The organism is Thermomicrobiales bacterium (assembly GCA_037045155.1).
Taxonomy (GTDB): domain Bacteria; phylum Chloroflexota; class Chloroflexia; order Thermomicrobiales; family CFX8; genus JAMLIA01.
The window spans coordinates 57,672-288,357 of the sequence record JBAOIG010000003.1; the positions used below are offsets into that span (position 1 = coordinate 57,672).

Genomic DNA, 230,686 nt, shown 5'->3' on the forward strand with positions numbered 1-230,686 from the left:
GCCGAAGTTGCGGGCGATATTCTCCTTGGTGTTTTCGCCCTTCTGGTGACCGATCACCATCACGCTGCGCCCGCGGAACTGGGCCAACCCGCCGATCAGCGCCTGGTCGTCGCCAGCCAATCGGTCGCCGTGGAACTCGATGAACTCGTCACAGAGCTGATTGACATAGTGCATCGTGTGAGGCCGGCCCGCATGGCGCGCAAGCTGGACCCGATCCCAGGCGGTCATCGTCGTCAGCTCAGGCATCGGCCACCTCGCTGGCAAGGATCGCGGGCGGCACGAGGCAGCCGGCAGCCTGCTGGTAGATCCGCATCAGCGAGCCGATCATCGGCTTCAGCGCGGAACGCGGAACCACTCGGTCGATCAGGCCATGCTCCAGCAGGAACTCGGCAGTCTGGAACCCCTCCGGCAGCTTCTGACGGATTGTCTGCTCGATCACTCGTGGACCTGCGAAGCCGATCAGCGCGCCAGGCTCGGCGACGATCATGTCGGCCACCGTCGCGTACGATGCCGTTACCCCGCCGTAGCACGGGTCGGTCAGCAGCGCGATGTGCGGCAATCGCTGTTCGGTCAGCCGCGTCAGCGCCGCTGTCGTCTTGGCCATCTGCATGAGCGAGAACAGCCCCTCCTGCATCCTCGCGCCGCCAGAGGCGGAGATCGTCAGCAGCGGGGTGCAGCCGGCGACCGCGCGTTCGGCCGCGCGCGCCAGCTTCTCGCCGTAGACCGCGCCCATGCTCGCTCCCATGAAGGAGAAGTCGGTGACGACGATCGCCAGTAGTTGGCCATCGACGGCAATCTCGCCAGAAATGACCGCCTCGGCCATCCCGGACTTCGCCGCCGTCTTGCGCGCCTTGTCAGCGTAGCTCTCGCCATCGACGCTGAACCCGAGTGGGTCGTCGGTTGTGAGATCCGTATCCCACTCGACGAAGCTGCCTTCATCGGCGAGCAGGTCAATCCGCTCGCGAGCGGCCAGCCGGAAGTGGTAACCGCAGCGCTGACAGACCCGGTGGGTCTGAAGGTGCTCCTTGGTGTAGGCCAGCTCGCCACACTTCGGGCATTTGACCCACAGGTCTTCCGGCACCTTCGAGCGCGCGTCCTCGTCGTCGGACGTGGTAAATCTCGGTTGTCGTCGGAAGAGCTCTCTCATCGTGGTCCTGGGATATCCTTGCCGGAACCTGAGACCAGCGAATGCTGCCCCCTGCCACCCCGCCTTCGGCGTGCGGCAGTATAGCACAGGAATTGCGATGGGCCGTCACAGCGGTCGCGGTCCTGCTGACGATCGGCTATCCTCGGAGTGGGGCAACTCGATACACGAACGGTAATTGAGGAGTGAGCATGGCGGCGATCGAACGGGAGAAAACCGTGGCAATGATCCTCGCCGGCGGCCAGGGCGAGCGGCTGAGTGTCCTCTCGCGCCAGCGCGCCAAACCGGCGGTCATGTTCGCCGGCAAGTACCGGATCATCGACTTCGCCCTGTCCAACTGTGTCAATTCCGGCATCTACGATGTTGCTGTTCTGACTCAGTATCGCCCGCATTCGCTCAACGACCACATCGGCCACGGCCGGCCCTGGGATCTCGACCGCGCGACCGGCGGGGTCCACGTCCTCCAGCCATATCTCGGTCGGGCCAGATCTGACTGGTACCGCGGCACCGCCGACGCGATCTACCACAACCTGTTCTACGTCCAGGAGGCCCGCGCGACCGATGTCCTCATTCTCTCCGGCGACCACGTCTATGCGATGGACTACCGCCCGATGCTCGCGCGCCATCGTGAGCTCAAGGCGGACGTCACCGTCGCCGTTCAGCCGGTGCCGTGGGACGACGCGAATCGCTTCGGCGTAATGACCACCGACGACGAGGACCGCGTTATCGACTTCGACGAGAAGCCAGCGCAGCCGCGCTCCAATCTCGCGTCGATGGGCGTCTACATCTTCCGCGCCGAAGTGCTGCTCGATGTCTTCCGCCGGCCAGAAAGCGATCGCTCGATGATCGACTTTGGCCACGAGGTCATCCCGTTTCTGATCAGCGACGGAAATGTCTTCGCCCACCGCTTCGGCGCATACTGGCGCGACGTTGGCACGCTCCAGTCCTACTGGGAGGCGAATATGGAGCAGCTCGCCGACGTGCCGGGCCTCAACCTGTACGATCCCGACTGGCGCATCCACACCCGCAGCGAGGAACGCCCCCCGACCAAGATCATGGACGGCTCGCGAGTTTCTCGATCGCTGCTCTCCAACGGTTGCATCATCATCCGTGGGTCCGTCGAGCATTCGGTGCTCTCGCCGGGTGTCGTTGTCCACGAAGGGGCTGTCGTGCGTGATTCGATCATCATGACCGACACCGTGATCGGGCCCGGCGCTGTCATCGAGCGCTGCATCGTCGACAAGATCGCCCGGATCGGCGCGGGCGTGCGGTTGGGGGTCGGCGACGACTTTTCGCCGAACTGGCTGGAGCCGTCGCGGCTCAACACTGGCCTGACGCTTGTCGGCCGTGGCGCAAGCGTGCCGGCCAACGTCCGAGCCGGCCGCAACGTGCTCATCGCGCCAGACGTGCGCGAGACCGATTTCGAATCGCTGGAGATCATCAGTGGCGAGACGATCGATCCGAACGTGCCGGTCTGGTCCTGAGATCGCGTGCCAGGAAGTAGCCGCGAAACCATGCGCCGGCTTGCTCGTTCAGCAATCAGGGCTCGGGCCGGTATCGGTGTGACAGTAAGGCTCGGACGTGGCACAGTTGTCGTGGCGGGTTGGGGACCGCCGTCAACACGCGCCGCCCGACACGTAACATCATTTCGATTTAGACGGCTCGGCCCGGGCCGCGGCTATGCGTGGCTACTGCTCGGCATGGCGTCTGCTTTGTGCGTTGCGCCTGCGGGGCCGCCGTGTTCTGGATCAGTCAAGAGGGGATCTGGTTGGTGATCGACTCCGTGCGTCTTTCCAGTGCTGAGCTCCGGCAACGGCAGATCGTCGACCTCGAGCATGTGCTCGCCGCGTTGTCCGAGGCAGACCGCGAACGATTCGCGCGCCTCTACGAGGTCAGCTCCGCGGTCGGCCGGCTCGTGCCGCCCGACCACATGCGCCGCTGGATCGTGAAGTATTTCGGCAGCGTCGAGGCTGTCAGCGAGCAGAAGGTCGTCCGCGTCACGAATCGCTGGACACTGGAGGGCTCGCTGTTCAACGAGCTTCGCGCCCGCCGCCCGCTCGAGGCGCGCATCCCGGCCGATCTGGCCAACGAGATCGCTCGCACCGCGCCGGATCCGTTTTGCGAGCCGGAGCTGAACACGCCGGAGGATGTCTTCGGGCGCATCGAGGGCAAGCACGCGGTTACTGCGAGCAACATCGCCAAGTACGATGGCTATCACGGTGTCGTCATCTTCCGTGAGCATGATCCGCTGGCCTTCACCGAGGCGTCGGTCAAGGACGCGATCGATGTCGCAGTCCGCTGGCAGGCGAAAAGCAGCAGCCTGGATTCCGAGGCGATCTATCCGCTGATCATGTGGAATTGCCTCTGGAAGAGCGGGGCGTCGATCCCCCATGGCCACCTGCAGGTGAGCCTGACCAAGGGCATGCACTACGGCCATATCGAGAGCCAGCGCCGGGCCGGCGTCGCCTACACCGAGCGCACGGGCGGCAATTACTATGATGACCTCTACCAGGCCCACGAGTCGCTTGGCCTTGGCCGTGTCTACAACGGTGTCCGCGTCATGGCGCACGTCACCCCGCTGAAGGAGAAGGAGTGCCTGATCGTCGGCTCGGCGCTTGACGAGGCGTTCACAGGGACCGTCTACTCCGTGCTCAACTGCCTGACCGATTACCTGAACGTCGTTTCGTTCAACCTGGTTATCTGGCGGCCACCACTGCGTGAGACTGGCGAGAATTGGGCCGATTTCCCGGTCATCGCCCGCATCGTCGATCGTGGCGACCCGCTCAACCGCACCTCCGATTTCGGCGCCATGGAGCTCTACGCTGCCAGCGTCGTCTCAAGCGATCCCTTCAAGGTCGCTGGCGCCCTCTGGGAGCGGCTCGGCGGCTGACCTGTCCGCCGACAACTCTGGGCGAGCCTCGTATCATGGGGGCTGGCGTGTGGGGATGGCGGCGAGGAGGCGGGTATGAACGTGTCGACGGGTGGCCTGCGGGTCGGGATCGACATCGGCGGGACGTTCACCGATCTGTTGGTCTTCGACGCAGATGCCGGCCGCTTCCATATCGGCAAGATCCTGACGACGCCAGATGAGCCGAGCCGCGCGGTGATCGATGGCCTTGTCGCCACACTCTCCGCGGCCGGCCTCAGCTCCACCGCAGTCCGCGGCATCGTCCACGGCACAACACTGGTGACCAATGCCATCATCGAGCGCAAGGGCGCGAAGACCGCGCTCCTGACGACCCGCGGCTTCCGCGACGCCGTTCAGATCGGTCGGGAGCACCGCTACGATCTCTACGACCTGTTCCTGGAGATGCCGAAGCCCCTCGTGCCGCGTGACCTGCGGCTGGAGCTGGACGAGCGCGTGCTGGCCGACGGCGCCGAGCTCGTCGCAGTCTCGCCCGGACAGGTCCGTGAGCTAGCCGATCAGCTCGTCGCCGCAGGGGTCGAGGCGGTTGGCATCGCTCTGATCCATGCCTGGCGTGACCCGGCTCACGAGCGGCAGGTTGAGGCGCTCCTGGCCGAGTACGCTCCCGATCTGGTCGTCTCAACCTCGTCCAGCGTTGTCCCTGAGATCCGCGAATACGAGCGCGCATCGACGACGATCGCAAATGTCTACGTCCGCCCGGTCGTCTCGCGCTATCTCCACCGCCTTGAGGAGTCGCTCGCGGCGCTTGGCGTGCGCGGCAGCCTGTTGATCATGCTCTCCTCTGGCGGAACATGCACCGTCGAGACGGCGCGAACCTTCCCGATCCGTCTGATCGAGTCCGGCCCGGCTGCCGGCGCGTTGGCGGCCGCCGAATATGGGCGGCTTTCGGGCATGTCGGATGTGCTCTCGTTTGACATGGGCGGCACAACCGCCAAGGCCTGCCTGATCGATGCTGGCCGGCCGTTGACCACGTCCGATTTCGAGGTCAGCCGTGTCTACCGGTTCAAGAAGGGCTCGGGCCTGCCGATCAAGGTTCCAGTCATCGAGATGATCGAGATCGGCGCAGGAGGCGGGTCGATCGCGCGAATCGACGCGCTTGGCCTGCTCAAGGTTGGGCCAGACTCGGCCGGTTCCGATCCCGGGCCGGCCTGCTATGGACGCGGCGGAACCGCGCCGACCGTCACCGATGCCGACCTCGTGCTCGGCTATCTCGACCCCGCGTTCTTCCTCGGCGGGCGGATGACGCTCGACGTGAACGAAGCAAGCGCCGCGATCGAGCGTGACATCGCAGATCCCCTGGGGATCGACGTCCTGCAGGCCGCCTGGGGTATCCACCAGGTTGTCAACGAGAACATGGCCAACGCCGCCCGTATCCACGCCATCGAGCGTGGGAAAGATCCGCGCGCCTATCCCATCTTCGCCTTTGGAGGCGCCGGACCAGTCCATGCCTGGCGCGTCAGTCGCATCCTCCAGTCACCACGCCTGATCGTGCCGCTTGGCGCCGGGGTTACCTCAACCGTTGGCTTTCTCGTCGCGCCCCTGGCGTTCGACTTCGTTCGCTCCTGGTATGGCCGGCTCGATGCGCTCGACTGGCCGCGCGTCAATGATCTGCTGGCGGAGATGGAAGAGGAGGGGCGGCGCATTCTTGGCGAGGCCGATGTCGCTGCCGCTGACATCACCGTCACGCGCGTCGCTGACCTGCGCTACGCCGGCCAGGGCCACGAGATCTCCGTGCCGCTGCCGCCGGGCACGTTGACCAACGAGTCAGTCGCCGGTCTACAGGACGGATTCGAGGCTGTGTACCGCTCGCTCTTCGAGCGTATCGCTCCCGGCAACCCGGTCGAAGCGCTCTCCTGGCGGGTCTCGGTTGCCGGCCCTCGCCCGGATCTTCCGCTGGATCGACTTGCCGGCTCGGTCGACTCTACGTCCGACCCCACCGTTGCGATCAAGGGCGAGCGTCCGATCTATCTCCCTGAGCAGCAGTCGCTCGTCTCTGCCCCCGTCTACGACCGGTACAGGCTCGCCCCCGGCGCTGCCATCTCGGGGCCGGCCGTCGTCGAAGAACGCGAATCGACCCTCATCGTTGGCCCCCACGCGCGAGCGCGCGTGGACGCGCTATTGAGCCTCGTGGTGGAGGACGCCGAATGATCGACGCTATTACGCTCGAGGTCATGTGGAACCGGCTGATTGCCGTCGTCAACGAACAGGCAGCGGCGCTGATGCGGACATCGTTCACCACGATCGTTCGCGAATCGGGCGATCTGTCGGCCGGCGTCTTCGATACCCGAGGCAACATGATCGCGCAGGCCGTCACCGGCACACCCGGCCATATCAACGCGATGGCTACCTGCATCCATCACTTCCTGGCGGTGTACCCGGCCGATACCCTCCGGCCAGGTGATGTCCTGATTACCAACGATCCCCAGAAGACGTCGGGCCACCTCCACGACTTCACGGTGATCACGCCGGTGTTCAGTGCGCCTGACGTTGGGCGGGAGGCACGGCTGGTCGGATTCTTCGGAAACACCTGCCATGTGCTGGATATCGGCGGGCGCGGGCTGGGGACCGATGCACGCTCGGTTTACGAAGAGGGGCTGTTCGTCCCGATCACCAAGCTCTACGACGCCGGGGTCGAGAACCGGGAGTTGCTGAAGCTGCTGGCGGCGAATGTCCGCACGCCCGAACCGGTGCTTGGCGACATCCACGCCCAGGTTGCCGGGAACGATGTCGGCGGCCGGCGATTGATCGAGTTCATGGATGAGTTTGCTCTTGAATCGCTTGAGCCGTTGGCTGACGCAATTATCGATCGGTCTGAACGAGCCATGCGCGCCGCCATCGCCGCGCTACCCGACGGCGAATGGCGCAACATTGTCTACTCCGATGGCTACGAAGAGCCTGTCCGGCTGGAGGTGACGCTGACCAAGCTCGGCGACGAAATCTGGGTCGACTGGGCCGGCTCCAGCCCGGAGAGCACCCGTGGCATCAACGTCGTCCTCAATTACACCCACGCCTACACGACGTATGCCCTGAAGTGTGCGCTAGCGCCGGAGGTGCCGAACAACGAGGGGTCGTTCCGGCCAGTCCATGTCTCCGCCCCGCCAGGGTCGATCCTCAACGCCCAGCCCCCGGCCGCGGTTGGCGCGCGTCATATCATCGGCCACTTCCTGCCCGGCGCGATCTTCGGCGCGCTGGCGCAGATCATCCCCGAGCGGGTGATGGCCGAGGGCGCGGCCAACATCTGGAACATCCAGCTCACTGGCAAGGATGACGACGGCCGACTCTGGACCTACGTCTGGTTCTCGACTGGCGGCACCGGCGCCCGGCCAACCAGCGATGGCATCAGCGCTGCCGCATTCCCCAGCGGCATCTCCGGCGTCCCGTCCGAGGTTATCGAAAGCCTTGCGCCGGTCATCATCCACCGTCGCGAGCTGCGCCAGGATTCCGGCGGTGCCGGAAAATATCGCGGCGGGCTCGGCCAGACGCTTGAGTTCTCGGTCCGGACCAGACACCCGTACACGTTTTCGCCCCTCTTCGACCGCGTCCATTTCGCTGCCCAGGGCGCCGATGGCGGGCATCCCGGTGCGCTGGCGAGGATCACGACCTCGTCTGGCGAGGAGCTGGACCGCAAGGGCGCTCGCGAGCTGCCGGCCGGCGCGCACGTCACGCTCGAACTCCCCGGCGGCGGCGGCTACGGGAACCCGCGCGACCGCGACCCGGCCGCCGTCCACGACGATATCCGTGAGGGACTTGTCTCGGCGAGCGAGGCCCGGTCGGCATATGGCATCGATCCGGAACCCGGCGATTGATTCCAGTATTGAATCCAGCCGCGCTTCAATGCATCCATTCTTTCATCACCCGACGTTAACTGGGTATGAGGGGAAGCGGGCATCTCGGAGTCGCTGACGCCAGAGTTGTCAGGTAGCAGCGACGCGGGCTGGAGGAGACGATCCCACGGTTCAGGAAACGGACGTTGGCGCGACGACTGCGGCTCTCGGGCAACCGGCGGCCCGGCTCGTCGTTGCGTGCGTGCTTCGCGGCCATCGATCGATCCGACCAGCCTTCCTCTCGAGACGACTCGGCGTCTGGCCAATGGTGGCCGGCGTGATGGTCCGGATGAAGGAGGAGACAGCGTGAGTCAACCCGAACACGGATTCGACGCGCTCCGCGAGGAGGTTCTCGCGGGTAAGTTGGATCGACGGCAGGTTCTCAAGCGTGGCGCGATGCTCGGCCTGAGCGCGCCGGTGATCGCCGGCTTGCTGGCCGCCTGCGGCGGCAGCGAGAAGGCGACATCAACTCCAGCAGCGGCGGCGACGACCGCGCCGGGCGGCGAGGCGACCAAGCCGGCCGAGAGCAGCCCAACGGCTGCCAGCGGCGCCACTGAACCCGCAGGCGCCAGTCCGACGGCAGCCGAAGCCAAGCCGACCGAAGCGCCCGTCGGCGAGCGTGGTGGCGGCGGGAATCTGCGCCTCCTTTACTGGCAGGCGCCGGTCATCCTCAACGTCCACCTGGCGAATGGCACCAAGGACTACCACGCGTGCCGAGTCTGCATGGAGCCTCTGGCCGACTGGGATATCGAGGAGAAGCCGGTTCTCTTCCTGGCAGCCGAGTTCCCCTCGGTCGAAAACAAGACCCTCGCCCCTGACGGCACCTGGTGCATCTGGAAGCTCCGCGAGGGTGTCAAGTGGCACGATGGCGAAGACTTCGATGCCGACGACGTCGTCTTCACCTACGAGTACGTCACCAACACGGAAAACGCGACAACGACGATCGGCCGCTATCAGACGATCAAGACCGTCGAGAAGGTCGACAACTACACGATCAAGGTGACGTTCAAGGAGCCAACACCGGCCTGGTATGACCCGTTCACGACAACTGAGGGCTGCATCCTGCCGGAGCATATCTTCAAGGACTACCAGGGCTCGGAATCACGCAACGCCCCGGCGAACCTGAAGATCACCGGCACCGGCCCATTCAAGGTGCGGGAGTTCCGACCTGGCGACGTCTGCCTCTACGATCTGTTCGAGGACTACTGGGACCCGGGCAAGCCACACCTCGACTCGGTCGAGATGAAGGGTGGCGGCGACTCGGCCGGCGCTGCGCGGGCGGTGCTGCAGACCGGCGAGGGCGACTGGGCCTGGAACATCCAGGTCGAGCCGTCGGTGCTCGCTCCGATGGAAAAAGCCGGGTTCGGCAAGCTCGACGCGCTGCCGGGTGGCGGCACCGAGCGGCTGATGATCAACTTCTCGGACCCGAACACCGAGGTCGATGGCCAGAAATCGCACTTCGGCACGCCACACCCGATCTGGAGCGACGTGCGGGCGCGTCAGGCGCTCGCCTACCTCTGCGACCGAGGGACGATCGCCGAGCAGCTGTACGGCAAGGGCGGCGTGGCGGCGACGAACCAGTTCGACGTGCCGGCCAAGTTCACCAACAAGGAGCTGACGGCCGAGTTCAACATCGACAAGGCGAAGGCATTGCTCGATGAGATGGGCTTCAAGGGCGGCGACATCCTGTATCAAACGACGATCAACACGGTGCGTCAGAAGACACAGGAGATCATCAAGCAGGCGATGGAGTCGGTCGGGTTCAAGGTCCAGCTGAAGAGCATCGACTCGGCCGTCTACTTCTCGACGGATCAGGGCAGCCCGGACACGTCGGGCAAGTTCAACGCCGACCTTGAGATGCACACCAACGGCTCCGATCTCTATCCCGCAACCTGGTTCGAGCGTTATCGCACTGACCAGATCGCCCAGAAGGAGAACGGCTGGGCCGGATCCAACTACTTCCGCTACTCGAACCCCGAGTACGACAAGATGCACGACCAGTGCCGAGTCGAGATGGATCCGGACAAGCAGATCACGCTGTTCCAGGCCATGATGAAGCTGGTCACCGAGACCGATGCCGTCGAGGTGCCGCTGGTCAACCGGACCGGCCTGTCGGCGATGAGCAACAAGATCGAGGGTCGCGTCGGCTCGCCATGGGCCGCAGACCCGCCGTGGGAGCTCAGAGACTGGACCCTCAAGGGCTAAGTCTCAGGGAAGACAATCAGTTCGGCATAACGAGAGGCGGGCATTCTGCTCGCCTCTCGTTGCGTCTCTCGCTCGATGCATCCAGTCACTGCCGGCCGGCGTATACCACGTAACGGGCGCACGGCTTTGCGAGTATGTTGTCGCAAGGATCGTGACTCCGTACAATTCCGCAACTCCCATATCCGGATAGCCCCGGCTCGGTCATTTCGTCGCTCTGCGATGCGAAGGATCAGCCGGCGCGAGGTGGCTCGTTGACCGTTTCGGCAGGCGTGGCGTGAACCTGTTCGCGGCGATCGGCAGTACCCGCATATCCGTATTGGGAGCTTCTGGGACCGGTGCGATGTGCGCCGGTTGTCTGGCCGGGTTTCGTGGAGGGCGACCGACTGATGAGCGATTCATCGAATGGGTTCGATCGGCTAGAGGCCGACGTGCTGGCCGGCCGTCTGGATCGGCGGCAGGTCCTCAAGCGTGGGGCGATGCTCGGCTTGAGCGCGCCGGTGATTGCGGGACTGCTGGCTGCCTGTGGAGGCAGCAGCGAGAAGGCGACGTCGACGCCAGCGGCGGTGGCGACGAAGCCGGCCGGTGGTGAGGCGACGAAGCCGGCGGAAGCGACCAAGCCGGCCGCGAGCAGCCCGACGGCGGCCGCAGCCAGCCCGACGGTAGCCGAAGCCAAGCCGACCGAAGCGCCCGTCGGCGAGCGTGGTGGCGGCGGGAATCTGCGCCTCCTTTACTGGCAGGCGCCGGTCATCCTCAACGTCCACCTGGCGAATGGCACCAAGGACTACCACGCCTGCCGCATCTGCATGGAGCCTCTGGCCGACTTCGATAGCGAGCTGGAGCCGGTTCTGTTTCTGGCGAGCGAATACCCCTCGGTTGCGAACAAGACGCTGGACCCGGATGGCAAGTGGTGCATCTGGAAGCTCCGCGAAGATGTCAAGTGGCACGATGGCGAAGCTTTCGACGCCGATGACGTCGTCTTCACCTTCCAGTACATCACCAACGGGGAGAATGCCGCGACCACGATCGGCCGCTACAAGACAGTCGATACTGTCGAAAAAGTCGACAACTACACGATCAAGGTGAACTTCAAGGAGTCAACGCCCGCGTGGTACGACCCGTTTACCACCACCGAGGGTTGTATCCTGCCGGAACATATCTACAAGGACTTCCAGGGCTCGGAATCGCGCAACGCCCCGGCGAACCTGAAGATCACCGGCACCGGCCCATTCAAGGTGCGGGAGTTCCGACCCGGCGACGTCTGCCTCTACGATATCTTCGAAGACTATTGGGACCCGGGCAAGCCGCACCTTGACTCGGTCGAGATGAAGGGCGGCGGCGATTCAGTCGGCGCTGCGCGGGCTGTGCTCCAGTCGGGTGAGGCGGACTGGGCCTGGAACCTGCAGGTCGAGCCGTCCGTGCTCAACCCGATGGAGGCGGCCGGCATTGGCACGGTCTCAGCACTGCCGGGCGGCGGCACCGAGCGGTTGATGATGAACTTCTCCGATCCGCGTACCGAGGTCGATGGACAGTTCTCGCACTTCGGCACGCCGCACCCGGCCTGGAGTGACGTGCGGGCGCGTCAGGCGCTCGCCTATCTCTGCGATCGCGCGACGATCGCAGAGCAGCTCTATGGCAAAGGCGGCCTCGCCGCGACGAACCAGTACGACGAGCCGGCCAAGTTCACCAACAAGGAGCTGACGGCCGAGTTCAACATCGACAAGGCCAAAGCGCTCCTCGGTGAGATGGGCTTCACCGGCGCTGAGATCCTCTACCAGACATCGATCAACTCCGTACGCCAGAAGACACAGGAGATCATCAAGCAGGCGATGGAGTCGGTCGGATTCAAGGTCCAGCTGAAGAGCGTTGACGCGGCGGTCTATTTCTCGACCGATGCCGGAAACCCGGACACGGCCGGTAAGTTCTACGCCGACCTGGAGATGCACACCAACGGGTCTGGAATCTACCCAGCCCAGTGGTTCGAGCGTTATCGCGGCGACCGGATCTCCCAGAAGGAAAATGGCTGGACGGGCAGCAATGCGTTCCGCTACTCGAACCCCGAATTCGACAAGATGCACGATCAGTGCCGGATCGAGATGGACCCCGACAAGCAGGTGACGCTGTTCCAGGCCATGATGAAGCTGGTCACCGAGACCGATGTCGTCGAGGTGCCGCTGGTCAATCGAACCGGTCTGTCGGCGAAGGGCAACAAGATCGAAGGCTACATCGGGTCGCCGTGGGCAGCGACTCCGCCCTGGGAGCTCAAGCACTGGACGCTTAAGGGCTAGCCGTCAGCGAGGCTCTATGACGCGCGGAGGGGGATGGGTGTATTGCCCAGCCCCCGCTGCGCGCGTATCCAGGATGCATCCGGCCCCGGCCGGATGACGTATATCGGCTATCGAGCCTGACCTTGCCGGACGTCGATGGGATGCATAGAATTCCGCGACTCCCGCATCTGGAAACGCGCGGGTCGATGCTTCTGCCCAGGGGTGGACATCGCCCGGCGCGAGGAGACGATCGACCGCGCTGGTGGTTGCGATAGCAGTCTGTCGTTGTCTGCCGTGGTGGAGCGTACCCGGTTTCGGGTGCTCGGTAGAGGAAGCAGCCGCATGATGCGGCGGCTATTGTGTGGCGCAGGGCTTAGAAAGGGCGACCGACTGATGAGCGATTCATCGAATGGGTTCGATCGGCTAGAGGCCGACGTGCTGGCCGGCCGTCTGGATCGGCGGCAGGTCCTCAAGCGTGGGGCGATGCTCGGTCTGAGCGCGCCGGTGATTGCGGGACTGCTGGCTGCCTGTGGAGGCAGCAGCGAGAAGGCGACGTCGACGCCAGCGGCGGTGGCGACGAAGCCGGCCGGTGGTGAGGCGACGAAGCCGGCGGAAGCGACCAAGCCGCCCGCGAGCAGCCCGACGGCGGCCGCAGCCAGCCCGACGGCAGCCGAAGCCAAGCCGACCGAGACCCAGCAAGCGGTTGGTCCAGCCGGCGGCGGCGGCCAACTTCGACTGCTCTGGTGGCAAGCGCCGACGATCATGAATCCCCACCTCTCGACTGGCACCAAAGACTTCGACGCCTCGCGCGTCGTCTACGAGCCGCTGGCCGACTTTGACTCCGATGGCAATGGCCTGCCCTCACTGGCCGTCGAAATGCCCACGCTTGAAAATGGCGGCGTCTCGAAAGACGGCCTTTCCGTGACCTGGAAGTTGCGCAAAGGCGTCAAATGGCACGACGGTACGCCATTCACCGCCGATGACGTCGTCTTCACCTGGCAGTACGCCTCGGACAAGGCAACCGCTGCTGTCACGATCGGCAACTTTGCCAACGTCGACAAAGTCGAATCCGTCGACGAGACGACTGTCAAGATTATCTTCAAGCAGCAGAATCCGGCCTGGTTCGATGTCTTCACCGGCCCGAACGGCATGATCCTGCCGAAGCATGTCTTCGGTGACTACGTTGGCGAGAAATCACGCGACGCCGCGGCGAATCTCAAGCCGATCGGCACTGGCCCGTTCAAGATCCGCGAGTTCCGACCGGGCGATGTCGCAATGTACGACATCTTCGAAGACTACTGGGACGCAGGCAAGCCGTTCTTCGATAGCGTCGAGCTCAAGGGTGGCGGCGACGCGCAAGGCGCGGCTCGAGCCGTTCTACAGTCGAACGAAGGGGACTGGGCCTGGAATGTCCAGGCGGAGCCATCCATCCTGAACCAGATGGCGCAGGGCGGTGTTGGCATTATTGTCTCCAACCCTGGCTCCAGCGCCGAGCGGATCATGATCAACTTCGCCGACCCGAACACAGAGGTCGATGGCGCGCGATCCGAGCCGAGCACTCAACACCCGATCTTCAAGAGCAAGGATGCGCGTAACGCGATCGCGCTCTCGATTCAGCGCGACGTGATCGCCAAGCAGCTCTATGGCGAGGGCTCGAGCGCCGAGCTGGGCAAGGCGTCCTCGAACAACCTCAACGCGCCAGGCCGTCTCGTCTCTCCCAACACGACCTGGGAGTACAACATTGACAAGGCCAAGCAGTTGCTGGCGAATGTGCCGGAGGCTGCCGGCTATAAGCTGCTCTACCAGACCTCGATCAACTCGGTGCGCCAGAAGACGCAGGAGATCGTCAAGCAGTCGCTCGAGCAGGTCGGCTTCGTCGTCGAGCTGAAGAGCGTCGATTCCGCGGTCTACTTCGCGTCCGACGCCGGCAATCCGGACACCTACCCGCACTTCTACGCCGATCTCGAGATGTACACCAACGGTCCGTCCAGCCCGTACCCGATCAGTTGGGCTGAGCGGTTCCGATCCGACGAGATCGCGGCAAAGGCCAACAGTTGGGCGGGCACCAACATCACGCGCTACAACAACCCGGAGTTCGACAAGCTCCACGACCAGGCGCGCGTCGAGATGGATCCGGCCAAGCAGGTCGATCTCTTCGTGGCGATGAACGACATGTCGGTCAACGACTTTGTCGAGGTGCCAATCGTCCACCGGGCCGGCGTCGCTTGCGCGTCGAAGACCCTGGCCGGATACAAGGGGACGATGTGGTCCAGCGACCTCTATGATCTCAAGAACTGGAAGCGCCAGTCCTGACCGGGTCGTCGGGTTTCCCTGGCCGGGGTGTCGAAGGTCACCCCGGCCAGCCTGTCTTCAGCAACAGCCTCGACAGGTCCGGCGATCTCGGTCGGCAATTCCGCGCAGAGGGCTATCGAATCGGTCGTCCGCGTGCTAGGATTGGCCACACTCTCAGTGGCACGGCGTTTCGACCGAACAACAGAGGTTCCGCGAAACCGTCGCGATGACGGACATATCGTCATATCGGGCGGCGCGGTCGGGAAGTAGGGTTGGGGAGCTATGGGTCGTTATATTATTCGTCGTGTCATCACGGCGGTTCCGACGCTGATCGCGATCAGCATGGTCATCTTCGCGATCCTTGCGCTCGCGCCCGGCGACCCACTGTCAGATCTGGCGCTCAACCCGTCGGTGCCACCTGAGGTGCGCCAACGAATCCGCGAGAGCATGGGGCTCGAAGATCCGATCCCGGTCCGCTATGCGAAGTGGGCCAGCTCTCTCTTCCGGTTTGATTTCGGCTACTCGTTCCGCACACGCGGCCCTGTCATCGACCTGATCAAGCAGCGGCTACCGACGACGCTGTACATCAGTGGCTCGGCATTCCTGCTCTCGATTCTTATAGCCATACCAATCGGAGTGCTATCGGCGGTCAAACAGTACTCCGTCTTTGACAACGTCGCGACGACGCTTGCCTTCATCGGCTTCTCGTTACCGACGTTCGCAACCGGCCTCTTCTTTATCCTGCTCTTTACGATCAAGTTAGGCTGGTTACCATCGATCTATAGATCGACGCTCGACACGCAAGGGTTAGCCGGGGTCTGGGAACGGATCAGGCAGGCGATCATGCCTGTCACTGTGCTTGCCCTGTTCCAGGCGGCGATCTTGCTCCGCTTCGTGCGCGCGTCGATGCTGGAGAATATCCACCAGGACTATGTTCGCACCGCCCGAGCCAAGGGGCTGACGGAGCGCAACGTCATCGGCAAGCATGCGCTGCGCAATGCCCTGATCCCGGTGATCACGATCATCGCGCTCTCGCTGCCGGGCGTCATCACCGGCGCAGTTGTTACCGAGCAGATCTTCAAGGTTCCGGGCATGGGCGCGCTGCTGATTACGGCGATCCAGAACAACGACACGCCGGTAGTCATGGCGATTACGTTCATGTTCTCGATTCTAGTGGTGTTCTTTAATCTGGTGGCGGATGTCATCTATGGCGTCCTTGACCCACGGATCAAGTACTCGTAGGCGCGACAGACGAGCACACGAGGAGAGAGGACGATCTGATGGCTGAAGCCCCTGACGCTCAAATTCAGGGTAGCCCCGCGGCTGCGATATTGGACGCGGGACGGCTCGGCTCTCGCAAGCCGCGCTCGCTCTGGTCCGACGCGGCCCGACAGTTTCGCAAGCACAAGCTGGCGGTTGCCGGTGTCTTCGTTCTGATATTCCTGATCGTCATAACGCTCATCGGGCCAGTCGTCTGGCCTCAGAACATGAAGACGATCGACTTCTCGAAAGCGACAATCGGTCCGGCGCTCGCCCACCCGATGGGAACCGACGACCTCGGCAGAGACCTGTTTGCCCGGGTTCTCTGGGGCGGGCGCATCTCGCTCGCCGTCGGTGTGACGGCGATGTTGGTGGCGATCCTCTTCGGCACCTTTATCGGCGCGATGTCGGGCTTCTTCGGTGGCTTCACCGATTCCGCGCTGATGCGGTTCACCGATATGTTCATCTCGCTGCCGACGCTGCCCTTGCTGCTGCTTGCGATGTATCTCTTCCGCGACTCGCTGATCCACAAGTTCGGGCAGACGCTTGGCCCGTTCCTGCTGCTGGTCTTCCTGATCGGTATCACGAACTGGATGCCGGTTGCCCGCCTCGTCCGCGCCTCCTTCCTCTCGCTGAAGGAGAAAGAGTTCATCGAGGCGGCCCACTGCATCGGCGCCAATCGTTCGTCAATCATCTTCAAGCACATCCTGCCGAACTCAATGGGGCCGGTGATTGTCGCAGCGACGCTGGCTGTTGGCTCGGCAATCATCAGCGAATCGACGCTGTCCTTCCTGGGCCTCGGCTTTCCGCCGGACGTGCCGACCTGGGGACAGTTGCTGAACACGTCGGTGAACTTCATGGAGATCGCGCCGCACATGGTCATCTTCCCGGCGATGTCGATCTTCCTCGCGGTTCTCTCGATCAACTACGTTGGTGATGGCTTGCGCGACGCACTCGACCCGCGCAAGACCACCGGCTAACCACCGCCAGGCGTGTGACACGATGCCGGACTGCCACCAGGCAGTCCGGCTCGTTACTTGTTTTCAGGGAACCAGCAACGCCGCCCGCGCACGTCTGCGGGCCGGCCGAACGGACGAGGGATATCGATTCATGGTTCGCGACTCACTTCATCCGTCGACGCCCCCCGCCGATTCCGCCGAGCGTCTCTCCGATCTCGGTGCATTGCGCGCGAAGCAGGCGCGTTCGCTCTGGTCGGACGCAGCGCGTCAGTTCCGTCGCCACCGACTGGCGATGGCCGGCGCGTTTACGTTGCTGTTCCTGACGCTTGCTTCGATCTTCGGCCCGATGATCTGGCACGGTAGCACCTGGATCAACTTCGAGTACTCGACACTTGGTGTCTCGTCCACCCACCCGATGGGCACGGATGACCTCGGTCGCGATGTGATGGCGCGCGTCCTCTGGGGCGGGCGGGTGTCGCTGTCGGTCGGGGTTGTCGCGATGCTGTTGTCGGTCATGATGGGCACGATGGTCGGCGCGCTGGCCGGCTACTTCGGCGGCTTCGCCGATTCCGCGTTGATGCGGCTGACCGATATGTTCATCTCGCTCCCGGATCTGCCGTTGCTATTGCTGACGATCTATCTCTTCCGCGATCCGCTCGCCCAACGCTTTGGCACGACCGTCGGCCCGTTCATGCTGATCGTCTCGCTCATCGGGATCACCAGCTGGATGTCGGTTGCTCGCCTGGTGCGCGCCTCGTTCCTCTCACTGAAGCAGAAGGAGTTCATCGAGGCGGCTCACTGCATCGGCGCGAACCAGACGACCGTGATCTTCAAGCACATCCTGCCGAATGCTATGGGTCCAGTGATCGTCGCTGCGACGCTGGCTGTCGGCTCGTCGATCATCACCGAGTCGACACTCTCGTTCCTCGGCCTCGGCTTTCCACCCGATGTGCCAACCTGGGGTCGTTTGCTCAACGACTCGATCAACTTCATGGAGATCGCGCCGCACATGGTCATCTTCCCGGCGATGATGATCTTTCTGGCCGTGCTCTCCATCAACTACGTTGGCGACGGGCTCCGCGACGCGCTCGACCCGCGCAAATCGCTCTGACGCTGGCGCGAGACCGCCTTGCCGGAGCATGATTGCCGGTCGGGGCCGCGATCGGGTAACGTGCAGGTGTGGGGGGTAGCGTGAAGCTGCGATGTATCGAATGTGGGCGGGAGTACCCGCCGGAAGATACGCGGACGGGCTGTGACTGTGGCGGGCTGCTCGAAGTCGAGCTGGAGATCCCGCCCGTCTCTCGTGAGATGTTCGATGCGCGACTTGGGATGCTCGATCACCCACTGCGATCCGGCGTCTGGCGCTATCGCGAGCTGATGCCCGCCTTCCCGGACGACGCGATTGTCTCCAAGCCCGAGGGTAACACCAATCTCTATCACGACCAGCGCCTGAGCGATTTTGCCGGGACCGAGGTCTGGTTCAAGCACGAAGGTGAGAACCCGACCGGCTCATTCAAAGATCGCGGTATGACAGTCGGCGTCAGCCATGCCCGCTGGACTGGCGCGACGATGGTTGCTTGCGCCTCGACCGGCAATACCAGTGCATCGGTTGCTGCATACGCCGCGACGGCCGGCATTCCCTCGGTCGTCTTCATCCCCGAGGGCAAGATCTCGGCCGCAAAGCTCGGCCAGACCATCGCCTACGGCACGACGATCATCCAGGTGCGCGGAGATTTCGATGCGGCCATGCGGATGGTTCGTGAGGCGACGAGCAGGTACGGTATCTACTTGCTGAACTCACTGAATCCATTTCGGCTGGAGGGCCAGAAGTCGATCGTGCTGGAGTCGCTCCAGCAGCTTCGCTGGCAGGTTCCCGACTGGATCGTCATCCCTGGCGGCAATCTCGGCAATACCAGCGCGCTTGGCAAGGCGTTGCGCGAGGCAGTCGCGGCCGGCCTCATCGACGAGATGCCGCGTATCGCCGTCTCTCAGGCGGCCGGCGCCGCGCCGTTCTACCGCGCCTGGCAGACCGGCTTCGAGACCTACGAGCCAGTGGCCGCCGAAACGATCGCGAGCGCGATTCGGATCGGCGACCCAGTCAACTACACCAAGGCGCGGCGTGCCATCCTCGACACCGAGGGAACGGTGACTGCCGTTGACGATGACGCGATTATGGCGGCCAAGGCCATGGTCGATCGTGTCGGCATTGGCTGCGAGCCGGCCTCGGCGGCCGGCCTGGCCGGTATTCGTCGCCTCGTGACCGAGGGCGTTATCCAGCCGGGTGAGCGAGTCCTGACCTATCTGACAGGCCATCTGCTGAAGGACACCGAAGCGAGCGCCGACTACTACATCACCCGTGGTGGCGCGTATCCGACGGTCATTGATCCGACACTGGAGGCGCTGGACCGTGCTATTGCCGACCTCCTGTAACATCCGCGTCCCCGCGTCCAGCGCCAACCTCGGCCCCGGCTTTGACTCGCTGGGTCTAGCGCTCGATCTCTGGATGCAGGTGGATGTAACCCGTCTCAACGGCCCGGGCGACGTTCGTGTCGTTGCCTGCGACGATCTGCTGGGCGGCGGCAACCTCGTCGTCGAGGCGATGCAGGTGACGGCGGATCGGCTCGGGATGTCGCTCCCATCCTGTGAGATCGCGGTCTTGAGCGATATTCCAGTCGCGCGCGGACTGGGCTCATCTGCCTCGGCAATCGTCGCCGGTATTCACGCGGCCGGCTTCGTCCTCGATGTGCCGCTTTCCCCGGCGCTCGTCGTTGACATCGGCGGCGAGATGGAGGGCCATGCCGACAATATCTCGGCGTCGGAGCTGGGCGGGGCAACCGTCTCGATCCGCGCCGAACGCGGCTGGGTTGCAGAGGTCGTCGCCCCCGCATTGCCCTGGGAGGTCGTTGCTCTTGTCCCGGACGCCCCGGCGTTCACGCATGAAGCGCGCGGCATCCTTCCTCCAGCCGTCTCGATCCCGGACGCGGCGGCCAATATCGGTCGTGCCGCCATGCTGGCGCTGGCGCTTCGTGATGGCCGCGGCGATCTGCTGCGCGAGGCGATGAAGGACCGATTGCACCAACCCTACCGCGCCGCGATCTTCCCCCATCTCGAGCCGGTCATTGACGCAGCGCTAGCGGCCGGCGCCCTCGGCGCCAGCCTGTCGGGGGCCGGCCCGACGATCCTTGCCTTCGCTGACACCGCTGTTGCCGCAGCTGTGGCTATCGCAATGGAGGCCGCGGCCTCCTCACATCGATTCGCGGGACGAGCGAGCAGGTTGGCGATTGCAGGTGGCGCAATTGTCGATGTGCGCGCGCCTGTCCGATAGCGGCTCGTCTGCAGCCATTGCGCTCGCTACGTCAGATTGCCCCGCGAGACAGTGGATGATCTGGTAGACTTCGCGGTTGTCGCGGCGTGGGCCGTGATGGAGACAGATGGATAGTCGCCTTTCTGCGCCGCCGGCCGGGTGGGTCGCGCAACCACCGCCCGAGCCCTGAGCGTCGCAACTACCGGGAGGAAGGAGCACGCGTTGCGCAAGCACGCCGCTGATCCCCAAGTTCGCGATTACGAGATGATGCTCGTCGTCGCGCCGACCGTGACCGAAGAAGGCCTCCAGCAGGTCGTCGATCGGATCTCGGGGTACATCACCGCCCAGAACGGGACCGTCGACTCGACCAACAGCCAGAATCCCTGGGGTCGCCGTCGATTGGCATATCCGATCCGGGACTTCAACGACGCGTTTTACGCCCTCTACCGCTTCCATGCGACATCGGACGCGATCGACGAGCTCGAACGCGACCTGCGGCTGGACGAACAGGTGATCCGACACCTGATCGTGCGGTACGATGTTCTCACTGAACACGAGGAACGGCCGCGCGGCGAGGGATTTCGCCGTGGCGAGCCGGTTTCGACCCGCACTGCCGAGCCGATAGCTGACGCTCCGGCTGCACCAGACGCGACCGTCGAGAGTGCCGAGGCTGTCGAGAGTGTCGAGGCTGTCGAGAGTGCCGAGGCCGTCGAAAGTGTCGAGGCCGTCGAGAGTGTCGAGGCCGTCGAGAGTGTTACTGAGTCGGACGAGGGCGGCGAAGACGTGTCGAAGCCGGACGAGGCATAGACGCCCTCGCGCGTCCGCGCCAGTAGCCGTTGGCTCGGCTGGCCCGCCGCGCAGCATTCAGGAAGTGGAAGAGGAGAGCGTCATGTCGCGAGGCTTCAGTCATGTGGTTCTGGTCGGGAATCTCGGCCGTGACCCGGAGATGCGCTATAGCCAGAACGGGACGCCGATCACGAATTTCTCGATGGCGGTCAGTCGTCGCCGTCGCGACCAGGAGGGCCAGTTCCAGGATGAAACGAGCTGGTTCCGCGTGACGCTCTTCCGCTCAATGGCCGAAAACGCGAATGACTGGTTGCGTAAAGGCAACCGAGTCCTGGTCGAAGGCCAGCTGCAGATCCGACAATATACCGATAGCAACGGGGTCGAAAAGACCAGTGTCGAGGTGGTGGCGAACAGCTTCCAGAACCTGACCGCGCGCGAAGACCAGGGTGGCGATGCCACCGGCGCGTACAGTGGCGGCTACAACCGGGACAATCGCAGCCAGAGCGGTAGCGCGCCGCGAGGCGGCGAACGCCCGACACAGCCGCCGAGCCAACCGAGCCAGCAAAGTCAGCAGAACGACCCGTTTGGTGATTACGACGACGATATTAACGATGTCCCGTTCTAGCACATCCGCCCCGCTGGGACTGTAGGGAAGACGAGGAAGAAGCCGATGGATGAGCGACAGTCGTCGCATGGGGACCAGTCTGGTGCGGGCCGGCCGCGCCGCTTCGTGAGCAGCGGCCCGGGCCGCTCCTTTTCTCGCCGCAAGGTCTGCGGATTCTGCGTCGATGGCATCAATCACGTCGATTACAAGGACGTCCCGCGCCTGCGGCGCTACGTCTCTGATCGAGGCATGATCGAGCCGCGCCGCAAGAGCGGAACCTGCGCCAAGCACCAACGCTCGTTGGCAGTCGCGATCAAGCGCGCCCGGCATCTGTCGCTGCTCTCCTTCACCGAGGGCTCGCGCGAGGGTCGAGATCGCGGCGGTCGGGGCGAGCGCGGTGGTCGTGGCCGAGACCGTGGTCCTCGAGACTTCGGCGACCGCGGGCCACGCGAATTTGGTGACCGCGGGCCGCGTGACTTCGGCGACCGTGGGCCTCGAGACTTTGGTGACCGCGGGCCGCGCAGCTTCAGCGATCGTGGGCCGCGTGAGGACTTCCGCGACGCAGGGTCGCGACCGCAGACCGAGAGCAACGATTAGGCGCGTGGGCGCTTGTGTCGCCAGTTTCAGCTGGCGCGAGTGTTCCGCAGGAACCCGGTGGTTGCCGGGTTCCTGCCACGTGACCTTGCCTGCGTCCGGCTTCAGCGAAGCGAGATTCGCCGCATGCTAGATGGAATTCGTGAACGCGCCCGGAACGTTTTCTCTCGCTCCGGGGCGCAGCCGCAGCGGCGGGTCACCCGCCGTGAACGCGAAGACCGCCAGAAACGTCTGCTGTATATCGCCACGGGCATCGCCGGGGCGGTGGTTATCATCGCGCTCGTGGTTGGCGCTTCATATCAGTATTACTTCTACCCGCGCAGCGCCGTTGCAACGGTCAATGGCACGAAGATCGAACGACGCGATTACTGGATGGTCCGTGGGCTGCAGTTGCGCCAGAACCTCGCGCAGCTGAATCAGCAATATCAGATGACCCAGCCGGATCAACGCCCTCAGCTCGAGCAGCAGGCACAAACCATCACCGACGAGCTGAAGGACGTGCGCGGCGCTGCCCTGGCTGAGGACACGATCTCGGCGATGGTCGATAACGTGATCGTTCTCCAGCACATGGGCGAGTTCGGGATTCAGATCACACAGGCCGAGATGGACGAGTTCACCGCCGCGCAGTTCGCGCCCGGGCCGTTGAGCTCGCCGACCCCGACTCCGCCGGTTGACGCGACCGCCGCGGCCTGGGCGACCGGCACCAGTGAAGCCAAGGCTGCCGAGGCAACTCAGACAATGCAGGCGATGGAGACTGCCGCCGCTGCCGCCTCGCCAACCGGCGAGATCACCGGCACCCCGGAGGCCACCGGAACCGTCGCTACGTCGCCAACGTCGGAGGCGACCACCACTGCCCCGGCAGTAGTCGAGACGGGCACACCGGCCACCGATGGCACGCCATCTGGCTCGCCAGTGATTCCACCCTCGCCGACCCCGTCTCCGACGATCGCGGCCGACGCCGCGCGGGCGACGGCGGTGTCGCGGATCGACCAGTACACGACCAACTTCCTCAAGCCGTCCGGAATGACACGTGCGGATTATGACCGTTTGATCGTCAGGCCGGAGCTGGCGAAGTCGAAGGTGCGAGAGCAGCTCGAGGGCAAGGTGCCGCAACGCGCCGATCAGATCCACGCGGCCCATATCCTTGTCGCCACCGAAGATGCGGCGAAAGCTGTCGAAGACAGGCTCGCCAAGGGTGAGGACTTCGCCGCAGTCGCGAAAGAAGTCAGCACCGACACGCAAACTGCCGGCAACGGTGGCGATCTGGGGTGGTTCCCGCGGGGCGTGATGGTCGCGCCATTCGAGGCCGCTGCCTTCGCGCTAAAGCCCGACGAGGTATCCGCGCCGGTGCAATCAACGTTCGGCTGGCACGTCATCAAGGTGTTCGAGGTCGAGCAGGATCGACCGCTGACGCTGGATATGGTGCAGTCGCTGAAAGTGCGGGCGTACAACGACTGGGTCCAGAAGCAACGTGATGCTAGCGAGATCACGTCGGCTGTGCCGTTGACGACGCTTCAGCGCCAGCAGAACCAGTCCAGCAATTCGACATTCCAGGCGCCGGCGGACGCGCCACAGCCACCGCCGCCAACCTTGGCGCCGGCCTCACCGGCGCCGTAATGACCCCCCTCCGGCGCGGGCATTGGCTGCCCGTGCCGGAGGACAGCGGCGCTGGCCACCTTGGCGCGAGTGGATCGACCCTGCCGGCATCGCGAAAGTTGCGGGGGGTGGTTGAAACGCGATGAGTGACCCGGAACTCCAGGACTGGGCGCGCAGTGAGCAAGGCCCGGGTCAGTCTGTGCCGAGCATCTGGCCGGCCGCGCACGGCGCCGGTCGCGGCGTCGGCATTGCCCTTCTGGTCATCGAGCTGCTGGCCGTAGCCGTTGGCTTCTGGCGCACACAGTCCGCATCGGGGCTGGTTCTCTGGCTCCTCTGGCTGCTGATTCTGGGGATGATTGTCCTTGGCGCGATCACTGCCAAGCTCGTGCGTGGCGTCGGGACGATGTCCTACGTCATCGACGACCATCGGTTGACGGTCTTCTGGACCGGCCACAAGCACGTAATCGCGCTTGCCGAGATCATCGAGGTCGAATACGACCCGTACCTGCCGGTCCCATCGTCAGGCTGGGAGCCGCTGTGGCCCGGCCTCGTTGTCTGGACACGCAGGCGGGGTGACGGCATCTGGCGTGCCTGGGCAACGCTCCCTCCGCGCGGTCGGGTTCGTATTCGGACAATGACCGGTGGCGTCGAGATCTCTCCAAGCCGCCCGATCCGCTTTCTCGTCGATATCGACCGACGTCGCGCCGGTGGCCCTGCGCCTGCTGTCGAGATGCGCTCCCAGTCAAAAGCAGGACACTGGAGCGAGCCAGCCGAGCCGTGGCGCGAGCCAGACTCCCCGACGGCGCATGACCGGCCGGCCGGTGCCGAGCCCGCGATCGAGACGGACCGTGCGACGCGAACGGAGCTCGGCCTGCTTCGATATGCCTACCGGCAACTCTTCCACAAAGAAATCCTTGGCGACCGGCTGTCGTCGAACCTGATCGCAGTCGGAGTAATCATCCCTCTGCTCATGGTTGTCTATCTGTTCAGCCAGCTCGCGGGAGTGGCGGATCCGGTCGCGCTGCATTGGGACGCGCTCGGCGAAGTCGATCGCCTCGGCCCTCCGTCGGCGCTCTGGCAGCTGCCGATGCTGGCCGCATTCGTACTGGTTGGCAATACTGTGCTGGCGACGGCGCTGGTCACTGTCGATCGCTTCCTGTCCCGGTTGATGCTCGCGGCGATACCGATCGTGCAGCTCGTTGCGACGGTCGCGCTGGTGCGCGCTGTCGGCTGATCAGTTCGCGTCGCGTCGCAGTGCGCGGTCGTTGCTATACTGGCCTCGCAAGGCATGGTCTCGGTCGCTCGCAGTGACGGTTGGGGTGACATGGCTAATCTCATCACCGTCGGGCGCGTTGTGCTGCTCTTCGGCGCGATTGCGACACTCTACAGCAGTAGCTATATCGCGATCTTTCTTGCCGGACTTGTCATCGCCCTCGTGTTCGCTGGAGATGGGTTCGATGGCTGGGTAGCGCGTAAACGCGGTTCGACATCACAGCTCGGCGCTGTGCTCGATATCGCGGGTGACCGGGTGGTCGAGAATGCCCTCTGGGTTGTCTTCGCTCACCTTGGGCTGGTCGGGGTCTGGGCCCCGTTGGTTATCCTGACGCGCTCGTTCACCGTAGATGTCATGCGCTCGGTCGCGCTGGCCGAGGGCAAGACGCCGTTCGGAGACCAGACGATGATGCGCTCGCGCCTGACCTGGTTTCTGACCGCGTCACGCTTCAGCCGCGCCGCCTATGGCTGGTCCAAGGCGCTCGGATTCGTCTTTCTTGCCTGGTTCGTCGCCTGGCAGCTGCCCGATGCCGACGGGCGGTTCCTCGATATCCTGTACAACCATCAGGTGTTTCGCGCCGTTGGCTGGGTCCTCGTCTACGCCTCGGTCACGCTGTGCGTGGTTCGTGGTCTGCCAGTGATCTACGATGCGATGTATTACCTCAAGGAACCTGCCGATCGGGTCGAGCAGAGTGAGCGAACGTAGCCCGCGCCTGCTCGATAAGCCGAGCATCCCCCCACGCAAGCCAGAGAATCGCAAGCAACGCTGGGGAATTGTTGTGGCGTGGCTGTTTGCGAACTTCACCCGGGTTACGCCGATCCGCGTGGGATATCTGCTCTCCGATCGTGTCGGAGATCTCCTCTACTGGCGCACCCGCGTCTATCGGCTGAGCGTGATCGACAACCTGCGCCACGTCTACCGTGGACAGATCAGCGAGATGGCGCTTCGTCGTCAGGCGCGACGTGTATTCCGAACATCGGCCCGCAACTTCTGGGATCTGGGCCGGCTGCCGCACATGGCGCCCGAAGAGTTCAGTCGGATTGTCCGGCTACCGGAACACGACTGGTCTCTGATCGAGTCGATCAGAGATGAGCGCACGGGTGGAATCATCCTCACCGGCCATTTCGGCGCGTTCGATTTCGCCAGCCAGACGCTCTTTACGCGTGGCTACAATCCCTACGTGCTGACCGCTCCGACTGTCGGAGAGTTTGTGTACGCTGCCGTCTCGTGGTTGCGCAGGGGCCAGGATGCGCCGCTCGAGGACGTCTCGCCAGCGGCGATCCGGCGGATGATGCGCGTGCTGCGAGGGGGCGGCTTCGTCGGCCTCGTTGCCGATCGCGACTTCGCGGACTCTGGTCAACTGGTCGAGCTGTTCGATGAACTCACGACACTACCAGTCGGCGCGGTGCGGCTGTCACGCGCTACCGGCGCGCCGATCATCCCGGTCTTCGCCGTCCGCGACGACGCGACCGGCCGCGCGCAACGCTATGCGTTCTTCATCTCGGATCCGTTTACCATCGAGCGCACCGCCGATGAGGAGGCTGATGTCGCGGTCGGCCTGCGGAAGATGGCGGCCGTCCTTGAGCGCTACATCGCCATGTTTCCCGAGCAATGGGTGATGTTCCACCGCGTCTGGCCTGAGGGGGCCAGAAGACGACGCCTCATCGACACAATCCGCGAGGCAACGGCGGAGCGGCTGGCGAGCGCTACTGGGCCAGACGACCAACCCGTGTCAGTGGCTGGCCCAGCCGAAGATCAGCGATAGTTCACAAACTGCAGCGGCGTCTCAAATTCCTCCTGCTTGAGTGACTGAATCACCGTCTGCAGATCGTCGCGGTTCTTGCTGGAGACGCGGACGAGATCGCCCTGAATCTGCGGCGTCACCTTCTTGAACTCGGTGCGGATGCGTTTGCTCAGCTCCTTGGCAAACTCGTCGCTCAATCCTTCACGCAGCTTGACAACCTGGCGCAGCCGGCCGCCGGCCGCGTCCTCCTCCTTCTGATAGTCGAGGATCTTGAGCGACAGGCTCCGGCGTAATAGCTTGCTCTCCAGGATGTCCCGCACAGCGCGGAGCGACATTTCGGAGTCGGTCGAGACGACGAGCTGGCTTGCTTCCTGCTCGATCGTCGTCTTCGTGTCCTTCAGGTCATAACGGGTGCCAATCTCCCGCGTCGCCTGGTCTACTGCGTTGCGCAACTCCTGATGGTCGAACTTCGAGACAATATCGAAGGAACTCTGTGCTGCCATCGTTGCCGTTCACCTCTCTTTTCGCCTCCTAAGCATGTCCTAACCCATCGTTCCCTGACAACCACGCGGTGTGACGGGAATACGAGGGGCGCCGCTGATGCTGTATCGTGTGTTGCACCACGAATCGTGCGGTGAATCGGCCGCGCTAGCGAAGGGGTTGGGATATGGACGATCGTAAGGTCATGTCGATCGAGTACTGCCGCTCGTGAGGGTATCTCACACGTGCCGCCGGTCTGGCGGAGAAGGTGCTCGACAAGAACTCGGACAAGGTCAGCCAGTTGACGATGATCCCAAGCAGCGGCGGGGTCTTCGAGGTGATGCTCGGTGACGAGCTGATTTACTCGAAGAAGGAGACGGGTGATTTCCCCGATCCGGACAAGCTTGCCGAGCAGGTCGCAGCCGGCTGATTCTCCCCCAATTCACCTGAATTGAAACAGCGCCGGGCATCGCCCCGGCGCTGTTTGTCGTTGTTACTGGTTGCCGAGCGGCTCCCATCGGCAGATACTGAGCGTACCGTGGTCCGGACGCGGCATGACGAAGGGAAGATGAGCAATGGCACGACCGTTGAAGATCGGGTTCATCCTGCCGCAGATAGAAGGCCGGCGCGAGGGGACGACCCCTGGTTGGACCGATATCCTCGCCGCGGCACAGGTCGCCGAGGATATCGGGTTCGATTCCCTCTGGCTCGTCGATCATCTGCTCTACCAGTTTGGACCGGACGATCCGCCTCGCGGTATCTGGGAGTGCTGGACGCTGCTTTCGGCGCTCGCGGCAACGACGACCCGCGCCGAGCTCGGCACGCTGGTCACCTGCACCGGCTTTCGCAACCCGGCACTACTCGCAAAGATGGCCGACACGGTCGATGAGATCAGCGGCGGGCGCGTCATCCTCGGGCTTGGCGCAGGATATTACGAGCACGAGTACGCATCGTTCGGTTATCCATACGACCATCGTGTCTCGCGGTTCGAGGAGGCGCTCCACATCATTGCGCCGCTGCTGCGTGACGGGCGGGCGACCTTTCGTGGCCAGTATTCCTCCGCCGAGGATTGTGAATTACGCCCGCGCGGTCCACGCCCGAAGGGGCTGCCGATCATGATCGGCACCGGCGGCGAGCGAATGCTACGGTTGACCGCCGAACATGCCGACGCATGGAACGGTTGGCTTGTCCGTGGGCAGAACCATCCGGATGCGATCCCGCCACTGCGTGAGCGGATCGACGCCGCCTGCCGTCAGATTGGCCGTGACCCGGCCACGCTGACCCGGACGGCGACCGTCATGGTTGATCCGCGCCCGTCGGCAGTGCCGTCAAGAACCGGCCCGCTGGCCGGCACGCCCGAGGAGATCGCCGACGCGTTCCGTAGTTTTGCTCGCGAAGGCATCTCACACATCCAGATCGCCTCCCGGGTCACCAACGCAGAAGGTATCGAGCAGTTTCGCCCGATCCTGGCGGCGCTCGATCGAGACTGAACGGAATATGCCGGACAAGACGAAAGCCGGCGGATAACTCGCACCGGCTTTCGTCAGGTGGTGGGGATGGTGGGATATTCGATTCTGAGGGCCGGTGGAAGCATCGCTTCTCCGACCATGACGGAGGATATCCCGATCCCGAATATGTCACACCGTCATAACGGACATATCGTCACCTGTCCAAATGGTCAGGTAGCGAGAAGCACAGAGGGGCCGAAACTCGACCCCGCTGAACAACTTCGGAGGCGATCAGACAGTTGGGGTGGCTTCTGGCGTGGTGTCGTTCGGGTTTCCGTGGTGGTTGCCGTCGAACGGCATGTTCTTGCCCGAGAAGCCATTCTGGATCATCTCTGTCAATCGACTCGGCAACTCGTTGAGGATCTTATCCGCCTGCTCCTGGGTCAGCTTGCCATTGGTGACGGCCTGGGTCAGGTTGGTCTTTGTCTGGGCGACCAGCGCATCAACCACGGTCTGGACAGTGCTGCCATGCGCGGTGATGACCTGCTCCAGCGTCGAGCCGGACTTCAGCTCGGCCTTGAGATCGTCGGTTGAGATCCCGAGCGTGCTCGCGATTGTCGCCATCCCGTCGCCGTGGCCGAACATCCCGCGACCGAACCGCCCGTGATGCCGGCCGAAAGAGAAGAAGTCACCGTTTGCGATGCGCTTCTTCATCGCGTCGCCCTGCTGCTGGGTCAGCTTGCCGCTGGTGACAGCGTCGTCAACCGTCTGGTCGCCGGCCGAGATCATCGCCTGATCCAGCTTGTCGCGGCCGATGCCGAGGTTATCGGCGAGGTGCGTCAGGAACGTGCCCTTCAGCCCGCCGCTCCCGGTCGTCGACGAACCGGACTCTGCTGCAACCGTCCCACCGATGACCAGCGCGCCGATCACGAGGGCGAGGGTGATGATCGCGGCCCAGCGGCGCTTGCCGCGTCGCCAGGAACTACCGCCGGTCGTTCGGGAAGGCGTATCAGGAAACTGCTCGCTCATGCGCGTGCTCCTTCGTTACTTCGTTTCTGCGCTGCGGGCTACGTGGCCCACACAATAGCGGGGTGGCACGCCCGTCGCGACCACCGTGTCTATGATTGTGAGGGGCGATCCTTGGAGTTGGCTGGGAAACCGATGGGGATTCCGCGTCAGCCTCTTTCGGCGAGATTCACAGGAAGCTCTCAGCAATCGGTGTTCTAATGAGACCGAGGACTGGAGAGGATGCGCAACGATGAGCATGCAGGGATGGGCCGAGCGAGCGCCGGATGATGTGGCGGCGGCCGGCGCGAATCGCATTCTCGTCGTCGATGATGAGCCAGCCATCACCGAGCTGATCTCGACCGCATTGCGCTTCGTCGGTTACGATGTCCGGACGGCGTCGACGGGCCGCGCCGCGCTGCTGGAGTCCTCCGCCTGGGATCCGACGCTGATTGTTCTCGATATCATGTTGCCGGATCTTGACGGGTTCGAGGTTGCCCGGCGGCTTCGCGACGGCGGAGATCGGGTTCCGCTTATCTTCCTGACTGCCCGCGATGAGCATGAGAGCAAGATGCGCGGGTTCACCGTCGGTGGAGACGACTACCTGACGAAGCCCTTCAGCCTGGAGGAGCTCGTTGCCCGCATTCGGGCCATTATCCGGCGTTTCGATACCCGCGAGACGCCGCCAGCCCGGTACCACCGCTACGCCGATCTTGAGCTCGATGAAGACGGTCACCGCGTCTGGCGCGCCGGCCAGCTCGTGCGGCTCTCGCCGACCGAGTTTCGTCTGCTGCGCTACCTGCTGATCAACGCCGGCCGCGTGCTGTCGAAAGACCAGATTCTCGCCAACGTCTGGCAATATGACTTCTATGGCGACGCCAACGTCGTCGAGACCTACATCAGCTATCTCCGCAAGAAGGTCGACGACTGCGAGCCCAAGCTGATACAGACAGTTCGTGGTTTCGGCTATTCGCTTCGGCTTGAGCCGGATTGATCACCTGTGTCGATCAAGACGCGGCTCCTCCTTGCGATCTCTGCTCTGGTGTTGGTTGGGTTCCTTGCCAGCGGCTTCCTGACGGTGAATCGCACGCGGGCCGGCATGATCCGACGAATCGACCAGTCGCTCGTCAGCAGTCCGGTTCGGCCGCTCCGCCCACGTGTGGGAGCGCTCGACCGCGAAGGGGGTCGCCAGGCGACCGCGATGCTGCTCGTCGATGTGAATGGGACAGTCCTCAACAGCTGGCCGAGTGGCTACCCGGACCACCCCGATCCGCTCCCCGATCTCGGCGGAATGACCCCGGCCCAACTTACGCGGCGGACCGGAAGGATCTTCACTACACGAGCGGTCGATGACTCGTCGTTGCGCTATCGCGTTCTGCTGCGAAGCGCCCCCGGCACGGGCTTCCTCGCGGTCGCCGCGCCAATGGATGATGTCGATGCAACGACGCGAAGCCTGCTCGTCGGGATCACAGTCCGCAGCCTGGTGATCCTCGCTCTGTTGCTCATTGTTGTCTGGCTCGTCATTCGACGCGGTTTGCAGCCGATCGACGACATGATTGCCAGCGCCGGCCAGATCGCGGCCGGCGATCTGGCGCATCGGATCGAGCATGAGGACGATGCGACCGAGGTAGGGCAGCTCGGACTGGCGCTGAATCGGATGCTCGCGCAGATCGAGTCGTCGTTTGCCGCGAAGGAGGCTTCCGAGCAGCAGCTCCGCCAGTTCGTCGCAGACGCCTCGCACGAGCTGAAAACGCCACTAACCTCGATCCTCGGGTATGCCGAACTGTATCGGAGCGGCGCCGCGACGACGCCAGCCGGAATCGAACGTGTGATGTCGCGGATCGAGTCCGAGGGTGTCCGGATGGGCACGCTGGTCGATGACCTGCTACTGCTGGCCCGACTGGATCAGGGTCGCGAGCCAGATCGGGCGGAGCTCGATCTCGGCCTCCTCGCAGCCGAAGCGGTCGCCGCCGCGCGGGCCGTCGAGCCGGATCGCTCGATCTCATTCGACCGGGAGGCGAGTGTCTGGGTCCTGGGCGATGCCGATCAACTGCGTCAGGTAATCGATAACTTGCTATCGAACGCGCGCCAACACATCGGCCCCGGACTTGCCGTCCGCGTCAGCGTCGCCAGCACGGGCGATGATGTTGTCCTGTCAGTAGCTGACGATGGGCCGGGGATGACGTCCGACGCGGCCGCTCGCGCCTTCGATCGCTTCTACCGCGCCGATAGTTCGCGGGCGCGATCGAGCGGCGGCAGCGGGCTGGGCCTGTCGATCGTCGCCTCGATCATCGCCGCCCATGGCGGGACTGTGACGCTGGATACCGCGCCCGGCAAGGGCGCGACATTCCGCGTGTCCCTTGCCCGCTGCGCGCCTCCGGCCGGCCTAGACGTGTAGAAAGTCCGCGCCCCCTTGACAGCAAGTCATAGTCACAGGGTAGGATATGTACGTACAGCCTTGTGAAACTGGATCTGCGCGGGGTCGACCCGGAAAACGAACCTGAGACGAGGGGGCGGAGTCGATGACAGCACGACGAAGATTGATAGCGACGTTCGCCGTAGCACTGGCGTTGGGCGGAGGGCTACCGATGGCGCTCCCCGCCGCCGCCGATCTCTGGCTATCCGGCGGTGATTCCGCTGTCGTCTCCGGAACCGATGGAGAGGGGCTCAACCTCCGGGCCGCGCCGGGTCTGGACGGCGAGATCATCCTGTCGATCCCCGACGCGGCCGAACTGGACGTTGTCGATGGGCCGATGACGCTCGATGACGGCACGTCGTGGTACGACGTGCTTGTCGAGGTCGATGGCGACTGGTTGGCGGGCTGGGTCTCCGCGGACTACGTCGAGCCGGCCGGCCTGGCTGCGCATGTCTATCGGTATGTCGCGAGCGAGGGTTTCGCCTTTGCAGACAACACCATTACTCCGGGCGATTCCTCTGAGGCAGCGAGTGATGTGCCAATTGCAGTCTCGACTGACGGCCGGGGAGTGGTCATACGGAGTGAGCCGTCATCGGCAGCCGAGCAGCTCGCTGCCGTGTCAGATGGCGCCCTTGTGGATATCCTCTCGCCGAATTACATCGATGACGAGGGCGTCGCCTGGTCGTATGTTCGATACGGAGGGGTTACCGGCTATACGCTGACCTCTGGATACGAGACGGGCGACTGGCCGACGACGCCGTCCAGCGAAGCTGGCCAGGCCATCATCGACGCAGCGTTCACGCACCTAGGCATCCCCTATGTCTGGGGTGGCTCCGACCCAGATGGCTTTGACTGCTCGGGTTTCACCTGGTGGGTGTTGAGCGAGGACCTGGGCTATGGCGTCCCGCGCGAAATGGAAGGACAGATGTCGACCGGCATGCCTGTCTCGCGCGCTGACCTGGAGCCGGGCGATGTTGTCTACTTTCAGAACACCTACCAGCGGGGCGTCTCCCACGTGGGCTTCTATCTGGGCGACGGCCTGTTTGTCAGCGCCACCGGGCAGCACGATGCCGTCGGCGTCAGTAGTCTGTACGACCCATACTGGGCATCGCGTTACCTGACAGCCCGTCGCGTCAACTGACCCTGACGCCGCGATGCATCGTGCCGGGATCACTCTGGCCTGCGCACACACGGACGTGGGAGGGTTCTGGTCGCTCGATCGACCAGGGTTCAGCTCTCCCGTGCCGGCGCGCAGATTCTCATCAACTCTCAGCGAATACACAGGATGAACACGTATTCTCTCACCACTGCGTTGCTGACGTTCATACGCGGGAGCATCGCCTGCCCGGGGTGAAGTCAGCCTGGCCTTGCTGCCAGCCGATCGTGGTTCACAGGGGGATGATCTGATGAAGTCGATTCGCGCCAGGCTCGCGGTTGTGATCGTGATCGCGATAGTCGCTGGCGCGGCCGGCGTCTGGTATCAATTCTTCCGGGACAATGCCCCGCCACCTGCCTCGTTGGAATCTGCCGTGTCCGCGCTCGCCGCCACAGCGACGACAGTCCGCGGCGTCGCGACGATCGCAGAGCCGACTACCACCGCAGGCGCGGAAGCGACGAGCGGATCGGGGCAGGGGCTGGCCGGCGTGTGGTCGGTTGTCCCGGACGACAGGGCATTTGTCGGCTATCGAATCGGCGAGGAGCTGTCCCGCGTTGGCACGACCGAGGCAGTTGGCCGGACCGCAAACGTCACCGGGTCGCTGACGATTGACGACATAAGCCTGACTGCTGCGACGCTCTCCGTCGACATGACGACGCTGACCAGCGACGAATCGCGTCGGGATCGCGCGTTGGGCGACCAGGCGCTGGAGACGCGGCGCTTTCCCACCGCGACGTTCACGCTGACAGAGCCAATTGCGCTCCCCGTGACTCTTGCCGCCGGCGAATCAACGTCGGTGACGGCGAAGGGCAAGCTGACGCTGCACGGCGTTGAGCGCGAGGTTGAGATCCCGCTCGACGTTCAGCTCAGCGGAGACACACTGGTCACAGCCGGAACACTCGACATCGCGCTGTCGGACTTTGAGATCGAGAAGCCTCGAGCGCCGGCCGTCATTTCGGTCAAGGATCATGGCACGCTCGAGCTCCAGCTGTACTTCCAGCGCGCCAGGTGATCGCCGGGGATCAGGCCGACCCGAGCTTGACCGACTGGTCCGGCTCGTAGTCGTTCCGGCTGGTCGCCGACACGGTGTTGACAACGATGTCGCCATTCGCCGTGACCGAGATCGGGAACGTCGAGAGTGGGCGTGGCGCTGGGCCGCTGGTGACGACGCCGTGTCGGTCGAATGTCGAGTTGTGGCATGGGCAGTGGAATTGCCCCTGCCCTTCCTGCCACGGCACCTTGCACCCCTGGTGCGTGCACGCCCAGTAGAGGGCGAGCGCGCCGTCCTCATTGTTGATCAGGTGGAAGTGACCGCTGTCGCTGGACGCCGGGTCAGCGCCACTCTTCGGAATATCCGCCTTCGGGACGGTCAGCTCGCCCTTATATCGCTCGTTGCCCGACTTTCGTGTCAGCAGGATCAGCCCGCCGGTCGCGGCCACGACGAGCCCCGCGCCGCCGATGATGGCATTGCGGACGAACTCGCGTCGATTCATGTTCTCCATTAGCGAAGAGGACTCCTTGTCAGGGCCGCCATTACCGTGTTGACGACGCTTACCTGTCGTCGAGTGAATGGTGGGCGGCCGGTGCGCGCGTGCTTGTTGGATACGTAGGCGATGACAATGTCATCGACAGGGTCGATCTGGAGGGTGCAGCCGGTGGCCCCGCCGTGGCCGAAGCTGGCGGTAGAGAGCAGATCTCCGGACATGCCAGTGTTGCCCTTGACCGAGAAGCCAGCGCCCCAGGGCGTGTGCTGTGCGGGAAGGTCTGGCAGCAGTGAGCCGGGCGTGTTGCCGCCGGTCTGGTCGGTCGTCATCACCCGGACGCCCGCTTCGGAGAGCACCCGCGTCTTCCCGCCGGGGGCAAAGAGCAAGCCAAAGCGCAACAGATCGCTGACCGTTGCGCTGACGCCGAAAGCTGGATGCGCCATGCCGAGCCCGTAGTCGCCGTTGTACATGTCTCCAGGCGTTCCCTCGCCCAACGGGCCGGCCACCTTCGCCAGCCGGCCGAAGATCTCGTCGCTGGGCGGGAACCAGGTGTCGCGAAGACCGGCAGGGTCCAGTACCAGCTCGCGGACAAGCTCGGGAAATGGCCGGCCGGCCGCAACAGCGGCGGCGCGCCCGGCAATTGCGTAGTTATAGTCGCTATAGGCATGCTGGCTGCCGGGCGAAAACTGGAGCGAGTAGGTGAGCGCCTCGTCGACCAGCTCGTCGAGCGGGGTCTGCGTCAGCAGCCGCTGCTCCATCTCGGGCGACTCGTAGATCAACCCCGATGTGTGGGTCAGCAGGTGTCGGAGTGTGATCGTCTCGCGGCCGTCGCCGGTGACTTCCGGCAGGATCATTCGCACCGGCATCGACAATGTCAGAACGCCACGCTCAACGAGCGCGACGACTGCCGCTGCGGTATAGACCTTCGAGATCGATGCCAGCGGCCAGACCGTCGTGCTCGTGGCCGCGACGCCCGGCCGGGCGTTTCCGGCGTGATGCTCGCCAATGGGCTCTCCGCGCCAGGCGACAGCCACTGCCGCGCCGTCCAGCTCGCCTCGCTCGATGAAGCTGTCTATCAGGTCGTATGTTTGCTGGAGCCTGCTGGTTGCGTTGTTCGTGGTCACGTCCCGCTCACTTTCCGTCAGAGTGTATCAATCCACCGCGAGACTATCGCCGCTTGGGAGCCCTCCCCGCAAGTGCCCTAGACGATCGCGGAGAGCAGCCAGAAGACGCCCATGCCGGCCAGGAGCGCCGCCCAGTATGGGCCGGCACGGCTGACAACAACCGTTGTCGCCAGCGCTCCAAGAAGCCGGCTGGAGGTTGCTCCGGGGCCATCGATCAGCCCCGGAGCGGCCAATGCCGCGAATGCCGCGACCGGAACCCAGGACAGAAACCGGTCAATGATCGGCGGAAAGCTGCGGCGCGCGAAGTAGAACCCGCCAGCGCGGGCGAGCCACGTTGCTGCGCCGATGGTAAGGATCATCAGCAAATTGTTCAACGGTCGGCTCTGGTTTCGAGTATTGTCCCGAGCAGCGCTGCCGCGCAGATTGCGACCGGGAGCGCGATCCCGCTGCTCACGAAGCTGGACAGCGCCAGCATGAGCAACGCCGCAGCGGCGGCGGTCACGAACGCTATCCGCCCACGCATGAGCGGCCGGAGCAACGCGATGAACGTCAGCGGGAAGATGAACGCAAGCCCGATTCGCTCGGGATCGGGGAGCATGGCGCCGAACATGAGCCCGGTGAGCGTGCTGAGGTTCCACACCACGTACAGGCTCAGGCCACTGCCGAGCATGAATCCGGAGATGCCACGACCCTCGCGTGCGTGACGAATGGTGAGGCCAAAGCCCTCGTCGGTGAGCATGCTGCCGGAGATCTCCGGCCGGGGACGCTCGTCGGGGACCATCATCCGCCGGAGCACCATGCCATAGAGAAGGTGACGCAGGTTGAGCAGGATGGCAGTGAAGGTTATCGACAACGCAGCCGCACCCGATGCGGCCATGCTGACGACCGTGATCTGCGCCGCGCCCGCAAAGACCGTGAGGGAAAGGAGCTGCGTCTCGACCGCGCTGAATCCGGTCGCCCGGGCGGCGATCGTGAAGGCGACGGCGAACGGGATGACCCCGGGCCAGAGCGGGAGCGCGGCGACGAATCCGCGTGTCACGCTGCCCGCGCTCTGCTCGCCCGCCAGTCGCGGGCTCGCGCGGTGTTCGTCCGTCGTCACGATACCTCGTCTCGAAATCGTCGGCCTGTCCCAACCAGGGATGATGCCACACTGATATCGTTGATTCTGGGCGGTCCGGCGGCTATGTTGCCGCCTGCCGATAGCGCGCTCGCGCGTACAATCAACGCCTGAACCGCGTGAGATCTGGAGCGCGGCGCGTCGAAACCAGACAGGTGATCCGCATCGGAACGCTCGATCTCCCGACTTTGAGACGGCCACGGTCATCATTCGTGGCGGCGCTGGCGTGCGTCGCGCTCATATGGCTGGCGTCGGCAATCAGCCCACCACCAGTGGCCGCCCATGCTGCGCTCTTGCGTAGCGATCCTGAGGCCGGCGCAAGCCTTGCCGAACCGCCCACCTCGATTGTTCTCTGGTTCAGCGAGCCTGTTGAGCTGCGCTACAGCACGCTGACAGTCCTGCGGCAGGATGGCTCTGTCGTCCCGACCGGTAGCCTGGCGTCGGTCGGCACGCCAGATGAGCCGGGGCTGACCGCGGAGCTGCGCGGCAACCTTGCGCGCGGAAGCTATACGGTCGTCTACTCCGTCCTCTCGGCAGTCGACGGACACGTCTCGGGCGGATTCTTCAGCTTCACCATCGGCGACGCGTTGATGCCTAGCCTCGAGCAAGAGACGGCGCTCGCCAGCCTGGCTTCGTCGAGCGCGGTGGCGCCAGTGGCGCTATCCAGCGGAGTCCGGTGGATGAACCTCCTGGCTCAGGGTGTGCTGGCCGGGATGCTCTTCTTCCTCGTCGTGGTCCTCCTGCCGGTGGCCGGCCGGTCAGACGCTTCCGGTGTCCCCGCGCGCCATTTCCGTCGGCTGGCGCTGATCGCGGTGATCCTGCTACTTGTTGGCCATCTGGCGTCGGCTGTTATCCAGGCGATGAACGCGTCACGCTCGACATCTCCGCGCGATGTCATCGATGTGCTGCCGTCGATCCTTGGGAAGACACGGTTCGGTGGCGTGTGGCTGGCGCGCGGAGTACTGCTGGAAGCGTGGGCGGTCGTTGCCTGGGCGCTGTTGCGCGGCGCGCGATTGCCCGCCTGGCATGGCAGAGGACGCCTGCTCTGGAGCATCGGTCTGTTGGTCTCGGCGCTCGTGCTGTTGACTACCTCGCTCGGTAGCCACGCGGCGACCCGTGGCAGCGCCACCAGCTGGCCGGTGCTGACCGATTGGCTGCATCTGATCGTCACCAGTATCTGGATCGGCGGGCTCGCGGGCTTGCTCCTTGCGCTCGAAATTGCGCCGACCAGCGATGCTCGGCGTGGCCTCATTGCGCGGTTTTCCAGACTGGCGCTGGTTGCGGTCCTCGGGATCATCGCGACCGGTATTGTCTCGGCCTGGGTCGAGGCATATAGCTGGGACGGGCTGGTGTCGACGGATTACGGCGCCTGGCTGATAGTCAAGCTCGTTCTGGTGGCTGGAGCCCTTGGCTTCGGGGGGCACCACTTGCTCAACGTCCGTCCGCGCCTCGACGTGGCTTCGCCTGACGGTGAGATCGGCGTCCCAGCACGATTCCGGCGCACTCTCCGGCTCGAGCTCCTTCTTCTGACCGGTGTCGTGCTGGTGACTGGCGTTCTGACTGGCACGCCCCCGGCGCGTGACTTGCTTCAGCGTGTTGACATCCTTGGCTCGACCCGACTGACTGGCGGAGCATCGATCACGCTCCGAGTCTCCCCGCCTGATATTGGCGCGAACCAGTACTCCGTCATCGTCGCGCCGAGCGATCCCGACACGTTTGGTGAGGTCCAGCGAGTGTATCTGCGTTTCACGCCGCTCGCGGTCGATCCGCCGGCCGGCGCTGAAGAGCTGGCCGGAAGCCAGCGTATCCAGCTTCGCCAGGCCGGCCCGGGTGACGTATCGACGTTCATCGGAAGCGGCTCCTTCATCACGCTCGATGGGGACTGGGATGCGACGGTCGTGATCCGACGAGCTGGCGTTGCCCAGGATCTCGAGGCGTCATTCGGGATCACGGCTCGTGATGGCAAGCTCCTCTGGACCGGCATCCCGGAGCCCGTCGCGAGCCGCAGCAACGCGGCGATGGCGCTCGGGGGAGTGTGGTTGGCGGCGGCGGCGATTCTGGTCGTTGGCGCCTGGCGGTTTCGACGCCAGCGGCTCTCGCTCAGTTACGGCTTGATCGGGCTTGCCGCCGTGGCAATTGTGCTTGGCTCCTTCTTGATTGCGCTCGGGAGTGGGCTGATCGCGACCTGACGTTCGCCGCGCCGGGCTGGAGTTGTGGCAGTCCCGCGTGCTACATTGTTGTCACCGGGTGGAGCATCGACTCTGGCTCACCGTCGGCGCTGGCTGTGAAGAGGTGGATAATGCGGCGGCTGCTCGCCTGGGTGGAGGGTCAGTCGACGGAACGGGTGCTCATTGCCTGCGTGGTCGCCGTCGTCCTCATCGGTATCGCCGATGCCTCGACGGACCCCGATTATCTCCTCACGATCGTCTATATCATTCCCATCTCGCTGTCGGCCTGGCGAGCCGGGTGGCAACGAGCCTGGGGCATCACGGCTCTTGCGGTTGTGACATTGCTGATCGTGGATACCCTGAATCCTCAGGACGGCGCACTGACGCCAGCAGTGCTCTGGAATCAGCTTAGCCGGTTGGCGGTCGTTGTCTTCATCGTGATTCTGATCAACGGCCTGCGCGAGGCGCGGCAGCGCGCCGAGCTGATGGCGAGGACGGATATCCTGACCGGAATCTCGAATCTGTTTGCCTTTCGGGAGGTCAGCGCGCGCCACCTCGAGCACGCGCAACGCAATGGCCAGCCACTAACGCTGCTCTTCCTGGACATCGACGACTTCAAGATCGTTAACGACTTCGGCGGCCATTCAGCCGGCGACGAGGTGTTGCGCCGAATCGCGAGGGAGCTCAGCTTCGCCGCCCGGCAGGATGATTTCGTTGCCCGAGTTGGCGGCGATGAGTTCGTCGTGCTACTGCCGCGGACAGATGCTGCCCAGGCAGCCGACGTGATCAACCGGATCACCAGCCGGCTAGCCACGATCAGCCGCCCCGATGGATCGCAACTGACCTGCAGCCTGGGAATGGCCACGCATGCGCCGGCCCTGGCAACGATCGATAAGATCATGCAGGAGGCCGATAACGCGATGTACTTCATGAAGGCGCATCGACTCCCACTGGAGGAGCAGCGCGTCGATCCGCATGGCAGGTCGTTGCGACTGCTTGCCTCGGCGGAAGACAACCCAGTCGATGCGTCCGCATTCGGGACGGACTCCTGAAGCCCAACGAACGGCGCGATCTGCGGGCGAGTCTGCCCATCTGCATCGACGAGTAACACCGGGGCTTCAATCTTGCGACACGTTGCGAACATGCCATCCAGTGGCGTCGGGATCGGCGCGCGGGATTCCTGCAGGCATTTCCGGATTGTTGAAAGGGGGCTCCGTGGTTACTCCCTCCCGGATCTGGTGCTATCTGCTGGTCGTCCTCGGGATGTTGATCGGCGGGTTCTTGTTGACGGGTTGCGGCTGGCGCTCGGAGCTTGTTGAAGAGACCCCGACTGCTGGCAACGCCCTGAAAATCGAGATGTCGGATACCAGAATAACGCCAGACCATCTCTCGGCGCAAAAGGGCGATGTGACCTTCGAGGTCACGAATAACGGCGCCAAACCCCACAATCTGACGGTGAAGATGGGCCCGGACGAGCATCAGTCGCCGGAGATCGCGCCCGGTGCGACGGCGACCTGGACGCTGCATTTTCCGCGCACCGGCCAGTTCGCGATCTACTCAAGCCTGGGCAACGATCACGAAGCCGGAATGGAAGCCGTTGTTCTGATCGAGACCGACTGAGCACAATCTGATACGGCAATGGCATGTTCTACTCCCTCCTGTTGCGCTTCCGAGACACTGGTCGGGCGATGATGCGCGCAGGAGGGAGGCACGACAGTGAACGACAAATCCCGACTTCCCAAAGACGGACCCAGTCAGCGCTTATCGGTTGCTTATGGGTTGATCTTCGGCGCCGCGCTCGGTCTCCTCGTGGGCATCGTCTTCGAGCTTAATCTGGCGCTGGGCATCGCGTTTGGCGCTGGACTCGGCCTCGTGGTGGGTATTGTCGCGGACGGGCTCCGGCGTCAGTAGCCGGGTGGGCGGCGAAAGGCAACCTCCGGATTTGTCGCCGCCATCGACTGCGCAATACCCAGCAGGCGTGACTCGCTCCAGCGCGCGCCGACGAGCTGGACGCCGATCGGGAGCCCTTCGGGGCTTGAGCCGGCCGGTAGCGTCACGACCGGATGTCCAGTGAGGTTGAACGGTCGACAATAGCCGGCCAGCAGGTCGTAGCTCGCGGATTCGCCATCCAGCGGCACATCGCCGCCGCGCGCCCGATGCTCGAATGCCGGGATCATCATCACCGGGCAGATCAGCGCGTCGACCGTCGCGAAGTATCGCTCCCACGTCGCGATGATCTCGTCGCGGCGCTGGAGTATGCGGAAGTAGTCCTCTGCGCTTGGCGGGCCGCCGGCCGGCGGCTCGATGAGCATCCGCACGATCGAACGCAGCGCTGCTCGTGTTGTGAGCAGCTCTTCGAAGTCGATTTCCGGCAGTCGCGCCTCGACGCGTGCGCCGTGACGTTCCAATGACGCTGCCAGGCGTTCGATCGTCGCGCGAGTCGCCGCGTCGGCCGGCAGGCCGGGGAACGTCGACGCGACCGCGATGCGCAGTCCGGCCAGCGGCGGAGGCGAGATGGCCGGCAGCGGCGCCGGCGGCACGTCCGGGTCGCTGGCGTCTGGCCCAGCAATCACGCGCAACGCCAACTCGAGGTCGTCGAGTGACCGCGCCAGAGGGCCGATGCAGTTCATCACGCGTGTCGTCCGGACATAACCCGGCAGATCGGGAATATGGCCGGCGTTGGGGACGCGCAACTCGGTGGGCTTGAGCCCGAACACGCCGCAGCAGTGCGCCGGGACGCGGATCGAGCCGCCGATGTCGCTGCCGATATCGAGCGGCGCCAGCCCGGCGGCAACCGCCGCGGCCGCGCCACCGCTCGACCCGCCCGGTGTCCGGTCAAGATTCCACGGGTTGTTCGTCCGACCGAAGATCGGATTGGTCGTCTGCAGATCGGTCAGCAGCTCGGAGACGTTCGTCTTGCCGAGAATAATCGCGCCGGCCTCGCGTAGTCTCCGAGCAACGACGCCATCGTGGGCCGGCACATAGTTGCGCAGCAATGGTGATCCGGCCGTCGTGCGCATACCGGCGGTCTCGTGGCAATCCTTGAGCAGCGCTGGCACACCCGCAAGTGGGCCGGCATATTCTCCTGCCGCCAGCCTCAGGTCGCAGTCGCGCGCCCGGGCGAGGGCGCGCTCGGCGTCGAGCGTGACCACTGCGTTCAGCGCCGGATTCACTCGTTCGACCCGCGAAAGACACGCGGCGACGGCCTCGACTGCCGATACGTCGCGGTTGCGGATCGACCGGGCCAGCGTCGTTGCGTCCATCCAGGAAACGTCCACCATCTGCCACTCCCACTCTGATTGCCCGAGATGAGACCCATGATAGGGCATTCATTCGCAGCGAGGATGTGTCTGGTGATGTGGACGGGTCCAATGCCTCTTGACCGTATAGCCATGCCGTGATAACGTATCCGTTTGTGCCCCGCTGTCTGGCGGTGTCTGGCATAGCAAAGAACAGGCGACCGGTAACCGGCCGGCGTCGATGACGGAAACGCCACCGGCGTGTTTCGAAGGGAATAGTCAGCTTCAGATGAGCACCGCAGCAGTTCTGGTCGCCAGGATCCGCAGTCGCGAGCGCGTGATGTCGAACATCGTCGAGCGTAACCCGGAGTCCTACCGCGAGAACCCGTACTACACGCAGCTTCAGGGCGCGGTCGTCGCATACCGTGACGCTCTGACGCAGCTCGAGCGCATCGCTTCCGTCGAGGAACAGGTCGTCCTGGCCTGATCTGAGGCAACTCAACACCAGAAGCGCACTCACCTCCGGGAGGGGTGACGAGACTGGAACCCCCCAGGGATTCATCCCCGGGGGTTCCCGTATACCCGGTGGTATCGTTGCCTTCGAGCGCTGCGTGAGCGACGCGGCGAGTTCTGCTACATCGGAGTGCGTCGATGACAGGTATGCCCCTGCTGCCGTTCCTCCAGCGCGTCGAGACGTGCGAGCGCGACGGCTTCCCCCTTGTCGAGATCCGTGGCGATCTCTACTGTTCGGTCGAGTATGCCGATACCCTGATCGGCGGCGAACGCGTCCTCGGCGTCGCGGAGGGCGAAGATGGCCAGGTCGAGCTGCTGATGACGGGCGACCACATCATCCCGCTGACCTGTCCGTGCTGCGGCGGCGCGATCCATCGGAAACAACGCACGCTTGGTGAGGTTCGCGCATTGCTGCTTGGCCGGACGATCGAAGGATTCCGCCAGGGCGAGTGGGTTGGCACGGGTAGCCCGCCGAAGCGGCACGCGGTCTTCGCCCTGCAGTTCAGTGGATCCGAAGACCGTGGGGAGCGAACAATCGAGGTCTCGCTGGAGTCGGTTCGCGGGATACGGCCCCGTGAACACATCATCACTGAGGCGAGCCAGACCGAAGCGTAAGGAGACATCGATGCGTGTGCTGGTGACCGGCGCTGCCGGGGTGATCGGGTCGGCGGTCCGTCACGATCTGGCCGGCGACTACGAGATCTCGGCGTTGACCCATCGGCCGGCCGATTTCCCAAGCCATGTCGCTGACATCAGCGACCTCGACGCGATCCATCCAGCCTTCGCGGGGATGGACGCTGTCGTCCATCTGGCCGCATCCATCTCGGTCGAGACTCCCTGGCCGGATATCCTGCGCGACAACATCATCGGGACATACAACGTTTTCGAGGCCGCGCATCGGGCCGGGGTCGAGCGTGTCGTCTTCGCCAGCAGCAACCACGCCGTTGGAGGGTACGAGCTCGACAACAAGCCGGATATCTACGCGCCGGCCAACCCACTCGTCGTCGACGATCGCGCCGAGATCCGGCCGGATTCCTACTACGGCGTCTCGAAGGCATATGGCGAGGCGATGGGACGCTACTACTCGGATACCCACGGTCTGCGCGTCTTCTGCCTGCGGATCGGCAGCGTCCGCGCCGACGACGATCCACGGTCGGTTGACGCCGGCCAGTCATCCGGCTGGTTGAACCTCACAACGGAGCAGACCTACGATCGTCTCCGCGCCACCTGGCTCTCGCAGCGCGACTGTGCGCACCTCATCGAGCGCTGCCTGGCGACTCCGGATATCCGCTTCGGCATTTACTATGGGATCTCTAACAACCGACGCCAGTTCTGGGACATCTCAAAAGCCCGCCGCGAGCTGGGCTATAACCCGCAGGACAGCGCCGGGTAGTGTTGAACGCAAGAACAGATTTCGTGCTTTACTAGGTCGTTGTTTGCCATGTTTGGTGAGGGAGTAGCGGGGCCAATTGAAGATCTTCGATACGCATGTGCATTTTCCGTGGGGTGAGGATCGCGATCCGGACGACGCGATCACCGAGTTGCGCGAGCGCGCGGCTGCGGCCGGCGTCGTCCACCTCTGCCTGCTCGGCTCGCGATTCGGCGATTACAACGAGCGGGTCACTCGCGCGATTGAGCGCGCCCCCGAATTGTTTGTCGGCCTGTATGGCATCGACCTCGACCAGGAAGGTCCGACGCAGGTTCACGAGGCGGCCGCGCGCGGCTTTCGCGGTCTGAAGATCATCCTGCCACTCAAGCGCTACGATCATTCCGACTACTTCCCGATTTACGAGGCGGCCGAGGAGCACGGCTTCACCTGCCTGTTCCACACCGGCGTTGTCGGCGGCGGGGCGGACTACCGCACCCAGGACCCGTTCGATCCCGAGCTGATCGAGCGCGTCCGTCCATGGGAGCAGCGCTCGCGCGGCAGCGGCGTCTCGTCGGCCCATATGGAGCCGATCACGCTCGATACGATCGCCTTCACCTTCCCGGAGCTGAGGCTGATCGGGGCGCATCTAGGCATCGGCTACTACGATCTCGCCGCCCACGTCGCTCGCTGGCGGAGGAACGTCTTCTTCGACATCTCCGGCGGCGAGATGGTCCGCCGCCATCTCGTGGAGCGACGTCTCGTGCCGAACGAGATCTCGCACTACAAGCTGCTCTACGGCTCGGACAACAACGAGCGATTCGAGGAAGAGATTCGCGACTGGCAGACGATCTTCGATCTCCTGCGCCTCGGTGACGAGGAGCGCGAGCGGATCTTCTACGGCAACGCCGCGCGCCTGTTCGGCATGATTCCCACCGCGGTTGCCCCTGAGCCGACCCCCGAGCCCGCCGGAGCCGCGACCGGCGACGGCGAGTAGGGGGCAACCCCTCGACTCCAACCCGTCTCCGGCAGGCGCGGCAGCCGCTCGCGCGGATGGCAGACGCGTGCTGTCCGCGCGCTGTTATCAGCGTCTGTCATCGACACCGAAGGAGAACGACACATGAACGCGACCGAACGCGATATCGAGATCTTGCGCGGCAAGCGCATCGCGCTGATCGGCTGCGGCGTGATGGGCGAGGCAATCGCCGCGACGCTGCTGCGCGGCGAGCTCGTCACAACCGACCAGCTCGTTGGCGCTGAGCCATACGAGGAACGTCGCCAGCTGCTGGCCGAGCGCTACGGCATCAGGATGCTGGCCGGTAATGCCGAAGCCGCCGAAGGCGCTGACATCGTGATGCTGACGATCAAGCCACAGTCGCTGGGCAAGGTCGGCGACGACCTGCGTGGCCGGCTGGGTCGCGACCAGGTCGTCGTCTCGATCATGGCCGGCGCGACCGTCGACCGGCTGCATGCGGCCCTCGGCCACGAGCGGCTGGTGCGCTCGATGCCCAACACCCCGGCGCAGATCGGGCAGGGCGTGACCGTCTGGCTGGCGACCCCATCGGTGACCGACGAGCAGGCGCAGGCGGTTGCGGCGCTCCTTGGCGCGATGGGTGAGGCAGTGCGTGTCGAGAGCGAGGAGATGGTCGACATGGCGACCGCTCTCTCCGGCACCGGGCCGGCCTACGTCTTCCTCGTCATGGAGGCGCTGATCGACGCCGGTGTCCATATGGGCTTCCCGCGTCGGATCGCCGAGGAGCTCGTGCTACAGACGATGCAGGGCTCGGTCCAGTTCGCGCGGGAGTCCGGCCTGCACCCGGCGGAGCTCCGCAACATGGTCACCTCGCCGGGCGGCACGACGGCCGCGGCGCTCTACCAGATGGAGAAGGGCAGCCTTCGCACCGTCATCTCCCGCGCCGTCTGGGCCGCCTATCAGCGCACGGTCGAGCTGGGCCAACCCGCCGCCGGCCCCGCGATGCCACAGCAGTAGGGTTTTTCATCGTCACCGTTGTCCGGCGGTGGGAAGGGGCGACCTCACGTCTTTCGCCCCATCCGCGCCTCGGCGTCGCGCCGGGCGTCGGTGCTGTCCGTCATGCGGATCAACTGCCGGGCGGCATCCAGCCGGGCGCTCCCCATGCTGAGCTCGCGGGCGCCAAGACCGATCAGTAGGGGGATTGCGACCGGGTCGCCGGCCATCTCGCCGCAGATGCCGGCGTGCTTGCCGGCCGCGCGGGCCGTCGCCAGCACGTCATGAATGAGCCGCAGGACGGCGACGTCGAACGCGGGATACTGCGCCGCCAGCGCCGGGTTCGTGCGGTCAACGGCGAGCGTGTACTGGACCAGATCGTTGGTGCCGATGCTGACGAAATCGACCTCCCGGATCAGCAGGTCGATCGCGATGGCCGCGCTCGGCACCTCAATCATGATCCCTAGCGGAGTGTCGTCCCGGTGGGGTATGCCCTCGGATGCCAACTCCCCGGCAACATCGTCGACGAAGCGGCGCGCCGCGTGGACATCGCCAACGGTCGCAACCATCGGGAACATGATCCAGATGTTGCCGGCCGTCGCCGCGCGTAGCAGGGCGCGGAGCTGGGTTCGGAATGGGTCGGGATGGGCTAGTGACAGGCGCAGCCCGCGAACGCCAAGGAACGGGTTCATCTCAGCCGGCCCGCCGTTGCTGATGCCGGGCAGTGGCTTGTCGCCTCCGGCGTCGAGCGTGCGGATAATGACCGGGCGTTCGCCCATCACCTCGGCCGCATCTCGGTAGGCGGTGTACTGCGCTTCCTCGTCCGGCAACATCGGCTGGTCGACGAACAGGAACTCGGTGCGGAACAGCCCGATCCCTTCTGCGCCGCGCTCCAGCGCGACCGCCGCCTCGGCTGATGTTCCGATGTTTGCCCGAAGCTCGACACGTTCTCCGTCCAGTGTCACGGCCGGCAGATCGCGGTCGGTGGCAAGGCGCTCACGTTCGGCGCTCGCGAGCGCCATCCGCTCCCCGGCGGCTGCGAGCGCATTGTCGTCTGGCGACAGGATTAGCTGGCCGGCGTCGCCATCGAGGATTGCGACCTGGCCGTCGACCGCACGCCGGAGCAGCCCCGCGACGCCGACGACCGTCGGGATGCCGAGTGCCCGGGCGAGGATCGCGACATGGGCAGTTGTGCTGCCACGTTCGGTCGCGATCCCGGCCAGTCGCGAGACATCCATGCGTGTCGTGTCCGATGGGAACAGCTCATCCGCGACGATGATCGCCTCGGTTGGCAAGTCGATCGCAGTACTTGCCTCTCCGCCGTCCAGCGACTGGAGCAGCTGCGACGCGACGTCTCGCGCATCGTCGGCCCGGGCCCGGAGATAGTCATCGTCGAGCGCGGCGAACATGCTCTCGACCGATGCGGTCACTGTTTCGATTGCGCTCTCGGCGCGCGCGTGCCTCTCGCCGATTGCGCGCTCGATCTCGCCAACGAAGGCCGGATCATCGAGGAACAGGCTCTGGGCGTCGAAGATCGCGGCTTCCCGCTGGCCGGCGCGTTCGGCGGTCGTTGCCCGGGCGGTCGCGATACGACGACGCGTCACCTCGACGGCATCCCGGAACCGGCGAAGCTCTGGCTCGATCTCGCCGGCCTGCAGCGGTGGGCGTTCGGCGCTCGGCGCGCGTCGTCGGTACGTCACGATTCTGCCGATCCCGATCCCATCGGCTGCGGGTGTGCCGGTCAGGATCTCGGTGGTCATGGCGCAACCTCGTCGAGGCCGCGCTCGATAAGAGAGCTCAGCGCGATGATCGCGGCGTCTTCGTCCGGCCCGTCGGCGCGGATGAGAATGATGTGATCATGCTCGACGCCAAGCGTCATCAGGCTGAGGATGCTCTTGGCGTCGGCGTCTCGCAGGGGGTTCCTGGTCAGGTTGGTCAGCCGGATTGCGGCGTCGAACCTGGCCGCGGTCCGGACGAGCAGGGCAGCCGGGCGCGCGTGTAGCCCCGCTGGGTGGGTGATCGTCAGTCGGGCCTCCCGCATCGCCGCCGCATCCTCTCGCGCTTGCGTTTGTCAGTGTGTGATCTTGGTCAGGCTTCTGGCCCCGAGAGCGGCGGCCGCGACCTCGTCGAGCCCGCCGCCAATGGAGGCCTCGACCGCGGCGATGACCGCGCCTTCGACGAGCGGCGCATCGCTGAGGACAACTCGTGAGGTGAGTGTGTCGCCTGCCAGCTCCAACGCCGTCTCGGCGCTCATCACTGCCGAGCCGAGATCCATCAGCACGAGGATGCCATCGCCGGTGTCGGCGGCCGTTAGCGCCTCGCAGATCCCGCCGGGGTCGGTGCCGAGCGAGCCATCCGCAGAGCCACCCACGGCTCGGATCGTGATGAGCCCTCCGGCCATCTGCTCGGCCATTTCCCGGACACCCTCGGCGAGCTTCCGGCTATGACTGACGATGACGATCCCGACCGGCATGCTCTCCCCTGTCGCTGACGTTCGTCAGGCGTCCGCTCGTTCACGGACGAGGTCGGCGATCGCGCGAAGGATGTAGTACGACGACGTCGCTCCCGGGTCCTGATGCCCGATGCTGCGCTCGCCGAGGTAGCTGGCGCGGCCCTTGGTCGCCAGCAGCGGGATGGTCGATTCCATCCCCTGGCGGGCGGCCTCGGCGGCACGGTCGAGCGCGTCGACCGCGCTGGCGCCCGCCTCGACGGCCGCGGTCAACGCATCGACTGCGGGTGAAATCGCGTCGACCATCGTCTTCTCGCCCGTCGTCGCCTTGCCGCGCGCCTGGACTCCCTCCAGCGCCGCCTTCATCGCGGCTGCGAGATCTGTCGTCGTCGTTGCGCCATTGGCGGGAATGACCGCCGATGCGCGCAGGAACGCCGTGCCGTAGAGGGGGCCGGCAGCGCCGCCAACGGTCGAGATCAACGTCATCGCAACCGCCTTGATCACTGCGGCCAGCGACTGGTCCGATTGCTCCTGAACCTTCGCCCATGCGGCGGTGAATCCGCGGTTCATGTTGGTGCCGTGGTCGCCATCGCCGATCGCCGCGTCGAGTTGGGTCAGCTCGACCGAGTGCTCGGCAAGCGTGGCCTGAACCCGCTCGACGATCGCGAGCCCCAATCCGTCCGTGTTACCCATCCAGCCTCCTCAACCCGCTACGTCGTGCGTCGCCGGGATCATACGCCCCAACGCAGCGCGGCCGTGTGGACTGGCGCGTCCCACAGATCGGTCAGCTCGTTGTCCAGCCGCAGCAGTGTGATCGATGTGCCGGCCATCTCCAGCGACGTGATGTAGTTGCCGACGAGCGAACGGACGATCGTAACGCCCTGACCTCGGAGGATCCTGTCGAGGTGGCGATAGACGATGTAAAGCTCCATCAGCGGGGTGCCGCCCATCCCATTGACGAAGGCCAGCACCTGCTCGCCCTGCCGGAGACCGAGATCGTCAACGATCGGTGTCGTCAACATGTCGACGATCTCGTCGGCCGGCGCCAGTGGCAGTCGATGCCGGCCTGGTTCACCATGGATTCCGATGCCGATCTCCATCTCGTTCTCGGCGAGGTCGAATGTCGGCTTGCCGGCGGCTGGCACCGTGCAGGAGGTCAGCGCCATGCCCATGGTGCGGACATTGTTGTTCACCTTCCGGCAGATCGCGGCGACGTCATCGAGGCTGGCCCTGCGCTCCGCCAGCGCGCCGGTGATCTTCTCGGCCAGCACCGTCCCGCCGACGCCGCGCCGGCCGGCGGTGTAGAGACTGTCCTGGACGGCGACATCGTCGTTGATGACGACGCTCCGCACAGTGATCCCCTCAACCTCGGCCAACTCCGCCGCGAGCTCGAAGTTCATGATGTCGCCAGTGTAGTTCTTCACGATATGGATGATCCCAGCGCCGCCGTCGACCGCCTTCGTCGCGGCCAGCATCTGATCCGGGACAGGTGACGTGAATACCTCGCCGGGGCAAGCGGCGTCGAGCATGCCCATGCCGACGAAACCGCCATGCAGCGGCTCGTGACCGCTGCCGCCACCGGAGACGACGCCGACCTTCCCGGCGATCGGCGCGTCGGCGCGCACGATCACCTTGAGCTCGGGATCAACCCGCAGCAACGACGGATGGGCCGCGGCGATACCTTCCAGCGACTCGCGGACGACATCGTCGACCTTATTGATAAGCTTCTTCACGAGTCTCCTCCATCACAAGGCTGTGGTGGTCTTGCCGGTAGTTACGTGTGATCCGCCGCCAGGTCACTCACGGGGAACTGGTTTCTGGATCCACGCGAGTCTCACTCCCTTGTATCTTCGGTCTTCCGGCGCGGTTGCGCGAGCGGTCAACGGTGGAACGTGGCATGCATTGTTCGTGCCATTGGTTTGGCCGCGTGGCGCATTGACAATCGCCCCATGGTGGACTATCTGTAACGGTGTCTTATCGCCCGACGTGATCGCTGCCGATTCTGGAGCGAGGTGGCGTCGAGGCATAAAAGCCGACCCCGAAGATGGCTGTCGGCGCAGCGCATCACAAACGCTTCCCGCCGGCCGACGCCAGAGTCCGTGACTCTAACGCCGGGAGCGCGGGTTTCGCCGTTCGGACTCTCGGACGGCAACGATACGGAAAGGGAGGATGCCCGTCCGCGCAGGGGTCGCGGCGCGCGTTGATCCATGCAGGCCGCGCGCGCGTTCCAGTTACGATCGATATGAATCAAGAATAAAGGGAGCACGTGGATGCGTCGGGATACCCTTTCGGCGAAATTATGGGCCGAGTTCATCGGCACTGCGTTCCTGTTGTTATTGGGTGATGGCGTTGTCGCTAACACGGTCTTCGCCTCACGTCTGGGTGTCGCGCCTGACAACCCGTGGGCAGGCTACGATTGGAATACGATCGCCCTGGGCTGGGCCTTCGCCGTCGTGATGGCGGTCTATGTCGCTGGCGGAATCACCGGCGCGCATATCAACCCTGCCGTTACCGCCGCCGCAATGGCGCGCAGAACGATGGATGTGACAACCGGCATCTTCTACTGGATCGTCCAGGTCGCTGGCGGGTTCGTCGGCGCATTCCTCGTCTGGGTCCTCTACAAGGGGGATTTCGACGGCCAGGGCTGGAAAAATGTCTTCTATACCGGCCCGAGCAAGTACTACGATGGGGCGTGGTTCAACCTGTATTTCGCCGAGTTTGTCGGCACCTTCATGCTGGTGCTGCTGATCTATGCCATCGTCGACAACATCCGCAACATCGGGCCGGGCGCGAATCTCTGGCCGTTCATGGTTGGCATGGCCGTCCTGGCAATCGGTCTCTCGCTCGGCGGCCCGACCGGGTACGCGATCAACCCGGCCCGTGACCTCGGGCCACGCCTGTTCTCCGGCATCTTCCTGTCGGGCGACAATATCGCGTTCAAGGACTCGTACTTCCTCGTGCCGATCATTGCCCCGCTACTCGGCGGCGTGGCCGGCGCGTTCTTCTACGACTTCCTCGTGAAGCCGATGCTGCCGCTGCCCAAGGAGCCCGAGCCACAACCGCGTGGCGCGGACGTTGCGCACGACGGCGATTAGCGTCTGCCCGACCGATGGCGTTCGGGAAGCATCTCAAAGGAGGAACCATATGGCCGACAAGAAGTACGTCGCGGCGATCGACCAGGGGACGACGAGCACGCGCTGCATGATCTTCGACCACTCCGGCAACGTTGTCGCCATTGAGCAGATGGAGCACGAGCAGGTCTACCCACAGCCGGGCTGGGTCGAACACCGCCCGGGCGAGATCTGGCATCACACGCAGGCAGTCGTCCAGGGCGCGCTCTCCAAGAGTCTCGTCCGCAAGGAGGATATCGCCGCGGTCGGCATCACCAACCAGCGTGAGACGACCGTCGTCTGGGACAGGCGCACCGGTGAGCCGCTCTACAACGCCATCGTCTGGCAGGACACTCGCACCGACCATATCGTCAACGAACTCGCCCGGGATGGCGGCCAGGATCGCTTCCGCGACAAGACGGGTCTGCCGCTGGCCACCTACTTCTCCGGCCCGAAGGTGCGCTGGATCCTCGACAACGTCCCCGGCGCGCTGGAGAAAGCCGAGGCCGGCAATGCGCTCTTCGGCAACATCGACTCGTTCGTGACCTGGTGGCTCACCGGCGGGCCGAATGGCGGCATCCACATCACCGACGTGACCAACGCGTCGCGCACGATGCTGATGAACCTCGAGACGCTGGATTGGGACGACGACCTGCTGAAGGCGATCGGTGTGCCGCGTCAGATGCTGCCCGAGATTCGATCGAGCAGCGAGACCTACGGTCACGTCAAGGGTGGCGCGCTGGATGGCGTGCCGGTGGCCGGCATCCTCGGCGATCAGCAGGCGGCCACGATGGGCCAGGTCTGCTTCGGCGTCGGCGAGGCCAAGAATACGTATGGCACCGGCTGCTTCATGATCTACAACACCGGCACGGAGCTGGTGCCCTCGAAGAGCGGCCTGCTGACGACTGTCTGCTACAAGCTCGGCAATCAGCCGGCCGTCTACGCCCTCGAGGGCTCGGTTGCGATCAGCGGCGCGCTCGTCCAGTGGCTCCGCGACAACCTCGGGCTGATCAAGAGCGCGCCCGAGATCGAGGATATGGCGAAGACGGTCAGCGACAATGGCGGCATCTACTTCGTCCCCGCCTTCTCCGGCCTGTTCGCCCCCTACTGGCGCAGCGACGCGCGCGGCGCAATCGTCGGTCTCACTCGCTACGTCAACAAGGGACACCTGGCCCGCGCCACGCTGGAGGCGACTGCCTATCAGACGCGCGAGGTGGCCGAGGCGATGGAGAAGGACTCCGGCTCGGAGCTTGCCGCGCTGAAGGTCGACGGCGGGATGGTCTACAACGACCTGCTGATGCAATTCCAGGCGGACATCCTCGGCGTCACCGTCGTACGGCCGAAGGTCGCCGAGACGACCGCGCTCGGCGCGGCCTACGCGGCCGGCCTGGCAACCGGCTTCTGGGGCAACCTCGAAGATCTGCGTCAGAACTGGAACGAAGACAAGCGCTGGGAACCACGCATGAACGAGGCAGAGCGCGAAAAGTACTACCGTGACTGGAAGCGCGCCGTCGAGCGCACCTTCGACTGGGTCGAAGCATAGGCACGATCCGGACGTGAGATGCGGGACGCGGAGCGCGGATGAGCTGCGTTCCGCGTCCCGCTGTCGTTCTCGCTGCTGTGGCAGCAGCTATGCGACATAACGAGCATGCCGAAGGCAGCGGGTCCGAGCGGTGATGACGGGAGAAGGAGTGAACCATGCGTCGGGACGAACAGCTCGCCAGGCTCAATCACACGTTCGACGTGCTGGTGATCGGCGGCGGGGCGACGGGCCTCGGCGTCGCGCTCGATAGCGCCTCGCGCGGCTACTCGACCCTGCTCGTCGAGGCGCGCGACTTCGCCCAGGGCACCAGCTCGCGCAGCACCAAGCTCGTCCACGGCGGCGTGCGCTACCTCGAACGCGGCGATATCAAGCTGGTCCACGAGGCGCTTCACGAGCGGGGCCGGCTGATCCGCAATGCGCCACACCTCGTCCACGAGCTCCGCTTCCTCATCCCGACCTATCATGCCTGGCAGTTGCCCTACTACGGTATCGGGCTGAAGATGTACGACCTGCTCGCCGGCCGGCTCGGACTGTCGCGTTCGACGATCGTCACCGCCGGTGGCGCAGCCAGGCTCATCCCGACGATCAACACCGACGGGCTCAAGGGCGGCGTGATCTACAGCGACGCCCAGTTCAACGACTCTCGCCTCGCACTGATCCTGGCCCGCACCGCCGTCCAGCAAGGCGCGACCATCCTCAACGATGCCCCCGTCCGCGATCTGCTCAAGGACGGCGGACGTGTCGTCGGCGCGGTCATCGACGATACCGTCAACGGAGAACGCCACGAGGTGTACGCGCATGCCGTCGTCAACGCCACCGGGGTCTTCGCCGACGAGATCCGCCGGATGGACGACCCGGCAGTCAAGCCGATGATGGCGCCCAGCCAGGGCGTGCATCTCGTCCTCGATCGCAGCTTCCTGCCCTCCGATACCGGCATCCTGATCCCCAAGACCGACGATGGCCGCGTCATCTTCATCATTCCCTGGCAGGGACACACGCTCGCCGGAACGACCGACACCGAGCTGGCAGATCCCGAGCTGGAGCCGAAGGCCCACGAGGACGAGATCGACTTCATCCTCGCCCACGTCGACCGCTTCCTCACGCGGAAGCCGAGTCGCTCCGACGTCCGCGCGGTCTTCGCTGGCCTGCGTCCACTGGTCCGCCCGCTTGCCGACGATGAATCGACCGCCGCGCTCTCGCGCGACCACACCCTCATGGAGAGCCCCTCGGGCCTGGTGACGATCGCCGGCGGCAAGTGGACGACCTACCGGCGCATGGCCGAGGACACCGTCAACCACGTCGCCGGAGTCGCCGCGCTGCCCCGGCGCGAGTGCCTCACGGCCGATCTGCCGCTCCTCGGCGCGACATCGCGGATACCACGCTGGATGGAGTTCGGCGCGAGCGCCGACGAAGCAGCCGAGTACGAGGCGAAGTACCCGGGCATCCTCCACCCGCGCCTGCCCTACAGCCTGGCGATGACCGCCTACGTCATCGAGAATGAAATGCCAGTCCAACTCGACGACGTCCTCGCCCGCCGCCTGCGTGCCCTCCTCCTCGACGCCGAAGCCGCCATCGACGCCGCCCCCACCGTCGCCGCCCTCATGGCCAGGCTCCAGAACCACGACGACGCCTGGGTCGCCCGCCAGCTCGAATCCTTCACCGCCCTCGCCCGTGAGCATTACGTCGTCGGGGACGGGGGACGGGGGATGGGGGCTATTTGAGAGTGTTGAGGCGACGGCCGATCGAGGAGCGCAGGGCGCCAATGAGGCGTGCGGTGCCGTCAGCCATTTCAATGTGTTCTTCGAAGGTTGTGTTGTCGATGTACCCGAGATCGATAGCGAGATAGAGTTGCGATCGCACCTCTGCGCATGAACCCTTGGCGATCGACAGGAACCGGAAGTACTCCTGTGTCGTCCCTCGTTCGTATCCCTCAGTGGGCTGTCAACGTCAAAGTGGCACACATGTTGGCGCGGCAGCCACCCCCCGTGGCCTGTCATTCTGAGCGCGCACGCGAAGAATCTCCCCTGCGCCGGGCTGCATCGAATGGGTGAGAGATCTTTCGCTGCGGCTCAAGATGACAAGACAAGCGGGTGGCTATCGATCGGACAGCTAGACGTTGACAACCCACTCAGCGATATTAGACATAACCGACACCGCGGCGCGTCGCATCTGGTCGCACAGGCCGAAATCGCGCCGCATCGCTTCACTGCGGGTTATCTCATATACAGCACCTGCTAACGTCCGCGCATGCTGCCAAGCAACGAGATCCTCAAACCGTGTCACCTTCGGGTACATGACTCGTGCCTACCCCCTCGTCCCTCGTCCCTGACCCCCCATCCCTCACATAAACAGCTTCCACGAATCGGGTGTTGAGCCGGGGAACTGGTAGGCGTAGTCGTCGGCGTGGGAGTGGGGGAGGATCGCGCCGGTGGCGAGGCGGGTGGCGAGGTACTTCACGAGGTAGACGACATCGTCGCGCTGGGCGATGTCGACGAAGGACAGGTAGCGGGCGTCGTCGTTCTCCTGGCCGTCGCCGGCCGGCTCGCCGGAGAGATGCTCCAGCAGCCAGAGAATGTAGGTGTCGGTGTTCGGGCCGTCGTAGCGCGAGCGCAGGCCGACGATCCCCAGTGGGCGGGCCTCGACGCCCGTCTCCTCGCGCACCTCGCGGGCGGCGGCGACATCCAGCGTCTCGCCCGGGTCCAGCAGCCCGCCCGGCAGCATGTAGCGCCCCTGGCTGGGTCCATAGGTCATCCGCACGACCAGCAGCGACGATTCGCGGACGACCAGCGCGCCGACCGACGTGACGTTGCGCGGCGGCCGGCCCGGCTGCTCGGTCATCAGTGGCTCCTCATGGCTGGCTGCCGCTACTGCACCCGCACCCGATAGAGGTATTCCGTCATCTGGTCGCCCTGGTCCTCAACGCCCTTGACCATCGGCCAGGTGACCTTGGCGTAGACAAGGTACTCGCCGGGGTTGACGGTGAGCGCGAAGGTCAGATCTCCCCCGTCGATCGTCTTGCTGATGACCGGGTCTGTCTGGCGGACGAAGGCGGGGGTCTTGTTCGGGATGCCCTGCGCGTTGGTCGGGGTCGCAACGTTGCCCTCGGCCGGGAACACCTCGATCACTGTCGATTGCGGGGTCGGGCTGCCGTCCTGGAAGTAGAGCTGCGCCTGCTCGCCGGCCACCGCGATGGCGAACGACGGGTCGAGCTGAATGAACGGCGCGGTGACCTTGCCGCCGGAGTTTGCGCTCACCGACCACCAGTTATAGGTGCCGACGCCGGCGAAGGCAGTCGACCGGGTGGTCAGCGTCAGCAACGTCGATGTTGGCGGGAAGACGACATTCTCGCCCGGTGGCGGCGTCGGCAGGATCACCTTCTCATTCGGGCCGATCGTCGCTGGCGGCTGGGTCGGGCCGAGCGTCGGCGTCGGCGCGTTTGCGATCGCCGTGGCTGTCCCGGCGACGGCGGTCCGCTGGGCCTCGAGCGTTGGGTTGACAGTCGGGCTCCATCCCGGAGGAACCGGCGTGAACGTCTCCATTGAAATGAGCCCGGTCTTCGGACCCGAGTTGCCCATGCACGCCTGCAGTGTCAGCACAGCCAGCGCCGCCAGCGTGAGCAGGATGCCCAGACGCACCGCGCGCCCCGGGCGTGTTGAGGTCGTCGTGTTGTTGTGGGATGACAAAAGGCATTCCTCATCGTTCGTCTTCCGCCCATTCGGCGGCGTCAGGACCATCGGGAAGTATAACGGGCGACGCGCGCTGAGGTTACAGGCCGGCTAGCTTCCCGGCCGTCGTGCCGGCCCGGCCGGCGAGCTCCTCCCTGCCGCCGACCCCCGCGACTCTCGATATCCCCGCGACCCGCTCCACAGCTCCCGCCCACCATGACATAACCGTCAGAAGCATCAAACACTGCTACAGCGCAGATCAGTGTCGATTCTCAGAGTTGTATTGTGTCTACGATCATGCACAGATATACTCTGCGGAAACACCGTATGAAGATCTGCTCTGCAAGCCGGAAGGAGGCGGGTAGGGGTGGTGCGCGGCGACCTGGACTGCTGATAGCTCGGGACGTCTGAATTGCTGCCGCGTGAATGGAGATGCTTGCCAGCGCGGCAGTCGGGGGAAACGCAAGCAGATGTGTCTCGTTGGAAGGGGAACTGACGAGTGATGAAGAAGCCGTCACGGTTTCTTCGGGTAGTAGCGACATTGGGGATGCTGGCGGGGTTGTTGGCCGTCCTTGGGGGGACGCCAGCCGCTGCGGCCGCTCCGAGTCCTGGTTGGGACCCGGGCGTCGCGCCAGGCAACCTGTTCTTTTCCATTGGTGGGGCCCAGGAGGTCTATTTCCCGTGGGTCTACAACAACGACAGCTTCGGCCTGGGTGAGGCGAACGGATCGGTCACGGTCCAGAACCTGACGCACGTCGATGGCTATGTCTTCTTCTACGTTGGTGATGGCGACGGCTGGACATACACCTCGTATGCCAACCTGGCCGGCGGCGCGTCGAAGACCTTCTCGGCCGCCTCCATCGGAGTCCCGGCCCCGGGCGCTCCGGTCATGGCAGCCATCTATGAGGAGAAGATCTCCTACGATGGCACGAAGTACGTCTGCGAAGGCGACTACGGGCACGACATCAACGCAGACGGCGACTTCAACGACTGCGACTACATCGCGGTGCGGAAGAACGTGCTCGTCCCGCTGTGGGCTGCTGGTCTGGTCAAGTCGGCGGTTGCCGGCGCGAGCCTGCCATACACCACATCGGCGGACAGCTCGGTCTCGGGGTACAACGGCCTGAGCGGCGCAGAGGTCGGGCGGTTCGACGAGCACTACCTGCCGATCGTGCAGACGAATAGCGGTCCGGGCGGCGCGTGGGACACCCGTGTGACGGTGGCGAACCTGCGTGGGGATGCCAATGCGGGGGTAGAGCTGCGCTTCTTCCCGAACAACGGGGATGGTTCCGGCTCGCTGCAGACCGGTTGGCAGCAGAGCGTGCTGGTGAACCCGGGCGCGGTGTACCAGCTGACGTTGTCGGACTGGGTGCCTGAGGGGTGGACCGGCGCGGTGCACATTTACTCAGACACTGCGGTGGGCGTGATCGCCGACCGGTATAAGGCCGGCACGAACATGTGGCTGACGAATACCGGCTCCAACGCCAACTTCGAGTGGGACAATTCGCTCTACGGCATCTTCACCGGCCAGTACGTGCTGTTCGCGCCGCTGGTGTACATGGACTACAACGGCTGGAACACCGGCTTCTCGGTCGCGAACCTGGTTAGCGCCGATAACAACATCAACATCCAGTACGTGCACAACGGCAATGCCATCCAGGTGCTGACGCAGCGGTTGTCGGCGCACGGGATGATCACCGCCTACCGGCCGAGCCAGCCGGACCAGGACCAGAACCAGCAGAACGTGATGTTCGACCAGGTTGCTGGGGCGCTGATCCTGTCGGACGCGCCAGTGGCGGTGGCGGTCGACGCCGTCAAGTACTTCGGGAACGACAACAACGTCGGTCAGGCGATGACGTACAACGCCACTGCTGCGCTGAGCACCGCCCAGGCGATGCCGCTGGTGCAGAAGGGCAACCCGGCGACGGGCATGGGGGCGACCTCGGGTCTGGCGCTCTTGAACCCGTTGCCGCTGCCGAACGCGATGGCGGTGACCTGGCTGAACCAGTCGGGGTACAACGCGGCGAACTTCGGGACATCGACGATCATCGTGCCGGCGCAGTCGATCGGGATTGCGTACACGATGACGCAGCACAACCTGCCGAACGGGTACTACGGGTCGGCGGTGGTGCACGCGAACCTGCCGTTCACGATGGTCTCGGCGAACGTCGATTACCAGGTGCAGGGTGATGGCTCGGTGATCTGGAACGGGTACAACCCGTGCGGATTGTTCCGGGCGTACCAGGAAGACTGTGTCTGGGGTTGGCCGGAACAGCCGGGCCTCGCGACACTGACCAAGATCGTCGTCGACAAGGAAGGCAATCCGATCGCGGGTGTCAAGGTCACCTTCGACGGCCAGGATGTCAACGGCGACCTCCAGAACGGCGAGGGCTACACCGATGCCGATGGCATCGTCAGCTGGAGTAGCCTGGTGGCCGGAACCTACAACATCAACGTCGTCGGCGCGCCGGCCGGCTACATGTTCGGCCCCGATTCGGACCTGAGTGACACGAAGATCCTCCTGATCGAGGGCGCCAGTGTTACTAAGACCAACATCGTCACGCTGATCCGCCTCACTGCGACGATCACCAAGACCGTCGTCAGCCAGCCGGAGAACGGCTACCCGATGGTCGGGATGACGGTCGCGGTCTACGCGGCAGCCGACTGCCCGGCGCTCGGCGATACCGTCGCTGACACCTCCGGCGCGCTGGCGTCCGGCACGACCGACGCGAACGGGCAGGTCGAGCTGACCTTCGACGTTTCCGTAGGCGGCACGGCGGTCTGCGTCGTCGTCATCAATGGGTCCGGCAAGGTCGTCTCGGTCGACAGTGGTCTGACCTATGGGCCGGCCGCGACCGACGAGATCACGAACGTCGTCGCGGCGACAGCGACGATCACGAAGACGGTTGTGCGCCCCGGCCCTGCGGATGGCGCGGATATCCCGATCGAGGGCGTGGCGGTCGCGTTGTACGGCGGCGGGTCGTGCCCTGCGGTGGGCACGACGGCGGTTCTCGCGAACGCGCTGACCAGCGGGACGACTGATGCCAACGGCGAAGTCGCGCTGACGATCGACGTTGCGACGACGGGCGCGTCGGTGTGCCTGGTTGTGCTCGACGCGAACAACAAGGTTGTCAGCCTCGACTCCAGCGTGCCGATGCTCTATCCGGGCGACGACGTCCAGGTCTGGAACAAGATCAGCACCTTCCTGGATGTCTGGCTTGCGAATGGATTCTGGCTGAGTATTGACGGAGTTGCGATCTTCGTGTTCGACCATGCCTGCCCGGCTGGCGGGCCGGGGACATCCGGGGCCTTCTGGAAGGCTACACGCGTACCCGCGATGATGGCTCCAACGCAGTGGTCGATTCCGATTCCTCCCGGTCCGTTCTGTGTCGCCATCGGGATCTACAATGACAAGTCGGTGAATGCTTGGGCGGGCGGCACGATCCTGCTGGGCGATCCGGTCGAGACTGGCTCTACCTCCTCAGACGTGATCATTAAGCCCGTGTCCCCCGGTTTGATCGCCACGATCACGATCCAGCCATAAGCGCGAGCGCTGCTGACACAGCCAGACGCTGAGGGCGACCCCCGGGAAACCGGGGGTCGTTCGTTTCGGGGGGGCGAGGGGCGAGGGATGAGGGACGAGGGAGTCACCACCGCTCGTTGTCATTCCGAGCCGCAGCGAGGAATCTCCCTGTCCATTCGTCACTGACGATGGAGAGAGCGCGGGCGTCTTTATCTCCCCTCTCCTCACAGGGGAGGGGCGGGGGGTGGGGTCCCCAGAAACCCGCCGGCCGAATCGCGCAACCACCGGCGAGCTCGTGCGTTAGTAGAGTGTCAGGGATCAGCGCCGGCCGCGGGCCGGGTGAGCGCTCGATGGGCGCGCCGGTCTCCGACGTTCGCGAAGGCGACCGCGCCAGGTCCGCAAAGAGGCGCGTAAGTACGTGGACGACGGAGGCCCGCGCGTTGACAGCGCCAGCGCCCGTTCCCTATACTCGGGCGGGCCTGACAAGCGTTGTGGCACTGTGTGGGGTAGCGAAAGGGGGCGTATAGCGAGGTGAAATACGCCAGCCGGAGGTGAAAGAGCCATGCCGGCACGACAGCGAAAAAGACCATCATCGGTTCGTGTGCTTGCGATGACGGTTGTGGGGTTCATGAACAAGCACAGTGGGGTTAAGGAGAACCAGAGTTGAAGAAGCCCTCACGGTTTCTTCGGGTGGTAGCCACCCTGGGCATGCTGGCCGGACTGCTCGCCGTTTTCGGCGCGTCGCCTGCCGCTGCTGCCGCGCCGGATCCGGGATGGACGCCTGGCGTTGCGCCGGGCAACATCGTCGATACGGTCGCGAAGCCTGGCGCCCAGGAAGTCTACTTCCCGTGGGTCTACAATGGTGACAAGTTCAATGACACCGACCATCAGGATGATCGCCACGACTTTGGTCCGGCGAACGGATCGGTGTCGATCCAGAACCTGACGAATGTCGACGGCTACGTCTTCTTCTACGTTGGCAACGGCAATGGCTGGACGTACACGACGTACGCCTTCCTGGCCGCTGGCGCGTCGAAGACCTTCTCGGCAGCGTCGATCGGCGTTCCGGCGTCGGGCGCTCCGGTTGTGGCCGGGCTGTACGAAGGTAAGCAATCGTACGATGGCTCGAAGTACGTCTGCGAAGGCGACTACGGGCATGACATCAACGACGACGGCGACTTCAACGACTGCGGGTACATCGCGGTGAAGAAGTCGTTCCTGTATCCGCTGACGGCTGGCGGCGTGGTGAAGTCGGCTGTGGCCGGCGCGAGCCTGCCGTACACGACGTCTGCGGACAGCTCGGTCTCCGGCTACAACGGCATGTCGGGCGCTGAGGTCTACAACTGCTACTTCAACTACGACTGGGAGCTCTATCACACCGATCCTGTCGTCGATCACGACTGGGATTGGCCGATCAACCCGGGCAGCCCGACTCACTGCGAAGGCTGGCCGCGTGACTTCTTCGTTGCGCAGGGTCTCTACATCCCGATCGTCCAGACCAACGTTGGTCCGGGCGGCGCATGGAACACCCGTGTGACGGTTGCGAACCTGGGCGTTGACGCCAACGCGGCGGTGACGCTGCGGTTCTTCCCGAACGACGGCGATGGCTCCGGCTCACTGCAGACCGGCTGGCAGCAGAACGTGCTGATCAGCGTCGGCGCGGTCTACCAGATCACCCTCTCGGACTACGTGCCGGAAGGCTGGACTGGTAACGTCCACATCCTGTCCGACGACCTGATCGGCGCGATCGCCGATCGGTACAAGGTCGGCACGGACATGTGGCTGACGAACATCGGCAGCCTGTCGACCTTCGAGGTCGGCGAGTTCTCCTACGGGCCGGTTCAGGGTGGTAGCGCTGATGGTGGCTTCTACTATCCGTTCGCCGGTCAGTACGCGCTGTTCGCGCCGCTGGTCTACATGGACTACAACGGCTGGAACACCGGCTTCTCGGTGTCGAACCTGGTGGAGACGGACAACAACGTCAACATCCAGTACGTGCACAACGGCAACGCGATTCAGGTCGTGACGCAGCGGCTCGCGCCGCACGGCATGCTGACGGCCTATCGGCCGAGCCAGCCGGACCAGGACCAGAATCAGCAAAATCCGATGTACGACCAGGTTGCTGGCGCGCTGATTCTGTCAGACTACCCGGTTGCCGCGGCGGTTGACGCGGTCAAGTACTTCGGCAACGACAACAACGTTGGCCAGGCGATGACGTACAACGCCACGGCGAACCTGAGCAACGTGCAGTTCTTCCCGCTGGTGCAGAAGGGGAATCCGGCGACGGGCATGGGGGCGACCTCGGGTCTGTCGATGCTGAACCCGCTGCCGATCCAGAACTCGATCCAGGTGATGTGGCTGAACCAGAGTGGCTACAACGCCTCGAACTTCGGGATCAGCACGCTGATCATCCCGGCGCAGTCGATCGGGATTGCGTACACGATGACGCAGCACAACCTGCCGAACGGGTACTACGGCTCGGCGGTCGCGATGTCGTACGTGCTGCCATTCGTGGCGGTGACGGCGAACGTGGACTACCAGGTGCAGGGTGACGGCTCGGTGGTCTGGAACGGGTACAACCCATGCGGTCTGTTCCGTTCGATCGACTACACGGGCGATCAGACCGGCTACTGCGTCTTCGGCATGCAGATGCCGGACGGCGGCGAGCCAGTCAACTAGTTGCCACCGGACACCAAGGGCGGCGCGCAGCCCGATCGCCTGATCTGACTGACGAAGCTCTGGAGGGACCCCCGGGAAACCGGGGGTCTTTTCTTTTTGGGGGACGGGGGATGCGGGATGCGGGACGGGGGCGACGCTGGCCCTTTGTCATCCTGAGTGCTCCGACCAACGTGATGTGTCCTGTATTGTGGTGCGACAGGCATCACCGCTCGTTGTCATTCCGAGCCGCAGCGAGGAATCTCCCCTGGCTGGATACAGTCAGACGCAGGAGAGATCCTTCGGCTGCGCGGGCGCCATCGCCCAGGGGGCACCCGGGCAGAGGATGACAAGGTGCGGGGAGGCTGTGTCCTGTATTGTGGTGCGACAGGCATCACCGCTCGTTGTCATTCCGAGCCGCAGCGAGGAATCTCCCCTGGCTGGGTAGAGTCGAACGCAGGGAGATCCTTCGGTTGCGCGGGCGCCATCGCCCAGGGGGCACCCGGGCAGAGGATGACAAGGGATAGGGAGGCTGCCAACCTGACACTTCATGCTGGTCGGACCACTGAGTAGGCGAGCGCCGTCCCTACGCAGGGATCGACGTCTGCTCTCTCGCCCGGAGGCCACAGCCGAGAGATCTCCCCGCGTCCTTCGCTCCCCTCTCCCCGCGGGGGAGGGGCGGGGGGTGGGGTCCCAGTCGCACGCCGCGCAACTTTCGCGAGCGTCGGTCGTTCTATAAGTGCCCGGAAGATGACGCCGGGGGCGCGAGGGTGAAGGGGTGCGTAGGTACAGGGGTGACGGGGGCCACGCGTTGACAGTGCTGGCCGCAATTCCTATACTCGGGCACAGACCTTACCTGCATCGCGAAGACGTGTGGGGTATCGAAAGGGGGCACGTAACGACGTGATACGCGCCTGCCGCGCTGATTCTTGCGCCGGCAAGTCAACAATGGCCATCATCGGGTTGTGTGCTTGCGATGGGGTTATGGGGTTCATGAACAAGCACAGTGGGGTAAAGGAGCATCAGAGTTGAAGAAGCCCTCTCGGTTTCTTCGGGTGGTAGCCACCCTGGGCATGCTGGCCGGGCTGCTCGCCGTTTTCGGCGCGTCGCCTGCCGCTGCTGCCGCGCCGACACCAGGATGGACGCCGGGTGTTGCGCCGGGCAACCTGACCTGGAGCCTCGACGGCGCCCAGGAAGTCTACTTCCCGTGGGTTTACAACAACGACAACTTCGGCCTCGGCGCTGCCGATGGCTCAGTGTCGATCCAGAACCTGACAAAGAAGGACGGCTACGTCTTCTTCTATGTCGGCAACGGCAATGGTTGGACGTACAGCACCTACGCCTTCCTGGCGGCAGGCGCGTCGAAGACGTTCACCGCCGACTATCTCGGCGTTCCTGCGCCGGGCGCTCCGGTCGTGGCCGGCCTCTATGAGGGCACGGACTCGTATGACGGCTTGAAGTACGTCTGCGAAGGCGACTACGGGCACGACATCAACAACGACGGCGACTTCAACGACTGCGATTACATCGCGGTGAAGAAGACGGACGTTACCCCGCTGTACGCCGCTGGCGTGCTGAAGTCGGCTGTGGCCGGCGCAAGCCTGCCGTACACGACGTCGGCGGACACCGCCGTCTCGGGCTACAACGGCCTGTCCGGCGCTGAGGTCGATTACGACCTGAACGATGATCTGGCCGACGGCGTCTACATCCCGCTGGTCCAGACCAACGGCGGCCCGGGCGGCGCTTGGGACACCCGTGTGACGGTTGCCAACCTCGGTTGGGACGCCAACGCGGCGGTGACGCTGCGGTTCTTCCCGAACGATGGCGACGGCTCCGGCTCGCTGGCGACCGGCTGGCAGCAGAATGTGCTGATCAGCGTCGGCGCTGTCTACCAGATCACCCTCTCGGACTATGTCCCCGAGGGCTGGACTGGCAACGTCCATATCCTGTCGGACGACGCCATTGGCGCGATCGCTGACCGGTACAAGGTCGGCACGAACATGTGGCTGACGAACATCGGCAGCCTGGCGAACTTCGAGGTCCAGGACGATTCGTTCTGCGAGAATCGCTGCGATCCAGACTTCGATGGAGGGTTCTTCTACCCGTTTGCCGGCCAGTACGTTCTGTTCGCCCCGACTGTGTACATGGACTACAACGGCTGGAACACCGGCTTCTCGGTGGCCAACCTTGTTGATATCGACAACAACGTCAACATCCAGTACGTGCACAACGGCAACGCGATTCAGGTCGTGACCCAGCGGCTCGCGCCGCACGGCATGCTCGTGTCGTACCGACCGAGCCAGCCGGATCAGGACCAGAATCAGCAGAACCCGATGTACGACCAGGTTGCTGGCGCGCTGATCCTGTCCGACTACCCGGTTGCCGCGGCGGTTGACGCCGTGAAGTACTTCGGCAACGACAACAACGTCGGCCAGGCGATGACCTACAACGCCACGGCGAACCTGAGCCTCGTTCAGGCGAACCCGCTGGTGCAGAAGGGCAACCCGGCGACGGGCATGGGAGCGACGAGCGGCATCACGATGCTGAACCCGCTGCCGATCCAGAACTCGATCAAGGTGTTCTGGCTGAACCAGAGTGGCTACAACGCCGCGAACTTCGGCGTCAACACCCTGATCATCCCGGCGCAGTCCATCGGGATTGCGTACACGATGACGCAGCACAACCTGCCGAACGGCTACTACGGCTCGGTGATCACCTCGGGCAACCTGCCCTACGTGTCGACGACGAGCAACGTGGACTACCAGGTGCAGGGTGATGGCTCGGTCATCTGGAATAGCTATAACCCGTGCGGCCAGTTCCGCGCATTCCAGGACTGGGACGGCCCGTGCCTCTTCTTCATCAACCCAGGTGTGGGAGTGGTCGCGCCGTAGGCACGCTACCAAGGGCAGCGCGCAGCCCGATCACCCGATCTGACTGACGACGCTCTGGAGGGACCCCCGGGAAACCGGGGGTCTTTCTTTGTGCGTCAGGGACGAGGGACGGTAGCAACTCTCGCGTCCTTGTCATCCTCTGCCCGGGTGCCCCATGGGCGATGGCGCCCGCGCAGCCGAAGGATCTCCCCTCTCGTGCGCGCTCGGTGGGTTGTCAGCGCCAAAGTGGCATAGATGACGGCGTGGCAGCTTACCCCTGTGGTCTGTCATTTTGAGCGCGCACGCGAGGAATCTCTGCTGCATTGGACCCCATCGAACGGGTGGGAGATCTTTCGCTGCGGCTCAAGATGACAAAAAGACGAGGTCAGTTTCCATGCTGGCGTATTCGCCACCTTGGCGTTGACGACCCATTCGGGACGACAAGACGGCGAGATGACTCCTGTCCCGACCGTATCGCCATGACAGACACGGGATCCACTCTAGCCACTCATCCCCCGTCCCTCATCCCTCATCCCCCGTCTCCGACCATATACGCGTAGTCGCCGGTTTCGACGCGGGTGACGGCGCCGCGGGCGAGGATGAGGAGAGTCTCGGGGAAGGGGGCGTGGAAGCGTTCGAGCTCTTCGAACGTCTGCGGATTGTAGGTCGTGCCGAGGAGCGTGCCGCCGGGGATGGCGTCGCCGAGGCGGTCGACGCCGACGGCCGGCACGAGCAGCCCGCCGTGGCGGGGCCGCACGATCGTGAGGCGGTCGAGGACGATCTGGTCGTCGCGCCGTGTTGGCTCGCCGGCGAGCGCGCCGAGGTGGCGCAGCGCGTTGCGCAGGCCCGCGACCGTCCGGGAGATGTACTCCTCGTCGCGCAGCAGCCCGCCGCCCAGCTCGGTGACGACGGTGCGGACGCCGCGCTCGACAGCAACGGCCGAGAGGGTGCCGGGGTAGCCCGGCCCGCGATAGAGGATCTTCGTCCCCAGCGCGCGCGATAGCGGCTCGTCGTTGTCTATGTAGGCGTAGTCGACGGTCGGCAGCGCGCCGCCGGCGTGCAAGTCGATCAACGCGTCGAGTCCCGGCAGGAAGCCGTCGACGAACGCGGCGGCGAGCTGCTCGGTCAGCCAGCCGGCCGGGTCGCCGGGGAAGACGCGATTGAGGTTCTGGCCATCCTGCGGCGTGTGGCGCGTCTGCGCCTGGAAGGCGAGCGGGTTGACGACCGGCGCGATTCGCAGCGTGCCGGCCAGCTCGCGGGGGTCGATCCCGGCGACCAGCCGCCGGAGCGCCTCGACCGGCGCCAGCTCGTCGCCATGCACGCCAGCGGTGAGGCCAACGACGGGACCCGGCCTTGCGCCCACGATCTCGTGGACGGCGATCCGCAGCGGCAGGCCGGTCGACAGGGTACAGATGTCGATGTAGCGCATCAGACGGTGTCCTTTCGGATGTGATCTCCCCACCTCGCACGCGTCCCGTATAGTACCCTCGCGTCCCACGTCCCGCGTCCCGCGTCCCGAAAGGATCCTTGCCGTGCGAACTCTCGTCGTCATCCCACTGCTGCTGATCCTCGCCACCTGTGGCGGGAGCGCGAGTCCGACATCGACGCCGGGGGCGACCGCGCCGACAGCGACGGTGTCGACGCCTGCGCCACTGCCGGCCTCGCCGCCAGTCGGCGCGTTGCCGACGGGGGAAGCCTGGGTGACGCCAAGCGGCGATCTGCCGGGGCCGGTGCGGCTGGCCGTCGGGGCCGCTGCCGAAGCGGCGAGCGTGCCGGTCGAGCAGGTCGTGGTCGTTGCCTGGGCGGCGGTCGACTGGGAGTCGTCGGCGCTCGGCTGCCCGAAGCCGGACATGGTCTATCTGCCGGTGATCACGCCCGGCTATGCCGTCCGGCTCTCGATCGGTGGCAAGGAGGTCGAATACCACACGAACCTGGAGACGACCGTCGTCCGCTGCTCCCCACCTCTGCGCCGCTAGCCGGCCGGCTCACGCCGCTGTTCACAGGTGGCGATCTACGGGGGGCGAACACAAAGGGGCGAACACAAGGTTCGCCCCTACGAGCAGCCGCCCCACCCCCGTCCCCCATCCCTCATCCCCCATCCCCCGTCCCCACCGTGCTACCCTCCCGACGACACAGGGAGGGAGCGGATTTTGGCGGAGATCAGGAATAGCGAGGCGTATTACCATGTCGTGCTGGAGCGCATTCCGCCGCGAGCGGAGCCGCCGTTCGAGGACCGCGCGATGCAGGAGCGCGTCTGGGGCCGGCAGTGGGGGGTCGGCGACGATGTCGGCCGGCTGCGCCTCGTCGCGCTCCACCGGCCGGGCGCGGAGATGGCGACGATCGACCCGGACAAGTACGACGAGTCGATCGAGGCGCTGATCGACGACCGCGAGCAGTGGTACTGACGCGACGAGACGGGGCCGGATGTCGCGCTGATGCAGCGCCAGCACGACGGGCTGCGGGCGGCGCTCGTGGCCGAGGGCGTCGAGATCGTCGATGTCGGGGGCTCGCTGGGCGATGTCAAGGCGGTGTTCACCCGCGATCAGGCGATCGCCGTGGACGGCGGCGCGGTGATCTGCCGGATGGGTCCGGTCGGAGCCGATCCGGGCTATGGCCGGCGGGGCGAGGAGGCGTACATCACGAAGGTGATTGCTAACCTCGGCATGCCGATCCTGCGGACGATCAATGGGACAGGGCTGATCGAGGGCGGCTCGTTCTGCTTCCTGACGCCGAAGGTCGCCGCGCTCGGCATGTCGTTCCGGCAGAACGAGGAGGGCGCGCGCCAGCTGGAGGACGTCCTGCGGGCCAGCGGGACGCGCCTGATCCGCGTGCCGCTCACCGGCCACGCCCTGCACATCGACGGCGCAATCCTGATGGTCGATCATCGGACGGCGCTGGTGAACATGGCGCGGCTGCCGTACTGGTTCCTCGACGAGCTGAAGGCGCTGGGGATCCAGCTGGTGTATGTCTGGCCCAGCGAGGGACACGCGGTGAACTGCCTCGCCGTCCGCCCCGGCCGGGTGATCATCTCCGAGGGCTGCCCGCGCACGCGCGAGCGACTGACGGCGGCCGGCGTCGAGTCAATCGAGATCGACTACAGCGAGATCCGCAAGAACGGCGGCGGCATCCATTGCAGCACGTTGCCGCTCGTCCGAGACAGGGACGGGGGACGGGGGACGGTGTAGGGGCGAACCTCGTGTTCGCCCCCGTGTGTTCGCCCCGCTGGGGTGGCGGTCAGTCGCGTTCGGCGAGGCGGCCGCCGTTGCGGATGAATCGCGGGCGGGCGCTGTCTCCGTCAAAGAAGTCGACACGGCGGCCGGCGCTTGCGCCGGTGGTGACGAGGAACTCCCGCTCGCCGACCGGGGCAAGATGGTCCGCCGGTGGGGTCGTTCGCTTGCCGGAGAGCGCGCTGATGCTGGTTGCCTCCAGCCGCAGCCCGTCGTCCTCGACACTGACGGTGTAGACCGCCTGCGGCTGGCTGTAGTGGCCGGCGATCGCGTCGAGCTGCACGTCCGTCAGCGCGACACGTTCGGGGTCGCGCAGGTCCATGCCGAGGTCGTCGGCCAGCGCCCACTTCTCGACGGCGTTGTAGAGCGCTGCGCCCCGGCCACTGTTGGTGAGCATCGCGATTGCGTAGTCGCGGCCGGGGACGGCCGTCAGTCGCGCCTGGAAGCCGTTGGTCGTGCCGCCGTGGCCGATCAGCTTCTCGCCGTCCACCCACCGGATGTCCCAGCCGAGGCCCCACTCGTCGGCCCAGTTGCCCGCGATCGTCTGCTTCTCCTGCATGGCCGTCGCCGATGCGGCAGAGAGAACCTGCCGGTCTGCGAGCTTGCCGCTGTTCATGTGCATCTGGGCGAACGACAGGAGGTCGTCGACCGTCGAGATGATCCCGCCGGCCGGGTTGACGCAGCGCGGCAGCGGGTAGCTGCGGGCGATTTCCTGCGCGTCGCCTGCCGGGTCGATAAGTGTGTGGCCGACGGCCGCCGAGTGGACGATCGCCTCGTGGGCGAAATAGACACTGTCGTCGAGGCCCAACGGTTCGAAGACGCGCTCGCGCATGGCCTGCTCGAACGTCAGGCCGAGGACCTTCTCGACGACCGCGCCGGCCAGATTGAAGCCCACGTTGCAATATGCCCAGGAGCTCCCCAGTGGCGTCCACTGGCGCAATGTCCGGAATGCCTCGACCGACTTTGCCAGCGCGTCGTCACCCATGCCGAAGTCGTCGAAGAAGTCGCCGTAGATGCCGCTGGTGTGTGTCAGCGTGTGGCGCAGGGTAACGCCGGCCTGGGCAGTTTCGTCGGCCAGCCGGAGGTCCGGCAGGTAGGTCACGATCGGCGCGTCGAGGTCGACCTTGCCCTCGTCGACGAGCAGCATCACGAGTGTCGCGCAGAAGACCTTCGAGATCGACCCGATCTGAAACAGCGTGTCTGGCCGGGCCGGCTGCCCGGTTTCCAGGCTCGTCACTCCCCAGGCGTGGAGACTGCGCTTGCCGTCGCGCAGGATCCCGACAGTGACGCCGGGAACCGTCCAGCGCGCCATCTGCTCGGCGATGATCGCGTCGAGACTCTCGCTCATCAACTCTTACCCTCACCCCCGGCCGCCACGTGACGGCTTACTCCTGCCGGTGGATCCGGCGCATCAATTCCGTCTCTGCCTGCTCTGCCTCGTCAACAAGCGTTTCCTCATCGACGTGGGCGTAGAACGAACGAACTCCCCGCTCGCGCAGCCCGATGCCGGTCTGCCAGACCTGTTCGACCATGCGCCGGCCGGACTGTGGCGCGAGGGCGAAGCCGACGATCAGGCCGACCGCGACGCCGAGCAGGTAGCCGCTCACGAACGAGAGCGACGATGTGTCGCCGCTCGTGTCCTGCAGCGTGCTATCCCAGTCGATCTCGCGCCAGGTCTCCCAGGGGGTCGATCGTTCGCCGTGAGGCATCCGCTCCATTCGATCCTCCTGCCCGGCCACCGCTCAGCGCGGCACGCAGGCGCTAGTCGTCGGGCAGCGTCGAGACACCCTTGCCCTTGCGGTCGCGGCCGGCCGCGGTCTTGACCATCGCGCGAGCCTTGGCGATGTTGCCGTAGAACGAAATCATCGGCGAGGCGACCTCTTCGGTCATGAACGAGGCAGTGCCTTTCACCCGGCTGGCAGTCTCGGTCAGCTGCTCCAGCATCGGGATGATCTTGTCCTTGATCGCGAAGGCGACCCAGACGAGGACGGCCGACACGACGACGAGCAGGATCGTCATCACGACCGAGATCAGGCCGATCAGGACGATCACGATGTCGCGCAGGCGCTCCAGCGCGGACTGGCGCTCGCCGCCGAGGAGGTACAGTCCGACGATCACAATAATGAATGCGACCAGCGCGCCGACGCCGATCAGGATCCCCTTGGTCTTGGTCATTCGTTGCTACCCCCTTGCCTACGCACACGACTACTCGCCCCGTCGTCGCTTCCACGCTGTTCGGGCGCATGCCGCGCATCCATTGTTGCACGATCGTGGGTTGAGGTCATGCCTCGAGCCGCGCTCGTGGCCGGGATGGATCAGCGAGCGGCGCTGGGAACCATGAAATACCAGGCAAGCCCCAGTAGCAGGAAGGCGCCGGTCAGCGAAGAGAACAACGGGATGCTGCCGAGCGGGAGCGCCTCAATGCCGAGCGCCACCCCGCCGATGTACCCGAGGAAGAATCCGGCGACCGCGCTTGCCCAGTAAACGGGCCACTGCCAGAGTCGCCGGCCGAGGATGGCGTGAAACCCGGACCCGAGCGCGGTGGCGATCGTCAGGCTGAGGATGATCGACGGCGACATGATCGCTTGGCTCCGTCCGCGCTAGCTTGCGACCGACAGGCCGGGCGCGTCGGTCGCGCGGATCGTCCCGCCACCCAGCGCTTCATCACCCTGGTAGAACACGATCGCCTGTCCCGGCGCGACAGCGCCCGATAGCCCGGTTGCCCGGACGATCACCGCGCCCGGCAGACCCGGCTCGACGGTTGCCGGATATGCCGTCCCACGGTAGCGGACGACGATCTGGCAGTCGAACGGGGCATCTGGCCAGCGGTCGTCAGTGAACGAGACACCATCGGCGACAATCCGGCTGGTCGCCAGCTCCGAACGGGGCCCAACGATAAGCAGATTCTGCCGGGGGTCGAGGCGGAGCACGAAGAGTGGCTCGCGCGCGGAGACGCCGAGGCCCTTGCGCTGGCCGACAGTGTAGTGAAGCAGGCCCCGGTGCTGGCCGACGACGTTGCCGGCGCCATCGACGATCGGCCCGGGTGTCGTCATCCGCCCCGCCTCCTCGCCCAGTCGTCGGGCGACGAATCCAGCGTGTTCGCCACTGGCGACGAAGCAGAGGTCCTGGCTCTCCGGCTTGTCAGCGACCGGCAGGCCGAAGCCACGGGCCAGCTCGCGAACCTCGGTCTTGCGCAGCCGGCCAAGCGGAAACTGCAAATAGGCGAGCTGCTCCTGGTCGAGGGTATGGAGAACGTACGACTGATCCTTCTGGTCATCTACCGCGCGGAACAGGTGATAGACCCCGGCGTCGTCACGCTCGATCCGCGCGTAGTGGCCCGTTGCGAGGCCGTTCGCGCCGAGCATCCGCGCCTTGCCGATCAGATGGCGAAACTTGACGTGCCGGTTGCACTCCAGGCACGGGTTCGGCGTTCGGCCCGCGGCATACTCGCTGACGAAGCGATCGATGACGCCGGCCTCGAACTCCTTCGCCATGTTCATCGCGTAGAAGGGCACATCGATTCGTTGGCACGTGGCTCTCGCGTCCTCCATTGCATCGATCGAGCAGCATGGGTTGATGAAGCCTTGCTCGTCTGGCGGGTTGTAGAGGCGCATATTGACGCCGACGACACGATAGCCGCGCTCGCGTAGCACCAGCGCCGCGACTGCCGAATCAACGCCACCACTCATCGCGACAACGATCGTCTGGCCGCTGCCGTCGATCGGGCCGGTATCGTAGCGGGAGAGCAGCGCGCGAGCATCCTCTGTGGAAAGCCGCGGTAGCGAGGTTGGCAATTGCCGCGCAGGACAGCTCGCGCCACCCGCGCCCGGGATGACGAGCGGCGACTGCGAGGGTATGAGCGGGATGATCGGATTAGCTCGGGTCGTCGTGGGCATGAGATCCTTCGTGATCGAGTGCGGTCGTGCGGATTCAATTGTACCCCCGACGCCAGACGACGCGCGGCGGGCGGCCGTGGTGCTTATGTTATGATAGCGGCCCGCGCGGGGTGTCTCCCCGGCGGAGAGTCGACTCCACCCTGGATGCCTCAATGCCGAGTGAAACGGTCCATCCGCAGCGCGGCAAGACGCGCGCCGACATCCTCAATGTCCTGAAACGTTCCGACGGGCTCACCGCTGACCAGCTCGCGGGACAGCTTGGCATTACCTCGATGGCCGTTCGCAAGCACATCGCCGCGCTCGAATCCGAGGAGTTGATCGATTCATCGATCTCTCGCCGGCCGATCGGCCGGCCGGCCCGCGTCTATCGCCTCTCCAAACAATCCGACAGCCTCTTCCCGCGTCGATACGATACGATGGCCGTCGACCTGCTGATCGATCTCGCGGCGATGGATGGTCCGGGCAAGCTCGACCTGCTGTTCAACCGGCGCGCCGACCGGACTTTTGAATACCTCGAACAACGCCTCAGCAGCGCGCGGACGCTTGGCGAACGCGTGAAAGCGCTCGCCGAGGGAATGGATGACCTCGGCTATCTGGCCGACTGGAAGCAGGTCGGCCCTGGAACCTATCTCGTCAATCAGTACAACTGCGCGATCCAGCGCGTAGCCTCTGCCTTCCCGCAGGTCTGCTATTACGAGCTCGAAACGTACCGACGACTCCTCGACGCCGATGTCCAGCGCAGTTGCCACCTGGCATCGGGTGATCATCTGTGCTGCTACGTCGTGACAGAACACGCTCCGGGGGATGCCGCCGGGTAGGCGCGCCGCCGGTCTCGTCTTCCTTGTCGTGGCCATCTCGCCGCTGTATTGTGTCAATAGTCTTCCGTGGGCCAGTTATCAGGCGCGACGGGTATCGCGCGAGAATCGCCTTCTGCCGGCCAGAGATGCCGGCCGCGCGGTTCAGCACCCGCCGTTGGTGTTTCGGATCCCCTGCAATTGGCGTCACAATTTCATTATGGGAAATGCAGAAGGGACGATGTAATGGCCCATATCTATGCCGGCGAGCTCAGCATGATCGACCCCGAGGTGCTCAATGCGATCAAGCGGCTCCCCGATTCATTCTGGGCATTCGCCGAGTTCAACATCGGCCGCAACGTTGACTGGTTCATTGTCCGCCCCGACGAACGTTCGACACTCATCCTCACCGAGCTCAAACGAGCTAGCACGCCCTTCCGCGGCGAGGTGAACGGGTTGTGGGACAAACAGTCCCCGACCGGCGAATGGGAGGAGGCGCCAGCGAACAACACTGACACAAATCCCTACTGGCAGGCGGTCAACACGGCGAACGCTCTGGCCGACTGGCTCTGGAACAACCAGCAGCTCTATCGGGAGGTGAACGATATCCGACCGCCTGGCGAGTTTCGCGTCTGGCCTGACCTGCTCCTGCTCAGCCCACCTGGCACCCAGCATCGTCTCCCGCTTTCTCCGCCCAGCCGATATGGCCGTTGGTGGTTCACCGTGGAGGAGTGGCTCCGTCATGTCGATGCCTGGATGCCCAAGACTGGCGTTCAGCTGACCCCCCGCGAGGTCGAGAACCTGGCAACCTCGTTGCGATTGACCGAGATATGGCCGGGCGGCGACGCCGATGATGCCCTTCGCCCAGTGGCAGGACCGATCAAGTCGCCAACCCCGAGTTTCAACGTGAACGCATTCGCGACCTACCTCCAATCGCTGGACGATCGCCTGACCCGGCTGGAGCAGCAGATGGCTGCATTGTCCGCTCCCGACCCGTTGGAGCAAGATGACCCAGACGAGCGGGCATGACGCCGGCCGTCCAGCGCTGGCACGTGTGGGGGCTAGCGCTGGATCACTGATCCCCCTATACTTATATCGTGTTACGATGTATTGTGAGGGCAGATGCGCCGATCACCGATCGACATCGACGACCACCGGGCACTCGCGGAGTTTCGCTATCAGATCCGCCGGTTTCTTGCGTTCAGCGAACGCGCCGCTCGCGAAGCCGGAATCGAGCCGCAGCAACACCAGCTGCTGTTGGCGCTGACTGGATTGCCGGACGGGGTTGCGCCAACCATCGGCGAGCTGGCCGAGCGGCTCCAGATCCGGCACCACAGCACGGTTGAGCTGGTTTCCCGGCTCTCCCAGCGCGATCTGGTGCGCCGCGTGAAGAACCCGGCCGATCGTCGGCAGGTGTTCGTTGAGATGACAGACGACGGTCAGGAGATTATGGCGCGACTGTCGGCGGTCCATCTCGAGGAGCTACACCGGGTGGGACCCGAGCTTGCTCGGGCGCTGAGCGCGATTGTCACCGAGTCGACGCAAGCTGCCCCCGATCGCCGTGCGTAGCGGAGGGGGAGATTCTGACGATGTCGATACCGGACGGGGAGGCGAGCCAATCGAGGGATCGTCGCGCGACGATACAGATTGAAGACCTGCCGCGCGTGAGCCCGGACGACCGGGCGATGGAGCTTGGCGATTTTACGACGACCGCCCGGGTGATCTTCATCACTGCGGTCGCGATTGGCCTCGGCGTCGTCAGCGCCGGCGTCGCCTGGTTTCTCCTGAAGCTGATCGGCTTTTTCACGAACCTGTTCTTCTTCGGCCGGATATCTGTTTCGATGGCCGACCCAGCGGATTCGCATCTTGGGTGGGCGATTGTCGCCGTCCCGGTGGTCGGCGCGTTGATCGTCGGACTCATCGCGCGGTTCGGTTCGGAGCGCATCCGCGGTCATGGCATCCCCGAGGCGATCGAGGCGATCCTGATCAACGGCTCGAAGGTCGAGCCACGGGTCGCGTTCTTCAAGCCAATATCGTCGGCCATCTCGATTGGCTCCGGCGGGCCGTTTGGCGCAGAGGGCCCGATTATCATGACCGGCGGCGCGGTCGGCTCGCTCGTCGCCCAGTTCCTGAGGCTGACTTCGGCGGAGCGCAAGACGCTGCTGGTGGCCGGCGCGGCGGCCGGCATGGCGGCGACGTTTGCCGCGCCCGTCGCGTCGGTCCTGCTGGCGGTCGAGCTACTGTTGTTCGAATGGAAGCCACGCAGCCTGATTCCGGTGGCGCTGGCCAGCGCGACGGCAGCGGTCGCCCGACGGTACATCATCGGCATCGGCCCGATCTTCCCGACTCCTCCGCATCCTGAGTTCATCGGTATCTCCGGCATTCTTGGCTGCGTCGCGATCGGTGTCCTCGCCGGGTTCATCTCGCTGGCGCTGACGGCAGCGGTCTACTTCTTCGAGGATGCGTTTCACAAGCTGCCTATCCACTGGATGTGGTGGCCGGCGATCGGCGGTGTCGTCGTCGGCATCGGCGGTCTCATCTTTCCTGAGGCGCTTGGCGTTGGATACGGAACGATCGGGCGGCTTTTGCAGGGGGATCATGCCTCGAGCCTGATCCTCGGGATCCTGCTGGTGAAGTCGACGATCTGGGCTGTCTCGCTCGGTTCTGGAACGTCGGGTGGCGTTCTGGCGCCATTACTGATGATCGGCGGCGCGGCCGGCGGGCTGGCTGCCTATGTCCTTCCCGACCGCGGCCCCGGCTTCTGGCCGCTGATCGCGATGGGCGCGATCATGGGCGGCACGATGCGCTCTCCGTTTACCGGCGTCGTTTTCGCGTTGGAGCTCACCCACGACATCAATCCGCTCCTGCCGCTGCTGATCGCCGTCACCATTGCCCACGGTGTGACGGTGCTCGTCCTCAAGCGCTCGATCCTGACCGAAAAGATCAGCCGTCGGGGCTACCATGTCAGCCGCGAGTACTCGATCGATCCGCTGGAGATTCTGTTCGTTCGCGAGGTGATGCGGTCGAACGTCGATGTCCTGTCGATGTCCGTCTCATTATCCGAGTTGCGCGAGCTTCGCGATCTGCGTCTCTCCGATGACACACACCTCGGCCAGCGCCTCTACCCGATCGTCGACGACTTCGGCACGTTGGTCGGGGTGGTGCCATCGAATCGGGTTCAGTCGGCGGATGGCGACTGCCACTCGGTCACCGACTTGCTGCTGCCCAACCCGGTCGTTGCCTATCCCGATGAGCCGCTCCGGCTGGTCGTCTATCGGATGGCCGAGACAGGTCTGACTCGCTTCCCGGTGGTCGAGCGGGAGACGCGCCGGGTGGTCGGCATGATCTCATTGAACGATCTGCTGAAGGCGCGTGTGCGGAATCTGGAGGCCGAGCGACGCCGCGAGCGGATTCTGCCGGTGCGGCTTACAAACCCTCTGACCGCCCGCCGGAACAACGTCATCAGCAACTAGCACGCGGGATACTCCGGCTGGTCTCGCCGGCCATCGACAGCGGGCGCAATCGCGCTAGACTGCTGGCATCAATCGTTTCGAGAAGGGCGGGATCCAGATGTCCACAGATCATCGAGCCGGCCGGCCGCAGCCCGACGAGCGGCTGGCAGAGGCGCTCGCCAGTGCCGTCGAGGCCATGATCGACTACGAGCTGGACGCGGAAGCGCGCCAGGTTGTCCATGACACCGTCGGCCGGCACCAGGCACTTGCCCAGAGACTTCGCGCGGTGCCGCTGACCAACGCCGACGAGCCAGATTTCATGTTCGTTCCGTACCGGGCGGAGGGTTGACGTGGCGAGGGAGATCTACAACTCGACCATTGCCGAGCTTGGCGCGCTGCTCCGTAGCCGCGAGACGACACCGACCGAGCTGACACGGCTGTACCTGGAGCGCCTCGACACGGTTGCCCGTCGCTACAACGCGGTCGTCACGATTACCGAGGAGCGGGCTCTTCGCGAGGCTGTCGCTGCTGAGGCCGAGATGCGGGCGGGGTACGATCGCGGCCCTCTTCACGGTATTCCCTGGGGCGCGAAGGATCTGCTGGCGGTTGAGGGATATCCGACAACCTGGGGCGCGCCGCCCTATCGCGATCAGACGTTTGGGTCGGACGCGACAGTTGTCCGTCGGCTGCGAGACGCGGGCGCGGTGCTGGTCGCCAAGCTGGGGATGGTCGAGCTGGCCGGCGGAATGGGGTACAAGCAGCCCAATGCATCGCTGACCGGCCCCGGCATCACCCCGTGGCAGGCGGACACGTCGCCGAGCTGGTCCGGCGGGTCGTCGAGCGGTTCAGGGTCGGCAGTGGCGGCCGGCGCGGTCGGCTTCGCGATCGGGTCGGAGACGTGGGGATCGATCGTGACGCCGGCCGCATTCTGCGGCATCACCGGCCTACGGCCGACATATGGGCGCGTGTCCCGTCACGGCGCGATGGCGCTGTCATGGACGCTGGACAAGCTCGGCCCGATGTGCCGCAGCGCCGAGGATTGTGGCCTTGTCCTGGCGGCGATCGCCGGCGATGACCCGGCTGACGGAACCGCTAGCCGGCGCGAGTATGCGTGGCCGCCGGCTGGCGTCCGCGCGAAAGGCTTCCGCTTTGGCGTACTGTCCGACGCCACGGTTGGTGTCCAGCCCGAGGTGCGGGCGAACTTCGAGGCGTCGCTGTCTGTTCTGGAAGAGATCGGAACGGTCGAAGTTGTTTCGCTGCCCGAGTTCCCCTACAACGATGTCGCCAGCGTCATCATCCAGGGCGAGCTCGCCGCAGCATTCGAGGATCTGATGACCAGCGGCGATGTCCGTGAGCTGACCGCTCCGGAGGATCGGATCAACGGGCTGGCTGCGCTGGCGCTTCCGGCCCATGTCTATATCCGCGCGCTCCGTATCCGCCGGCTGATCTGCCGGGCGCTGGACGAGCTGATGGCGGGCTACGACGCGCTGATCGCCCCGACGCTGCCGACGGTCGCCAGTCCGATCGGCGAAGCCTTCGACCGCTACTTCGATCGCAGCAATCGCTCTGCGATCGGCGCAGCGGCGAACATCGCCGGCCTGCCGGGAGTTGCCGTGCCGAACGGCTTTGGTGAACGCGGATTGCCGACGTCGCTGTCCTTCGTCGGCCGCGCCTGGGGCGAGAACGATGTGCTCGCTGCCGCGCACGTCTACCAGCAACGAACGCACTGGCACCAGCGTCACCCGCTGTAGGCTCGCTACCTCCGTAACGACCGCCCGTCCACACGGCTTGTCGTGGACGGGCGCGCCCATCTGGAGACCTTGACTCACAGTCACTGACATGACACAGTACGTACACATCGCTATGTGTGGCACGCGCCTTGAGAGTACGATCGTCGGCCGGCCCACTGGCGCTGGCTCCATCGCCCGCAGAGATCGATATGCAACGCCGCGCGCGACGACGGCGTGGCGTCGGAAGGTAGCACTGCACCGTGTCTCGCAAGGATTCGCACGATCCGGCTCCGTTCTCGTCGCGACCGCCGCGCGGTGGACCAACGGATTCCAACCGGCATGTTGGCTCGGGCCGTTCGTATCACAGCGGGCGTGGCTCGGATGGCAATTGGACCGGTTCCTCGACGCAGTTCTCGCCGTACGGTCGACGCGACAAGCTCTGGCCCAAGGTGCTGCTGGTCGTCGCTGTTGTCGGCGTGCTCATCTTCGGCTCGTTTCTCGTCGCCCAGCGACTGACCGGACTCAACGCCGGATCGCCAACGAGCGATGTCGGGGCCGCGACGGGGTCGCCGACAGCCTCTCCGGGCGCGGGAATCGGTGTCGCGTCGCCAGAAGGATCGCCGTCCGTCCAGGCTTCACCGACGCTGCCTCCAGAGGCCTCTGCCCGCGACGTCGCGAAGGCGTACCTCGATGCCTGGAGCGGTCTCGACTACAACCGGATGTACGATCTACTCTCCGGCCCTGCCCGGCAGCGTATCAGCCGCGATGACTTTGTGGCCCGCTATCAGGCGATCGCAGTCGAGGCCGGGATTGTCGGCGTCAAGGCCGAGATGATCGGCGGCACCGACAAGGACGAGCTGTTTCCAATTCGAGCGTCGTTCGACTCCGCGCGAGTTGGCCAGTTCAAGGACGACAACCTCCTCCCACTGGTTCGCGAAGGCAGCCGGTATGGGGTGGACTGGACGCCGAACCTGATCTTCTCGCAACTCGGCGATGGCTACGTCCGATGGGAAGGCAGCATCCCGCAGCGGGGTCGCATCCTCGACCGCAAGGGCCGGCCACTCGCGATTATGGGCTCGATCACCCGCGTTGGCGTGATCCCTGGCCAGGTCGTCGATCAGAACGACATGCTGAACCGGCTCTCCCAGGCAATCAACGTGCCGCAAGATGTTGTGCAGAAGCGCATCGCCGGTGGACAGGCGGACTGGTTCATGCCGGTCAAGGACTTGCCGGATGCGATCGACCCGGCGCTCGTGGACACGCTCCGCGCTATTCCCGGCGTGGCGATCCAGAAGTCGCCCGCGCGTGTCTATCCGGCCGGCCCGGTGGCCGCGCATGTTGTCGGGTACATGAGCGAGATTACCGCCGACGAGTTGCCGGAGCTATCCAAGCGCGGCTACCAGGCTGGCGATCACATTGGGCGCACTGGCGTTGAGTCGTGGGGCGAGCAGTGGCTGGCGGGCAAGCGGGGCGGAACGCTCAAGCTCATCCGGCAGGACGGCTCCACGATCCGTGTCCTTGGCGAGGCAGAGTCGCAGCCGGCGAACGACATCGTCCTGACGCTCGATCTAGATATCCAGCAGGCGACCTATGACGCAATCGGCGACCAGGCCGGCGCTGCGGTCGTCCTCAACCCGAACAACGGCGAGGTGCTGGCGATGGTCTCCCGGCCGTCGTTCGATCCGAACTGGTTCGTGCTCGGCATCACCGACGACCAATGGGCGCAACTGAATGACTCGCAGAAGACGCCGCTGGTCAACCGCGCCGCCGCGTTCGGCACGTCGACCGGCTCGATCTTCAAGGTTATTACCGCCGCGGCCGGAATGGCCGACCTGGGCATGACGATCTACAGCCCGGTCGATTGCCCCGGCACATTCCAGCTCCAGGGCGCAGACCAGGTCTGGCGTGACTGGATCCCCGGCGGCCAGGGATCGATGGATCTCCACACCGCCATTGTCCGCTCGTGCAACACCGTCTTCTACAAGATCGGCGCGGATCTGGACGAGAAGGACGAGAACCTGTTGCCGAACATGGCCAAGGCGTTTGGTCTCGGCGCGCCGACCGGCATCCCCGAGCTGTACGAGATTCCCGGCATCGTCCCTAGCCCCGACTGGAAGATGGAGAATGTCGGCGACTTCTGGGCGCGTGGCGACGCGGTGAATCTGGCGATCGGGCAGGGCTATCTTGTTGCGACGCCACTGCAAATGGCGAACGTCTACGCCGCGCTGGCCAATGGTGGCACGCTCTATCAGCCACACCTGACGCTCGATATCGTCCGGCTTGACGGTTCGATCGCGCAGAAGGGCGAGGTAAAGGAGATCGGCAAGCTGCCGCTTTCCTCGGAGCAGGTCCAGGGCATCCGCGAGGCGCTCCACGACGTCGTCAATGCGTCAAACGGCACGGCAGTCGAGCCATTTATCGGTGTGAGCCACCCGGTATCCGGCAAGACCGGAACCGAACAGACCGGGGCTGAGGGCCTGGGCACAAACGCATGGTTCGCTGCCTATACCCCCAGCGATTCGCCGGTAATGTCGACGGTTGTCTTCATCGAAAAAGGTGTTGCTGGCTCGAAGGCAGCCGCGCCAGTCGCCCGCAAGATCATTGACAGGTGGTACGAGGTATATCCGTAGTGGGCGTTGATGTTCCGGTCAGTCGCTCGTGGGCTGTTGCGGAGCTGGCGCGAAATCGGCGGGGCGGCCCACTTTCAGTGGTCCGGGCAGTCGAGCAGCCGCCCCGATCGCCAGGATGGCTGCGATCAGCAACGCGGCGAACAGCAGCCGGAACTCGCCGATCGTCGGGCGCGAGCCGCTGAGGATCGCTGCCATTCCGGCCGACCCCAGAATGCTTCCGAGATAGCGCATCGTCGAGAATAGCCCGGCCGCCTGCCCGGTCTCGCCGTGCGGCGCGGCCTCCAGCGCTGTCGTCTGCACCGGCGCGGACGACAGACCCAGACCGATGCCGACCACGATGAGTGACAACAGAAAGGCGTACCACGGCCAGCCGGCCGCGATCCCGGCGAACGGCGCGACGCCAGCGGCGAGGAGTGTCACTCCCAGGAGAGCTGGCGCTCGGCGACCGAGCCGGTCGGAGAGCGCGCCGCCAACCGGCGAGAAAACGACCATCTGGAGCGAAAGCCCGGCCAGAAGCAGGCCAACCTGGCTGCTGCTCCAGCCGACATCTCGCGCCAGGAAGACGGGAAGCGAGAGCAGCAGCGTGTACATCGCCAGATTGCTGAACAGGACGGTCAGCGTTGCTGGTGTGTATCCGGGTCGTCGGAAAAGGCTAACGTTCAGCACCGGCAGTGCGACCCGCCGGACGTGGCGCAGTAGCAGCCAGCCAGCGGCGATGCCAACGACACCGAACACGATCGTGTCGACGATCGACGTGACCTTCCAGATCGTAAGTCCCAGAGCCAGCGAGATGAGGCTGATCGTCAAGAGCATCGCGCCGCGAAGGTCGAACTGACCCAGGCGGTGTTGTCGGTCGGCCGGCAACCGCAGACCGAGGATCAACGCTGGAGTGATCAACAGAATATTCGCCGCGAAGATCCAGCGCCAGCCGAGGCTGTCAGTGACGATGCCGCCGAGCGGCGGTCCCAGCGCCGCTGCGACGGCGATCCAGGCGCCAACCGAGCCGAATGCCCGCCCCTGGCGGTCGGCCGGCACCAGCGAGCGCACCAGCGCGATTCCGTTTGGGATCGCGATCGCGCCGGTGATCGCCTGGATCGTCCGGGCGACGATCAGCACCTCGATCCGCCATGCCAGTGCCGCGACAACCGTCGCGATGAGAAACCCGACGAGCCCCAGCAGGAACAGCCGACGCCGGCCGTAGCGGTCTCCAAGGCTGCCGCCAAGGGGCTGGACAGATGCCATCGCCACCAGGTACGACAGCACGATCCATGAGCCCCAGGTTAACGACCTGCCAAAGTGGTCGAGGATATCTGGCAACGCGACGACGATCATCGTCGAGTTGAGCGGAGCGAGCATGGAGCCGAGCGCAGCGGTCACGAGGACCGTGCGCTCGGAAACCAGGCGGGTATCCGCGCTGTTCGTGTTAGTCGCTGATGATCCGGACAACGCCACGGCCGCCATCCACTTCGACCATCTGACCGTCGGTGATCTTCGCCGTCGCGAAGCCTGTCCCGACTACGGCGGGAATGCCGTACTCGCGGGCGACGACCGCGCAGTGGCTCAGCACTCCGCCGGTATCAGTAACGACCGCGGCGACGGTGCCAAAGAGTGGTGTCCACGGCGGAGCAGTGGTCTCGGCGATCAACACGTCACCCGGGACGATCTTGTCGGCGTCTGCCAGACTGCGAACGACCTTCGCAGGTCCTCGGACAACCCCGGCGGAACCAGCCGCGCCGAGAAGCACAGACGGGTCGTCGGAGTCCTCTGGCTGCACGCCGAAGAACTTGGTGAGCGTTCGGAGGCCGGGATTGTCCGGCGGCGGTCCCGGTGGCTGTGTTCCGATGGCCGGCGGCAGCTCGACACCGTGATATCGCTCGATCTCGGCGGCGCGCTCCGCGACCGTCAAGCGGAAGTTCAGTGGTGTAGCAGCGCGAAGCGCGTCGCTGATCTCGTCGTGCGTCAGATGGACGACATCGGCCGGGTTGGCAATCGAGCCCGCGGCGGCCAACCGCTGGCCGGCTTCGACGAACACTTGCCGGGCGTCGCTTGCTGCCCGGAAATCGAGCCAGTAGCCGTGATCCTCAGACAGGACGGTTCCAACTCGCGCGGCCCGCAGCAGAAACTCGAACTGGTCTCGCACAGCCTGCGGATACATCTCCAATTGTTCTCGCGCTGCCGCGACGAGCTGCTCGCGTTCGGCGGCGAGCGCCGCCATCTCTAGCTCGGGGTTCTTGTCCGGCTGGGCCAGGTATCCCTTCATCATCTCGATCGGGGCCGACGGATCCTCGAACCACGACGGCCGGCTGACACTCCACCAGTAATCGCTACGCCGACCGTACTCATCGAGATATGCGCGGAAGTCGGTGAGGAAGGCGCGGCTTTCCGGGGAGGCATCCAGCGCGCGAACCACCTGGTCGGCGGGCATTGTCTCCATGATCCGTCGCACAGCGGGTATCGACGAGGCCTTCTGGCTCAGTCTCCACAGCGCGAGATTCGATGCCACTGTCTTGTTGTCGAGGCCCTGCAGCAATCTGTATGGCTCAAGACGGTCGGCCCCGCCGAACAGCTCGCCGTAGAGCTCCTCAAACAGGCTGACCGGAACCATCGATGGCAGCGCAACCTCGAAGTGAATGGCGAAGAGCCGTTTGAGCTTGTCCAGCACTGCGTCGAGATGGTCGGCAAGCTCGAGTGTCGTCGCGCCGGCGAGGTCGAAGCGCTCCCAGGCATCGATGGTCTGCCTGATCTCCGGGAGCCATTCGGTATCCCAATTCTTCTGGAGCTGTCCCATCGATGCGCGAACCGTCTGTTCCGAGCGTTTCTCCATCGCTGCGAGCTCGTCGGGGCTCAACTGGAGCGGCATGAGCATCAGATAGTGGTGGGTCCAGAACCGCCGTGCCGATGCGCGCAGCGGGATGTCGTAGAACGTGAAGCCGTGGTTCATCCCGATGCTGTAGAAGATCCGGATCAGCGAGTCGTCCAGCTGCGGGATCGGATCGGGGAAATGCATCCGATCCTGAGTCCAGAAGCCATCGGCGTCTTCCGGCCGCTCCCATTCGGCGGTCAGATATGGTGGCACTGGGATGCGTGTGGGGGTTGACATCGAGCGATTCTCCTTGCGCTGATGATAAACGGGACGCGGATTTACGCTCCGGCCGCAGGACTCACGATATCCTGCGACGCGTGGAAGCCCTGGTTGGGGATCGTCGTGATCGGCCGACTCTGAAGGAGATAGAGGACGCCGCCGGCGAACGCGCACTCGACATCGACAGGCCAGCCGAGGTGTCGTTCCAACGCAATGCCAAGTTGCGTCGCCTGTTGCACCTGGGCCGGCGCGAGCGATGGAACCTGCCGCAGCATCCGTGGCACATCGATCTCGCGCACTCCGCCGTGCGTTGGGATCGTCATCCGGTTCTTCGTCGCGATCCCTTCGTGGATGACCAGGCGCCCTGGCTTACGGATGGTCCACGTATCCGGCGTCACCGTGCCGCCCGCCAGGCTCTCTCCGAGCCCCCAGCTCGCGGTCAGCATCAGCTCGTCCTGCATGCCGTTTACCGGGTTGGCGGTGAACATAATGGCGGACGTATCGGCCGGGACCAGCTGTTGCACCAGCACGGCCATACGGATCTGGCTGCTGGCGAGGGTGAGATCGTGGTGGCGCCGGTAGGCCAGAGCCTGCTCGGTGTGGGCCGAAGCCCAGCAGCGCTCGACTGCGTCGCAGATCTCGTCGACTCCACGCACGTTGAGGAAGGTTTCGTGCTGGCCGGCGAACGAGGCGGTCTGGCCGTCTTCGTCGATGGCCGACGAACGCACCGCAACAGCGGGCAACGCAACGCCACAGCGTTCGGCGAGGATGTCGTAGGCCGCCGAGATCGCCATGCGGAGCGCCGGTTCGATCCGGTCGTCCGGATGGCACAGCCGGCAAGCAGCGGTCAGGCAGAAGCCGGGCGGGATCCGATGAATCCGGGCGAGGCGGCTGAGGTTGGCGGCCTTCGCGCCGACGTTGCTGGTGTCATTGGCGCGGGGGTCGTCGAGCCAGATGATGTCGGGTGTCGACTCGATTCGTTGTGGCCATGCCGTCGGATGGGTGACGATTCGTGGGGAGAACGAATCCATACACCTGCTCACTTGTGTGTAAGAACGAGCGCGATTGCGACTTACGCAATCGCGTTGACTCAGGATGTGCGAGCCGTCTCTTGGTGTAGCGCCATTACCGCGAAAAGTCAAGAGGGGGCGAAGTCCTAATGTCGTGGTGGGACCCCGAGGGGCCGGCCATTCGGCAGCGCAGCCGGCTTTGACGCCGTTCCCTGGAGCGTGGTAGGATCAGTCGTTCCGGCGACGCCGGAGTTCTTGTTATGTGCAATCAATACTTCGATCGCCTCGGGCAAACCGGGTTGAGGAGGGGACTGGCAGCGTGCTGAAAATGCGACTCCGGCGGATGGGCGCCAAGCATCAGCCAAGCTATCGAATCGTCGTCGCCGAGTCGTCGTCACCGCGTGATGGCCGTTTCGTGGAGATCGTCGGCATTTACAACCCTCGCACGTCTCCGATGACGCTGCGGGTTGATGCCGAGCGGGCAGCGTACTGGCTGAAGGTCGGCGCGCAGCCGACTGACAAGGTTCGCTCGCTGCTGGTCCGCGCGGGCATCACCGAGGGCAAGCTCAGCCGCGAGGGCCTCGAAGAGGGCTACGTCACCGAGACGCCGCGCCGTGGCGTCGAGCCGAACGTCATCCCCGCCGGGACCCGAGCCGATGCCGCCGAGCAGGCAACTGCCTGATATCGGGAGCGCGAAGCCGCGCTGCCCCGGTAATTCTGCGTGATTCGACAGGCTGGCTACCGTCTTCGTGCGGTAGCCAGTATTGTTGTTAGCGGCAGGTCTCCCGGAAGGGGACGGGCATCAGCATGGAGGGCTCCGATATGGATTCGCACGCCGACTCCGAGGGTAGTGGCGCAGATGACAGCGCAATCGACAGCCTGGTCGCGCTAACGGAATACATGGTCGAGAACGTCGTGGAAGACGTCGAAGGCATCCAGATCATCCCGGAACGGCTCGGCTCGAATGTCCACATTAAGATCCGGGTGCCGGAAGAGGACATGGGCCGTGTCATCGGCCGGCAGGGGCGTATCGCCCGTTCGATGCGCACGATCCTGATGATCGCCGCGTCGCGAAAGGGTCTGCGAGCCAGCCTTGACATCGACTCCTGAGCCTCCCCGCCATCGCACCCCCTGGCGTGACGCCGGCACAGCCGCCCGACCTGCATCGCCGACGAACCCGGACCCATCGGCCCCGCCCAGCGAGGTGTTTCTCTCGATCGGGCGGATCGTTGCTGCGCACGGCATCGGCGGAGAGATCAAGATGGACGTCTATTCCGATGCTCCCGAACGCCTCATCAAGCTCCGTCGAGTCTATTTCAACGATGACCCGGCGCCACACGCGTTGACGGGCATCCGGCTGCATGGCCGGCAGGCACTCTTGCGCTTCGCGGATGTCACGACTCGCGATGGGGCAGAAGCGTTGCGCGGGACGATCGTGCGGATTTCCGGATCGCAGCTTCGCTCTCTGGAGCCGGACGAGCTCTTCCACTACCAGCTTATCGGCCTGTCGGTCTACCTCGAATCTGCCGAGAAGATCGGCGCGCTCGTTGAGATCATCGATTCTGGCGAGGTGGATATCTACGTCGTGCGCGACGAGCACGGCCGCGAACACCTCTTCCCGGCTCTCAAGAGCGTCGTGCTGGAGATTGACCCCGAGCACGACCGCGTCGTCGTTCGCCCCCAGGAGTGGGAAGAGGAGTAGCGGCCGCGCTGCTATTCTTCGCCTGCCGCGATTGGCAAGTCCGGCCGGTTGCCCCACTCTGCCCATGAACCGTCGTAGACCCTGATGTTGTCGTAGCCGGCCATCTTGAGCGCAATGGCGGCATGGGCCGCGCGCACCGCGCCCTGGCAATAGGTGATGATCGGCGTGTCGGGAGTCAATCCCACGCTCGCGGCGCGTTCGGCCAGCACCTCCGGCGAGCGGAAGCGCCGGTCGCCATCCCAATCGAGGTTGTCCTGCCAGAACAGCCATGTCGCGCCGGGCACGCGTCCGCCCCGCGCGGCGCGGATTTCTTCGCCGGTATATTCGCTCCAGCGCCGGACATCGAGGATGACGGTCTCGGGGTTCGAGATTGCGGCGTTGACGTCGCTCCAGTCGGCGACGAGGCCGGGCCGGGCCTGGTTCGGATCGATCGTGAACCTGGCGCCGGTTGTATCGATCGATCGAGGCGCGTCGGCGGTCACCGGCTGGCCTTCCTGGATCCAGGCCATCCAGCCGCCGTCGAGGATGCGCATCTGCTCGCCGTGGCCGTAGCGGGCCAGCACGAGCCACAGCCGCGCGGCGAAGTGGCCACCCTCCTGGTCGTAGCCAACGATGCGCGTGTCGTCTCCGATGCCGAGCTTCTCCATCATTGCGGCAACCTGCTGCGGCGGGGCGATCATGTTCTCGACGCGGTGGTCGGGGTCAGACAGGTCGCGCGACCAGTTGAGGTGGACCGCGCCGGGGATGTGGCTATCGCGATACGCCTCTTCCATGTCCTCATCGAACGCGTATCGGCAATCGACGACACGGATATTCGCGTCGTCGAGGTGTTCGACGAGCCACTGGGTCGAGACGAGAAACTCGTGATCCATCGCGGTTACCTCCGAATGTGTGACATCTGGCGAGCCTGACGGTGTCGTGTGGCGGAATGAAGGTCGCGAGACGAACTCGGCGGCGAACCGTGTGTCGCCGCCGCCTTAGTATGGCACTGGTTCTGGCAGTGCGCTGAGCTCTCAGTCGCTAGCGCTTCTTGCGTCGCTTGCCGCCTTGCGGATGGGGCGGCTTGGCGTGCTCGCGAGCTTTCTTCGAAGGCGCGCGCTGGTTGAGCGGCGCAAGCTGGCCGCCGTGTTGCATCATGGCGTCGATATCGCCCGGGCGCATGCCGGGCATCCCGCCGAGCTGGCTGGGGTCGATGCCGGCCGCCTCCATCTGCTTCATCATGTCGCGCATCTGGCCGACCTGCCCGAGCTGACCGGGCATCCGGCTCATCACGCCGCGCTTGCCCTTTTTGCCGCCCGGCATCCCGCCGCCGGCCAGCGCGCCCATCTGCGCCATCATCTTCTGCATCTCGCGGAACTGCTTCAGCAGGTCGTTGACGTCCTCGCTGGTCGTGCCGGAGCCGGCCGCGATCCGCCGCCGGCGGTTGGGCTTGATGATGTCCGGGTGGCGGCGCTCCTGCAGCGTCATCGAGTAGATGATCGCCTCAACCTGCTTATAGGAATCGTCGGAGATCTCGACGTTCTGCTGGCGCACGGCCTGTCCGATGCCGGGAATCATCTCCAGCAGCTGGGTCAGCGGCCCCATCTTCTTCAGCGACTGGAGCTGGCCAAGAAAGTCCTCGAGGTCGAACTGACCGTCGAGCATCTTCTCTTCCAGCGCCTGGCGCTCTTCCTCGGTCACCTGCTCCTGGGCGCGCTCGATCAGCGAGAGCATGTCGCCCATGCCGAGGATGCGCGAGGCGAGGCGGTCGGGATAGAACGGCTCGATGGCGTCCATACGCTCGCCGGTGCCGATGAACTTGATCGGGATGCCGGCCACCGAGCGTATCGACAGCGCCGCGCCGCCGCGGGCGTCGCCGTCCATCTTGGTCAGGATCAGGCCGGTGAGGCCCAGACGGCGGGCGAATTCCTGCGAGACGTTGACCGCTTCCTGGCCGGTCATCGCGTCGACAACCAGCAGGATCTCGGTCGGGCGGATGTCGCGCTCGATCTCCTCCAGCTCCTGCATCATCCGGTCGTCGATCTGGAGCCGGCCGGCGGTGTCGATGATGATCGGGTTCTGGCCGCGGTCGCGAGCGGAGCGCAGCGCGTTCTTCGCGATCGCCAGCGGCTTCTGGTCGGTCCCCTCGCTGTAGACGGGGATCGTCAGCTGGCGGCCGAGCGTCTCCAGCTGATTGACGGCGGCCGGCCGGTAGACGTCGGCAGCGACGAGGACCGGATTGCGCCCCTGCTTGCGCAGGTGGTTGGCCAGCTTGCCGGCGTGGGTCGTCTTGCCGGAGCCCTGCAGGCCGACCAGCATGATGATCGTCGGGCCGGTGTCCGCCTGCTGGAGCGGGACAGGCTCGGCGCCGAGGACCTTGATCAGCTCGTCGTTGACGATCGAGATGACGGTCTGGGTCGGGCTGAGCGCCTGCAGCACCTCCTCGCCGACCGCGCGCTCGCGGACGGCGGCGACGAATTCGCGGACGACCTTGAAGTTGACGTCCGCCTCCAGCAGCGCCCTGCGGACCTCGCGCATTACCTCGTCGACATCCGCCTCGGTCAGCTTGCCCTTGTTGCCCAGCTTGGCGAAGGCGTTGTTCAGCCGGTCGGTCAGTGTCTCAAACATTGTCTGTCTTTCCGGTGCTTCGGGTTCGATGTGGATGTGAGTTCGGTTTCGTGATGGTCAGACGCCATGCGATAAATGGTACATGGCATACGCACATACCGCGTACGTCGATTTGTCCTACGTAACCATAATCTAAACCAATGCTGGCGATCTGCGCTCTGTGGTTAGCGTGAATCGACGCTGATCCGCCCCTCGACGACATGCACCGTACCGACAGGGAGCATATTATCGACCGCGGCGCTGCCATCGGGCAGGTACGCCGGCAGTCGCTCTCCGGTTCCAATGCGCTGCATGCCCACATGGACGGTGTAGGCGCCGTCATTCGGGACGGGAAAAGCCACCGAGTCGGCGATCTTGTCGCCAGCCTGCCAGAGGCGTGGCGCGGACATGCCGCCGAGAGCGTAGCCGACGTGTTGATAAATCAGGTGATTGGCGTCGTCACGGACCTCAATCACCGTTTCGGCGTTCTCATCGAGCGCACCGACGACATTCCAGGTGACAAAGACCGTCAGCAATTCTGGATTCGCTTTCGTGCGCGCCGCGCGGATGGAATCCAGCCAGGTGTTGCCGTCGATGCTACCCGGACTGGTGAGTAATTGCGTCGCTGCGTCTGGCGTCAAGCGGCCGACTTCCCGGACGGTGTAATGGTCACTGGTTGGAGTTACCGTCACCAATCGGTATCCCTCGCGAAGCAGACTGTCCATTTGTCCGGGTGTCGTGTCTACCCCGTGTGGGCCGAACGAGAAGGGACCCCCAGCTACGTCTGGCTGCCACGAGACCGACTGCACGTCAGCATGAGCCATCTGGCTTGAGTTGACGTAAACGACTCCATCCAGGCCGAGGTAGAACGGCACGACCTGAATACCAAAATGGCCGTAGCGATATTCATATCCCCCCAGGGCGAACCACGATGGCATATTGGCGACGACGATCCGCTGACCTCGATACTGTTCGCCGAGCCGGACGATCGAACCGATCGTTGCGCTGCCGCTCTCGAACATATCGAGCCGGACGTTGACGAAGCGCCACGACTGCACGACGACACTGAACAATAGCGCTGTCGAGGCGATACGCCAGACAAGCGTGGCGTGCCGATTGCCGAAATCGAGCGACGGCAGCAAGCCCCAGAATAGCGCCGCCCCGATCATCACGAGATAGAGCAGGCGTGGCCCGTTCTCGACATACCCCCACGACAACCGCAACATTGATGGCAGTGCTGCGACAGTGCCAATCGCCAATCCAGCCAGCGGAAGGACCACGATCCAGCGATTCTCTGTTCGCTTCATAGCAAACCAATACGCGAGCAGCCCGAGCATGATCGCGGCGATGCCAGCCCGCAGGATGCCAACGGAAACACCCAGATGATCTTCAAGCCAGATGAGTTGCGCCGAGACCGGGTAGGTGAAGCCCTGCAGGAAGAACAACGCTTTTGGCCCGGCTTCGGCGAGGTTCGTCTGTTCAGTGGACGGCAGCTTGTCGATCGTTGACCAGACAAGGAAGAATGCACCTGCCGCAGCAATATGGGCGAGCGGCCAGAGCGATGGTCGACGATCGGACTGCCTCAACATGACCACCGCCTCAAGCCCAACGATGAGCGGTGCGACAACGACGCCCGACTCGTGCGACCAGAGCGCGAGGATCGACATCATCAGCGCGCCAGCATGGAGGTAGCGAGCTTGGCCCGAGTCGTCATGTAGCCGCGCAACGGCGTACAGGTTCAGGCTCGCCAGCAGGAACAGACCGGCCAGGACGTGTGCTGTTGGCCCGATGATCGGAAGCACCTGATAGTGAAACGGCGCGGTGAGAAACAGGACCATGGGTACGAGCGCCCAACAACCTGTCCCAAGTCGCCGGAGGAGCAGGTAGATCAGCCAGCCAGATACGGCGTGAGCGATGAGCGGAATCAGATGCAGTGTTGTGTGGTCGAAGTGACCCTGCACTCCGCGCAGCAACTTCCAGATGACGAACGGAATTGGTCGATAGTACTGATAACCTTCGGACGATGACAACAACGCCCAGTAGCTCCGACTCTCGGCGCGTGTCAGATCGATTGGGTCATCAAAGAAGAAGGCCAGGGGGATAACACGACTGTAGATCGCCAGGACAGCGGCGATTGCAATGCTGAGTGGCAGCAGGTATACGCGAACAATCGAACTGCGCACTGCTTGGCCCCCAGTCGAAGTTAGCCGGGCAGGCAATGTATGTGGCAGAACGAACGGGCCCGGTGATGTGTGCGTGAACTGCCAGAAAGGATGACACCTGCGCGGGCGGAGGGCAAGTGCCGGTGCACTTCCCACATCAGTCTGTCGTGTCTTCGACGCGTGCTACCCGACGTTCGGATCGCCTTTGCTCATCGTTTCCATGAGGCCGACCATCGGGTTCCCGAGGTGCCCGGGGACGAACTCAGTGAACCACGGGCCGATCTGCCTAGTCTTGACGTCGGGATGCGTCTGCCCGGGCGGGTAGTCCACGTCAGCACTCACCCGATGCCCCGGGAATCGTCGTCCCACAAAGGTCACGCTTACCAGAATGTCCGAATTTGGGGCGTTTGTGCGTCTACATAGTGGGAGGAAATTCAGGCTCGAACACTTGCCACGGCTACTGGTCGCAGCAGCCGCAAACTGGTTCATGTTGGATTCCTGGACCAACGTGGAACCCAACACTGTGTAGCAGTGTCATCTACGGGCCGAAGCTTTGGCAGTACCGAATCGGCTGCCCGCCCTACGACTACAACATGTCAACGCCAGCCAACGGCGACGATGAGACCTACTACATGCTCTACATCTACTAGCTGTCCGCGACATCAGTGCACTGGGCCTGCGGAGTTCCACGAGAGGTTGCTGGTGATGGATCGATCCCCTGTTAATTTGGACGCAGTGTCCCGGCTGGTCATGGCGCTGCTGCTCGCGCTCCTGGTTGGCGTATTCCCCGATGCTCCTGTGCGCGCGGAGCAGGGTATAGCGCCGCAGGGGATCTTAACGATCTCGCCTTCGCATGGTGGGTGCGGACTTCCAGTCGATCTTGAAGGAAGCGGGTTTTCCCCTGACAGCACAGTGGTGCTGCGTCCACTTTCGCCCGCGACTGGGCGACCTATTGCTGATGCAGTCGTATACGAGACTGTTGCGAACACCGATGGCTATTTCAACGCGCAGGTAAATCCGTGCCCGCCGAGCGTCACCGAACCTGGTGCCACGATCTTTTGGTCCGCCGAGCCGCCGGGGCGTCCGTATTTCGAAGATGGGGCTTTCGCCATCGCTGCCTACACGATCTTCGATATCAATTCGTCTCAATACTTCCCGGAGACCGGGCACACGGTGGCTGGAGAATTTCTCTTTACCTGGCAGCAGTCAGGCGGCTTGCCGGTTTTCGGATACCCGCTGACCGACGCGACGATTGAGACGAACCCTGACACCGGCGAGGACGTGCTCGTCCAGTACTTCGAGCGTCAGCGCTTTGAGCTACACCCGGAATACGCAGGCACGCCCTATATCGTGCTGCTCGGTCGTCTCGGCGACGAGTTGTTACAGACCCAGGGATGCGACTGGCAATCGGAGCCGACTGTGGATCCAACTGATCCACACTACTTCCCTGAGACCGGGCACGCTATCGCGCCGGAATTCTGGCAGTACTGGTCGGGATACGGGCTGGACTTCGGCGACCAACCTGCCTATTCGATTTACAGCTTCCGCGAATCACTGGCGCTCTTCGGCTATCCGCTGACCGAGCCAGCAGTTGAGACGAACGCCGACGGGGATACTGTCCTGACCCAGTATTTCGAACGTGCCGTGTTTGAGTTCTATCCAGAGAATCCACAGCGATGGCAGGTGTTGCTGCGCCGCACAGGGGCCGAGATGATTGCTTTGGAATAGGGAACTTCGTGATCCTCGTGATGGCGCGCTCGAGTTTGCCTTGCTTCGTGAAGACGAAGTAGATCGGTTCTGGAGAGGTCTCAGCATCGAGATGGCGGCAATAGGTTCGATGCGACGGTGCTTGGTGACTGCTTCACGCACAAATGGACTGCCCATGTAAAGAACATCTTTGCGGCGATGGCATCAAACATGCTGTTCTGTTATCACAATTGGCATCGAGCAAGTCGGGAGTAGTGTCACGGTCGAAATCTCGCCAATACAAAGGTTGCAGTTTGCGCGATGTGTCGATGCCATGAGAAGGGTGGTGAAGTCGTCGAATGAAAGCTTCTGAGGAAAGGCCCGTGGCGGCTTTTGGATGCGAACAGAAGGATGGAACTGTCATGTTGCACTCGAGGCTCCGAGTTCATGTGGGTACCTCTATTCGGTGTATCTCCCTCACGATTGCGCTCTTCGTCCTTCTGCTACCAGCGTCGTCGGTAAGCGCTGACGACTCAGAAAGCGAGGTTATCGTCGTTCAGGACGTAACAGTACAGTCAGCCTGCGTCACGACTTGGGAAGTCTATGATAACGAGGATCGAAGAAACCTAATCCGGAAGGACACTGAGCCCTGCCAACTTGGCGCTGTACTGCACAGCACGCGTATGGCGGAAGCAACCGCTCGAGCGTTAGGTTTGGGTTACGTCGTTGTGACCGGAGACACTGTTCGTGACGAACGGGCATTGAGCCAACTCAAGGCTGAGTACCGCGTGGCGCAGAACCAGATGATTGACACAAGCAGCAATCCTAAGGCGTTGTCAAGCTGTGGGATTGCATATCAATACACCCGATACATGAGCTACAGTGCCGAAGGTGGAATTGTGCGGACTGGCGTCCAGTATAAGGACGACCCAAACTGGACGTACGGCTGCAATACGATTGCCATCACTCATGCGTTCGCATACCTCACCGATCCGCTTGATCCCGGAAACGACCTTTACTGGGATCAGGGTTGGTACGCGAGTGGTATTAGTGCTGGTGGGTGGGATATGGGCTGCCAGCAGTTGCAAAACAACGGCACAGTGAATAACACGTACATGAGTACGTGGATCGCGTACGGCGGCGACTGGTATGTTGACGAATCGATCAACGACACGTCGCTAGGCTGCGATTGGTGGGGCGAGGAGTACACAGGATCAGCACTTCTCAGCACCTACTAGAGCGCCTGAGGCGTGGTTGCGAAGAAACCCATGCTGGCTTTCGTCCGCTAGCTAGCATGGGTACCGATCATGTTGATCTGCGCGGGCGGGCCTTGGCTATCCCTGCCGCAACCTCTGTGAATAACGCTCTAGAGTGAAAGGAGCTGCCAACTCTAGAACCACTCGTTCCTGCTTATTGCATCCGCCGAAATCAAACAAGTGGTTCAGGGGAGCCTCATTGAGGACAATGCGATTTTGTCCGAATCTACATACGAGCGCTCGGAGAAAACAAGAGTTTAGAGACGGAATGGAATCAAACGAAGGAGAGACTTGTGCAGGCTAGAGGTATCGTGGCCGTTGTCGTTTTCACCGCCTTTGGGGCTGCCCTACTCCTAGCGCTAGTGCCACTAGTTGCGTCGCCTTCCGGATCGTCGCGGGGTGTGCGGATCGTATTGGTGCTGATGCTTGGAGTGATTCTCATCAGCTCTGTTCTATTGTTATTCCGATCAATGAGAAAACGCCACTGAGATGGGTGGGCAAGGATTCCGCTCGTCCATGTAGTCAGAACGGATTCCTCAGAAGTATCGATTCACGATACCAGTGATACTTACGTAATTTTCCCTATCACAGAACCGCCGATACATGTATCTTCTTCTAGCGATATAGTGGTCGATTCATGATGTTTGATGCCCAAATTGCGGTAGGTGTGACCTGAATAGAGGTGATGTGTACCAGACGGCTGCGTTCAAGTACAAATAGACCTGATGGTTTCGTGCGGAATTTCATCTACGCCTCCCCCTCGTCAAAGAACAGCGCGTCGACGAAGGCTTCGTGGTTGAACTCGGCGAAGTCGGTGACTTTTTCGCCGGTGCCGACGTAGGAGATGGGCGTGCCCAGCTCGCGCGCGATGGCGAAGGCGATGCCGCCGCGGGCGGTGCCGTCGAGCTTGGCGATGGCGATGTCGGATACGTCGGTCGCCTCGGTGAACTTCTGCGCCTGGATGAGGCCGTTCTGGCCGGTCGTCGCGTCGATGACCAGCAGCACCTCCTGCGGGGCGTTCGGCACGTAGCGCTGCATGATCTTGCGGATCTTCGACAGCTCGGCCATCAGGTCATGCTTAGTATGCAGCCGGCCGGCGGTGTCGACGATCAGGATGTCGACGTTGCGGTTGTGCGCTGCCTGCATGCCGTCGAACACCACCGCGCCGGGATCGGCCCCCGGCCCGTGGGCGATCACCGGAACGTTGACGCGCTCGCCCCAGACCTTGAGCTGGTCGATGGCGGCGGCGCGGAAGGTGTCGCCGGCCACCAGCATGACGTTGCGGCCGCGCGACTTGTGGAAGTTGGCCAGCTTGGCGATCGTCGTCGTCTTGCCGGTGCCGTTCACGCCGACGACGAGGATGACAAACGGCACGCCGCGCTGGAAGATCTTGACCTTGCGGTTCTTCGTCGCGTTCTCCAGCAGCTTCACCATCTCGTCGCGCAGATATGTGCGGGCGATGGCCGGGTCGGTGATGCGCTCGCGGCGGATGTCCTCGCGTAGCGCCTCGACGACATCCATCGTCGTGTCGACGCCGAGGTCGGCCTGAATCAGCAGCGCTTCGAGGTCTTCGAACAGCTCCTCGTCGATGTCGGAGCGGTCGAAGAGCGCGGTGATGTCGGCGAAGATGCCGCGCCGCGTTTTTTTGAGGCCCTCCTCTAGCTCCGGCTGGGCCTCGGTCCGTCGTTGGAAGATGCGCCTGAGAATCACGGGAGCTCCTTGGTGTGTCTGGGAATGGCGTTGCCGCAACTATCGAAACGCCGCGCCAGTGGGGCGCGGCGCGTGCATCAGTATACCGTGCTATTCCCGCACGCCCGGGGGATCAGGCACGCGTCGCTGGCTCGGCAATCTGCGACCTGGCCGGCGCCGGGAGATCCGAATACACCCCACGATCGCGCGGCGGCACGAGGTTCGCGATTGCGCGCATGACGGCGTCGGACGCCTCCGCGTCGCAGAGTCCGACGAGCGAGCCGGCCGGCAGCGGTGCGCCGAATCGCACGACAAGGCGGCCGAGGTCCTCGTACACTCCGGTTGGGATGCAGGTGAGATGGCGCGAGTCGAGCATCGACAACAGATGCCCCATGCCGTGGGGAGGCCGGATCAACGTCTCGAACCCGCCACCTTCCGGGTGGAATGCGATGACAGGGCCGGCCGGGTCGCCCAACGCGCGAACGAGCTCGCGGAGGGCAGTCGCGCGCTGGGGGACGTCGCTCACATCTTCGGGCATGATGATGATCCCGTAGAGATGAGAGAACCGTCTGAGCACCCATTCCAGATAGGCGGGAGGGAAACGCCATGGTCCGAGGTAGCAATCCTGCCAGGTGTTTGTCATCACCCAATGAATCGTGCCGCCGCGGCTCCGTCGCCTTGCGATGGCTGCGGAGATGGCGATCGCGCCCCACCCGACCCAGATCGCATCCTTCCGCTCGTAGTGATTCGGCAGCACGACACACACCCCGATCGTTGGCACATTCTCGATGCCGAGGATCAATGGTTGGGGTCGCATGGAATCCGAGAGATGAATCACGTCGTGCCAGACATCGCGCCGCTGGTGGCGCAGCGCCGATCCGACACATCGCGCCATCATGACCGGTGGCAGGTGGTATACCGGTGGTCGCGGACGCGCCGGAACGATCGACCGACCGAGCCGGACAACCCAGGACGGATGCGGGCGATACATGCGGCGCTCCTGCACAACGATCGATCGACGCGTGAATGCGACACAATGGCTCCTGACCCACCCTGCTCGATGATAAAGCCGCGGTTACGGATTGCGCAATCCCGCTCGCTCGGGCTTTCCCTGGGCGGCAGCCGAAAGGCCGGCGGGCGGTCGTTGACCTGTTTCGCCCGGCGCCCTGCGACACGACGCTGACGATGGCGATCGGAGTGCTCGTGATGATCGCCGCAACCGTCGCCTACAACGGCTCGACGGTGCTGCTCGCGATCGGCTCGAGACGAGCGCCCGAGCCTGCCGGAGCCCGGCTGTTCGCGGGTGTCTTTCGCCGCGCCCAGGGGCTCGCGGGGATCGGGCTGACGGTCGTCGGCTGGACGCTCGAGGTGTTGGCTCTGACTCGTATACCGTTGACTGTGTCGCGAGGGATCTACGCCGGCAGCCTGGGTCTGCTGCTCGTCCTCGCGCGCCGGGCGCTGCATGAGCAGGTTACCCGACGCGATATCTTCGGCGCAGTTGCAGTCGCGGTGGGCATGGTCCTCGTCGCGTTGTCTCCGCCCGCCCGGGCGACCGCTGCGCCGAATCCGGGAGTCTGGGTGCTGCTCGCCCTGCTACTCCTCCCCGTTGCGTTTGCGCCGTCCGCGCTGCGGCTGATTCATCATCGGGGCGGGCCGCGGATCAGCGCCGTCGCGTCCGGCGCCGGCTTCGCTGGCAATGGGATGTTCAACCTCGGGATTGCGCTCTATCTCTCGCCATCACTGCACACAGGACCATTGGCGCTGATTCTGGTCGGCGTGGTCAGCTTCGGCCTCCTTGGCTTCAGTAACGAGCTGGACGCATTGAAGTATGGCCGGGCCGGCAATGTCGTCCCGATTATCCTCGGGCTGCAATCGATGCTGCCGGTGATCGCTGCACCGTTCATGTTCGGGGAGCACTGGCCGACTGCCGATCTTCATCGGATCGCGCTCGCTTTCGGGCTTGGTCTGGCGGTGTCCGGTATCGTGGTGCTCAGTCGTGGTTCGGCGAGCCTGCTCTCCTGACGGGCGAACACGCTGATCCGGTGGGCTATCATCGGGCCGACGATGGAGGAGCGACGATGATCTGGCCGTTCGGGCGGCGACAACGCAAGATTCGCGACGCGCGACGTGAGTACCGTGCGGCCGGCCAGCAGTTACGCGCGTCGTCGCAGCGATGGAACCTGTTCGGCCGTCGCAACCGGGCCATCCGCCGCGCGAGCCGGCGCTATGAAGATGCGCAGGTGCGGCTTCGTAGTCTTGGCGTGATCGAGGAGGCAGGAGTTTACCCGCGCAACTGGGCATCGCTGCGCCGGAGTGTCTACGCGCGGGATCGCCATCGCTGCACACGCTGCGGCCGCAAGGGTGGCCGGCGGCTGGCTCTCCATGCCCACCACGTCAAGCCGCTCTCTCGCGGCGGCGCTAACACGCTCGATAACCTGACGACGCTCTGCGGCGCGTGTCATCGCCAGGTGCACGCGCGCCGTTAGCTTGTCTGGATCATTTCGGTTGGATCGCTCCGCTGGCGACGGGCTAGCGCGACCCACTCGGAGTCGCCATCGCCAACGCGCGTGAACCATCGGGCTGCGGCACGCTGGTCGCCCGCGCGACGGTAGAGCTCGCCGATGAGGTACGTATACATCTCGCGGTCGTCATCAGCGATATCGGCCGCGGATAGCATTCGCTCGAACCGGGCAGCGGCATAGCGCCGATACTGGCGCTCACGGTCCGCGAGATCGCCCACCGCCAACGGTTGCGCTTCATTCATCGCGTCGTCTTCCATCGGCGGTTGGGTGTCGGCGACGGTGTCGTGAGACGGGCGCGGCAGGCCGCCGGCCCGCGCGGCCTCATCCATTGCGCGCATGTCCTGACAACACCAGGCGGCGTTGAGGTAGTGCCAGGCGATGTCCTCGTCGGGCGCGCCGCTCCACTCTGTCACCCAGGCCGCCAGCTCCCACCGCCGCGCCGCGTCGATCTTGCCGCGCTGGACGAGCGGGGTGATCGAGGAGCGGATTCGAGCGGTCAACTCCGCGTCGATCCTGACGCTGGGCACGACATGCCCCACCGACAGGAACTGGTCGCTCTCTCCGCTGTATCCGCAGGTTGGGCAGGTGTGGACGATGAACTCCTGGGGTTGGAACCCCGCGGCCAGCGTCCTCAGATCGGTCGTCCGCATCCCCAGTGTGTTGGTGCTCGTGAGCACTTGTGCAGCGAATGTCGTTGCGCAGACGGGGCAGTTCAGCTCGCGTGGCTCGATAGTCGTCATCATTCCAGTCCTCTTCGAGTGCGCAGACGCTCGGGCTGGTGCATGGCGGGATCGATTGCGGCGGTCTGCATCGACGGCATCAAGTGTACTGTCAGGCGGCACTTCCCGCACTCCGTTCGGCGCGAAACAATGTCCGCTATACTGCGCTCATCTTCTGCGGGTGAACGAGAGGTGTGGGCGGGATGACGGAAGTTCCTGCGCGCGCATGGCTGGCGATGAAGGAGCTCCCCGAAGAGGAGCGCCCGCGTGAGAAGTTGCGCTTGCGTGGCCCTGGCGCGCTCTCGAACGCCGAGCTGGTGGCGATTCTGCTGAACACAGGCACGAAGGGCGAGCCGGTGACGACCCTGGCCCAACGAATCATCGCCGAGAGTGGCAGCCTGCGCGGGTTGATGAGGCGCGACCTGGACTCGCTGCTGCAGGTGAGGGGACTGGGGCCGGCCAAGGCGATCAAGCTGCTGGCAACGATCGAGCTCGGCAAACGCATCGCACAGATCACGCCCGAGGAGCGCGCGCAGGTTCGCGGCCCCGAGGATCTCGCGATTCTGTTCCAGCCCGCGATGACGGCGTTGGAGCACGAGGAGCTTCGGGTCGCCGTCCTCGATACGAAACACCGTGTCGAACGCATTACGACCGTCTATCAGGGAAGCGTCAACAGCGCCCAGGTCCGGGTCGCCGAGGTGTTTCGGGAGGCCATCCGAGCGAACTGCCCGGCCATCGCGATCGCTCACAACCACCCCAGTGGCGACCCGACTCCGTCTGCGGCGGATATCAGCCTGACCGCCGAGCTGGCTCGCGCCGCGTCCCTCCTCGATATCGACCTCATCGACCACCTGATCGTCGGGGACGGCCGATGGGTCTCATTGCGGCGTCTCGGGCTGGGGTTTCCGACCGGTGGCTGAGCCAGGAGTCGCCGGCCTCGTGGTGTGATCCTCCTCCGCAGGACATGATGGACGGAGGATTGCGAGGAACAGTAACGGTCGATTCAGGATTATCACCTGGAGAGGTAGATAGTGATGAGTGATTCCAGTCAGATGTGGGTGCTCGCTATTCTGGTCGTGTTCATGGTCGGAGGGCTGCTCTGGTTGCTCCTGGCGCGTATGCGCCAGATTGCGCCGAAGACCACTGCGTCGATGTGGCCAATGCCAGCGATGGACGAAGCTGGCATGGTGCGTCTGGCCGGCCGCGCTCCAGTGCTCTCGGCAGTGGATGTGACGCTGTCGCGTGGGCCCTACGGGCTGGTGCCGCTGGACGGTGATGTGGCGGCCTCCACGCGCGCGGGGATCGATGCGGCGTTGGCCGCTGGTGGGTCGTCGCTCGACGGACTCGTCGACGACGCAGGATCGGCGACGGTTGGTTCCGAGCTGTCTGACACTACCTGGACAACCAGGCCGGCATGAGGTCTCCGTGAGTCAATATTTCCGCCGCGGCTCTGGTAAGGGGCGTTATAGTGGATACGAGATGATCGCGCGGCGATGATGACGCGGGATAGACCCTGAAGGGAGACGCCGATGGACTTCCGGCTCACCGACGAGCAGCAGGCCGCGCGTGATCTGGCGCGCGAGTTCGCGGAACGTGAGATCGTGCCGGTCGCTGCCGAGTACGACCTGCAACACAAGTTCCCCCGCGACATCATCGACAAGGCCCAGCAGGCGGGGTTGACCTCGCTCACCGTGCCGGAGGAATACGGCGGCGCGGGCGCGACGCTCTCCACGCTGGCTATCGCATCCGAGCAATTCGGCTGGGGCTGCGCCGGGATCGCGACATCGCTCGGCATCAACACCCTGACATCAGATCCGATTCTGATTGCGGGGAGTCACGAGCAGAAGCGCGAATATCTCGGGCGAATGGCGAGCGGGACGCTTGGCGCGTATGCGCTGACCGAGCCGGCCGCCGGCTCGGACGTTGCATCGCTGGCAACTCGCGCGCGCCGGGTCGGCGATGACTATGTCCTGAACGGCAGCAAGATCTGGATCTCTAACGCGCCGCATGCCGAGTTCTTCGTCGTCTTCGCCAAGACCGATCCGGATGCCGGCCGCAACGGGATCAGCGCATTCATCGTCGAGCGTGACACGCCCGGGGTCGATGTCGGCAACCCGTTGCCGAAGCTCGGCCAGCGAGCGTCGCATGCTTCAGAGATCTTCTTCAACGATGTCGCGGTGCCAGCCGCGAATCGGCTCGGTAACGAGGGCGACGGCTTTCTGATCGCGATGGGCGTCTTCGATCGTTCCCGACCGATGATCTCGGCCATCGCCGTCGGCGTGATTCAGCGCTGCCTCGATGAGTCACTGACCTGGGCGATGGAGCGGGTGACGATGGGTCAGCCGATCATCAGGCACCAACTGGTTGCTGCCAAAATTGCAGAGATGGGAATGCGGGCCGAAGCGGCGCGTCTGCTGACCTACCAGGCATCGTCGCTCTACGACGCCGGCGAGCGAAATACCCTCGCCGCCTCGTATGCCAAGGCGTTCTCGGCTGACGGCGCGATGTGGGCCGCCACCGAAGCGATCCAGATCTTTGGCGGCAGTGGATATTCCGAGGAGTTCCCGGTCGCCAAGCTGTTCCGCGACGCGAAGCTGCTGCAAATTTACGAGGGCACCAGCGAGATCCAGCGAGTGATCATGGCGCGCGAGCTCGTGCGCGAACGCGGCCGAAGCGCCCCGGGGCGCCGTTAACCGGGGCGCGTATCTCGACTTCCCGGCGTGGCGCGTGCCGTATCGTGCGGGCATCCATCAACGCAACCGGTCGTCGGTGAGAGCAGGTCGAAGCAAGGCAGACACCTACCTGACCCCACCGAACAGTCCCAGATAATCCGGCGTCAGGTCGCGCGTTGGCGCGAGTGGAGAGGAGTCTGGCAATGCGGATCAGGTCCATCGGCGTCGTCGGAGCGGGCACGATGGGCAGCGGGATCGCCGCGCTGGCAGCGTCGGCCGGCATCCCTGTCGTCCTCCTTGATATACCCGGCGAGCGGGATCGCAACGAGCCGGCCAAACGTGGGCTCCAGCGTGCGCTCAAGGCGCGGCCACCCGCGTTCATGGATCCGAAACGCGCCGGGCTGATTGCGGTCGGCAACTTCGAAGATGACCTGGATCTGCTTGCGCGCTGCGACTGGGTGATCGAGGCCGTCATTGAGGAGCTCGGCCCCAAACGCGCGCTATTCGATCGGCTGACGCCAATCCTCGCCCCGGGCACGATCGTCTCGTCGAATACCTCCGGCATACCGATGCGTCTGCTCGTTGAGGGCCGTGACGAGGCGTTCCGGCGGCGCTTCCTGGGCGCGCACTTCTTCAACCCGCCGCGCTACCTGCATCTGCTGGAAGTCATCCCCACCCCGGAGACCGATCCTGACGTCGTCGAGACGATCGAACAGTTCGCTACCCTCGTCCTCGGCAAGGGCGTTGTCCGGGCGAAGGATGTGCCGGGGTTCATCGGTAACCGGCTGGGCATCTACGGGATGATCCAGGCGATCAGATTGATGGAGCGTTTCGGCCTCACCATTGACGAGGTAGACGCGCTGACCGGAGAGCTGATCGGCAGACCGCGTTCGGCCACCTTCCGCACGGCCGATCTCTCGGGTCTGGATATTCTCAAGCACGTCGCGGACGGCCTCTCCGCGGCAACCGGGAACGACTACCGCCTCCCCGTCTGGGTCGAGGATCTGGTCGCGCGGGGCAGCCTCGGCGAGAAGACCGGCGTCGGCTTCTACCGGCGCGAAGGCCGGGACATTCTGACGCTCGATCCGGCCACGATGGAGTATCACCCCCGGGCCGAGACCCGCTCGCCCGAGCTCGGCGCGCTTTCCCGCCGGCCACTCCAGGAACGCCTCCGTCAGTCGCTGGATCTACCTGGGCCGCACGGCGAGTTTCTGCGGACTCTGTTCCTGACGACCGCTCACGAGACACTGACCCTGGCGCCCGATCTGGCGTGGGACATCCCGTCGATAGACCGTGCGCTGGAGTGGGGCTTTGGCTGGGAACTGGGACCGTTTCGGCAGATGGATGCCGTCGGTCTGGCGGTAGTCCGCGCTGGCCTCGGAGATGCTGGATTGGACGAGCCAGACTTGCTGCGCTCGGCGGGAGATGGCTTCTACGCCAGTGAGGGCGGCCGGGAGACCTACCGCGGCTTCGATGGCGCGCCGGCCCCGTTGCCGGAGCGCCCGGGCGTCGTCAGCCTGACACGCCTGAAGGGGGCGGGCGCGGTGTTGCGCGACGGAGACGATGCGTCGCTTGTCGACCTCGGTGACGGCGTCGTGATGCTGGAGCTGCACTCGAAGCTGAACACGCTCGGCGAGGGGACGTTTGCCGTTCTCCGCGACGGGCTCGACCTGATCGAACGCCAGGGCTACGCTGGCCTGGTGATTGGCAGTGATGATGCGCGCGCCTTTTCGGCTGGCGCCAACCTCGTGCCGGTCGCGCATCTGGCCCAACAGGGGGATTGGGCAGCGCTGGAGAATCTCGTTGCCGGGTTCCAGCAGGCGACGATGAGCCTGCGGCGCGCACCGTTCCCGGTCGTCTCGGCGGCATTCGGGCTGACGCTCGGTGGCGGCGCGGAGATCGCAATGCATAGCGACCGTGTGCAGGCTGCCGGAGAGCTGGCGATGGGCCTGGTCGAGTTCGGTGTTGGCCTGATCCCGGCCGGCGGCGGGACCAAGGAATTGCTGGCTCGCTTCACTGAAGATCTGTCCCCGTATCTCGAAGCTGATCCATTCGAGGCCGCCCGCCGAGCGTTCACGTTGATCACGCTGGCGCAGACGAGTTCCAGCGCGCTGGAGGCTCGCTCGATGGGCTTCTTGCGGCCGCAGGACGGGATCACGATGAACAGGGACCGACTGATCGGCGACGCGAAGGCAGTCGTGCTGGCGCTTGCGCCCGGCTACGTCGCTCCGGTCGATCGGCGCTTCCAGGCGCTTGGGCGCGACGCGCTTGGCAACCTGCGGTATGCCATCTACGCCTTTCGCGAGGCGGGGCAGGCGAGCGCGCACGACGCGGTTATCGGCGAGAAGCTGGCCTGGGTGCTATCGGCCGGCGACGGGCCCCCGCGCGAGGTCGGTGAGCAGGACATTCTCGACTTCGAGCGCGAGGCGTTCCTGAGCTTGCTTGGGACCGAGAAGACGCAACAACGAATAGCCCACACACTGCAGACAGGGAAGCCGCTGCGGAACTGAGCCCGCAGCTCGCACAGCAGGGAGAGGCAGATGCGCGAGGCAGTCATCGTCAGCGCGATGCGCAGTCCGACCGGCAGAGGAAGGGCGGATGGAGCGCTTGCCAGCGTCCACCCCATCGACCTTGCCGCGACGGTGATGCGCGCAGCGGTTGATCGGGCCGGGATCGAGCCGGAAGCGATCGAGGATGTTCTCTGGGGATGCGCGTTTCCGGAGGCCGGCCAAGGGCTGAACATCGCCCGGCTTGCGCTTCTGCGGGCCGGCATGCCGGTCGAGACGACCGGCGCGACCATCAATCGGTTCTGCTCCTCGGGCCTGCAGACGATCGCGATGGGCGCGCAGTCGATCATGACCGGCATGGCCGATGTTGTACTGGCCGGCGGGGTCGAGATGATGAGCCAGGTGCCGATGTCTGGCTACCATGCCCGGCTCAACCCCGAGATCACCAAGGACTATATCGGGATGGGCTTTACTGCGGAGCGAGTTGCCGAGCGCTGGGGCATCACGCGGAATCAGCAGGACGAGTATGCCTACCACAGCCAGCGCAAGGCCGCCGAGGCGTGGCAGCGTGATGCCTTCGCCGATGAGCTCGTGATCATTCCGGCGCCACGCTACATCTGGCATGGCGTCGAGCGAGAGATCGAGGATGTGCCGGTGCGCCGCGACGAAACGATGCGGCCGGATACGACACTGGAGGGGTTGGCGAAGCTGCGCCCGGCATTCAAGGCCACCGGCGCGGTGACCGCCGGGAACGCCAGCCCGTTTAGCGACGGCTCAGCAGCGGTCGTGCTGATGAGCCGCGAGGACGCCGAAGCGCGTGGATTGGAGGTGCTGGCGCGGTTCGTCGGTTTCGCCACCGCGGGTGTCGATCCGGACATCATGGGTATCGGGCCATCCAAGGCGGTGCCGAAGCTGCTCGGCCGCCTCGGCATGACGCTCGATGATATCGACCTGATCGAGTTCAACGAGGCGTTTGCCGCCCAGGTACTGGCGGTGACCCATGATCTGGAGCTTCAGCCGGAAAAGATCAACGTCAACGGCGGCGCAATCGCGCTCGGTCACCCGCTGGGCGCGACGGGCGCGAAGCTGACCACCAGCCTGATCCATGAGCTGCGTCGTCGGGGTGGTGGCACTGGCCTGGTCACGATGTGTGTCGGTGGTGGCATGGGCGCGGCTGCCATCCTGGAGGTCTACGGCGCGGGCGCGTAGCATGGCCGGCCAGTCGGAGAGTCATCGGCACTCGCAGTCTCGAGGAGGGTCTCTATGCAGGGTCTCATGATGGACTATCAGCTGACTCTCGATGCGGTGTTACGTCGCGCCGAGACGTTCTTCGGCAGCAAGGAGATCGTAACCCGCCTGCCGGACCGCTCGATCCACCGCTACACCTACACCGACATGGTGCGTCGCACTCGCCAGCTCGCCCTGGCGCTCGCCGATCTCGGAGTCCAGCCGGGTGACCGGGTTGCAACGTTGGCCTGGAACCACCATCAGCATCTGGAAGCCTATTTCGGCATCCCGATCATGGGCGCGGTTCTGCACACGCTCAACCTGCGACTTCCGGCCGAGGACCTGGTCTATATCGTGAATCACGCCAACGACCGCGTGCTGCTGGTGGATCAGGTCCTGCTCCCGCTGGTCGAGCGCATTCGCAGCAACAGCCACATCGAGCACGTTATCGTCATCGGGGCGGACGGCGCTGCGCCCGAGGGGATGCTGAGCTACGAGCAATTCATCGAAGGCTTTGATGCCGACACGTTCGTGCAGCCCGCGCTCGACGAGGAGCAGGCAGCAGCGATGTGCTACAGCTCTGGCACGACCGGCCGGCCCAAGGGCGCGGTCTACTCGCACCGCGCGCTGGTCCTGCACTCGTTCGCGTCGGCGATGGCGGACACGCTGGGTGTCCGAGAGCGCGATACGGTCCTGCCGGTCGTGCCGATGTTCCACGTCAACGCCTGGGGCCTGCCGTTTACTTCGACGATGGTCGGCGCGAAGCAGGTGATGCCCGGTCCGTTCCTCGATCCGGCCAGCCTGCTTGAGCTCTACCAACAGGAGCGAGTGACCATCACCGCCGGGGTGCCGACGATCTGGCTCGGCCTGCTGCAGATGCTGGACAAGGATCCCACCGCCTGGGATCTCTCCAGCCTGCGAGTGCTGCTGGTGGGCGGACAGGCCGCGCCGAAGAGCATGATCCAGGGGTTCCGCGACCGGCACGGGCTGGAGGTCGTCCATGCCTGGGGCATGACCGAGACGTCGCCGCTCGGCTCCGTCGCCGTGCTGTCGTCCGAGATGGACAACCTCTCGGTTGCCGAGCAGGATGTCTACCGGGCGACTCAGGGTCGGCCGGCGGCATTTGTCGAGATTCGCGCCCGGGGCGAGGAGGGACTCCTCCCGTGGGATGGCGCGTCGATGGGCGAGCTGGAGGTGCGCGGGCCGTGGGTCGCCGCGCATTACTACAATAATCCCGATGCCGAGGAGTCGTTCACCGAGGATGGCTGGTTCCGCACCGGCGATATCGTGACGATCAATTCGGCCGGCTACATCCAGATCCAGGACCGCGCGAAGGACGTGGTGAAGTCCGGTGGCGAGTGGATCAGCTCGGTCGCGTTGGAGAACGCACTGATGGGCCATCCGGCGGTTGCCGAGGCGGCCGTCTTTGCCGTGCCAGACCCGCGTTGGCTCGAACGACCGATGGCGGTCGTCGTGCTGCGCGAGGGGGCGTCAGTCGAGCCGGAAGCGCTGCGCGAATATCTCTCGGGGGAGTTCCCGCGCTGGTGGCTGCCGGATCGGATCGAATTCATCGAGGCGATCCCACGCACATCGACGGGCAAGTTCCAGAAGTCGGTGCTCCGCGAACAATATGGCGGCGCGTCCGCGTCCTAAGAAGACCCTGGCGTAGACCTACTCGTCGTCGAGCGGCGCGGCCGGGGCGTAGCCCCAGGTCTTGCCCTCGGCGGCGAGGGCTGCTTTGCGCTCTGCCCAGTAGCGGTTGGTGCGGTAGAGGCTCTGGAAGGTGCCGGCGTCGCTCCAGAAGCCGTCCAGCTCGACCCAGCGTAGCGCGCCAGCGCGCAGGTAGAAGTTGTTGACGTCGGTGATCTCCAGCTCGCCGCGGTTTGATGGCTCCAGCTGGCGGATCAGATCGAACACCTGCTCGTCGAAGATATACAGGCCGGTGACGGCGAAGTCGCTCTGTGGGTTGCTCGGCTTCTCCTCGATCCTCGCGATCCTGCCGGGATCGGCCGGGTCGAAGACGGGGCAGCCGAACCGCTCGGGATCGGGGACGCGCTTGAGAAACAGCATCGCGCCGCCGTCAAACTCCTCGACGACAGGTCGGATATCGGCGTCGGTGGTGTTGTCGCCGAGGATGACGCAGGCCGGCTCGCCATCGGCGAATTCCTCGCAGAGGCTGAGCGCCTCGGCAATGCCGCCCTCGTTCTCCTGGAACGTGTACTCCAGGTGGCGGATGCCGAACTGGCGTCCGGTCCGTAGCACCGGCAGGAAGTGGCCGGCGTGTGGCCCACCGGTGACAACCATAATGTCGTCGATGCCGGCCGAGACCAGCGTTGTGATCGGGTAGTAGATCATCGGCTGATCGTAGACCGGCAGCAGATGCTTGTTGGTCGCGTAGGTCAACGGATAGAGCCGGCTGCCAAGCCCGCCGGCAAGGATGATCCCCTTCACGATGCCCCTCCGTGGCCTACTGGTCGCGCTCGACCCGTCGCACCAGCCGAAAGCCGCCATAGGCGATTGCCGCGCCGATGATCGTCCCGAGGATCTGCTTCCACCCGAAGCCAGTGTCCGGCCGGCCGAGCGCCAGTGGGTCGGCAAACAGCGACGCCAGCATGACGAGGACGCCGATGATGAGCACGGCGTAGGCGGCAAACGCCAACTGGTCTCGCAACGCCTCTCGCTCCCTCAACCATAGATATGCCGGTTCGGTCGCCGGCCGGAGTATAGCAGGGCGTCGGCGGTCGGACTGAGACGACGACGCCCCCGCCTGGCCGGCGGGGGCGTCGCATGCTTCGTGTGGATCGGCTGTTACGGGTTGACCTTGATCACCTGCCCCATCCCCGGCATCACGCCGAAGTTGGAGATGTAGATCGAGTCATCCGGGCCGATTGCGATGCCGGTTGGCGCGATCAGGCCGGTCGTCATGACGGTCGTCTTGTGTCCGTCAGGGGAGACCTTGATCAGCGCGCCGGTTGCGGACGCCGGGTTACTCGGATCGGCAGCAAGCAGCCCGCCCTTGGTCATCTCAAGGACGTACATGTTGCCGTGGCTGTCGAACGCAACGCCGAGGATGTTGGTGAAACCATCCGCGTAGACGGTCTGTTCACCTGGCCCGGCAACACGCCAGACGCGCGCCATACCGAGCGAGAACGGGAAGCCGGTCAGCTCGCCCACGTAGTAGGCGCCATCCGGTCCCTGGACAACACCGGTCGGGACGGCCTGCATCGGGATCTGAACGCCCGGAGGCATGCCGAGGAACGGCGGCGGAGTCACCATCCGATTCGGGAACACGCCGAGCGTTTCGTAGGTCGTGTCCTCCGCGCCTGTGCCCGGGTGGACGGCGATGAGATTGTTCCCGCCCGCGTCGGAGACGACGAAGCCACTTTCCGTCGCGACCAGTGAGAATGGGTTGGAGTCGATGCCGGTGCCGGACGGATCGGTGTTCTGCCACTCGGACGCGTCAGCGATGCTGTGCCACGTGCCGTCGCTATTGACTGCGACGATCGTGCCGAAGCTCTTCGCGAGCTCACCAACCAGCGGGACGCCGACAGTTGTGCGGTTGTCAGGCTTCGACCCGAGGCCGATCACGGCGTAGATCTGGCCATTGTCACCCACGACGACATCGTGTGGGCCCGTCGGGTCCTCGCCGAAATCGACTGAGGGAAGGCCCGTTACAAATTGCGTCTGCACGCCATTGGCGACCTTCGTGATCGCGCCGGTTGCGCCTGCGCAGACGTGGACTGCGTCGTGGCCCTCGCCGATATCAACGCAATTGGGGCCGGCTGTGCCAGCTTCGGCCACATAGACGGTGCCGTCAGCTGTGACGGTCAGTCCGCGTGGGCTGGTCAGACCGGTAGCGATGACCTGGGACTGAACCGGCGGCGTCAGGATTTCCGCGCCAACACGGCGCAGCAGAACCTGCGAGTCGGCCGGATTGTCCGGGTGATACTCGAAGACGGCGCGCTCGAACCACTGGGTCAGCACTGTGTCGCCGTCAGGGTTGAGCTCCATCATCGGCTCGGATAGCGGGTAGCCGAAGAGCATCAGTGATTCGCGGAACGTGATGCTTGAGTCACCCAGGTCGATCCCGTGGCTGGACCAGTAATTCCAGAACATCGGCGCGATCGCGTGTCCGGTGACCGCGAAGTAGTTGTCCGCGCTCGGGTCAGCCTTGGGGAACGACCACCAGTCGCGCCCTTCCTGTGTGAGGATCTGCGCGCCAAGCCGGCCGAAGAGGACGGCGAAGACGGTGCCCTGATTCTCCGGGTGCAGCTCGAAGCGCTGGCGCTCGAAGTACTGGACGAGCAGCGGCTGGCCAGTGTCAGGGTTTGTCTCTTGGTGCGCGTCGGAGAGGGGATAACCGAAGACGGGGATTCCACCGTTAGCATTCCAGAATTGGAGGAATTCGCCGCAGATACTGAAGCCGGTGGTATCGAATTCCTGGCAATCCGCGCCCTGAGCAGATGAAGACTCTGCAGAAGCAGCGAATGGCAGCAGGAACGCGAGCATCGACGCGGCGGCAATCATTGATACGAGCCGGCGTGCCATACGTATTCCTTTCATCCAGGAGAGATGACAGAGCTCGCCCCGTAGACCAGCAACTGGCCCGGCTGTATTCCCCCCCCTTTCACGAGGCGACGATGCGCGTTCGCGCGACCGAATTCAACGCCTCGTAGTGTGGTGTGGATTCATTCGCGTGTCGCTGTACGATTGGGCATCCAACCTGCCCATAAGTACAGGTGTGCCCGGTCGACACTCTCACGCTACGCCCGGATAGCTATTCTGTCAATTACTGGTTGTGCCAATGTTCTGAAGATATTCTCAGATTCCAGCCAGAACGTCATCCGCCGCTTGCATGTGGCCGATGGATACAGGCGTTGGATGCCCGTTCGCTCACCTGCCGTGTTGGTCGGGGTACGTCAGTTCTTGATCACTATCTGCGTAGCCTGCGGGCTGAGTGTCGATGGTCAGCGCAGGGGGGCGTCGGCGGTTCCGGGAACAAACGAGGCTAGCTCGGCCAACTGGGTGACACGCAGATAGCCCGCTGGTCGTGGGTTGACACCGAAGCGATCGATCAGCACTGGCGTCAGCCCGGCGGCCCGGGACCCGACGATGTCATTGTCGAATGAATCACCGACGTAGATCGCGCGGGTCGAGTTGACTCGCATCAGCGCCATCGACTCGGTGAAGATGCGCGGGTCGGGTTTGCCGACGCCGAAGGTGGCCGGTGAGACGATGATCTCGACCCGACTCTCAATGTTCAGCTCCCTGACGCGATCGACGGCCTCGTCGTTGTTCGAGATGATGCCGACGCGCAGGCCGAGGCCGGCAAGCCAGTCGAATGTGGCGATGACATCATCGAACAGGTGAAATGCCTTGATCAGATCGCGATGCCGATAGCGCTCGACAAATTCGGTCTGGCACGACACCGGGATGCCGAGCGCGGCCGGCAGGCGCTCGATGAACGGGCCCCACGCGCCGGCAGCCGAGTCTCCAGCGAGGGCGAATGCGTCGTACACCTCGGCCATGGTCAGGTTCACGCCGAAGTCGGCCGCGGCGTGCTGGGCGAAGGTGTAGCGATGTGGTTCTGCGCCGCAGAGCGTGTCATCCCAGTCGAACAGGATGGCTTCCCAGCTATTGCTCATTCCCCGTTACCCCTCGCATGAGGGCGGCTGACCTGCCGCCGCGCACCTCTCACTCGCCTCGTCGCTGAGTGTACAACCGCTGCCACTGCACGCTACGATAGCCGGGGCGTATGCTTTGCGCATGCAAGAGATACGAACGGGCGTGGACGTCGGCCCCGAGGCGCAGGGCCGAGGCAAACGCGGAGGCTGCCGATGATCGACCGCCAGTACTGCCTGCGCCACCGCCCGGCGCTTCTGAGCCGCTATCCAGTCACGCCCAGAACCGACCTGGCAACGCAGCGTGCGGTTGTCGTGGATCGACGCGATGATTGCGAGCTGCTCTGTGGCGGAGCGCACGAGGGGCCGCATGTCTGGCCGGATGGCTCCGAAGTCGGGCGGCCGGCGCGCCTCGAACCCCCCGAATGATGGCACGCTGTCAGCCTGCGCGGCGCTCCCACCACGGCGAAGCCTGGTCCGGATCGCGCGGTTCCAGACCCTGGCGGAGCTCGGCGCCGGCCATGAATCCCGCCAGTGCGCCGAGCGCGGCCGGCAGCGCCGACCATACAAGGACGAACAATGCCTGCTGGGTGGCGTAGTTCTGGACGCTGACGACGCGGGCGATCGTCCCCTCCCAGGCCGGCGAATAGATCGTCACGCCGAGGAAGGCCGCCCCGACAATACAGAACAACAACGTCAGAATACCAAGCACAACCACCCGACGGGTCGTCAATCCGAGGAGCACTGCACCGACAAAGGCACTGATGAGAAACAGCAGCGTCGATTGGTGCGGCGAGATGTAGCGCTCCAGCGCTCGTGATGACCAGATGACCACGGCGCCATGCATGAGAGTAACCGCCAGCCACTGCAGCGCGATCAGCGACCAGTACAGGGGTGGCGATATCGGTCGTGCCACGCGGTTACTCCCGCACCCGGTCGACGACGCCGATGCGGTCTCCGACGTTGAGCGTCACGGTCCGGTCGAGGTCAAGGTAGGAGACACGTACCCAGCCATTGATCGTGAGGGTTGCCTCACCGCCGCGAGGCTGTTGGCTGCCAGAGGTGACGGTAAACAACAGGTCAACATCCTTTGTCTCTCCGGGCCGTAGCTTCAGCGGCTCCCAGGCGTCATAGCTCGATCCAGCGAATTCGCCATCGAAACGAAGGAACAGCTGCATCGCCTCGACAGTCGCGGCAGATGGCGAGCCGTTGGTGAAGCGGATGGTCGCTGTTCCACTCCCGTAAGTCGGATCGAGCCAGACGAACGAGTCCGGCACGTAGCGGACCTCCATCGATGCGTAGGCACGGAGGGTGCTGTTGTATTGGGAGACGCCCTCGACGATCGCCCAGGCGCCGCTCAGGCCGAGCAACACCGATACACCGATAACGAGCCAGAATCCGCGCATTCGCCTCCCCGCTCGCGAGCGGCCGGCTCGCGTCGCAGGAAGCGTAGCCGAGGTCGTTGGTCTTGGCCAGTGATGCTCAGCAGCCGGGGCCGTCGTTGCCGTTGGCGAAGTCGGTCGTCCAGACGTTCCAGTAGTAGGCGTCCGGATTCGACGCGAAGCCGATGCCGACCTGAGTGAAGAGCGGGTTCAGGATGTTGTCCTTATGGCCCTGTGACGCCATCCAGGCGGACACGACGGCCTGGGCGGTTGCGTGGCCCCATGCGATGTTTTCGCCAGCTGCCCAGCCGCTGGCCGGCAACGAGTAGCCGGCATCGCGCACGCGGTCGACGAAGGACGGGCCGGATTGTCCGGCCGGGAGTGGCGCGAGCGTGTTGTGGTCGAAGTAATCGCGCGTCGTCATATCGAGGCTGTGGCGGTACGAGGCGACGTTCAGCGCCCGGGAATTCGTGAGCGCAGAGAGGCCGGCCTTCTGTCGCTCGACGTTGAGTAGCCGCAACACCTCTGCCTCGGCGGCATTCAGGCAGGCAGCTTCGCCGGAGCCTCCTGGTGTCGCTGTCGCAGGCGGAATCGGGGTTGGTGTCGGGTAGGCGGCGATGAGCGTCCACGTCCCGCAGGTTGTCGAACGGAAGTAGGCGTCACCCGGCTCGATCGTCACCGTCTGGATCTCATGGCTGAGACTCTCGACGATAACCGCGCTGAGGCTGGACAGCCGTTGCCAATGGCAGCCGGCCGAGGAGTCACTGTTTCGCCACGTTCCTGCTGACACATCCTCTCCGACGTTCCAGAGGCCGTCGGTGAACCAGTCGGTGCCATGCTGGGGGCCGGTGGTGGCGGTCGGCGCGAGTGTTGGTGTCTTTGTTGGCGTCGGCGTCTTCGTGGATGTCGGCGTCTTTGTGGGTGTCGATGTTTTTATTGGTGTTGGCGTCTTCGTGGCGGTTGGATTCGGACCGCTGGTGGATAGTGACGTGGCTGTGGCGGTCGTGGTGGCGCCGGTCGGTGTCTGGTGTATGGGAGGATCCTGCTCCGTCTGCCAGGCAAGGTAGTGCAGGCCGACGTTGCCGGCCTCGACTCGCCAATCCGGAGGGTTCTCGGGCGTCCAGGTCAGGCAACGGCGTTCGAAGCATTGCATGAGGACGTCGCGCGGCGTGCCGCCGACGCGGACCGTTGCCCAGTACGCCTCGCTGATCGGCCGGCCGGTCGCATAGTACGGGCTTTCGAATAGCGGCGCGGTGACGACCACCCCTTCTGCGATGATCAGCCCCTTCGCAGTCATGAATGCCCAGAACGGATCGGCGATCGCGTGATGCGTGACCTCGTCGATCGAGCCGGCCGTTGCGCCCCAGCGAGCCAGCGTCGCGTCGTCGGTGACGCTGCCATCGCGGGTCAGCCTCCTGGTAAGGAAACTCCCGGAGGCGGCTGGCTGCGCGTCGAGCAGCGAGCCGAACGAGGCGTAGGTCGGTCCGCTGGTGTCGTCGGGGTCGCCGGCGACGTTGACGTTGGCTGGCGTTCGTAGCTCGGATGCGGCGTCACCGATCTGGCGGCGACCGGATACCAGCTCAACGACGAGTAGTCCGTTGGTCACGTACCAGAGCCCATCGTCTGGCGCGCCGGGCTGGGTGATTTCCATCCGCGACTTGTCGAAGTACTGGACAATGCGTTGTCCGCCGGGAGATTCGACGTATGGCTCGTAGCTGAGACCGGAGACTGCCGCCGGCCCCCACATCCACGTCCTCGCGACCTTGCCCGCCGCGATCGGCTCGTCGGTCCGCGACCAGACGCGCTGAAATGGCGCCAGCTCCGACGCGGCAGCCTGCGCTTCACTCCCACCGCCCGGTATCTGGAGCATGATGATCTGGGCCGTGACCAGCAAGGTAGCAGCCAACGCAGCAACGCGTCGCACAGATGATGACGACATGCGTGCTTTCCCTCTCGGCCCTCGCCGCCGTGACAAGAAACCACGATGATCTGCTGATGAGTTCGTTTCCCCAGCCCACTCTAAGCGGAGAAGATTGCGGTCGTCAAGCGCTGAATGCGCGTCTCATGATGTCTTCAGCACATCGCCGCGGGTGATGATGCCGAGGGGAACCTCGCCAATCGTGCCGTTTTCGGTGATGACGACGGCGGCAACCCGTTCGTCACGCAGGAGATCGATGGCCTCGCTCGCGGCGCTGTGGCGCGAGAGCACGCCGGCCGCGCGGTAGCCGCGCAACGCGATCGCCTCGCCGACCGTCAGCCGCTGGCCGTCCCCGTCGATATCCTCACGCGCCTCGGCGACGACGATGTCGCGATCCGTCAGCAGGTCGACGAGCCTGCCGCGGGAATCGACAACAACGAGTTGGCCGTAGTGGTGGTGAAGCATCCTGTCTCGTGCCTCGGCGAGCGGCTCATCGGCCCGCGTCGTGACGATCGCGCGATGGGAGATCTCGGCGATCCCGATCGCGGCCAGTCGGACGATCTCCTCGACGCCGTCGATGATCCGGGTGGCAGCCTCGGGCCGGAGCATGATGTCCGGGTTGTGGGCCAGCGCATTGCGTGTGTCCCGGTAGCGCTCGGCCCGGGCCGCGATTTCGCGGGCGTCCTGCATCGGGGAACGTTCGAGGTAGCGGATCGAATCGCCGAGGCTGGCGCGTTCGTCGTTCATGCCGAGGTTGCTGGCAAGGCTCGCCAGGAATCGGTCGAGCGCCTTCAGCGCCTGCTCCCCCGCGCCGGCCAGATTGGTCCCCGACTCGTTGCGAATATCGGCCAATTCGTCGAGGTAGGCGGATAGATCGAGGCTATGCCGCAGGGGTTGGTCTGGCTGTCGTTGCCTCCAACGTCCGGAGCGCCGCTGTTGTCGGCTCGATCGACCGTCGCTCATCAGGTTTGCCTTTCGATTCTCCGACTCAGCGAATCCAGATGCGCTGGCCTGCGAAACGTTGGATCGCGCGCTCATCCGGCTCGATTCCGAGTCCCGGCCCTGCTGGCGCCCGCACCATCTCGCCGGCGTAATAGTCGCTCAGTCCGCCGATGTCCTCGGCCAGCATGAGCGGGCCACCCATCTCAACCGTGTGCACGTTTGCCAGCGCGAGGGCGAGATGCAGGCCGGCGGCGGACGCGATCGACGACTCAACCATCGTCCCGACCTGGCATGTATAGCCGGCCGTCTCGGCAATAGCGTTCAGTGTCAGACTGCCAAGCAGCCCGCCCGACTTCATCAGCTTGATGTTGATCAGATCGCACGCGCGGAGCGACACCGCCCGTAGCGCGTCGCGGGCGTCGTGGATTGCCTCGTCGGCCATGATCGGCACGCCGGCCATCCGGCGCACCTCGGCCAGTCCCTCCAGGTCGCGCCAGTCGACAGGTTGCTCGACATAAGCGGGGAGATACGGCGCGACTCCACGCGCGCCCTGAATCGCGATCCCCGGTGTGCGCCAGCCCTGGTTCACGTCGATCTTGATCGCGATGTCCGGCCCGACCGCCTCGCGGACCGCGGCGACGCGCCGGATATCGAGCGCTACGTCGTTGGCGTCGCCGATCTTCAGCTTGACCGTGTTGAAGCCAGCGCCGACGTGGGCGACCGCGTCGGCAGCCATCTCGCTCGGCGTCTTCATGCTGACCACGCGTGAGATCGTCAGGTGTGTCCTGGATCGCCCGCCGAGAAGCGCCCAGACCGGCAGGCCCGTGGCGCGGCCGACGAGGTCGTGCAGCGCGATATCGATTGCCGCCTTCGCGGTCGGGTTGCCGCTGATTCGTCGGTCCAGGTCGGAGATGAGCGCGGTGCGATCCAGCGGGTCGCGGCCGAGCAGGGTCGGCGCAAGCAGCCTCAGCGTCTCCAGCACGCCGCCAAACGTCTCGCCGGTCACATGTGGGTCGGGCGTGCCCTCTCCCCAGCCGGTCGTCCCATCGTCCGTTTCGAGTCGCACCAGCACCGACTCGACGTCGGGAAATGTGCCGTAGGAGATGATGAATGGCTCGACAAGCGGCAGGCGAATCGGGATCAGCTCGACTCCGGTGATGCGCATCAGTTCTCCAGCCTACGGTGGGTCGTTCGGTCGACACGGGTCATGGTACGCGAGACGGGCGTCAGCCTCGGTGCTCCAGGAGGTAGTAGCCGCGTGCGCCGCCACGCGATCCCGCGAACCCGGTGATCGTGCAGCCCTCAGCAAATGCTTCCTCGAGCTGACTCCGCACGGCAAACCGCCAGGCGCGTGCGGCAGCCGGGTCATCTGCCAGCAGTGCGTCGATGTCGGCCGGGATCGCGACGCGGACACGCGCACCGGCAGCGGGATAGTCGGGGAGGTCGGCGAGCGCGGCTGGCTCCAGCGGCTTGTGGCCGGCGAGCAACCGGTGACGAACCCGGTCGCTCTCGAGATTCCAGTTGATGAAGAGCCGATCGCTCGGCAGTCCCCCGTACAATCCCCCGGCGAACTCGTCGCCGTAGACGTTCTCTTCGTAGACATGGCTGGTCGCGCCGAGACGCTCGAAGTTCAGCCGGGCATTTGCCGCGCGAAGCGGATCGACTGTCCAGGCTGCCTCGCGGAATCCGGCGCGCAGAGCGAGCGCGCCCTGGAGCGCCTTGAGGGCGAACCCAAGCCCTCCGCGTGCGTCTGGCTCGACCGCCATGAGGTCAGAAATCAGGAGTGGCCGGCCATCGACGAAGCCGCCGTACCCCTGGATGTAGCCGACCATCCGCGCGCCGTCAAACGCGCCAATGACCTCTCCGCCGGTCTTGGGGATGACGACCATGATGGAGTAGGAGGCCAGGTCGGACTCGCTGACGCCGAACACCTCACGCTGCAGGCGCTCGCATTGCGCGAAATCCTCCGGAGAGCGAATCACCCGGAAGTCGAGCGTCCGTGCGCCGATGCTGCGACGCCATCCACCGGGCGCCGGATCGAACCCGAGCGTCTCGGGCGTGAGAGAGTCGCTCACTGATGGTGCGCTCGTTCGGCAGGGCGCGCGACAGCGAAGCCGTAGACGAGGGCAATGATCGGGAAGATGGCGGTGAGCGCGAACATCATTGAGTAGCCAGTGATGCCGGCGACGGCGCCCATACCGATCGCGCCCATGCCGATGCCGGCCTCGAAAAACGACGTGAATGTCGCCATCCCTGCGCCGCGACGGGCCGGCTCGACGAGGTCGACGGCAAAGGCGTTGAGCGCTGGCTGCCCCGCCCCGAAGGCCAGCCCGAAGAGCACGCCAGTGAGGAGCAGCAAGGCGAGCGAGCTCGTCAACGCCAGCGTCCCCATTGCGAGGATGGTCAGGACGAACGTCGGCAGGACGACTGCCAGACGGCTCAGCCGATCTGCCAGACGACCGCCGAAGACGCGTGAGGCGAGGACAGCGACCGCGAAGACGGTGAAATACAGGCCTGAGTTGGCGATATCACGATCCTCGGCGTAGACGATGATGAAGGCTGCGATGGCGCCGTACACGAGGTTCGACAACAGGATCAGAACCGCGGCCGGCATCACCGATGGCTCGAAGAGGCCGCCACGTGACGCGGAGGAGACGTTCTCGTCGGGACCGGGGTCGGTGACGAACGTCAACAGCACCAGCGCAGCGGCCGCGCCACCCGCCGCGATGGCAAAGAGCGTCGTCATCCCGGTCGCGTCACGGATCAACAGACCCAGGTACGGGCTGATCGCGGTCGCGAACGTCGACATCAGTCCCCAGATTCCCATTGCCTCGCCGCGTCGCGATGGCGGGGAGATCTGCGCGATGAAGGCAAAGGACGCGGTGTGGAAGCAGGCCATGCCGAGACCGTGGACGGCTCGGACGCCGAGGACAAGCGGCACAGTGTTTGCGAACATATAGAGGATGCCAGCGAGCAGGAACAAGCCCGCGCCAACCAGAAGGAAGCGCTTCGCGCCAGTCCGGTCGATCTCGCGACCGATGAAGAGACGCGGAAGTAGCGCGGCGATCGAGAAAACGCCAACGATCAGGCCGACCGCCGTCGTCGAGCCGCCGAGGTCGTCGCGGACATAGAGCGGCAACACCGCGGTCAGGAGCTGAAACGAGGCGAACAGCGTCACGCCGGCCGCGCATGTCAGCAGGAATTGCCTGGTGAGGATCGTCGGTGATGGCGCGGCCATCGCGCTCGACGAGCTCATCCGGCCTGCGCGCTCGTGCCGGGGTCTGCCGGCACGATCACTCCTCGTCAGCCTCGTCTGGCCGGCCGTGATCGTCCTCGTAACGCGCCACGCGGGCGCGAACCTCGGCAGGAGTCAGGGCGTTGACATCGATGCCCAGGAGATCCTTCAGGTGCTGGGCATCCTTGTAGCCGTGTGACTTCGCCCACGCCCAGAAGTGGGTCCACGAGACGTCGGCCGGATCGCCGCGCGCGGCGCTGTCTCTGGCGCGCAGATCCGATCCGCGCATCATCGGCGTTGGGGTCTCGCTACTCGGCGGCTCCTGCTCGGCCGTCTCGTCTCCTTGCTGGACAGAACGAGGACGAGCGGGTTGTTCGGTCTGCCGGACGGGACGCATGCGTGACGGCGCCTGAGGCTGGCTGACGAGCTGCTCGGCAGGAGTGACCGCCGGGACAATCGAAACGGGCGCCGCGCCTCGTGTGCGTGGCTGGTCGGTCTCGATATATTCCGCCCCGTAGCCCAGGGCAGCGAGCGCGCGCCCGATCGCGCGTGTCTCGGCTGTCTCGACAAACGCTGCTGCGCCGGCGCGAGTTGCGCTGGCGTGGCTGGTCGCGCTGCCTCCGCCGGGAATGCTGACGGTCGCCTTGCAGATGGCATGTTCATCGTCCAGCGCCAGCAATTCGGTCTGGATGTCCGCCTCGGGATGCTCGTGCCGTAGCCAGTGCATCCGCCACTTGATATCGAGGTAGTAGGAACCATCGTCCAGTTCGCGGAGATGCTCACGGGGATCAAATCGCGTGCTCATGGCTGGGTTGCGCTCCCTTCCCGGCGGCGGTCTCCTACGATTATAGCCAGCCAGCGCCGTTGCCCGGCCGTACAATCACCCAGCGCCGAACACACCGGGCAGGAGGAGATGACGTGGATACAGTTGGATGGACTGCCGATCGTAACGGCGACGGTTTCGTAGACGATATCGCGCCGAGGCTTGTCATCAATCCACCGCGGGGCATGGTTGATCGCGACTTCTGCGCGCGACTGATCGACCTCGCCGCGCGGCTCGGCCTGGAGACGCACGCGCTGACGCTGCCGTTCGCCGTCGTGGCCGGCATGGCCAGGACGGACGATCGGCCAGACCTGACAGTCGCGACTGCCGGCGATCTCCCCGTCCTTCCGGCGCCAACCGCGTTGGGCGACGAGCGAATCGGGAACCCGGGAGAACCGTCCTCCTGTCTCACTGATCTGTTCACGATCCGTGGCGCGCTTGCCGACACCGATGGCGACCTGCTGCCGGACATGACCCGGCTGACCTTCGACCTGCCGGTCGAGATGCCGGCCCAGCTCGCGGCGTCGCTAGCCAATTTCGCGGCGCGCGTCGGGCTGGAGACCGGCGGCGTCACTCTGCCACTGGCCCGAGAAGGTGGATCGCGATTCGTCGTCCGGCCCGATATCGGCACGTCCCGTGTCACCGCAAAGGACGGCGGCTGGCTGGCAGAAGGTGACGCGATCGAGCTTGCCGATCTGCTCGACCGGGTCGCCGGCGAGTGGCCGCACCTGGCTGCGCCGGAATGCGGCGGAGTCGGCCAGTCCCTGGCCCGGCTTCGGCGCTGGCTGGCCGGGGACGGTCCCGAGCCGAACGATCCCGGCGCGGTGCTCTGGGAGCGCGAATGGGAAGCCGACTGGGAGGTCGACGGCGCTGTGGCGGCGATCGCGGAGTTGCCGAATAACGCGTTGGATGGTCGCCGGCTGGTCGTCTTCGCCAGCGAGCCGCCCGACATCCGGCGTGAGCTGGAAGAACGACTCGTGGCCGATCTGGGCTCGCGGGGGATCGACATCGACATCGTCGTCCTCTCCGCGTTCAAGGCCGGCCTGTCCTGGCTGCGCGAGGTCGTCACGCCGGCGCTCGTCGCGCTCCCTGCGTCGCCTGCCCGCGTGCGGATCGCCTACCGCCGGATGGCCGAGGTGAACACGCTCGACATGCCGATTCGCTGGCTCCAGGAGCTGTTCCCCGGCCCGGAGCTGATGGCTGCTGAGCTGGGCATCGATCCGGGCGCGATCGAGATGGTCGAAGCAGGTGATGACACGCCGGCTACCTTCGTTGCCGACGCGTTCGATGCCGAGGGCGCAAGCCTGGGTCGCTGGACCTGCACTCCGCCGTGGCGCGCACAACCGTTCGTTCCGGCGCTGGGAGACGAGCCGGGGCGCGTCGTTGTCACGACCGGGGGCGTGATGGCCGCCGATGGCGATTCCTGGCGCGAGCTGGCGCGCGTGCCGACCGATCTCGAGACGTTCTGGGAGTTCTGGCAGGGTGTGGTGGTTCCCGATCTCTTGCGGCTGGTTGAGGAGGCCGGCGCGCGAGCCGTGTCGCAGCCATTCTTCGGCGAGCTGTTGGCGGAGGTCTGGGTCAGCGAGCCGAACGAGCGGCTCGGTGTCCGCGAGGAGAACGACTCGGCGGCGGAAGCGTTGGCCGAGGATATCTACTTCACGACGCTCGACGCGATCGAGCTGTTCGGGCAGCGCCAGACCGGTGACACGCTCTCCGCGCCGGGCGCAATCGTCCCGATCGTCCGGGTCAGTCCCGGCGCGGCCCCGTGCGCACGGGTCACCCTCCGCGCGGCCCCGTCGCGTCCGTCGCTTCCGTATCCGGATTTGCGTGTTGCCGAGCTCCGGCTCGACGGCAATCACCTGGCGATGTCGATTGTTGCGACCGTCGACGGCGATCCCGCTGCGACCCTTGCCCGTCTCCAACAACTGGCGACGATGGAGCTTACCGACGGACGCGACTTGATCGCGGCACGTGTCGTCCTCAACGACACAACCGTCGACCTGACGCTCTCCCTTACGTCCCCGCTCGTCTCCGGTCCCTCATCCCCCGGCCCTCGCCCGTCGATGACGGCGAATCTGCACGGCGATGCCATCGTCGAGATGGCGGAGTCGCTGGCTGCTGCGCCGGAGGTGACTGCCTGGATCGAGGACTGGTCGTATCAGAGCCGGCCGATCCCGGCGCTGTCACTGGCTGCGCCGTGCGAGGGGCGGTTGCGTTCGCCACTCAAGGCAGCGATCCTCAAGCCGACCTACCTGATCGTGGCCCGTCACCATGCGAACGAAATCTCCAGCACGAACGCCGCGTTCCAGCTCGCCTGGCTCTGCGCGAATGAGCCACACTGGCGACGCTACCTGGATGCGGTCAACATCGTCATCCTCCCGTACGAGAATCCCGACGGCGCGGCCCTCCACGCCATGTTGGCGAGCTTCCCCGAGTCGCAGACCTGGAAGCACCACCCGGCGCGATACAACGCGCTCGGCTTCGAGTACGGCGCTGACCACCTCAACCCGGACAGCCGCTTCGGCGAGGCCCGGGCACGCGGGTCGCTCTGGCGGCGCTGGTTGCCCGATGTCGTCGTCGACAATCACGGGGTGCCGTCACACGAGTGGGTCCAGCCGTTCGCTGGCTACGGCTCACCGCCGCGCTTCCGTGTCTCCTACTGGATCGTTCAGGCGTTACTCTACGGGATCGCGTCGTACCTCGATGACCCGGATGCGCCAGAGCAGCGCGCATCGGTCGACGCCCTGCGCGACGCCGTCTCGGCGAAGGTCCGGGATAGCGATATCGGCGATTGGAACCGTGTCTACGGCGCGAGCTACCGCGCGTGGGGCCAGTCGCGCGAGCCGGAACGCTTCCCCGGCGCGTTCCACGACGACATGCTCTGGCACGTTGCGGCTCTCGAGCCCGGGTCGCCCTATCGCGGCTTTCACCTGCTCTACCCGCGCACGACGGCCCTCTCCTGGATCACCGAGGTGAACGACGAGACGGCCGAAGGGGAGCATCTGGAGCGAGTGGCCCGCGCCCATCTGCTGGCCAACGAGGCGACGCTCGACCTGCTGGTCGCTGCCGCATCGCCGCCCGAAGCGCGGGCGATCGATCACGGTGACGGAGCGACAACCTGGCGGGTCGGTCGCCGGAGGCCGTTACTGGTGCGTGGCTAACGAGCGGGCGGTTGGTGCATCGCCCCCGACCGCGCAGCGGATACACTAGCGAGATGTTGGCCGGCCCCAGCCGCCGCCGCCTGGCGATCGGATCGAGAGACGGTCGCCTGGCTCGGCCATGAAGCGCACCTTGCCGGGCAGTGGTTCTTCGACGCCATCGCGCAGCAGGACGTTTGCCCCTCGCTCGCCCGGTTCGCCGCCCTGGAGGCCCCACGGCGCGATTCGGCGACGTTCGGTCAGCAGTGTGACTTCAGTCAGCGTCTCGAAGGCGATCTCGCGAACCAGCCCGTCACCGCCGCGCGCTGCGCCAGCCCCGCCGGAGCCATCTCGGAGCCGGTACTCGGTGATCCGCATCGGGTAGGCGAACTCGAACGCCTCGACCGGGGTGTTCAGCGTGTTGCTCATGTGGACATGGACTCCGGAGAGACCGTCCAGCCCCGGCCGAGCGCCCATTCCGCCACCCATCGTCTCGTAGTAGGCGAACGGCTGGCCGGTGCGTGGGTCAGTCCCGCCGGCCGTGACGTTGTTCATCGTCCCCTGGCTGGCGGCGGGGATGATGTCCGGCAGCGCCTGAGCCAGCGCGCCGAAGATGACATCGGTGATGCGCTGGGAGGTCTCGACGTTGCCTCCGGCCACTGGCCGTGGTGGACGGGCGTTCACAACGGTCCCGGCCGGCGCAATCACCGTGACCGGCGCGAAGGTGCCGTGGTTGGACGGCGCATCCTCGGGCATCAGACACCGAACGACATAATACGAGGCCGACTTGGCGACGGCCGCGACGGCGTTGATGCTGCCGCGCGATTCGGGCGCTGTGCCGGTGAAGTCGACGGTCATGTCACCGCCGCGGACAGTGACGGTCGCGCAGATCGCGATCGGCTCCGCAGAGACGCCATCGTCGTCGAGATAGTCAGTGAACGTAAACACGCCATCGGGGATCTGCTCGATCGTTGCGCGAGTGATCCGCTCGCCGTAGTCGATCAGCGCGTCGATATGGGCGTTGAGCGTCGCGAGGCCGGCCCGCTCGACGAGCTCCTGGACGCGGCGGGCGGCGGTGCGGTTGGCGGCGACCTGAGCGGTGAGGTCGCCCCGCCGCTCGTCGGGCGTGCGGACGTTGCGCAACAGCAGCCGCAGCGCCGCCTGGTTCGGCTCACCCGCCTCCCACAGCTTGATCGGCGGGATGATGATCCCCTCCTGATAGATCTCCGTGGCGATCGGCATCGAGCCGGCCGAGATGCCGCCGATGTCGGCGTGGTGGGCGCGGTTTGCGGCGAAACCAGCCAGCACCCGCTCGCCAGACTGCCGGACGAATAGCGGTGAGATCAACGTGATATCCGGCAGATGGGTGCCACCGAGAAACGGGTCGTTCAGCGCGATCACATCGCCGGGCAGGAATCGCTCGAACTCCGCCAGCGCGGCTGCGACGGAATCCGGCATCGACCCGAGGTGAACCGGGATGTGCGCCGCCTGGGCGACCAGCCGGCCGTGTCGATCGAACAGTGCGCATGAGAAGTCGCGCCGCTCCTTGATGTTCGGCGAATAGGAGCTGCGCGTCAGCACCGCCCCCATCTCCTCGGCAATCGCCGTCAGCGCGCTGCGGAAGATCTCCAGACTGACCGGATCGACGACCGGCGCTTCAGGTTGGCTACTCATCCCTCATCCCCTTTGCCTCATCCCTGAATAATCAGATTGCCGACTTCGTCGTTCGTCGCGCGCCAGCCGGGCGGGACGACGAGGGTCGTGTCGTACTGGGTGACAATCGCTGGCCCGTCGATGTAGTGGCCAGGCTCGAGAGTGGCGCGATCGTAGATCGGGGTGTCATGACGTATCGCCGCGCCGTTGACGCCGAAGACGGCCGGGAGCGTGAGCGCGGAAGTCGCCGGACGTGGATCGAGCACAGGCTGGCGCGCGATTCGCGGCGGTGTTGCAACGCCGCGCGCCTTGACCCTGACGTTGACCACCTGGACGCGCTCTGCCGGGTCGCTGTAGCCGAAGCGACGCTCGTGGGCGGCGTGGAAGTCCTTGATCGCTGCGTCGAAGTTACCGGTGTAGGGGATAACCAGCTCGTACGACTGCCCGACATACCGTAGGTCGAGCAGGCGCTCGATCCGGATCAAGTCGGGCGCGATCCCTTCCGCGGCAAGGTCGCTCTCTCCGGTTGCCGCGAGCTCGGCGAAGGCCGGCTCGATGATGCTGATGGCATCGGCTGCGTCGACCATGACGGTGCGGACGTAATCCTTCAGCACGTCCGCGGCGAGCATGCCGAGCGCTGAGAGGACCCCCGGCGTCGCCGGCGCCAGCACCCGCGGGATGCGCAGCGCGGCCGCCAGCTCGCAGGCATGCAGCGGGCCTGCCCCGCCGAAGGCGACCAGGCTGAACCGCCGTGGGTCGTGCCCGCGTTCGACCGAGATCACGCGGATCGCAGCCTCCATGTTCGCGTTGGCAATGCGGATGATGCCGAGCGCTGCTTCTTCGACGCTGCCCCCGAGCCGGTCAGCGATTGTTTCGACGGCAGCGCGGGCCGCGTCGACATCGAGCGTCATCGTGCCGCCGAGGAAATTGTCGGGGATCAGCCGGCCCAGGACGACGTTGGCGTCGGTGACGGTTGGCTCGACCCCTCCGCGCCCATAGGCGGCCGGGCCGGGGTCGGCGCCGGCCGAGCGGGGGCCGACGCGAAGCGCGCCGCCGAGGTCGAACCAGGCGATGCTGCCTCCCCCCGCGCCGACGGTGTGGATATCGATCGTCGGGAGTCGGGTCGGGTGGCCGCCGATCTGACCGTCGGTCGTCTCGCCAACGGCTCCGTCGATCAGCGCGACATCCGTCGAGGTGCCGCCCATGTCGAAGGTGATCGTCTGGCTGAAACCGGATGCCCCGCCGACGAACGCCGCGCCGACGACCCCGGCGGCCGGGCCGGAGAGCAACGTCCGCGCCGCCTCTCGTCGCGCGGTCGCCGCCGATATCGAGCCGCCGTTCGATTGCATGATCCGTAGCGGCAACCCATCCGGCAGCGCTTCCTCAAGCCGGGCGAGGTAGCGGTCCATCAGCGGGCCGACGTAGGCGTTGAGCACGACCGTGCTGGTGCGCTCGTACTCCCGGAACTCTGGCAGCACTTCGAAGGATGCCGAGACGTGCAGGCCGGCCGCGCGGGCGGCAGCGGCCACCGCCTCCTCGTGGGCCGGGTTGGCGAACGAGAACAGCAGGCAGACTGCGACCGACCTGACTCCACTATCGACCATGGCCTGGACGGCCCGCGTCACCGACTCGGCGTCGAGCGGCGTCATGACACCACCCCGCTCGTCGAGTCGCTCGATGACCTCGACCCGACGGTCGCGGGGAACGAGCGGCTCCTCGCGCGTCACACGCAGGTCATACAGCTTCGGACGGGTCTGGCGGCCGATCTCGAGCACGTCGCGGAATCCAGAAGTTGTGATCAGCCCGGCCCGCACCCCCTTGCGCTCGAGCACCGCGTTCGTCGCGACGGTTGAGCCGTGGACAAGCGCGTGCATCCGGTCCAGCACGCCGAGCTCGCGCAACCCCTGGACGATTGCCCGGTCGGGGCTATCGGGAGTCGAGAGCACCTTGTGGACGCGGATATCATCCCCGTCGATGACAACGAAGTCGGTGAACGTTCCGCCGGTGTCGACGCCGACGAGCGCTGAGCGTTCCGTCATCGGGGCTGGCCGTCCATTTCGTTCGAGTGCGTTGCCGGCGCGGAGCCGGTTGCGCTGGCTTTGCCGTCAGCCATCCAGGCTGACCGGTGACAGTGATTGTAGTGCAGCGCGTCACCGGATCTGGCCGATTCCCTGCGGCAAGCAGCGCGGAACCACTACAATGCCCTGTCGTGAGAAGCACACCGCGTGTCTGCTATGCCGGGACCTACGAGCGGGACTATCCGCGTAACCGGATCGTCATCGACGCCCTGCGCGATGCCGGCGCACAGGTGGAGGAAGCGCACGCGCCAGTCTTCGAGCGCAGGCGCGATAAGAGCAGCGTCGGGCTAGCCACGCTGGGCGGCCTGGCCGTGAGACTGGCGCTCGCGTACCTGCGGCTCATCCCGGACGTTGCGCTGCGTCTGCTGCGTTGCGATGCCCTGATGTTGGGGTATGTCGGACAGCTCGACGCGCTCGTCCTCGCCCCACTTGCCCGACTGTTGGGCCGGCCGGTGATCTTCAACCCATTGGTGACACTCACCGACACGGTCGTTGAGGACCGCGGCCAGTTCGCGCCCGACTCAGTGCCGGCCCGCGCCATCGCGCTGCTCGACCGGCTGGCGCTTGGCATCGCCGACCTGGTGCTGGCCGACACCACCGAGAACGCACGCTACATGTCTGAGCGGTTCGGCGTTCTGCCGGAGAAGATCGTCGTCGTGCCGGTCGGGTCCGACGAGGGCGTGTTCTTCCCCTCCGAGCGCGCGACAGATCGTCCGGGTTGCAGCACCGAGGCCGGGCGGACGACGGACGACCCGCTCGACGTGCTGTTCGTCGGCAAGTTCATCCCGCTCCACGGGATCGAGACGGTCGTTCGCGCAGCGGCGTTGCTGGAGCGGCGTAGCGTCCCGGCCCGCTTCGAGCTGGTCGGCACGGGCCAGACCTATCAGGCGGCGCGGACGCTGGCGAACGAGCTTGGCGCACAGTCGATCGCGTGGACGGATTGGATACCCTTTGACCGGCTTGGCGCACGGTTGCGAGCCGCGGACGTCGTGCTGGGGGTGTTTGATGGCGGAGCGAAGGCGGCGCGGGTGATCCCGAACAAGGTCTACCAGTCCACTGCCTGCGGCGTCGCGACCGTCACGCGCCACTGTCCCGCCATCGAGACGTATCTGCACGACGGCGAGAACGCCTTGCTTGTGCCGCCAGATGATGCGGAGGCGTTGGCGCAGGCGATCGAACGGCTCTGCGACACGTTGCTCCGCCGCGAGATCGCCGCCGGGGGCCGGTTGGCGTACGAGCAACGAGGGTCGCAGGAGGCGGTGGCGCGGGCGCTCGCGCCGGTCGTCGCGCTGGCTCGGGACAGGGGGCGCGCGTGGCGCGATCGCGGCTGATCGTGCCGGCGATGTTCTGGATCGGGCTGCTGGGCGCGGTCGTCGCGCTGTGGCTCTCGGGCCAGGCGTCTGGCGCGTGGGCGCAGGTTCGCGCGGCGCGATGGTTGCCGCTCGTTCTCGTTGTGGCCGGCGGTGTGGCGCTGCCGCTCGTCCACGCCGTGCGCTGGCGCTTGCTGATGCTGGCGCTGGAGGTCGATGTGCCGACGGGTCTGGCAGCAGATGTCACCGTTTCCTCGTCGCTGGTCAATTACGCCGGCCCGGGCTTTCTCGGCGCGCCGGCCAAGGCGCTCCTCGCCAATCGCGCCGCCAACGCGCCCTACGGTAAGACGATCGTGACGATGGCGTTCGAGCAGGGGCTGGATTTCCTGGTGCTGCTGACTGGCTCGATCGTGGCGGTGTTGTTGATCGGAACGGGTCCGATCAAGGAGGCGCTGTCCGGTCGTGGCCGGGTGGCGCGTATCGCGCTGGTCGTGGTCGTCGCCGTCGTCGTCGCGGTGATTGCCGCGGTCGGGCGTGCGCGCATCCGACGCGGAGTTGTGCGGATCGTTGAGGCGTTTCGAACGCTGGGTTCGCGGATCGACCGGCCGGCCGTCGCCTGGTGCACCGCCGCGCTCTGGCTGCTGCAGGCGGGCGTGGTCGCGGCGCTGCTCTGGGCTCTCGGGCTGCCGGCAACGCCGACGACGGTCATTTCGCTCGCAACGATCCCGCTGCTGCTGGGCCAGATTGTGCCGCTGCCGGGGGGGATCGGGGTGCGCGAGGCGGCGATCGTTGCGCTCTCCGTCCCGGTCGGGATCAGCAGTGGTGGACTGCTCGGGTTGGCGATCATCCATCGCGTCCTGCTCGTCGTCGCGCTGCCGCTGGCGCTCGTCGTCGTGCGGCTTGCGCGCCGGATCGGAGCGCTGCGATGAGCGCGCGAGCACGGTTCGCAGATCCGACCTCGCGGAGGCTGCTAGCTCTGTTCCTGATCGGCGCGGCAATCCGGCTGGCGGTGATGCCGTTCACCCTCCATTTCGACGCCTACCAGATCTACTCCCGCGCCGCCGAGGCTGCTTACCATAACAAGTGGTTTGGCTTCACCAGCCAATTCCTCATCCAGGAGCTGCACAACGTCTGGCTGCTCCTCATCCGCCCACTCCTGCCGGACAGCGCCGGCATCTGGTCGTCGAGCGCTTCGACGCTCGGCGTCGGCGCGACGCGGGCCGACTACGAGCGCTTCCTCGCCTACGAGCATCTGTACCGGCTCATCTTTCTGATGAAGCTGCCCTATGTCGTGGCCGACCTCGCCTGCGCCTGGGTGCTGACGCGGCTCATCGACCCGCCCCGCCGGGTGGCGGTGGCGGCATTCTGGCTGCTGAACCCGCTCGTGATTTTTTCCTCGGCGATCTACGGTCGCCACGACAGCATCGCCATCCTGCTGGTGCTGCTCTCACTGCTTGTCGTGCGTCCAGGGACGGACACCCGACGGCTGGCGGGGCTGGGGCTGCTGGGCGCAGCGACGTTGATGCGGTTTTTCCCGATCGTCGTCGTGCCGTTCTTCCTGCTGGCGTTTCGACGTTCACGCCGGCAATTGGCGCTCTTTCTCGCGATTCTCTTCGGGATGGCCGCGCTCGTCGAGATCGCCGGGCTGGCGACATCCGGCAAGAGCACGTTCCTGACCGTCATCAACAGTTATGAGCACCTGCAATATTGGTTTGACGCCGGATTCTACTTGCGGTTCGATGACTGGATCTTCCTCTTCCCGGTTGCCTACACGGTCCTGCTGCTCTGGATAATCGAGCGTGGCGTTACCCCGGACGAATACCCGCGCCTGTCGGCGGTCGCCTTCCTGCTGGTGTTTGGCCTGACGTTCTTCCATCCGCACTACGCCATCTGGCTGGTCCCGTTCCTGGCGCTGACGATCGCCTGGCAGCCACGGATGGTCGTTTATCACGCGATACAGGTCGTCTGCGTGCTGGTCTACTCGGCGCAGTGGGGGGCGTGGACGACCTGGAACCTGCTCGAGCCGGTGCTGGGCAGCCGCGTTGCCAGCCTGCCCGACCCGGTCGAGGCGATCTCTGCCCAGATCGAGCCGCGCATCTTCTTCGGACTGTTCCGCTCGTTGCTAACAGCCATCTCGCTCTGGATGGCCTGGCGTCTGCTTCGCGACCTCGGGAGAAAGCCCCTCGAACCACGGGGACCGAAGATCGCTGCCATCACCCCGACGTCTCCCACTGGCAAGGCCGCGCTGGCCGTCGTGTTGTTGCCGGTGCTGCTGCTGACTACTGGCTGCACGGCGCGGGTGACTGGCTACTCCAGCCCGATCACGCACGACTACGCCGGGTTGACGTGGCAGCCGTTGAAGACCACGCTGACCCAGCCGTTCCTTGCCGGAACGGGCATCGCGGCCGCGATTGCCGATAATCCGAAGACGACGCCGGTCGAGCTACAGCAGCGACAGGCGGCGCTGCCGGCCGATGCGCGCTCCGGCGAGCTGGACGAGTTGCGCGTCGCTCTGCGGCTCGACGTCGAGCCGGGTCAGGCCTGGGAGACCGGCGCGCGTCTCCAGCTCCGCTACGACCCGGACCGCGACCCGCGCTTTCCCGAACGCGACTTCCACGCTTGGGATCCCGCCGATTCCTGGTTGCCCGGTGGCGGACTGACGACGACACAGTCGTTCGTCTCCCCCTACGACCGGCTGGCAGGCGTGACCGTGCGCGTCGCGACGTTCGGCGGCGACCTCGCGCCGGGGCTTGCGCTCGTTGGAGATCGACCGGTCGATATGCTGGCGCTGCCGGTGGAAGGCAATCTGCTCGTCACGCTGCCGGCCGGCGCGACGGCCGAGGCGCTCGGCAGCGCCGAGGGCTGGGCGCGGGTACGGCTGGACGATGGACGTGAGGGATTCGTGCCGCTCGATTCGCTGGCTAGCGTAACGCCACCCGCGTCGCGGCCGGCCGGTCCGCTGAACGTCGCGCTATTGGACGCTGACGGAGTCGTGCTGCGCGAAGCCAGCGTGCCGATTGTGGAGCTCCACGACAACAGCCACCTGACGATCCGCTTCGACCCGGTCGAGGACGCGGCCGGCCGGGCGTTTGTGTACCGATTCGATGTTCCGTCTGGCGTCACGCTGCGCGTGTCCGACACCGACACATACCCCGACGGCGCGCGCGACGGCACGGCGGATGATCTCGTCTTCCGGCCGGTTTACGCCGAACAGCCGCTGCTGGCCGATGCGCAGGTGGATGCGCTGCCGCGGTCCGGCGACTGGGTCGCGTGGCGCAATACGCCGGCCGTCAGGTCGGGAACGACGGTCGCAGTCTCGCTCGTGCCGGCAGAAGTCCCGTCACATTCGCTCCCCGCCCGCCCGGATGCGCCGGAACTGCTAGTCGGGACGACGCCGGGTCGGGTGCCGTACGGCGGCTGGCCGGCCGACGGTCTGGCGGAGCCGGGTAGTCTGGGTGTCCAGACGCGTTACGCGCGCAATGTCGACCTCGGCGGAATCGCTCGTTCCGGTGCGTCGGCGCTGCGGGCCGGGGCGCGAGCGGATGTCGGGTTCGCGGCGCTCCTCGTGGTCGCCGTCGCGGGGCTGGTGGGCGCCGCTGCCCTGGCAGGGTCTCGGCTCGTGCGGGAGGGAAGCTAGGCGTGGTCGTCGATCGCTCGCGTCGTCGTTGCCTGCTGTGTGGTCAGACGTTCGAGGGCCGGACGTTTCTGTGCCGCGCCTGTTCTGACCGCTACCGTGGCCGGGAGATCCCGCCGGAGGTGCGCAAGGCGTTCTACGAGGCGCTCGATCGCGAATACCCGACCCGTTCGAACACCTACGGCGCGTACAACGAGCCGACAGCGCTGCTGGCCGACCTGACGACGCTGCCGCGAGACTCGCGCATTCTGGAGCTGGGCGCGGGCGGCGGATTCCTGGCCACAAGGTTGGCCGAGCGCGGCTTCAAGCGCCTGACGCTGAGCGATCTCACGGCCACGTCGCTGGCCGCGCTGCGGGTCAACGCGCCGGATGCCCTGCTGGTCGGCGCGGATGCTGAGCGGCTGCCGTTCGCCGACGCGACCTTCGACGTGGCCGTCTCCAGCGACGTCATCGAGCATCTGCCGGATGTCGAGGCGCACGTCGCCGAAGTGGCACGGGTGCTCGCGCCGGGCGGCCGATACTACCTGAAGACGCCGAACCGCCTGACCGCCGATGTGTACTATCGCTTGCGCGGGCTGCACGATGCCTACTTCTGGCACCCCAGCATGCTGTCACCGGGAGAGCTGCGGGCGACGTTTGGCCGGCACGGCTTTGCCGTTCGCATCCTGGCGCAGCCTCGACTGACTGGCGCGCAGATCGCCAAGCTGCCCGGGCCGAAAGGGCTGCGCCCGCTGGCCGCGCGGCTGCCGCTCGGCTGGCTGCCGGCCCCGCTGCGGCCGCACCTCGAGGCGGTCGCGGTCAAGCGCGACATGACGGGAGGCAGGGCCACCATGGGCATGCGATTCACCGGCGAGCGGGTGATCCCCGAACTGCCCGAGCTGCGCGTCACCTATCTCCAGAGCCTGGCAGCCTACGAACACGCCGCGGGACTGGCTGACGGGAAGCGGGTCGTCGATGCCGGGTGCGGCGAGGGGTATGGCGCGGCGTTGCTGGCCGGGCCGGCCACGCTGGTCGTCGGTCTGGACCGCGACCCCGAGGCTGTCGCCTGGGCGGCCGGCAAGTACGGGGCAACCGATCGGCTCGCGTTCGTCGCCGGCGATGTCGCCGCGCTGCCGATTGCCGACGGCGCGGTCGATCTCGTCTGCTGCTTCCAGGTCCTCGAGCATCTGCCCGATCCGCTTGCGTTTCTCCGCGAGGTGCGCCGGACGCTGGCGCCCGGCGGGGCGCTAGCGCTGACGACGCCGAACCTGCTGGTGGCCGGCGCGCGGCCGAACCCGCACCACGTCCAGGACTTTAGCCCGGCCGCGCTGGGCGTGCTGCTGCGACAAGTGTTCGACGACGTCGAGCTGCTCGGCGTCTTCGGCAGCGATGCCGTCGGGGCATACCGGGCCAAGAACGACGGTGTGGTCCGCATGATCACCCGACTCGACCCGCTCGGGCTGCACAAGCGTATTCCCACGCGGGTGCTCGAACCGATCCACGTCGGACTGACGCGGGTTGTCCGGCGGCTGCTCAACCGCGGCAACCGTGATCTCGTCGCCGAGATCACGACCGCCGACTTCCCGATCCGCGGCGGCGATGTCGATGGCGCGATCGACCTGCTGGCGGTCTGTCGGGTCTAGTCGAGCTTGAGGTACTTGAACCCTTCGGCGAACTCGAACTCCTCGGCGCCCGGGTATGGCTTCGCTCGCGCATCGGCGGCCCCGTCGCGGGCCCAGCGGGTCAGCGCCGGCCGGAAGTCCCAGTCTCCCATCTGGCTACGATGCTCGGTCAACGCGGCGATTTTCGTCTCCAGATGCTCGCCGTCGAAGTTTACGAAGTGGTCGCACTTCTCCCGGGACGCGTTGATGTAGACCTCGGTAACCTTGTGCGGCGCCAGTCCCTCGGCCAGCAGCTCCGGGAAGGTAAGCCGGTCGCGCGCCGAGGGGAAGAGTGCTGCCAGCGTCGCCTCACCCATCGCGATGTGGTCTGGGTGCTGGACGTAGCCCGAGCCCTCCCAACGGGCGGTCGGGTCCTGGCAGATGATCGCGTCCGGCTTGTGCTGGCGGATGACGCGCGTCAGCGTGCGGCGCATGTCGAGATCCGGCACCAGCTCCGCGTCGCGCATGCGCAGGAAGACGACTTCGGAGATGCCGAGAACGGCGCAGGCGGCGCGCTGCTCGGCCTCGCGCGTGGCGACCAGCATCTCGCTGGTCATCTCGAGATCATCGCTGCCCTTGTCGCCGCTCGTTCCGAGGACGAGGATCACTTCCTGTCCCTCGCTGACCCACTTCGCGATGCTGCCGGCGCAGCCGAACTCGGCGTCGTCCGGGTGCGCCATCGCGACCATGACTCGACGGGGAGCAGACTCTTCGTGTGCCGCCTGATCTGACACTGGCAATCCCTTCAGCGTACATAACCTGACTTCCGTGATCGTCGGGAGTCAGCCAATAATCGTTGATCCCTGCGCTATCCGGCAGACGATCGGCGCGCGATCGCCCATCGCGCGCTGGAGCGCTGGCATCGCGTTACGTTCGACCAGCACGAGCGTCGCGCCACCATCCCCGCCGCCCATCATCCTCGCGCCATAGACGCCCGGCACGGCCCGCGCCGTCTCGACGATCGTTTCGACCGCCGGGTGGCTGATCTCATACAGCGTCGCCGACGAATGGCCGGAGGCGTCCATCAGCCGGCCGAGCGCAACGCTATCGCCGGCCTCGATCGCCGTCTCGGCAAGCCTGACGCGCTCGACCTCCCCGACGATGTGCCGGACTCGCCGATCGAGCGGCGCGGGTAAGAGCGCAAGGGCCGGCTCGAGCTCGGTGGCCGGCAGGCTGGCAAGGTTGCCGATCCCGCACCCGGCGCGTTGCAGGATGTCGAGCGCCTCGTGGCACTCCGCGACACGAGCCGGGTAGCGCGACGCTGATAGCGCATGACGAACGCCGGAGTCGATCACGGCAAACACCGTGTCTCCCAGATGTGACGGGAGCCCGCGAACTCTCTCACTCCGATTCGAGAAGCGCAACAGCCCTCCAGTGACAGACGCGATCTGATCGAGCATTCCGACTGGCGCCCCGAGCCGATGTTCCGCCTGTTGCGCGATCGTGGCGACCTCGAAGCGGGTCAGCGTGACCTCGGCCAGCCTCGCGATCGCCGTGACCAGCGCGACGAGCAACGCCGCCGACGAGGCCAGCCCGACGCCGGGTGAGATCGTCCCACGATACGAGAACGCAACGCCGGGCAGACTTATGCCCGCGGCGGCGGTTGCTGCGATCGCTGCCCGCGGAAAGTCGAACCAGCCCGGAGCGATCGGCATCGCGCGACGGTCGAAGTTGGTGACAAGGTCGAGTGGTTCGGCGCGTGTTTCACTGGCCATGTCTAGCGCGGTTGCCTGGAGCAGCCCGTTGGCGCGACGCTGGGCAACGACAGCCACCCAGCGATCGATGGCCGCAGTGATGACCTCGCCGCCGTTGTAGTCGACATGATTCCCGACGATCTCGATTCGGCCCGGCGCAACGACCGTGATGTCTGGCTGGCTCCCCCAGAGGGTGGTGGCGTGGCGCTGAACGGGCAGGTAGAGGGCGGCATCGGGCAGCGCATGGTTGCGCGGACCAGTGCTGTCGATAGTGGACGCGTCAGAGTCGGCTGCAACCATGCGCGCATCATAACAGGGCGCATCGCGCCGGCGTCCCGGCGCACGCACCGGACTCTTGCCTATAATCCCGTGCACGAATAGTGCGACGAAGTCGGACGCGTGGAGGAGGGGCGGGCGATGCGAAACCTGCTGGGCCGCCTGCTGCAACGGTCTTCGGCCGAGCTCGACCGGATCGCCGCGTCGTGGTCGGTGGAGCTTACAGGTCACGACCGACACTCCGACGTGTCGTTCCTCTATCGGACGATGACCGATGTCTGGGCTACCCGCGATGTGTGGGAGCGTGTTTCTCCGACTGGCAAGCGGCTTATTCGCGCGCTCGATGATCACGATGGCGCGGCCTGCCCGCCTGCTGTTCTGGCCGCCGAGGCCGAAGTCCCGTTGGCTGATGCTCGCCCCGAGCTCCGGCATCTCTTCGACCTGGGCATCATCTCTTCAGAGGGAACGGCTGATCCGGATGCTCCCGTCTTCTTGCCACGCGAGATGGGGCTGATGATCGAGCGCGTCGAGGCGGAACAATCGGCCATCGTCCAGTGGGACGCGCCGCTCGCCGAGCTGATGGCCGCCGTGCCATATCCAGAGCTGGAGGAGGCGGCGATTGCCTGGGGAGCGCGCGTGATCCCGGCGATGCACGCGCGCGGCGAGCTGGTCGGGCTGGTTCAAGCGCAGCTCTCACATCCCGACCGTGTCAGCCGCATGATCGCAACACTCTCTCCTCCCGCGCGCAATATCTGGGCGAGGCTCGGCACGGCCGGTGGTAGCCTGGCGCTCGACGAGCTGCTCTCGCCGGCCGATGTTCCACTGCAGGCGCGCCGTCGGATTCTTCGCGAGCTGGCCTCTCCGCTACTGCTCTGGCATGGGTACGACGAGAAGGGAACCCGGCTGGCAGCCGTGCCGGCCGAGATCCTCAATCCCCCGCCGGTCGAGGTCGAGCCGCCACCCGATTTGATCCTGCTGGAGACGGCTGATGTCGTCGAGCCGGAGTGGCTCTTCCCGTATGCGGCCGGCTGGGATGTATTGACGATCCTGCGCGAGGTCCAACTGAGCGGCCCGCGCTGGCGTGTCCTCGCCGAAGCCGATCCCGCGTTGGTTCGACGGCTCTCCCGCAGGCTCTGGTGGGCGGATCGGGAAACACGAGATGTGCCAACCGGCTATCTGTCGTTCGTCGTCCGTGTTGCGGCGCTGGCCGGCATCCTCCGCGACGACGATGGACGCGCGGTCCCCGGCGAGGCCGCCGCGGACTGGCGCGAGCACGGCTTCGCCGCCGCCGGGAAGCGGCTTGTTGCGGCCTGGGCCGGTGTTGAGGAGTGGATCGAGGGTCGCGAGCGGGTGGATGCGACGCTCTATGGCGCGTCCTGGCCGCTGTTTCGCCAGCAGCTCATCGATGCGCTCGGAGATCTGGACGAGGACCAGTGGTACGACCAGGGGCGCTTCATCGAGCGGCTGCTCAAGGCGCGGCCCGACCTGCTGCGCCAGGCGACGGTTGTCTCGGTTGGCTCTGCGCCGCGTCGCGCGCGGATCGATACGCCAGAACAGGTCCAGGACCGCCGGGAGCAGATTCTCTCACTCCTCACCGGCACGACGCTGGAGACTGCCTGCGTCTGGCTGGGCCTGATCGAACGCTCGGCGACGTTGCACGGCCGGCGGGCCGTGTTGCGGGTAACGCCGTTCGGCCGGTGGGTCGCCGGCCGGCGAGTCGAGCCAGGATTGCCATCACTCGGTCAGGCTGCGATCGCGGTTGGGGGTGGATTCCAGGTGTTGCTGTATCGCCCAACCCCCCGCCGTGTCTGGTCGCTCTCGGCGATTGCGGAGCTGCAATCACTCGATCGTATCTCGACATGGGCGCTCACTGCCGAAGCGTTTACCAGGGCGCTGGCCGGCGGCTTGTCACTCTCACAGGTGACGACCTATCTCGAGCGCCAGAGCGGCGTGGCGCTGCCGCAAAACGTCGCCTACACCCTGGCGGAATGGGATCGGGGATATCGGCGGGTCTGGCTGCGGCGCGCCGTCCTCCTCGTTCCCGAGGAGGGCGAGGAGAGCGAGCCGATCGTCGCTGCGTTGAAGGACGCCGGACTCGAGCCCGAGCTATTGAGCGACGGTCGGATCGCGCTGGTCTTTGACGAGCCGGACGCAGGCGAACGACTGTACGGCGCTGCTACCCGAGCTCTACGCGAGCGTGGATTCGCGCCGCTGGCCGATCCTCACTCGCCCGCTCCTCGCCGCCGTCGTTGATCGGCGTCGTCGGATAGCGAGCCGATTATTGCGAGTCCGCGGCGAGCGCGATACAGGCGAAGCCACACTTCGCTGTCGTCGGCACCCCGAACCTGGCAGTATGGCGGGCCGGCAGCCCGTTCGGGAAATGGAGCTTGTATTCGCGGTTGATCTCGTCGTACTCGGCCGAGTTCGTGATGAGAAGCGTCACCTGGACGACGTGGTCCATCGACGAACCGGCCTCCTCCAGCAGCGACTTTATGATTCCGAGCGCTGCCCGCGCCTCCTCGGTTGCGGTGCCGCGGATCCCGCCGGAATGGCCGGAGACGAACACCAGTCCGCCGGCCTTCGTCGCGCGCGAGAACGGTCGCGCTTCATCCTCACCCGGCATCCCAAAGAACTCGATCCCGTGCATCGATATCCCCTCCCGTTTCCTGTGTCCCGATGTTATCGGGCGACGCGGCGCATAATGCCAGCCGGCACAGGGTGAGGCAAGCGCCTTCGGCATAGCTGACCTGCTGATGAACGGAGCGAGGTAGCTGATTCGCTCGACATCCTCGATGGAACGGTGGATGAGCCTGACATGATCATCGAGCCGGAACTGGCCGCCGCAATCGCGGCACATCACCCAGAGGCGTCGATCGAGGCGACGCGGGACGAGTGGGGCAACCTCCGCCTGGTCGTTCGCGATGATCAGGGCAAGGAAACGCGATACGTGGCAGAGGTCGTGCCACCGGACGCGATGGAGTGGCGTCGTCGCGAGCTGCGCGTCGTCCAGAGTGGTCTGCTTCGTGCGCTCCCGGCCGGAATCGAAGCGGGCCTGCGCGACGTCATCACGACCGCTGCCGGGGATCAGCTGGCGCTCTTGCTGGACATCCCGCGCGCCTCTGACGACGCGCTCGACGTGGACATGGTTCGCGCTGTCCTCGTCGCGTTGGCGCGGATGCACTCGGCGTTTGCCGGGTTCCCGGCACGATTGACCAGCGGGCTGAAGCTGTTGCCGATGGGCCAGTGGCTCACGATGAGTAACCCCGCTTCGGACGTCTCGCTATCGATGAAAGACGGATGGAGCGCGTTCGCCAGAGACATGCCGAGTGCCTGGGATATCATCGCGCGCTTCTTCGATAATCCTGCCCCGCTGGTGGATGCCCTTCGTGATTGCCAGCCAACCATCATCCAGGGGTTGTCGACCCCAGCGATGGTGTCGTTTCGCGTTAACGCGGTCGTCTTCCACGACTGGTGGTTGCTGGCTCGCGGCCCCGGCGCGCTCGACCTGGGCGCATTCGTCGTCGCGGGCTGGCCCACCCGTGATCTGGGTGTTGCTGGCTGTGTCGAGATCTACCGGGCGGAACGCGCGCGGCTCGGTCGGCTGCCGGCGGACGGCGAGCGGTGGGAGCGGGAGTTGGCGCTCGGCTTGTTGGCCGGGGTGCTGCGCGGCGGCTACGATCTGTGGGAGGGGCCGCAGTGGTATACGACATGGGAGGATATCGTTATCGCCGGCAAGGCAGCGATCGGCTGATCGTAGCGGTGTGGGCGCGGCTCGGATTCTCCTCTGCCCCCGCGTCAACCCTGACCGCATCGACTGTGCGGTCGTGCCGGTCTGTTTTGTGGCGTCAACGACAGCCAATCCAGCGGAGAATGCTCCACCATGCACTCCACCAAGGAATCCGGTGTCACGCGCGCAGTGATAGTTCTCGACGGTCGCGAGGTTCCGGTGACGATCCGCCCGAGCGATCGCGCGCGTCGGCTGCGGCTGCGGGTGTTGCCGGAGATCGGCCTGGAGATCGTCGTTCCGCGCGGCGCAACTCGCGACGACGCGCTTGTGTTCGCCCGCCGCGAGCGAGATTGGATCCTCCGCCAGCTTGCGATGCTGCCGCGGTCCGCGCCGCTCCTGACGATCGCCGATGGCGTCGCGATTCCCTACCTTGGCGGGCCGCTCCGCATCCGGCTCATCCGCGCAGGACGCACGCGACGAATAGGCGATGAGCTTGTGCTTCCAGTAGCCGCCGGCCTGGATGTGGTCGAACGTTGGTATCGCGCCGAGGCTCGCCGGCTGAGCGGCGAACGCGCTAGCGCGCATGCCGCCACGCTGGGCGTAACGTTCGGCCGGCTTGCGATCAAGGACACGCGGTCACGTTGGGGAAGCTGCTCCTCGAAGGGCAACCTGAATCTATCCTGGCGGTTGGTGATGGCGCCGATGGAGGTGCTCGACTACGTCGTTGCTCACGAAGTTGCCCACCTCCGCGAGATGAATCACTCTCCGCGCTTCTGGGCGACCGTTGAGACGCTCTGTCCACGGTACCGTGAGCATCGACGCTGGCTGCGGGCCAATGGCCCCACGCTCGCTGCCTGGCCGCGCGTCGCCCCCTGATGCGTGAGGAGGACTGCCCTGTCTGCCGGGATCCAGCCGTTGTTGCTCGCCCGACATTAGGGCTCGGTGGCGCCCATCCTCGGTCTGGCCGGCCATCGGTACAATTCCACCGACAACCTGTGATCCGCGTCCGACCGTAGAGGAGTCAGTGTGAACCAGGCCGAAGGCGCTACTATCCAGGCAGAGACCGCCGCTGAGAGGCTCCTCAAGGAGTCGCCGACGCAGGTCGATACGGCGATTGTCATCGACTTCGGCAGCCAGACCGCTCAGGTGATTGTTCGTCGTGTCCGTGAGGCGAATGTCTATTGCGAGCTGGTACCGTACGACGCCGACGCGACAGTGCTCGACAGGCTGAAGCCGAAGGGGATCATCCTCTCCGGCGGGCCGGAGAGTGTCTATGCCGAGGGCGCGCCGCAACTGCCAGACTGGGTCATCGGCAGCGGCCTGCCGATCCTCGGCATTTGCTATGGGATGCAGGCGCTTGCTCACGCGCTGGGCGGACGAGTGGCGCCGAGCGACCACCGCGAGTTCGGCCCCGCCCGCGTCCAGCGCGTCGCCGAGCACGCGCTGTTCCGCGACCTGCCGGCCGAGTTCGATGTCTGGATGAGCCATGGAGACCGGATCGAGCAGGTCCCGGACGGTTGGGAGCCGTTGGCCGTAAGCCCCGCCTCCCCGATGGCGGCGATGGGAGTCGCGACCCGTGTCGGCGTCCAGTTCCATCCCGAGGTTGCCCATACGCCACTCGGTCGGATGATGATCCGGAACTTCCTGTTCGATATTTGTGGCTGCACCGGCAACTGGACTTCTGGGTCGTTTATCGACGCAACCATCGCAGATATTCGCCACCGCGTAGGAGACGATCGAGTGCTGCTGGCGCTTTCAGGCGGTGTCGATTCATCTGTCGCTGCCGCGCTCATCCACCGCGCGATCGGTGACCGACTGACGCCCGTGTTCGTGAACAACGGGCTGCTCCGCGAGGGCGAAGCGGAGATGGTTCAGGAGGTATTCGGCCGGCACTTCGGGATGAACCTGGTCTACGTGGACGCGACCGACCGGTTTCTTGGCCGGCTGAGGAGTGTGACGGACCCGGAGGAGAAGCGCAAGACGATCGGCGATGAGTTCATCCGCGTCTTCGAGCGTGCTGCCGTCGAGCAGAGCGGGACAAAGCCATTCCGCTTTCTCGCCCAGGGCACCCTCTATCCGGATGTCATTGAGTCGGCCACGCCCGATAACAAGGCCGCGCACAAGATCAAGACGCACCACAACGTCGGCGGGCTGCCGGAGGATCTGGCGTTCGACTTGATTGAGCCCCTGCGCTTCCTCTTCAAGGACGAGGTCCGCGAGGTCGGCAGGGCGCTCGGCCTGCCGCGCGACATCGTCGAGCGCCAGCCGTTTCCCGGGCCGGGACTGGCCGTCCGGTTGCTGGGTGAGATCACCGAGGAGGATCTCGCGATCCTGCGGCGCGCCGACGCGATCGTCCGGCAGGAGATCGAAGCGGCTGAACTGGACGACGACGTCTGGCAGTACTTTGCTGTTCTGTTGCCGGTGCAATCTACCGGGGTCATGGGTGACTACCGCACGTACGCGAAGGTCTGCGCCATCCGGGCAGTCACCAGCGAGGACGCGATGACCGCCGACTGGGCGCGGTTGCCCCACGATCTGCTGGCGCGGATGTCCTCGCGGATCATCAACGAGGTTCAGGGCATCAACCGCGTTGTTTACGATATCTCCAGTAAGCCGCCGAGCACGATTGAGTGGGAGTAGCAGTGCAGCGTCCACGATCTCAGATGCGCATCCTGGTCGTCGGGTCGGGCGCGCGCGAACACGCGCTCGTCTGGAAGCTGGCCCAGAGTAGCCGGGTCGGAGAGCTGCTGGTCGCGCCGGGCAACGCCGGCCTGCGGGGGCTGGCAGAGAGCCTCGATATCGCGGTTACCGACATCCCCGGGCTCGTGGCTGCGGTCGAGGAGCGCGACATCGACCTTGTCGTGGTCGGGCCGGAAGCGCCGCTGGCGGCCGGCCTTGCCGACGAGCTACGCGAACGCGGGCGCGCGGTCTTCGGCCCTGGCGCGGCTGGCGCGCGGATCGAGAGCAGTAAAGCCTGGGCGAAGGATCTCATGGTCGAGCACGGCGTGCCGACCGCCCGTGGCGTTGCCTGCGACTCTCTTCCGGCTGCGCTGATTGAGCTGGAGAAAATGCCCGGGCCGGTCGTCGTCAAGGCGGACGGGTTGGCAGCCGGCAAGGGTGTCATCGTTTGCCAGACGCACGCAGAGGCGGCGGCGGCTCTCCGCTCGATGCTGGACGAGCACGCCCTTGGCGACGCCGGGTCACGTGTCCTCATCGAGGAGTGCCTCGTCGGTCCCGAGGTCTCGTTTCTGGCGTTCGTCGATGGCGACACCGTCGTCCCACTCATCCCGGCGTGTGATTACAAGCGAGCGTATGACGGCGACGAGGGACCGAACACTGGCGGCATGGGGGCGTATAGCCCGACAGCGCTGGTCGACGCGGCGATGTCCGAGCGGATCGTCAGTGAGATTATTGGGCCTGTCGTCCGCGGGATGGCGGCGCGTGGGATCGACTACCGGGGTGTCCTCTACGCCGGCCTGATGCTGACCGACGCCGGCCCGAAGGTAATCGAGTTCAACTGTCGCTTCGGTGATCCCGAGACGCAGGTAATTCTCCCGCTGCTGGACGCAGATCTGGCCGAGCTCTGCGCTGCAACCGCCGCCGGCCGGCTGGCCGAGCTAGCGCCTCCCGCCTGGCGCTCCGGCGCATGTGTTGGCATTGTCGTTGCCGCCGGGGGATACCCGGGCGCGTATACGAATGGCCACGCAATCCACGGCCTCGATCGGCTCCCCGAAGGTGGCATCGCCTTCCATGCTGGCACGGCCCGGGCCGGCGACGCGACGGTCACTGCCGGCGGCCGTGTTGTGACCGCTGTCGGCTGCGGCGCGGATATGGCAGACGCCCGCGAACTCGCCTACGCGACGGCAGGCGCGATTGGGTTTGAGGGAGCGTTCTGCCGCCGGGATATTGCGCTCAGAGAGATCTTCACCACCTGACACTCAGGCGGAGAGGAATCCGCCATCGACCGGGATCATCGCGCCGTAGATGTAGCTCGATAGATCTGACGCAAGAAACAACGCGACTCGCGCGACATCTTCCGGCCGGCCCCAGTGACCGGCCGGAAGTCGCGATTGGAAGTCGATGCCGGTTCGAAAGCTCTTGACCCGCGGGCGCAAGATCGCGTCACGCATCAACCGCTCGGTGCCCTGCGTGCGGATCGCGCCGGGGAGGATTCCGTTGACGCGAAACTGGCGGCGTCCATAGTCGCGCGCGAGCGATCGTGTCAACGCAATGACGCCGGCCTTGCTCATGCTGTAGGCGGCGAGGTGCTCGGTGAACGGCAGGAGGGCCTCGATCGACGACACGTTGATGATCACCCCTCCTGCTCGTTGCCGCCGCCGGATGAAGTGCTGGCACATCCAGAGAGCGGATTCCATGTTGACAGCTGAGACTTTCCGCAGGAATTCGGCGTCGATATCGAGGAAATCGCGGAACGGGTAGATGCCGGCGTTGTTCACCAGTGTGTCGGGCAAAGAACCCTCGGTGTCGATTCGTGCCCAGATGGCGTCGATAGCGCTGGCGTCGCCGAGATCGGCAGGGAGAGTATCGACGGAACGCCCGAGCGCCCGAAGCTCGGCGGCGAGTGCCTCGATACCCTGCTCGTCGCGATCGACCAGCAGCAAGTCCGCCCCGGCGCTGGCGAACAGCAGGGCGATAGCCCGACCGATCCCTGCCGCCGCGCCGGTGACAAGAGCGCGGCGTCCGGTCAAATCGAGCAGTGTCGCTGGCGTATCCATGTTGCGTTGCCTCTTCCGCCTCAGCCTCGAAGGTGCGCGAAGATCGCGGTGATTGTCTTGGCGTCGCAAATCTCGCCGGAGGCAATCAGCTCGGGAACATCTTCTACGCTCACCCGGACGATCTCGATCTGCTCATCCATCTCCGGCGCTGCGCCGACTTCGCGCAGCCCGGTCGCCCGATAGGCAATCAGCTCTTCGTTGCACCAGCCGGGGCTGATGAAGAAGCGAACGAGCGGCTCGACTGAGCCAGCCTCAAACCCGACCTCCTCGCGAAGCTCGCGGATCGCGGTCTCGCGCGGATCTTCGCCCGGTTCGCGGGTGCCGGCCGGCGTCTCGAGCAGGCCTCGGCCGGCTGCGTACCGAAATTGCCGGACCAGCACCAGTGTGCCGTCATCCATCACAGGCAGAATCGCGACCGCGCCCGGATGCTCGACTACCTCGCGGACGCCGATCCTGCCGGAGGGAAGCTCGACCCGATCGACCCGGACGCGGAGGAGCTTTCCGGCGAATACAGTTTCCGACGAGATGCGCGCCTCGGTCATGTTTCCTCGATCCCGTTCATCCTTCGATCTCCCCCACATGGTATCGCGCGTCTCGATGCCGGGGCAGCCGCCCGACCGGGTATGGCACACTACACGGGCCGCGTCGCATGGCAGCGTGCCTGCTGTTTATTGCGCGGCGCCCTGCCGTTGTCGTCACCACGAAGCTGCCCGGGCAGTGGATGACGGAGACCGCTAGACGACGAGACGCGAGCTTACTATTGAGTATCGTACGAGATCAGCGGCCGACCACGTTCGGTTGGCCCTTTCGTTTCTCTCCCGACGAGCATGTATCGACCGGACGGGACGCCGGCGGCGCCCAGCGAGCGCGCATCGCGGCGCGGGCGTTGATCCTGCTGGCGATTCCGGCGGCACTGCTGCTCGTCAGCGGAATGATCGCCGGGCTGCCGCCCCGCGGGAGTGAGATCGAACAGGGCGTCCGGGTTGGCGGGGCCGAACTGTCGGGCGGAAGCCAGACACAGGTGACCTCCGAGCTGAATTCGCGATTCGCAGCGTTCCAGCAACGACCGTTGACCTTCCGCCTCGATGGTCGAACCGCCGAGGTCGACCCGGCTGATCTCGGTCTGCGCTTCGATTCGTCCGCGACCTATGCGCGAGCCCTCGGCGTCGGCCGCGGTGGCACGTTCGGCGCGGCCGCCGAGCGGTTGGCTGCGCATACTATCGGCGTCGATATCGCGCCAGTTTACAGTTACGATCCGACCCGGCTTGCACAAGTACTCTCGGCACTCAGCGAGGGGTCGGTTGTTGCGCCGGTTGATGCCAGCTTCTCGTTGCAGGGGAACGCGCTCTCGATCAATCCATCCTCGGCAGGAACCGGCGTGGATTCACGGGATGTCGAGCGCCAGCTCCGCGCGGCGATCAACGGTCTGAAGGTCGTCCCGATTGAGGCGCGCATCATCACCGTGAAGCCAACAACGACGACAGCCGCCCTGCAAGCAATCACCGATCCGGCCATCCAGGCGCTGAGTGAGACTGTCTACCTTTCCGATTCCGGCCAATACTGGACGATCACTCCGGAAGCGCTCGCCACCGCGATCACCGTCCGCGACAAGCGTCTCGCGCTCAACCCGCTGGTCATGGATTCGATGCTGGACACGCTCTCGCCGGCCATTCACCGTGAGATGAAGGACGCGACAATCGTTCTCGGTGACGATGGCAGATTTCGTATCGATCCCGAACTATCGTCTCGCGATCTCGACGTGCGCGCCAGTCGCCTCGCGTTGCAGCAGTCACTGCTCGGCGGTCAGCACCAGGTCGCGCTCGTCGTGAACGAGGCGACGCCAAAGATCACGACAGCAACCCTCGATCCACTGCTCGGTCGCGCTAACGACATCGCCGACCGTGGCATGGTCGTAACCTGGCCAGATGGCGAGCAGACACTGGACGGCGTCGCGTTTGCGGGAACCCTGCGAATGGATCCGACGACGCAGTCCCTGACCGTCGATCAGGAGGCGATGTTCAAGGTCGTCGAGCCGGTCGCGCGCGGTGTTAGCCGACCTGCGACAGGATACCGCTGGAAGGGCGGCGCGATCGTTGCGCCCGAGGGCGCCCTGCCGGGTCGGTCGGTCGATATTGCTGCCAGCGTGCGCGCGATCACGCGCAATACGCTTGGTGGGGAAGGCCGGACGGCGCTTATCGTCGACGAGCAGAAGGACCCCGCCGCGGGGGATTCGGCAATCGTCATCCACGAGGTTCTGGGCAGCGCATCGACATATTACGGAAGCTCCAGCCACAACCGGGCCACGAACGTTGAGGTGGCGGCAGCGGCGGTCAACGGCGCGCTGATCGCGCCGGGTGGCACGTTCAGCTTCAACAACGCCATCGGCGGCACGGCAACCCTCGATGATGGCTATCAGGTGGGCTTCGGAATCGTCGCGGGCGAAAACGGAGTGCCGCGGACGGTGCCGTCGGTTGCTGGGGGTATCTGCCAAGTCTCGACGACCGTTTTCCAGTCAGCGTTCTGGGCTGGAATGCCGATCGGCACTCGCAACTGGCACCTGTACTGGATCCCGAACTACGGCAATGGCCCCGGCGGCATGACGGGCCTCGACGCCACGGTTGACCCGGACTACGGTCTCGACTTCACGTTCTACAATCCGACAAATAGTTGGCTCGCCGTCCGCGCAGTGACCGATGGCGAGTGGTTGACGGTCGAGCTGTGGGGTACAAGCCAGGGCTGGCAGGTGCATGTTGATGATCCGGTCATCTCAAGCGTTGTGAGAGCTGACCCGACGATGGTGTACCAGCCGAGCGATCAGCTCGGACCCGGCGAGCAGATTTTCGTCGAGCACGCCGAGGATGGCTTCAGTGCCGCGATTCATCGTGTTGTCAAGGATAAGGACGGCAACGTCATCGACGAGACGACGTTCAATAGCTACTATCAGCCGTCTCGCAACGTGACGCTGGTGGGTCCGAATGTCACCATCCCGGCGCCGACACCTGTCTATCAGCCGCCTGCTGCCGACGATCCCACGCCGCCGGCCGATGACCCGACGCCGACCGTTCCGGCTGCAGAGCCAACCCCGTCGAGCCCCTGATCAACCAGCACTGTTGAGTGACATAGATAACGACGCGGCGCCATGAGTACAGCGACTAGCGTGATGTGTCCTGTACTGTGGTGCGACAGCCACCCCGGCCGTTTGTCATGCTGAGCCTCAGCGAAGCATCTCCTCATGCTGGATGCATTCAGACGCAGGAGAGATCCTTCGGCTGCGGCCTCAGGATGACAAGGTGCGGGGAGGCTGCCAACCTGACACATCATGCTAGTCACTGTACTGAGTGGCCCGACCAGCGTGACGTGTCCGGTGCTGTGGTGCGACAGGCACCACCGCTCGTTGTCATTCCGAGCCGCAGCGAGGAATCTCCCCTGGCTGGATACAGTCGAACGCAGGGAGATCCTTCGGCTGCGCGGGCGCCCTCTGGACGATACATGACAAGACACGGGACTGGCTGCCGACCTGACACATCACGCTGGTCAGAGCAATGAGCGCCGCGTCGTTATCATCGGTCCGGTCGTTGTTTGCGAGATCAGCCGCGCTGGTCGATCGGCACGAAGTCCTGGTGCGCGGGGCCAACATACTCAGCCTGCGGGCGCATCAGCCGGTTGTCCTGCATCTGCTCCATGATATTTGCGCTCCAGCCGGCGATCCGCGACAGCGCGAAGACGGCTGGCATCAGATCCGGCGGGAACCCGAGATTGTAGAGCAGTGGCGCCGAGTAGAACTCGACATTCGGGTAGAGCTTGCGCTCGGTGAAGTACGGATGATGGTTGGTCAGCTGCTCCATGTTGTGGGCGAGCTGATACCACTGAGTGTCGCCGACCTCGTTGGCGACCTTCTCGGACCACTTCATCAGATGATTCACTCGCGGGTCGCGAGTCTTGTAGATGCGATGGCCGAGGCCCATCAGCCGGCGCTTGATCCGCAGTGACTCATCCACATAGTCCTCGATCTTGGCGGGGTCGTGGATCTCGAGGAGCATGTTCATCGCCATCATGTTCGCGCCGCCGTGGGCAACGCCCTTCAGGCTGCCGAGCGCCGCGGTGACCGCTGAGTAGAGATCGGAGGTCGAGGAAATGGTCGAGCGCGCAGTGAACGTCGAGGCGTTCATCGAGTGTTCGGCCAGCAGACACAGGTACAGGTTGAATGCGTCAGCCTGTGTTTGAGTTGGCTTCTCGCCGCGGACCATGTAGAGGAAATTCGCGGCGGTGCCGAGTTCGGTGTCCGGAGCGATCGGTTCCTGGCCATTGCGGAGGCGCTGGTAGGCAGCAAGGACGGTCGGCATTGCCGCCGCAAGACGGGTCGCCTTCTCGCGCAATCCTTCGTGGCTCAGATCATCCTGGTTGGCATCCTCCATGCCCAGCGCGGTGACGCCGACCTTCAGTGAATCGATTGGCGCGCCAGTCCGTGGCAGCGCTCTGATCGTATTCAACACGTCGCTCGAGAGTTGGCGATGATGGTGGATACTGTTGCTCAGTTCGTCGAGCTGAACGCGAGTCGGCAGCGCGCCATACCAGAGGAGGTACATAACCTCTTCGAAACGCACGTTCCCTGCGAGGTCGTTGATGTTGTAGCCGCGATAGGTCAGGATGCCCTCGGTGCCGTTGACCGAGCTTAGTTGGGTCTGCGCGACAACGAGACCCTCAAGGCCGGCTGCTGCTGCTGTCATACGCCAGTCGTTCCTCTCGTCCCGGACCCGGTCCGTCACACGCACACCCGGGTGTCGTGTTGCCGAGCCGACTCCACTCCGGTATCAACAGGGCGACATCGCCCGTATCCCCACGCTTGCGGCGTTCGGGTTCGACCCGCACGCGGCCAATGGCTATCCTAGCACGATTCAAGCCGCGTAATGGGCGGCGCAGGAGGAGGTGGGCAGGTGAGCGAAATCGAGCGATCGACATCAGAGGGGTTGATCTACGTCTGGCTCGAGCATGATCCCGCGGCGGCTGCGGCGGATGTGACGATCCCCGATATCCCCGGGATCAATGATCTCGATCAGATCGCCGACGCGATTCGCGATGGTCGCGTCGGTCGATATCTGCCAGTGACACTGCATTTTGCCGATCACCCGGCCCCCGGCCCCAAGCGGGTTCGCGCCGTCGATGTCGCTCGGCTGCTGCGTGACCGCAACATCCGCCACCGGCGGCGCTACGAGGTGATGATCGGCGCGTTCGACGACCCGGATACGGGCGACTAGCGCCGTGGGCGGCGACGGGGCGAGAAGCAGGCCGCGCAATAGACTGGCCGGCTCGGATCCGGCTGGAACGGCACCTCCGCGCGCTGGCCGCAGGCGCTGCAGACGATGTCATGGCGTGTCGATGTCGCCGGGCGGACCTGTGGCTCCTCGCGACGCAGAACTGCGGCCGGCTGTGGCGTTCGGCGCGCTGGCAGCTCCTCACGACGGATGGCCGCGGCCGGCCGTGATGTCCGGGGAGCGACAGGTGTTGGGCTGTCGCTCATGGCAGCGATCGCCCCGCGCCACGTTGCGCGGGTGATCTGCCGGCCGAGGCCGCGCTCGAGCTGCCGCCACTTCGGCCCGTCCTCCGGCCCAAGCAGGGTGATCGCCTGGCCCTTGCGCCCCATCCGGCCGGTTCGGCCGACGCGGTGGGTCAGAAGCTCCGGCGACTCGGGCAAGTCCACGTTGATGACCTGGTCGATGCTAGTGATATCGAGACCACGCGCGGCGACGTTCGTCGCCAGCAGGATCTGGACCTTGCCGCTGCGAAAGTCCTCCATCACGCGGTCGCGGGCATTCTGCGAGAGGTTGCCTTGCAGCGCGCCGACCGGGTATCCGTCTTCCTCAAGCTTGCGCGCCAGCTTCTTGACCCCGTGCTTGGTCCGGCCGAAGACGATGATTGAGCCATCGCCGCGGTGGTCGAGCAAATCGCGGAGCGCGGTGAGCTTGTCGCCGTCTGGGATGTCGTAGGCCACGTGATCGATCGGGGCGCTGTCCTCCGGACGCGGGTCGACGGAGACGTGAATCGGATTATCAAGGTAGGTCCGCGATGTCTCATCGACCCAGCCGGGCACGGTTGCCGAGAAGAGCACGGTCTGGCGCTGTCGTGGCGCGCGCTTCAGGATTCGTTCGACGTCCGGCGCGAACCCCTGGTCAAGCATCTCGTCTGCCTCATCGAGGACAACCATCCTCAGGCGCGAGATGTCCATGACGCCCTGATTGAGCAGGTCTACGATGCGTCCCGGTGTGCCGACAACAATCGGAGCACCGCGTCGCAGCGCCGCGATCTGTGGGCCGGCTGCGCGTCCTCCGAAGATCAGAACGGTCGAAAGATTTCGCCGGCGACCGAGGTCGTCGAGCACGCCGCCGACCTGCACCGCCAGCTCGCGCGTTGGAACCAGCACAAGGACCTGGATTTCGCGGGCGCGTGGATCGGCCAGCTCAATCGCCGGGATGCCAAAGGCCAGCGTCTTACCTGAGCCGGTCCTCGCCTGTCCGATCAGGTCACGTCCATCGAGTAGCGGCCGGAGCGCGCGGGATTGGATCGGTGTCGGGGTGGTGATATCCATGGATGTAAGCGCCTGGATCGTCTCCGGGCGCAACCTGAGGTCGCCGAACGAAGCGACGCTCGCTTCGCGAGTCAGCATAGCCGTCATTATGGTGCCTTATTTCTGCGCAGCGCTCGATACGAGTCTGGTGTTTGTCGGGCCGGAACTGACCGCCCGACGACCTCCGCGCTGCGCGATTGAGGAGGAACACAAGCCGTGCACGATGAAGAACGGTGAGCGTGCACACTCACAACCTTCGTAGTGTACCACCGCTGTCCAGTGCCGCTGGCAACCGCCGACAATCCCCGTCGGACGATCCAAAGCTCGTTCGCCAGCTCGGGGCGTCCCTGCAAGGTTCTGTCATTCACGACCCGGACGGAGAATGGCAGAGGACGGGGTGGGCTGCCGAACGGGCGGCATTGGTCGCTCGACCCACGGAGCGCGACGCTACCGGGCTTCGGTCGTCGTGGCGATCGAGAGCTACGGCATGCTGGCCGTCAGGCGCTGCGCGGCGTTCCGCAATTCGGGCAGACCGACATCCCCGGACCGAGGACGGTGTTGCACGTGCTGCAATGATCGTAACCGGCCGGCAACTTGTCGGTGGGCTCGTCGGGCACAGGCTGATTCCCTGGAGTTCCGGTGGCGGCCCGCGCGATCTGGGGTGTGTTGCTGGGGATGACGAGATGTGGATCGGTGTCACTCATCTGGTCGGAGTGATCGACGGGAATCTCCGGCACGCTGGTGTGAACCGGCTCAGTCACGACGAGTGGGCGAGTCGCGCGAGTGGCAGGCCGGACAACTGGAGTTGGCTCGGCCTTATACCCGGGATGCTCCGGGCCGGCCGTCGGGGGGACCCGCGGGGGCAACGACGTATCGCGGGCGGCAGCGTGCGAAGGCTGCGTCGGCACGAACGGCGCCATTGAGGCCGGCGCGACTCGCTGCCCGGCGCTATCAAGCGCATAGGCTCTGTACCCGGTTGCAAGCGCGTAGATGATGATTGGCACCGCGATGATCGCTGCAGCCAGCAGGATCCAGCCGATGTCGTTGAGCAGCACGCGAGTCACGATCGATCGGTTGAGCGACGCTTCGTTGGCGTCGGAGAGAAGAAACAGTCGGATATATTGCAGGGTGAACGACAGAATCAGCGCGCCATTGAGCGCTGCGACCCCGGCGCCCAGAACTCGCGTCGCGGTTGTGTGACGCGCCGGCGCCAGCGTGGCGCCGAGCCCATAGCCGAGAATGAAGGTTGACGTAATCAGGAAGATCATCGCGACGAGGAACGCGCCGCTGCCCGACGTCAGCGTCGTCAGGCCGGCGAGATCATTCCCCCACGGGCGTGCCCAATAGTCGGACATCAGCACGCCGAAGAGGATCCCGAGCGTGACAAACAGCTCCTTCACCGGCCCGCGCCAGAAGCCAATCGGGGTGAGGAGCAGAATCAGCAGAATGAGCAGAATATCGAGGACGAGATAGATCGACATGCGGACTTCCAGCACCTCGTTCGGTTCGGCCGTCGAACCCGGCCGCTCCGCCGGCAGACGGGCCAGCAAGTGGGCGTTCCGAGTCTAACACGAGACTGGCATCCCGCTTGCGATGTCGATCCGTTGCCAACTGGCCGGATTGATACAATGGATGCCAGTGTGGCGGTTATCTTCGCCCACGATCCCGGATGATATTGCCCCGGGATCCTCACGGTGTTGAGAAGGGAAGTCCAACTATTGAGCAGGAGCAGACGCTCCCGCTCCGATGATCGCAGCCAGCGTGATCAGCATGCATTGGCGTGGCGGCGCATCGATCTGCACCTTCATACCCCCGGCTCGATCGACTACCAGGATCCGGATATCACCTATCTGGATATCCTTCGGAAGGCCGAGGCGCGCGGCGCAGACGTAATTGCGTTTACCGACCACAACACGATCCGTGGTTATGCGAACATGTGGCGGGAAATCGAAGACCTTGAACTGCTCGAAGCGCTAGAACGCTTGTCCCCCGTCGAGGAACGACGACTCGGCGATTATCGCCGGATCCTCAGGCACCTCCGTGTGCTGCCGGGCTTTGAGCTGACCGCGACGTTTGGGTTTCATATCACTGCAATCTTTCCGGAAGGGACATCGATCCGCCAGATCGAGCACACGCTTCTGGAGTTGAATGTCCCCGAAGATCGGCTCGACCTGGGCACCAGTGAGGTCGGTGCGACGGTCGATGTGCTCACAGCCTACGAGACGCTCTCGCGCCTCGGCGCGCTCGTCATCCCTGCGCACGTGAATTCGACACACGGCGTGGCGATGCAGAACCTGCCATTTGGTGGCCAGACGAAGATCGCATTCACCCAGAGCCCCTATATCGACGCGCTGGAGGCGACGGATCTGGAGTCGAGCAGTCGACGCAGCACGGCGCACTTCTTCAACGGCTCGAAGCCGGAATACCCGCGCAGGATGCACATTATCCAGGGCTCGGATGCTCACCGGCTCAACCGGGATCCAAACCGGGAAAGCAATCTGGGCGTCTGCGATCGGATGACCGAAGTGCTGTTAACCGACGTGTCGTTCGCGGCGTTGAAGGAGCTCTTTCGCTCGGATAATTTCAACCGTGTTCGTCCATACCGGCCGGCGCATGACCCGTATGACTTCATCCGGGTAGCGCGCGCCGAGGGCGAAACAATCGTCCAGTCGTTTCACGAGATCGCGCCCGCGCGCCGTGGCCGGCTCAGCCCGATCGTCCGCGACGCGGCCGCCTTCGCCAACGGCAATGGTGGAACGATCTATGTCGGCATCTCGGCCGTGTCAAAGGATCCTGTGATGGGCGTCGAAGACGCGCCGGAACAGGCCAGCGCGATCGCCGAAGACCTGGCCCGATACATCACGCCCCAGATCAACGGCACCATCGACATCCAGGAGACCGAGCAGAAGAAGATCATCGTCGTCCAGGTGCCGGCCGGCGATGATATGCCCTACGCGGTGCTCCCGAGCACGATCTATGTCCGCCAGGAGGGCGAGACGAGCATCGCGATGCGCGATGAGATCGTCCAGCTTGTCGTTGACGGGATGAAGATCGAGCGCGGCGAGCTCCCCGAACTCGTTTCGGAGCCACCCGCCGCGGTTGAGGCCCCGCACGAGCCGACCCGGACGCGCAGCTCGCGGCGACGGGGCCGGGGTCGAGGCGGTCAGACACGTCTGCAGCACGAGGAGCTGACTGCCGAGGATGCGGTCATCGATGTTGAGAGCGTCGATCCGACGATGGAGGACGGCGCGCCGTCCCTCGCGGTCGAACCAGAGCCAGCGCATCCGGTCGTCGAACCGACACCCCCGACGCGCGACATCGTTATCTGCGAAGAGGTCCCCTTTCCGAGGACTGGCGTCGAAGTCGTGGATTCGCACGAGAGCGATAACGTCACCTATCACGCGATGCGCGACCTGAGGAATCTCAAGGTCGTCCATAACGTGACCCGTGACTCGGCTCGGCGGCTGTGGCGCTACGCGATCACACAGCTCGAGCTCCATCCTGCGGGCGCGGACGAAGTCACCTGGCATGGCGACCGCGGGTACTGGAAGGCATACAAGCCGCGCGGCGGCGACGTGCGCTATAACCTCGTCTATCGCCACAACGACCACCTTCACATGTTCTATGGCGTGACTGACGAGGGACTCGATGAAGCCTGGCGCGCAGTAGTCCCTCAGCGGTATCTCCAGCCATCGGCCTCCGAGCCGGAACAGCCGGGCGACGAGGCAAATGGGCTCGTGTCGGAACAGCCTGCAGCCGTCGACAACAGCGCGCCGGATCATGACCTGGCCCCAGCGTACACCATCGGCGAGGAGCCTCTGGTGGCAGTCGAGCCAGTGGATGAGCCGGCTGCCCCCGAGCTTTCGGCGCCGCGGGAGTCGATCGTGGAGGAGGAGCCCGCTCCCGATCCGGTTCTGCTGCCCGACCCAGCGCCCGCAGAATCCGTCGTCGCGACACCGAAGCCGACCCGGCGTCGGCGTCAGGCACCGAAGCCCAGCGCGGAACCCCCGGCCGAAGACGCGACGCCAGAGCCAGAGGCGAGCGCCGAACCAACGCCCGAGGCAGCGCCAGACGATGCGCCGAAGCCCGTGCGTCGTCGTCGGAAGCCGACCAAGGTCGCTGAGGATCCGCCGGCCGACGAGGCTATCGAGAGCGCGAGCGTCGTGGGGCACGATGCGCCGGCCGAGCCGGTCGTCGCGCCGGTGGCGGACGTCGAGCCACTCGTTGAAGCGCCGAAGCCCGTGCGTCGTCGCCGGAAGCCGACCAAGGCCGAGGTGGCTGCCGCCGCCGACGAAACTGAGTCGCCGGCCGAGGAGTAGCCCGATGGCAGCCGATCCTCCTCGCGTCCGGGTCGGGACAGCGGCATGGTCCGATCACCAGGACTTCTACCCGAAGGGGCTGAAGCCTGGCGATCGGATCGCGTACTACGCCCAGCAGTTCTCAGTGGTCGAGGTGAACTCCAGCTACTATCACATCATGCCGGAGCGGAATTACCGGCTGTGGGTCGAAAAAACGCCGGACGACTTCATCTTCAACGTCAAAGCGTATGGTGTTCTGACCGGCCACAAACGCGACCAGGAGGCGACTCCCGAGATCTTCGACGCTTTTCGCGCGTCGTACCTGCCGTTGCGCGAGGCGGGCAAGCTGGGCGCGGTGCTCTTCCAGTTCCCTCCCTGGTTCGATGATAGCGAGACAAACCGCGAGCGTATCGCCTGGTGCGCCGAGCAGATGGCTGACGACCCGATCCTGGTGGAGTTCCGTCACCGCAGTTGGCTGACACCGCCGCGACAGGAGAGCACGCTCGACTTCCTGCGAGCTCTCCGCCTCTCCTACGTGACGGTCGATGCGCCGCAGGTCGGCGCGGGCACCGCGCCATTGGTCCCGGCCGTGACAAACGCAAGTCTGGCCTACCTTCGGATGCATGGGCGAAACACCGGGACGTGGTATAAGCGGGTCGAGACGACCGGCGAACGCTTCAATTACCTGTATAACCAGGATGAGATCGACGAATTGGCCGCTGTCGCCCAACAGTTGACTCAGCAGGCTCGTGAAGTGCATGTCATCTTCAACAACAACATGCAGAACTACGCCGTGGTCAACGCGCGAATGATGGTCGATGCGCTCGGGCTTGGCGATTCGTGGCATCCAGGTCCTCGCCAGGGTTCGCTCGGCATCTGATCCGCAGTTCTCTGGAGACGCATGACACAGCGTGATCCATTGTCTGCCGACGCATCCCCGCCCGACGACATGGGGGCGCAACTGCGAGTTGTCTTGCGGCTGGCGTTTGCCGGCAGCGTCGCGGACGAGCTTGCCGGGCGTATTCGTGATGAGGACGACCAGGCCGGCCTGCGCCGGCTGCTCCGGTCGGCACGGTCACGGCTGGTGTTGGATCACATGCTGCGGCGGCTCCCCTGGTGGCGCGATCGTGGCCAATCGACTGCCATCGGCGCTTCCAGCGCAGTCCGGCCTGATGACGCGGTCATGCTGATCGCGCGAGTCGGGCTTGGGCTGGACGTGCTCGACATCTCCCAACTACTCGATACGACGCCCGAGCAGGTCGCCGCCAGCCTGTTCGCCGGTCGCCGGGCGCTGGATCGCCGCATCGGCGAAGCCTGCGACCGATTCGCCGAGGCCATCGGCGAGTACGACGACCCGTCGGCCGACCCGGACGAGCGGGTAGCGCTCGTTACTCATGCGCGCTTCTGTCGCTCCTGCAACCAGGCGATCGAACGGTCGCGGCAGGTCGATACGTTGATTCATAGCGAGATGGATCGGATCTCCGTCGGGCTGGGCAGTATCCCTCCCGCGCGCGATCGTGCGACGAGGTTGCGGCCGGAGCTGCTCCTGCCGGCTGGCCTGGTTGCAGTTGCAGCACTGGTTGTCGTCGTGGGCGTCGTGGTCTTCGATCGCCTGACCGCGCCTTCGCACACCCCGGTTTCTGCCCTGGCCGCGCCACTGCCCGGACAGCCACTTACGGGCTGGCTGGTGACGAGTGGATCGTTGGGCCAGATTCAAGCGCGGAATCTGCGGACTGGTGAGATGCGAAGCGTCGTGCCGTCTGACAACGAGAACAAACGCTGGCCGTTGGTCTCCCCAGATGGTGGCCGGCTGGCACTCGTGCGACAGGCGCCATCTGCGCCGTTCTCAGGAGCATTTCACGTCGATATCTACGATCTCGACGGCGTGCTGATCGCGACACATGAATGGGGCGGCGATGACGCGTATCGCTGGCCGTTCGGCTGGCTGAATAGCACGACCCTGCTGATGGCGGAGTGGCCGTTGAGGGCGACCGATGAGACGATCGAAGCGTATCGATCCCGACTGACACGCGAAACGGTCTTGTTGGCTGTCGATGCCGCGAGCGGCGTTACTCGCGAGCTCCTCCGTGGGGACATCGGTTACGCGGTCGCTGCGCCCGACGGGGCGATGGTCGCGGTTATCGGTGGCAGTAATGTGGCTAATGGGCGGTTGACCGTGACGGTGCGCCCGGTGAGCGCCGATGGTCTGGGTCCGCCGGTATGGAGCTATGACACCAACGATCCCGGGCTGGTGTGGTCGCCGGACAGTGGGACCATCTATGCGTCGGTATTCACCGGAACGCCAGACTCCGGTCAATTTCCGGCGATTGTCGCGATCGATCGTTCCGGGTCGGTCACCACGCTTGTCCGCATGGGCGAGCTGGGCGCAGTGGCGACACCCGTCACGGTTACGCGGGATGGACAGACCGTCATCGTTGCCGCAGGGGACGGGTCGCTGACAGGGGTCACCTACTGGAAGGTCGACCGGACGAGCGGCGAGTCACAACTGCTCGATGGGGCCGAGAGCGACGGCTGGCCAATGATGCCGCTCTGGTCGCCTGATGGCAGGCATCTGCTGCTACCGATCCACGAACCGTTCTATCTGTTGTCAGGCAACGCCAGAACATCCTATCCCGGTGAGAATAGCTCCGTTGCGCTGGTCTCCTACGATGCATCGTGGCAGCGTCGGGTTGTTGGTGGCTGGCTCGACTCGACGCGTAGCCTGCTGGCCTGGCTGCCCGAGGAGCGCTTTGCGACGACGGAGCCCTCGCGCACTGGAGATGCGCCGACGATCACCGCGCCGGAGCCGGTGCGCCTGGTTCGACGGTCGTTGCAGACGAGCCCCGACAGTGCAACCTCCCCCGATGGACGTTTCGTGATTCTCTACGACAGCGACGCGAAGATACCGATCATCTGGGATCGCACGCGGCAGGACGGGCGGCAGGTGGCCGGCGACTCAACGGAGCTGACCTGGCTCCCCGGTGGACGCGCGATCCTCGGCGTCGTCCCATTTGCGGACGTGGCCAACAGGCTGGCTGGCTTTGCTGCGACCGCTGAGGACATTATCTTCACGATTGACTTCCAGCATTTCGATCCGGTCGGTCTGGCGGAAAACACGATGGCCCGGTATGAGCGACCATTGGCGTCGCCGAACGCCGCGATGATGTCGTTCTTCGTCGTCGACGAAGCGCGAGGCGATGTCACGCTCTGGATCGCGGGTTGGGGGCAGGGTTCGCGAGCTGTCGCCCGATGGTCGACTCCGCCCGGCGCGATCCCCAGTGTCCCCCTCACAGCCGCTTGGCTCGACGACCACACGCTGCTATTTGCTCGCCCCGATGACTGGGATCGTGGCATGCCGCGCCAGGCGACGGTCGTCCGCGTCGTTGTTGACGGCGCCGACGCGCAGGTCGATCAGCTGACCGGGCTCGGTGGCCGTGGCGGCGATCGGGGGGTTGTTGTCCGGGAGATGGCGGTGAGTCCGGATGGCAGTCAGCTGGTCTATCGCCTGCGACACTACCGCGCCTTCGCTGCCGATCGCGAGCTGAGAGATTCTGTCAGCGTCGTGGCGTTGACCGATCTGACCCGCCCGATCGAGATCGCCGGCGGGGGCATCGGAGCGGGGCTTTCCTGGTCGTCGGATAGCCGCTGGATCGCGACCGGGGCCGACGGTCGCATTCTCATCGCATCCGGTGACGGGCGCGTCATTCGCGATGTTGCCAGCGAGCTCCCCGGCGCGGCGCACCCGGTTTGGGTTGGCAACGAGGTCTGGTTCACGGCCCCGGATGCTGATAGCGCGCTATGGAGGGTCGTCGTCCGTAACTGACCTGCGCGCGAACGCGGGGACCTCGCAGCCGCCGCCGCTGATTGTTGATCTTTCGTGAGTGATGCTCACCCTGATCTCGCAGCCTCGGGTTGGCCTGATGCGTCACCCGGCCTCAGCGTCAGAACCATCGTCACCGATCGCAAGGTCGGACGCATACCGACGCGCTCGTACAGGCGGTGAGCCCCGGTCGGGCTCTCGGAATCGACAGCCAGGCTGACGCGCCGTCTCCCACGTTGATAGAAGTCGGCGAACGACCAGCCCAGTAGCGCCGACGCGATGCCCTTTCGACGCCACGCGCGACGCACTGCGACATAACGAATCTGGCTGCAGTCGGGATCGCCGGGTCGCTCCATACGGCCGAGGGCATAGCCGATGATCTCGTCGCTCGTGTCGTCGATAGCCAGAAACCAGAGTGACGGGTCGAACCCCGGCTCGGCGGAGACGAAGTAATAGCGAAACTGCTCGTCGCTCAGTCCGACGAAGCCGAACTCGTCCTGCTGGGCATCTTCCCAGGCGGCGTGGATCGCGTCGATCTCGTCCGCACGAGCCGTCCGAAAGCTGACGCCGGCCGGCGGATCGGGACGTTTCGGTGGCGCCTCGAACGTGATCTCCATCCGGTCCCAATAGCGCGTCGTGACGTAGCCACGCCGGAGCAGCCGCTCCAGATGGACGGTATTTTCTGCCCAGACACTCGTCTCTAGCGTTATTGCTGACCCGGTTGGCGCGTTTTCGATCGACTCCTGCGCCCGATTGTCGACCCATCTCAGCAGCGCCTCCTCGATGCCGCGGTCACCCCAGGACGGATCGATCACCAGGTCGTATTCGTTCTGATCGAACGGCTCGTACTCCGAATAGTCGATCCAGGCGAGGACTGCCCCATCGCCATCAGTGACGAGCAGGCTGTCCCGGCTGAGGTCGCGCGTTGGCTCCTGCCACCATGTCAGCGTGCGGTCGACGGACGCGTCGTCGACCCCGACAAGATGACGTGACTGTCGGTTCGCTATCTCGGTGGCCGCCTCGGCGTCCGCCAACACAGGTGGGCGGGCGGAAAGGCCGGCGGGCAGGGACGACCGTAGTTGGGCTACCGAATCCATGCAAAGAACCCCCGAAGTCTCATCTCGCTCATTGTGTCTGGTAGGCGGGCGGCCAGTGTGACACGAACCGTTGTGCGACATCGCATCATGGGTTCGACTGTCCCCCTTCGATCCGCAGCCTCTGCGCCTGCAGCGTCTCTGGAGTGTCGTGGCAGCCGCGTCGAGGCCACTCCAAGACGCCCGAGTCAGGCGTCACCGACGTCAAATTCTGCCGGCTGCCGCGGCTATTCGCGCCGCACAACTGGACAGGTTGTGCCGGTCCGGTGGGACAGTGAGGCGGGGCCGGTGGCGACGTGGCAATTCACCCGCCCGTCAATCGCGGGGTGGTGCCGGCCAGCAGCCTCAAGACCGTGGTGGTCGCAACAGGGCGGGTCTGCGAGCGGGCTACGCTCCGCGGTTGCCGATTCTGTCGTCGCGAGACTTGCCGGCGTGCAGCGTGAGTCCGCGTGAGTGATGGCCGGCAGGCGGGCCACGCCTGCCGGCACTCGGCGGCTAGCCCCAGACCTGCTCGAAGACGCGCAAGTAGTTTTCGCCGAGGATCTTGCGGACATCGTCGTCCGAATAGCCGCGCGCTTGCAGGCGGTCGATGAAGTTCGTGACTTGTGGGTAGTTCCACCAACCGTCGAGCGCGCGCATCGGGGAGCGGACGTTCGCGGTGATCAGGCTGCTGTAGCGGCCGGCGACATCCGCATAGTCGGGCTCGCCCCAGGGATCGTGCCAATGGTCGGGGTAGGTGCCCAGCGACATGTCAGTGCCGACGCCGATGTGATCGGTGTTTCCAATCAGGTTGGCGAGGTAATCGACATGGTCGATGAAGTCATCCACCGTCGGCCAGTGGCTCGTGTCGGGCTTCATTACGAGTGGTCCCCACGGCGCCAGCCCGACGACTCCGCCGGTCGCGACGCAGGCAGTGATCTGATCGTCGTCGATGTTGCGCGGATTTGGCACGACCCCGTTGGGGTTGGAGTGTGAGAAGACGACTGGCTTCGTCGAGCGTTCGAGGATGTCCAGCGAAGCGCGTTTGCCGATGTGGGTGCAATCCAGCAGCACGCCGACGCGGTTGCACTCGTCAACCACGAGCTGGCCGAAGCCGGTCAGCCCGCTGTTGGTCCGATCGAGCGTGCCGTCGCAGATCAGATTGGTCGAGTTGTAGGCCGGGAGCATCATTCGCAGACCGAGCTTCCAGAATGCCTCGACGCGGTGCAGCTTGTTGCCGATGAAGTCGCCGCCCTGGGCAGCGAGGACAAACGCCGCCCGTCCGTCCGCCTTGGCTTGCCGGATGTCGCCGGCCGTCTCGGCGATCGTGATGTTCGGATTGCGCCGGGCGACGAGATGCCAGAACATGGCCTGTTCCATCGCCTGCTCGGCCGACGCATGCGGATCCCAGACGGTCAACATGTACGCGGTGACGCCGTGGAGGTGGGCGTTGGGGAAGTCGGCGTCGGGCCAGACCTGCATGCACGAGTCGATGAAGATGTATGGCTGCTCCTCTTTCAGCAGCGGATGAAAGCCCTTGTTCGCTTGCTCGATCTGTTCGGGTGTCAATACCATTGTCGCGCTACTCCTTCAACTCGCTATAGTCCCACCGGTAGCATGGGAGCTTGTCGCGGCAGAATACCAGAGGATCGAGATACCGTAGCCTCCCGGCTTCACGATGGGGGATGAGTGGATTCGACGCTGCTCCTTGCGATGATCGTCGTGGCATTCTCGGGAGCTATCTTCGGGACGACCGGCTTCGGCTTTGCGCTGGTCAGCGTCCCACCACTGCTGCTGCTGTACGAGCCGAGCACGATCGTCGCGCTGACGTTTGGTATCTCGCTGGCGACGAGCTGGCTGGTTGTCGTCAGTGGCCGGCGCGAGCTTCAGGGTCGTCTTGTTCTCGCGCTGCTTCCCGGCGCGCTAGTGGGGATGGTCGCCGGAGCGCGGATCCTGGCGCTCGTCGATCCCGTCGTGGTGAAGATCGCGGCGGGCGCGATCGTCTGTATCTATTCGGTGAGCCTGCTTGCTGGCTTTCAGCCGTCTGGCGGACGGCGCTGGTGGATCGTGACATTCGCCGGCCTGGCCAGCGGTTCGCTGGCGACTTCGACCGGGCTCTCTGGCCCCCCGATCGTCATGCTCTTCGCGGCCCGTGGCCTGACGAAAGACGCATTTCGCGCGACGATCTCAGCCTACTTCGTGCTGATCTCGGTTGCCGGACTCCCTATTCTGATCGGGAGCGGCGCGCTGAGTCGCGGCGACATGCGGATAGCAGTGTCGCTCGTCCCGGCCGCAATAGTGGGAACAGTGGTCGGCAACCGGATTTCGCGACATCTCACCGCGCATGGATTTCGGCGGTTGACGCTCGCGCTGCTGTTGGCGACCGGGGTGATGGGGGTCGCGACAGCAGTCCTCGCGCTTGTCTGACGGCCTAGTGGCCCGAGAAGATGTCGAGCCAGCGTCGCCAGTTCGGCTCGTCGGTCCTCTTTGTGGGCGCCATTGACTGTTGCACGGCCGGCGGTGGTGGATTCTGCCAGTGAATCAGCAGGACGGTCTCGTCAGGGTTGGCGAGGTTCAGGTCGCGGCGGGCTCGCGCTTCCACATAGGCGGTGTAACTATCGTTCGAATACGAGTCGAGCTCGGCCTGCAGCGACTGGTTGCCGCGCTCAATCTTCGCAATCGCGGTGCTGAGGCTTGATGCCTCGGCCTGAAGCTGGCGCGCCCGCCATGCTTGCTCGCCGAATGCGACCATGAAGTAGACGCCGACGAAGAGGACGAGCAGGATCGCCAGGCGGTTGCGTTGCTGATCGAACAGCTCGCTGAGGGAGTTGGCCCGTGTGGTCATCGCGGGTCGCCGGTAACCGGCGCGATCGAGTCCGGCATCGTTGGCCACTGGGTCGCCTGCTCGTAGGCATACGCCACGCGTAGCGTCTCGGGCTCGCCGAACGCCCGGCCAAGCACCTGCAGCGACACTGGCATCCCGTCGGAGAATCCACAGGGTATGGCAATGCCGGGCAGGCCGGCCATATTCGCCGGGATCGTAAAGATGTCCGACAGATACATCTGAATCGGGTCGTCAGCGCGCTCGCCGATGCGAAAGGCGACGGTCGGTGACGTTGGCGCAAGGATGACATCGACATCCTCGAACGCCCGGTCGTAGTCGCGCTTGATGAGTGTCCTGACCTTCTGCGCCTTGACGTAGTAAGCGTCGTAATAGCCCGACGCAAGCGCGTAGGTGCCGAGCATGATCCGGCGTTTGACCTCTGGCCCGAATCCCTCGCCCCGGGTTCGTAGGTAGGAGTCGATGACGCTCCCACCATCGACCGAAAAGCCGTACTTGATCCCATCGAGTCGAGCCAGGTTGGCGCTGGCCTCGGCCGGCGCGGTGATGTAATACGTGGGCAGGGCGTATTTCGAGAAGGGAAGCGACACCGGCACGAGCTTGGCGCCGAGCCGCTCGAACTCGGCATAGGCCGCCTCGCAGGCCGCGGCTACCCCGGGGTCCATACCGTCGACATCGCTGAATTCCCGGGCGATCCCGATCTTCATTCCGCGGATATCGCCGGTCAACGACGCGCGATAGTCGGGAACCTCGATCTGCGCCGACGTGGAGTCACGTGAGTCGTGGCCGGCAATGGCGCCGAGGACAATGGCCGCGTCCTCGGTAGTCCGGGTGAATGGGCCGATCTGGTCGAGTGACGAGGCGAACGCCATCAGTCCCCAGCGTGAGACGCGGCCGTAGGTTGGCTTCAACCCTACGACACCACAGAAGCCGGCTGGCTGGCGGATACTGCCCCCCGTGTCGGAGCCGAGCGCTGCCATCGCTTCGCCGGCCGCCACCGACGCGGCGGAGCCGCCGCTGGACCCGCCCGGCACACGTTCGGGATCCCACGGATTGTGTGTCGTGAAGAACGCCGAGCTTTCGGTCGACGAGCCCATCGCGAACTCATCGGTGTTCAGCTTGCCGACGAAGACCGCGCCCTGCGCGCGCATGCGCTCGACGACAGTCGCATCGAATGGGGGGCGGTAGCCATCGAGCATCTTCGACGCGGCAGTCGTTGGCGCATCGATTGTGCAGAGGATGTCCTTTAGCCCGATCGGGATGCCGGTCAGTGGCTGTGATTCGCCCCGAGCGATTGCGGCGTCGGCGTTGGCTGCCATCGCGCGCGCCTGTTCGAACATCGGGGTGATGAACGCGCGGATCGTCGGCTCGACCTGCTCGGCGCGCGATATGTGCGCCTCAGCAAGCTCGGTCGCGGTGATCTCGCGCGAATCGAGCATTCGCCGCGCGTCGGCGATCGTCAATCTCGTCAGCTCTGTCATGGCAGGCTCCACTTGCGGCTATCGGGCGAGGCCGCTGTACGGCCGGCCGGCATCAAGATTCAGGACTGATCCAGGACAGCATTGACCTTCAGGTATCCATCCTCGGATCGCGGCGCGTTGGCCAGAACGACGTCGCGTGGCAGTGACGGCTGGACGATGTCGTCGCGCATCACGTTCTGCATCTGGATGACCTGCGCAGTCGGCGGGATATCGTCGGTGTCGACATCTTCCAGAGAGGCAATATGCTCAAGGATGCTGGAGAGCTGCTCGCGCATGCGCTCGATCTCGTCCTCGCTGAGGCCGATTCGAGCGAGAGCGGCGATGTGCTCGACGGTATCGCGGTCAAGTTTCACGCGCTGTCCTCCCGCGCCCGGGTATGCCGGACGCCGTGACCTGGTGTCGTCTGATCCATATCGTGGCGAGTGTAACAACGCTAGCAGATGCCTACCACTCATCGTTAGCCAGAATAGCCCGCTCGACTCTGGGAATGATCTCGACAGCGTCACCAGCAACCCGATGAACGCCGGTGCCCCGAGCGACGGCGCGGGTGTTATACAATGGTTCCTGGGCCATCTGATCCCGCGGACGATGATCCACCACGGCTCCTTCTACCGAACAGCCGATTGTACCCGCCGACTCGATGATCTGGCAGTAGTTTGCACATCCGCTTGCACAACGCGCGCTGGTGGCTCGGCGCTGCCCTTGTGGCCGTATTGATCTTCGCGAGCTGTCGCGGTGACGCCAACCCGACGCCGACGCCGGTCGCGCCGACGTCGACAGCGCCAGCGCCGACTGTGCCGCCAGCGCCGGTCATGACTCCGACGCCGACTGTCACCTCGGCAATGAGCGCGCTCCTTCTTCCCGGCCCAACGATGCCGAATCTCGGCCAGTTCTTCTTTCTGAATCAGAGCGATCTCTGGCAGGCTCAGTCGGGAGGACGCATCGTCCACGTCACCCGCAATCTCGTGCTGGGTCCGTGGGTCATGGCGCCCGACGGCACCCGGGCTATGACGGTGATCTACAGTAAGCGCGGCGAGGTCACGACAGAGGAAGTCCGGATTGTTCGCGGAGATGGCATCCTGAGCGTCCCGCTCTACGGACCCGCCCCGACTGCCGGGCCGGATGCCGCGTCGCCAATCGTCGCGCTCAGCTGGTCGTGGGATCAGACGAAGCTGGCGGTGGCATTCGCCGACGGTTCGATCGGTGTCCTTCAGGTTCCAGCGGACGAGGATCAGTATCCGGTTGCGGTCGAGCGGATTGTTCGCGCCGGGGCCGACCCGGCCGGCCGTGCGATAGCGTGGGCGCCGGGGGGCAGCGGGGTCGCCTTCCTCACTGCCGCGGGTGACGCGCGAGGGATGTTCATCGCGCCGCTGGGGGCGCCCGCGCAGATCATCATTGGCGACATCCCGATACAAACGTTCACATGGCTGCCGGGTCGTGGGCGGATCGCGTTTGTCCAGCAGGCGATCGGCGGCGGGCGCGACGTGCCGGGATCGATCTTCACAGTCGCGGCCGACGGGACCGCGCTTGAGCTCCTCCTCAGCTCCGGGCAATTTGCTCCAGCCGCCGAGGTCCTGTCGCTCAGTGCCTCGCCAGATGGACGTTCCCTTGCCTTCACGGTCTTCGCTCCTGGCAATCGCGGCGACTTGCAGTTTCAGTCGCTCTGGATGCTGACGATCGACGGCGCGGAACTGACGCACATCCCGGTTGCCGTTGGCTACCGAGTTGCCGACATGTGGTGGACGACTCAAGGTTTGACATGGCGGGCGGTCAGCGTTGGCGCTCCCGCAGGCGACGATCCGACCGTCTACACCGGCACGGGCGCGTTCATTCTTCAGCGCTACGATGACGCGACGAAGAAGTCGACCAGCCTCTTCTCGGCTGCGTCTCGCTGACGGTTGACGTTAGCGCAGCGTTGTCAGCTCGTCGGGGTCGATATCCGAGGCGTCGAAGATCGCCCTGGCGCGGTCGACGCGATAGTCGCCAGCGGATTCAGCCATGCCGCCTTCGCTCGGCGTCTCGGCAATCTCCGCCGTGGCTTCGGTTGGCGATGGCGCGGCGGCTGCGCGCGGCGCGGGCGACATCTTCCGCGGTGGCGCGGCGCCCAGCTCTCGCTCGGGGCGTAAGAGCGTGTTGACCTGCAGCAGTATCCCGGTCATCCGGGCGATCGCCGTTTCGACGACCTCGCGCGCGGCCGGGTCGTTGAGCATCTTCGTGTGGAACGAATACGGAGCCATCAGATACAGCGTGCCGTCGGCGATGTGGTCCGGATCGCTCTCGCGAAGGAGCGCCTCGACCTTACCGTTCATTGTCTTGACTTCGGCCCGAACCCGGTCCCAATTCCCACGGATATGCGTGAGCGGGTCATCGCTGCTGGTGGGCTGCCCTCGTTGTGGCTGACTGATCGGCGTGGCCGGCTGCGCGTCGCCGCGAGGCGGCTCGCTCGCGCGGGTTGCGCTACGCGACGGCGCTTCGGCGGGAGGTGTCGTCCAGCTCGACGGTGGGGCAGAAGCCGGAGCGGCGCGTTGCGGGGCGGGTCTTGGAGCGCGGGGCTGCTCCGGCTGCGGGGCGATCTGGACGACCGCGGGCTGCTCGACGAGCGCGCCGACGACAGCAATCTCGATTGGCAGCTGCGCAAGACCGGCCGTGCGGACCTTGAAGTCCAGCTCGCTAAAACGCTCGTTGATGTGAAGGAGCTCGGCCAGCTCGAAGCGGCCGGCCAGCTCGCGCACCCGACCGTCGGCCTCGATGGGATTGGCTCCCGCTCGGACGAGTAACAGGAGTCGCAACACTTCGCCGATCTGCCGGGCGAACGAGCGCATGTCCTGGCCGGCGTCGGAGGCATGACCAATGATCGCCAGCCCGGCTGTCACGTCCCGGTCTGCCAGCGCGGTCGCCAGGTCGAGCGCCCAACCATCGGCCGAGATCCCGAGCATTCGGCGCGTCAGCGTTACATCAATCCGGCCGGTCTCGGTCGACGTAGCGGACGTCGCCAGCAGGTCAACCATGCTGAGCGCATCGCGCAGGCTACCGGTCGCGCGGCGGACGACGATCTCAATGGCCTCATCATCGATCGCCAGCCCCTCTTTCAAGCAGATGGCACGGATGTGCTCGACCATCGGCTCGCGCGGGATGCGCCGGAAATCGAAGCGCTGACAGCGGGAGGCGATGGTGTCGGGCAGCTTATCCGGGTCGGTCGTGGCGAGCACGAAGGTGATGTTGGCCGGCGGCTCCTCGAGTGTCTTCAGGAAGGCATTGAATCCTGCCGGCGTGATCTGGTGCGCCTCGTCGATGATGTAGAACTTGTGCCGCAACTGCGACGGCGCGTAGCGCACCTGCTCGCGGAGCTCGCGTATATCGTCGATGCCGCGGTTCGAGGCGGCGTCGATCTCGACGATGTCGGTCGTCCGGCCCTCATTGACCGCCCGGCAGGCATCGCAGGTATTGCAGGGGCGATTGGCCGGGTCGGGATCGAGGCAGTTGACCGCCTTGGCCAGCAGCCGCGCCGTCGAGGTCTTGCCGGTGCCCCGTGGGCCACAGAACAAATACGCATGTGCGATCCGGTTGTGGGTGATCGCGTTGCGCAATGTGTCGCTGATGTGAGATTGCCCGACGAGCTCGGCGCTATCGAAGCTGGCCGGCCGGTACTTCCGGTAGAGCGATTGAGTCCGACCCCGGCCGGATGAGTCGTCGCCTGATGCGGGGAACATTGCTGGTCCGTCTCCGTTGGGCAGTCGCGGCGGGAGAGTGGCCGACCGCGCAGATGTCCGTACACCTCAGAGTATACGTGACGTGGCGAGCCGAGGCAGACTCGCCACGAGCGTCACATCGACCGAAAGCCGAACTTTCGGTGGTTGATGATAATGCTCTGGATGATCCCGAACGAGGCGAGGGTGAAGAACAGCGAGGTGCCGCCGAGCGAGATGAACGGCAGCGGCAACCCGGTTACCGGCATGATGCCCAGGTTCATTCCGATATTGACGAAGGTCTGGAAAAAGAACATCGTCGTAATCCCGACCGCCATCTGCCGGCCGAACGTATCGCGGGCAATCGAAACCGCGCGAAGCATTCGCCAGAACAGCAGCATGAAGGCGACGAACAACGCGATCCCGCCAACGAAGCCGAACATGCTCATCGCGTGGGCGAAGATAAAGTCGGTCTCGCGAACCTTCAGGAGCTCGAACTCCGCCTGACTGCCTCCGCGCAGGCCGTGGCCGAACCAGCCGGCCGAGCCGATCGTGATCCGGGCCTGGATCATGTTGTACCCCTGCCCAAAGTAATCGCGGGCTGGGTCGAACGAGATCAGCAGTCGGTCCTTCTGATAATCCTGGAGTAGCCTGAACCAGGCGAATACCGCGCCGGGAATCGCCAGCAAGAACAGCGCAACGATGTAGAGCAGCCGCGTCGACGACATCAGAATCATGCCGAGCCAGATCGCGGCAAAGACCCCGGTTGTGCCGAGATCGGGCTGGATGAAGACCAGACCCATCGGGACGGCCGCGATGGCGATCGAGATCAGGAAGTTCGACAGCCGGTCCATCTCGTCATGTCGCTCGCTGATGAACGCGGCGAGCGCGATGATCGTCGCAAGCTTGGCGACTTCGGATGGCTGGAATGACAGTGGCCCGAGGAAGATCCAGCGTGTGGAACCACCGATCGTCGTTCCGATGGCAAACACGGCAACGAGCAGGGCGATCGACGCGAGATAGACCACAGCAGCGAACGATTTCAGGAACTTGTAGTTCACCGATGCCAAGGCGAACATCGCAACCATGCCAGAGACGAAGTAGAACGCTTGGCGGGTCACCTCTGACCGCAGCAGGCTGCTATCCCCGCCGGTCGCGCTCCAGATGGTAACCAGGCCGAAGAGGTTGAGGACGATCACGAGAACGACGATGAACGGGTCGATCTCGGACCAGGCGCCGGTGCGCGCGCGAGCGGCGCGCATCCCTGCGATCGAAGCCATGACGTGACATTCTCTCCACGACGGTCCGCCACCGGAGGCCGGAGCAAGCCGACAGCCGATCGGGCCGGACAGGCAGATCAGGGTCTAGTATAGAGCGGTAGCACCAGCCGGCACAGTCGGCCAGCGTCGTCGCAGTTGACGACACGGTGACGCAAGCAGGGAAGGATGAGATTCATGGCGGGCGACGAGCAGGCAAAAGCAGTTGGCGAGGCGGCCGGGCGTGAGCTGAAAGAGCAGACGCCGGTCCAGACGCGCCATGAGGCGACGATCCGCGGCCAGAAGATCGCGTACGACGTTACGACAGGGTTGATGCCGCTTCGAAATGCGAAAGACGAGATCGAGGCGCAGATCTTCTTCGTCGCCTATACGCTCGAGCGAGAAGACGACGACGCCTTGCGGCCGCTGACGTTTGCCTTCAACGGTGGCCCGGGATCATCGTCGGTGTGGCTGCATATGGGGGCGCTCGGGCCGAAGCGCGCCCACCTCAACGCGGACGGCACGATGCCGCCACCGCCGTTCCGGCTTGTGGATAACGACGAGACGTGGCTCACCGAGACCGACCTCGTCTTCATCGACCCGGTCGGCACTGGCTACAGCCGGGCGGCGACGCCGGAGCTGGCGGAGAAGTACTACGGCTACAAGGGCGACATCGAGTCGGTCGGCGAGTTTATCCGGCTCTACCTGACTCGCTATCGACGTTGGTCGTCGCCGCTGTTCCTGGCTGGCGAGAGTTACGGCACGCTGCGCGCCGCCGGCCTGGCCGGCCACCTGGTCGAGCGTGGCATCGCGCTGAACGGTATCTCGCTCATTTCGGCGGTGCTCTCGTACGCGACGCTCGACATGTGGGCGATTGGGCTCAACGATCTCCCCTATAGCCTGTTCTTGCCGTCGTTCGCGGCGACCGCTTGGTACCACAAGCGGCTTTCCGACGCGCACCAGTCGCGCGACCTGACCGACTTCCTCGCTGAGGTCGAGGAGTACGCGACGGGCGATTACCTGTTGGCGCTAGCCAAAGGTGACGCGATCTCCGCAGAGGAACGATCCGATGTCATCCGACGCGTGTCCGACTACACCGGCCTCGAGCCGCGCTTCGTCGACAACAGCAACCTGCGCATCCAGATCATGCGGTTCTGCAAGGAGCTGTTGCGCGACGAGAAGCGGACGGTGGGCCGGCTCGACAGTCGCTTCACCGGAGTCGATACGCTGGCTGTTACCGAGACGCCGGACGTCGATCCGAGCATGGTCCATCCCGGCGCGCCATTCACCGCGATGGTCAACGACTACCTGCGAGATGCGCTGAAGTACGAGAGTGATCTGAACTACGAGGGAATGTCGCGAACCGTCATCGAGAAGTGGAAGTACGACTCCGTCCGCAACGGCTATCTCGACACCACCGCGCCATTGCGCACTGCGTTCCACCGTAACCCGCATCTGAAGGTGCTCGTCAACTATGGCTATTACGACCTGGCAACGCCGTACTACGCGATGCAGTACACGATGAACCACCTCGGGCTGGAGCCGTCGCGGCACGCGGACATCCACTACGCCCCCTACGAGGCCGGCCACATGATGTACATCGACGACGCCTGCCGGACGCAATTCCGCAAGGATGTCGTCGCGTTTTACAGGGAGGCGCTGCCTGAATAGGGCCGCTTGTGCCGGGCCTCGCCAAGCGCCAGGAGTGCGGGCAGTCGCGCGTCGAGCGGGTTCCACGTGTCGCCAGCGTCCTCGCTGAGCAGGATCTCGCCGTCGCGCATCCCCGCCACGAGCGAGCCGGGGCGGTCGTGGAGCGAGAGCAGCGCGTATGGCATCGACGGCAGTGGGTCGGGCAGGCCGCCGAGCTGTTGCCACGGTGCGTCACCGCGCTTGCGGTAGATGTGCGCGTTCGCCTGACCGTCCGAGCGGTGAGCGTTGCGCGCCGAGAAAGTCGCCGAGACGTACCAGAGGTCGGGGTCGGCTGAATCGACAGCCAGCCCCCAGACGTAGTGGCGATCCATCCCTCCGTCGACCTCGCGCCAGGTCTGGCCTCTGTCCTCCGACAGAGCGACTCCACCGCCGGCCGCCTCGTAGACTCGCCCGGCCGCGCGCGGGTGGGTCGCGACGGCGTGTGAGTCGTGGTAGGAGCCGGGCTTGCGATCCTCCCATGTCCCGCCTCCATCGGTCGAGCGCATGACGCCGCCGAGCTCGATGCCGACGAAGAGCAGGTCGGGATCGTCGTGGTGTGGCGCGATCCAGCGGACGTGGCTGGTCCATGGCCGAGGAGGGAACGACCAGCCTGGCGCGCTCGGCAGCTCTGCCAGGGTCGATAGCTCGTCCCAGCTCTCGCCATCATCGTCGGAGCGATACAGCTGGCTTGGCTCGGTTCCGGCGTAGACTGCCCGCGCTCCGTCCAGGTGGCGGCTCGGTGAAATGGCGATCGAGAGCACGCGCTTGTGGGGGAGATCGTGGCTGACACGCTCCCAGGACCCGCCCGCATCGCGGGTGCGATAGATTCCGGCGTCAAACGTTCCGACAAACACCCGATCCGGATCCACTGGATCGACAGCGATGCACTGTGCGCCGGACCCGTCGAGTGACGTGGCTGTCGTGACGCGTCCATCGTCATGAATATCGAGTCGGACGACGGCGGAGCCGGTGGTGGCAAAGAGGCGGAATGGTCGCATTGGTGGCAGCCCCTTTCGATGAAACCGCGAACGACGGTGTTCTACCTGATCCCTATCGTAACCGCATGCGCGTTGTCTGATACTGGCTCTAGCGTCGCGCTCCGACAGGCGCTATCCTCGCCTGAATCGAGGGAAGGTGGGTCGATGGTCATCGACGGGCTCCCCGGCGGGCGCAGTCCGGCGGAAGAGAAATCCGGCATCCGTGGGCTGTACGAGCGTAACCGCATCCTGATCTGGGTTTGTGTCCTGATCGGGTTCAACCAGCTTGGCTTCGGCAGCATTGTTCCGGTCGTGCCGCTCTACGCCGAGTCGTTCGGCGTGTCGCAGACAGCGATCGGGCTGACGATTGCCATCTACGGACTTGCCCGTTTTTTGCTGAACGTCCCGACCGGGGTCATCGCGGACCGTTTTGGCCGGCGCGAAGCGCTTGCGCTCGGGGGTGTGGTGACTGTCCTCGGCAATGTCATCTGCGGGTTAGCTCCGAGCTATATGATCTTCCTTTCTGGTCGGTTTGTGGCCGGCGCGGGGGCGGCGATGGTTATCACTGGCACGCAAGTGATGATCGCCGACATTTCCCGGCCGGAGAACCGTGGCCGAATGATGTCCGTTTACATGGGCACGTTCATGTTCGCGGTTGGGCTTGGCCCCTTGCCGGGCGGCTTCCTCGCGCAATACGTCTCGCTAGCGGCGCCGTTCTACGTGTACGCGGTGCTGGGCGCGCTTGTGACCGCGCTGGCCTGGTTTCGTGTTCCCGAAACTCGCGATCTGCGTGCCGATGGCGCCCCACAGGTGGGCGGCAAGCCGCTACCGTTCGCAACGCAGTTGCGAGTGCTGACGGCGCAGATCGGCTTTCTGCTGATCTCGATCGTTTCGTTCGCGACCTTCTTCGCCCGCACAGGTGGGCTGTTTACTCTGATCCCGACTCTGGCCCAGAACAAGATCGGGCTGACGGCCGGCCAGATCGGCGTCGGCCTGGCGATGATCTCGATCATGGGTCTTCTTCTGGCCTATCCGAGTGGCGTTCTCGTGGATCGCATCGGGCGCAAAATGGTCATTGTGCCGAGCACGCTGATCAGCGGCGTTGCGCTACTGGCTTTCGCGATGGCAACCAGCTTCTTCACCTTCATCCTCGCCTGCTCAGTCTGGGCGTTCGCCTCGGGGATCGCAGCCGCCGCGCCAACTGCCTACGCGGCTGACATGGCGCCGCCGGGCATGAATGCTCAGGCGATGGGGACATACAGGATGCTGGCCGATTTTGGCTATGTTGCTGGCCCGTTGTCGCTGGGCTTTGCCGCCGATCTCTTCTCGACCGAGGTTGCGCTCTACGGCACTGCGATCCTGGTTGTGGCGGCCGGCCTCGCCTTCGCGGTTCTTGCGCCCGAATCGTACCGACGCACGGCTGCTCCGACCGCCGACCCCGCCATCGCCGTGGCCGGCCGGCAGGATAAGCGGTGACCTCATACCCATTCCCGATCCCGCCAGCCTTCAAGCGGCGCATGCGCGGGGTCTATGGCGCCGCCGCTGCCGATGACTGGCTCTTGCGCCTGCCGGGGATTCTTGAGCGAGTCGCGCAAGAGTGGCGTCTGTCTGTTGGCCCTCCGGTCCCAAACCTGTCACTTGCCTGGGTTGCGCCGGCCGTGCGGCAGGATGGAACCGTCGCGATGCTGAAGGTCGGCTTCCCGGACGACGAGGCTCACTCGGGCATCGCGATGCTGCGTCTCTGTGACGGGCGCGGGATGGTCCGGCTGCTGGACACAGATCGTGACCTCGGCGCGACCCTCCTGGAGAGGCTTGAGCCTGGTGCGACGCTACGGACGATCGCGGACGACGATGCGGCGATGGAAATCGCGGCTGGAGTGATGGCCAGACTCTGGCAGCTACCGCCGGCGGCGCATGGGTTCCGCAACGTCGCTGACTGGGCGCGAGGCCTCGCGGGACTTCGCGAGCGATTTGACGGTGGGGTCGGGCCGCTGCCACGCGCGCTGGTGGAGCGCGCCGAGTCCCTGTTCGCGGAGCTGCTGCCGTCGATGTCGACTCAGGTCGTCCTGCATGGTGATCTGCACCACGAGAATATCCTCTCCGCGACCCGCGAGCCGTGGTTGGCGATCGATCCGAAGGGGATTGTCGGCGAGCCAGCCTATGAGATCGGCGCGCTTCTGCGAAACCCGATCCCCGAGATTGCGACGTGGCCAAACCTGTCGAGCCTGCTCTCGCGCCGCGTCGATCTTCTCTCCGAGCGGCTGGATCTCGACCGCCAGCGAGTGCGCGGCTGGGGCATCGCTCAGGCTGTCCTCTCTGCCTGGTGGGACATCGAGGGCGACACCGAAGACTGGGCGGTCCCGATCGCCTGTGCCGAGGCGCTGGCTGCCGGCCAGGCCGGCAGCCCACTGTCGCCCGGGTCGCCTCAGCCCTCCAGATAGCCCTTCATCCAGTCCCACGTCACCTGACGGCGGACGAGGCGGGTGCGGGGCTTGCCCTGGGCCAGCTGCCCGTGGCTTTCGCCGGGGAAGCGCACCATCTCGGCCGGCACACCCCGGGCGCGCAGCGCCGTGTAGAGCTGCTCACCCTGCTCGATCGGGCAGCGCCAGTCTGTCTCGGCTTGCAGGAAGAGCACCGGCGTCTTCATGTGCTGGACATAATGAAGCGGGGAATGCTCCATGTACCAACCCATGTTTTCCCAGACCGGCTTCTCCATCTCCGGCTCCAGCCAGTACCAGCCGATGTCGGAGGTGGTGAAGAATGAGACGAGGTTGCAGATGCTGTTCTCGCTGACGGCAACTTTGTAGCGATCGGTCTGGCCGACGATCCAGTTGGTCATGAAGCCGCCGTAGGACAGCCCGGTCACTGCCAGCCGATCTGCGTCGACCCCGCCGTTCTCAATCGCCATGTCGAGCGCCTGCTCCTGCTCCTGCCAGTCGGCCCCGCCCCAGTCGCCGATGTTGGCGGTGGCGAATTCGTCGCCGTATCCCTGGCTGGCGCGCGGGTTGACGAACAGGACGTTGCACCCCGCCCCGGCCCACTGCTGCATGTCGAAGAAGAACGTATGGCCGAAGATCGAGTGCGGCCCGCCGTGGATGATCTGGACGAGCGGATAGCGTCTTGCGGGATCGTAGCCGGCCGGGCGAATCAGCCATGCGTCCACTTCGAAGCGATCGTCGAATGACGTGAACGGCCGATACTCTGGCTGCTGGATGGCAATCTGCCGAAGCAGCGCGCCATTCAGCTCGGTAAGCCGCTGTTCCTCGCTTCCGTCTCCAGCGCACGTATGGATGTCGCACGGGTTGGTGAACGTCGCCGCGACGAACGCGAGCCGGCCATCGCGGGCCTGAGAGACGTAGCCGACCGTCCGGTCGCCCTCGATGGCTGTTGTCACCCCGCTGCCATCAACCGCAGACCGAAAGACATTGACCCTCCCCATGTCGCTTGCGGTGAACAGCACGCTGTTGCCGTCTGCGGTCCACAGCAACGGCGTATGGTCGCGGGGGGACCACGTGTCGCTGTATGAGCCGGTCGCCGGGCTGCGGTCGAATCCTTCGGTCAGGCAGCGCAACCGGGCCGTCTCGTCGGGACGCGCAAGGAAGATTCCCGCATTGCCACCCGCGCGCGCTTCCGGCCGGCGGCCAATGAAGGCGATCGACGTTCCGTCGGGCGACCAGGCCGGCCCAGCCGCGATCGCCGATCCCTCGCTGATCGACGTGGCCCCGTCCGTCTCCCCGCTCTTCAGGCTCTGTTCGGCATCGACGACGTAGAGCTGCGATCGGAACATGGTGTTCGCCTCGTCCTGCCGATTGCTGGCGAAGGCGATGCGACTACCGTCTGGCGACCAGGCGGGGATTCCGGCGCTGGCGTCCGCCCCCGTCACTCGCGCGGCGTCGCCCGTTTCGAGGTCAACGACCCAGACCTGGCTGAAGCGATCGTCGATATATCCAGCTTCGTCGAAGCGGTACTGGAGTCGCTTCACATGCCGAATGACGCCACCCGGCGCGTTCAGCTCGCGGTCGATCAGCCCGTGCCCCTCGCTGCTGAGTACGGCAACCCGCCGGCCTAACGGCGAAACGACCGGCGATGAGACGCCCCGCTGAAAGCTCGTCACCTTGCGCGGCTCGCTGCCGCGCAGGTCAAGCAAGTAGAGCTGTGGGGCGCCACCGCGGTCGGAGATGAACGCGAGGCGGTCGCCGTCCGGTAGCCAGCGCGGGCTCGTGTCGCGGTTGTCGCCTGCTGTCAGGTGGCGGGGCGTGCCGCCGGCGGTCTCGACCAGCCAGATGTCGGACGCGTAGCGGTTTTCCGCATCGGTCAGGATCGAGCGTTTGACGACGTAGGCGACCAGACGCCCGTCGGGGCTGATCTGAGCGTCATCGATCGTGCGGATATGGAGGATATCGTCGGGGGTGAGTGGTCTGCGCTGGCTGTTATTCGCGTTCATTCAGTTCCCTTGCTGCTTACGTTTCGGTCGCTGGGTGGATGATAGACGGGTTCGTCGTTCTGGTCACGGGTGTTCGGGTTGGGCCGGCTCGCTGCCTCAGCGCAACACCGGAATGCGACGAGTCCGCAAATTTCGGCGTGCGGAAGAGCTTGCCAGGAGGCGGCTGGTGATAGTTCAGGGCGGGTTGTCGATCTCAATTTGAGATCACCAGTCCCCCGCAGTCGCTGCCGAATTCAGGCTGGCAGGACTGCGACGTCCACGCTATGCTTTCGAGATTCTCATGTGGCCCGATCGGGCCTTGGTGACACGAGTGGTGAGCAGCATGATCGTGCAGGCAAGGGGGGCTAGCACGATGCGCTTCGGCACACCCGGTGCCTTGCTCTCAATTGCGTGTCTGGGTGGAAAAGGGGGATGCGTCTCATGGGGTCGAACGCACGCGGACTCGAGGGTGATGAGCACCACGAAAAGGAGTGGGATATCTCCGGGAAGGAGTCAGGCAGCTTCACCCGGGCAGTAACGATCCTGATGATCGGTGTCGCAGCGCTGGCCTTCACCGCGCCATGGGTGAAGCAAGCGAACTTCGAGCCTGCGACATCCGCGATTCTCCGCGTCGGCATCGCGTTGTTCGTGCTCCTGCCGTTGGCCTGGCGCGAACGACAGAAGCTGGGGTCGCTCAACAAGACCGGCGTGATTCTCGCCGTTGTCGCAGGCCTCTTTCTCGGGATCGACTTCACGGCGTGGAACTACTCGATCTTCTACGTGGGCGCAGGCATCGCATCCGTTCTGCTGAATCTCCAGATTATCATCTTGCCCGCGCTGGCGATGATCTTCGACAAGTACCATGCGCCGAAGAGCTTCTTTGTCCTTGTCCCGATCATGATCCTGGGTGTGGCTCTCACAGGCGGGATCTTCGACGCCGCGCCCAGCGAGGGACCGGCGACCGTCTACGGCATCAACATCGCTGTGCTTGGCACTATTCTGGGCGCTGTATCTGGCGTCTGCTACGGCATCTACCTCTACACGAGTCGTAAGTCGACGACAGTGAACCCCGGCCGGATTCTCCAACCGATGGCCTGGGTGTGCGCTGCCCAGCTCGTCGCGCCGGTGCTCTTCATCCTGCTGTTCTCCGATCGTGGTTTCGACCTGACCCATGGAGTCATGATCAGCGGCAAGTTGCCGATGAATCCTGAGACGACGGTTGGCGATCCGATCACCGCGATGAACTGGTTCTGGATGATCATCCTGGCAACGGCAGGTCAGGCGATGGCTTGGACATTCGTTCAGTACGGCTCCGTTCGTATGGACCCGACGATCGTCGCGGGGCTGCTACTGCTGAGCCCGGTGTCGACAGTGTTCATCGCCGGATTCATGTTCGGCGAGGTGCCGTCGTCCCTGCAGATCCTTGGTGTCGTCGTTGTTCTTGCAGCGGTCGCGTATCAGAACAAGCTTCACGTTGCGCTGAAGAATCGGCTCAGTCCATCGGCGCCAGCGGGGTAACGCTCGCGGGTTTCAGATCGCGCGGCAACGGCGGCGACCAGCGCCGAATGGTATGGTTGATCGCAGTTGCCGCCGTTTCTGACACCAATTTTCCTCTGTGGCTTGCGACTAATGATGGTCAATCGCCCGCCTGCATTGCGCGTCATGCGCTGCTTGAAGGGGATTATTGGTTATCGGACACCGGCGGGCTTGATGCACGCAGGTTCGTGTTAGGGACTAGTCGTCGCGATCACGTGCGGCTGACCACCGATCGGCGCGATCCAGGAAGATCCCCACGGTCGACCGCCTGCACCTTGATTGCGACAAGATGGAGGAGGAATCGTGCGTATCACACCTCGAGAACAAGAGAAATTGATGATCGTGGTGGCGGGGGACCTGGCGAGACGGCGGCGCGAGCGCGGCGTCAAGCTCAACCATCCCGAGGCGATCGCGCTGATCACATGCGAGCTGATCGAGGGCGCTCGTGACGGTCGGTCCGTCGCTGACCTGATGAGCTATGGCGCGACCATCCTGACCGATGATGATGTCATGGAGGGCGTGGCCGGCCTGATCCCGGTTATTCAGGTCGAGGCCACATTCCCGGACGGCACAAAGCTGATTACGGTGCACCAGCCGATTCGTGGCGGGGTGGCTGCCGGCGAATCGTCGGCCTCGACAGCCGATGTCGCCCAGCCCGGCGAGATCATCCTCAACGATGAGCCGATCTGGATCAACCAGGGGCTTCAGACTGTCAGCTTGCAGGTGAAGAACGTTGGCGACCGCCCGATCCAGGTCGGTTCGCATTATCACTTCGCCGAGGTCAACCCATTCCTTCAGTTCGATCGCAGCAAGGCCGTTGGCTTCAGGCTCGACATTCCGGCCGGCACATCTGCTCGATTCGAACCCGGCGACGCGCGGGAAGTCAATCTGGTCGCATACGGTGGCACACGCGATGTCTACGGATTCCGCAACGAATTCAACACGCGCATCACCGGGACGCAACAATCCGGATCTAACGATGCGTCGAATGCGTCCAACTGACCGTGGAGTCAACGAGAGTTAGGAGTGCCACAGTATGACCCTGAAGTTGTCGCGACGCCAGTACACCGAGCTCTACGGCCCCACCACCGGCGACGCTGTGCGCCTGGGGGACACCAACCTCTTTGCCCGGGTCGAGGATGACAAGGCGATTTACGGTGAGGAAGCGGTCTTCGGCGGCGGAAAGACCATTCGTGATGGCATGGGGCAGAACTCGCGTCTGACGCGAGCGCATGGCATCCCGGACACCGTGATCACGAACGTCCTTATCGTTGACTACACGGGTGTGTACAAGGCTGATGTAGCGCTGAGAGATGGACGTATCTTCGCGATCGGCAAGTCCGGTAACCCTGACACCCAGGACGGTGTCGACATCGTCATCGGCGTCGCCACCGAGATCATTGCCGGCGAGGGAAAGATCCTCACCGCTGGCGGCATCGATACCCACATTCACTTCATCGCAACGGATCAGATCGACACGGCGCTCGCCTCGGGGGTGACAACCCTGATCGGCGGCGGCACCGGCCCGGCGGAGGGCACCAAGGCCACGACAGTGACCCCCGGCGAATGGTGGATCCACCGGATGCTCCAGGCGACCGATGATCTCCCGATAAATATCGGCCTGCTTGGCAAGGGACACGGATCTGACACCGCCGTGGTGAGCGAGCAGATCTACGCTGGCGCGATCGGCCTCAAGATCCACGAGGACTGGGGCGCGACCCCGTCATCCATCGACACCGCGCTCAAGGTGGCCGACCAGTTTGATATCCAGATCGCCATTCATACCGACACGCTGAATGAATCCGGGTTTGTTCAGGATTCAATCGATGCGATCGCTGGCCGCGTCATTCACACGTTCCACACTGAGGGCGCCGGCGGCGGACACGCGCCTGACATCATCCGAATCGCCGGCCTGCCGAACGTGCTGCCCGCCTCCACGAACCCGACGCTGCCGTTCACCCGGAACACTATCGCCGAGCACTTGGACATGCTGATGGTGACCCACCATCTGCGTTCCGACATCCCGGAGGACGTTGCGTTCGCCGACTCGCGCATTCGCAAGGAAACGATCGCCGCGGAAGATGTCCTGCACGATATGGGCGTGTTCGCTATCACCTCGTCCGACTCCCAGGCGATGGGCCGGATCGGTGAGGTCGTCACGCGAACGTGGCAGGTTGCCGACTCGATGAAGCATCAGCGGGGCGCCCTCGCCGGCGACTCGACGCACAACGACAACAACCGGATCAAGCGTTACATCGCCAAGTACACGATCAACCCCGCGATCGCGCACGGAATCGCCGACGAGGTCGGGTCCGTCGAAGTCGGCAAGTTCGCCGATCTCGTCCTGTGGGATCCGAAGTTCTTCGGCGTCAAGCCGGACCTGATCATCAAGGGCGGCATGATCGTGATGTCGCTCATGGGCGACCCCAACGCGTCGATCCCGACGCCGCAGCCGCGAACGATGCGCCGGCAATTTGCCGCGCATGGGTTGGCGCGAGGTCATTCCAGCCTGATCTTCGTTTCGAAGGCCGCGCTCGATGCCGGTATTCCGGTGTCGTTGGGGCTGACGAAGCATCCGTACGCCGTGCATGGTGTGCGAACAATCTCCAAGGCAGACCTCAAGCACAACACTGCGACGCCGGACATCCATGTTGATCCGCAGACATTCGAGGTGTCGATCGACGGACAGGTTCTGACCGCGGAGGCGGCCGAGCGACTTCCGCTCGCCCAGCGGTATTTCCTGTTCTAGCTCGCTGCGGGTAGCGAGAACATACGAATTGCCCCGAGCGAGAGGCCGTAACGCCCACGTCGGTGGTCGGGCACGACGTGTTGCTCGCTCGGGGTATCTCCAATCGGGACACCGGGTCTCCGAGAAAGGCACATTGAGGAACGCAATGCTTGTTACGAAGATTTACGGGAACCTCCACGAGTCCCCCTTGCCTGCGGGTGTTCATGTCGAGACGGTCACCCTCCCCAGCGATCAGCTTGTCAAGCGGATACAGCGGGTTCGCACTGACCACGACCGGGAGGTCGGCATCCGTCTCCCGACGGATGCGCCTGATCTGCAGGATGGCGACGTCCTGCACCTGGATGGCGGTAATGCGATCGTCGTGCGGGTCGAATCGACTGATGTGATTGTCGTCCAGCCACGTTCGATCCTGGAGATGGCCGTTGTTGCCCATAGCCTGGGGAACCGCCACTTGCCTGCGCAGTTCTTCGACGCCGAATCGGAGTATCAGGCCGACGTCATGGTCGTTCAGTACGATCACACGGTAGTCCAGTACCTGGAGTCTGTAGGCGTCCCATATGCGCGACAGCAGCGCATCATGCCGATCCCATTCCGCCATGCCGAGCACGCGCATTGAGAGCCCTCGCGCTGCTGCTTCAGTTGAGCGACTCCGCCCTCCCGACCGGCGGGTTCAGTCACTCATTCGGATTCGAGCAGTATCTCTCTCGTGGGGAGGTGCATGATGCGAACACGTTCTCGCAGTGGCTGAGCGTTTTCGTCGCCACCCAGCTGACCTACACCGACGCGCTGCTTATGCGGATGGCCTACGACGGAGTCTGTGAGGATGACCTCGCCGATCGTGCCATTGCCGCGACGTTGCCGGCGCAGATACGGACCGCAGATGTCGCGATCGCCCGGCGGATTCGCAAGATCGGCGAGCAGGCGCTGGGGGCGCCGTCCTCGACGGCCGAGGTGGCGCATCCTGCGCTGGAGTTTGCGCGCATCACACTCCACTTCAATGTTCCCGTTGATGATGCGATCCTGGGCCACCTGACCGGGACGGTGACCACTCTGACGCAGAACGCTGTTCGAGGCATTCCGATCGGGCAGTCCGATGGTCAACAGATCATCACTGCGGCGCATGCCTGGATAGAGCGCGCGCTCGAGGAAGCACACACACTCGACTACAGCGACCTGGGCATGGTTGTCCCCGGACTGGAGATCGCCCAGATGCAGCACGAACGCCTGCGGGCGCGGATATTCATGAGTTAGGGAGCGCAGAGATCATGACTCACGGCGGTGTCATTCGAATCGGAGTCGGCGGCCCTGTTGGCGCCGGCAAGACACAGCTCATCGAGCGCATCACCCGTCGAATGGCCATCGATGTATCGATGGCTGCGATCACGAACGATATCTACACCATCGAAGACGCCAAGATTCTCGCGGCGACCAGTGTGCTGCCTGAGGATCGGATCATCGGGGTTGAGACCGGAGGTTGCCCACACACGGCGATCCGCGAGGATACCTCCATGAATGACGCGGCAGTCGAGGAGATGCTACAACGCCACCCGGATCTGGAGGTTCTCTTTATCGAGTCCGGCGGGGATAACCTCTCGGCAACGTTCAGCCCCGAGCTCGTCGATTTCTCGATCTACGTTATCGACGTTGCCCAGGGAGAGAAGATCCCACGGAAGTCTGGCCAGGGAATGATCAAGTCCGATCTGCTCGTGATCAACAAGATGGATCTTGCTCCCTACGTCGGCGCGAACCTCGACGTCATGCGCCGCGATACGGAAATCGTGCGAACCGACAAGCCGTTTGTGTTCACCAACCTAAAGACCGACGAGGGTCTCGATGAGGTGATTCACTGGCTGCAACACGACGTGCTGATGAGCGATCTTGCGTGACCGAGGCGTCACTGGGATACCGTCGCGCCGCGCCGGATGATCTTGCCGGCTCCATTCGCGTTAAGGTGGCGCGCCACCGCGACCGGACGCGACCGGTGATAACCGAGAGCCACGGGGTCCTCCGGCTGATGCATCCGCTCTACCTGGATGACTCCGGGCAGCTCACCTACATCGTGATGAACCCGGGCGGGGCCTACTTCGGCGAAGCGTATCGATACGATATCGACCTCGGCCCGAATTCCAGCCTGCTTCTTTCATCGCAGGCGGCGACGCGTATCCACAGGACACCCACCAGGCCGGCAGTCCAGGAAACCACGATCGTGTTGGGCTCAGGCTCCCGGCTGGAATATGTCCCGGACCAGCTCATCGCGTATCGAGACGCCGACTATCGGCAGTTCACAACAATCGTCGCCGCGCCGGATGCCCAGGGGTTTTTCGCCGAAGCCGTCACCCCTGGCTGGGACCCGGATGACTCGAAGTTCACGTACTCGGGCATACATCTGCGCCTCGATATCCGTGCGGCCGGCCACGCCGGCCTCGTTTGCACCGACAATGTGCGGCTACGGCCGAGTGAGATCGACCAGACCATCGACGGGCTGGGCTACCTCGAAGGAGCCAGCCACATGGGCAGCATCCTTGTCTTCGGCCCGCACATTGACGATGGCTACGAGGATTGTGTGCGCGGCACGGTCACACAGTCCGGCCTGGCGAAGGCGGGGGTGACCAGGGGTTCGCGGCACGGTGTTGCATGGCTCATGGTGCGCGCGCTGGCGAATTCGACCGACGAGCTGAACAGGCTGACGCTGGCGGTCAACGAGCTCGACCGATCAGTCACCACCGGGCAATCGCGCATGGATCTGAGACGGTACTGAACGTCGTCGGACTTACTCGGGCGTGAGCGCGGCAAGGCGACATCACCAGAAAGCTCACGCTTGCTGAGCGTCGCCTCGCCGCATCCGGCGATCCAGCATCGACGGGTAGAGATGGACACGACCCGCGACCGTCTGCGCTTACGCCGTCCCGCGACCGACAGTCGGGAACGATGGCTGAAAGATCTCCTCGACCGGCGGGTGGAGGTGCGAGCGTTCCGGATACGACGCCATCAGCTTTTCATACTGCTGCTGCGCTTGCGTGTGCATCGCGCGCAGATCGTAACCGTCGACCTGCCGATCGCGGATGACCGTCCGGCCGTTGACGATGACCGTTGTGAAGTCACGCCCTGAGCCGTTCAGCACCATTGTCTGGATCGGATCGACAACCTGGCCCATGTGGAACGCCGACAGATCGAACACCGTGATGTCGGCCTTCGCGCCTGCCGCCAGCCGGCCGAGATCCGGCCGGCCGATCGCGTTCGCGCCGTCGATCGTCGCGGCGGTGTAGTAGTCGGCTGCGCTGACAGTCGGCCCCCCCGTGCGGATGCGCGTCACCATCGTCCCCACATGCATATTCAGAATCATGTCTGGCGGGAACGTGTCGGTGCCGAGGCCGATGTTTACTCCGCGCTCGTGGTAGTAGGGGAAGGAGTTCATCGCGCCACCGCCGCGTGCCATGACCAGTGGACAGTGGACGATTGCCACGCCGGCGTCGGCCAGCCAGCCCAGCTCGGTCTCGATCTTCTCCGGTGTCGGTCGCACCCCGCCGAGCAGCGAGCCGTGTGGCAGCAGCGCACGGTGACTGAGGAACCCGAGGTCGCGCAGGACGCTCAACGATGACTTGCCCCAGCGTTCCTCGACGAGCTTGAGCTCCAGCTCGCCCTGGCAGCAGTGCAGCCGAACCGGGCAGTCGAGTTCCTCGCCGGCTGCCGCTGTGCGGGTGAGCAGCTCCTCGGTGCAGCCTTCGATGCGGTCCGGCTGCAGGAAGCCGCGGATGAGGCCATTGTGAGCGCCGTCGAAGTCGCGGACGAACTGGATTGCGTCATCCAGCCCGCGTAGCCCGCGCTCCTCGTCCCAGTGCATGCCGAACGAGCCGTCCGGGTAGACCACCGGCAGACCGGTGCGGTAGGACGGCCCGAGGTACATCCGGATGCCGATCTTCGCGGCCGCTTCGGCGGCGCGGGCATTCTCCTCGTAGGTCTCGGCCCACTCGCGATACAGGATCGAACGGATCGGCAGCGCGGTGGTGATGCCGTTGAGCAGCAGCTGGATCATCGCGTACTCGTGCTGGAACTGCTCCTCGTCGGGCGTATAGACATCGCGTGGCCCACGGTCGACGTAGGTGCTGGCCCAGACGCGCGCCTTGGCCCACCCGGGGTGGCTGTCGAAACCGAGCACGGTCGAGTCGAGGTCGAACAGCGCGTCGAGGTCGATGAATCCCGGACCGACGATCGCGTTGCCAGCGTCGATCACTTCGTCGACTGGCTCAGCATTGTTGTGGCCGGCGAAGAGGATAGTGTCGCCCTCGTAGACGACCTCGCCGTTCTCGAGGATGTGATGGCTCTGCCCGTCACTGGCGATGACGTAACGGGCGCGGATCAGTGTCTTCATGTTCGTGCTCCTTCCGTGGGGGGCGGGGATGGGCCCTCACCCCCCGACCCCCTCTCCCAACGCTGGGAGAGGGGGAGTGGGGCGGCGGCAGGTGAAACTGCCGATCCATTATTTCGCTCTCCCGATGCTGGGAGAGGGGGAGTGTGACGGTGGCAGGTGGTACTGCCGATCCATTATTTCGCTCTCCCAACGCTGGGAGAGGGGGAGTGCGGCGGCGGCAGATGGTACTGCCGATCCATTATTTCGCTCTCCCAATGCTGGGAGAGGGGGAGTGCGGCGGCGGCAGATGGTACTGCCGATCCATTATTTCGCTCTCCCAACGCTGGGAGAAGGAGCGCGCGACGGCGTCAGCAAACCTACTACCCCCCTCTCCCAACGTTGGGAGAGGGGCAGGGGGTGAGGGCCGTCCCACCCACCCCTCAGACCAGGCACTCGCCATCGCGGGCGACTACCCGGCCGTGCTTGACGACCAGGTGGCGCTTCGGGCGTTCGATGACAGCCTCGACGTGCGTTTCGCCGTCGACCAGGACGAAGTCGGCCCAGCAGCCCGGCTCGAGACCGTACCCTGTGTCACCGAGTACCCTGGCGTCGCCGTAGGTGACGATGTCGAGGACCATCTCGATCTCATCGTCGCGACGCAGGTTGTTGCGATAGGCGATGATGAACGCCCGCAACAGCATGTCCGGCATGTTGAGCGGACCCCAGGAGTCGCGGATGCCGTCGTTGCCGGTGCACATCCGCACGCCGGCCTCGCGCAGCCGCTTGACCGAAGGAACGGGCCGGAGGCCGCTTGGCCCATGGCTCATGATCGTAATGTCGTTCTCCAGCAGCAGCTCGATCAACCGGTCAAGGTAGGCGTCATCGACACCGCCGAGGGAAATCGCGTGGCTGATGACGACGCGGCCCTGCCAGCCGAGCGTCTTCGTGCGCTCGGCGATCAGCTCAATCGAGAACGCGCCAAGCTCTCCGGGTTCGTGAAGGTGGATATCGATATCCTTGTCGTGCTTCTCCGCCATGTTGAAGATGACATCAAGATGCTTCGCCGGGTCGCGATCCACCGACGACGGATCGAGCCCGCCGACAACATCAGCACCCTGCCGCAGCGACTCCTCCATCAGCTCGACCGTGCCGGGGCGCACCAGCATCCCGCTTTGCGGGAAGGCGACGATCTGGACATCAAGCGCGTCCCGAAAGTCCTCGCGCATCCGCAAGACGCCGTCGAAGCCGCCCAGCTTCACCTCGGTGTCGATGTCGACGAAGGTCCGGATATGGCTGGTTCCGTCGGCGATGGCGATCCGCGCATGGCGGCTGGACTGCTGGTGGGAGTCGATGCCAAGCTCGCGCCGCAGGTTGCGCTCGTTCTCGATCTTGTCCATCAAGGTCGGGCCGACCTCGTTGCGATACCAGCCCATGCCGATCAGCGTCTTGTCCATATGCGTGTGGGCGTCGATCAGGCCGGGGAACAGCAGTCGTCCGCCACCGTCGATGACCTCGACTCCGTCGGGAGCCGCGAGGCTTGCGCCGGCCTCGATGATCCTGCCGTCTTGCACCAGCAGGTCGATAGCGTCCGCGTTCATCGGCCGGACGTTCCGGACGAACATGTCACGCGCCATTGGTTTCCCTTCCTTATCTTTGCGGCCGGCCTCCCCGGCCGTCAGGTCATCTCTCCACTACCCGTCGTCAACATGCCATCCTGCGCCACGATTACGCCGTGCCGCATGACGTAGCGGCGAGGCGGACGCGCGACGACGGCTTCGGCAACGTGCCGTGCGTCGAGGACGACGAGGTCTGCCGGGTTGCCGACGGCAAGACCGTAGCCCTCGATCCCCAATGCCCGCGCAGCGGCGTTGGTTCCCAGATCGAACGCGACGTCGAGCTCGGCGTCCGTCGTAAATCCCGAGCGATAGGCGACCAGCATCATCCGCTCGAGCATGTCGGCTTCGCCGAAAGGGGACCACGAGTCGCGGATGTTGTCATTGGCTGCGAATACGTTGACGCCGGCCGCGCGCAATGCGAGCACCGGCGGGAAGGCGTGGCTTCCTGGCGCGGTCGTCATGATCGAGACGCCGGCGCTCGCGAGAGCCTCCGCAACTGGCGCCACGCGTCTCCACGGCTCCGTGCCCAGCGCGTAGGCGTGGCCGACCGTGACGCGACCCTGCATGCCGAGCGCGACGGCGCGCTCGGCGATCTGCTGGAGCTCGGCCAGACCCACGTCGCCGGCGTCGTGGAGGTGGATATCCACCCCGACGCTGTGGCGGTCAGCCAGCCCGAAGATTGCCTCGAGATGCCCGTCGACGTCGTTGTCGAATCCGGCTGGATCGAGCCCGCCGATCAGGTCGGCGCCACAACGCAGAGCCTCATCGAGCAGGTCGTACGTGCCCGGCGCGGCGATGATGCCGCTCTGGGGGAAGGCGACGACCTGAATCGTGATCGCGTCGCGGTAGCGTTCGCGGGCAGCCAGAATTCCGTCCAGATTCGACAGGCCGGAGACCGGGTCGATATCGGCGTGGGTGCGCAGGATGGTTGTGCCGTTCGTGATTGCGCGCTCGATAAGCGCTGAGGCGCGCTGCTCGACTGGCGCGAGCGCATGTCGTTCCTGGCGCTCCGCTGCGACGTGGGCGACGATCGACGTTGACGGCCGGTGACTATGCCAACCGTCACCGAGATACGTCTTGTCGAGGTGGATGTGACCATCGACGAGACCCGGCAGGACGAGCGCGCCGCGGAGATCGAGTTCGGCGCTGCCGGAGACTGGAGAGTGACCGGTTCGATCGATCGCGGCGATGCGCTGGCCGGCAATCGCGATCGTGGCAGTCTCGCCGCCAGGTAGCGTCGCGTTGCGGAGGATGAGGTCGTTCATGCGCTTGCTCCTTCCGTGACGGGCCGCGCGTGCCGCGGGCGGGCGTAATGAGCCCGAACTGGCGAGTTCTCGAGGTTTCGTGCCGCGACCGCCGCGGCAATACTCGCGTCACCAGCGCGGATCGCTGAAAGGAGCTCGTGGTGTTGCGCCACGGACAGGTGATCGATCGGCGTCGCCCGGTCAAAGTAGATGCGCTCGTACCGCCGCATCCGCGCCTTGATCGGTCTGAGCGCGTCTGTCAGGACGACGTTGCTGGCGATATCGAGGATGGAGTCGTGGAATCGGTCGTTCAGCTCGATGAGCTGCCATGCTCGCGTGGAGTCATCTGGTGAATGCGGCTCGTCGAGAAGCGCTTCGAGCCTGGAATTGATCTCCTCGGCGGTCGTCGTATCCGCGTCGGTCTTCTCCGCGGCGAGACGCGCGGCCAGCATTTCGAGCTCGACGATGACGCGGAAGAGATCCTCGATCTGGCTACGATCGAGCGGCTTCACCTGCGTCCAACCCTTCGGCTTCATGATGACCAGCCCCTCGAAGCGCAACTGCAGCAACGCTTCGCGGACCGGGGTGCGGCTGACACCGAAGTGTTCGGCGATCTCACCGTCGCGAATGATCTCGCCGGGCTGAAGCGCGCCATCGACGATCAACTGCCGCAGGTGACGCAAGATGGCCTCGCGCGCGGGTTCGGTCGCCTTGTCGATGACGAGATCTGACGGAATCGGCATCCACGCCTCCATAGAGTGCGGCCACGGGCCAGGAAGGATGCGTCCAACGTCGGCCGGCTCGACGCCGATCGTATCAAGCTCCAGGTAACATATCCATTAGTATATCAGCAATGCCCGAAGAGATTCGCGGCAATCAGGCGCGCAACGACCGCACAGGATCTCGATCCGGTGGTCGCCGGCCGATCGATCGCCAGGTAGGCGCGTGTCCCGCGGGACAACCGCCGTCACCGTCGTAAGAAGCGCAAACGCCGCGACCTCCAGCAGGTCGGCGGGACTCAGGTGAGGCTCGCGCGTTACGCACGCTTGCCTTGCATGTGGCGACGAACGGCCGGCGTTGCGAGCAGCGCTGCTGCTGCGGCTGTCAGCACGACGAGGCCTGTGTATTTCAGTGTCCAGGGCCAGCCGCCGCTGGCAACGAGCACGAAGAGAAACAGCAGGTTCTGCACGAGGGACATGAACCAGGCGAGCCACACCCGACGGATCAGGAGCAGGATCAGGATCGTGGTAACCAGCACCCAACCCACGAACACACCGGTTGTGCTGAAGCGGGGGTCTCCCGGCACCAGCTCTTGATAGAAATAGGCGCCAAGCGATACGAGCGCATAGAAGCGCAACTCGCGCGGAGCGTTCAATATCGCCCATCTTGCCCTGTCGAGCCGGCTAGCCGAACCCATACTGTGTTGTCCGATCCAATTCGATTGCGTTTCCAGCGTCGATGATAGGCGGAAGCTCGGAGCGCGGTCAAACCGATTGTGTCGCCCTGCTGTGACATTTCGCACAGCATGGCACCATCCCCGCGGGCCATCATCACGCTTGGCCCGCCTGGCGGCATTCGCCCTGGCGTGCCCGAGGCGATCGACTCCTGGGGAGGGAGCCTGTAGTGTCCGGCATTGCTGTCCTGCCGCGTCGGCCGATCCTGGCCGAGAGCGACTTCAATCGTCAACCGTTCGTGCTGGCCTGGGAGTTGACCCGCGCCTGCAATCTCGCGTGCGTGCATTGTCGCGCCGAGGCACAGCTCCGCCGCGATCCGCGCGAGCTTAAGACCGCCGAGGCGCTGAAGGTTATTGACGACATCGCCACATTCGATGTCCCACCGGTGTTGATCCTGACCGGCGGCGACCCAATGCGCCGGCCGGATCTGAACGAGCTGATCCGCTACGCGACCGATCGGGGGGTTCGTTGCACGCTGACCCCGGCCGGCACGGCGTTGACGAGCGAGCGCAAGCTGGCGGAGGCACAGGCGGCCGGCCTCTCGCGGATCGCGGTCAGCTTCGACGGCCCCAACGCCGCCGAGCATGACGCCTTCCGGCAGGTCGACGGGGCGTTCGGCTGGGCCATGGACATCGTCGCATCCGCCCATCGGCTGGGCATCCCTGTCCAGATCCACACGACGCTCTGCCGCCGGACGCTGGCCTCGTTCCCGGCTATGGCCGATCTGGCGGAACAGCTCGGCGCGGTAGTCTGGGCCGTCTTCTGTCTCGTGCCGACAGGGCGGGGCGCGAACCTCGACGAGTTGACCGCCGATGAGTACGAAGAAGTCTTCGAGTGGTTGATCGAGCGCAGCAAGACCGCTTCGTGGAACCTCAAGCTGACCGAGGGTTACCACTATCGCAGAGTATTGATGCAGCACCAGCAAGCGCCGGTCGCTGGCCCGGGGTTTCAGTCGAGCGACGGGATCGGTCGCGCGACAAGGGCGGTCAACGCGGGAAATGGCTTCTGTTTCATCTCGCACATCGGCGAGATCTGCCCGAGCGGCTTCTTGCCGGTCGTTGCCGGCAATGTCCGCTCGGAGTCGGTCGTCGACGTGTACCGGAACCATCCGGTCTTCCGGGAGCTGCGCGACCCATCGCTGTTGAAAGGCAAGTGCGGCATCTGCAAGTTCCGGGATATCTGCGGGGGATCGCGCTCACGCGCGTTCGCACGGACCGGCGACTATCTGGAAAGCGATAGCGCCTGCAACTACGAGCCACGAGTCGGCGAGCCATCGGTCGCGGCCGGGTAAAATCGCGGGTGACGACAATCTGCGGTTAGCTGGGAGCGTTCGTGGCATCCATTTCCATTTGGGCAGTTGTGCGCTGGCTGCACCTGCTGTCCATTATTACCTGGTTCGGCGGGATGATCTTCATCCTGCTAGTCGTCATTCCCTTCGTGCGAGCGATGCCGGGCCTGGCGGCGGTGAACCGGACGCTCCTCCTGCTTCAGATCGGCAAACGCTACCAGCCAATCGCCTGGGTGATGATCACGATCGGGGCGATCACTGGTTACTACAACGGCGAGCGCCGGAGCGTCGCCTGGCTGCACCTGACCGAGACGTTCTATGGCCGACGCCTGCACATGAAGCTGGAATATGCCGGGGTCGTCCTCGTGCTGATGCTGATCCACGCTTACTGGGTCAATCGGCGACTGGCCCGGATTGTCGAGCAGGAGTTGGCGGCCGGTGATGCAGACCCGACGCTGAAGCTCCAGCGTCGCAAGTGGGAGCGAATTTCCTTCGGCTTTCTGGTTCTGAATATCCTCCTGACGGCGCTCGTCGTTCTGCTGGCATCATCGCTCGTCGCCTAGCGCGAACATCGACACGCGGCGGACAATTATGATCGTCCCGAGTGATTCCTGTGCCACGATTGGCCGGCCCGTCCTCTCTGCTGTGGCTCGAAACTGGGGATTGAATGAACACCATACCCGCTAGAATGCGCGTGAAGAACACTGAGCTCGAGGAGGATGCGTATCGTGCCTGAGACGATTGGGAATCGGCCTCGCGCGGCGGTCATCGGCGGCGGTGTTGCGGGGTTGAGCGCTGCGTTGGCGCTCCGCGATCGCGGCGTCGAAGTCGTATTGATCGAGCGTGATTCGCGACTTGGCGGGGTTGTCCGGACCGACCACGTGGATGGGTTCCTGCTCGAGAGCGGGCCGGATTCGATCCTGTCATACAAGCCGTCCGGGGTGGCAATGATCGACCGGCTCGGACTGCGCGCCTCGCTCGTCGAGACCCGGCCCGGGGGCGGCGGCACGTTCATCCTGCATAACGGCGAGCTCGTGCCATTGCCGGAGGGGATGACGATGCTCGTCCCGACTCAGTACAAAGCCATCGCGACCACGCCGCTCCTCTCGCCGGTCGGCAAGCTGCGGATGCTGCTCGATGTCGCGGTCCCGGCCCGGCGCGACGAGGCAGATGAATCGGTCGGCTCATTCGTCCGTCGCCGGCTCGGCAGTCAGGTGTTCGATCACCTGGCGGAGCCACTGGTTTCCGGAATCTTCTCCGGCGACGCAGACCAGCTCAGTGTCCTCTCGACGATGCCCCGTCTGCGGCAGGTCGAGCTCGAACAGGGTGGAATCATCCGCGGAGCGATCGCCCAGCGCCGGGCCGCCGCGCCTGGCCCCAGCCCTTCGGCGCGATTGACGCCGTTTGTCAGCCTGGCCGGCGGGCTCGGGCAGTTGATCGACGCGATGAGCGAGGCGCTGGGCGAGACCGACGTGCGGCTGAATGACGCTGTCGTCGGGCTCTCGTCAGTTGATGGCGGATACCGGCTGGACTTGTCGAGCGGCGAGACACTCGCGGTCGATGGTGTTGTCCTGGCGACACCGGCGCCGGCCAGCGCTGATTTGCTGGCGACACTGGCATCGGAACTGGCGGACGAGTTGCGGAAGATTCCGTATGGATCGAGCGTGAGCATCTCACTGGGCTACCCGGCAGGGGCGCTGCCGGTGAACGCTGGAAGAGGATTCGTCGTCCCTCGCGCTGAGGGAAAGGCGATCCGGGCAGTGACCTGGTCGTCCGAGAAGTTCGAGGGCCGTGCGCCGGCCGGGCAGTCGCTTCTGCGCGTCGTCATTGGCCGGCCTGGCGAAAGCTGGTGGCGCGACGCGCCGGACGACTATGTCGTTCTCCGTGTCCGGGCGGAGTTGCGTGAGATCCTGGGAATTGACGCCGAGCCTACGCTCGCGCGAGTCTATCGATGGGTCGATGCGATGCCGCAGTACGTCGTCGGCCACGCCGCGCGGCTGCTCCGGATCGACTGGCTCGCCAAGGCAATACCGGGCGTAGTCGTGACCGGATCAGCGCTTCGCGGTGTCGGGATACCAGATAACATCTCGGCGGGCAAAGCTGCTGCCGAGCAGCTCGCGGATCGAATCATCGCGTCGCACGGCGCGCGGATCTGAGCGCCGGGGCTATCCGAAGATCACGTCGATGGCCCGCCAGAGAAAAGCGGCAGCGAAGCCCAACAGGATGATCCCTGAGGCGAAGCCGGCCGAACGGATCAGGATAGGCGCGCGGCTGGCAGATGCTCCTCCGAGTCCGGAGACTGCGGAGAGAATCGCGAACCAGGTCGCGCTGCCGGTGGCAACCGCAAGCATCGCGGCGATGCCGATCGTAATCGGTTGACCTGCCATGTGCGCTGCTGAGAACGCGCCACCGAGCGAGATCCACGCCGAGATCGCAGCCGGATTGACGATCGTCACGCCGATCCCAAGTAGGACAGCGTCGCGCCAGCGAGCGTCGTGGATTGGCGCGACACCACGCGTCAGCACCATCACATCGTGGATGTCGTGGCGAGACTCGCGGATCGCGTCGATTCCCATCTTCCCGAGCAGGGCTACCCCGAAGATATAGAGTGCCGGAGGTAGCCAGCTGACCCGTTCGATCAGCGGCGTTAGCCCGGCCAGTGTCGCGCCGAAATAGACGAAGTCCGTCAATGCCGCGCCGAGCCCGACGCCGAACCCTGACCACGCGCCCAGTGACAGGCTCCGTCGAACGACCGTCACGCCAGTCGGGCCAAGCGGCGCAGCGACAGTGAAGCCGAGAATCAACGCTCGGATGATGATGCCTGGTTCGTCCATCGTGCGCCCACTAATGCGGCGAGTGGCGGCAAGGGCTGCCGTCCTGTCGGATATCAACCGGGTGCGCTTGCGTGATTCGCAAATCCTACGATAACTACCAGGACTCCGTCGGGGTGGTCGGCGCACGTGGTAGGGTCGGTCTGAGGCAGCAGGCGCGCGACGTTAAGGACGCCTGGTGTGGGATACTCCTCGATTGGTGATTATTCCCCGCTGGCTTCTGCGTTGGTAGACGGTGGGGACAGTCTGGCCGGCCGGTGAAGGACAGAGGGAGCGTTCATGTCGATTGGTCGTCTGGCGCACTGGAGCGCGCGCCGACCATGGCTCGTGATCATCGCCTGGATTGTTGCGATGGGCGTCGCGCTCGCGGCTCAGGCCATACTGCCGAGTAATCTCACCGGTCAGGCGGAGTTCACCAGCGAGCCGGAATCGGTCAAGGGTGTGCGGCTGGTCGAAGAGCGGCTACACGGCGTCGAGCCAGCCCGAGAGACCATCGTCGTTACCTCGCCGACGCTGACAGTGGATGACCCGGCATTCCAGCAGACCGTCGATCAGACAACCCAGCACCTGCTTGGCATGACGAATGTTGTCGCCTCGGCGATGAACTACTACCAGCTGTCGTCTGCCGGTGCTCCTGAGGCGGCCGGGCTGGTGTCCGCCGACCGCCATTCGACGATCATCCCGGTTACCCTCACCGGCCAGGTGAAGGACGCTGAGAAGCACGGCGCTGAATTCCTCGATCTTGTTCGGAGACAGGGGCAGGGTGACATCCGCGTCCTGACCGTTGGCGATCTCAGCGCGTCATACTACGCGAGCGAGATTGCGCAACAGGATCTGGAGCAGGCCGAGCTCTTTGGCCTGCCGATCGCGCTCGTGATTCTGGTTATTGTCTTCGGCGCGCTCGTCGCGGCCGCTGTGCCACTTGTCGTCGCCCTTGTGGCGATCGCCGTCGCGGTGGGGATCACGGCTGTCGTCGGGCAGATGATGCAACTGACGTCGCTGATCCTGAACGTCATCACGATGATCGGTCTCGCCGTCGGGATCGACTACTCGCTCTTCATCATCGAGCGCTTCCGCGAGGAGCGTGCCCGCGGGTTCGATCGACTCGCGGCGATCGAGCGCACCGGAGCGACTGCGACCAAGGCAGTCGTCTTCTCCGGCACAACGGTGATCATCGCGCTGACTGGCATGTTTCTGATGCCGGTGACGATCTTCCGAAGCGTCGGAACCGGCGCGGTCGTCGTCGTCACTGTCTCGATTGCCGTCTCGGTGACCCTCGTTCCTGCCCTGCTTGGGTTGCTCGGCGATCGGATCAATTGGCCGCGACGCCGGTCGTACGACCAGCCGGCGACCACCAGCCCGACAGGGCGCCCGGGGTTCTGGTCGCGGGCGAGCCACCTGGTCATGGCCCGTCCGATCGTCAGCATGATCCTGGCGGGCGGGCTTCTCGTCGCGATGTCGATCCCGTTCCTCGATCTCCGAACCGGCATGGTCGGTGTCGAGAACTACCCGCCGGGGATGATCCGGGACGCGTACCAGATCATCGCTCGTGATTTCTATGCCGGTATCGTCTCTCCGATCGAGGTCGTGATCGACGCACCCGCGAGTGATCCTCGAGTCCGGGAGGGGGTCGACCGCCTCACCGCCGAGCTCGCGCAACAACCGGTGTTCGGGCCTGTCCAGACGGTGACGAATGACGCCGGTGATCTGACATTGCTGACGAGCCCATTAGCGGTGGATGCGACGTCCCCTGAGTCTGCGAACGCCGTCCATCTGCTGCGCGGCGATCTTGTCCCGGCGGCATTTGGCGATCTTGCCGGGAACGTGTATGTCTCCGGCGCGCCGGCGTTCAACGAAGATTTCAACCAGTTTGTCAGTGACCGGACACCGATCGTATTCGCGTTTGTGCTGAGCTTGAGCTTCGTCCTGTTGACGCTGGCATTCCGCTCGATCATCGTGCCCTTCAAGGCGATCATCATGAACCTGCTGTCGGTCGGGGCTTCCTACGGCATTCTCGTGCTGATCTTCCAGAAGGGGTATGGGGCTGGGTTGTTCGGGTTCACCCAGACGCACATCATCACGAACTGGCTGCCGATCTTCCTGTTCTGCATCCTGTTCGGCCTGTCGATGGATTACCACGTCTTCCTGCTGAGCCGAATCCGCGAACATTACGACCAGTCCGGCGACAACCGCGAATCGGTGGCGGTTGGTCTGGAATCCACTGGCCGGATCATCACCGGCGCGGCGCTGATCATGGTGGCGGTGTTCTTCGCCTTCTCGATGGGGAACCTGGTCGAGATGCAACAGCTCGGATTCGGGCTGGCAATTGCCATCTTCCTCGACGCAACGATCGTGCGCTCGATCCTCGTCCCCGCGACGATGGCGTTGCTGGGCAAGTGGAACTGGTATCTGCCGCGCTGGCTGCGCTGGCTGCCGGATCTGCGAATCGAGGGTGAGGCGGCTCCCGCCTCAGCGCCAGAGAGCGTTGCCGCCACTATCACTCCGGTCGGAGATCGCTAGCGGCCGGCGGTCTGTTCGAGAATCGACCCGGCAGGTTGCGCGAGAGTCTGTCTCTCGTGTGGTGGGAAGGGCAACGACGCCCTTCCCACATTGTCGATCTCTACCCGCTGTATCTCTCCAGCCAGTTTGCATGCTCGTCCCATGCGGCCTTGCTCATCGCCGGGTCGAGCAAGACGTCCAGCGCGGTCCAGGCCATCGCGGTTGAGGCTTTGACAAACTGGTCGTAGCCGTACTCTGAGCCAGACGCGTCCAGCACCTGCTGGGAGTGGTGGGGGATCGGCGTCTCACTGATCGCGAAGTAACCAGCGACGGCCGGCGCCCGATGTGACACGTTGCCGAGATCGGTCGACGCCATCATTCGGCCCTTCGGCATCTTGTGTGTGTCCAGTCCGGCAGCTGCCATGTTCTCGTGGAACTTGCGGCCGAGGACGTAGCTGGGACGCTTGTCGGCATAGGGCGCGTCGCGCTCGGTCACCTTCAGCTCACAGCCGGTTACCAGCGCTGCGCCTTCGGCGATGTGGCGCACCTTTGCAGCGAGGTCGGCTGCCGTCTCGCTGAACGAAGCGCGGATGCCGAAACTGCAGGCAGCGTATTTCGGGACGACGTTTGCCGCGTCGCCACCGTGGGTGATGATGCCGTGGATGCGAGCATCCATCGTGATGTGCTGGCGCAGCGCGTCGATGCCTTCGAACGTCTGGATGACGGCGTTGAGCGCATTGACGCCGTTGTACGGGTCGCCCGCAGCGTGGGCCGGCTTGCCGAAGAACTCGAAGCCGAGCCCGTTCGTTGCCAGGCTGGTGCCGTCCGGCCAGTCGACCGCGGAGCCGGTCTCGTCACCCATGTGATGGATCATCAGGACGGCGTCGATGTCATCGAACGCGCCGGCCTCCAGTAACCTGACCTTGCCGCCGCCGCCCTCCTCGGCCGGCGTGCCCATGATGACGACCGTGCCGTTGACCTCATCCAGCACCGCGCCGAGCCCCAACGCGACCGCGAGGCCAGAGGCCCCGATCAGATTGTGACCACAGCCGTGACCGATGCCCTTGAGCGCATCATACTCCGCGAGTATCGCGACGGTCGGTCCGTCGCCGCTTCCCTTTCGCGTCGCGCGGAAGGCTGTCTCCAGGCCCTTGTACGGCTTCTCGACCTCGAAGCCTGCCTCCCGAAGCTGATCGGCCAGTGTTTGCGAGGCAATGAACTCCTGATAACCGAGCTCCGGATTGAGCCGGATCGTTTCGCCGACTTCAACCAGGTGCTCGCGCTCGCTCTCGATCGCCGCGCGAACCCGATCGCGCAGCGTGTCGGCCGTTGTGTTCGCCACGATACCCCCTATCGCTCGTACAGCTCGGACCAACGGGCATGTGCAGCCTTGGCTTCCGCGAGGAGCTCAGGGTTGGAGAGCAAATCGAGCACGGTCAGCGCCATCGCGGTCGAGACCTTGACGTACTGGTCGTAGCCGAACTCCGAGCCGGAGGCATCGACCACCTGCTGCGAGTGGCCGGGGATCGGCGTCTTCGAGATAGCGAATGAACCAGTGACGGACGGAATGAGATAGGAGATGTTGCCGAAGTCGGTCGAGTGCATCCCGCGGCCCTCACGACCCTGGCTGAGGTCGATGCCGGCATCGGCCATGTTGTCCTGGTAGGCCTTGCCGAGAACGTAGCTGGGTCGCATGTCGAAGTGCATCATGCCATCCTCGACGGTGACCTCGCAGCCGGTCATCAGCGCCGCGCCCTGGGCGATGTTCTTGACCTTCACGACAAGCTCATCGACATAATCGCGCGTGTCAGCGCGGACGAGGAATTCACCGGCGGAGTGGTGCGGGACGACGTTCGCCGCGTCCCCGCCGTGGGTAATGATGCCGTGGATGCGGGCTTCCATGCGGATGTGCTGGCGCAACGCATCGATGCCGGTGAACGTCTTGATCAGTGCGTTGAGCGCATTGACGCCGTTATATGGGTCGGCCGCGGCATGGGCAGGCTTGCCGAAAAACTCGACCTTCAGGCCCTGCACAGCCAGGCAGGTACCTTGCGGCCACTCCACCGCCGAGCCGGAGCGATCGCCTGCGTGGTGGATCATCAGCGCCGCATCCACGTCGTCGAACGCGCCGGCCTCTGCCAGCTTGATCTTGCCACCGCCGCCCTCCTCGGCCGGCGTGCCCATGATGACGACTGTTCCGTTGAGCTCGTCGATTACCGCGCCGAGCCCGAGCGCTGCCGCGAGCCCTGATCCACCGATCAGGTTGTGTCCGCAACCGTGGCCGATCCCGGCCAGCGCGTCGTACTCCGCGAGGACTGCGATCGTCGGACCGTCTCCCTTGCCTCGTCGGGTGGCGCGAAAGGCGGTTTCGATTCCCTTGTACGGTTTCTCGACCTCGAAGCCGGCCTCCTTCAGATGGTCGGCCAACAGTTGGGACGCCATCCGTTCCTCGTAGCCTAGCTCCGGGTTGACGCGGATCGTCTCGGCGATCTCAACGACATGGCCGCGCTCGTTCTGGATTGCCTCCTTGACTCGGTCTCGTAGCGTGGCGATGTCGGGCTTCGTGTCAACTGCCATCCTGAATTTCTCCTCCCTGAACCACGATTCGATATCGTGGGCAATCTAGCATGCGACGGGGTGGGCGAGAAGAGGACTGCGTGGTCACGGCGGCCGATTGGCGGAGGGTCGTTCCCTGCCCGTCCATGCAGTGCCCCGACACCGTGAACGATCCAGCCTGTGCGGGAGGTCCAGAGTCTGCATTCGTACGCGCAAAACACGTGATGACTCCCTGTCTCGCCGTCTGATGACGGCCGGAGAAGGGGCCGCTCTGGCTCGACAAGTGACGCCCAGCGATGCGTCTGGCTTGACAGTTCACCGTATCATGGCGAAAACACGGCGGCAGTCGCGCATAGCTGTGACTGGGAGTCCAGAATCGGCGGCACGCCCCGGGCGATGTGTCCGTACACATCGACATTCTGGCCAGCCGCGCCTCCGAACCTGTGACACCGTGGAAAAATTGACCATGCGCATCCATGATGCTATCCTCGTGGTGGGTGTCCGTACACCCTGACGAGTGCAATGACGCCGATGATCCAGCCAGGGTCAGACAGAGTCGTCGAGGTCGTGGACACTGCCGCGATTCGACGCTTTGGGGATGGAGTGGTCGAGTGGACCGACGAGACTTGAGCTCGCGAGATCCGATCGGGGGAGCCGGACGATCGCGCCCGCAGCGGCACGACATCGCGGCGACGCTGACCCCGTTTATCCCACGCTTCGAGTGGTCGCCGGAGAGTCGTGACTTTCCACTGCCGTTCCCGGGCATCGACCGTGCTCCGGCTGCGATGCGGCTCGAAGGCGCGCGTGCCGGCGCGTCGCTCGATGAAGTGCACGCCGGTGCGTCGAGCCGGATGAAGCTGGCGCCGGTCGCGTTGCTATTGCTGGTGGTTGCGGCGTTCGCGGCGTGGCAGCTGTTGAGCGGCACTGGCACGAACCAGCCGGCAACGACCGCCGTTGGAACTGCTGCGCTGTCGACGCCTGGTGGCCTTGGCGCGGCGACCCAACGACCGGGAGCCGGCGGCGCTGCGGCGAGCCCGGCCGGCGCTGACGGCACGACCTCAACCACCGGTGCTGCCGGCGCATCGACAGCGACTGCGTCGAACATCGTTGGCACGGCGGAGCAGGCTCCGGTCGTCTCGGTTGGCGCGGACGATGGCGAGACGTTGGCCGATGTCGCGCGCATCTGGGGGTTGAATGTCTCGACGCTGGTCTGGGCGAATCCGGACATCGAGGATCCAACCGCGCCGCTGGCTGGGGGCACGTCGATCGCGGTTCCGGTCGTCGATGGCGTGACCTACGTTGTCCAGCAGGGGGACACGCTCGCGTCGATTGCCGCGCGATACGATGTCGATACCTCGGCGATCACTGGTGTGACTCAGAATCGGGTCGAGTCTGACTCCGACCTGAAACCTGGCGCGACGATCACAATCTACAATGCGCGGCCGATCAGCCGCGCGACCATCGCCCACTACACGGTGGCGCAAGGTGATGACTTGTGGAAGATCGCCAACCTCTACGGGCTGAACCCGGTGACGATCGCCGTCGCGAATGATCTGCCGGGGGATTACCTGATTTATCCGGGCCAGGTGCTGATCATCCCGCCGGCCGACGGCATTCTGTATACGGTCCAGGCGGGGGACACGGTCGAGTCGATCGCCGAGGCGTACAATGTCGCGCCGGACGTCATCAGAAACTTTCCGTTCAACAATCTCGGCGGTAGCCAGGTCGTCCAGGCAGGTCAGCAGATCCTGATACCGACCGTAGACCTGTCGAACGCTGCGGGCGGCAAGGGCGGCATCGAGGTTGGCCCCGCGCAGGATCCGTTTGCGGGGGCGGCGACGGCATCAGGTCCGGCCGAGGCGACAGGGACGTTCGTCTGGCCAACGGCAGGCAGTATCAGCCAGGCGTTCGGCGGCGGGCATAACGGTCTCGACATCGCCAATGTCGCCTGGACGCCGGTCGTCGCGGCCGATGGAGGCGTCGTCACCTTCGCTGGGTGGAACAACTTCGGGCTGGGCTACGCTGTCGCGATCGACCACGAGAACGGCTATGTCACGTGGTATGGTCACCTGATCGAGCCGCCGGCCGTCAAGGCGGGCGACAGAGTCAGCCAGGGGCAGTGGCTCGGAGGCATGGGCTCGACTGGCAAGTCGACCGGACCTCACCTTCACTTCATCGTGCTGCACAACAGCATCTACGAAAATCCGGTGCAATACCTGCCATAACATACGGGGGATCGGGGAGAGCGCGCACGAGCGGGGTCGGCACGAGCCGCCTCGCTTGTGCCGTTCGTGTCACTTCCTCGCGATTGTGGCGTGATAGACTTCTGCGGCGCCCAACGAGCGGGACGCGTCCAATTTCCGCGATCTGACGCGGTTTTTTGCTGCCGATCCAGCCCACCGTGAGGCGCTGATTCTGAGGTTTCACGCACGATGATCCGGCCCCTGAACTACTTCTTCGGCCTCTTCAGTCGCGATCTGGGGATCGACCTCGGGACTGCCAATACCCTGGTGTACGTCCGTGGTAAGGGCATCGTCATATCCGAGCCTTCGGTGGTCGCCGTCGATACGAAGTCGAAGCGCGCTATCGCGGTCGGCGTCGAGGCCAAGGCGATGGTTGGCAAGACGCCGGAGACGATCGTGGCCGTCCGCCCGTTGAAGGACGGGGTGATTGCGGACTTCGACACGGTCGAGCTAATGCTGCGTTACTTCATCGAGAAGGTGCACGTTCAGCGGATCATGGCGCCTCACCCGCGCGTCGTCATCGGCATCCCATCCGGTGTTACTGAAGTCGAAAAGCGAGCGGCAAAGGATGCCGCGCTGTCGGCTGGCGCGCGCGAGGCATTCACGATCGAGGAGCCAATGGCCGCCGCGATCGGCGCCGGGCTCCCGATCAACGAGCCGGTCGGCAGCATGATTGTCGATATCGGTGGTGGCACAACCGAAGTGGCTGTCATCTCGCTCGGAGGAATCGTCGTCAACCACTCGCTGCGGGTTGCTGGGGATGAGATCGATGAGGCGATTGTGCAGTACGCGCGGCGTGACCACAACCTCGTTATCGGTGAGCGCACAGCAGAGAACGCCAAGATCGCCGCAGGTTCTGCCTACCCACTGGAGGAGGAGCGCCGTGTCATGCTGCGGGGTCGTGACTTGCTCACGGGCTTGCCGAAATCGGTCGAGGTCTCCAGTGTGGAAATCCGCGACGCGATCAGCGGGCCGGTCAACATGATCGTCGATATCGTGAAGACCTGCGTTGAAGAGACGCCGCCGGAGCTGGTCGCCGACATCATGGAGCAGGGCATCATCCTCGCTGGTGGCGGCGCGCTATTGCTCGGGCTCGATCGACGGCTGCAAGCGGAGCTGCGGATGCCGGTGCGGCGCGCCGAAGATCCTCTGACGTGTGTTGCCCGCGGCACCGGCCGTGTCGCCGAGGCGCTTCATCTTTACTCCCGAGCGCTGGCCAGTGGCCAGGAGCTCCGGCGAAGGGTCTGAGTCCTGGTGCCTCCCTTCTCCCCGATTGCTCGTCGCAATCTCCTGATCTTTGGCTCGCTGGTGCTCGTCGCGCTGCTGTTTCTTGTGGCTGACTCCCGAGGGGTGCTCGACGTGCCAAAACGGATCGCCGGCGGAATCCTGGCGCCGGCGGGCCGGCAACTGACCTCGCTGGGCCGGCAGGCCGGCGCCCGCAACCCGGGCGGAGATCCTAACCTGCGCAAACAGTTGGCGGATGTCACCGCTGAACGCGATCGGTTGTTGGCAGATAACGCGCGGTTGCAGGAGCTCTCGATCGAGGTAGAGACCCTCCGGCAGCAGCTGAAGTTCCAGGAATCACGGCCGGACCTCACGTATCTCACTGCCGACGTGATCAGTAGCGATCCACAGAGTCGCGAAAAGTTCGTGGTTATCAATCGGGGCGCCGATGACGGCATTCAGATCGGAATGGCGGTTGTCAGCCCCAATTTCCTGGTGGGACAGGTGGTCGAGGTCGAAGCCAGGCGCGCAAAGGTGTTGCTTGTGATCGACTCCGGATTTCAGACGGGCGCGCGGCTACAGAATGCCCGTGCCGAGGGGATCGTCTATGGTCTCTGGCAGGAGGGCGGTCGCGTCGAGATGCGCCATATTCCCTATGATGTGAACATCGACGACAAAGAGATCGTCGTGACCTCTGGCAAGACCGTCGGGATACCTGAGGGTCTCGTCGTTGGAAAGGTCATGGAGATCAAGAAGAACCAGGCGAAGAACGAGACGATCGTCGAAGTCCTGCCGCTCGTCAACTTCGATAGCCTCGAATCAGTGACAGTGATTACCGGGGTGACGGCCGGACAGCCGGCAGAACAGGCGACGCCGGCCCCATGATACGGACGATCGATCCGCGTCTCATGGCGGCGACCACCACGAGCAAGCTGCTGACTGCCGGGATTCGCCGGCTTGGCCGCGGAGGTGGCACCGCGCTGCCCGGCCTCGTCGCGGGCTATCTTGATCCGCGCATGCTCGACAAGCTGGCTGGCAGGCTGCCGGCCGGCACGATCGTCGTGGCCGGCACGAACGGAAAGACGACGACGAGCAGGATGTTGGCGGGGATGCTGGCCGAATCCGGCCGCATTGTCGCCCACAACCGCTCCGGCTCCAACCTCGTTCGTGGAATCTCAGCGGCATTCGCCGAGCAGATGCCGTTGCTGGGAGATGGTGGCCCTGAGATCGGTGTCATCGAAAGCGACGAGAACGCGCTACCCGACGTCCTCCGACGCGCGAAACCGCGCGTTGTCGTGCTGCTCAATCTCTTTCGCGACCAGCTCGATCGTTATGGGGAGCTGGAGACAATCGCTCGCCACTGGCGAGAGGCGCTGCGAGACCTTGACCCGACAACGCTGCTCGTCGTCAATGCTGACGACCCGAATCTCGCCGCGCTCGCGTCTGATTGCCCCGCGACGGTCGTCTCGTTCGGGTTGGTCGGGTCGACCTCGACCCTCTCCTCGTTGCCACACGCGTCGGACGCGGCGGTTTGTCGCGTCTGCGAAGCGCCGCTGGTCTACGATGCGCTGTTCCTTTCGCACCTCGGCGACTGGCGTTGTCCGTCGTGTGGCAACCGTCGCCCGCCACTCGATCTGAGCGCGTCGGACATTCGGCTAGATGGCATGCGCGGATTGTCGATGCAAGTTCACGATGCGCGTCCGGGTCGTGTGGCCCGGGATCTCGCGTTCGACGTCGCATTGCCAGGACTCTACAACGCCTATAACGCCCTGGCCGCGATAGCCGCCGCGAGGGTTCTCGGCCTGGAGAGTGAGCCGATCGCCCGTGCGTTGTCCGGCTTCGAGGCGGCGTTCGGCCGGCTGGAGCGCGTGTCGTACCGCGGACGGCAGATGACCCTGGCGCTCTCGAAGAACCCGACCGGCTTCAACGAGGTGCTCCGGACGATCACCGTCGATCCGCTGGTTTCCCCGCTAGTGATCGCGATCAATGATCTCGACGCGGACGGGCGGGACGTTTCCTGGCTGTGGGATGTCGATTTCGAGGTGCTCGCTGAGCCGCGCCATCGCGCGACGTTCATTGTTGCCGGCCTGCGCGGGTACGATCTTGCAGTTCGGTTGAAGTACGCTGGCATCGCCGCCGACCGGATCGACGCACAGACGGCCGGGCGTCCGCTCGATGAGACGCTCGATCTCATCGTTGACGCGACCCCGGAGGGCGCAAGCGTCTTCCTGTTGCTGACGTACACCGCGTTGTTACAGCTGCGCCAGGCGCTCGCCGATCGCGGTGTCGTCGAGGAGTTCTGGGCACAGTAGTCGGGGGACGCCACGGATGGATCTGCGGATCGGCTGGCTGTACGGCCAGGAGATGAATATCTACGGCGATCGGGGTAACGTGATGGCGCTCGTTCGCCGGGCCGAATGGCGTGGCATCGATGTGCAGGCCGCGACGGTTGGCCTCGGCGAGCCCCTAGACCCAGACGCCTGGGATCTCCTCTTCTGGGGTGGCGGGCAGGATCGCGAGCAGATCGCCGTCTCGCACGACATGCAGGGCGACAAGGGCGCCGCGCTGAAGCAGGCGATCGAGGACGGCATGCCGGTCCTTGCGGTCTGCGGCGGATATCAGCTGCTGGGGCGCTATTACCGTCCGTTCGATGGCGATGATCTGCCGGGCGTCGGCGCGCTCGATGTGGTCAGCGAGGCCGGCCACGAGCGGTTCATTGGCAATGTCGTTGTCGATACTGACGATCTCGGCACGCTGGTCGGTTTCGAAAATCACTCCGGCAAGACGTTCCTTGGCGAAGGCGTTCGGCCGCTCGGTAGCGTGCGGGTCGGGTGGGGCAACAATGGCCAGGACGGCTTCGAGGGCGCTCGCTACCGCAACACCATCGGCTGCTACCTCCATGGCGCGCTGCTGCCAAAGAATCCGACGCTGGCCGACTGGCTGATCGAGCGTGCGCTGGAGCGCCGTCATGGCCCGGCCAGCCTTGCGGCGCTCGATGATACGTTTGAGCGTCAGGCACACGATGGGGTCATCGAACGGGCGATCGCGCTACGACGATAGCCGGAGATCAGGCGAGATAGCGGAGCCAGATGTAGCCGGTTGCCAGGATCAGGCTGCCGAGCGTTACTGGCAATCCGACCCGCGTAAAGCCCCAGAACGAGATCGTCTCTCCATGTCGCTCAGCGACTCCCGCGGCGACGACGTTGGCCGACGCTCCGATCAGCGTTGCGTTACCCCCGAGACACGCGCCAAGCGCGAGCGCCCACCAGAGCGGGGCTACCTGCGCGTGCTGGGCGAGATCGACATTGCTTAGCCCGGCGAGATCCGGGAAGAGCAATCGAGCGACAGCGAACGTCAATGGAATCAACGTGGTCACCGCGGGAATATTGTCGACGACTGCCGAGAGCGCTGCCGCGAGCCAGATTAACGCCAGGATGGTGAATGTCACATTCCCACCGGTGAGGTCGATCGTATGGGTTGCCAGCCGGTCGAGCAGCCCCATCTCCTTGATCCCGCCGACCAGAACGAACAGGCCGGCGAAGAAGAAGATCGTTGACCACTCGATCTCCAGAAACACGTGGTGAGGCTCGACTCTCGAGATAAGGAGTAGCAGCGCGGCTCCGCCCAGGGCAACCGTTGCTGCCTCGAGATGGAGCATGCCGTGGAGCAGAAAACCGACAAGCGTGATGCCCAGGACGGCAAGACTCTTCCGGAGCAGGACGGGATCCTCGATCGGCTGGGTAGCAGCGCTGGCGATGAGCTCGGCATGCCGCTCGATATCCGTGCGGGCGATATGCCGGTAATGGAACGCGGCGGCGACCGCAGCGACTGCGAGAATGACCAGGACGATCGGGCCGAGATTGACCAGGAAGCTGACGAAGTCAAGACCAGTCGCCGAGCCGATCAGGATGTTTGGCGGGTCGCCGATCAGGGTCGCGGTGCCGCCGATGTTGCTGGCAATTACCTGGGTCATCAGGAAGGGTGTCGCAGGTAGCCCGAGGAGTTCGCAGAGAGCGATAGTGACCGGGACCATCAGAAGCACGGTCGTCACGTTGTCCAGGAATGCCGACGCGACAGCGGTCATCAGCGCCAGCGTCAGGAGCATCGGCATGACGCGCCCGCCAGTCCAGCGGGCGACGGTGAACCCGAGATGCGCGAAGATCCCGGTTCGCTTGAGGATAGAGACGATGATCATCATCCCGATCAACAGGCCGATGGTGTTGAAGTCAATCGCCGCGATCGCCTGTTGCTGATTGATGACGCCTGCAAGCACCATGATCAACGCGCCAGCGACCGCTGCCGTCGTGCGGTCGATGCGTTCGGTGATGATAACCGTGTAGGTAACGACGAAGATGATGGTCGCTAGCGCCAGGTCGCTCAACTGTGGCCCTTCATCTCCCGTAGCACATTACAAGTGGGCCAGCGATGCCGCTGGGCGTCGAAACAGCGGGCGAGTGGGACTGCGATTCGCGCCGCGCATCGCAGTCTAGCCGCTCGAATGGCTGATCGTCCATGTAGACAATGGTACCGGCCCGCCAGCGCGCGTAGTAGAACCGGCTCAGAGGTTAGCGCATACGTGAATGGATTCACGATGTTGTCAGATAGTGCAGAGATCGTTACACTCGGACGACGCGGAGATATGAATCGCGAAGGGGGTTCGTATGTCGGTTACGTCTAGCATCGATCGAGTGCGAGATCATCTCTGCACAAAGGGAATCTTCGGCGACGTCGCTGAGTTGTGTGAAATGCGTGGCGACTGCACCTGGGTCGTCACTTGCCCGGATTGCGGCACGATGTTCACCCTCGATGATGACGAGCACGATGAGCTGCTGAGCTGGAGCCGAGCGGCCGGCCAGAGTTGCGGCATCAGCGCCTAAGCCCGGTCGGAGTTTCCCCAGGACTTCTGCGGTGTTCCAGGGGCGAGGGAGAAGTGCGTGTGAATTGCGCGCCAACCCTCGCCGTTGCTCTTGCGATTGAAGACAACCGTCGCTCGGCCGGGTCGGTCGAACGGCGTCCCATCTTCGGCATAGCCGCAGGATGACCACGGCACGATCGCCCAGGCAGTCGTATTGTCGGTTGAGACGCCGCCCTCGATTTCGTCGGTCAGAAACGTGAATCCGGTGATCGTTGGCCAGACGGCCCGCCACTGGTCACGCTCCAGCGCGTCCAGCCCGTGGACGATGCGCATGTGTGTGCCGAAGCCCATGACCCCCGGCGAAAAGAGCGCTCGCGCTGCGACGAAGTCGCGGGCTCGAACGTAAGCTGCCCAGGTGTCGAACCAATCGCGGAGCTCGCCCAACGGCGTGTCAGTCACGCGTCAGCTAGCTGGTTCGGTCGTATCGAGCGGCCGGCCATGTTGTGCCTTGTCTCGTGCGTCCTGGGCACGCTTGTTCCAGAGCCAGCCGAGCGCCGCGATTGCGGCAACGATTGCCAGAATGATGGCAAGCTCAACCAGCCGGTCGAGATGGATGAACTTGAGGACGTACTTGTCGTTGAAGAACATCTCCAGCGCGGTGTGGACAAGGATCGCCGCGCCGACCAGATTCAACCACGGGTATCGGTCAATCAGTCGCGCGATGGCACTGCTGCCGAACAGGAGAATCGGGATCGAAAGCATCAGGCCGAAGATCAGTAGACCGATGTGGCCGTGGGCTGCCCCGCCGACGGCCAGCATGTTATCGAGACTCATCACGATGTCGGCCATGATGATCGTTCGGATCGCCGCGCCGAGTGTGTCGGCTGCCTGGACGCCGCTGTGATCTGAGCTGGCCGGCTGGATGAGCTTGATGGCGATGTAGATCAGCAGCAAACCGCCGATAGCCTGCAGTAGCGGAACACCGAGCAGCAGCGCTGCGCCGATCGTGAAGAGGATGCGCAGAACGACCGCGCCGCCACCACCATAGATGATCGCCTTCTTGCGCTGCGCGGGTGGCAAGCGCCGCGAGGCCATGGCGATGACGACCGCGTTGTCGCCGCTGAGGACGAGGTCGATCGCGATAATCGACAATAACTTCGAAATGAGATCGAAATCCACGAGATTGATCGCCAATCCTGGAGGGCGTCTAGTGGTTTACGTCCACATGCCGCCGTTCAATAGATACGCGACGCGGCTGGTATTGCTAGCCGCCCGGCTCGAGTCGATGGACAGTCGGGGTATCAGCGATGATCGTAGGGATCCGCGTCGTCGTGCTGCGGGTCGCGCCGTCGATAATCTGCCGCCATCGCAGCCTGTGATTCCCGACTGGATGGGCCGAGGTAGTGCATCGATGCCGCGCCGAGGGTGATCAGATCACCCTCCTTGAGGATGCGATTCGTGACAATGTCTCCGTTGACCCGCGTGCCGTTTCGGCTTCCGTTATCCTGTATCTCGTGTCGTCCATCGGGCCGTTCGATGATCTCGGCGTGGTAGGCGGAGACAGTCGAGTGGTCGAGAACGATCTCGTTGTTCGGGTAGCGGCCGATACGTGTGCGCGGCTGATCCAGCGGAAGCTGCTCACCGTTGATCAGCAATCGGGCTGGAACACGCGGGACGGCGACGGCTTGTGGCCGGCCGCCGAACAGCCGGTCCCAGAAATCAGCCAGCCGCTCGACAAGGCCGGGGCTTCGCATTGCGACCGGCGCCGCTGCGATGAAGAAGATCGCCGCGCCGGAGACGACGCGAAACGGATCAGCGTGCTGTTGTTCGGCGTAGCGGAATAGCCAGACCAGCTGGGCAAGCCAGGCGAGGACAGCGAGTACCAGGATCACCGTCAGGAGCGTCTGTCCGCTCATCCGCTGCTGCCTCCCAAATGCTTGTAATGCCGTCGGCGAGCGCCGCCGGCCGTGGCCCATCCGGTTCCAGTGCGCACAGCAAACCGCCGTCGCTCCCGGGGCCGCTCGATCCGCTCACGTGTGGCTAGTATAACCAAACCTTCCGGCCTGGAGTGTCCATTAGTCACAGAATTGCCAGTGTCTTCAGGATCTCCAGCCCTTGCCCGTCCGGCCCGATCATATGCCAACCAACACGACGTTCTGCGCAGGGGCGTAGGTCGTCGAGAAGTTCTCGGAAACGACGTTGTCCCCCTGAATCACCCGACGTGTGACTGTCACGTCGAAGCCATCCTGCGCATGCTCGATCGCGCGCTGCGATCCGGACGGCAAGGTATCGGTCTCCTGGTAGTGGACCGTCGGGTCCGCGGTGACGACGTTGGTGATAATTGGTGGATCAACTTCGACGCGCCACGGCAACGGCGCTCCGTAGAGATTGACCGTCAGATCCTCGCCGTCGGCATAGACCTCAAGGAGCACTGGGCTTGGTCCATCGTTGGTCCATCGCATGTCGAGCCCGACGGTTGACTCCACCGCCGCGTCGATGCCGACGTTGCCCTGATAGGCGTAGCGGGGGATCCAGTACGAATGGCTCGCCCGCTCGTCGATGCGGAAGCCGCTGAAGAAGACCGGCTGGAAGACGGTGGTGGCGACCTGGCAAATGCCGCCGGCCTCGGCCGGCACAGTCGTGATCTGGCCGTTGCTCTCGGCGATTCCGTAGGCTATCTGCCAACCTGCTTCGACTGTTGTCGGGCCAACTTCGGAATTGAACGAGAACGTCTGGCCCGGTAGAACCAGCGCGCCGTTCAGAAGCGATGCCGCGAGCTCGATGTTGTGGCTGCGTTCCGGTAGCCCGCCTCCGTAGGTTGTGCTGGAGCTGGCGAGAATCGTCGATACATCGATGGCGCCGAAGTCAGCAGGCTGCGTCGGGGGGGCGATCGTTGCGACCGGGAGCTCGACGCGATTGGAGTCGCTCTCGCCGGTCGTCGCGGCCTGAATGAGGGCTGCGGACTTGTCAGCGTCGAGCGTATGCCCGGCCTTCGCATCGCGTGTCTTCACCAGCCGGCCACCGTCGCCCCACCATGCCCGCGCGCTTTGCGGCGTAGCGTCGACCCCGATCGAGATTTCCTGGACCACAGCGTCAACCCACTTCTTGTCGATCTTCAGCTGTGCAGGATTGCCGCCAACTGGTTGCACGATCGTGATGTGCTTGCTGACCTGGTCGGGTGTGAGTGGCCATGTCTGGTCGACAGCGACCAACTCAATCGGCGCATCCCAGACGCGGTGCAGCCGGTCGCGGGCATCGATGTATTGAGCCAGGGAGACCGGCGGCGCATCTTCGTGAATGACGAGGGCGACCTCAGTCTGACCGTTGGCCAGCGCCGACATGATCTCGGCCTTCGTGTTCTGCGTATCGAGCGCGCGCCCGGTCACTGGCGCAACCCAGGTGATACCGGTTGAATCGACTGCGAGCTGTCCATCGACGCGGGTCTGCTGAATCGCCCCGGCCAGCGATGCAAGCTGGCTACTGAGCCGATCCTGGTCGACTGACAGGCGATCTCCGCCAACGACGTATGGTTCGGACTTGAATCGCCAGAGGATGGCGAGTCGGGTGGGGCCGTAGCCTGTATGGCCAGTAGAAAGCGCGTCATCGACGATACCGTCGACATCGATAACGAGCCCCAGGTTCGCGGCAGTGATCGTCCACGCACGGTCGCCATCTGCCAATGTCAACGACTGTGAAGTGTGCGTGTTCGCGGCCAGTGTGAGCGCTTCAGCCGCTTGCTGGCGGTTCATGCCACTGAGATCCACGCCGAGGGCGTGGACTCCCGATCGAACCTCGCCGCGCCCCGCAAGCTGAACCCCGATGATGCTGACGAGAAACAGCAGCAGGATCGTCGCTGCGGCAGCCCACGCAATGCGTTCCAGGCGGATTAGCTGTGCATCGTGCTCGGCTGCTGGCGCGCCATTTGTGCGGCTTCGGCCCGCGCTATCGATGAATCGGCGAATTGGCGATGAAGCAGTTGACATAGGCGATGATCGTCCAAGCTGGTGTGGTGGCGGCCAGCGCCATAGCGCGTTGGTCACAGGCGAGCAGATCGCTTCGACCCCGTCGGGGCCCAGCGAAGTGTACCGAACCTGAGACAGCGTGGGGGCAGAATGCGGCTACTCTAGCGTTCCAATCGCAAGATTGGGCGTGTGAGGCATGTCGGGCCGCCCGTTCGGTTGTGCGAAATCTCGTCGCCCGCGTAGGTAATGACCTCACAACCTGCCGCGCGCAAACGCTCGGCGGTGACAGTGTTCTCACGCAGGATCACGCAGCGGCGCGGCCCGAGAGCCAGGACGTTGCATCCTTGCGTCGGGAACTCCTCGTCGGGAATCTCCACCATCGTAATGCCGCGCTCCTCCAGCAGTTGGACAAGGGCAACCGACATCAGCGGCTTGTAGACGATCGCCAGGTCATCGTCGATCATACTGATCATGGAAAGCAGGTGCAGACACTCGCCGGCCCCATGCCAGTACGGCAGGTCATAACCGATGACCTCAACCCCGGATGACGCCAGGATCTCCCGCATCTGCTGGATGCCAGATTCGTTGGTCCGGTAGCCGCGACCGATCGCGAGTGTGTTCGCGTCGATGAAGAGGCAGTCGCCACCCTCAACGGTGCCTGGCGCGACGATCCGGCCCGCGATCGGGACACCGATCTCCTGCATCGTCCGCTCCGCCAGGTCGACCTCCGCCTCTCGGAGCGGCTTGCCCATCCGGGTCAGGATCGCGCCGGCGTTCGTTGTAAAGACGGGATCGTAGCCGAAGATGCCGTCCTGAAGCTTCGCGTCGTCGATCTCGCCAGTGATGACCTCGATGCCCGCGTCGGTGAGAATCCGACGGAACGCGGTGTGCTCCCGCACTGCGAGATCATGATCGAGCGGGTGGAGATATCCGAACTCCTCCCACGACACCGAGGGGTCGGGCGGCACCGGTGGGTAGACAAGCACGCGCTCCAGCTTGCCCGACATCGTGTTGCCACCCCATGACCGATCGCTCATCAATACCCTCCTGTGCCACGCGCTTTCCAATTCGCGCCGGGACAACGGTATCAACTGCTTGTCAGATTTGGTAGCCGGACTACCCCTCAGCGGGCGATCGCCAGGCGTCCAGTAGCCGTCTGGAACGGCGGCCAGAGTCGATGTTCATCGCAGCGCTCAGGAGGCGCGACTGGTGCGCTGCTTGTCTGACATCAACGTCTGTTGCAAGTGCAGGAATCGAACCAGATCGGCGCGGCGTAACAATCCGACGAGCTGCCTGTCGGCAATCACCGGTAGCTGGTCGAAGCTATGCTCGGACATCGTCCGCAGCGCCACGTCGATTCCGGCATCCGGCGTCACCGACTGGACCTTGTCGCGGGGGGTCATGATGTCCTTCACCAGCGTCTCCTCCCAACGATCGCGCGGGACGTGGCGGACGTCGGAGATCGTGACGATACCCTCGAACCAGTCGTTCGTGACGACAGGCGCTCCGCGAACGTTGCGCGCAAGGAACCAGTCGTGCACCAGTTCTGCGACCGTGAATCCTCCCTGGACGGTCAGCGGAGCGGGATCCATCACCTCCGAGACGACGTGGCCCTTGATCAGCTCCTCCTGCTCGACCTGCCGATACCCCGAGCTGGCAGCGTTCTGCAGGAACCACCCAAGCGCCAGATACCAGAGCCCGTTGATGAGATTGCCGCTCAGCGCGGCGAAAATGCCGAGGACGAAGAAGACACTGCCAACGAACGTGCCGATCACCGAGACGATCCGTGTCGACTTCCGGACATCGCCGGTGATCTTCCAGAGGATCGCTCGTAGCACACGGCCCCCATCCAGCGGGAAGCCGGGGATCAGGTTGAAGACGGCGAGGATTGCATTGACGACGGCGAGGTAGCCCAGGAGCGCGCTGACCTGCGCATTCGTGCCGTGGAGCAGCATCCAGAGGCCACCGAAGATCGCCGACAGGCCGAGCGATGTGAGCGGGCCGGCGATCGCGATCGCAAACTCCCCGCCCGGCTCGTCTGACTCTTCTGCGATCTCGGCGACTCCGCCGAAGATAAACAGGGTGATTCCAACGACCTCAATCCCGCGCGCCTGTGCGACGAACGAGTGACCGAGCTCGTGGACCAGCACCGAGGCGAAGAGGAGGATAACGGTCGCGACCGCAACGACCCAGTACTGTGTTGTCGTCCACCCGGGATACTGGTTTGGATACTGTCCTTCGGCGAGCAGGTACGAAAAGATAACGAGGACGATGAACCAGCTGTAGTGGATCCCGATCCGGATGCCACGAATCGACCCGAGACGAACGGAGGCTTCCATCCCGCAGGCGCCTTTCGTGTCGGACGGCGCTCCGGCGACGTCCCTTGCTGATACCGTCGCAGGAAACGCGCCGCTGGTCAACAGCAACGCAGTGGGAGTCTCGTACTATAATCAAGAATAGTCAGCCGCTGAATAGCAGACAGGATGGTGCCCTGTGGCTGTGGAGATGGTGCTGCTGGGCCTCCTGCGACAGGGGCCGCGCCATGGCTACGACCTGACTCGTGAGTTCTTGCCGGAGACTGTCCTTGGCGACATAGTCCGTCTCGAGCCGAGCCTGCTGTACGCGAACCTCAAGAAGCTCGAACGCGATGGATTAGTGCGTTCCACCGTTCAGCAGCAGGGCTCGCGGCCGGCGAGACGGATGTTGGAACTGACCGATCTGGGCGTCGAGACGCTTGATCGCTGGCTGGCCGAGCCCGTAGAGCGTACGCGAGACCTCCGCCTGGCGTTCCTGTTGAAGCTGTACGTCGCCCGGATGCCAGGCTCAGGGGATGCTGAGGGGCTTGTCGAAAGGCAGCGCGATGTCTGTCGTCGCTTCGTCGCGTCACTGCGCGAGCAGCTTGACTCGGAAGAGGACGAATTCCGCCGGCTCGTTATCGAGATGCGACTCGCGCAGAATGTCGCGCTGCTGGAATGGCTGGATCGTGCGAGCGGACGGGTGCGAGCATGATCGGATGTCCCAGCCATGCGTGAGACGCTCCCGGCTGCGGCCGCGCCAGTCGAACGCGACGATGCGCTCCGGCCGGCCAGCCGCCTGTCGCTGTTCCCGCCGGCTCGCGCGGCGCTGATCGTCGCCAGCCTGGCGCTACTCGTATTCCTGGGCCTCCCCATCGCCGCGATCTTCATCCGCGGGGTCCCGTCCGGCGCGCTGTCTCGCGCGCTCGACGATCCGATCGTCCACCAGGCGCTGACGTTGTCGTTGATCACGACATCCGTGACGCTCCTTGCCTCGATTTCCGTCGGCACACCGGTAGCCTACCTGTTGGCGCGGTATCGATTTCGAGGACATCAGCTGCTTGATACGCTGGTCGATCTCCCGATGGTGTTGCCGCCTGCCGTGGCCGGTGTTGCCCTGTTGATGGCATTTGGCCGGCGCGGGGTGGCTGGGCCGTTTCTATCGGGGCTGGGAATCGAGATCCCATTTACGACCCTGGCAGTGATCCTTGCTCAGACATTTGTTGCGGCGCCGTTTTTCGTCCGCTCGGCACGCGCGGGATTCGAGTCGGTGGATTCCGGTCTGGAAGAGATTGCGGCAACGCTCGGCGCAAGCCGGCTGACGATCTTTCGAACCGTTACGGTTCCGCTGGCTCTGCCGGCGCTCCTGGGCGGGGCGGTGATGGCATGGGCGCGAGCGCTTGGCGAGTTCGGCGCCACGTTGATGTTCGCCGGGAACTTCGCCGGCCGCACGCAGACGATGCCGCTGGCGATCTATGAGACCCTCGAGTCGGGACGACTCGACTCGACGCTGGCGTTGTCGATCATTCTCGTCGTCGTCTCATTCAGTGTGCTGCTGCTGTTCAAGCTGCTGGTCCGGCACGGCGGCGGGGTAGCGGCCACCGAGGTCCGGCCGCGTGCTTGATATCCGCGTTCGAAAGCGCGTCTCGGCATTCGAGCTCGACGTCACGCTGTCGGTCGAGAACGGCATCCTCGTTCTGTTCGGCCCTTCTGGGGCAGGGAAGACGATGCTTCTTCGCGCGATCGCCGGCGTCGTGTCGGTCGACGCGGGGCAGATCCGACTCGGCGAGCGCGTGCTGCTCGACTCCGAACGCGGGCTCTCGCTCGACCCGCGTCAACGGAAGATCGGTTACGTGCCCCAGGATTACGCGCTGTTCCCGCACCTCAGCGCGCTGAACAATATCACCTATCCGATGACCGCTGGCCGCCGCTTGCGGCCGGCCGAAGCTCGCATTCGCGCGCGTGAGCTGCTCGACGTGGTTGGGCTCGGCGACCGAGCAACGGCCCGACCCGGCGAGCTCTCGGGAGGTCAGCAGCAACGAATCGCGCTGGCGCGGGCCGTTGCTGCTGACCCGGAGGCGCTGCTGCTGGATGAGCCACTTGCCGCGCTGGACGCGCCGACCCGGCTGGAGTTGCGATCGCTCCTTCAGGTGATCCAACGCGACCTCGGCGTGCCGGTCGTCTTTGTGACTCACGACCTCGAAGAGGCGGTGACTGTCGGCTCGACAATGGCGATCATGGTGGATGGCCGGCTTCGCCAGGTCGATCGTGTCGCTCGTGTTCTCGCGACGCCCGCCGACCGGGTGGTTGCCGAGCTCGTCCAGGCTCGGAACATTTTCGCCGGTGTCGCGTCGCGCGATGCGAGCGGAATGCGTGTCGAAACGCCCGTCGGCCGGCTTCGGAGCCCTCGTCAGGTTCACGAGGGACAGGTCGACGTCGTGCTCAGGTCCGACCTCCTGCGCCTGCTTACCAGTGACGCCCCAGCCGGCGAGCGAGGCACGGAACTATCAGGCGAGATCGTCGATGTGCTCGACTACGGCACCAGAGCAACGATCGTCGTGGCGATCGGGGCTGGACATCTGGAGGTTGGTGTATCGCGCGGAGAGATCGGCCGGCTGAAGCTCGGGACAGGCGGTCAGTCTCGGGTGTTTGTGCCAGAAGCTGCCGTTCACGTGATCGGGCTGGACGCAGACAACAGCCGCGAGTAGCTTATCGGCAACGCGACCTTACTCATCGACTCTTCTGAGCAAGGAAACCGACCGCCCCGCGAGCCGGTAGTTCTCGCCGACGGTGTACCGTCGTGGTTGCTCGTTCGGGCCCGGAGAGCTCGTATCGAAGATGAGCTCCCATTCGACCCCCGGCTGAACGCCCGGCATCATGAAGTCGATTGGCTCATGGTGCGCGGAAGCCAGGATTAGCAGCGTGTCGTCGACGATCGGTTCGCCGCGCTCGTCGACATCGCCGAGCGCATCGCCGGCCAGGCGCATGCCGAGTGTCCGAATCCATCCTGCATCCCATTCGTCGTCGGTCATCAGCTTGCCGTCGGGACGGAACCAGGTGATGTCACGGATATCCGATCCGTAGACACGTCGTCCCTGGAAGAATCGTCTGCGGCGGAGAACCGGGTGTCGCTTGCGAATAGCGATGAGCCGCTTCGTGAAGCTGAGCAGCGCGTCGCCGGCCGGGTCGAGATCCCAGTCGTACCACGAGGTCGCGTTGTCCTGGCAGTACGTATTGTTGTTGCCGCCCTGTGTCCGACCAATCTCGTCTCCACCCGATAGCATCGGCACGCCTTGCGAGAGCAGGAGCGTGGCGAGGAAGTTGCGCTGCTGCTGCGCGCGTAATGCCCTGATTTCCGGGTCGTCCGTCGGCCCCTCCGCACCGCAATTCCACGAGATGTTGTCGTCGGCGCCGTCCTGGTTCTCGTCGCCGTTGGCCTCGTTGTGCTTCGTATTGAATGAGACGAGATCGGCGAGCGTGAACCCGTCGTGGGCGGTGACGAAGTTGATGCTGGCGTACGGTTTTCGTCCGTCGTTCTGGTAGAGGTCACTCGAGCCGGTCAAGCGGTAGGCGAGGTCGGCCATCAAGCCCTCGTCGCCCTTCCAGAACTGCCGGACGGTGTCTCGGTACTTGCCGTTCCACTCGGTCCACAGCACCGGGAAGTTGCCGACCTGGTAGCCGCCCTCGCCGACGTCCCACGGCTCGGCGATCAGCTTGACCTGCGAGATGACAGGATCCTGGTGGATGATGTCAAAGAACGCCGACAATCGATCGACGTCATGCAGCTCGCGGGCCAGGGTGGCGGCCAGGTCGAATCGGAAGCCATCCACGTGCATCTCGGTGACCCAGTAGCGCAGCGAATCCATGATGAGCTGCAACACCTGGGGATGGCGTGGGTTCAGTGAATTGCCTGTTCCCGTGAAGTCGAAGTAGTAGCGCGGGTCGTCAGCGACGAGGCGGTAGTACGAGGTATTGTCGATGCCGCGCAGCGACAGCGTGGGGCCGAGCTCGCTGCCCTCGGCGGTGTGGTTGTAGACGACATCGAGGATGACTTCGATGCCGGCACGATGCAGGGCCTTGACCATCGCCTTGAATTCGCGCACCTGCGCGCCGCAGTCACCCGAGCTGCTGTATCGTCCATCGGGCGCGAAGAAGCAGAGTGAGTTGTACCCCCAGTAGTTCGAGAGGCCTCGTTCGAGGAGATGACCATCGTCGAGGAATGCATGCACCGGCATCAGCTCGACGGCGGTGATTCCGAGGCTGGTGAGGTAGTCGATAGAGGCCGGGTGCGCGACGCCGGCGTAGGTCCCGCGTAGCTGTTCCGGCACGGCGGGGTTTCGGATGCTGAAGCCCTTGACGTGGGTCTCGTAGATGATCGAATCCTGCCAGGGGATACGCGGGAGCTGGTCATCGTCCCAGTCGAACTCCGGGTCAATTACCACGCCCTTCGGCACGCCCCAGGCATCATCTTGCTCGTCGAACGACAGATCGCCGTCGTCATCGTGCAGGTCGAAGCCGAAGACCGGTGCGTCCCAGTCCAGTTGACCAGTGAGCGCCCTCGCGTACGGGTCGATCAGCAGCTTGTTGGGGTTGAAGCGCAGCCCGTTCCCCGGCTCGTACGGGCCATCGACGCGGTAGCCGTAGCGCTGGCCGGGGTGGATGTCGGGCAGATAGGTGTGCCAGACATGCGCTGTCACCTCGTGGAGGGGTATCTGTTCACTCTCGACCGCAGGGTTGCCGGCATCGAAGAGACAGAGCCGAACGCTGGTTGCATTCTCGGAGAAGATGGCGAAGTTGACGCCTCTCCCGTCCCAGGTCGCGCCCAACGGATAGGGTGCGCCGGGTCGTTGTCTGCGGCTCAACAATACCTCCTGTACAGGGGGATTGCCCATTGATGGCGGCAAAAGCGTGTGGCCGCCCCAGGTTGATGCTATTCCCTGATGACCTTAGCACGGACGTCACGCGCGGGGTTTGCGTCCAGGCAATGTCGTATTCTTCCCGTGTAATCGAGCCGATCAGTTCAAGGATGCGCCGCCGATGACCGAGCCATTGCTGCAGCCACTCTCCGAGAGCCAGACAAAGACGATCGTGCCGACCGATGTCGCGCGTTTTGTCCGTCTGGGCCAATGCGAGCGGTTCCTCCGCTTTCGGCTACACGAACGCGCCCATGGCACCGGATTCATGGGCGAGTATGGCGTGCGCGCCCAGCGGATTCCGGCGCTGTTTCCGCGCTCTGGGCAGGAGTTCGAAGACCGCATCGAGGGGGAGGCTGCCGAGCGCGGACGGACAGTCAGCTTCCGCGATGCGGCCAAGACTGGCGGATGGACCGATAACAACGCCGAGATTGTGCAGCTGGCGCGTTCGCTGCCGGCCGGCGAGTCGGTTCTTCTGTTCCAGCCGCGTGTCAGTGCGGATGTCGACGGCTGGCGGATCCGCGGGGCGATCGACCTGCTGCGGCTGGCGCGCGACGATGATGGCCGGCTGGGCGCGCTGATCGCTGACATGAAGGCGACCCGCGCGACGAAGGTCGACCACCGGCTGCAGGTCGCCTTCTATCACGAGATGATCGCCACGGTCTTCGCGGAAGCCGGCATTGACCTGGCCGGAATCGAGCTAGGCATCCTCTACCGCGGGCCATCCACCCCCGATACGGCGCTGAGCGAAGCCGAGCGTCGGGAGCGTGACGATCAACGGGCGCTGGCAATGGAGATCTTCGGGCTCAGCGAAGGGCTGCTCGAGGTCATCCGCGACCCACTACCGTACCTCGGGTCGGTGCGGGATCTCGTTACCGACGAGCGTTCGACCGCGCGGCGAGTGGCGGCAATGGAGTTTGCCGATGTGCCGTTCCACATCGATCGGCACTGCGATAGTTGTATCTACAATGAGTTCTGCATGAAATGGGCGTTTGCCCACGATGACCTGTCGGTGCTCCCGCACGCGACGATCAACGACAAGCGGGCGCTCCAGCAGATCGGGATCACGACCGTGGCCGATCTGGCCGCGCTGAAAACGCCAGCGTCTCCCGGGTCGCTCGATCTGGTCTCGACGCCCGGATTGGAGGCGCTGGCTCAGCGCGCCGCGACGACCTGGCCGATCGGGCCACGTGTCGACGAGCTGGTTCTCAGGGCGCGTAGCTATCGGTCGCGGATGCGGCACGATGGCGAGAAGCCGCCAAGCTTCATTCCCGACAAGGGGTATGGGTCTCTGCCTCTGAGCAGCCCCGATCTGCATCCGAACCTGGTGCGGATCTACGTCGATGTGCAGGGCGACTATCTGCACGATCGCGTCTACATGCTCGGCGCGCTGATCGTCGGCTGCGAAGAAGGCGAGGAGCACGAGACGCGCCGCCGGGTGGTTGTTCGGCTGGCCGGCGGGCCCCCCGACACCGCGGCTGCAGAACGCGATCTGCTGATCGGCTGGATGTCGGAGGTACTCGCAACGATTGTCGCGGTCGCGGCGGCAGATGAAGACGGTGAGCCGAACGCGCCGATCCACCTGATCTTCTGGGACTCGCTGAGCCAGACCCTGTTGCTCGACGCGCTGGCGCGGCACTTCCAGTCGGTCCTCGACGCCACGGCGCTCTACGATTTCATGACTCAGGTGGCTGGCTACGACTCACCGCTGACGACGTTCCTGTCCGAGGAAATTCGCCAACGCCGCAACTACCCGTTCGTCTGCCAATCGCTACAGTCGGTTGCAGCCTGGCTGGGGTTCGATTGGAATACCCCGGAGCCGTATCGCAAGACGTTCGCCGGACGGATGTTCGATTTCTGGGGACGTTTCGACCCGGAGGACGACGAGTCGTGGTTCATGAGCCGGGCGCGGTTCAACAGTCAGATCCCGCTGGAGTACGCCTATGGCGCGTGGCACGACTTGCCGTCGGACGCCGAGACCTCCGACATCCGGCGCTACGCGGCCATTACCACCGATCAGCTTACCGGGTTCGAGCGACACCGTCTCGAGGCGATCGAGCATGTCGCACGCGATCTGCCGACGAACAGGCTCACGAAGAAGAACGCCTTCGCCCTGTCGGATCTGAGCGTGACCGACGGCAAGGCGCGAACACTGGCCGGCGCGCTGCATGAGTTCGTCACAATCGAACGGCTGGTCGAGCTGGCCGCCTGGCGCGCCGCGCGAAACCCCGCCCCGGAAAAGCGCATCCTGTCCGGTGAGACGCTCCTGGTTCGCTACTTCGACGCGGATCAGGACCCTGGGACGCGGGCGATCAACGCCGAGAACCGCCGTCGCGCGACGTTGCGCGACGAGTATTTCGCGGATGCAAGGGAAGCGGCAGAACCGGGCGACAAGGTGAAGCTCTCGACGGAGCAGAACAAAGCGACAAAGCCGACGATCGAGGGATTGCGGCTGCGATTCCGGATCGATGTCGACGGCGCGGAATGCGGTCTGGACGAAGCTCTCGGCATGACGACGCTACGGGCCGACTCGTTGGTGGTGATCAACCCACGGATCGACATCGATCGCCGACCCGACGCGCCAGTACGCGAATACACGCCGACGGCCAAGTCGATGCTCTACGCGCCGCGTGGGGAGCTGGCCGAACTGCGGGTCGAGCGCGACTCGGACGGCGACGCTCGCCGGGCATGGGTGACGGTCGAGCTGCGTGATGCCAACGCGAGGGGCGCGACAGGATTTGTCTTCGGGACGATCGAGGACAAGCAGCGAGGCTTCGGCGACGGTGACCTGTACATGCTTGACAGCGATCCGAACGACTGGTCCGGGAGCCACTCGATGAAGCTGGCGACGGCGCTGAGCGACGGTAGCCCCAACACGCTGCATGAGCGGCTTGATGGCCGGATGCCCACGATGGCCCACTGGCCCGAGGCGGCGAAGGCTGGCCAGCGACGGTTCGTCGACGGGCTGAAGGCGCTGCATACGGCCGGCCTGCTCGACGACTTCGAGCCGAGCAAGCTCGACTACATGGGCGAGCACGGCGACGACCCGAATCTCGTCGTTCAGGGGCCGCCGGGCACGGGGAAGAGTTATACGACCGCATTCGCGATTCTTGCCCGGATGCAGGGCGCGATGAATGCGGATATTCCGTTTCGCGTCGCCGTCTCGTGCCATACCCACGCGGCAATCAACGTGTTGTTGGGCAAGCTCGCCGAGGTGCAGGAGCAGCTGGCCGAGCTGATGGCCGGCCACCCGGTGATTGCCCGCCAGTACTTCCGGCCGGAATTGTCGAGCGTCCCGCTCTACCGCCTGAAGCCGAAGGAGGAGCCAAACTCGCCGATCCTGTCGCTACCGCCAGCTGACCAGCCAAAGATGGGTGAGAGGACTTTCTGGGGCCATCTGGAGCGCGAGCGGTATTGCGTTGTTGGCGGCACGCCGCTCGCCCAGCGTTCGCTAGTCGTCAGCAAGCACGGGACGCCGAGGATGTTCGGGAACCTCCTGTTCCAGTGCCTGATCATCGATGAGGCGTCGCAAATGAACCTGCCGCTGGCGATGCTCGCGGCGCTGGCGCTGGCGCCAGACGGTCAGCTAATCGCGGTCGGCGATCACCGGCAGATGCCGCCGATCGTCAAGCACGACTGGGCGAACGAACGTCGCCGGACGTTCCAGGAGTACCGCACCTACGTATCCCTCTTCGAGACCTTGCTGGAGATGGGTCTGCCGACCATCCGCTTCAGCCGCAGCTTCCGGCTGCACAGCGAGATGGCCGATTTCCTCCGACGCGAGATCTACGCCGAGGACGGGATCGAGTTCCACTCGACTGAGACGAGGACGCTGCCCACGCAGATCGGGCTCGACCCATTCGTCGAGGCGGTGCTCGCGCCGGACTACCCGATCGTGGTCATCGTCCACGACGAGGATCGAAGCCAGCTGCGGAATATCTTCGAGCAGAACCTGATCGCTCCGGTGCTGGAGACGCTGGCGACCGTCTATGGGCTGGACTGCCGGACGGGCCTGGGCGTCGTCGTGCCGCACCGGGCGCAACGGGCCGGCCTGCGGGACGCCCTGCCCGTTCTCTCCGAGGTGGACGAGACGGGCATGATCACCCACTCCTCCGTCGACACGGTCGAACGCTTCCAGGGAGACGAACGGTTGGTGATCGTCTACAGCGCGACCGAGAGCGACCCGCAGTACCTCGTCACCGCCAGCAAATTCTTGATGGACCCACGCCGGCTGACAGTGGCGCTCAGCCGTGCCCGGCGCAAGATCATCGTCGTGGCGGCGCGCTCGGTCTTCGGTATTTTCTCCTCCGATGAGGAGACGTTCAAGAACGCGCAGCTCTGGAAGAACCTGCTGCGCGAGGAGTGCACGGCGCTGCTCTGGGATGGCGACGCCGCCGGGATCGGAGCGCAGGTGTGGGGTAGCCGCCACCCCGACGACAATGGTCGAGGTGGCAGCAAGCTCGACGCCGATTAGCTCAGCGGCACGACCAGCCGGGGCCGCTCCTCGAACGCGTCCATCTCGACTGTCTGGACGACGTAGCCTGCGCCATCGGCAGTCGACGTTGCGTTGACGTTGCCCAGCGCGTCCATCCCGACGATGTTCATCACGTTCGACCGTTCGGCGTAGGGATCGGGGAGATGGCGCAGATCGCGCATCGCCTCGGTCAACGCCTGCTCCAGCGACATGCCGAAGCGCATGTAGGTCACGACGCTGTGGGCGGTCGCACAGCGGATCGCCATCTCTCCACGTCCGGTGCAGGCCGCCGAGCCGAAGCGGTTGTCGGCGTAGTTGCCCGCGCCGATGATCGGCGAGTCGCCCAGCCGGCCCGGCCACTTGAAGCCCCAGCCGGATGTCGAGACCGCGCAGGCGATGTCGCCGGCCAGATCCCGCACGATGACGTTGGTCGTGCCGAAGATCTTGTCGTGGAGGAGCTCTTTCCAGTGGCGCACCGTCGTCATGTAGGTCGAGTACTGGTCTTCGTAGGCGTTACTGGTCGTTTCGACATCGCCGATGATCCTGGCCCGCCAGACCTCGCGGGCTTCGGGTGTCAGTAGCTCGGCTTTCTCGAATCCGTGTGTCTCGGCGAAGAGCTCCGCGCCGGCCCCGGCAAGCATCACGTGCGGCGTCTCCTCCATCACCTTGCGGGCGATATCGATCGGATGCGGGTAGCCCTTGACCGCGCCGACCGCGCCGGCCGCCAACGTGCGGCCGTCCATCACCGTTGCGTCCAGCTCGACCTCGCCCAACAGGTTGGGGATGCCACCAGTGCCGACCCCGAAATCCTCGAGGTTATCCTCGACGCAGTGCACGGCGGCGATCGCCGCATCCATCGCGCTGCCACCGCCACGCAGCACGTCGACCGCTGCCTGCATGCCGACCCGCGCGTTGGCGCTGCCGACGACGATCCCGACCGTGCCCTCTGGTTTGCTTGCCACCCTGTCTGATCCCTTCTCTCCCGAGTCATTCTGAGGGTCGAGGGAGGGTGTTGCCGCCCCCCCGCCTGTTGGAGTCAGTTGTCGCCGACCGCGACTGGATCGATGTTAGCTTGCGCGACGAGCGCGTTGAACGACGGGAGCTCCGTTTCTAACAGGCCATGCAGCCGGGTGACCTGTGTGTCAATGCGCGCCGACAGTTCCTCGAAGACCTCGACGGCCTGCTTCGTCGGAGGCTCGTCGGCGCTGGCTACCGCGCCTGCGAGGCGGCCGAGCTTCGAGTTGAGCATGACTGGCAGGTTGAGCGTGTCCTTGGGGCTATTCGCCCGCACCTGGATCAGCGCCGCCTCGATCGCGTCGATGGACTCCGTGATCTGCCGGCCTTTAGCTGCGATCTTCGCCCCGTCGCTCGTGCGCTCCGCACGCGCGACCCAGCGGCCGATCTGCTCGCGGGCCGAGCGGATCCGGTTGATCGCCGTGTTGGTCTCGGAGAGCTTGCCGCGGATCTTCAACAGGAAGTCGAGCTGTGCCTGCAGATCTTCCGGCGTGGCCTCGTAGCGCGGATCCTTCAGTATCGTGAAGCGCTGCGACAGCTCAGTCTGGCCAACAGACAGCCGCGCCTCGTAGTCGCTGGGGATGGCGCGTGGGCCGACCGTTGATGGCTGATCGCCGCCCTTCGCCATGAGCTTGACGGCGTCGGCGTGGCGCATATTCCAGACGAATCGGTTCAGCCCCGCGAGGGATGGGATATACGTCTCGTTCGTGTCATTGCCCGCTCCGCTGGCTAGCGGCTTGCTGCGGAACGCGCGGATCTCGGCGCCGGCGGCGTCGAAGATCGTCAGACTGACTGGCTCCTTCGGAGCTTCCGGGAGGATGTAGTAGAAGACGACGCCGTCGTCGGGGTTGTGGCCGGCATCGAGGAAGCGGCGGCGTGTCTGCCCCCACTGATCCTTGACCGGGATGTAGGTCTGAACGATGCCGCCGACGAAGAGGTAGTTGCGACCGGGAACCTCCGCGTTGCCGAAGCCGCTCAGGCGCGTCGAGCGGACCGTGTCCTTCGGCTGGAACAAGCGGGCCGCGTCAGATTCGTTGTCGCCCGCGAGCTGGCGCACCAGTGTCAGGTCGTCCAGGATCCAGAACGCGCGGCCATGAGTGCAGACGAGCAGCTCGTCACCGACGACGACGAGATCGTGGATCGGAACGACGGGCAACCCCACCTTCGCGGTCTCCGGCGATGTGCCGGCCATCGGCTGCCAGTTGGCGCCTGCGTCGAACGAGACGTAGATGCCAACTTCGGAGCCAGCGTAGAGCAGCCCCGGAACGATCGGATCCTCGCGAGCGACACGGGTGAAGATGTCGTCCGGGATGCCGTTGGTGATCCTCGTCCAGCTCGTGCCGTAGTCATGCGTGACATAAATATACGGATGGAAGTCGTTCAGCTTATATCGTGTGGCCGCGAGCCAGGCCGTGGCCGGGTCGTGGGGAGAGGCTTCGATGAGGCTCATCAGCGCCCAGTCGGGGATTGTTGACGGGGTCGCGTCATCCCACGTCGCGCCGCGGTCGCGGCTGATGTGGACGAGGCCGTCGTCGGAGCCTGCCCAGATGACCTGCGGATCGAGCGGCGAGATGGCGATGGTAAACACGGTCGCGTACACCTCTGCGCCGCTGTTGTCTTTGGTGATCTCTCCGCCGGATGAGTGGAGTGTCTCCGGGTCGGCTCGGGTCAGATCCGGGGAGATCACTTCCCAGGCGCGGCCCCCGCTGGTTGAGCGGTGAACGACGTTGGACCCGTAATAGAGTACGTCGGGGTTGTCGGGCGCGAGGAGCGTCGGTGACGTCCAGTTGGTGCGGAACTTGTAGGCTTCCGATCCCGCGCCACGGACACTCTCCGGCCATACTGCGATGTCGAGCACCTGTGCGCGTCCGTGGTCGTAGCGGGTCAGTGTGCCGGCCTGCGCGCCCGCGTAGATGATGTCGGGGTCGTCGGGGCGGATCGCGATGTAGCCAGACTCTCCGCCGCCGATCTCGTACCAGTCGGTCAGCGCGATCGCGTCGGTGTCCGAGCGGCTCGGCACGCTCATCGTCGTGTTGTCCTGCTGCGCACCGTAGACGCGATAGGGATATCGCGTGTCGGCGGCCGCGTGATAGAACTCGCCGGTCGGCTGGTTGTAGATCGTCGACCAGCTCTGGCCACCGTTGACACTGACGCAGCCTCCGCCGTCGCCGGCGAGAATCACGCGGTCGGTGTTGGCCGGGTCGATCCAGAGATCGTGGTAGTCGGCATGCGGGCCGGCGACGACCGAATACGTCGCGCCTCCGTCGACCGAACGCCAGATCTCGAAGTTCAGCACCCAGACTGTGTTGGGATCGCGCGGATCGGCGCGAATGTGGTTGAAGTACCACGGCCGGCCGGTGAGGTTTGTGTCGCTGGAGAGCTGTTGCCAGGTCTCCCCGCGATCCTCCGAGCGGTAGACCCCATTCTTCCTGGTCAGCTGATCGGCCTCGACGATCGCCCAGATGCGGTTGCCGCTAGCGGCAATGGCGATCTCCATCTTGCCCTTGTTCCCCTCGGGCATGCCCGGATTCTTCGTGATCTCCTGCCAGGTATCGCCACCGTCGGTCGAGCGGAAGATCGCGCTGCCCGGGCCGCCGCTGTTGAGATAGTGCGGGCCGCGCTCTGCCTCCCAGAAGCACGCGTAGAGGATGCGTGGATTGGTCGGGTCGATCTCCAGGAAGTTGGCGCCGGTGCGTTCGTTGACGAATAGCACCTGCTGCCAGGTCGATCCGCCGTCTCGCGAGCGGTATACGCCGCGTTCGGCGCTGGGGCCGTGGGCATGGCCGAAGGCGGCTACCCAGACCAGGTCGGGATTCGTAGGATGGATGACGACGCGACCGATGTGGCGGACTGCTCCGAGGCCGATATGTTGCCAGGTCTGTCCGGCGTCGGTCGACCGGTAGATGCCGTCGCCGTGCGAGACGTTGCCACGGATTGTCGACTCGCCCATGCCAGCAAAAATGACGTTCGGGTCGGATGGCGCGACGGCCAGCGCGCCGACCGACGAGCGCCGGAAGTAGCCGTCGGAGACGTTTTGCCAGGTCGATCCGGCATCGTCGGTCTTCCAGACTCCTCCGCCGGTCGAGCCGAAGTAGAAGACGCCGAGGTGAGCCGGGTCGCCGCTGACCGTCGTCACCCGCCCGCCACGGGTCGGACCGATCGAGCGCCAGTCGAGCCGGTCGAGGATCTGCTGCCGGGACATGTGAGCTCCTCTCTGAAACACCGCGACGGTACTACGCTAAATCCGTCAGGCGAGCCACGACGCTGGTTCGTAGAGCGACGAGCGCAGGCCGGCCCAGAGGACGCGGTACTGCTCCCAGGCGTCGTCGCCGGGGACGGAGATCGTGACCGGGCCGAGTCGCTCGATACCGGCCGTCCGCGCGGCGCGGTCGCACTGCTGCATCGTCAGGAAATCGACCTCGATCGAAAGCGGGCTGCCGGGCGCGTAGACATGGGCTTTGTCGAGCTGGATGAGCGCCCGTTCGGCGGCTGCGATGATGTCATCCTGGGCGGCCTTCAGCGGCCGGCAGATGGCCGCGTTGCGGCCGCTCGCTTCCTTGACCACGACCGTCTCGATCTGCTCTCCGAGGAACGACCGCGCTTCTTTCGTGGTCGTCAGGTCGCCAGTGACGAGCACGACCGGAATGCTCAGCGCGCCGAGGATTGCCGCGTTCAGGCCGGTCTCGCCGTGGGGCTTGCCGTTGACGCGCAGCTCGTGGACGGCGACGCCAGCGATGGTGTGCGGGTGGACGGCGTCGTAGGTCTGCGCCATCGCGTGATAGCCAACGAAGAGCGCGGCGTCGAACGAGCGGCTATCGACGCCCTGGAGCTGGCAGTAGTCGCGAGCGTTCGCGCTGCCGCTCATCAGGTGCGCGGCAGGGTGCAGATCCTCGAAGAAGATATTGCGCATCGGGCCGTGGCCGTCCGCGACGAGGATGTAGTCTGCTCCGGCGCGGGCCGCGCCCTCGACGGCGGCGTTGGCGTCTCCGGTCATCAGCCGCCGGCCACGGTCGTACTCGCGTCCCTCCGCGCCCATCATGTCGCCGTGAACGATGCCGGTGATCCCCTCCATGTCGACCGAGATGTAGACGTTCATTGCTGTTCCTTTCTCTCCCGGCGTCCCTCATTCTCCGTCGCGCATGGTAGACGACACGGGCTAATCCCGCGAGAGCCATTGACGGACTCCGGCCTCGCCAGTAGGTTGTCCGAGCGACGTGGCGATGCCGCCGGCAGGGAGGGCAGTGACAGATGCAGGCAGGTCAGTACGACACCGTGATTCGTGGCGGGCGGGTGATCGACCCGGCCTCGGAAGTTGACGGGGAGCTGGATGTCGCGATCAGCGGCGGGAAGGTCGCGGCAGTCGCTGCCGGGATCGACGCGACGAACGCGGCGCGTGTCATCGACGCGAGTGGGCAGATCGTGACGCCGGGCCTCGTCGATCTGCACACACATATCTACTGGGGCGTCACCTACTGGGGTATCGAGCCGGACCCGGTCGCCGCGGTCAGCGGGGTGACGACCTGGCTGGATGTCGGCAGTGCGGGATCGTATACGTTCCCCGGCTTCCGCCGATTCATCGTCGAGCCGAGCAGGATTCGCGCGTTCGCGTTGCTGAACCTGTCGGCGATTGGTCTGGTCGCGCCGACCTGGGAACTGTCGAACCCCGATTACCTGAATGTCGATCTCGCCGAGTCGATCGTCAACGAGAATCGCGATCTGATCCTCGGGATCAAGGCGCGAATCGACCGCAACACCACACGAGGTGTCGGCCTGCTGGCGGTCGAGCGCGCGCGTGAGCTGGCCGACCGGGTCGGACTGCCGCTGATGGTCCACATCGGCTCCGGACCGCCGACGATCCGCGAGGTGGCCGGCCTGCTGCGTCCGGGCGACATCCTGACTCACTGCTTCACCGGCGGCGACATGCGGATTATGGATGGAGACGGCAAGGTTCTCCCGGAGATACAGGAGCTGCAGAAGCGCGGGCTGGTGCTGGACATCGGCCACGGCGGCGGCTCGTTCTCTTACGAGGTGACCGAGGCGATGCTGGATCAGGGCGTCGTGCCAGACGTGATCTCCAGCGACATCCACCAGACTGCCCGGCAGGGGCCGATGTTCGACCTGCCGACTACATTGTCGAAGTTCCTCAACCTGGGTATGAGCCTGCCGGACGTCATCGCGCGAGCGACCACGAACGCGGCGAAGGCGATGGGCAAGCCCGAGCTCGGCACGCTGTCGGTCGGAGCGCCGGCCGACGTCGCGATCTTCCGGCTAGACGAAGGGGAGTACGCATTCTTCGATGCCGGCATGGACCGGCGTTCGGGCGCGCAGCTGTTGACCGCAACGGAGACGTTGGTCGATGGCGAGCCGTTGCCGCGCGTCCCCGAGTTGCCAATGCACTCGTGGGCAAAGCTGCAGGAGCACCAGCAAGGTGTTCGACGGCCTGAGGACTACGGTAAGTAAGCGAGAATAGCTAGTGGAGAAGAAGTGACTGATATTCGAATGCTGCCGTTCGATGTGGCGGTGGCCGCGACCGTGCTTGCTGATATCCAGATCTCGCCAGACGGCAGCCAGGTTGCCTACGTAACAACCGCGGCGTCAGTCGAGGGCGAGGCCCCGACCAGCGCGATCTGGCTGGTGAGCACCGAGGGTGGCGCCTCTCGACGGCTGACAACGTCGGAGGTCGTGGACGGCGCGCCCCGTTGGTCTCCGGACGGCTCGGCCATCGCGTTCCTGTCGGACCGGCTCAAGCGCGGCGTCACGCAGGTGTACGTCATCACACTCAGTGGCGGCGAGGCGATCCGGCTCACGGAGCACCCGGGGCCGGTCACCAGCGTCGAGTGGTCGCCGGATGGTCGGATGCTTGCGTTCACCGCGATGGACGGCGAGTCTCCGGATGCGAAACGCCGGCAGGAGGAACGTGACGACGAGCATGTCGTCGACGCGGATCTGAAGCGCGCAAGCCTGTGGGTGATCGACCTTCCGGAGGATCTCCGCGCTGCCGGGGTGCTGCCGGAGTCACGGCGGATCTCCCCGGAGGGATTGCATGTCGGCTCGCTCGCGGGACGTGGATTCTCCTGGGCGCCGGATTCACAGGGGCTGGCTGCCGTTGTCGCTCCCGGGCCGAAGGCCGACCACCTGTTCGCCCCGGATCTCGCGACCTTCGAGATGGACGGCACGATGCATCGCCTCGGAAACTTCGAGGGCCTTGGCGATGCCCCAAGCTTCAGCCCCGATGGCTCGACGCTGGCCTTCATCGGCTGCGAACATCGGATGCCGTCGTTGTTCTCGCTGCGGATCATCCCGGTCGGCGGCGGTGAGTCTCGTGTGGTCCTCCCCGACTACAAGGGGTCGTTCACCAGCGTGAGCTGGCTGCCCGAAGGTGACCGCCTGCTGGCGATGATCGAGGAGGGACAGCAGCATGCCATCCGCTTCGTCGATGTCGAGGCACGAAGCGCCGAGGCGGCCTTCGCTCTGCCGGCCGGCTCCGCGGGCCGGTCGGGGCATCCGCTGAGCGTTTCGCGGGATGGTTCGCGGGTCGCGTTCGCTCGCGCGGGCAACGACACGTTGGCAGACCTGTACGTCGCCGATATCGGGGGGACGCCCCGCAAGCTGACGGATCTGAACCCCTGGGTGCGCGACTATGACTTCGGCGAGATGCGCGAGGTTACCTGGACTTCAACCGATGGGATGGAGATCGAGGGCCTGCTGATCCTTCCGGTCGGTTACCAGGAGGGGCAGCGCTATCCGTTGCTTCTCCATATCCATGGTGGACCGTGCGGCGCATGGACGACTCAGCTCTACACGAACTGGCACGACTGGGGTCAGTTCCTGGCTCAGCGCGGCTATGCAGTGCTGATGCCGAACCCGCGTGGATCGTCCGGCCAGGGCTCGGAGTTTCTTTGCGCCATCGTCGGCTGCTATGGCGAGCCAGATTGGGACGATCTGATCACTGGGGTCGATGCGATGATCGAGCGCGGGATCGCAGATCCGGAGCAGCTCGTCGTCGGCGGCTGGAGCGGCGGCGGATTCCTGACGAACTGGACGATCACCCA

190 protein-coding genes and 1 pseudogene (2 of these 191 only partly in view) are annotated in these 230,686 nt (G+C 64.8%); 107 read left to right on the plus strand and 84 right to left on the minus strand.

The annotated features are described in order from the left end of the window. A protein-coding gene (locus V9F06_03425; GenBank protein ID MEI2616680.1) for an acetyl-CoA carboxylase carboxyltransferase subunit alpha crosses the window boundary here: on the minus strand, nucleotides 1-246 show its beginning. Its footprint begins 579 nt before the window's first position; 246 of the gene's 825 nt are visible here — the first part of the coding sequence; the start codon lies at nucleotides 244-246; the stop codon falls past the left edge of the window. After that, complete coding sequence (gene accD / locus V9F06_03430; GenBank protein MEI2616681.1) at nucleotides 239-1,147, minus strand: acetyl-CoA carboxylase, carboxyltransferase subunit beta; 909 nt, start codon at nucleotides 1,145-1,147, stop codon at nucleotides 239-241. Before accD ends, V9F06_03425 begins: the two co-directional genes overlap by 8 nt. A gap of 188 nt (nucleotides 1,148-1,335) precedes the next feature. On the opposite strand from accD, the gene V9F06_03435 reads away from it, so the two are divergent. The 19 genes from V9F06_03435 to V9F06_03525 all read left to right on the plus strand — a co-directional run bounded on the left by V9F06_03435 (nucleotide 1,336) and on the right by V9F06_03525 (nucleotide 26,796). Then, nucleotides 1,336-2,628 (plus strand): glucose-1-phosphate adenylyltransferase, encoded by a 1,293-nt coding sequence (locus V9F06_03435; protein MEI2616682.1) that lies wholly within the window; start codon nucleotides 1,336-1,338, stop codon nucleotides 2,626-2,628. Between the two features lie 287 nt (nucleotides 2,629-2,915). Beyond that, nucleotides 2,916-4,034, plus strand: a complete 1,119-nt coding sequence (locus V9F06_03440) for a hypothetical protein (protein ID MEI2616683.1) — start codon at nucleotides 2,916-2,918, stop codon at nucleotides 4,032-4,034. A 75-nt stretch (nucleotides 4,035-4,109) separates the two neighbouring features. Continuing rightward, a complete protein-coding gene (locus V9F06_03445; protein ID MEI2616684.1) occupies nucleotides 4,110-6,218 on the plus strand; it encodes a hydantoinase/oxoprolinase family protein in 2,109 nt (702 codons plus the stop codon). Then, the gene (locus tag V9F06_03450; GenBank protein ID MEI2616685.1) at nucleotides 6,215-7,876 is read left to right on the plus strand and encodes a hydantoinase B/oxoprolinase family protein; all 1,662 of its coding nucleotides are present in this window, start codon (nucleotides 6,215-6,217) and stop codon (nucleotides 7,874-7,876) included. Before V9F06_03445 ends, V9F06_03450 begins: the two co-directional genes overlap by 4 nt. Before the next feature lie 324 nt (nucleotides 7,877-8,200). Beyond that, nucleotides 8,201-10,099 (plus strand): peptide ABC transporter substrate-binding protein, encoded by a 1,899-nt coding sequence (locus tag V9F06_03455; protein ID MEI2616686.1) that lies wholly within the window; start codon nucleotides 8,201-8,203, stop codon nucleotides 10,097-10,099. A gap of 386 nt (nucleotides 10,100-10,485) precedes the next feature. Beyond that, nucleotides 10,486-12,384: a peptide ABC transporter substrate-binding protein gene (locus tag V9F06_03460; GenBank protein MEI2616687.1), complete on the plus strand. Its 1,899-nt coding sequence runs from the start codon at nucleotides 10,486-10,488 to the stop codon at nucleotides 12,382-12,384. Nucleotides 12,385-12,756: 372 nt separating this feature from the next. Further along, a complete protein-coding gene (locus V9F06_03465; protein ID MEI2616688.1) occupies nucleotides 12,757-14,676 on the plus strand; it encodes a peptide ABC transporter substrate-binding protein in 1,920 nt (639 codons plus the stop codon). 261 nt (nucleotides 14,677-14,937) lie between these two features. After that, nucleotides 14,938-15,897: an ABC transporter permease gene (locus V9F06_03470; protein ID MEI2616689.1), complete on the plus strand. Its 960-nt coding sequence runs from the start codon at nucleotides 14,938-14,940 to the stop codon at nucleotides 15,895-15,897. A 38-nt stretch (nucleotides 15,898-15,935) separates the two neighbouring features. Further along, nucleotides 15,936-16,895, plus strand: coding sequence for an ABC transporter permease (locus V9F06_03475; protein MEI2616690.1), 960 nt, complete (start codon nucleotides 15,936-15,938; stop codon nucleotides 16,893-16,895). Between the two features lie 130 nt (nucleotides 16,896-17,025). Beyond that, entirely contained in the window at nucleotides 17,026-17,985 is a 960-nt protein-coding gene (locus V9F06_03480) for an ABC transporter permease (protein MEI2616691.1), read from the plus strand. An 80-nt stretch (nucleotides 17,986-18,065) separates the two neighbouring features. After that, entirely contained in the window at nucleotides 18,066-19,304 is a 1,239-nt protein-coding gene (gene thrC / locus V9F06_03485) for a threonine synthase (GenBank protein ID MEI2616692.1), read from the plus strand. Beyond that, entirely contained in the window at nucleotides 19,282-20,199 is a 918-nt protein-coding gene (thrB, locus tag V9F06_03490; protein ID MEI2616693.1) for a homoserine kinase, read from the plus strand. The genes thrC and thrB overlap by 23 nt, the downstream gene beginning before the upstream one ends. Nucleotides 20,200-20,400: 201 nt before the next feature. Next, nucleotides 20,401-20,985: a 30S ribosomal protein S6 gene (gene rpsF, locus V9F06_03495; protein MEI2616694.1), complete on the plus strand. Its 585-nt coding sequence runs from the start codon at nucleotides 20,401-20,403 to the stop codon at nucleotides 20,983-20,985. An 82-nt stretch (nucleotides 20,986-21,067) separates the two neighbouring features. Continuing rightward, complete coding sequence (ssb, locus tag V9F06_03500) at nucleotides 21,068-21,589, plus strand: single-stranded DNA-binding protein (GenBank protein MEI2616695.1); 522 nt, start codon at nucleotides 21,068-21,070, stop codon at nucleotides 21,587-21,589. Nucleotides 21,590-21,634: 45 nt separating this feature from the next. After that, entirely contained in the window at nucleotides 21,635-22,165 is a 531-nt protein-coding gene (gene rpsR, locus V9F06_03505; GenBank protein MEI2616696.1) for a 30S ribosomal protein S18, read from the plus strand. A gap of 123 nt (nucleotides 22,166-22,288) precedes the next feature. Further along, nucleotides 22,289-23,779, plus strand: a complete 1,491-nt coding sequence (locus V9F06_03510; GenBank protein MEI2616697.1) for a peptidylprolyl isomerase — start codon at nucleotides 22,289-22,291, stop codon at nucleotides 23,777-23,779. Between the two features lie 121 nt (nucleotides 23,780-23,900). Beyond that, nucleotides 23,901-24,992, plus strand: coding sequence for a DUF1648 domain-containing protein (locus tag V9F06_03515; protein ID MEI2616698.1), 1,092 nt, complete (start codon nucleotides 23,901-23,903; stop codon nucleotides 24,990-24,992). 90 nt (nucleotides 24,993-25,082) lie between these two features. Continuing rightward, entirely contained in the window at nucleotides 25,083-25,736 is a 654-nt protein-coding gene (locus tag V9F06_03520) for a CDP-alcohol phosphatidyltransferase family protein (GenBank protein ID MEI2616699.1), read from the plus strand. Continuing rightward, nucleotides 25,723-26,796, plus strand: coding sequence for a hypothetical protein (locus V9F06_03525; GenBank protein ID MEI2616700.1), 1,074 nt, complete (start codon nucleotides 25,723-25,725; stop codon nucleotides 26,794-26,796). Before V9F06_03520 ends, V9F06_03525 begins: the two co-directional genes overlap by 14 nt. Here V9F06_03525 and V9F06_03530 read toward each other — a convergent pair. Then, nucleotides 26,787-27,278, minus strand: coding sequence for a YajQ family cyclic di-GMP-binding protein (locus V9F06_03530; protein MEI2616701.1), 492 nt, complete (start codon nucleotides 27,276-27,278; stop codon nucleotides 26,787-26,789). The two genes, V9F06_03525 and V9F06_03530, sit on opposite strands and share 10 nt — an antisense overlap. A gap of 221 nt (nucleotides 27,279-27,499) precedes the next feature. On the opposite strand from V9F06_03530, the pseudogene V9F06_03535 reads away from it, so the two are divergent. Together V9F06_03535 and V9F06_03540 are read left to right on the plus strand one after the other, a co-directional pair. Next, nucleotides 27,500-27,685 (plus strand): annotated as a pseudogene (locus tag V9F06_03535) (Rdx family protein). Between the two features lie 145 nt (nucleotides 27,686-27,830). Continuing rightward, complete coding sequence (locus tag V9F06_03540; protein ID MEI2616702.1) at nucleotides 27,831-28,745, plus strand: LLM class flavin-dependent oxidoreductase; 915 nt, start codon at nucleotides 27,831-27,833, stop codon at nucleotides 28,743-28,745. A 249-nt stretch (nucleotides 28,746-28,994) separates the two neighbouring features. Here the strand turns inward: V9F06_03540 and V9F06_03545 are convergent, their stop codons facing one another. Continuing rightward, complete coding sequence (locus V9F06_03545; GenBank protein ID MEI2616703.1) at nucleotides 28,995-29,732, minus strand: hypothetical protein; 738 nt, start codon at nucleotides 29,730-29,732, stop codon at nucleotides 28,995-28,997. A 229-nt stretch (nucleotides 29,733-29,961) separates the two neighbouring features. Between V9F06_03545 and V9F06_03550 the strand changes: the two genes are divergently transcribed. The 4 genes from V9F06_03550 to V9F06_03565 all read left to right on the plus strand — a co-directional run bounded on the left by V9F06_03550 (nucleotide 29,962) and on the right by V9F06_03565 (nucleotide 34,292). Further along, nucleotides 29,962-30,702 carry a response regulator transcription factor gene (locus V9F06_03550; GenBank protein MEI2616704.1) on the plus strand — a complete coding sequence of 247 codons (741 nt, stop codon included), beginning with the start codon at nucleotides 29,962-29,964 and terminating at the stop codon, nucleotides 30,700-30,702. A 6-nt stretch (nucleotides 30,703-30,708) separates the two neighbouring features. Next, nucleotides 30,709-32,106, plus strand: a complete 1,398-nt coding sequence (locus V9F06_03555) for a HAMP domain-containing sensor histidine kinase (protein MEI2616705.1) — start codon at nucleotides 30,709-30,711, stop codon at nucleotides 32,104-32,106. A gap of 124 nt (nucleotides 32,107-32,230) precedes the next feature. Then, entirely contained in the window at nucleotides 32,231-33,265 is a 1,035-nt protein-coding gene (locus V9F06_03560; protein ID MEI2616706.1) for an SH3 domain-containing C40 family peptidase, read from the plus strand. 265 nt (nucleotides 33,266-33,530) lie between these two features. Further along, nucleotides 33,531-34,292 carry a YceI family protein gene (locus V9F06_03565; GenBank protein MEI2616707.1) on the plus strand — a complete coding sequence of 254 codons (762 nt, stop codon included), beginning with the start codon at nucleotides 33,531-33,533 and terminating at the stop codon, nucleotides 34,290-34,292. A 10-nt stretch (nucleotides 34,293-34,302) separates the two neighbouring features. Here the strand turns inward: V9F06_03565 and V9F06_03570 are convergent, their stop codons facing one another. The 4 genes from V9F06_03570 to V9F06_03585 all read right to left on the minus strand — a co-directional run bounded on the left by V9F06_03570 (nucleotide 34,303) and on the right by V9F06_03585 (nucleotide 36,987). Then, nucleotides 34,303-34,782, minus strand: a complete 480-nt coding sequence (locus V9F06_03570; protein MEI2616708.1) for a Rieske (2Fe-2S) protein — start codon at nucleotides 34,780-34,782, stop codon at nucleotides 34,303-34,305. Continuing rightward, nucleotides 34,782-35,888, minus strand: a complete 1,107-nt coding sequence (locus tag V9F06_03575) for a serine hydrolase domain-containing protein (protein ID MEI2616709.1) — start codon at nucleotides 35,886-35,888, stop codon at nucleotides 34,782-34,784. Before V9F06_03575 ends, V9F06_03570 begins: the two co-directional genes overlap by 1 nt. A 77-nt stretch (nucleotides 35,889-35,965) precedes the next feature. Then, complete coding sequence (locus tag V9F06_03580; protein MEI2616710.1) at nucleotides 35,966-36,247, minus strand: AzlD domain-containing protein; 282 nt, start codon at nucleotides 36,245-36,247, stop codon at nucleotides 35,966-35,968. Between the two features lie 11 nt (nucleotides 36,248-36,258). After that, nucleotides 36,259-36,987 carry an AzlC family ABC transporter permease gene (locus V9F06_03585; protein ID MEI2616711.1) on the minus strand — a complete coding sequence of 243 codons (729 nt, stop codon included), beginning with the start codon at nucleotides 36,985-36,987 and terminating at the stop codon, nucleotides 36,259-36,261. Between the two features lie 173 nt (nucleotides 36,988-37,160). Between V9F06_03585 and V9F06_03590 the strand changes: the two genes are divergently transcribed. The 4 genes from V9F06_03590 to V9F06_03605 all read left to right on the plus strand — a co-directional run bounded on the left by V9F06_03590 (nucleotide 37,161) and on the right by V9F06_03605 (nucleotide 41,084). Next, on the plus strand, nucleotides 37,161-39,194 hold the full coding sequence (locus tag V9F06_03590) for a CopD family protein (protein MEI2616712.1): 2,034 nt from the start codon (nucleotides 37,161-37,163) through the stop codon (nucleotides 39,192-39,194). A 110-nt stretch (nucleotides 39,195-39,304) separates the two neighbouring features. Further along, a complete protein-coding gene (locus tag V9F06_03595; GenBank protein ID MEI2616713.1) occupies nucleotides 39,305-40,225 on the plus strand; it encodes a GGDEF domain-containing protein in 921 nt (306 codons plus the stop codon). A 100-nt stretch (nucleotides 40,226-40,325) separates the two neighbouring features. Beyond that, nucleotides 40,326-40,793: a cupredoxin domain-containing protein gene (locus V9F06_03600; GenBank protein ID MEI2616714.1), complete on the plus strand. Its 468-nt coding sequence runs from the start codon at nucleotides 40,326-40,328 to the stop codon at nucleotides 40,791-40,793. A 96-nt stretch (nucleotides 40,794-40,889) separates the two neighbouring features. Beyond that, nucleotides 40,890-41,084 carry a hypothetical protein gene (locus tag V9F06_03605; protein ID MEI2616715.1) on the plus strand — a complete coding sequence of 65 codons (195 nt, stop codon included), beginning with the start codon at nucleotides 40,890-40,892 and terminating at the stop codon, nucleotides 41,082-41,084. Here the strand turns inward: V9F06_03605 and V9F06_03610 are convergent. Continuing rightward, complete coding sequence (locus tag V9F06_03610) at nucleotides 41,078-42,454, minus strand: amidase (protein MEI2616716.1); 1,377 nt, start codon at nucleotides 42,452-42,454, stop codon at nucleotides 41,078-41,080. The genes V9F06_03605 and V9F06_03610 overlap by 7 nt on opposite strands. A gap of 247 nt (nucleotides 42,455-42,701) precedes the next feature. On the opposite strand from V9F06_03610, the gene V9F06_03615 reads away from it, so the two are divergent. The 5 genes from V9F06_03615 (at nucleotide 42,702) to proC (ending at nucleotide 46,281) form a co-directional block, all read left to right on the plus strand. Continuing rightward, a complete protein-coding gene (locus V9F06_03615) occupies nucleotides 42,702-42,899 on the plus strand; it encodes a hypothetical protein (GenBank protein MEI2616717.1) in 198 nt (65 codons plus the stop codon). A 164-nt stretch (nucleotides 42,900-43,063) separates the two neighbouring features. Further along, nucleotides 43,064-43,540, plus strand: a complete 477-nt coding sequence (locus V9F06_03620) for a hypothetical protein (protein MEI2616718.1) — start codon at nucleotides 43,064-43,066, stop codon at nucleotides 43,538-43,540. 10 nt (nucleotides 43,541-43,550) lie between these two features. Continuing rightward, nucleotides 43,551-44,318: an NAD(P)-dependent oxidoreductase gene (locus V9F06_03625; GenBank protein MEI2616719.1), complete on the plus strand. Its 768-nt coding sequence runs from the start codon at nucleotides 43,551-43,553 to the stop codon at nucleotides 44,316-44,318. 76 nt (nucleotides 44,319-44,394) lie between these two features. Continuing rightward, nucleotides 44,395-45,288, plus strand: a complete 894-nt coding sequence (locus V9F06_03630; GenBank protein MEI2616720.1) for an amidohydrolase family protein — start codon at nucleotides 44,395-44,397, stop codon at nucleotides 45,286-45,288. Between the two features lie 123 nt (nucleotides 45,289-45,411). Beyond that, nucleotides 45,412-46,281, plus strand: a complete 870-nt coding sequence (gene proC, locus V9F06_03635; GenBank protein MEI2616721.1) for a pyrroline-5-carboxylate reductase — start codon at nucleotides 45,412-45,414, stop codon at nucleotides 46,279-46,281. A gap of 44 nt (nucleotides 46,282-46,325) precedes the next feature. On the opposite strand, the gene ptsP is transcribed toward proC, so the two are convergent. The 5 genes from ptsP to dhaK are packed head-to-tail and all read right to left on the minus strand — an operon-like array spanning nucleotide 46,326 to nucleotide 50,439. After that, on the minus strand, nucleotides 46,326-48,017 hold the full coding sequence (gene ptsP, locus V9F06_03640) for a phosphoenolpyruvate--protein phosphotransferase (protein MEI2616722.1): 1,692 nt from the start codon (nucleotides 48,015-48,017) through the stop codon (nucleotides 46,326-46,328). Next, nucleotides 48,014-48,298, minus strand: coding sequence for an HPr family phosphocarrier protein (locus V9F06_03645; GenBank protein ID MEI2616723.1), 285 nt, complete (start codon nucleotides 48,296-48,298; stop codon nucleotides 48,014-48,016). Before V9F06_03645 ends, ptsP begins: the two co-directional genes overlap by 4 nt. Before the next feature lie 30 nt (nucleotides 48,299-48,328). After that, nucleotides 48,329-48,730 carry a dihydroxyacetone kinase phosphoryl donor subunit DhaM gene (gene dhaM / locus V9F06_03650; protein ID MEI2616724.1) on the minus strand — a complete coding sequence of 134 codons (402 nt, stop codon included), beginning with the start codon at nucleotides 48,728-48,730 and terminating at the stop codon, nucleotides 48,329-48,331. Between the two features lie 24 nt (nucleotides 48,731-48,754). Next, complete coding sequence (gene dhaL, locus V9F06_03655) at nucleotides 48,755-49,399, minus strand: dihydroxyacetone kinase subunit DhaL (protein MEI2616725.1); 645 nt, start codon at nucleotides 49,397-49,399, stop codon at nucleotides 48,755-48,757. Nucleotides 49,400-49,437: 38 nt separating this feature from the next. Then, on the minus strand, nucleotides 49,438-50,439 hold the full coding sequence (gene dhaK / locus V9F06_03660; protein ID MEI2616726.1) for a dihydroxyacetone kinase subunit DhaK: 1,002 nt from the start codon (nucleotides 50,437-50,439) through the stop codon (nucleotides 49,438-49,440). 537 nt (nucleotides 50,440-50,976) lie between these two features. Between dhaK and V9F06_03665 the strand changes: the two genes are divergently transcribed. From V9F06_03665 to V9F06_03675, 3 genes are all read left to right on the plus strand, one after another. Then, a complete protein-coding gene (locus tag V9F06_03665) occupies nucleotides 50,977-51,801 on the plus strand; it encodes an MIP/aquaporin family protein (GenBank protein ID MEI2616727.1) in 825 nt (274 codons plus the stop codon). Between the two features lie 49 nt (nucleotides 51,802-51,850). Continuing rightward, complete coding sequence (glpK, locus tag V9F06_03670; GenBank protein ID MEI2616728.1) at nucleotides 51,851-53,359, plus strand: glycerol kinase GlpK; 1,509 nt, start codon at nucleotides 51,851-51,853, stop codon at nucleotides 53,357-53,359. A gap of 155 nt (nucleotides 53,360-53,514) precedes the next feature. Continuing rightward, the gene (locus tag V9F06_03675; GenBank protein MEI2616729.1) at nucleotides 53,515-55,080 is read left to right on the plus strand and encodes an FAD-dependent oxidoreductase; all 1,566 of its coding nucleotides are present in this window, start codon (nucleotides 53,515-53,517) and stop codon (nucleotides 55,078-55,080) included. Between the two features lie 619 nt (nucleotides 55,081-55,699). On the opposite strand, the gene V9F06_03680 is transcribed toward V9F06_03675, so the two are convergent. The 3 genes from V9F06_03680 to V9F06_03690 all read right to left on the minus strand — a co-directional run bounded on the left by V9F06_03680 (nucleotide 55,700) and on the right by V9F06_03690 (nucleotide 57,262). Beyond that, on the minus strand, nucleotides 55,700-56,197 hold the full coding sequence (locus tag V9F06_03680; GenBank protein MEI2616730.1) for an NUDIX domain-containing protein: 498 nt from the start codon (nucleotides 56,195-56,197) through the stop codon (nucleotides 55,700-55,702). A gap of 26 nt (nucleotides 56,198-56,223) precedes the next feature. Beyond that, nucleotides 56,224-57,042, minus strand: coding sequence for a hypothetical protein (locus V9F06_03685; protein MEI2616731.1), 819 nt, complete (start codon nucleotides 57,040-57,042; stop codon nucleotides 56,224-56,226). A gap of 82 nt (nucleotides 57,043-57,124) precedes the next feature. Then, nucleotides 57,125-57,262 carry a hypothetical protein gene (locus tag V9F06_03690; protein ID MEI2616732.1) on the minus strand — a complete coding sequence of 46 codons (138 nt, stop codon included), beginning with the start codon at nucleotides 57,260-57,262 and terminating at the stop codon, nucleotides 57,125-57,127. A 264-nt stretch (nucleotides 57,263-57,526) separates the two neighbouring features. Here V9F06_03690 and V9F06_03695 point away from each other — a divergent pair, with 264 nt between their 5' ends. From V9F06_03695 to V9F06_03705, 3 genes are all read left to right on the plus strand, one after another. Further along, nucleotides 57,527-60,568 (plus strand): hypothetical protein, encoded by a 3,042-nt coding sequence (locus V9F06_03695; GenBank protein ID MEI2616733.1) that lies wholly within the window; start codon nucleotides 57,527-57,529, stop codon nucleotides 60,566-60,568. Nucleotides 60,569-61,210: 642 nt separating this feature from the next. Then, nucleotides 61,211-63,226: a hypothetical protein gene (locus V9F06_03700; GenBank protein ID MEI2616734.1), complete on the plus strand. Its 2,016-nt coding sequence runs from the start codon at nucleotides 61,211-61,213 to the stop codon at nucleotides 63,224-63,226. 1,004 nt (nucleotides 63,227-64,230) lie between these two features. Then, nucleotides 64,231-66,093 (plus strand): hypothetical protein, encoded by a 1,863-nt coding sequence (locus tag V9F06_03705; GenBank protein ID MEI2616735.1) that lies wholly within the window; start codon nucleotides 64,231-64,233, stop codon nucleotides 66,091-66,093. 508 nt (nucleotides 66,094-66,601) lie between these two features. Here V9F06_03705 and V9F06_03710 read toward each other — a convergent pair. Next, nucleotides 66,602-67,501 carry a succinylglutamate desuccinylase/aspartoacylase family protein gene (locus V9F06_03710; protein MEI2616736.1) on the minus strand — a complete coding sequence of 300 codons (900 nt, stop codon included), beginning with the start codon at nucleotides 67,499-67,501 and terminating at the stop codon, nucleotides 66,602-66,604. Nucleotides 67,502-67,604: 103 nt separating this feature from the next. On the opposite strand from V9F06_03710, the gene V9F06_03715 reads away from it, so the two are divergent. The 3 genes from V9F06_03715 to V9F06_03725 all read left to right on the plus strand — a co-directional run bounded on the left by V9F06_03715 (nucleotide 67,605) and on the right by V9F06_03725 (nucleotide 69,257). Further along, complete coding sequence (locus V9F06_03715) at nucleotides 67,605-68,048, plus strand: hypothetical protein (GenBank protein MEI2616737.1); 444 nt, start codon at nucleotides 67,605-67,607, stop codon at nucleotides 68,046-68,048. Between the two features lie 174 nt (nucleotides 68,049-68,222). Beyond that, a complete protein-coding gene (locus V9F06_03720) occupies nucleotides 68,223-68,477 on the plus strand; it encodes a hypothetical protein (protein MEI2616738.1) in 255 nt (84 codons plus the stop codon). A 30-nt stretch (nucleotides 68,478-68,507) separates the two neighbouring features. Beyond that, nucleotides 68,508-69,257: an arginine deiminase family protein gene (locus V9F06_03725; GenBank protein ID MEI2616739.1), complete on the plus strand. Its 750-nt coding sequence runs from the start codon at nucleotides 68,508-68,510 to the stop codon at nucleotides 69,255-69,257. A gap of 49 nt (nucleotides 69,258-69,306) precedes the next feature. On the opposite strand, the gene V9F06_03730 is transcribed toward V9F06_03725, so the two are convergent. The 5 genes from V9F06_03730 to mnmA form a co-directional block, all read right to left on the minus strand. Further along, nucleotides 69,307-70,647 carry a serine hydrolase domain-containing protein gene (locus V9F06_03730; protein MEI2616740.1) on the minus strand — a complete coding sequence of 447 codons (1,341 nt, stop codon included), beginning with the start codon at nucleotides 70,645-70,647 and terminating at the stop codon, nucleotides 69,307-69,309. Nucleotides 70,648-70,684: 37 nt separating this feature from the next. Continuing rightward, entirely contained in the window at nucleotides 70,685-71,017 is a 333-nt protein-coding gene (locus V9F06_03735; protein MEI2616741.1) for a YtxH domain-containing protein, read from the minus strand. Between the two features lie 43 nt (nucleotides 71,018-71,060). Then, the gene (locus tag V9F06_03740; protein MEI2616742.1) at nucleotides 71,061-71,474 is read right to left on the minus strand and encodes a hypothetical protein; all 414 of its coding nucleotides are present in this window, start codon (nucleotides 71,472-71,474) and stop codon (nucleotides 71,061-71,063) included. A gap of 140 nt (nucleotides 71,475-71,614) precedes the next feature. Further along, nucleotides 71,615-71,878 carry a hypothetical protein gene (locus tag V9F06_03745; GenBank protein MEI2616743.1) on the minus strand — a complete coding sequence of 88 codons (264 nt, stop codon included), beginning with the start codon at nucleotides 71,876-71,878 and terminating at the stop codon, nucleotides 71,615-71,617. A gap of 21 nt (nucleotides 71,879-71,899) precedes the next feature. Further along, the gene (mnmA, locus tag V9F06_03750) at nucleotides 71,900-73,195 is read right to left on the minus strand and encodes a tRNA 2-thiouridine(34) synthase MnmA (GenBank protein ID MEI2616744.1); all 1,296 of its coding nucleotides are present in this window, start codon (nucleotides 73,193-73,195) and stop codon (nucleotides 71,900-71,902) included. A gap of 152 nt (nucleotides 73,196-73,347) precedes the next feature. Between mnmA and V9F06_03755 the strand changes: the two genes are divergently transcribed. The 7 genes from V9F06_03755 (at nucleotide 73,348) to mrdA (ending at nucleotide 81,801) form a co-directional block, all read left to right on the plus strand. Next, nucleotides 73,348-74,013, plus strand: a complete 666-nt coding sequence (locus V9F06_03755) for a metalloregulator ArsR/SmtB family transcription factor (GenBank protein ID MEI2616745.1) — start codon at nucleotides 73,348-73,350, stop codon at nucleotides 74,011-74,013. A 222-nt stretch (nucleotides 74,014-74,235) separates the two neighbouring features. Further along, entirely contained in the window at nucleotides 74,236-75,018 is a 783-nt protein-coding gene (locus V9F06_03760; protein MEI2616746.1) for a hypothetical protein, read from the plus strand. Between the two features lie 93 nt (nucleotides 75,019-75,111). After that, a complete protein-coding gene (locus V9F06_03765; GenBank protein ID MEI2616747.1) occupies nucleotides 75,112-75,558 on the plus strand; it encodes a MarR family transcriptional regulator in 447 nt (148 codons plus the stop codon). Nucleotides 75,559-75,578: 20 nt separating this feature from the next. Then, nucleotides 75,579-77,462, plus strand: coding sequence for a chloride channel protein (locus V9F06_03770; GenBank protein ID MEI2616748.1), 1,884 nt, complete (start codon nucleotides 75,579-75,581; stop codon nucleotides 77,460-77,462). Between the two features lie 97 nt (nucleotides 77,463-77,559). After that, the gene (locus V9F06_03775) at nucleotides 77,560-77,790 is read left to right on the plus strand and encodes an AtzG-like protein (protein ID MEI2616749.1); all 231 of its coding nucleotides are present in this window, start codon (nucleotides 77,560-77,562) and stop codon (nucleotides 77,788-77,790) included. 1 nt (nucleotide 77,791) lies between these two features. Continuing rightward, nucleotides 77,792-79,192, plus strand: a complete 1,401-nt coding sequence (locus V9F06_03780; GenBank protein MEI2616750.1) for an amidase — start codon at nucleotides 77,792-77,794, stop codon at nucleotides 79,190-79,192. Nucleotides 79,193-79,431: 239 nt separating this feature from the next. Next, nucleotides 79,432-81,801, plus strand: a complete 2,370-nt coding sequence (mrdA, locus tag V9F06_03785) for a penicillin-binding protein 2 (protein ID MEI2616751.1) — start codon at nucleotides 79,432-79,434, stop codon at nucleotides 81,799-81,801. 18 nt (nucleotides 81,802-81,819) lie between these two features. Here mrdA and V9F06_03790 read toward each other — a convergent pair whose 3' ends face one another. The 3 genes from V9F06_03790 to V9F06_03800 are packed head-to-tail and all read right to left on the minus strand — an operon-like array spanning nucleotide 81,820 to nucleotide 85,914. After that, complete coding sequence (locus V9F06_03790) at nucleotides 81,820-83,253, minus strand: MFS transporter (GenBank protein ID MEI2616752.1); 1,434 nt, start codon at nucleotides 83,251-83,253, stop codon at nucleotides 81,820-81,822. Then, nucleotides 83,225-84,901 carry a PEP-utilizing enzyme gene (locus V9F06_03795; GenBank protein MEI2616753.1) on the minus strand — a complete coding sequence of 559 codons (1,677 nt, stop codon included), beginning with the start codon at nucleotides 84,899-84,901 and terminating at the stop codon, nucleotides 83,225-83,227. Before V9F06_03795 ends, V9F06_03790 begins: the two co-directional genes overlap by 29 nt. Nucleotides 84,902-84,942: 41 nt before the next feature. After that, on the minus strand, nucleotides 84,943-85,914 hold the full coding sequence (locus tag V9F06_03800) for a PEP/pyruvate-binding domain-containing protein (GenBank protein ID MEI2616754.1): 972 nt from the start codon (nucleotides 85,912-85,914) through the stop codon (nucleotides 84,943-84,945). A gap of 307 nt (nucleotides 85,915-86,221) precedes the next feature. On the opposite strand from V9F06_03800, the gene rpsP reads away from it, so the two are divergent. From rpsP to rimM, 3 genes are all read left to right on the plus strand, one after another. Further along, the gene (gene rpsP / locus V9F06_03805; protein ID MEI2616755.1) at nucleotides 86,222-86,575 is read left to right on the plus strand and encodes a 30S ribosomal protein S16; all 354 of its coding nucleotides are present in this window, start codon (nucleotides 86,222-86,224) and stop codon (nucleotides 86,573-86,575) included. 140 nt (nucleotides 86,576-86,715) lie between these two features. Beyond that, complete coding sequence (locus V9F06_03810) at nucleotides 86,716-87,003, plus strand: KH domain-containing protein (GenBank protein MEI2616756.1); 288 nt, start codon at nucleotides 86,716-86,718, stop codon at nucleotides 87,001-87,003. Then, nucleotides 86,987-87,595 carry a ribosome maturation factor RimM gene (rimM, locus tag V9F06_03815; protein ID MEI2616757.1) on the plus strand — a complete coding sequence of 203 codons (609 nt, stop codon included), beginning with the start codon at nucleotides 86,987-86,989 and terminating at the stop codon, nucleotides 87,593-87,595. Before V9F06_03810 ends, rimM begins: the two co-directional genes overlap by 17 nt. Before the next feature lie 11 nt (nucleotides 87,596-87,606). Here rimM and V9F06_03820 read toward each other — a convergent pair whose 3' ends face one another. The 4 genes from V9F06_03820 to V9F06_03835 all read right to left on the minus strand — a co-directional run bounded on the left by V9F06_03820 (nucleotide 87,607) and on the right by V9F06_03835 (nucleotide 92,685). Continuing rightward, nucleotides 87,607-88,467 (minus strand): sulfurtransferase, encoded by an 861-nt coding sequence (locus V9F06_03820; GenBank protein MEI2616758.1) that lies wholly within the window; start codon nucleotides 88,465-88,467, stop codon nucleotides 87,607-87,609. Nucleotides 88,468-88,615: 148 nt separating this feature from the next. After that, a complete protein-coding gene (ffh, locus tag V9F06_03825; GenBank protein MEI2616759.1) occupies nucleotides 88,616-90,202 on the minus strand; it encodes a signal recognition particle protein in 1,587 nt (528 codons plus the stop codon). Between the two features lie 164 nt (nucleotides 90,203-90,366). Continuing rightward, nucleotides 90,367-92,364 carry a hypothetical protein gene (locus V9F06_03830; protein MEI2616760.1) on the minus strand — a complete coding sequence of 666 codons (1,998 nt, stop codon included), beginning with the start codon at nucleotides 92,362-92,364 and terminating at the stop codon, nucleotides 90,367-90,369. A gap of 162 nt (nucleotides 92,365-92,526) precedes the next feature. After that, the gene (locus V9F06_03835; protein ID MEI2616761.1) at nucleotides 92,527-92,685 is read right to left on the minus strand and encodes a hypothetical protein; all 159 of its coding nucleotides are present in this window, start codon (nucleotides 92,683-92,685) and stop codon (nucleotides 92,527-92,529) included. 354 nt (nucleotides 92,686-93,039) lie between these two features. On the opposite strand from V9F06_03835, the gene V9F06_03840 reads away from it, so the two are divergent. Then, on the plus strand, nucleotides 93,040-94,071 hold the full coding sequence (locus V9F06_03840) for a hypothetical protein (GenBank protein MEI2616762.1): 1,032 nt from the start codon (nucleotides 93,040-93,042) through the stop codon (nucleotides 94,069-94,071). 719 nt (nucleotides 94,072-94,790) lie between these two features. Next, the gene (locus V9F06_03845) at nucleotides 94,791-95,267 is read left to right on the plus strand and encodes a hypothetical protein (GenBank protein ID MEI2616763.1); all 477 of its coding nucleotides are present in this window, start codon (nucleotides 94,791-94,793) and stop codon (nucleotides 95,265-95,267) included. Between the two features lie 765 nt (nucleotides 95,268-96,032). On the opposite strand, the gene ftsY is transcribed toward V9F06_03845, so the two are convergent. After that, the gene (gene ftsY / locus V9F06_03850) at nucleotides 96,033-96,995 is read right to left on the minus strand and encodes a signal recognition particle-docking protein FtsY (GenBank protein ID MEI2616764.1); all 963 of its coding nucleotides are present in this window, start codon (nucleotides 96,993-96,995) and stop codon (nucleotides 96,033-96,035) included. A gap of 112 nt (nucleotides 96,996-97,107) precedes the next feature. Then, nucleotides 97,108-97,965: a hypothetical protein gene (locus V9F06_03855; GenBank protein ID MEI2616765.1), complete on the minus strand. Its 858-nt coding sequence runs from the start codon at nucleotides 97,963-97,965 to the stop codon at nucleotides 97,108-97,110. A 194-nt stretch (nucleotides 97,966-98,159) separates the two neighbouring features. Here V9F06_03855 and V9F06_03860 point away from each other — a divergent pair, with 194 nt between their 5' ends. Continuing rightward, complete coding sequence (locus tag V9F06_03860; protein ID MEI2616766.1) at nucleotides 98,160-98,996, plus strand: hypothetical protein; 837 nt, start codon at nucleotides 98,160-98,162, stop codon at nucleotides 98,994-98,996. A 56-nt stretch (nucleotides 98,997-99,052) separates the two neighbouring features. Continuing rightward, complete coding sequence (locus V9F06_03865; protein MEI2616767.1) at nucleotides 99,053-99,460, plus strand: HNH endonuclease; 408 nt, start codon at nucleotides 99,053-99,055, stop codon at nucleotides 99,458-99,460. Here V9F06_03865 and V9F06_03870 read toward each other — a convergent pair. Beyond that, entirely contained in the window at nucleotides 99,457-100,239 is a 783-nt protein-coding gene (locus V9F06_03870) for a DUF2225 domain-containing protein (protein ID MEI2616768.1), read from the minus strand. The genes V9F06_03865 and V9F06_03870 overlap by 4 nt on opposite strands. A 179-nt stretch (nucleotides 100,240-100,418) precedes the next feature. On the opposite strand from V9F06_03870, the gene radC reads away from it, so the two are divergent. The 6 genes from radC (at nucleotide 100,419) to V9F06_03900 (ending at nucleotide 108,274) form a co-directional block, all read left to right on the plus strand. Continuing rightward, nucleotides 100,419-101,135 (plus strand): DNA repair protein RadC, encoded by a 717-nt coding sequence (radC, locus tag V9F06_03875; GenBank protein ID MEI2616769.1) that lies wholly within the window; start codon nucleotides 100,419-100,421, stop codon nucleotides 101,133-101,135. A 114-nt stretch (nucleotides 101,136-101,249) separates the two neighbouring features. Beyond that, a complete protein-coding gene (locus V9F06_03880; protein MEI2616770.1) occupies nucleotides 101,250-101,633 on the plus strand; it encodes a hypothetical protein in 384 nt (127 codons plus the stop codon). A gap of 111 nt (nucleotides 101,634-101,744) precedes the next feature. Beyond that, nucleotides 101,745-102,908 (plus strand): acyl-CoA dehydrogenase family protein, encoded by a 1,164-nt coding sequence (locus V9F06_03885; GenBank protein MEI2616771.1) that lies wholly within the window; start codon nucleotides 101,745-101,747, stop codon nucleotides 102,906-102,908. A gap of 182 nt (nucleotides 102,909-103,090) precedes the next feature. Then, nucleotides 103,091-105,397 (plus strand): 3-hydroxyacyl-CoA dehydrogenase/enoyl-CoA hydratase family protein, encoded by a 2,307-nt coding sequence (locus V9F06_03890; protein MEI2616772.1) that lies wholly within the window; start codon nucleotides 103,091-103,093, stop codon nucleotides 105,395-105,397. 30 nt (nucleotides 105,398-105,427) lie between these two features. Then, complete coding sequence (locus V9F06_03895; GenBank protein MEI2616773.1) at nucleotides 105,428-106,603, plus strand: thiolase family protein; 1,176 nt, start codon at nucleotides 105,428-105,430, stop codon at nucleotides 106,601-106,603. 54 nt (nucleotides 106,604-106,657) lie between these two features. Further along, complete coding sequence (locus V9F06_03900; GenBank protein MEI2616774.1) at nucleotides 106,658-108,274, plus strand: long-chain fatty acid--CoA ligase; 1,617 nt, start codon at nucleotides 106,658-106,660, stop codon at nucleotides 108,272-108,274. 18 nt (nucleotides 108,275-108,292) lie between these two features. Here the strand turns inward: V9F06_03900 and V9F06_03905 are convergent, their stop codons facing one another. The 4 genes from V9F06_03905 to V9F06_03920 all read right to left on the minus strand — a co-directional run bounded on the left by V9F06_03905 (nucleotide 108,293) and on the right by V9F06_03920 (nucleotide 112,266). Continuing rightward, nucleotides 108,293-109,072, minus strand: coding sequence for a sugar phosphate nucleotidyltransferase (locus V9F06_03905; protein MEI2616775.1), 780 nt, complete (start codon nucleotides 109,070-109,072; stop codon nucleotides 108,293-108,295). 16 nt (nucleotides 109,073-109,088) lie between these two features. Next, nucleotides 109,089-109,292, minus strand: coding sequence for a hypothetical protein (locus tag V9F06_03910; protein MEI2616776.1), 204 nt, complete (start codon nucleotides 109,290-109,292; stop codon nucleotides 109,089-109,091). Nucleotides 109,293-109,429: 137 nt separating this feature from the next. Continuing rightward, entirely contained in the window at nucleotides 109,430-111,169 is a 1,740-nt protein-coding gene (locus tag V9F06_03915; GenBank protein MEI2616777.1) for a ScyD/ScyE family protein, read from the minus strand. A 419-nt stretch (nucleotides 111,170-111,588) separates the two neighbouring features. Further along, on the minus strand, nucleotides 111,589-112,266 hold the full coding sequence (locus V9F06_03920; GenBank protein ID MEI2616778.1) for an HAD family hydrolase: 678 nt from the start codon (nucleotides 112,264-112,266) through the stop codon (nucleotides 111,589-111,591). Between the two features lie 192 nt (nucleotides 112,267-112,458). Here V9F06_03920 and V9F06_03925 point away from each other — a divergent pair, with 192 nt between their 5' ends. Continuing rightward, entirely contained in the window at nucleotides 112,459-112,671 is a 213-nt protein-coding gene (locus V9F06_03925) for a hypothetical protein (GenBank protein ID MEI2616779.1), read from the plus strand. A gap of 10 nt (nucleotides 112,672-112,681) precedes the next feature. On the opposite strand, the gene V9F06_03930 is transcribed toward V9F06_03925, so the two are convergent. The 8 genes from V9F06_03930 to V9F06_03965 all read right to left on the minus strand — a co-directional run bounded on the left by V9F06_03930 (nucleotide 112,682) and on the right by V9F06_03965 (nucleotide 120,524). Further along, nucleotides 112,682-113,158 carry a hypothetical protein gene (locus V9F06_03930; protein MEI2616780.1) on the minus strand — a complete coding sequence of 159 codons (477 nt, stop codon included), beginning with the start codon at nucleotides 113,156-113,158 and terminating at the stop codon, nucleotides 112,682-112,684. A 4-nt stretch (nucleotides 113,159-113,162) separates the two neighbouring features. Further along, nucleotides 113,163-113,648, minus strand: a complete 486-nt coding sequence (locus V9F06_03935) for a hypothetical protein (protein ID MEI2616781.1) — start codon at nucleotides 113,646-113,648, stop codon at nucleotides 113,163-113,165. A 76-nt stretch (nucleotides 113,649-113,724) separates the two neighbouring features. Continuing rightward, on the minus strand, nucleotides 113,725-115,563 hold the full coding sequence (locus V9F06_03940) for a CAP domain-containing protein (protein MEI2616782.1): 1,839 nt from the start codon (nucleotides 115,561-115,563) through the stop codon (nucleotides 113,725-113,727). 123 nt (nucleotides 115,564-115,686) lie between these two features. Beyond that, nucleotides 115,687-116,505 carry a CBS domain-containing protein gene (locus tag V9F06_03945; protein ID MEI2616783.1) on the minus strand — a complete coding sequence of 273 codons (819 nt, stop codon included), beginning with the start codon at nucleotides 116,503-116,505 and terminating at the stop codon, nucleotides 115,687-115,689. Between the two features lie 25 nt (nucleotides 116,506-116,530). After that, the gene (locus V9F06_03950) at nucleotides 116,531-117,649 is read right to left on the minus strand and encodes a dipeptide epimerase (GenBank protein ID MEI2616784.1); all 1,119 of its coding nucleotides are present in this window, start codon (nucleotides 117,647-117,649) and stop codon (nucleotides 116,531-116,533) included. A 61-nt stretch (nucleotides 117,650-117,710) separates the two neighbouring features. Continuing rightward, a complete protein-coding gene (locus V9F06_03955) occupies nucleotides 117,711-118,559 on the minus strand; it encodes a hypothetical protein (protein ID MEI2616785.1) in 849 nt (282 codons plus the stop codon). Beyond that, a complete protein-coding gene (locus V9F06_03960) occupies nucleotides 118,556-119,740 on the minus strand; it encodes an MFS transporter (GenBank protein MEI2616786.1) in 1,185 nt (394 codons plus the stop codon). Before V9F06_03960 ends, V9F06_03955 begins: the two co-directional genes overlap by 4 nt. 37 nt (nucleotides 119,741-119,777) lie before the next feature. Further along, nucleotides 119,778-120,524: a hypothetical protein gene (locus V9F06_03965; protein MEI2616787.1), complete on the minus strand. Its 747-nt coding sequence runs from the start codon at nucleotides 120,522-120,524 to the stop codon at nucleotides 119,778-119,780. A 113-nt stretch (nucleotides 120,525-120,637) separates the two neighbouring features. Between V9F06_03965 and V9F06_03970 the strand changes: the two genes are divergently transcribed. Next, nucleotides 120,638-123,703 carry a M14 family metallopeptidase gene (locus V9F06_03970; protein ID MEI2616788.1) on the plus strand — a complete coding sequence of 1,022 codons (3,066 nt, stop codon included), beginning with the start codon at nucleotides 120,638-120,640 and terminating at the stop codon, nucleotides 123,701-123,703. Between the two features lie 45 nt (nucleotides 123,704-123,748). Here the strand turns inward: V9F06_03970 and V9F06_03975 are convergent, their stop codons facing one another. Both V9F06_03975 and V9F06_03980 read right to left on the minus strand, forming a co-directional pair. Beyond that, nucleotides 123,749-125,353, minus strand: a complete 1,605-nt coding sequence (locus tag V9F06_03975; protein MEI2616789.1) for a hydantoinase B/oxoprolinase family protein — start codon at nucleotides 125,351-125,353, stop codon at nucleotides 123,749-123,751. A gap of 17 nt (nucleotides 125,354-125,370) precedes the next feature. Further along, nucleotides 125,371-127,371: a hydantoinase/oxoprolinase family protein gene (locus V9F06_03980; GenBank protein MEI2616790.1), complete on the minus strand. Its 2,001-nt coding sequence runs from the start codon at nucleotides 127,369-127,371 to the stop codon at nucleotides 125,371-125,373. A 170-nt stretch (nucleotides 127,372-127,541) separates the two neighbouring features. On the opposite strand from V9F06_03980, the gene V9F06_03985 reads away from it, so the two are divergent. From V9F06_03985 to V9F06_04000, 4 genes are read left to right on the plus strand one after another with little or no spacing between them, the layout of a single operon-like run. Next, nucleotides 127,542-128,741 carry a glycosyltransferase gene (locus V9F06_03985; GenBank protein ID MEI2616791.1) on the plus strand — a complete coding sequence of 400 codons (1,200 nt, stop codon included), beginning with the start codon at nucleotides 127,542-127,544 and terminating at the stop codon, nucleotides 128,739-128,741. Next, nucleotides 128,723-129,649 carry a lysylphosphatidylglycerol synthase transmembrane domain-containing protein gene (locus V9F06_03990; GenBank protein MEI2616792.1) on the plus strand — a complete coding sequence of 309 codons (927 nt, stop codon included), beginning with the start codon at nucleotides 128,723-128,725 and terminating at the stop codon, nucleotides 129,647-129,649. Before V9F06_03985 ends, V9F06_03990 begins: the two co-directional genes overlap by 19 nt. After that, nucleotides 129,646-132,357, plus strand: coding sequence for a glycosyltransferase 87 family protein (locus V9F06_03995; GenBank protein MEI2616793.1), 2,712 nt, complete (start codon nucleotides 129,646-129,648; stop codon nucleotides 132,355-132,357). The genes V9F06_03990 and V9F06_03995 overlap by 4 nt, the downstream gene beginning before the upstream one ends. 2 nt (nucleotides 132,358-132,359) lie before the next feature. Next, nucleotides 132,360-133,976 (plus strand): methyltransferase domain-containing protein, encoded by a 1,617-nt coding sequence (locus V9F06_04000; protein ID MEI2616794.1) that lies wholly within the window; start codon nucleotides 132,360-132,362, stop codon nucleotides 133,974-133,976. Here the strand turns inward: V9F06_04000 and V9F06_04005 are convergent. Beyond that, nucleotides 133,973-134,728, minus strand: a complete 756-nt coding sequence (locus tag V9F06_04005; protein ID MEI2616795.1) for a PIG-L deacetylase family protein — start codon at nucleotides 134,726-134,728, stop codon at nucleotides 133,973-133,975. The genes V9F06_04000 and V9F06_04005 overlap by 4 nt on opposite strands. A 48-nt stretch (nucleotides 134,729-134,776) precedes the next feature. Continuing rightward, the gene (locus V9F06_04010; GenBank protein ID MEI2616796.1) at nucleotides 134,777-135,988 is read right to left on the minus strand and encodes a galactokinase family protein; all 1,212 of its coding nucleotides are present in this window, start codon (nucleotides 135,986-135,988) and stop codon (nucleotides 134,777-134,779) included. A gap of 117 nt (nucleotides 135,989-136,105) precedes the next feature. Between V9F06_04010 and V9F06_04015 the strand changes: the two genes are divergently transcribed. Beyond that, entirely contained in the window at nucleotides 136,106-138,217 is a 2,112-nt protein-coding gene (locus V9F06_04015; protein ID MEI2616797.1) for a helicase-associated domain-containing protein, read from the plus strand. A gap of 25 nt (nucleotides 138,218-138,242) precedes the next feature. On the opposite strand, the gene V9F06_04020 is transcribed toward V9F06_04015, so the two are convergent. Next, complete coding sequence (locus V9F06_04020) at nucleotides 138,243-138,611, minus strand: RidA family protein (protein MEI2616798.1); 369 nt, start codon at nucleotides 138,609-138,611, stop codon at nucleotides 138,243-138,245. 168 nt (nucleotides 138,612-138,779) lie between these two features. Here V9F06_04020 and V9F06_04025 point away from each other — a divergent pair, with 168 nt between their 5' ends. The 4 genes from V9F06_04025 (at nucleotide 138,780) to purD (ending at nucleotide 143,626) form a co-directional block, all read left to right on the plus strand. Continuing rightward, a complete protein-coding gene (locus V9F06_04025; GenBank protein ID MEI2616799.1) occupies nucleotides 138,780-139,715 on the plus strand; it encodes a hypothetical protein in 936 nt (311 codons plus the stop codon). A gap of 129 nt (nucleotides 139,716-139,844) precedes the next feature. Then, nucleotides 139,845-140,567, plus strand: coding sequence for a SprT family zinc-dependent metalloprotease (locus V9F06_04030; protein MEI2616800.1), 723 nt, complete (start codon nucleotides 139,845-139,847; stop codon nucleotides 140,565-140,567). A gap of 150 nt (nucleotides 140,568-140,717) precedes the next feature. Continuing rightward, nucleotides 140,718-142,331, plus strand: a complete 1,614-nt coding sequence (gene guaA / locus V9F06_04035) for a glutamine-hydrolyzing GMP synthase (GenBank protein MEI2616801.1) — start codon at nucleotides 140,718-140,720, stop codon at nucleotides 142,329-142,331. Nucleotides 142,332-142,354: 23 nt separating this feature from the next. After that, the gene (gene purD, locus V9F06_04040) at nucleotides 142,355-143,626 is read left to right on the plus strand and encodes a phosphoribosylamine--glycine ligase (GenBank protein ID MEI2616802.1); all 1,272 of its coding nucleotides are present in this window, start codon (nucleotides 142,355-142,357) and stop codon (nucleotides 143,624-143,626) included. Between the two features lie 3 nt (nucleotides 143,627-143,629). On the opposite strand, the gene V9F06_04045 is transcribed toward purD, so the two are convergent. Continuing rightward, entirely contained in the window at nucleotides 143,630-144,427 is a 798-nt protein-coding gene (locus V9F06_04045; GenBank protein MEI2616803.1) for an SDR family NAD(P)-dependent oxidoreductase, read from the minus strand. A 20-nt stretch (nucleotides 144,428-144,447) separates the two neighbouring features. Then, the gene (locus tag V9F06_04050; GenBank protein ID MEI2616804.1) at nucleotides 144,448-144,969 is read right to left on the minus strand and encodes an NUDIX hydrolase; all 522 of its coding nucleotides are present in this window, start codon (nucleotides 144,967-144,969) and stop codon (nucleotides 144,448-144,450) included. A gap of 218 nt (nucleotides 144,970-145,187) precedes the next feature. Between V9F06_04050 and V9F06_04055 the strand changes: the two genes are divergently transcribed. Then, entirely contained in the window at nucleotides 145,188-147,524 is a 2,337-nt protein-coding gene (locus tag V9F06_04055) for a VanW family protein (GenBank protein MEI2616805.1), read from the plus strand. A gap of 490 nt (nucleotides 147,525-148,014) precedes the next feature. On the opposite strand, the gene V9F06_04060 is transcribed toward V9F06_04055, so the two are convergent. Continuing rightward, on the minus strand, nucleotides 148,015-149,154 hold the full coding sequence (locus tag V9F06_04060) for a citrate/2-methylcitrate synthase (GenBank protein ID MEI2616806.1): 1,140 nt from the start codon (nucleotides 149,152-149,154) through the stop codon (nucleotides 148,015-148,017). A 207-nt stretch (nucleotides 149,155-149,361) separates the two neighbouring features. On the opposite strand from V9F06_04060, the gene V9F06_04065 reads away from it, so the two are divergent. Beyond that, entirely contained in the window at nucleotides 149,362-149,682 is a 321-nt protein-coding gene (locus V9F06_04065; protein ID MEI2616807.1) for a hypothetical protein, read from the plus strand. On the opposite strand, the gene V9F06_04070 is transcribed toward V9F06_04065, so the two are convergent. Both V9F06_04070 and V9F06_04075 read right to left on the minus strand, forming a co-directional pair. Continuing rightward, nucleotides 149,679-151,097: a DEAD/DEAH box helicase gene (locus V9F06_04070; GenBank protein MEI2616808.1), complete on the minus strand. Its 1,419-nt coding sequence runs from the start codon at nucleotides 151,095-151,097 to the stop codon at nucleotides 149,679-149,681. The two genes, V9F06_04065 and V9F06_04070, sit on opposite strands and share 4 nt — an antisense overlap. A gap of 389 nt (nucleotides 151,098-151,486) precedes the next feature. Then, complete coding sequence (locus tag V9F06_04075) at nucleotides 151,487-152,539, minus strand: CvpA family protein (GenBank protein MEI2616809.1); 1,053 nt, start codon at nucleotides 152,537-152,539, stop codon at nucleotides 151,487-151,489. 168 nt (nucleotides 152,540-152,707) lie between these two features. On the opposite strand from V9F06_04075, the gene V9F06_04080 reads away from it, so the two are divergent. From V9F06_04080 to V9F06_04090, 3 genes are read left to right on the plus strand one after another with little or no spacing between them, the layout of a single operon-like run. Beyond that, the gene (locus V9F06_04080) at nucleotides 152,708-155,308 is read left to right on the plus strand and encodes an RNA-binding domain-containing protein (protein MEI2616810.1); all 2,601 of its coding nucleotides are present in this window, start codon (nucleotides 152,708-152,710) and stop codon (nucleotides 155,306-155,308) included. Nucleotides 155,309-155,312: 4 nt separating this feature from the next. Then, complete coding sequence (locus V9F06_04085; protein ID MEI2616811.1) at nucleotides 155,313-156,167, plus strand: DUF72 domain-containing protein; 855 nt, start codon at nucleotides 155,313-155,315, stop codon at nucleotides 156,165-156,167. Between the two features lie 21 nt (nucleotides 156,168-156,188). Then, entirely contained in the window at nucleotides 156,189-159,110 is a 2,922-nt protein-coding gene (locus V9F06_04090) for a hypothetical protein (protein ID MEI2616812.1), read from the plus strand. A gap of 65 nt (nucleotides 159,111-159,175) precedes the next feature. Here V9F06_04090 and V9F06_04095 read toward each other — a convergent pair whose 3' ends face one another. Together V9F06_04095 and V9F06_04100 are read right to left on the minus strand one after the other, a co-directional pair. Next, entirely contained in the window at nucleotides 159,176-160,204 is a 1,029-nt protein-coding gene (locus V9F06_04095) for a GNAT family N-acetyltransferase (protein ID MEI2616813.1), read from the minus strand. A gap of 492 nt (nucleotides 160,205-160,696) precedes the next feature. Then, a complete protein-coding gene (locus tag V9F06_04100) occupies nucleotides 160,697-161,755 on the minus strand; it encodes a membrane dipeptidase (GenBank protein ID MEI2616814.1) in 1,059 nt (352 codons plus the stop codon). 114 nt (nucleotides 161,756-161,869) lie between these two features. Here V9F06_04100 and V9F06_04105 point away from each other — a divergent pair, with 114 nt between their 5' ends. Further along, the gene (locus V9F06_04105; protein ID MEI2616815.1) at nucleotides 161,870-162,607 is read left to right on the plus strand and encodes a sulfite exporter TauE/SafE family protein; all 738 of its coding nucleotides are present in this window, start codon (nucleotides 161,870-161,872) and stop codon (nucleotides 162,605-162,607) included. Between the two features lie 4 nt (nucleotides 162,608-162,611). Here V9F06_04105 and V9F06_04110 read toward each other — a convergent pair whose 3' ends face one another. The 4 genes from V9F06_04110 to V9F06_04125 form a co-directional block, all read right to left on the minus strand. Then, entirely contained in the window at nucleotides 162,612-163,025 is a 414-nt protein-coding gene (locus tag V9F06_04110; GenBank protein ID MEI2616816.1) for a septum formation initiator family protein, read from the minus strand. Further along, a complete protein-coding gene (gene gatA / locus V9F06_04115) occupies nucleotides 163,022-164,503 on the minus strand; it encodes an Asp-tRNA(Asn)/Glu-tRNA(Gln) amidotransferase subunit GatA (GenBank protein MEI2616817.1) in 1,482 nt (493 codons plus the stop codon). Before gatA ends, V9F06_04110 begins: the two co-directional genes overlap by 4 nt. Before the next feature lie 59 nt (nucleotides 164,504-164,562). Further along, nucleotides 164,563-164,856, minus strand: coding sequence for an Asp-tRNA(Asn)/Glu-tRNA(Gln) amidotransferase subunit GatC (gene gatC, locus V9F06_04120; protein ID MEI2616818.1), 294 nt, complete (start codon nucleotides 164,854-164,856; stop codon nucleotides 164,563-164,565). A gap of 91 nt (nucleotides 164,857-164,947) precedes the next feature. After that, a complete protein-coding gene (locus V9F06_04125) occupies nucleotides 164,948-165,100 on the minus strand; it encodes a hypothetical protein (GenBank protein ID MEI2616819.1) in 153 nt (50 codons plus the stop codon). Nucleotides 165,101-165,159: 59 nt separating this feature from the next. Between V9F06_04125 and V9F06_04130 the strand changes: the two genes are divergently transcribed. Next, nucleotides 165,160-166,398: a hypothetical protein gene (locus tag V9F06_04130; protein ID MEI2616820.1), complete on the plus strand. Its 1,239-nt coding sequence runs from the start codon at nucleotides 165,160-165,162 to the stop codon at nucleotides 166,396-166,398. 9 nt (nucleotides 166,399-166,407) lie between these two features. On the opposite strand, the gene dnaX is transcribed toward V9F06_04130, so the two are convergent. Together dnaX and rodA are read right to left on the minus strand one after the other, a co-directional pair. After that, nucleotides 166,408-168,213 (minus strand): DNA polymerase III subunit gamma/tau, encoded by a 1,806-nt coding sequence (gene dnaX, locus V9F06_04135; GenBank protein ID MEI2616821.1) that lies wholly within the window; start codon nucleotides 168,211-168,213, stop codon nucleotides 166,408-166,410. Nucleotides 168,214-168,326: 113 nt separating this feature from the next. Continuing rightward, nucleotides 168,327-169,469, minus strand: a complete 1,143-nt coding sequence (rodA, locus tag V9F06_04140) for a rod shape-determining protein RodA (protein ID MEI2616822.1) — start codon at nucleotides 169,467-169,469, stop codon at nucleotides 168,327-168,329. 174 nt (nucleotides 169,470-169,643) lie between these two features. Between rodA and V9F06_04145 the strand changes: the two genes are divergently transcribed. After that, entirely contained in the window at nucleotides 169,644-171,116 is a 1,473-nt protein-coding gene (locus V9F06_04145; GenBank protein ID MEI2616823.1) for a hypothetical protein, read from the plus strand. Here V9F06_04145 and V9F06_04150 read toward each other — a convergent pair. Further along, a complete protein-coding gene (locus V9F06_04150) occupies nucleotides 171,092-172,132 on the minus strand; it encodes a hypothetical protein (GenBank protein ID MEI2616824.1) in 1,041 nt (346 codons plus the stop codon). The genes V9F06_04145 and V9F06_04150 overlap by 25 nt on opposite strands. A 144-nt stretch (nucleotides 172,133-172,276) precedes the next feature. On the opposite strand from V9F06_04150, the gene V9F06_04155 reads away from it, so the two are divergent. Together V9F06_04155 and V9F06_04160 are read left to right on the plus strand one after the other, a co-directional pair. Beyond that, nucleotides 172,277-173,587, plus strand: a complete 1,311-nt coding sequence (locus V9F06_04155) for an MFS transporter (GenBank protein MEI2616825.1) — start codon at nucleotides 172,277-172,279, stop codon at nucleotides 173,585-173,587. Next, nucleotides 173,584-174,552 (plus strand): aminoglycoside phosphotransferase family protein, encoded by a 969-nt coding sequence (locus tag V9F06_04160; GenBank protein ID MEI2616826.1) that lies wholly within the window; start codon nucleotides 173,584-173,586, stop codon nucleotides 174,550-174,552. Before V9F06_04155 ends, V9F06_04160 begins: the two co-directional genes overlap by 4 nt. Here the strand turns inward: V9F06_04160 and V9F06_04165 are convergent. After that, nucleotides 174,537-176,555 carry a S9 family peptidase gene (locus V9F06_04165; protein MEI2616827.1) on the minus strand — a complete coding sequence of 673 codons (2,019 nt, stop codon included), beginning with the start codon at nucleotides 176,553-176,555 and terminating at the stop codon, nucleotides 174,537-174,539. The two genes, V9F06_04160 and V9F06_04165, sit on opposite strands and share 16 nt — an antisense overlap. 420 nt (nucleotides 176,556-176,975) lie before the next feature. Between V9F06_04165 and V9F06_04170 the strand changes: the two genes are divergently transcribed. The 7 genes from V9F06_04170 (at nucleotide 176,976) to V9F06_04200 (ending at nucleotide 183,577) form a co-directional block, all read left to right on the plus strand. Continuing rightward, nucleotides 176,976-178,052: a DMT family transporter gene (locus tag V9F06_04170; protein ID MEI2616828.1), complete on the plus strand. Its 1,077-nt coding sequence runs from the start codon at nucleotides 176,976-176,978 to the stop codon at nucleotides 178,050-178,052. A 321-nt stretch (nucleotides 178,053-178,373) separates the two neighbouring features. Next, nucleotides 178,374-179,072, plus strand: a complete 699-nt coding sequence (locus V9F06_04175) for an urease subunit gamma (GenBank protein ID MEI2616829.1) — start codon at nucleotides 178,374-178,376, stop codon at nucleotides 179,070-179,072. Nucleotides 179,073-179,106: 34 nt separating this feature from the next. Next, nucleotides 179,107-180,819 (plus strand): urease subunit alpha, encoded by a 1,713-nt coding sequence (ureC, locus tag V9F06_04180; GenBank protein ID MEI2616830.1) that lies wholly within the window; start codon nucleotides 179,107-179,109, stop codon nucleotides 180,817-180,819. A gap of 145 nt (nucleotides 180,820-180,964) precedes the next feature. Continuing rightward, nucleotides 180,965-181,435, plus strand: a complete 471-nt coding sequence (gene ureE / locus V9F06_04185) for an urease accessory protein UreE (GenBank protein ID MEI2616831.1) — start codon at nucleotides 180,965-180,967, stop codon at nucleotides 181,433-181,435. Next, a complete protein-coding gene (locus V9F06_04190; protein ID MEI2616832.1) occupies nucleotides 181,432-182,070 on the plus strand; it encodes an urease accessory UreF family protein in 639 nt (212 codons plus the stop codon). The genes ureE and V9F06_04190 overlap by 4 nt, the downstream gene beginning before the upstream one ends. A 14-nt stretch (nucleotides 182,071-182,084) precedes the next feature. Continuing rightward, nucleotides 182,085-182,705 carry an urease accessory protein UreG gene (ureG, locus tag V9F06_04195; protein MEI2616833.1) on the plus strand — a complete coding sequence of 207 codons (621 nt, stop codon included), beginning with the start codon at nucleotides 182,085-182,087 and terminating at the stop codon, nucleotides 182,703-182,705. Beyond that, nucleotides 182,702-183,577, plus strand: coding sequence for an urease accessory protein UreD (locus V9F06_04200; protein ID MEI2616834.1), 876 nt, complete (start codon nucleotides 182,702-182,704; stop codon nucleotides 183,575-183,577). The genes ureG and V9F06_04200 overlap by 4 nt, the downstream gene beginning before the upstream one ends. Before the next feature lie 138 nt (nucleotides 183,578-183,715). Here the strand turns inward: V9F06_04200 and V9F06_04205 are convergent, their stop codons facing one another. The 5 genes from V9F06_04205 to V9F06_04225 all read right to left on the minus strand — a co-directional run bounded on the left by V9F06_04205 (nucleotide 183,716) and on the right by V9F06_04225 (nucleotide 189,402). Beyond that, nucleotides 183,716-185,188: an amidohydrolase family protein gene (locus V9F06_04205; GenBank protein ID MEI2616835.1), complete on the minus strand. Its 1,473-nt coding sequence runs from the start codon at nucleotides 185,186-185,188 to the stop codon at nucleotides 183,716-183,718. Nucleotides 185,189-185,607: 419 nt separating this feature from the next. Then, entirely contained in the window at nucleotides 185,608-186,801 is a 1,194-nt protein-coding gene (locus tag V9F06_04210; GenBank protein MEI2616836.1) for an amidohydrolase family protein, read from the minus strand. Between the two features lie 41 nt (nucleotides 186,802-186,842). Further along, nucleotides 186,843-188,048 carry an amidohydrolase family protein gene (locus V9F06_04215; GenBank protein MEI2616837.1) on the minus strand — a complete coding sequence of 402 codons (1,206 nt, stop codon included), beginning with the start codon at nucleotides 188,046-188,048 and terminating at the stop codon, nucleotides 186,843-186,845. Continuing rightward, nucleotides 188,045-188,770 carry a GntR family transcriptional regulator gene (locus V9F06_04220; protein MEI2616838.1) on the minus strand — a complete coding sequence of 242 codons (726 nt, stop codon included), beginning with the start codon at nucleotides 188,768-188,770 and terminating at the stop codon, nucleotides 188,045-188,047. The genes V9F06_04215 and V9F06_04220 overlap by 4 nt, the downstream gene beginning before the upstream one ends. A 293-nt stretch (nucleotides 188,771-189,063) precedes the next feature. Continuing rightward, entirely contained in the window at nucleotides 189,064-189,402 is a 339-nt protein-coding gene (locus V9F06_04225; protein MEI2616839.1) for a hypothetical protein, read from the minus strand. 248 nt (nucleotides 189,403-189,650) lie between these two features. Between V9F06_04225 and V9F06_04230 the strand changes: the two genes are divergently transcribed. The 3 genes from V9F06_04230 to hemG all read left to right on the plus strand — a co-directional run bounded on the left by V9F06_04230 (nucleotide 189,651) and on the right by hemG (nucleotide 192,925). After that, nucleotides 189,651-190,772: a TIGR04053 family radical SAM/SPASM domain-containing protein gene (locus V9F06_04230; GenBank protein ID MEI2616840.1), complete on the plus strand. Its 1,122-nt coding sequence runs from the start codon at nucleotides 189,651-189,653 to the stop codon at nucleotides 190,770-190,772. Nucleotides 190,773-190,813: 41 nt separating this feature from the next. Then, a complete protein-coding gene (locus tag V9F06_04235) occupies nucleotides 190,814-191,332 on the plus strand; it encodes a CopD family protein (GenBank protein MEI2616841.1) in 519 nt (172 codons plus the stop codon). A 165-nt stretch (nucleotides 191,333-191,497) separates the two neighbouring features. Continuing rightward, nucleotides 191,498-192,925, plus strand: coding sequence for a protoporphyrinogen oxidase (gene hemG, locus V9F06_04240; protein MEI2616842.1), 1,428 nt, complete (start codon nucleotides 191,498-191,500; stop codon nucleotides 192,923-192,925). A gap of 9 nt (nucleotides 192,926-192,934) precedes the next feature. On the opposite strand, the gene V9F06_04245 is transcribed toward hemG, so the two are convergent. Beyond that, the gene (locus V9F06_04245) at nucleotides 192,935-193,603 is read right to left on the minus strand and encodes a LysE family transporter (protein ID MEI2616843.1); all 669 of its coding nucleotides are present in this window, start codon (nucleotides 193,601-193,603) and stop codon (nucleotides 192,935-192,937) included. Nucleotides 193,604-193,879: 276 nt separating this feature from the next. Here V9F06_04245 and V9F06_04250 point away from each other — a divergent pair, with 276 nt between their 5' ends. After that, entirely contained in the window at nucleotides 193,880-196,120 is a 2,241-nt protein-coding gene (locus V9F06_04250; GenBank protein MEI2616844.1) for an MMPL family transporter, read from the plus strand. A 100-nt stretch (nucleotides 196,121-196,220) separates the two neighbouring features. On the opposite strand, the gene V9F06_04255 is transcribed toward V9F06_04250, so the two are convergent. Beyond that, nucleotides 196,221-197,441 (minus strand): M20 family metallopeptidase, encoded by a 1,221-nt coding sequence (locus tag V9F06_04255; GenBank protein ID MEI2616845.1) that lies wholly within the window; start codon nucleotides 197,439-197,441, stop codon nucleotides 196,221-196,223. An 8-nt stretch (nucleotides 197,442-197,449) separates the two neighbouring features. Continuing rightward, nucleotides 197,450-198,676, minus strand: a complete 1,227-nt coding sequence (locus V9F06_04260; protein ID MEI2616846.1) for a M20 family metallopeptidase — start codon at nucleotides 198,674-198,676, stop codon at nucleotides 197,450-197,452. A gap of 590 nt (nucleotides 198,677-199,266) precedes the next feature. Here V9F06_04260 and V9F06_04265 point away from each other — a divergent pair. From V9F06_04265 to V9F06_04285, 5 genes are all read left to right on the plus strand, one after another. Beyond that, a complete protein-coding gene (locus tag V9F06_04265) occupies nucleotides 199,267-200,880 on the plus strand; it encodes a LysM peptidoglycan-binding domain-containing M23 family metallopeptidase (GenBank protein ID MEI2616847.1) in 1,614 nt (537 codons plus the stop codon). A gap of 207 nt (nucleotides 200,881-201,087) precedes the next feature. Continuing rightward, the gene (locus V9F06_04270; GenBank protein ID MEI2616848.1) at nucleotides 201,088-202,146 is read left to right on the plus strand and encodes a rod shape-determining protein; all 1,059 of its coding nucleotides are present in this window, start codon (nucleotides 201,088-201,090) and stop codon (nucleotides 202,144-202,146) included. Between the two features lie 6 nt (nucleotides 202,147-202,152). Continuing rightward, nucleotides 202,153-203,007: a rod shape-determining protein MreC gene (gene mreC / locus V9F06_04275; protein MEI2616849.1), complete on the plus strand. Its 855-nt coding sequence runs from the start codon at nucleotides 202,153-202,155 to the stop codon at nucleotides 203,005-203,007. Between the two features lie 23 nt (nucleotides 203,008-203,030). Then, on the plus strand, nucleotides 203,031-204,434 hold the full coding sequence (locus V9F06_04280) for a MurT ligase domain-containing protein (protein ID MEI2616850.1): 1,404 nt from the start codon (nucleotides 203,031-203,033) through the stop codon (nucleotides 204,432-204,434). Nucleotides 204,435-204,450: 16 nt separating this feature from the next. Beyond that, nucleotides 204,451-205,182 carry a glutamine amidotransferase gene (locus V9F06_04285; protein ID MEI2616851.1) on the plus strand — a complete coding sequence of 244 codons (732 nt, stop codon included), beginning with the start codon at nucleotides 204,451-204,453 and terminating at the stop codon, nucleotides 205,180-205,182. Between the two features lie 7 nt (nucleotides 205,183-205,189). On the opposite strand, the gene V9F06_04290 is transcribed toward V9F06_04285, so the two are convergent. Next, entirely contained in the window at nucleotides 205,190-206,503 is a 1,314-nt protein-coding gene (locus V9F06_04290; GenBank protein ID MEI2616852.1) for an ArsB/NhaD family transporter, read from the minus strand. 280 nt (nucleotides 206,504-206,783) lie between these two features. Here V9F06_04290 and V9F06_04295 point away from each other — a divergent pair, with 280 nt between their 5' ends. Then, the gene (locus tag V9F06_04295; GenBank protein MEI2616853.1) at nucleotides 206,784-206,999 is read left to right on the plus strand and encodes a hypothetical protein; all 216 of its coding nucleotides are present in this window, start codon (nucleotides 206,784-206,786) and stop codon (nucleotides 206,997-206,999) included. Here V9F06_04295 and V9F06_04300 read toward each other — a convergent pair. The 6 genes from V9F06_04300 to V9F06_04325 form a co-directional block, all read right to left on the minus strand. After that, nucleotides 206,996-207,436, minus strand: coding sequence for a nuclear transport factor 2 family protein (locus tag V9F06_04300; GenBank protein ID MEI2616854.1), 441 nt, complete (start codon nucleotides 207,434-207,436; stop codon nucleotides 206,996-206,998). The two genes, V9F06_04295 and V9F06_04300, sit on opposite strands and share 4 nt — an antisense overlap. Nucleotides 207,437-207,439: 3 nt before the next feature. After that, nucleotides 207,440-208,156: a TerC family protein gene (locus V9F06_04305; GenBank protein ID MEI2616855.1), complete on the minus strand. Its 717-nt coding sequence runs from the start codon at nucleotides 208,154-208,156 to the stop codon at nucleotides 207,440-207,442. 122 nt (nucleotides 208,157-208,278) lie between these two features. Further along, nucleotides 208,279-208,893, minus strand: a complete 615-nt coding sequence (locus tag V9F06_04310) for an FHA domain-containing protein (GenBank protein ID MEI2616856.1) — start codon at nucleotides 208,891-208,893, stop codon at nucleotides 208,279-208,281. Nucleotides 208,894-209,109: 216 nt separating this feature from the next. Then, nucleotides 209,110-210,960, minus strand: coding sequence for a VanW family protein (locus V9F06_04315; protein ID MEI2616857.1), 1,851 nt, complete (start codon nucleotides 210,958-210,960; stop codon nucleotides 209,110-209,112). Nucleotides 210,961-211,100: 140 nt separating this feature from the next. Beyond that, nucleotides 211,101-211,976 (minus strand): arginine deiminase family protein, encoded by an 876-nt coding sequence (locus V9F06_04320; GenBank protein ID MEI2616858.1) that lies wholly within the window; start codon nucleotides 211,974-211,976, stop codon nucleotides 211,101-211,103. A gap of 156 nt (nucleotides 211,977-212,132) precedes the next feature. Continuing rightward, nucleotides 212,133-213,278: a site-2 protease family protein gene (locus V9F06_04325; protein MEI2616859.1), complete on the minus strand. Its 1,146-nt coding sequence runs from the start codon at nucleotides 213,276-213,278 to the stop codon at nucleotides 212,133-212,135. 154 nt (nucleotides 213,279-213,432) lie between these two features. On the opposite strand from V9F06_04325, the gene V9F06_04330 reads away from it, so the two are divergent. Genes V9F06_04330 through V9F06_04340 form a run of 3 tightly spaced genes read left to right on the plus strand, consistent with a single transcriptional unit; the run spans nucleotide 213,433 to nucleotide 215,941 of the window. Then, nucleotides 213,433-213,948 carry a PadR family transcriptional regulator gene (locus V9F06_04330; GenBank protein MEI2616860.1) on the plus strand — a complete coding sequence of 172 codons (516 nt, stop codon included), beginning with the start codon at nucleotides 213,433-213,435 and terminating at the stop codon, nucleotides 213,946-213,948. Nucleotides 213,949-213,963: 15 nt separating this feature from the next. Further along, nucleotides 213,964-214,857, plus strand: a complete 894-nt coding sequence (locus tag V9F06_04335; GenBank protein MEI2616861.1) for an ABC transporter permease — start codon at nucleotides 213,964-213,966, stop codon at nucleotides 214,855-214,857. Continuing rightward, the gene (locus V9F06_04340) at nucleotides 214,850-215,941 is read left to right on the plus strand and encodes an ABC transporter ATP-binding protein (protein ID MEI2616862.1); all 1,092 of its coding nucleotides are present in this window, start codon (nucleotides 214,850-214,852) and stop codon (nucleotides 215,939-215,941) included. The genes V9F06_04335 and V9F06_04340 overlap by 8 nt, the downstream gene beginning before the upstream one ends. Before the next feature lie 18 nt (nucleotides 215,942-215,959). Here V9F06_04340 and glgX read toward each other — a convergent pair whose 3' ends face one another. Next, complete coding sequence (gene glgX / locus V9F06_04345) at nucleotides 215,960-218,095, minus strand: glycogen debranching protein GlgX (GenBank protein MEI2616863.1); 2,136 nt, start codon at nucleotides 218,093-218,095, stop codon at nucleotides 215,960-215,962. A gap of 175 nt (nucleotides 218,096-218,270) precedes the next feature. Between glgX and V9F06_04350 the strand changes: the two genes are divergently transcribed. After that, the gene (locus tag V9F06_04350) at nucleotides 218,271-222,620 is read left to right on the plus strand and encodes an AAA domain-containing protein (protein MEI2616864.1); all 4,350 of its coding nucleotides are present in this window, start codon (nucleotides 218,271-218,273) and stop codon (nucleotides 222,618-222,620) included. Here the strand turns inward: V9F06_04350 and V9F06_04355 are convergent. The 3 genes from V9F06_04355 to V9F06_04365 form a co-directional block, all read right to left on the minus strand. Then, on the minus strand, nucleotides 222,617-223,582 hold the full coding sequence (locus V9F06_04355; protein ID MEI2616865.1) for a N(4)-(beta-N-acetylglucosaminyl)-L-asparaginase: 966 nt from the start codon (nucleotides 223,580-223,582) through the stop codon (nucleotides 222,617-222,619). The two genes, V9F06_04350 and V9F06_04355, sit on opposite strands and share 4 nt — an antisense overlap. A 74-nt stretch (nucleotides 223,583-223,656) precedes the next feature. Next, nucleotides 223,657-226,836, minus strand: coding sequence for a glycosyl hydrolase (locus tag V9F06_04360; protein ID MEI2616866.1), 3,180 nt, complete (start codon nucleotides 226,834-226,836; stop codon nucleotides 223,657-223,659). Between the two features lie 45 nt (nucleotides 226,837-226,881). Next, nucleotides 226,882-227,730, minus strand: a complete 849-nt coding sequence (locus tag V9F06_04365; GenBank protein MEI2616867.1) for a M55 family metallopeptidase — start codon at nucleotides 227,728-227,730, stop codon at nucleotides 226,882-226,884. Between the two features lie 152 nt (nucleotides 227,731-227,882). On the opposite strand from V9F06_04365, the gene V9F06_04370 reads away from it, so the two are divergent. Both V9F06_04370 and V9F06_04375 read left to right on the plus strand, forming a co-directional pair. Next, the gene (locus V9F06_04370; protein MEI2616868.1) at nucleotides 227,883-229,094 is read left to right on the plus strand and encodes an amidohydrolase/deacetylase family metallohydrolase; all 1,212 of its coding nucleotides are present in this window, start codon (nucleotides 227,883-227,885) and stop codon (nucleotides 229,092-229,094) included. A 24-nt stretch (nucleotides 229,095-229,118) separates the two neighbouring features. Continuing rightward, nucleotides 229,119-230,686: the 5' portion of a S9 family peptidase gene (locus V9F06_04375; GenBank protein MEI2616869.1), read on the plus strand. It continues 382 nt past the right edge of the window; 1,568 of the gene's 1,950 nt are visible here — the first part of the coding sequence; it begins with the start codon at nucleotides 229,119-229,121; its stop codon lies off the right edge, out of view.

Bases quoted from the DNA above. Each gene is read 5' to 3' on its own strand.
- V9F06_03460 (MEI2616687.1), top strand. From the start codon at position 10,486: ATGAGCGATTCATCGAATGGGTTCGATCGGCTAGAGGCCGACGTGCTG.
- V9F06_04155 (MEI2616825.1), top strand. From the start codon at position 172,277: ATGGTCATCGACGGGCTCCCCGGCGGGCGCAGTCCGGCGGAAGAGAAA.
- V9F06_04205 (MEI2616835.1), bottom strand. From the start codon at position 185,188: ATGAAGACACTGATCCGCGCCCGTTACGTCATCGCCAGTGACGGGCAG.
- V9F06_03975 (MEI2616789.1), bottom strand. From the start codon at position 125,353: ATGAGTAGCCAACCTGAAGCGCCGGTCGTCGATCCGGTCAGTCTGGAG.
- V9F06_03665 (MEI2616727.1), top strand. From the start codon at position 50,977: ATGCGTCGGGATACCCTTTCGGCGAAATTATGGGCCGAGTTCATCGGC.
- V9F06_03950 (MEI2616784.1), bottom strand. From the start codon at position 117,649: ATGCGCATCACCGGAGTCGAGCTGATCCCGATTCGCCTGCCGCTTGTC.
- V9F06_03570 (MEI2616708.1), bottom strand. From the start codon at position 34,782: ATGGAGAACATGAATCGACGCGAGTTCGTCCGCAATGCCATCATCGGC.
- V9F06_03540 (MEI2616702.1), top strand. From the start codon at position 27,831: ATGGCACGACCGTTGAAGATCGGGTTCATCCTGCCGCAGATAGAAGGC.
- V9F06_03620 (MEI2616718.1), top strand. From the start codon at position 43,064: ATGACAGGTATGCCCCTGCTGCCGTTCCTCCAGCGCGTCGAGACGTGC.
- V9F06_04310 (MEI2616856.1), bottom strand. From the start codon at position 208,893: ATGAGCGGACAGACGCTCCTGACGGTGATCCTGGTACTCGCTGTCCTC.
- V9F06_03865 (MEI2616767.1), top strand. From the start codon at position 99,053: ATGATCTGGCCGTTCGGGCGGCGACAACGCAAGATTCGCGACGCGCGA.
- V9F06_03860 (MEI2616766.1), top strand. From the start codon at position 98,160: ATGGCGATCGGAGTGCTCGTGATGATCGCCGCAACCGTCGCCTACAAC.
- V9F06_04315 (MEI2616857.1), bottom strand. From the start codon at position 210,960: ATGTCAACTGCTTCATCGCCAATTCGCCGATTCATCGATAGCGCGGGC.
- purD (MEI2616802.1), top strand. From the start codon at position 142,355: ATGCGCATCCTGGTCGTCGGGTCGGGCGCGCGCGAACACGCGCTCGTC.
- V9F06_04335 (MEI2616861.1), top strand. From the start codon at position 213,964: ATGCGTGAGACGCTCCCGGCTGCGGCCGCGCCAGTCGAACGCGACGAT.
- V9F06_03530 (MEI2616701.1), bottom strand. From the start codon at position 27,278: ATGGCAGCACAGAGTTCCTTCGATATTGTCTCGAAGTTCGACCATCAG.
- V9F06_03740 (MEI2616742.1), bottom strand. From the start codon at position 71,474: ATGACCAAGACCAAGGGGATCCTGATCGGCGTCGGCGCGCTGGTCGCA.
- V9F06_04085 (MEI2616811.1), top strand. From the start codon at position 155,313: ATGGCAGCCGATCCTCCTCGCGTCCGGGTCGGGACAGCGGCATGGTCC.
- radC (MEI2616769.1), top strand. From the start codon at position 100,419: ATGACGGAAGTTCCTGCGCGCGCATGGCTGGCGATGAAGGAGCTCCCC.
- V9F06_04210 (MEI2616836.1), bottom strand. From the start codon at position 186,801: ATGGCGCGTGACATGTTCGTCCGGAACGTCCGGCCGATGAACGCGGAC.
- V9F06_04295 (MEI2616853.1), top strand. From the start codon at position 206,784: ATGTCGGTTACGTCTAGCATCGATCGAGTGCGAGATCATCTCTGCACA.
- V9F06_03710 (MEI2616736.1), bottom strand. From the start codon at position 67,501: ATGCGCTACATCGACATCTGTACCCTGTCGACCGGCCTGCCGCTGCGG.
- V9F06_03810 (MEI2616756.1), top strand. From the start codon at position 86,716: ATGGATTCGCACGCCGACTCCGAGGGTAGTGGCGCAGATGACAGCGCA.
- V9F06_04360 (MEI2616866.1), bottom strand. From the start codon at position 226,836: ATGTCCCGGCAGCAGATCCTCGACCGGCTCGACTGGCGCTCGATCGGT.
- V9F06_04220 (MEI2616838.1), bottom strand. From the start codon at position 188,770: ATGCCGATTCCGTCAGATCTCGTCATCGACAAGGCGACCGAACCCGCG.
- V9F06_03900 (MEI2616774.1), top strand. From the start codon at position 106,658: ATGCAGGGTCTCATGATGGACTATCAGCTGACTCTCGATGCGGTGTTA.
- V9F06_03595 (MEI2616713.1), top strand. From the start codon at position 39,305: ATGCGGCGGCTGCTCGCCTGGGTGGAGGGTCAGTCGACGGAACGGGTG.
- ssb (MEI2616695.1), top strand. From the start codon at position 21,068: ATGTCGCGAGGCTTCAGTCATGTGGTTCTGGTCGGGAATCTCGGCCGT.
- V9F06_03435 (MEI2616682.1), top strand. From the start codon at position 1,336: ATGGCGGCGATCGAACGGGAGAAAACCGTGGCAATGATCCTCGCCGGC.
- V9F06_03885 (MEI2616771.1), top strand. From the start codon at position 101,745: ATGGACTTCCGGCTCACCGACGAGCAGCAGGCCGCGCGTGATCTGGCG.
- V9F06_03855 (MEI2616765.1), bottom strand. From the start codon at position 97,965: ATGTATCGCCCGCATCCGTCCTGGGTTGTCCGGCTCGGTCGGTCGATC.
- V9F06_04215 (MEI2616837.1), bottom strand. From the start codon at position 188,048: ATGAACGACCTCATCCTCCGCAACGCGACGCTACCTGGCGGCGAGACT.
- V9F06_03945 (MEI2616783.1), bottom strand. From the start codon at position 116,505: ATGAGCGACGGTCGATCGAGCCGACAACAGCGGCGCTCCGGACGTTGG.
- V9F06_04030 (MEI2616800.1), top strand. From the start codon at position 139,845: ATGCACTCCACCAAGGAATCCGGTGTCACGCGCGCAGTGATAGTTCTC.
- V9F06_04060 (MEI2616806.1), bottom strand. From the start codon at position 149,154: ATGACAGCAGCAGCAGCCGGCCTTGAGGGTCTCGTTGTCGCGCAGACC.
- V9F06_03795 (MEI2616753.1), bottom strand. From the start codon at position 84,901: ATGTCAACCCCCACACGCATCCCAGTGCCACCATATCTGACCGCCGAA.
- V9F06_04245 (MEI2616843.1), bottom strand. From the start codon at position 193,603: ATGGACGAACCAGGCATCATCATCCGAGCGTTGATTCTCGGCTTCACT.
- rodA (MEI2616822.1), bottom strand. From the start codon at position 169,469: ATGGCTTCGATCGCAGGGATGCGCGCCGCTCGCGCGCGCACCGGCGCC.
- V9F06_03730 (MEI2616740.1), bottom strand. From the start codon at position 70,647: ATGAGCGAGAGTCTCGACGCGATCATCGCCGAGCAGATGGCGCGCTGG.
- V9F06_03935 (MEI2616781.1), bottom strand. From the start codon at position 113,648: ATGCGCGGATTCTGGCTCGTTATCGGTGTATCGGTGTTGCTCGGCCTG.
- V9F06_03445 (MEI2616684.1), top strand. From the start codon at position 4,110: ATGAACGTGTCGACGGGTGGCCTGCGGGTCGGGATCGACATCGGCGGG.
- gatA (MEI2616817.1), bottom strand. From the start codon at position 164,503: ATGACAGAGCTGACGAGATTGACGATCGCCGACGCGCGGCGAATGCTC.
- V9F06_03520 (MEI2616699.1), top strand. From the start codon at position 25,083: ATGGCTAATCTCATCACCGTCGGGCGCGTTGTGCTGCTCTTCGGCGCG.
- V9F06_03450 (MEI2616685.1), top strand. From the start codon at position 6,215: ATGATCGACGCTATTACGCTCGAGGTCATGTGGAACCGGCTGATTGCC.
- V9F06_03645 (MEI2616723.1), bottom strand. From the start codon at position 48,298: ATGCGGGAGGCCCGACTGACGATCACCCACCCAGCGGGGCTACACGCG.
- V9F06_03675 (MEI2616729.1), top strand. From the start codon at position 53,515: ATGCGTCGGGACGAACAGCTCGCCAGGCTCAATCACACGTTCGACGTG.
- V9F06_03470 (MEI2616689.1), top strand. From the start codon at position 14,938: ATGGGTCGTTATATTATTCGTCGTGTCATCACGGCGGTTCCGACGCTG.
- V9F06_04250 (MEI2616844.1), top strand. From the start codon at position 193,880: ATGTCGATTGGTCGTCTGGCGCACTGGAGCGCGCGCCGACCATGGCTC.
- V9F06_03880 (MEI2616770.1), top strand. From the start codon at position 101,250: ATGAGTGATTCCAGTCAGATGTGGGTGCTCGCTATTCTGGTCGTGTTC.
- V9F06_03925 (MEI2616779.1), top strand. From the start codon at position 112,459: ATGATCGACCGCCAGTACTGCCTGCGCCACCGCCCGGCGCTTCTGAGC.
- V9F06_04365 (MEI2616867.1), bottom strand. From the start codon at position 227,730: ATGAACGTCTACATCTCGGTCGACATGGAGGGGATCACCGGCATCGTT.
- dnaX (MEI2616821.1), bottom strand. From the start codon at position 168,213: ATGTTCCCCGCATCAGGCGACGACTCATCCGGCCGGGGTCGGACTCAA.
- V9F06_04095 (MEI2616813.1), bottom strand. From the start codon at position 160,204: ATGGATTCGGTAGCCCAACTACGGTCGTCCCTGCCCGCCGGCCTTTCC.
- V9F06_03625 (MEI2616719.1), top strand. From the start codon at position 43,551: ATGCGTGTGCTGGTGACCGGCGCTGCCGGGGTGATCGGGTCGGCGGTC.
- V9F06_03680 (MEI2616730.1), bottom strand. From the start codon at position 56,197: ATGACCGAGCAGCCGGGCCGGCCGCCGCGCAACGTCACGTCGGTCGGC.
- V9F06_03580 (MEI2616710.1), bottom strand. From the start codon at position 36,247: ATGATCCTTACCATCGGCGCAGCAACGTGGCTCGCCCGCGCTGGCGGG.
- V9F06_03940 (MEI2616782.1), bottom strand. From the start codon at position 115,563: ATGTCGTCATCATCTGTGCGACGCGTTGCTGCGTTGGCTGCTACCTTG.
- V9F06_04070 (MEI2616808.1), bottom strand. From the start codon at position 151,097: ATGACGGCTATGCTGACTCGCGAAGCGAGCGTCGCTTCGTTCGGCGAC.
- ffh (MEI2616759.1), bottom strand. From the start codon at position 90,202: ATGTTTGAGACACTGACCGACCGGCTGAACAACGCCTTCGCCAAGCTG.
- V9F06_03545 (MEI2616703.1), bottom strand. From the start codon at position 29,732: ATGAGCGAGCAGTTTCCTGATACGCCTTCCCGAACGACCGGCGGTAGT.
- V9F06_04010 (MEI2616796.1), bottom strand. From the start codon at position 135,988: ATGGTTGCAGCCGACTCTGACGCGTCCACTATCGACAGCACTGGTCCG.
- V9F06_03965 (MEI2616787.1), bottom strand. From the start codon at position 120,524: ATGAGCACGCGATTTGATCCCCGTGAGCATCTCCGCGAACTGGACGAT.
- V9F06_03920 (MEI2616778.1), bottom strand. From the start codon at position 112,266: ATGAGCAATAGCTGGGAAGCCATCCTGTTCGACTGGGATGACACGCTC.
- ureE (MEI2616831.1), top strand. From the start codon at position 180,965: ATGCTTGTTACGAAGATTTACGGGAACCTCCACGAGTCCCCCTTGCCT.
- V9F06_03560 (MEI2616706.1), top strand. From the start codon at position 32,231: ATGACAGCACGACGAAGATTGATAGCGACGTTCGCCGTAGCACTGGCG.
- V9F06_04100 (MEI2616814.1), bottom strand. From the start codon at position 161,755: ATGGTATTGACACCCGAACAGATCGAGCAAGCGAACAAGGGCTTTCAT.
- V9F06_03475 (MEI2616690.1), top strand. From the start codon at position 15,936: ATGGCTGAAGCCCCTGACGCTCAAATTCAGGGTAGCCCCGCGGCTGCG.
- V9F06_04325 (MEI2616859.1), bottom strand. From the start codon at position 213,278: ATGGAAGCCTCCGTTCGTCTCGGGTCGATTCGTGGCATCCGGATCGGG.
- V9F06_04015 (MEI2616797.1), top strand. From the start codon at position 136,106: ATGCGAAACCTGCTGGGCCGCCTGCTGCAACGGTCTTCGGCCGAGCTC.
- V9F06_03800 (MEI2616754.1), bottom strand. From the start codon at position 85,914: ATGGATTCGTTCTCCCCACGAATCGTCACCCATCCGACGGCATGGCCA.
- V9F06_04150 (MEI2616824.1), bottom strand. From the start codon at position 172,132: ATGCGACCATTCCGCCTCTTTGCCACCACCGGCTCCGCCGTCGTCCGA.
- V9F06_03480 (MEI2616691.1), top strand. From the start codon at position 17,026: ATGGTTCGCGACTCACTTCATCCGTCGACGCCCCCCGCCGATTCCGCC.
- V9F06_03725 (MEI2616739.1), top strand. From the start codon at position 68,508: ATGCAGCGCCAGCACGACGGGCTGCGGGCGGCGCTCGTGGCCGAGGGC.
- V9F06_04280 (MEI2616850.1), top strand. From the start codon at position 203,031: ATGGCGGCGACCACCACGAGCAAGCTGCTGACTGCCGGGATTCGCCGG.
- V9F06_03735 (MEI2616741.1), bottom strand. From the start codon at position 71,017: ATGGAGCGGATGCCTCACGGCGAACGATCGACCCCCTGGGAGACCTGG.
- V9F06_03980 (MEI2616790.1), bottom strand. From the start codon at position 127,371: ATGACGGAACGCTCAGCGCTCGTCGGCGTCGACACCGGCGGAACGTTC.
- V9F06_04285 (MEI2616851.1), top strand. From the start codon at position 204,451: ATGGATCTGCGGATCGGCTGGCTGTACGGCCAGGAGATGAATATCTAC.
- V9F06_04170 (MEI2616828.1), top strand. From the start codon at position 176,976: ATGGGGTCGAACGCACGCGGACTCGAGGGTGATGAGCACCACGAAAAG.
- V9F06_04270 (MEI2616848.1), top strand. From the start codon at position 201,088: ATGATCCGGCCCCTGAACTACTTCTTCGGCCTCTTCAGTCGCGATCTG.
- V9F06_03610 (MEI2616716.1), bottom strand. From the start codon at position 42,454: ATGGTGGACGTTTCCTGGATGGACGCAACGACGCTGGCCCGGTCGATC.
- V9F06_03995 (MEI2616793.1), top strand. From the start codon at position 129,646: ATGAGCGCGCGAGCACGGTTCGCAGATCCGACCTCGCGGAGGCTGCTA.
- V9F06_03550 (MEI2616704.1), top strand. From the start codon at position 29,962: ATGAGCATGCAGGGATGGGCCGAGCGAGCGCCGGATGATGTGGCGGCG.
- V9F06_03770 (MEI2616748.1), top strand. From the start codon at position 75,579: ATGTCGATACCGGACGGGGAGGCGAGCCAATCGAGGGATCGTCGCGCG.
- V9F06_04050 (MEI2616804.1), bottom strand. From the start codon at position 144,969: ATGACCGAGGCGCGCATCTCGTCGGAAACTGTATTCGCCGGAAAGCTC.
- ureG (MEI2616833.1), top strand. From the start codon at position 182,085: ATGACTCACGGCGGTGTCATTCGAATCGGAGTCGGCGGCCCTGTTGGC.
- accD (MEI2616681.1), bottom strand. From the start codon at position 1,147: ATGAGAGAGCTCTTCCGACGACAACCGAGATTTACCACGTCCGACGAC.
- V9F06_03890 (MEI2616772.1), top strand. From the start codon at position 103,091: ATGCGGATCAGGTCCATCGGCGTCGTCGGAGCGGGCACGATGGGCAGC.
- mnmA (MEI2616744.1), bottom strand. From the start codon at position 73,195: ATGCCCACGACGACCCGAGCTAATCCGATCATCCCGCTCATACCCTCG.
- V9F06_03465 (MEI2616688.1), top strand. From the start codon at position 12,757: ATGAGCGATTCATCGAATGGGTTCGATCGGCTAGAGGCCGACGTGCTG.
- rpsP (MEI2616755.1), top strand. From the start codon at position 86,222: ATGCGACTCCGGCGGATGGGCGCCAAGCATCAGCCAAGCTATCGAATC.
- V9F06_03615 (MEI2616717.1), top strand. From the start codon at position 42,702: ATGAGCACCGCAGCAGTTCTGGTCGCCAGGATCCGCAGTCGCGAGCGC.
- V9F06_04350 (MEI2616864.1), top strand. From the start codon at position 218,271: ATGACCGAGCCATTGCTGCAGCCACTCTCCGAGAGCCAGACAAAGACG.
- ptsP (MEI2616722.1), bottom strand. From the start codon at position 48,017: ATGACCACCGAGATCCTGACCGGCACACCCGCAGCCGATGGGATCGGG.
- V9F06_03755 (MEI2616745.1), top strand. From the start codon at position 73,348: ATGCCGAGTGAAACGGTCCATCCGCAGCGCGGCAAGACGCGCGCCGAC.
- V9F06_03515 (MEI2616698.1), top strand. From the start codon at position 23,901: ATGAGTGACCCGGAACTCCAGGACTGGGCGCGCAGTGAGCAAGGCCCG.
- V9F06_04165 (MEI2616827.1), bottom strand. From the start codon at position 176,555: ATGAACGCGAATAACAGCCAGCGCAGACCACTCACCCCCGACGATATC.
- V9F06_03760 (MEI2616746.1), top strand. From the start codon at position 74,236: ATGGCCCATATCTATGCCGGCGAGCTCAGCATGATCGACCCCGAGGTG.
- V9F06_04045 (MEI2616803.1), bottom strand. From the start codon at position 144,427: ATGGATACGCCAGCGACACTGCTCGATTTGACCGGACGCCGCGCTCTT.
- V9F06_04090 (MEI2616812.1), top strand. From the start codon at position 156,189: ATGACACAGCGTGATCCATTGTCTGCCGACGCATCCCCGCCCGACGAC.
- ureC (MEI2616830.1), top strand. From the start codon at position 179,107: ATGACCCTGAAGTTGTCGCGACGCCAGTACACCGAGCTCTACGGCCCC.
- V9F06_04020 (MEI2616798.1), bottom strand. From the start codon at position 138,611: ATGCACGGGATCGAGTTCTTTGGGATGCCGGGTGAGGATGAAGCGCGA.
- V9F06_03895 (MEI2616773.1), top strand. From the start codon at position 105,428: ATGCGCGAGGCAGTCATCGTCAGCGCGATGCGCAGTCCGACCGGCAGA.
- V9F06_03745 (MEI2616743.1), bottom strand. From the start codon at position 71,878: ATGTCGCCGTCGATCATCCTCAGCCTGACGATCGCCACCGCGCTCGGG.
- V9F06_03820 (MEI2616758.1), bottom strand. From the start codon at position 88,467: ATGGATCACGAGTTTCTCGTCTCGACCCAGTGGCTCGTCGAACACCTC.
- V9F06_03565 (MEI2616707.1), top strand. From the start codon at position 33,531: ATGAAGTCGATTCGCGCCAGGCTCGCGGTTGTGATCGTGATCGCGATA.
- V9F06_03510 (MEI2616697.1), top strand. From the start codon at position 22,289: ATGCTAGATGGAATTCGTGAACGCGCCCGGAACGTTTTCTCTCGCTCC.
- rpsR (MEI2616696.1), top strand. From the start codon at position 21,635: ATGGATGAGCGACAGTCGTCGCATGGGGACCAGTCTGGTGCGGGCCGG.
- V9F06_04320 (MEI2616858.1), bottom strand. From the start codon at position 211,976: ATGAGCGATCGGTCATGGGGTGGCAACACGATGTCGGGCAAGCTGGAG.
- V9F06_03960 (MEI2616786.1), bottom strand. From the start codon at position 119,740: ATGAGCTCGTCGAGCGCGATGGCCGCGCCATCACCGACGATCCTCACC.
- V9F06_03775 (MEI2616749.1), top strand. From the start codon at position 77,560: ATGTCCACAGATCATCGAGCCGGCCGGCCGCAGCCCGACGAGCGGCTG.
- V9F06_03870 (MEI2616768.1), bottom strand. From the start codon at position 100,239: ATGATGACGACTATCGAGCCACGCGAGCTGAACTGCCCCGTCTGCGCA.
- V9F06_04370 (MEI2616868.1), top strand. From the start codon at position 227,883: ATGCAGGCAGGTCAGTACGACACCGTGATTCGTGGCGGGCGGGTGATC.
- V9F06_03690 (MEI2616732.1), bottom strand. From the start codon at position 57,262: ATGCTTCTGACGGTTATGTCATGGTGGGCGGGAGCTGTGGAGCGGGTC.
- V9F06_03695 (MEI2616733.1), top strand. From the start codon at position 57,527: ATGAAGAAGCCGTCACGGTTTCTTCGGGTAGTAGCGACATTGGGGATG.
- V9F06_04145 (MEI2616823.1), top strand. From the start codon at position 169,644: ATGGCGGGCGACGAGCAGGCAAAAGCAGTTGGCGAGGCGGCCGGGCGT.
- proC (MEI2616721.1), top strand. From the start codon at position 45,412: ATGAACGCGACCGAACGCGATATCGAGATCTTGCGCGGCAAGCGCATC.
- V9F06_04110 (MEI2616816.1), bottom strand. From the start codon at position 163,025: ATGACCACACGGGCCAACTCCCTCAGCGAGCTGTTCGATCAGCAACGC.
- dhaL (MEI2616725.1), bottom strand. From the start codon at position 49,399: ATGGGTAACACGGACGGATTGGGGCTCGCGATCGTCGAGCGGGTTCAG.
- dhaM (MEI2616724.1), bottom strand. From the start codon at position 48,730: ATGCCGGTCGGGATCGTCATCGTCAGTCATAGCCGGAAGCTCGCCGAG.
- glpK (MEI2616728.1), top strand. From the start codon at position 51,851: ATGGCCGACAAGAAGTACGTCGCGGCGATCGACCAGGGGACGACGAGC.
- V9F06_03915 (MEI2616777.1), bottom strand. From the start codon at position 111,169: ATGGCACGCCGGCTCGTATCAATGATTGCCGCCGCGTCGATGCTCGCG.
- V9F06_04260 (MEI2616846.1), bottom strand. From the start codon at position 198,676: ATGGCAGTTGACACGAAGCCCGACATCGCCACGCTACGAGACCGAGTC.
- V9F06_03765 (MEI2616747.1), top strand. From the start codon at position 75,112: ATGCGCCGATCACCGATCGACATCGACGACCACCGGGCACTCGCGGAG.
- V9F06_04025 (MEI2616799.1), top strand. From the start codon at position 138,780: ATGATCATCGAGCCGGAACTGGCCGCCGCAATCGCGGCACATCACCCA.